Below are 227,957 nucleotides of genomic sequence, written 5' to 3' on the forward strand. Positions count from 1 at the left end.
TCTTTAAAAAACAAGATTGGGTTGAATCTGGTCGAGACTATGGGCAATCAGCCTTAGTAGGATTAGTTGAAGTAGAAAATTCCATACCTTATCAAGCCTGGGAGCGCTTTACTGCCGAAGGACCGCTGGCAGTATTACCGAGTCACTACGGGCCCAACATTCTTAATCTCGTTTGGTGTGGCTCACCAGAATCCTCACATCAACGTTTGCAATTGAGTGATGCTGAATTTTTAACATCCTTACAACATGAATTTGGCTCACGCATTGGCCGTTTTCTCAAAATTCAAGATCGTCGTTTATTTGCACTTGGCCTGAACTATCGCAAACAAATTACTAAAGACCATGAAGTATGGATTGGCAATGCAGCTCAAGCTTTGCATCCTGTTGCAGGTCAAGGCTTGAACTTAGGTTTACGAGATGCTTACTTATTAGCGGAAAAATTGGCGGGGCTATTTTCCAGCGCGCTCGATCAGCAAACATCAGTGCAGATTCAAAATACTTTGGAAAGTTATGCACAAAGTCGTAAAGCCGATAGAACCACAACGATTGGTTTGACAGACTTGATGGCAAGAGTGTTCACCTCAAATCTCGCCCCCGTAGTTGTTGCTCGAGGATTGGCCTTATCAGCCCTTCAGTGGATTCCACCAGTCAAAACAGCCTTAGCTCGCCAGATGATGTTTGGCAGGCGCTAAGGGGCTTAAAAAGCCTTCAAACTCCAAGCATTCAATAGTTCATCTGAAGCAAGTAATCTGCCTAAAAAATAGGCAGATTTTGGTCTGACTGTGCTAAAGTGTCATGCTTTCCGCAAATTACCCACCGAGTCGCCCCAGCACAAACCCGCAATAGATGAAGATTGGCCCTCATACCCTCGCAAATAGACTCTTTGTCGCACCCATGGCAGGAGTAACAGATCGTCCATTTAGGCAGCTTTGTAAGCAATTAGGTGCTGGGTACGCCGTCTCAGAAATGGTGGCTTCCAATGCCCTTTTGTGGAAAAGTGAAAAAACCCAACGTCGTGCCAATCACATTGGCGAATTCAAACCGATTGCAGTCCAAATTGCTGGTGCAGATCCCGCAATGATGGCTGCAGCAGCAAAAATGAATGTAGACCATGGTGCGCAAATTATCGACATCAATATGGGCTGCCCAGCAAAGAAAGTTTGTAACGTTGCTGCAGGCTCGGCACTACTCCGTGATGAACCACTTGTACAACAAATATTAGAAGCGGTTGTTAATGCAGTCGGCGTTGGCCCAGATGCAGTACCAGTGACTTTAAAAATTCGGACTGGCTGGAATCGTGAGCATAAAAATGCAATCGAGATTGCACGCCTTGCTGAAAATTGCGGCATCTCCATGCTTACCGTTCATGGCCGTACGCGTGCCGACCTTTATCTAGGTGAAGCAGAATATGAAACAATCACCGCCGTTAAAAACAGTGTGGATATTCCTGTGGTTGCGAATGGCGATGTCAATAGCCCAGAAAAAGCAGTATTTGTTTTAGAAAGCACTGGTGCCGATGCCATCATGATTGGTCGTGCCGCACAAGGGCGCCCCTGGATCTTTCGTGAAATCAATCATTACTTAGAGACTGGTGGCAAGCTACCCACTCCAGAGATTAAAGAAATTCAGAAAATCATGAATGCCCATCTTTTAGATCACTATGAGTTCTACGGTGAACACATTGGCCTTCGCACAGCCCGCAAGCATATCGGCTGGTACTGCAAAGGTTTGCGCGACTCACATGCTTTTCGTCAGCGTATGAATACTGCAGATGATTGCAAAACCCAATTACAAATGATCAATGATTATTTTGATGAAATGAAATCTCATTCTGACCGCCTACTCTTTTTAGAAGCAGCCTAATTTTTCGACTTTAAGCACCAAATTCATATATCAATTCATATTTATGACCAATAAACACCCGATCACCGAATGCATTGAAACGCAATTACAGGTTTACTTAAATGACCTCAAGGGTACGCCACCAAACGGCATCTATCAAATGGTATTGGCCGTGGTAGAAAAACCAATGCTTGAACTCGTTATGCAACATGCCAAACAAAATCAATCTTTAGCTGCTCAGTACCTTGGCATCAACCGCAATACCCTGCACAAGAAATTAGTTGAACATCAGCTAATTAAATAAACAGTTATTTATTAAGCCTTCCAAAACTTATGATCCGTACAGCGCTTCTCTCCGTATCCGATAAAAATGGCATTGTGCCTTTCGCTAAAGCTCTTCATGAGCAAGGAATCAAACTCATTTCTACCGGCGGTACAGCAAAACTATTAGCCGAAAATAATCTGCCCGTAGTCGAAGTATCTTCTTTAACTCAGTTTCCTGAAATGCTAGATGGCCGTGTAAAAACACTCCACCCAATGGTGCATGGTGGCTTATTGGCTCGCAGAGACTTTCCTGAGCACATGGCGGCCCTGAAGAAGCATGGCATCGACACAATCGATATGCTCGTAATCAATCTCTACCCCTTCAATGAGACAGTGGCAAAGGAAAGCTGCAACTTCGAGGATGCAGTTGAGAACATCGACATTGGTGGCCCTGCGATGTTACGTGCAGCAGCAAAAAATCATCAAGATGTCACCGTCTTAATTTCACCAGAAGATTACGCGCCAGTTTTGGCCGAAATGAAAGCCAACAACAATACAGTTCCATATAAGACGAACTTAGCATTGGCTAAAAAAGTATTTGCACATACTGCTCAATACGATGGTGCCATTGCCAATTATCTGTCCACATTGGGTGATGACCTAGATCACAAAGCCCGCTCTGCTTATCCAAAAACGTTGCACCTAGCTTTTGAAAAAGTACAAGAGATGCGTTATGGCGAAAACCCACATCAATCTGCTGCGTTCTACAAAGATATTTACCCAGTAACTGGCGCTCTTGCAAGCTATCAGCAGTTACAAGGCAAAGAGCTTTCTTACAACAATATCGCTGATGCTGACTCTGCTTGGGAATGTGTCAAAAGCTTTTCTGGCAATGCTGACGGCGTAGCAGCCTGCGTCATCATCAAGCATGCCAATCCCTGTGGCGTAGCTGTTGGCGCAACAGCACTAGAAGCCTATCAAAAAGCTTTTAAAACAGATCCGAGTTCAGCTTTTGGTGGAATTATTGCCTTTAACGTGCTCTGCGATGGGGCTGCTGCTGAGGCGATTTCCAAGCAATTTGTCGAAGTATTAATTGCTCCAAGCTTTAGCGATGAAGCGAAAGCCATTTTTGCAGTCAAGCAAAATGTACGTCTTCTGGAAATTCCACTCGGCACTGCATTTAATCATTTTGATTTCAAGCGTGTTGGCGGTGGTTTACTAGTTCAATCGCCAGATGCAAAGAATGTTCTTCAAAGTGAGATGCGCGTTGTTAGCCAAAGACAGCCAACTCAAAGCGAAATGAATGACATGATGTTTGCATGGCGAGTAGCCAAGTTCGTCAAATCCAATGCGATTGTGTATTGCGCTAATGGCATGACTCTCGGTATTGGCGCAGGCCAAATGAGCCGGGTTGACTCTGCACGTATGGCTAGCATTAAAGCTGAAAACGCAGGCTTAAGCCTAAAAGGTTCAGCAGTTGCCAGTGATGCCTTCTTCCCATTTCGCGATGGCCTGGATGTGGTTGTTAATGGCGGCGCGAGCTGTGCGATTCAACCAGGAGGCAGTATGCGTGATGAGGAAATCATTGCTGCAGCAAATGAACATGGTATTGCCATGATCTTTACTGGCACTCGTCACTTCCGTCATTAAGTAAGGGAAGAAAAAATACGCATGCGTTGGATTGGAATCGACCCGGGGTTGCGTACCACTGGCTTTGGTGTCATCGATGTTGACGGCCAAAAGCTGATCTATATAGCCTCTGGAACGATTGAAAGTGGAGATCCTGCCAAGGGCTTGCCTGAGCGCTTAGGCGCCCTCTATGCTGGCCTTAAAGAAGTTCTAGAAACCTATCGCCCAGAGTCTGCTGCAATTGAAGAAGTCTTTTTAAACGTTAATCCACGTTCAACTTTGATGTTAGGTCAAGCGAGAGGCGCTGTTATTGCCGCACTCGTTGCAGAAAAGCTCCCCGTTGCCGAATACAGTGCCCTTCGCGTTAAGCAAGCCATTGTCGGAACAGGTCGCGCAGCCAAGCCTCAAGTACAAGAGATGGTGAAGCGTCTCCTCAGATTAAATCGTGCGCCAGGGACTGATGCTTCTGATGCATTAGGAGTTGCCATCTGCGCGGCCCATCACGCTCAAATACCAAAAGCCATTACTGCGGCATTAACCTCCAAGAAACGCAATAAGTAAAAGTACACTTCACAGGTTAAGATCTCTACATGATTGGTCGTATTCAAGGAATCCTCGTTTCAATTCATCCACCTCGCCTCTTGGTCGATTGCCAAGGCATTGGTTATGAAGTGGATGTGCCCATGAGTACCTTGTATCAATTACCCCAAGCAGGTCAAAAAATCACCCTTCTCACTCACTTCCAAGTGCGTGAGGATGCGCAGCAACTCTTTGGTTTTGCTACTGAGACAGAGCGCGAAGCATTTCGACAGCTCATTAAGATCAGCGGTGTTGGCTCTAGAACTGCATTAGCGGTTCTCTCTGGCATGAGTGTGAACGAGTTGGCTCAAGCAATCGCTCTTCAAGAAGCTGGACGTCTGACCCAAGTTCCCGGGATTGGTAAAAAGACTGCTGAGCGTCTTTGCTTAGAACTGAAAGGCAAGCTTGCCCCAGACTTAGGAATTGCTACCGGCAAACCTCAAGCATTAGATGCCAATAGTGAAGTGCTACAAGCACTGCTTGCTTTAGGCTATTCAGAAAAAGAAGCGCTCTTAGCCCTCAAGCAAATCCCGCCAGACACTTCGGTTTCCGATGGCATTCGGCTGGGTTTAAAGTATTTATCTAAGACCTGATTAGCTAAACCCCACTAAACTGGCAGCATGGCAATTCATACAGACGACCTCAGCTCTATCCCTGAAGATTTACCGGAGAATAATGACCGCATTGTTAGTGGCGCGGTAGGTAATTCTGAAGCTATCTTTGAAAGAGCTTTACGTCCAAAACAACTCGACGAGTATGTTGGTCAAACGAAAGCGCGTGCCCAATTAGAAATCTTTATTAGCGCCACTAGAGCACGTCAAGAAGCCCTTGATCATGTTTTGCTATTTGGTCCTCCAGGTCTTGGTAAAACTACGCTTGCACACATTATTGCGCGAGAGTTGGGCGTCAACTTGCGCCAAACCAGCGGTCCTGTTCTAGATAGACCTGGCGACCTCGCTGCATTGTTAACGAATTTAGAAACTAATGATGTGCTCTTCATTGATGAAATTCACCGTCTCTCTCCAGTAGTTGAGGAGATCCTGTATCCAGCGCTCGAAGACTATAGCCTTGACATCATGATTGGCGAAGGGCCTGCAGCGCGTAGCGTCAAGATCGACCTCAAACCATTTACCTTAATTGGCGCAACGACTCGCGCAGGTATGCTTACCAACCCATTGCGTGATCGCTTTGGAATTGTGGCAAGACTCGAGTTCTACACCACTGAAGAGCTCACCAAAATCATCAATCGCTCGGCAAGTTTACTTAAGGCAAGTATTGATCCAGAGGGATCTTTAGAGATTGCAAAACGTGCTCGTGGCACTCCGCGTATTGCCAATCGCTTACTGCGTCGTGTACGTGACTATGCAGAAGTAAAAGGCACTGGCACGATTACCAAAGCCATGGCTGATGCCGCACTGAAGATGTTGGATGTTGATCCAAGTGGTTTTGATGTGATGGATAGAAAATTGCTTGAAGCTATCTTGCACAAGTTTGATGGAGGTCCAGTTGGGATTGATAACCTAGCTGCAGCGATTGGCGAGGAACGTGACACAATAGAGGATGTCTTAGAGCCTTACCTCATTCAGCAAGGTTATTTACAGAGAACGTCTCGTGGTCGTGTAGCAACACGGCAAGCTTATGAGCACTTTGGTTTAACACCACCTAGTAGCAGTGCTAGCCTAGACCTCTAAACTCATTAACTCAGCGTTACCTTAGCAAACTTACGCTTACCAACCTGCACAACATAGGTTCCAGCCTCAATCTTGGCTTGTTTATCTGTTACGGTAGCGCCATCAATCTTTACACCACTTTGCTCAACGTTACGCATCGCTTCTGATGTAGATGGTGCTAAGCCGGCAGCCTTGAGGAGGCTGGCAATTCCCATGGGGGCTCCAGAGAGATTTACTTCTGGGATGTCATCAGGGACACCGCCTTTAGCACGGTGATTAAAGTCTTCTAAGGCTTTTTCTGCCGCAGCCTGAGAATGAAAACGCGCTACGATTTCTTGCGCAAGCAATACTTTGCAGTCTTTTGGGTTTCGTCCAGCAGCAACCTCTTGTTTCATCAAATCAATTTCTGACATTGGGCGAAATGACAGCAATGTGAAGTAATCCCACATCAAATCATCTGAGATGCTTAAGAGCTTGCCAAACATATCTCCAGCGGGCTCACTAATACCGATGTAATTCCCTTTGGACTTACTCATCTTCTCAACGCCATCCAAACCAACCAAGAGCGGCATAGTCAAAATACATTGAGGCTCTTGGCCATATTCACGCTGCAGTTCACGACCAACCAAAAGATTAAATTTTTGATCAGTACCACCAAGCTCTAAATCACTCTTCAGAGCAACCGAGTCATAGCCCTGCATTAAAGGATATAAGAACTCATGAATAGAAATCGGTACACCATTGCGATAGCGTTTCGTAAAGTCATCGCGCTCTAACATACGAGCAACGGTATGTTTCGCAGCCAACTGAATCATGCCGCGTGCGCCTAAAGGATCACACCATTCGCTGTTGTAGCGCACTTCTGTTTTAGCTGGATCGAGCACCATGCTTGCTTGACGATAATAAGTCTCGGCATTAACAGCAATCTCTTCTGCGGTTAATGGTGGACGAGTAGCATTGCGGCCCGATGGATCGCCGATCATGCTAGTGAAGTCACCGATCAAGAAAATCACGGTATGACCTAAATCTTGCAACTGACGTAATTTATTCAGAACAACCGTATGACCTAAATGAATATCAGGAGCAGTTGGATCCAAACCCAGTTTGATTCTGAGTGGGGTCTTAGTGGCCTGGCTACGAGCCAGTTTTTGTACCCAGTCAGCCTCAACTAATAGCTCATCACAGCCACGTTTGGTGACTTCGAGTGCAGCAAAGGCTTCGGGGGTCAAAGGATATTTTTGTTCAGGTTTAGCCGTCATGCTGATTCGGTTAACTGTTTCAGTTAAATTAGTATTTAAATTGCTAAAGCATAATTGTCGCATCCTTGAGAGCTAAACCCAGAACCCCATGAACAAGTCCGATTCCCATTACATTGGGCTAATGTCTGGCACCAGCCTAGATGGGATTGATGCCGTTCTAGCCAAAATTGAGCCCAATGGTCAAGCGAGCGCAGTAGAGGCTGTTAGCACACCCTTTGCACCCGATCTTCGAAAAGCCCTTTTTGAGCTGCAAACTCCAGGCCCCAATGAGCTCGATAGGGAGAGGCGAGCTGGTAACGCCTTGGCCCTAGCCTATGCCGAGGCAGTGGTCACATTACTTAACAAAGCGAATTTGCAGGCATCGGATATCACTGCTATTGGCGCCCATGGGCAAACTATTCGCCATCAGCCTCATCTTGGAGATTTAGCATACACACACCAAACCCTCAATCCAGCTCTCTTAGCCGAAAAGACCGGTATTGATGTCATTGCAGATTTTAGAAGTCGCGATCTTGCTGCTGGGGGTCAGGGTGCCCCATTAGTGCCCGCTTTTCATGCGCAACAATTTTCTGCAACAAAAAGCATCGCAGTCTTAAATATTGGTGGCATCGCCAATCTCACTCTTCTTCCAAATGGTGGTGAAATTACTGGTTTTGATTGCGGCCCTGGAAATATCTTGATGGACGCTTGGATACATCAACATCAAGGAAATACTTTTGATGAGAATGGTAAATGGGCATTAAAAGGTAAAGTGAATACAGAGCTGCTGGCAAGAATGTTGTCAGATCCCTTCTTTGCAAAAGCTCCACCAAAAAGTACGGGAAGAGATGATTTTCATCTTAACTGGTTACAAGAAAAACTAGGGGATGTGAATCATTCCATTGAAGATGTGCAAGCAACCCTATTGCACCTAAGCGCTCATTCAGCGCTAGAAGCCTTGGTACGTCATGGCCCACAAACCCAGAAGCTGATTGTCTGCGGAGGCGGCGCCAAAAACCAAGCCTTGATGAATTTACTCAAATTGAAGGCACAGCATTTCTTTACAGAGCCTTTAGAAATTACAACGAGTGATTCTGTTGGTATCGATCCGCAACTCGTTGAAGGCCTCGCTTTTGCTTGGCTTGCCTGGGCTCATAAAGAAAAACGGCCAGCAAATTTGCCAGCCGTTACAGGAGCGAAGGGACCCAGAATTCTAGGTGCTTGCTATCCAGCGTAGTAGATTTTTAAGCGGAGAAAGAAGAGCCACAACCACAAGTGGTTGTTGCATTTGGATTCTTAATCACAAATTGTGAGCCATTAATGTCCTCTTTGTAATCAATCTCAGCACCCACTAAATATTGGAAGCTCATTGAATCGACTAACAAAGTAACGCCATTCTTTTCAAAAAGGGTGTCATCTTCATTCACAGCATCATCAAATGTGAAGCCGTATTGAAAACCTGAGCAACCACCACCTTGAACGAACACACGTAACTTCAACTCTGGATTACCTTCTTCAGCAATCAAGTCAGCCACTTTTGCAGCAGCGCTATCCGTGAATACCAAAGGGGTTGGTGGCTCGGCTAAATCTTGTGCAGGTTGCGTAGCTAATTGGGTCATGATTTACTCCTAATTCAAAAGACGATAACTCTATTCTAGGCTTTAAATGCCCAGTCTGCTGAAGGGTCATTACTGATCACCCAGATACCCGATTATGGAGAAACGGCTATTTGGTTAAGCCCAGTAGTTTCTGGCAAGCCAAACATGAGGTTCATGCACTGTACGCCCTGACCTGAAGCACCCTTCACTAGATTGTCTTCCACTACCAAAATGACCAAAGTGTCCCCACCTCCTGGCCGGTGGATCGCAATCCGAATGCCATTACTACCCCGCACTGAACGCGTCTCTGGATGACTGCCAGCAGGCATTACATCGACAAAAGGCTCACCCTGATAGAAGTTCTCATAGAGCTTTTGGTAGTCAACATCTATTCCAGCCTCGGTCAGGCGCACATACAAAGTCGAGTGAATGCCTCTTACCATTGGGGTGAGATGCGGCACAAATGTCAGACCAATCTGATCGTGACCTGCAATCGCCTTCAAACCTTGCACGATCTCAGGAAGATGGCGATGGCCTTTAACACCATAGGCTTTGAAGTTATCACTTGCCTCAGATAGCAATGTACCAATCTCGGCTTTACGTCCAGCACCGGAGGTTCCTGACTTAGAGTCAGAAATAATGTGATTACCATCAATCAACTGCTTGCCGCCAGTAGATTTTGGAGAGAGTAATGGTGCAAGCCCAAGTTGCACTGAAGTTGGATAACAACCAGCTAAGCCGACAACACGTGCTTTTTTAATAGCCTCGCGGTTTATCTCCGCCAAACCATAAACAGCTTCAGCTAAAATCTCTGGGCAGTTATGCTCCATGCCATACCACTTGGCAAATTCTTTAACATCTTTCAAACGGAAGTCCGCCGCAAGATCCAAAATCTTCACATTGCTTGCAAGCAATTCTTTTGCTTGTGCCATTGCAACACCATGCGGGGTTGCAAAGAACACTGCATCACATTCGTTTAATTTGGCTTCATCCGGTGTTGTAAATTTCAGATCAACACGACCACGCAAAGATGGGAACATTTCGGCTACTGGCATACCAGCCTCAGTGCGAGATGTAATAGCAACTATTTTGACTTCAGGATGCTGGGCCAATAAACGCAGTAGCTCAACCCCGGTATATCCTGTGCCGCCAACGATGCCAACCTTAATCATGTCTTTCTCCAAAATCCTGTATTCCCAATCACTCTATTTTTGCAGAGTAATACAACATTCTTACAATTTGCTTCATTGTAGAAACAAAAAGGGCCGCTTGCGCGACCCTTTCGATAAAACTGAAGCGACTGAAAGAATTAGCGCTTGCTGAACTGCTTACGACGACGAGCGCCATGCAGACCAACTTTTTTACGCTCAACTTCACGAGCATCGCGAGTAACCAAGCCTGCTTTAGACAGAGTTGGCTTCAGAGCGTTGTCGTAATCGATCAATGCACGAGTTACGCCGTGACGAACTGCACCAGCTTGGCCAGTTTCACCGCCGCCAGAAACGTTTACTTTGATATCAAAGGTCGTTAAGTGGGCTGTGAGAGCCAAAGGCTGACGAGCGATCATGCGCGATGTTTCACGAGCAAAATAAGCATCGATAGGCTTACCGTTAACAGTAATTTCGCCTTTGCCAGATTTTATAAAAACGCGCGCAACAGAACTCTTGCGGCGACCGGTACCGTAATTCCAATTTCCGTAATTAATAGCCATTTGGTTTCCTTAAATCTCTAACGCTTTAGGCTGTTGAGCCGTGTGCGGATGATTAGCATCGCCATAAACTTTCAATTTCTTGATCATGGCATAGCCTAGTGGGCCTTTTGGCAACATACCCTTCACAGCCTTCTCCAAAGCGCGGCCTGGAAAACGGTCTTGCATCTTGTCGAAGTTAGTCGAGCTAATACCACCTGGGTATCCGCTGTGACGGTAATAAATCTTGTTCAAGCCTTTTGTGCCAGTGACACGCAGCTTAGATGAATTGATCACGACGATAAAGTCGCCAGTATCAACGTGTGGTGTGAATTCAGGCTTGTGCTTGCCGCGTAGACGGTGTGCCACTTCACTGGCGACACGACCGAGGACTTTGTCCGTAGCGTCAATCACGAACCATTCACGCTTTACCTCATGGGATTTTGCGGAAAAAGTTTTCATGATTTCTCAAATTGTTATAGTCAAAAAATTACCCCAACCAAACTACGTCCACCTTGGCCCTGCTTATGTTTGCAAGCTCGCAGATTCTGCAATCTAACTGGTACAACAAATCACCGCTGACTGGTTCGGTAATTCAGTAAAGCCTTGAATTGTAACCCAAAAAAAACCCAGGAACGAGTCCTGGGTTGGAATCCACCTATGTTTGGGTGGAGGAGACACTGGGTGGTAAATCTCAGTCTTATACAAGACTGACTACCAATATGGTTATTCTACACAAGATTTATGGTGCAATGCAAGAAAATTGACCAAAATCAATTTTCTGATGTTTTTTAGCCCAAATTTAGGGCAATACTAATATATAGAAATTGGTAAACTATTGATAATATTGATTAATTTATTAAGTTAGGGATCACTAATATGGAATGTCGAGTCTCTTGGTTGGGTAATGGCGGTATGGCTTTTTCAGCTGAAACCGGCAGTGGGCATCTTGTCAATATGGACGGAGCCCCTGAAGCAGGCGGCAGAAACCTAGCTCCAAGGCCGATGGAACTCCTTCTGGCTGGAGCTGGAGGTTGTTCCGCATTTGATGTGGTTTTAATCCTACAAAAGGCTCGCCAAGCAGTTACAGCCTGCGATGTCACCCTTCAGGCAGAAAGAGCCTCTGAGGACCCCAAAGTCTTTACCAAGATTAATTTGCACTTCATCGTTAAAGGCAAAGACTTAGAGCAAACCAAAGTGGATCGCGCCGTGAAGCTTTCTCATGAAAAGTATTGCTCCGCCACTACCATGCTGGCTAAAACTGCTGAGCTGACTTACAGCGTCGAAGTCATTTCGGAATAAGTGCAGAGTCAATCGATAAGCCGGATTCTGTCGCCTAGATTCGCACCTAGGGGCAATCATTCCTCTAGGCCGTTAGTTACCTAACGGCTCAAGCTCCCTACCCGCAGACTCAGCGGGACGCCTCATCGTCTGCATACTTGGGATTGCTCCAGGTGGAGGTTACCGCGTTTCACCGTAACTAAATACGCTCGTCTCTGTGGCCCTATTCCTCACGTCACCGTGGATGGCCGTTAGCCATCACCCTACCCTGTGGAGTCCGGACTTTCCTCCCCCTCAATAAAGAGGCGGCGATTGCCTAATTGACTCTGCGCCTGCAGTCTAACGCAGACGGAGCAAATTGGCTTGAAAACGAAGGACTAGCGTATGTAGATTTAAATCAGCGACCAGGCGATTGTTTCGCCTGCGCGTAGCGGCACAATCGTCGCATCACCTAAAGGCAATTCTGCAGGAATACGTTGCGCCTGTTTGGAAAGAGTAATTTTTTTACTATTGCGTGGCAAAGAATAAAAATCAGGGCCAAAGAAACTGGCAAAACCTTCCAATTTATCCAATTTACCAACACTCTCGAATGCCTCAGCATATAAACCCAAAGCATTAAATGCACTATAGCAACCAGCACAACCGCAAGCAGCCTCTTTAGCGCCCTTCGCATGTGGCGCGCTATCGGTACCCAAGAAGAAACGAGGATTGCTGCTAGTAGCAGCCTCTAGCAAGGCAACGCGATGCTCTTCACGCTTGAGTACTGGTAAACAGTAGTTGTGTGGACGAATACCGCCAGCAAAGATCGCATTGCGGTTCATGAGCAAATGCTGTGGGGTGATCGTCGCAACAATCGTATTCTTTCCGTCAGTCGAGGCATCACGCACATAGTGCGCCGCCTGTTTTGTCGTAATGTGCTCAAACACTATTTTGAGCTCAGGAAAATCTTTGCGCAATGGCTCAAGAACTTGATCAATAAATACAGCTTCGCGATCAAAGATATCAACATCAGCATGAGTTACTTCACCATGCACCAGCAAAGGCATTCCAACAGTTTGCATCGCCTCTAAAGCTTGATAGCAACGCTTAATATCACTAACACCCGCATCGCTATTTGTCGTAGCACCTGCAGGATATAGCTTGAATCCAACTATGCCTTCTGCCTTAGCTTTACGCACCTCATCCGCTGAAGTGTTATCAGTTAGATATAAAGTCATCAGCGGCGTAAAACTGCCAATACCTAATGATTTCAAATTCGATTCAATGCGAGCTTGATAAGCCTTGGCCAAATCTACGGTAGTGACTGGTGGCTTCAAGTTTGGCATGATGATCGCGCGTGCAAATTGACGAGCAGTGTCAGCTAATACATACTTCATTACTTCGCCATCACGAATGTGTAAATGCCAATCGTCTGGCTGAATTAATTCAATTTGTATCGGACTATTGGACATCATTATTTATCGAGCAAGATAATGCGGAAATCATTCACATTTGTGAGTGTAGGGCCAGTTTCCACTAAAGCTCCTAATTCTGCAAAGAAACCGTAGCAATCATGTGCCGCCAAGAATGTTTCTGGCACAAGCCCTTGAGGTTGAGCTAGTTTTCGAACTTCACCATCAAACCATGCGCCGGCATTTTTCTCGCTACCATCAATACCGTCGGTGTCTGCCGCTAAGGCAGCAATCTTGGATAAATCTGCACTGGCAGCAAAAAGAGATAAGAGATATTCACTGCAACGGCCGCCGCGCCCCTTAAGTCCTGCAGGAATCGTCACCGTGCATTCACCACCAGAAATAAGAGCCAAGGGCTTGTCACCTTTGGCTAAATACTCACGAGCCAAATTTGCTTGACTCACTCCAACCTCTTGAGCTTCACCGGTAATGGTGTCACCCAGAACAACAGGTTCATATCCTTGGGTACGTACATAATCAGCTGCTGCTTCTAAACTTTTATATGCGGTAGCAATCACATGATTGGCTACTTGCGCATCTACCAAGTCAATGTCTTTTAAGGTTTCTGGCTTCTCTCCGGCTAAACCTTGCTTGAGATGATTCAAAACAATTGTAGGTACTGCGTCAGTACCTAAGTGATATTTTTCTAAGATATTCAGTGCATCTAAATAAGTTGAATAGTCAGCAGCACAAGGACCGCTCGCAATATCTGCTGGAGAATCCCCAGTCACATCTGAAATTAATAAAGCTTCAACACGAGCACCGCGTGCAATCGCAACCCTTGCTAAGTTGCCGCCCAGAATTGCTGATAAATGTTTGCGCACTATATTCATCTCTTCAATCGGTGCACCACTGCGCAGGAGTGCCTCAGTAGTCTTGCGCATATCTTCAATCGAAATGCCCTCGACCGGCAAGGTTAGAAGACTAGAGCCGCCGCCTGACACCAGAGCAATTAAGACATCCCCAGCTTGAAGTTCATTAGCCAAAGCCAACACTTCCTTTGCGCCATCCATACCAGCTTGATCAGGTACCGGATGACCAGCCTCCACAATCTTAATGTGAGACGTTGGAGAGCTGTGGCCATAGCGCGTCAGAACCACACCATTTATCTTTGTCTGGGGCCAGTTTGCTTTTGCATAAGACTCTAAGGCACTTGCCATAGATGCACTTGCTTTGCCGGCACCAACTACCAAGCATTTACCTTGTGGCTCCTGCCCAGATGGGAATATCTTTGCTAAGTATTGCGGGACAATCATCTGCGGATCGGCTACCGATACGGCAGCAGCAAAGGCATTCTTGAGAATAGCCTCTGTAGTAACTGATGGATTCATTTGCTGCGTCATGAAGCTATTCTAATCAAGTGCCGCTCGTTCCTGCATTTGCCACATCTCGGCATACCTCCCATTAGCAGCCAGTAACTCAGGATGAGTGCCACGCTCCACAATCTGACCATGATCCATCACCAAGATTTGATCGGCATGAATAATGGTTGACAGTCGATGTGCAATGATCAGAGTTGTTCGATTTTTGGCCAAACCGAGTAATTCTTCCTGAAAAGCCCTCTCCGTTTTAGAGTCCAAAGCTGAAGTAGCCTCATCAAAAATCAACATTGCGGGTTTTTTAAGTAGAGTTCTAGCAATTGCCACACGCTGCTTTTCGCCACCTGATAACTTCAGGCCCCGTTCGCCTACTTGGGTCTCATAACCCTCAGGCAAACGTTTAATAAAGCCATCGATTTGCGCTGCCCTTGCAGCCTCATGAACTTCATCAATTGTTGCTGAAGGATCACCATAGGCAATGTTGTAACCAATGGTGTCATTGAACAAAACCGTATCTTGGGGAACGATGCCAATGGCTTTACGCAAACTTGCCTGTGTCACATCTTGAAGGTTTTGACCATCAATCAAGATTTTTCCAGACTGCACATCATAGAATCGAAAAAGCAATCTAGCTAAGGTACTCTTGCCTGCACCACTTTGACCCACAACCGCAGTAATAGTACCGGCGGGAATGTTGAAGCTGACATCACGCAAAATTTCACGCTTAGCATCGTAATGAAAAGATACATTCTCAAAACGGACGTCTGGCCCGTGACCACGATGATCAATTCGTAATGGATGTGCATTCGGTGAATCAGCAATCTCTTTATCGGTATTGAGTAATGAAAACATTCGCTCCATGTCCGTTAGAGACTGTTTGATCTCGCGATAAATCACACCCAAGAAATTGAGTGGAATATACAACTGGATCATTAAAGTGTTTACTAATACAAGGTCGCCAAGAGTCATGGTGCCTTCTACTACACCGAGTGTAGCGCGCCACAAAATTAAGACTAAGCCAATGGCAATGATTGTTTGCTGTCCAAAGTTGAGAACTGCTAAAGATTTTTGCGACTTAATAGCAGCGGCCTGGTAGCGCACTAAATTTTTGTCGTAACGACTAGCTTCAAAAGCCTCATTACCAAAATACTTTACCGTCTCAAAATTTAATAAAGAATCAATGGCTTTCTGATTCGCCTTTGAATCCATGTCATTCATGGTCTTGCGAAAATGGGTGCGCCACTCCGTAACTACTACAGTAAATACGATATAGAAAACCAAAGCGCATAAGGTAATTGCTGCAAACCAAATATCATATGAGTACGCCAAATAGCCCAACACCAAAATGAACTCAACAAGCGTTGGTAGGATGCTATAGAGCGAATAAGAAATCAGCGACTGAATACCGCGAGTACCACGTTCAATATCTCGACTGACACCTCCAGTTTGACGAGCCAGATGAAAGCTCAGCGCCAAAGCATGTAAATGCTCAAAGACCTGGAGAGCCACTTTGCGGACAGCATTTTGGGTCACCCTAGCGAAGAGAAACTCACGCAACTCAGCAAACAAGGAGGCAGCCATTCGGAGGAGCCCATAAGCCAGAATGAGCCCCACTGGAACTACAAGTAAGACTTGTGGAGAGTCTGCCCTGAGGTTTAAATCATCAATTAAACGCTTCAGCAAAATAGGGATGCCTAGATTAGTAACCTTAGCAGCCACTAAGCAAGCCAGAGCAATCGCAACTCTAAATTTATATTCCAGTAGATAGGGAATTAAATCGCGAATAACCTTCCAGTCACTTCCCTGTGAGGGCTTGGAATCTGCGCTACCGTGATGGTGTCCCGATGAATGTCTCATCGCTCTATCTTATTCGCTTCTAGTTCACTTCGCTGAAAACAATTTTAGAATCGCTTCACCATTGCTAGGAGAAAAACATTTCTGAGCTGCCTCTGCAAATGGCAACCAATCATAAGCAACATGCTCTCTTGGGGAAAGGTGAATGGAAGTATTTTCTGGAACCTGCAGCGCAAACCAATGTTCAGTATTTCTGGTGACGCCAGGCGCATATCGAAAGCGCCACTCTGGATAGATCTCATATTCGATCTGGTGATGCAAATTGCGCAGCGCATCTGCTGGCAGCTGGTCAACGGCAATCCCCGTTTCTTCGAAAACCTCACGGGTAGCCGCTTGAGCTAAATCTTCATCTGACCTATCCAAGCTACCAGTAACGGATTGCCAAAAGCCTGCACGATCAGCACGCTCTATCAATAAAACATCCCTATTCGATTTGTAGATAACGACTAAAACCGAGATAGGGATTTTCAAGATAGCGCCGATACGGCTTGAATTGTTTTAAGCAGCCGGTGCTGCTTGGCGCAAACGGATATGCAACTCACGCAACTGACGCTCATCTACTGGGCTAGGCGCTTGGGTTAATAAGCATTGTGCACGTTGTGTTTTAGGGAAAGCAATGACATCACGAATGGACTCAGCACCAGTCATCATGGTCACAATACGATCTAAGCCGAAGGCAATACCGCCATGTGGGGGCGCACCGTATTGAAGTGCATCTAATAAAAAGCCAAACTTTGCTTGAGCTTCTTCAGCACCAATCTTCAATGCGCGGAATACCTGACTTTGTACCGCCTCTTGGTGAATACGAACAGAACCGCCGCCGATTTCACTACCATTTAGAACCATGTCATAAGCCTTAGCCAAGCACTTGCCTGGATCAGACTCGAGGTACTTCATGTGCTCATCCTTCGGGCTGGTGAATGGATGATGGCAAGCAACCCAACGCGCTTCGCCTTCGTCGTAATCAAACATCGGGAAATCTACTACCCACAATGGCTTCCATGCTTCGGTAAAGAGGCCATGCTCTTTACCCCAAGCAGAGTGGCCAATACGCAAGCGCAGGTTGCCGATGGCATCATTCACCACTTTTTCTTTATCAGCACCAAAGAAAATGATGTCGCCGTCTTTAGCACCAGTCCGTTTCAAGATGCCTTCGATCGCAGCATCATGCAAGTTTTTCACAATCGGTGATTGCAAACCATTGCGGCCTTCAGCGATAGAGTTCACTTTGATCCATGCCAAACCTTTGGCGCCATAGATACTGACAAACTGGGTGTAGTCATCAATTTCACTACGACTGATCTCGGCGCCACCTGGTACACACAAGCCCACTACTCGGCCACCTTCTTGATTTGCTGCGCCTGAGAAGACCTTGAAATCAACGTCTTTCATCACATCTGTCAATTCAGTGAATTCAAAGTTGACACGCAAATCTGGCTTATCGGAACCAAAACGCGCCATACCCTCTGAGTAAGGCATGGTTGGAAATGGATTAGGCAATTCCACATTCATAGTTTTCTTAAAAATATGAAGAATCATATTTTCAAAGAGATCGCGAATCTCAATCTCGCTCAAGAAAGCCGTTTCACAGTCGATTTGGGTAAATTCTGGTTGACGATCTGCACGTAAATCTTCGTCACGGAAACATTTGGTAATTTGATAGTAACGATCAAAACCAGCGACCATCAACAGCTGCTTAAACAACTGGGGAGACTGCGGCAAAGCAAAGAACTGACCATCATGCACACGGGATGGAACCAAATAGTCGCGCGCACCTTCAGGCGTACTCTTGGTGAGCATCGGTGTTTCAATATCAATAAAGCCCGCTTCGTCTAAATAGCGGCGGCACTCCATTGCAACGTTATAACGCAAGCGTAGATTCTTTTGCATTTGCGGACGACGCAAATCCAATACACGATGAGTCAAACGAGTGGTCTCGGATAAATTCTCATCATCAATCTGGAACGGCGGAGTAATAGAAGCATTCACAATAACCAGGTTGTGACAGAGAATTTCTACTTTACCGCTAACCAAATCTGTATTCTCTGTGCCAGCAGGGCGTGCGCGAACTAAACCTTTAATCTGAATACAGAACTCATTGCGCACTTGCTCAGCAAGGGCAAACATCTCCGGACGATCTGGATCACAAACTACCTGCACAAAACCTTCGCGATCACGCAAGTCAATAAAGATGACGCCTCCGTGGTCACGACGGCGGTTAACCCAGCCTGAGAGTGTGACCTCTTGACCAATCAGTGAATCGGTTACTTGGCCGCAAGTATGGCTACGCATTGACATAACAATTTCCTAAAATCAAAAATGTTGTGGTGACTCATGTGAAGTCAGAGCACTAGAATTATTTGGTGGAACCGAGCCCATGGAAACAATATGTTTCAATGCCTCTTCTACACTCATCTCCAACTCAATCGTTTGCGCACGAGGTACGATCATAAAAAATCCGGAGGTAGGATTTGGCGTAGTGGGCAAAAATACATTGACGTAGTCTTCGCCAAGCTTAGCAGTCACTTCTTTTGCAGGCGTGCCGGTTTGAAATGCAATCACCCAAGAATCAGCATGAGGATAACGAATCAACAGAGCCTTACTAAAGGCCTGACCATTTCCAGAAAATAAAGTGGAAGAAACTTGTTGAACGCTCGAGTAGATGGAACGAACAATCGGAATACGATTGACAAACTTATCCCAAATCTTTAACCACCACTGGCCAGCAAAACTAATCGCCAGTAGACCGGTGAACATAATCACTGCAATCACAATCACAATTCCAACGCCTGGGAGGTCGCGGAAGTGTTGGACATCTAGTGCAGCATCATGGGGAAGAACCATAATGATGGCGTGCATTACCGAACCAAAAACACCGTCGAGTAAACCCAAGCCCCCGGCAATCACCCAAACGGTGATTGACAATGGTGCCCAAACCAGGATGCCAGCGATAAAGTATTTTTTCATGTGTTCTGCCTAACCTGCTATTTTAGCGGTTAAGGAGCCAATCGGCGAGAGGCTAATAAATGCCTAGGCTGATGATCAAAATTCCAGCCAAAAATCCTCCAGCAAAGAGCAAAGCCCCAGCTATCAGGCGGTGAGTACGTCTTTCTTCAAGCAAAAGGGCTTTTAAGACCTCTAATTCGCCATTTTGGTCTTTTGTTTGATGACGGCTTTGAGCCAAACTATCAGCAATTAAACGCGGCAAAGTAGGCAGAATTTTGGCCCAAGTAGGCGCCTCTTCCTTCAGCCCGTCCAGCAAACCGCGCCAACCGAGCTGCTTATCAACCCATTTTTCCAAAATTGGCTTAGCGGTTTTCCAAAGATCCAAATCTGGGTCTAGCTCACGCGCCAACCCTTCTACATTTAAGAGTGTTTTTTGCAACAGGGTCAATTGAGGCTGTATTTCGATCTTAAAGCGACGTGAGGTCTGGAACAAACGCATCAACACAATTCCAAGAGAAATCTCTTTGAGTGGACGATCAAAGTAAGGCTCACAAACAGAACGCACAGCCCCCTCTAATTCTTCAACGCGCGTATTCGCCGGAACCCAACCAGATTCAATATGAAGTTCAGCAACGCGGCGATAGTCACGATTAAAGAACGCCAAAAAGTTCAGCGCTAAATAATTCTTATCCGATTCGCTGAGAGCGCCAACGATTCCAAAATCTAAAGAAATAAATCGGCCAAAAGTTTCTGGCTCCAAACTAATCATGATGTTTCCAGGATGCATATCTGCGTGGAAAAATCCGTACTCAAATACTTGTGTGAAAAATATCTCTACGCCGTCAGCTGCCAACTTCTTAAAATCTACGCCAGCTGCACGCAAGTCTGCAGTGCGTCCAATTGAAATGCCATCCATTTTTTGCATCACAATGACATTGGTGTGACATAGATCCCAATACATCTCTGGAATCATCAACTTCTTAGAATCTGCAAAATAGCGACGCAATTGACTTGCGTTTCCTGCCTCGCGCATCAGATCTAATTCATCATGCAAGTAAGTGTCAAACTCTGCAACGTTCTCAGTTGGCTTCAAACGACGACCATCCTCAGAACTCTTTTCAATGACTTTTGCTAAGTCATACATCAAGGCCAGATCACCTTCAATTACTGGCAAGATACCAGGGCGCAATACTTTGATGGCTACCGTTTTATGAGCCCATTCAGAATGTTTGTCGGTGGCGCGCAACACTCCAAAATGCACTTGTGCAACCGAGGCACTTGCTACCGGGGTCGCATCAAAGCTCATGAATACCTCTTCGATAGGCTGACCAATAGCCTCTTCAATTAAACGACGAGACTCTGCATTAGAAAACGGCGGTACTTGATCTTGTAACTTTGCCAACTCATTGGCAATATCTTCTGGTAACAAGTCACGACGCGTGGAAAGCACTTGTCCAAACTTTACAAAAATCGGACCAAGCGCTTCAAGGGTTAAGCGAATGCGCTCTCCTCTTGGTAATTTAGTACCAGGAGAAGTCCAACAAACGACTGTCAAAAAGCTACGGCCAATTCCTGACTTAAGAACATCGCGCAATAAAGGCAATAAACCATAACGCCAAGCAGTAAAAAAGATAAAACAGAGACGAGCAATTCGACGCACGATTTATTTAGCCTTTTGCTCTATGAGTTGAATACGTTTTTCTAAACGATCTACTGAATCGCGTAAGTCATTTAACTCGGATTTGCGAACCATAAAATCGCGTTTATTTAAAAGGATCTTTCGCTCTTCACTGACATACTCAATCACATTGTCTAATAAGTCACTGGCGGCAGAACGCGTAGCAGAAACAAATTTCTTGCCTTGTCTGACAGCAAAATTTGCAGGCGCATCACCAACTATACGCGCCAGATCTTCCTCATATTCCCAGCGCAACTGGCCCGCTAAACGTCCAATCAATTGAGCCAAATCTGCATCACCAGTAATTTTGACAGCTTTGAAAGCTTGTTCCTTTAAATTGCCAGGGCTAGCCACCAAATCACTCATCGCTTTTGCAGACACCTCTAAGGCAAGTGTAGGGCTTTCCAACTCTCTTAAGACCTCTAAGTGTCCAACAGGATTAATCTCAAAGCACAAGCGCCCAAAAGGAAGTTGAATAAGCACCGTCTTCTCTGCATGCTTTGCTAACTCAGCGCACGCCCATGGCTCTCGCCCCAAGACGTGGTTAATTCCTCGGCAAGCAGCTCCGGCAGCAATCGTATGGGTTGAAGAGGATATTGTGTTCATAAGTGTAAAAAACCCGCACAAGTGCGGGTTTTCCGACGGAAATTACCTAAAGCTTAAACTAACTGGGAGATACCCGCTAGTACCCAACCTCCAGGACCCTCTACTGGCTTGCTTAAATTCCAGATTTCTGAGAAATCACTGGCTGGCGCTCCCTGTTGCTCACGGATCATGCCGCTAAACTGAACGCTGCAGAAGTAATGCGCATCTGCAGTTTCGATTCCCAACAACCGCGCATTAATCGTTACAACATCAGTTTGGTTGGCGCTATCAGTCCGACCCGCTAAGTCCTGCTGAATAGTTGCAAACATTTCAGGGGTAGCGAATTCACGCAATGCAGCAAGGTCCCCTTGATCCCAGGCTTTTTGTAAGGTCACAAAATACTGTTTTGCATTCTCTAAGAAGGCTTGCTGATCAAAGCCTGGTGGCAGCGTGGAATGAAATAGCTCAGGCTCCTGTGAAACGCCAGCAAAAGCATTTGCTACAGGAGTAAAAGCCGGGTCTTGTCTGGGATTTTGATGAAGGCTAGCTCGCTGCATACCAGGGGTAGGTGCATTTGCATTCTGCCCTGCGCCTGACATAGCAGGCAAGAACCTGCGAATCACAAACATGATGACAAAACCAGCCAGCACCGCAATCAACAAACCGGTAATCAAGGAGGATGCTGCCTCACCCAGACCAAAATGCGATAAGAGATAGCCAATACCTAAACCAGCAGCTAACCCACCTAAGAGACCACCCATGCCACCAAAACGACTAGGCGCTGGCGCTTGTGGTGCTGGAGCTGCAGGTTGAGCTTGCTGAGCTTGCTTTTGTGCAGGTTGAGCTTGCTTTTGAATTGGAGCACTGGGAGCTTTACCGATACTTTTGCCGCCACCAAGACGCGCAGCATCAACGTGACCCACTGTTGCGAATATCAAAGTAAAGCTTAATAAAACTGCTTTAAAAAAATGTTTGTTCATTGCTTTTACCCCTTCTAATAACTTCTTCAATACTTGAGTTTTTAAGAGCTTAAAAACTATACAACTATCAGTATTTAATACCAATATGTAAGGCAACGATACCCCCAGTCATTCTATGGGTTTGCACTTCGTCAAAACCAACCCCCAGCATCATCTCTTTGAGGGTATCCGCGTCAGGGTGCATGCGAATAGATTCTGCCAAATAGCGATAGCTTTCTGAATCTTGCGCTATTTTTTCACCCAACCAAGGCAGTACTTTGAATGAATACAGGTCATATACGGGCTGCAGGAAGGCATCTGGCTTGGAAAATTCCAAGACGAGTACACGGCCCCCAGGCTTAATCACGCGACACATTTCGCCAAGTGCAAGCTCTTTATGAGTCATATTGCGCAAACCAAAAGCAACGGTTACCACATCAAAATGGTTATTAGGGAACGGAATTTTTTCCGCATCAAATTGCACACAAGGCAAGGCCATGCCCTGGTCTAACAAACGATCTCGACCGACACCTAACATTGAAGCATTGATATCACTCAACCAAACTTGAGCATCAGGATTACGACCCCAATCCGTCGCCTTGGCAAATGCGCTAGCTAGGTCGCCAGTACCACCAGCAATATCCAGCACTTTTTGGCCAGGACGTACATTAGCACTTGCAATCGTGATCTTTTTCCAAACGCGATGTAGACCGAAAGACATTAAGTCATTCATCACATCGTATTTGCTAGCTACCGAATGGAATACCTCAGCAACCTTACCAGCCTTCTCGGCTTCGTCAACGCTTTGATAGCCAAAGTGGGTTTTACTCATTAGTGACTTCCACAAGAGTGGCCATGTGAGTGTCCTGCCTGCACCATCGGCGCATCACGATCAAGACCTGCAGCAGCCAATTTATCCAAATGCTCTTTCCATACTTGCTCTTGGTTTTCGCACAAGAAATGCAAGTAATCCCAAGAATATAAGCCTGAATCATGTCCATCAGAAAAAGTGGGTTTCAGTGCGTAATGACCGACAGGCTCCAGACTGGCAATCAATACCTCGCGCTTACCCGTTTGCAAAGTCTCTTGACCGGGGCCGTGACCCTGAACTTCTGCCGATGGAGAAAGTACCCTCAATAATTCAAAAGGCAGTCGATATGAAGAGCCATCCTCATAGGAGAGCTCAAGAACCTTGGACTGCTGGTGCACCACAACATTCGTTGGAATCATTAAACCAACACCCTTTCAATACCGCCTTGGTTAGCTTTGGTGACGTAGTCTTGCATCCAATTTTCACCGAGTAATTTTTGCGCCATCTCAACTACGATGTAATCAGCAGTAGTATCACTATCTGCATCAAAGCGGGTTAAGCCTTGCAAGCAAGATGGGCAGCTTGTTAATACTTTAACGTCGCCAGTGAAATCGCCCTGACGCAAATCATTGGCCGCTTTTTCCATTTCAATTTGTTTGCGAAAACGGACTTGAGTAGAAATATCAGGGCGAGTAACCGCTAAGGTTCCAGACTCACCACAGCAACGATCATTTTTCGCAATCGCTCTACCATCTTCTAATTGAATGAGCTCATTCACTGTCTTCAAGGGGTCCTGTAACTTCATGGGAGAGTGGCAAGGATCGTGATACATGTATTTCACGCCTGTTACTCCAGTAAGCCTGACACCCTTCTCGGCTAAAAATTCGTGGATATCAATAATCCGGCAACCAGGGAAGATTTGCTCAAACTGATAGCCCGCTAATTGGTCGTAACAAGTGCCGCAAGATACGACTACCGTCTTGATATCTAAGTAGTTCAAGGTATTAGCCACCCGATGAAATAAGACGCGGTTGTCCGTAATCATCTTATCCGCTTTGTCAAAATCACCATTACCGCGCTGTGGGTAGCCACAGCATAAATAGCCTGGTGGCAACACTGTCTGTACACCAACATTCCAAAGCATTGCTTGAGTTGCTAAACCCACTTGCGAAAATAGACGCTCGGATCCGCAGCCCGGGAAGTAAAAGACCGCCTCAGTATCGGCAGAGGTTGTTTTAGGATCCCGAATAATGGGTACGTAGTTTGCATCTTCAATATCCAATAAAGCACGCGCAGTCTTTTTCGGCAAATTGCCAGGCATCTTCTTATTTACAAAGAAAATAACCTGTTCAGTGATGGTCGGTTTCCCAACAGTTGCAGGAGGATGTGCAGTTTGCTTTTTAGCAAACTTACGCAGAAGATCATTGCCTAAGCGCTGTAACTTATAGCCCCAACCAATCATAGCCGTACGAACTAAATGAATAGTCTCTGGACTGGTGGTATTCAAAAAAAACATCGATGCTGCTGTACCTGGATTAAAACGCTGCTGACCCATTTTACGCATGAGGTTGCGCATATTCATCGTCACATCACCAAAGTCGATCTTGACTGGGCAAGGCGTTAAGCACTTATGACAGACAGTGCAATGCGCTGCGACATCATCAAACATTTCCCAATGCCGAATTGAAACACCGCGACGAGTTTGCTCTTCATATAAGAAGGCTTCAATCAATAATGATGTCGCCAAAATTTTGTCGCGGGGGCTATATAAAAGATTTGCGCGTGGCACGTGGGTCGCGCAAACTGGCTTGCACTTACCACAGCGTAAGCAATCCTTCACGCTATCAGCGATGGCGCCGATATCACTTTGCTGCATGATGATGGACTCATGCCCCATCAAGCCAAAGCTTGGCGTGTAAGCCATGCTCAGGTCGGCATGCGGCATCAGCTTGCCCTTGTTAAATCTGCCTTCAGGGTCTACACGATTCTTATAGCTACGGAAGTCTTTTAATTCTGCTTCTGTCAGGTACTCCAACTTCGTAATACCAATACCATGCTCACCAGAAATCACGCCATCTAAGGAGCGGGCTAACTTCATAATACGATCGACTGCACGATGGGCATCTTGCAGCATCTCGTAGTCATCAGAGTTCACCGGAATATTGGTGTGTACATTACCGTCACCAGCATGCATATGCAATGCTACGAATACGCGCTTACGCAGAATATTTTTATGAATAGCCTCAAGCTCAGCCAATATCGGCTCGAACGCAAGACCGCCAAAAATAATACGTAATTCAGAACGAACTTCCTCTTTCCATGATGCGCGCAAGCTGTAGTTTTGCAGTTGTGGGAAATGGGTATCCATCTGCGTCAGCCAATCAGCCCAACGAGTGCGCACCCTCGCAATTAATTCAAGAGCCTGCTGTACCCGATCACCTAAAATCTCTGCTGTAGGGATTTCATATTCGGCATCACTCTTGCCTAATGGCAAAGCGCTCTTTTTCAAGAACGACTCCAGGCCGTCGAGAACTTGTAACTTGTTTTTAAGGGATAGTTCAATATTGATGCGATCAATCCCATCGGTGTACTCACCCATTCGTGGCAAAGGAATTACCACATCTTCATTGATCTTAAATGCATTGGTATGACGAGCAATGGCGGCTGTCCGAGCACGGTCGAGCCAGAACTTCTTGCGGGCTTCTGCGCTCACTGCAACAAAGCCCTCGCCAACCCGCAGGTTTGCCATGCGCACTACTTCACTAGTGGCTGCTGCGACTGCTCCTTCATCATCGCCAGCAATATCGCCAATCAAGACCATCTTCGGCAAGCTATTACGCTTGGATTTGGTGGAGTAACCCACTGCCCTTAAATATCGATCATCCAAATGCTCCAGGCCAGCCAGAATGGGGCCGCCTTGCTTACTCAAACCATCCAAATAAGCCTTGATCTCGACAATACTTGGAATGGCTTCGCGCGCTTGCCCAAAAAACTCTAAGCAAACAGTACGCATAAATTTTGGCATGCGATGCAATATCCAAGTTGCGCTAGTAATCAAACCGTCGCAACCTTCTTTTTGTACGCCAGGCAAGCCTGATAAAAATTTATCAGTAACGTCTTTACCTAAACCCTCTTTGCGAAAACGCTTGCCTTCTACTTCGAGCAATTCTGTTTTTAGAATTCGCTGACCAGGCTCGCTATTACCATCAGACCAAGTTAACTGAAAGCGCACGGTTGCAACATCATGAATCTTGCCGAGGTTGTGCTCAAGGCGTTCAACATCGAGCCAATTGCCCTCTGGATCCACCATGCGCCAGCTAGCGAGGTTATCTAGAGCAGTGCCCCAAAGAACTGCTTTTTTACCACCGGCATTCATGGCAATGTTGCCGCCAATGCAACTCGCATCAGCAGAAGTAGGATCAACTGCAAACACTAAGCCAGCTTGCTCTGCAGCATCAGCTACACGGCGAGTGACAACACCAGCACCAGTAAAGATAGTTGAGACCTCATGAGCTACACCAGGCAGAGGCTTAGATTTCACGCCGCCGATATCTTGTAATTTCTCAGTATTAATCACTGCAGACATGGCATACAAGGGAATCGCACCACCGGTATAGCCAGTGCCACCTCCACGAGGAATAATCGTGAGACCCAATGCCACGCAGGCTTTCACCAAACCAGGAATCTCCGACTCGTAATCAGGCTTAAGTACTACTAGTGGAAACTCAACACGCCAGTCCGTTGCATCAGTAACATGCGCTGCGCGCGATACGCCATCAAAACAAATATTGTCACTAGCGGTATGGCGGCCTAATTCTTTACGTGCGCGTTTACGAATTTGTTCAACTTCCTTAAATCCGTTTTCAAAATTTTCAATGGCGCGATAAGCAGCGCTTAATAAAATTTCGACTTGTTCTGCAGACTCGCCACTATTGCGCTTTTTAACTTCACCCAAGCGATGCCACAGAGCATCGATTAATTGTTTGCGACGAACCGGGCTATCCAATAAGTCATCCTGCAAAAAGGGGTTGCGTTGAACTACCCAAATATCACCCAGGATTTCAAACAACATGCGGGCAGAGCGGCCAGTACGGCGAACACCACGCAACTCATTGAGAACCCGCCACGACTCCTCACCTAAGAGGCGAATCACAATTTCTCGATCAGAAAAGGAGGTGTAGTTGTAGGGAATTTCGCGAAGACGGGGGGAACCCGCCTCAGCATCCAACAACTGGTTTAAAGCCAATGGTGCGTTCATAGCGACATATTTGATAAATAAGCATTTTAGTTGAGCGAACCTGATAGTGTCAGCAAACGGATAAAGTTGCCCCCCAAATGGATAAACCCTTGCAAATCTAAGGGCTTAGGAGCCATCCGTGGTACGCTCATTGGATGGCAACGAACTATTTAAAGAAAATTTTATCGGCTCGCGTCTATGACGTAGCCAGAGAAACTGAACTTCAGCTCGCCCCCGAACTGACTAAGCGTTTGGGCAACCAGGTCCTTCTCAAAAGAGAGGATAACCAGCCGGTTTTTTCCTTCAAAATCCGTGGCGCCTATAACAAAATGGCCCATTTGCCCCCAGAATCTTTAAAACGCGGTGTGATTGCAGCTTCTGCAGGCAATCATGCTCAAGGCGTAGCCTTATCGGCTGCCAAAATGAAATGTAAGGCTGTCATCGTGATGCCGGTGACGACTCCCAGCGTCAAAATTGATGCCGTTAAAGCGAGAGGTGGTTCTTGGGTCGAGATCATTCTCCAGGGTGAGTCTTACAGCGACGCATTTCAACATGCGGAACTATTAGGCAAAAAACGAGGCTTGACCTTTGTTCATCCATTTGATGACCCAGATGTAATCGCTGGACAAGGCACCATTGCCCACGAAATTTTTACTCAATATGAAAAACCTATCGATGCAGTATTTGTCGCCATTGGTGGTGGCGGCCTCATTTCCGGTATTGGCGAATATATTAAGGCAGTAAGCCCAAAGACTAAAGTCATCGGCGTACAAGCCTCAGATTCTGATGCCATGAATCAATCGCTCAAAGCAAATAAACGGATTGAGATGAAAGATGTTGGCTTATTCTCTGATGGCACTGCTGTCAAATTGGTCGGCAAAGAAACTTTCCGCATCTGTAAAAAAGTGGTTGATGAAATCATCACTGTCGATACCGATGAAATCTGTGCAGCCATTAATGATGTCTTTACCGATACCCGTAGCATCCTTGAGCCTGCTGGCGCCTTAGCCATTGCAGGCATGAAGAAGTATGTTGATAAAAAATGTCTCAAGAAGAAAACTCTCGTAGCCGTTGCTTGCGGAGCCAATATGAATTTTAGCCGTCTCCGCTTTGTAGCAGAGCGTGCAGACGTTGGTGAGTTCCGCGAAGCAGTATTTGCCGTAACGATTCCTGAAGAGCGTGGCTCTTTCAAACGCTTCTGCGAATTACTTGGTAAACGCAATGTGACTGAGTTTAACTATCGGATTGGTGATCAAAGCGAAGCACATATTTTTGTAGGCATCAGCACACAAAAAGCGGGAGATAGCGAAGCCATTGCAAAACATTTTCGTAAAGCGAAGTTTGCAACGATCGACCTCACCCATGATGAGTTAGCAAAATCGCACTTACGTCATATGGTAGGCGGTCACTCTGAACTGGCTAAAGATGAATTGCTCTACCGTTTTGAATTTCCAGAGCGCCCGGGTGCTTTGATGAAGTTCCTAACGAGCATGGCGCCTAACTGGAACATTAGTCTCTTCCACTATCGTAATCATGGTGCTGATTACGGCCGCATTTTGGTAGGCATCCAGGTGCCCAAAAATGAGCAGAAGAAATTCCAAAACTTCTTGGCAACATTGGGTTACCCTCACTGGGATGAAAGTAATAACCCTGCATATCAGCTGTTCCTGAAATGAGATGTAATTCTTAAATGTCATACACGCTCACCGGAAAACTTGTCGTTGCGATCTCATCGCGCGCCCTATTTGATTTTGAAGAAGAAAATCGCATCTTTGAGTCAACCGATGACAGCGCTTATATGAAATTACAACTTGAGCGCCTGAGTGAGGCCGCTCAAAAAGGGGTGGCATTTCCATTAGTTAAAAAACTTCTCGCTTTTAATGAAGAAGGTGGGCAACGGGTTGAGGTAGTGATACTTTCCCGCAATGATCCTGTCAGTGGTCTGCGCGTCTTCCGTTCCGCCGAGCACCATGGTCTACATCTTGAACGTGGCGTATTTACCAGAGGTCGCCCTCCCTACCATTACCTTCGCTCATTACAAGCCAACCTCTTCTTATCGGCCAACGAAGATGATGTAAGGGCGACGATTGATGCAGGTTTCCCAGCTGCACGGGTCTACCCAGAGTCTAGTAAAACTGCTGAGTCTCACCCCAATGAAATTCGGATTGCGTTTGACGGAGATGCAGTCCTGTTCTCAGATGAAGCCGAGCAAGTATTTCAGAAAAAAGGGCTTGAGGCTTTTGTTGATCATGAGAGCAAGAAGGTCGACATTCCATTACCTCCGGGACCCTTCAAACCTTTATTAGAAGCATTGCACAGACTGCAGCGCTCCACTAGCGAAAACGGTATGCGCATTCGTACTGCGCTAGTTACTGCACGCTCTGCCCCAGCACATGAACGCGCTATTCGAACACTGATGGCATGGGGTATTGATGTCGATGAAGCCATGTTCTTGGGTGGCTTATCAAAGAGTGAGTTCTTGCGAGAATTTGAACCCGACTTTTTCTTTGATGATCAAACGGGCCATTGCCAATCAGCTGCATCCGTAGCCCCAACAGGACATGTCGTATCAGGTGTATCGAATAAACCTAAAAGCTAAAAGTAATTAATGGCAACGCTTCCACTTGGACAATCAACGCAATACCCAGATCAATATGATCCGAGTTTGCTCTTTCCCATTCCCAGGGCTGAAAACCGCAAGAAGATCGGACTTAAAGAGGGTCAAGTTTTGCCATTTGTGGGTGTTGATATATGGAACGCATTTGAACTAAGCTGGCTCAATCAAAAAGGAAAGCCACAAATTGCCCTGGCTGAGTTTCAGATTCCCGCAGACTCTCCCAACATGATTGAGTCTAAATCTTTCAAGCTCTATCTCAATAGTCTCAACAACGCCCGCTTTGAAGATGAGAATGAAGTCAAAGAAAAACTCACTGCGGATTTATCAGTAGTGGCTGGCAGCAAGATCACTACTCGCATCAACCCAACTGATATCATTTCCAAAAAAGGAATGCAAGAGATGGGCGGCATCTTGATGGATCGACTAGATATCGAGATTGATCCAAGCTTGCCTGCAGATCCAAGCCTATTAGGTGTTAATGAATCGTTTGGTCCAATTGAACAGTGCTTGGTATCGCACTTACTCAAATCAAACTGCCCTATTACCGGCCAACCGGATTGGGCTAGCGTCCAAATTCGTTATCAAGGACGCCCCATTCTTGAAGAAGGCTTGCTGCGCTACCTGATTGGCTTTAGGCAATTGGGTGAGTTTCATGAGCATTGCGTAGAAACAATCTTTACCGACATCAAACGTCAGTGCAAACCAGAAAAGCTTTCTGTCTACGCCCGCTACACCCGACGCGGGGGCCTAGACATCAACCCATTCCGCACGGATCATAATTCTCCCTGGCCCGAAAATATTCGACACGCAAGACAGTAGGTAAATAAAAACCCCTTGTAGAAAATCCTAGAAGGGGTTTTTTTAATACTACGATATCTACCACATTATTTAATGTTGCCTAAAACGGAATATCATCGTCCATTGCACCGAGGGATGCGGCATTAGACGATGCTGGGGCAGACTGCTCAGCCGGCTTTGAGCGTGCATAGCTTTCACCACCGTCACCACTTCCGCCTACTGGCTTACCACCAAGCATTTGCATAGTTTCTGCAACGATCTCGGTAGAATACTTTTCTTGTCCACTGGCATCAGTCCATTTGCGTGTTCGTAAACGGCCTTCAACATAAACCTGTGAACCTTTTTTGAGGTACTGGCCAGCGATTTCTGCAAGCTTGCCAAAGAATGCAACGCGATGCCATTCTGTGGTTTCTTTCATCTCACCAGTTTGTTTATCTTTGTAGCGATCAGATGTAGCTACTGAAATGTTTGTAACGGCGTCGCCACTTGGCATGTAACGCGTTTCTGGATCACGTCCTACATTACCTACGATGATGACCTTATTTACCGAAGCCATGTTGTCTCCCGAAGAAAAATACCACTGTTATTACTGCTGAAAATGAACTGCTCGCTTTAATTAAATTGATGAAGCTACGGCTATGTCTTTGTGGCTAAACCCTTTGATTCTGTTGCTCTCGCTGGCATTTCACCCATCGACCAGGCAATTATAAGCCAGCCAACTAGCATAGCCGCCCCGACTGCAAAGACCGATACATTGCCAAGGCTATCCATTAAATAACCCCCTAACAACGCACCAGAAAAGAGGCCAATAGATTGTGTGGTGTTGTAAACCCCCAAAGCAGTGCCCTTTGATTCTTTTGCATAACGAGTGACCAATGATGGTTGTAATGCTTCCAAAAGATTGAAGCCTACAAAATAAATCAGCAATGCCACCGTAATGAGAGTCACAGATGCAGCTTGAGTGAAAATGATTTCAGCAATAACCAGCAAAATGATCGCAATTAACAGAACAAGTCGTATGCGCTGTTTTTTCTCACCGTAGACTAAAAGTGGAACCATAAATACAAACGAGAGTAAAACCACTGAGAGATAAATTTGCCAGTGGGCAGTGAGCGGAAATCCTGCTTGCTCTAATAAACGTGGCACCACTAAAAACATAGCTACTTGGGTAGCATTCAATACAAATACACCTACATTTAGTCGCATGAGCTCTGGGCGAAGAAACACAACTTTGAGTGAATCTTGTTGCGCATGAACTTCAGGTCTGTTATTTGGCAATACAAAATAGGCCACTAACATCGCCAAGACACCTAGAATTGCCAACACAAAAAACATCCCACTTAAGCTAATCATGCGATAAAGCGGAGCAGCCACCACTAGCGAAACTGCAAAAGAGAGAGAAATACTGGCGCCGACTAAAGCCATCGCTTGACTGCGCACCTGCTCTCGAGTCAGATCGGCAACCCAAGCAGAAACCGCTGCAGAAATTGCACCGGCGCCCATCACCCCTCTACCGATAGAAATCCATAACAAATCATCTTTGGTTGCGCAAATTAAAGCCCCAGCAACAAACAAGGACAACCCCCATAAAACGACCGCTTTTCGGCCGATTCGATCAGAAAGTCTGCCCAAGGGAATATGGAAGCAGGCCTGAACAATATTGAAAATTCCGAGTGCCAGCCCTATCAAGAAGGCTTGATCACCTCCCGGCAAGTCTTTGGCGTGGATGCTAAAAACGGGCAACAGCAAAAACAGGCCCAGCATACGTAAGCCGAAGATGCCCGCTAAGGCCAGAGTGGAGCGAAGTTCAGAAGAATTCATGGGAAAGAGCTATATTAACAAGTTACGCAAAAAAATCATGAATAACGAAATCAAGATCCGCGGTGCCCGCACCCATAACCTCAAAAATATCAATCTAGACATCCCTAGAGAGAAACTCGTCGTCCTGACTGGCCTATCTGGTTCAGGTAAAAGTTCATTGGCCTTTGACACGCTCTATGCCGAAGGTCAACGTCGCTATGTCGAATCGCTTTCCGCTTATGCGCGTCAATTTTTGCAGTTGATGGAAAAGCCCGACGTTGACACCATCGAAGGTCTATCGCCTGCAATTTCCATTGAACAAAAAGCAACGAGCCATAACCCACGCTCCACTGTGGGTACTGTTACTGAAATTCATGATTATTTGCGTTTGCTATTTGCACGCGCAGGGACGCCACATTGCCCCGATCACGATCTGCCATTAGAAGCGCAAAGCGTCTCTCAAATGGTAGACACGGTGCTCTCTATGCCTGAGGACACAAAGTTGATGATTCTTGCGCCAGTGGTAAGTGAGCGCAAAGGCGAGTTCGTTGATCTCTTCCAAGACCTACAGGCCCAAGGCTTTGTGCGCTTTCGAGTGCGCTCCGGCGGTGGCACAGCAAACGTAGCTAAGGCAGAAATTTTTGAAGTCGATCAATTACCAACCCTCAAAAAGAATGATAAACATTCCATTGAAGTAGTTGTTGATCGCATTAAAGTGCGCCCTGACATTCAACAACGTCTTGCTGAATCTTTTGAGACAGCGCTGCGCCTCGCGGATGGCAAGGCCATGATTGTGGATATGGATACCGGTAAAGAGATGATTTTCTCCAGTAAGTTTGCTTGCCCCGTTTGTTCTTACTCTCTTCAAGAGCTAGAACCGCGCCTCTTCTCATTTAACAATCCAATGGGTGCATGCCCTTCATGCGATGGCCTTGGACATCAATCTTTCTTTGATCCAAAACGTATCGTGGCACATCCTGATTTATCCCTAGCGTCTGGGGCGATTAAAGGCTGGGATCGCCGTAATCAGTTCTACTTCAAATTACTGCAAACTCTTGCCAAGCATGGCGGGTTTGACGTGGAAAAGCCATTTGAATCCCTTAGCAAGAAACAACAAGACCTCATCTTGTTGGGCTCTGGTGACATCACCATTCCTTTTGAATACATTAATGAGCGTGGCAAAAATAGCATTCGCGAGCATGCTTTTGAAGGGATTGTTGCTAACTTTGAACGGCGCTATCGCGAGACAGATTCTGTCACCGTGCGTGAAGAACTATCTCGCTATCAAAATGTGCAAACCTGCCCAGAATGTAACGGCAGTCGTTTACGCAAAGAGGCGCGCTTTGTCAAAGTGGGTGAGAAGAAACAATCTCGCGCTATTTATGAAATTAGCGCTCTCCCGCTAAAAGAAGCAAAGGAATACTTTGAAGCACTTGAACTGAAAGGTGCCAAGAGAGAAATCGCCGATAAGATTGTGAAAGAAATCAGTGCACGTCTGCGTTTCTTAAATGACGTGGGTCTTGATTACCTCTCTTTAGAACGTAGTGCAGACACCCTATCTGGCGGAGAAGCCCAACGTATTCGGCTCGCAAGTCAAATTGGCTCAGGCTTAACGGGCGTAATGTATGTACTCGATGAACCCTCAATTGGTCTACATCAACGCGATAACGATCGCTTGATTGGCACACTCAAGCACTTACGTGACTTAGGTAATAGCGTATTAGTGGTTGAGCATGATGAAGATATGATTCGCGCTTCTGATTGGGTCATCGATATCGGCCCAGGAGCCGGTGTTCATGGCGGCGAAATTGTTGCAGAAGGTACGCCTGCTGAGGTCGAGGCTAATCCTAAATCCCTCACTGGCGCCTATCTTGCTGGTCGTGAAGCGATCGAAGTTCCCCAAAAACGTATTCCGGTAAATGATCGCTTTTTAGAAATCATCGGTGCGCGTGGCAATAACTTGCAATCAGTACACGCCAAAATTCCAGTCGGTTTATTAACCTGCGTCACTGGAGTATCGGGTTCCGGTAAATCTACACTGATTAACGACACCCTGCATCATGCAGTTGCACAACACCTCTATGGCTCTAATGCAGAGCCTGCTGCACATGATGCAATGAAGGGCTTAGAACACTTTGACAAAGTGATTAGTGTTGATCAGTCTCCCATTGGCAGAACACCTCGTTCCAACCCCGCTACCTATACCGGCCTCTTTACGCCCATTCGCGAACTTTTTTCAGGTGTACCTGCCTCACGTGAACGTGGTTATGAAGCCGGTCGCTTCTCCTTTAACGTCAAAGGCGGACGCTGCGATTCCTGCGAAGGCGATGGCGTACTCAAAGTAGAAATGCACTTCTTGCCAGACGTTTATGTACCCTGCGATGTCTGCCATGGCAAACGTTACAACCGTGAAACTTTAGATATTCGCTATAAAGGTAAAAACATTCATGAAGTGCTCTCGATGACGATCGAGCAAGCCCATGAATTCTTTGAGGCCGTTCCAGTAGTCAAGCGCAAACTCAAAACACTGTTAGATGTTGGCTTGGGTTATGTGAAGCTGGGACAAAGCGCTACAACTCTATCTGGCGGCGAAGCCCAGCGCGTGAAATTATCACTTGAGCTTTCTAAGCGGGATACTGGTCGAACACTTTATATCTTGGATGAACCAACCACTGGTTTACATTTCCACGATATTCAACTATTACTCACGGTGATTCAGACACTCAAAAAGCAAGGCAATACGATTGTCATCATTGAGCACAACTTAGATGTGATCAAGACTGCTGACTGGATTATTGACTTAGGACCAAAAGGTGGTGCAGGTGGTGGTCAGATCATTGCCACGGGAACGCCGGAGGATGTGGCAAGAAATGAAGCCAGCTTTACCGGTCACTACTTGGCACCATTACTCACTCGCAAACCCGTCGCAACTAAGAAAAAGAAATAGTCAATAAATCTCAGAGTAATTTAGCTTCAGCCAAGTCAGTCGCCTCAGAGTTACCTGAGATCACCAAGATATCGTTAGCTTGCAGTTGCAATTCGGGCGTCAAGACAAGTTTCACATAGTCTGCATTGCGCCCCTTACGACGCACTGCTTGAACGCTGACACCTGCACTACCCAAATCAAGCTCTTCTAGAGTTTTACCAACGGCTTGAGAATTGGGCAGCAAAGTAATCGAATGTAAACGCCAAGACTCATTCGAGCCAAAGTCATCATCGCCTGCGCCCCGGAAATACCCTCTTAGCAAGCTATAACGCTCTTCACGTGCAGTCGTAATCCGCCGAACTACCTTACGCATAGGCACACCCATAATCAACAAGACGTGCGAGGCAATCATGAGGCTTCCCTCAATCAACTCAGGCACTACTTCGGTAGCGCCAGCCGCTTGCAACTTAGCAATGTCGGCGTCGTCTTTGGTGCGAACCAATACTGTCATGCCGGGACGCAGGTGTTCAACCTGACGCAACACACGCAAACTGGCAGCAGTATCTGCATAAGTAATGACAACTGTCTTAGCTCTTGAGAGACCAGCAGCAACTAAATAATTTTCACGACTAGCATCGCCATACACCACGTTATCGCCCGCAGCAGCAGCCTCTTTCACGCGATCGGGATCCAAATCTAGGGCAATGTAAGGAATCTTTTCTTGATCGAGCATACGTGCCAAGCTTTGACCAGAACGGCCAAACCCACAAATGATGACGTGATTCTCATTGCGTACGCTCTTTGCAGCAACGCGTGTCAACGCAAGCGATTGCAATAGCCATTCGTTACTGGAAAAACGCATTGCAATGCGATCACTATATTCAACCAAAAATGGCGCGCAAAACATCGAGAGCAACATCGCGGCAAGAACCGCTTGGCTCAGAACGGGATCAATTAAATCTAAGCCATCAATTTGGGTCAGCAATACGAAGCCGAATTCGCCCGCCTGAGCAAGGCATAAGCCCGTTCTAATCGAGATGCCAGGGCTTGAGCCAAACGCTCTCGAGAGTAAGGCGATCAAGCCAAATTTAAATAGTAAGGGGCCAATTAGAAGTGCTACCACCAACATCCACTGTTCACGAATGACATTGAAGTCAAGCAGCATGCCAATCGTAATAAAAAAGAGCCCCAATAAGACATCACGAAATGGTTTGACATCCTCTTCAACCTGATGACGATATGGGGTCTCAGCAATTAACATCCCAGCCAAAAATGCACCGAGCGCTAAAGACAAACCAAAGTGCTCTGTTAAGCCTGCCATACCGAGCACAATCAGCAAGAGGTTCAACATGAACAATTCTTGCGAGCGTAGCTTAGCAACCAATCTAAACCAGCGACTCATGAGCGATTGGCCAATGAAGAAAATTAAGGCCAAAGCAACCGTAATCTTGATTGAGGCCGCAGTGAGAGCAACAAACAGATCTTTTGGGTTTTTTCCCAAAGAGGGAATCAAGATCAATAAAAAAACCACTGCTAAATCTTGGAATAACAAAATACCGACCACATTGCGACCATGCTCTGTTTCTAATTCAGATCGATCAGAAATGAGTTTTGTCACAATCGCGGTGGAAGACATCGCCAAAGCCCCGCCCAAAGCAATCGCTGCCTGCCAAGAAATTGGGTAAATCCAGTTCATCAAGAGACTGACCGGCACCGCTAAAAGCATCGTCAAGACCACTTGACTGCCACCCAGACCAAATACGATGTTCCGCATCGATCGCAGCTTGTTTAGATTAAATTCCAAGCCGATCGAAAACATTAGGAAAACTACCCCAAATTCAGCTAAATACTTCACTGTAGAAGAGTCGCTTGCCAAAGCCAGGGCATTGGGGCCAATCAGCACCCCAATCGCTAAATAGCCCAAAATAGGGGGTAAGCCAAAATAGCGGAAAATAACCACTCCAGCCACACCTGCGGCTAGGAGAATGAGGGTTAATTGAAGGACTGACGGCATATACTTACTCGATGATAGCTAAGACTCGTGAACGTACCCTAAAGCTTGCACGCGATACCCTCACTATTGAGGCTGCTGCGCTGCAATCCATGCGCGATCGCCTAGAAGGCATCAACGCCGATGCACTCGTATACGCCGTGGAATTACTGCATGACTGCAAAGGGAGAATTGTGGTTTCTGGCATTGGTAAATCGGGGCATATTGCTCGCAAGATTGCTGCTACCTTCGCCTCGACAGGCTCACCTGCTTTTTTTGTGCACCCAGCCGAGGCTAGTCACGGTGATTTAGGCATGGTTACTAGAGACGATGTTTTTGTTGCTCTCTCGAACTCTGGAGAGACGGAAGAATTATTAACTATCGTACCGATCGTGAAACGTACTGGTGCAAAACTGATTGCTTTGACTGGCGCACCAAATTCTTCGCTTGCCCAATTAGCAGACGCCCATTTAGATACCAGCGTTGAAAAAGAAGCATGCCCACTGAATCTTGCCCCCACAACCAGCACTACGGCTGCATTAGCTATGGGCGATGCATTAGCAGTTGCTTTATTAGACGCCCGTGGATTTCAGGCAGAAGATTTTCAGCGTTCCCATCCTGGCGGTCGCTTGGGCCGCAAACAATTAATGCATGTCAGTGAAGTAATGCGTAGCTTTGATGACACGCCAAAAATTTCTATCCATGCTTCACTGCAAGATGCCCTACTAGAAATGACTTCTAAGCGCATGGGGATGGTAGTGACATTGGATGACAAGCAAAAAGTGTTTGGCATTTTGACAGACGGTGATTTACGCAGACTGCTAGAGAAAAACACGAATCTTAGTGGCGTCACTTTACAAAATGCCACTACTGCTAGCCCTCGCACCATCCCACCAGAACTGTTGGCTGAAGAAGCCATTGAAATGATGGAAAAACATCGCATCAATCATTTAGTTGTTACCGATCAAGATGGCTGCCTACTAGGTGCCCTCAATCTACATGATCTCTTTGCAGCCAAAGTAATTTAATACCGTCGTTGATTGAGACTTATGCCCAACGCTTTTACTCCACACAACACCAACCCTCTGTCACAGCATCCCCAAGCATGGGAGCGCGCTGGCAAAGTGAAGCTGCTAGTTTTAGATGTTGATGGGGTCCTCACCAACGGACAGGTATGGATTGGCGCTGATGGTAAAGAATCTTTAAAGGCATTTGATATTCAAGATGGTCTAGGGATCAAACTTTTAGAGCAATGTGGTATTCCGACAGCCATCATCACGGGTAGAAACTCCAAAATGGTCTTAGCGCGCTGTGATGAATTAGGCATCAAACAGGTTCATATGGGTGTTGAAAATAAAGCGTTAGCTTTAGAAGAAGTTCTAAAAACACTTGGACTGAAAGCCAGTGACTGCGCTGTCATGGGCGATGACTGGCCAGATCTAGCCATGATGAAAAACGCTGGACTACGAATTGCTCCTGCGCAAGCGCATGAAGCCGTGAAAGAATTTGCACATTATGTCACTACGTATGCGGGTGGCAATAGCGCAGTTAGAGAAGTGTGTGATCTGATTCTCAAAGCACAAAGCCGCTACGAGGAATTGCTCAGCCAGGCTCGTCAATAAGCAATGCAATTGAATTCTCAACGGATCAAACTCAATATTGGGCGTACATTGCTGGGCCTCACGCCTTTACTATTGATGAGTGCCTTAACCCTCATGACTTTTTGGTTGGTTAAAAAAAATACTCCTCCAGAAAGCTCAATGCTTGAACGTATTCGCCTACATGAGCCTGACTACATTATTAAAAACGGCACTCTTTCCGCTTTAAACGAACAAGGCAATACCAAGTACAGAATTTTGGGCAATAAAGTGACTCACTATGATGACGATGCCTCCATTGATATTGATGCTCCACGGATGCGCCTCTTTCAGCCAGACAAAGCTCCTGTGACTGTCAAATCGAATACCGGTCATCTAGATGGTGACCTAACAATTTTAGAGCTCTTTGATAATGCTTCTATCTTTAGACCCCAACAAGCAGCTACTGCCACAGAGCCTGCAAGCTTACGGATGCTGGCCTCGTCTAGTTATTTCAAGGTCTTGATTAACGACGATATCGTTAAAACTGATCGGCCAATCACATTAGAGCAAGGCATGTCGATCATGAACTCGACTGAAGGTGGAACATTCGACAACATTCAACAAAGCATGACACTTTCTGGTCAAGTTAAAGGTCGAATCGAACGCGCTCCTCGGGGTGCACAATAAAATGTTTACCATGCATCGCCTACTTCATATTGGATTCGCCCTCTCCTTACTGGTGCTGAGCCCTATTGCTAACGCCGAGAAAGCCGATCAAGACAAGCCCATCATTCTTGAGGCTGAAAAAGTTTCAGTAAATGATGTACAGCAGGTGTATGACTTAAAAGGTCAAGTTTTATTGATTAAAGGCAGCATTATCGTTACAGGCGAAGATGGTCATATTCAAGTGGATCCTGAAGGCTATGAATTAGTTGATGTCAAAGGATCCGCTGACACTACTGCAAGTTTCAGGCAGCGCAGAGAAGGTCCTGCCGATGAATTTATACAAGGACGCGGGACTCAAGTTACCTACAATGCCAAGACTGAGATTCTGACTATCACAGGAGAAGCCAGTCTTAAGCGCTCTCTGAATATGCAGATGCTCGATCAACTGCAGGGCTGGAAAATTGAGTACGATGATATTAAAGAGCGCTATCGTGTAACACCTCCCGCCAATGCAAAAGCGGAGGACTTGCCTTTAGCTAGAGCAATCCTTTCACCAAGACGAAAAGCCACATTAGAGAAATGACAACGGATTTAGCTCAAAACCATCCCAAAGCAACACTCATCGCTAGCAATCTTCAAAAACGTTATGGCTCTCGAACAGTAGTACGAGATGTTTCGATTGAAGTGGAATGTGGTGAAGTAGTTGGACTATTGGGTCCAAACGGTGCGGGTAAAACGACGTCGTTCTACATGATTGTTGGGCTGGTGCCACTGGACGCCGGTCAAATTATTTTAGATGGTGTCAATATCACCCATCTTCCTATTCATGAGCGAGCGCGTATGGGGCTCTCTTACCTTCCTCAAGAGGCTTCTGTTTTTAGAAAGCTCAACGTTGCTGAGAATATACAAGCAGTCCTTGAGCTCCAAGTCCAAGGTGGAAAACCCTTAAGCAAAGGCGAAATTGCGGATCGCTTAGATGAATTATTAGGCGAACTACAAATTGGTCACCTCCGCAATAATCCAGCTCTGTCATTGTCTGGGGGAGAGCGTCGCCGTGTTGAAATCGCGAGAGCCTTAGCGTCCCAACCAAAATTTATCTTGCTCGATGAACCATTTGCAGGAGTTGACCCTATTGCCGTAGGGGAAATTCAGCGGATTGTTCGATTCTTGCGAGACCGTCAGATTGGCGTGTTGATTACCGACCATAACGTTCGAGAAACCTTGGGTATCTGCGACCACGCCTACATCATTAGCGAAGGAAGCGTTCTAGCAGAAGGCAAGCCTGATCAAATTATTCAAAATGATGCTGTCCGCAGAGTCTACTTAGGCGAAAACTTCCGGATGTAAGCCAGACAAGGCATCTGTCCGTATAAGTAATAAAAAGTACTTTCCCCTCTTGGTTTTCGGCAAATTCGCTGATACGCTGGAGGTTCATGGTTCACTTTCCAAAAAAAACAGCTCAAAAAGACAGGGGCTTGCTGCGCACCCCCGGTATTGCTATGCGCACGCGTTGATATAAGGAGTTGCTCATGAATTTAAAAATTAATAGCCGTCATATAGAAGTTACCCCTGCTATGCGCACGCATCTTGAGGCTGGGTTAGCTAAAATTCGCAAGCACTTCGATCACGTCATTGATGCATCTGCCTTTTTAGTGATTGATAACGCCAAAGAAAAAGATCTCCGTCAAAGTGCCGAAATCACGATTCACCTCAAAGGCAAAGAACTGTTCGCTGAAGCACATAATGCCGATCTCTATCACGCTATGGATGCAGTGGTCGATAAGCTTGAGCGCCAGGTTGTGAAACACAAAGAAAAGATTCAAGATCATCATCACGAAAAGCATTTTGAGTAAGCGTGAGCGTGAGGACACCTATAATCATCTGTAATGAATGTGCTGACTAATCTCTTTAACCCTGACTGCATTGCATTAGATAACCCCGCCAAAAACAGGGCTGATGCTTTTGCAGCCGCTGGGGAGTTGTTTGCCAAGCAAGTTGGTATTGATGCAAGCTCAGTAGTAGAGTTTCTCAATGCCCGCGAAGACTTAGGCTCAACAGCCCTCGGGGCTGGTGTTGCGATTCCTCACGGTCGTGTAAAAGGCCTGAAGCAACCCACTGCAGCCTTCATGAAGTTGAAAGACCCGATCGAATTTGCAGCGCCTGATGGTGAGCTTGTGTCGATCCTCATTTTTTTGTTGGTTCCAGAAAAGGCAACCCAACAACATTTAGAAATTCTCTCCTCTATCGCACAACTGCTATCAGATTCAGAGGCAAGAGAAAAATTGATTTCTGCTACCGACCCCACATCAGTCTGTGAACTATTGCAGCAATGGGGTAATACAAAATGACCCAGCCATTACTCCTCGATCGAGTAACTGCGCAACAAATCTTTGACGACAATGTTTCTGATCTGAAGCTCTCCTGGATTAGCGGCCTTGAAGGTGCTGATCGTACTTTTCCAACTGAGGCAGTCAAAGCTGCTGCAGCCAGCTCAGACTTGGTGGGTCACTTAAATCTGATTCACCCAAGTCGCATCCAAATTTTTGGTGTACAAGAAGTTGACTATCACGCAGCGCTTGAGCCCGAACAAAAACAAGAGCAAATTGCTAACCTAATTTCTAAAACTCCGCCTTGTGTCATTGTGGCTGATGGCAAGTCCGCAGATCCAGATCTACAACTATTCTGCCAACGCTCATCTACCCCACTGTTTACAACGAGTATTTCAGCTGCAGAAGTCATTGACCATTTGCGCACCTATCTCACCAAAATTGGCGCTCCGCAAATTACGATGCACGGGGTGTTTATGGACATCTTAGGCTTGGGCGTTTTATTAACGGGTGAATCAGGCTTAGGCAAAAGTGAGTTAGGTTTGGAATTGATTTCCCGCGGGCATGGTTTAGTTGCTGATGATGCGGTAGATTTTGCACGCTTAGGGCCCGACTATATCGAAGGTCGTTGCCCCGTAATTCTTCGTAATCTTCTTGAGGTCCGCGGACTTGGCCTTCTGGACATTCGTACGATTTTTGGTGAAACAGCCGTTCGTCGAAAATTAAAACTGCGCCTTATTGTGCAATTGGTTCGACGAACCGATGGTGAATTTGAAAGATTGCCACTGGAAGCTCAACATATCGATGTTTTAGGAATTCCGATTCGAACAGTAAAAATTCAAGTGGCTGCTGGACGCAACTTAGCAGTACTAGTAGAGGCTGCGGTCCGCAATACGATTTTGCAATTACGCGGTATTGATACCCTCAAAGAATTTATAGAGCGCCAACGAGCTCAAATGAATACCGAGGCAGATGCGATTAAATCCCAAGGGCGCTTGCTTTAAGTCATGCAAATTAATCTGATTACCGGAATCTCAGGCTCAGGTAAATCAGTAGCCCTGAGGGCCTTTGAAGATGCTGGCTATGATTGCGTCGATAACCTTCCCGTCTCGCTCCTAGAAAACCTTATCAGCACTCTTGAAAGCGAAAAGTGCGAGCGCGTAGCAGTAGCTATTGATGCACGTCGTGGCCAATCGATTGCAGAGCTTCCTTTCATTCTTGAAAATCTGAAGCGTACGCACCAAGTACGCATCTTATTCTTAAATGCAGATACCAATACCTTGGTACAGCGCTTTTCAGAAACTCGCCGACGACATCCCTTATCAACGAATGCCAGGCAATCCCAATCGGCGACATTGATAGAAGCGATTAATAAAGAACGAAGCTTGCTTGAACCCCTGCGCACGCAAGCTCATAGCATTGATACTAGTAACCTACCATCTCACGCCCTACGCTCTTGGATTCAGGACCTACTGAAAGATAAGCCCGTTGGTTTGACAGTCATTTTTGAATCCTTTGGATTTAAAAAAGGCGTGCCTAGCGAAGCAGATCTCGTCTTTGATGTTCGTTGCTTGCCCAACCCCCATTACGACAAAATCTTAAGGCCCCTAACAGGGAACGATAAACCCGTAAAAGAATTTCTAGAAAAAATTCCAGAAGTCATCAGCATGGAAAGTGACATTACACAATTTATTGAGAAATGGTTACCGCACTACATTGCTGACGGACGCAGTTACTTAACGGTTGCAATTGGTTGTACTGGTGGTCAGCATCGCTCGGTCTATCTTGTGAATCGAATTAGCGAACACTTCCGCACCCAAAGAGAATTGATTGATCTACAGCTTAATTTTTTAGACCGTCACCGCGAGCTAGACTCAATCCCTGCAGTAAAATCTTAATCGGCTGCGGTAGGCCATAGCGCCCTAATTGGCTCAAAGGTACCCACTTCAGATTTGCACTTTCAGGCTCCACACTTTTTGAAGCATTCACATCCCAAATCTGCATCCACAAACGTCGATGGGTAAAGACATGCTTAATTTGAGGACCTACTTGGACCGCCTTACAAGCCTTTAGCCATATAGCTATCTTTTCTTCAGGTAAAGCTGCTTCCAACAAGTCCTTGAGGCTGGGTACTACTTTTCGAGGAGTGGATTTCGCCACCCAGATAGATTCTGGTAAAGACCATAATCCACCCCAAATTGCCTTGCTTGGGCGCTTTTGCAGCAGAATCGCATTGCCATGTCTAACTAAGAGCATGTCGCAGTCAAACTCGGGTGACTTTGCTTTTACTACCTTTTTCGGTAAGGCCAATACTTGATTGCTTAAATTTGCTTGGCAGTATTTTTCAAATGGGCATTTTTTTTCACCACTAAGACAAACTGGTTTACGAGCAGTACACCAAGTAGCGCCAAAGTCCATCAATGCTTGGGTATACACCGGCATATCCTGAGGCTTGCTTGGTAAGATCTGATTAGCTAGCCCCCATAAATGGTCATTCACAGCCTTGTCTTGTAGCGTGCCTTCTACAGCAAATAAGCGCGCCAGAATTCTTTTGACATTCGCATCTAGAATTGGCGCTCTTACATGGAAAGCAAAAGCAGCGATTGCGCCTGCGGTTGACCGACCAATCCCCTTGAGTTGCTCGAGTAAAACTGGATCGCCCGGAAATTGCCCAGCAAATTGTTGCATCACTTGCTGGGCACACGCATGTAAATTTCGAGCGCGAGAGTAATAACCCAAGCCAGCCCACTCAGCCAGCACTTCATCGATATGAGCAGCTGCTAATTTTTTAACCGTTGGAAAGCGCTTCATAAAGCGAGGGTAGCGCTCTAGAACAGTAGCTACCTGAGTTTGTTGCAGCATGATTTCTGAAACCCAAACTGCATAAGGGTCTCGATTACCTTGCCAAGGCAGACCTGAGCGGCCACTGCGTGCATGCCAAGCAATCAACTTTTCAGAAAAAGTAGTGATTAACGCTTTTGACATGTCGGGCAAAAATAAGTGGAGCGCTGTCCCTGCACAATTTGCTTGATGGATGTTTTACAAACTTTACAGGGTTCATCTTTACGATCATAGACTTTGGTTTGCACCATAAAATGTCCTGGATCGCCATCACTGTTCACAAAATCTTTCAAGCTACTGCCCCCAGCAGCAATGGCTTTTTTCAAAATCAATCTCACCGCTTCAGCTAGCCGAACACATTGAGGGCGAGTGAGTTTTCCAGCAGCCTTAGCAGGATGAATGCCTGCCTCAAACAAACTCTCGGAGCAATAAATATTGCCAACACCAACGACCGCTTGGCCAGCCAGCAGAAATTGCTTAACAGCGACGGTGCGCTTGCGTGATGCCCGATACAAAATTTCAGAGCCAAGCTCTCCGGCAAATTCTGTTGAAAAAGGCTCTACTCCCAACTTTTGCAATAGAACATTTTTCTCTATCGGACCTTTAGTTCTTGGATGCCACAACACTGCACCAAATTTTCTGGGGTCATGCAAACGTAAACTTAACTTCCCAAACTCTACAGTCACGCGATCATGCAACTTCAAAGGATCATTACTGGGCAATATACGTAAGGTGCCTGTCATTCCCAAATGAATCAATAGATGCCCTATATCCAGCTCAATTAAGAGGTACTTTCCGCGCCTTTCAATGGTGTGCACTTTTTGACCAGGCAAAATCTTAGTCAGGGCGCTCGGGACAGGCCAACGTAAACGCCCATCAAGGATTTTGACGGCACTAATCACGCGCCCCTGAAGGTGAGGGGCAATTCCCAAGCGGGTGACTTCAACTTCTGGAAGTTCTGGCATAAATCAATTGTAGATTCGCAGATTAGAATGTGCTTATGAGCAAATTGTTACTTAAATCCTATTTGAAGGGTTTATTACTCTTCTCCATCGCTTACGCAAGCGCCCTGCCTGGTCAGGCATCTGCACAAACCGACGATATCCAAACGGGGCAGGCGGTTTTTGAAGTCTTGGCTTCAGAAATTGCCCTGCAAAGAGGCGAAGCGGGCCTAGCCTACAACACCTATATGGAAATGGCACGTCAATTCAAGGATCCTCGCTTAGCTCAAAGGGCGATGGAAATTGGGATTGCAGGTGGCTCGCCTGAGTTAGCTTTAAATGCTGCTAAGACTTGGGATAGTTTGTCTCCAGCCTCCCAAACCAAACCCAAAGAAGTTTTGATTACGTTGCTGGTTTTAAATAATCGCTGGTCAGATGCCGTCAAACCTGCCATCGCGTTATTGCGCCAACAAACTCCAGCGCAGCAAGAAAATACACTACTGCAACTGCAAGCTTTGCTCAGTAAAGCCAAAGATGAGTCAGATGCTCTACGGGCTTTCTATGAAATTACGTCTACTGCAAAACCGACCCCCAAGGATCCAGCGTTGCTTTATACCTATGCCATGTCAGCAGAAAAAGTAGGTCGCTTAGATGTGATGGAAAAAACCTTACGGGAAATTTTGCGCAAGAATCCAAATAATGCGAATTCTTTAAATGCTTTGGGCTATTCTTTTGCCGACCGCAACATCAAACTATCCGAAGCATTTGCACTCATCACTAAAGCGCACCAACTCTCCCCTAAGGACAGCTTTATCTTAGATAGCTTAGGCTGGGTCAACTTCCGTCTTGGAAAAAATGAATTGGCTCTAGAGCAACTTCAACAAGCGTTCAGAATGAAACCGGAAGCTGATATTGCGGCACATACTGGTGAGGTATTGTGGGCAATGGATCGCCGCACTGAAGCAGAAGAGATGTGGCAACAGGCTCAAAAATTAGACGCCAATAACCCCACCCTTAAAGAAACGCTCAAGCGCTTAAAACCAGATTGGTCAAACGCTGATCAAGCTTCTGCAGGCTCTTGGGATGGCCGCTTTGCCGTTAAAGTTACTGGACTTACCGATGCTCACAATCAAGGTGGATCAGGTGGCTTTACGCTCACCCAAGAGCAACTCAAAGATGTTTTAGAGATACGCAATCCTGTTGGCGGATCTATCGCAAAAATTACCATCATGCCGGGCGAAGCGACTCTTGAACGTGATGGACAAGTAGTCACAGCAATTGATGCAGATACCCTCGTTCAAAACACTTTGGGACTTCCATTACCAGCAAGAGGTTTATCAAACTGGCTCAGAGGCGAAGTAAGGCCCGGTAGCGAAGCAAGCATAGAAAGAAATGCCAAAGGGCAAGTGAGCAAAATTAACCAGGATGGCTGGGACTTAATTTATACCTGGGGCAATAAAAACCGTCTTGAGAAATTAAGTATGACTCGCAGCTCGAATATTGGATCGATTGATATTCGCCTAGTCTTTGATAGCCCGAATGAGTGAAATCAGTTATCAATCCTTAACGCTACGCTCACCAGCCAAGCTGAATTTATTTCTTCACATTGTTGGTCGAAGAGCAGATGGTTATCACTTACTGCAATCCGTCTTTCAGTTAATTGATTGGTGTGACACGATCCACTTAAAACTGATCCCCCAAAATGAGATTCGTCGTATCGATCCCATTGCGGGAGTAGAACCCGAAAATGATTTAGTGGTCAGAGCTGCCAAACTATTAAAAGACTTTTGCCAGATTGAATCTGGGGTTGAGATTGGCCTGCAAAAAGAAATCCCTATGGGCGCTGGAATGGGTGGCGGATCTTCCGATGCTGCCACCACCTTAATTGGTTTAAATACCCTCTGGAATCTCAAGTTAAACCAAAAGACACTTTGCGAACTTGGTCTTCAGCTCGGGGCAGATGTGCCATTTTTCATTTTTGGCAAAAATGCATTTGTTGAAGGTATTGGCGAACAAATTCAAGAAATTGCCCTGGAAACCCGTGATTTTTTAGTGATCTTCCCAAATCAAGGGATCCCTACTATCAGCATTTTTCAGGACCCTGAATTGACCCGAAATCACGGTCAGATTACAATAGATGGCTTTCTTGCATCGCCATGGTCCGATCTTTCAAATGATTGTCAGGCAGTAGCGATGCGGATTTGTCCTGAAGTGAAGCAAGCTTTGGATTGGATTAGTCAGGCAGTACCGGGCTCTGAGCCCCGTATGTCAGGCTCTGGAAGTAGCGTGTTTACAGTCTTAGACTCTAAGATGAATGTCGCAAAACTGGAAAATCTTCTACAAAATCTTCCTAAAGGGTGGATAGGTCGGGTTGTTCGGGGGCTAAATAAAAATCCCGCTTACAATTTGATTTCTTCAGATTGATCCGAAGGGGAATCGCCAAGCTGGTTAAGGCACTGGATTTTGATTCCAGCATGCGAAGGTTCGAATCCTTCTTCCCCTGCCAATTACTGTAGAAATGACAAAGAAAACCTTTTGACCCCTCAAAATCCTTAAGACTATGTCCTCCACAAACACAGATTTATTGACTTTATTTACAGGCAACGCAAATCCGGTTTTGGCTGAGGCTGTAGCCAAAGAGCTCAATTTGCCGATGGGCAAAGCCTTTGTAGGTCGTTTCTCGGACGGCGAGATTCAAGTAGAAATTCAAGAAAACGTTCGCGGCAAAAATGTCGTGGTCATTCAATCAACCTGTGCACCAACCAATGACAGCTTGATGGAACTGATGATCATGATTGATGCCTTGAAGCGAGCCTCCGCAAGCCGCATCACTGCGGTGATTCCGTACTTCGGTTACGCCCGCCAAGACCGTCGTCCACGCTCCGCCCGCGTTGCAATCTCTGCCCGCATCGTGGCAAATATGCTGCAATCGGTCGCTGGTATTGAGCGTGTTCTGACCATGGACCTCCATGCTGATCAAATTCAGGGCTTTTTTGATATCCCGGTAGATAACATTTATGCCTCACCCGTTCTCTTGGCCGATCTGGAAGCGCAAAAGACTAAAAAAGATTTGATTATTGTTTCCCCAGATATCGGCGGTGTAGTGCGCGCCCGTGCCATGGCAAAACAATTAGGTACAGACTTGGCGATTATTGATAAACGTCGCCCTAAAGCCAATGTATCTGAAGTAATGCACCTCATTGGCGAAGTAGAAGGTCGCCATTGCGTGATCATGGATGACATCATTGATACCGGCGGAACCCTTTGTAAGGCTGCTGAAGCGCTTAAAGAGCGTGGTGCGAAGGGAGTTACCGCCTACTGTACTCACGCTGTTCTATCAGGCGGTGCAGTGGCTCGAATTGCCGCCTCCGAATTGGATGAACTGGTTGTTACCGACACCATCCCATTGACTGCAGAAGCGTCCAAAGTGGGCAAAATCCGTCAATTGACCGTAGCGCCATTACTAGCAGAGACCCTTTCTCGTATTAGCAAGGGCGATTCAGTCATGTCCATGTTTGCCGAATAAGCAAAAACCCTGTTTTACCCCGTTTTTTGCGGGTTCTTAGGCGTTTTTTGAGCATTTGTAGGCAAAAATCCCCATTCACACGATATAATCGAAGGCTTTTCTGTTTGGTCGCGAACGGAAATTAACCTTAATAGGGAAATTGAATATGAAAGTTGTAGCCTTTGAAAGAAGCGTACAGGGAACGGGTGCGAGCCGCCGTCTGCGCAATTCCGGTAAGACGCCGGGAATCGTTTACGGTAGTAAAGATCCAGCCTTGGTCATTGAGTTAGACCATAACGCGTTGTTCCATGCTCTCCGCAAGGAAGCATTCCACTCATCCATTTTGGATTTAGAAATTGGTGGCAAAACACAAAAAGTGTTGTTACGCGATTACCAAATGCATCCATTTAAGCCATTGGTTTTGCACATTGACTTCCAGCGCGTTTCTGCGACTGAGAAAGTTCACATGCGCATTCCATTGCACTTCACTAATGCTGACACATCGGCTGCTGTGAAATTGCAAGGTGCTGTTATTAGCCACATCCTCAATGACATCGAAATTTCTTGCTTACCAGCAGACTTACCAGAGTTCATTGAAGTGGATTTGAGCAAAATTGAAGTGGGTCATTCTGTTCATGCGAAAGACCTGACATTGCCAAAAGGCGTTACTTTGGTATTGCATGTTGAGCAAGAAAACCCAGTGCTTGCAAACGCACGTATTCCAGCTGTTAAAGCCGCTGAGACTGAAGAAGCTGCACCTGCAGCCGCTGCAGCCCCAGCAGCTGCGCCTGCTGCTGATGCAAAGGATAAGGCTTAATTCATTAAGTCATCTGTTTGCGAAAGAAGCCCGCGCAAGCGGGCTTTCTTTTTATCTCTTTGCTCTATTTGTAGAAATCCACTTATATCTTTACACTCTCATCATGACGAAATTAATTGTTGGCCTGGGGAATCCTGGAGATGAACATGAAGAAGATCGGCACAATGCTGGCTTCTGGTTTGTCGACGTCTTGGCAAAACAATTGAACGCTCGCTTTGAATCAGAAAAACGTTTTCATGGAAAAGTAGTTAAAGCGAAATGGGAAGGTGAAGATCTCTTTTTACTTAAGCCTGGCACCTATATGAACCTGAGTGGCCAAGCCGTTGGAGCTCTTTGTCGCTTTCACAAAATTACACCTGCAGATATTTTGGTAGTGCAAGACGAACTTGATCTCAAACCGGGAACAGCACGCATCAAGCTTGGTGGTGGCACTGGTGGACACAATGGTCTCAAAGATATTCAAGCACACCTAGGCACGCCAGACTACTGGCGTCTGCGTCTAGGGATCGGGCACCCAAGGGATGTGGCTGGTGAGGGTCGTCCGATGGAGGTTGCTGACTATGTTTTACGTAGACCGCAATTAGCGGAACAAAAACTCATCAACACCAGCATTGAAAATGGTTTACAAATTTTGCCGCTATTTTTAAAAGGCGATACCCAAACTGCCATGATGGAACTGCACTCTAAGGGCTAAGCTGCTTAGTTAAACTGAATTCGCTTTTTTGGCGACAGTTAATAGCTTGAACTTCACCATTAACTGCTCTTGGGTTTCAGTATGCGCGGGGTTAAAGGGGATGCAGTCTACTGGACATACCTGACGGCACTGGGGCGCATCATAGTGACCCACACACTCAGTACATTTACTGGGGTCTATCTCATAAATCTCTAGCCCCATATAGATTGCATCGTTGGGACATTCTGGCTCACACACATCGCAATTGATGCATTCGTCGGTAATCATTAAAGCCATTTTTTACTCGATGGCTTTACTTAGAATTTTGATTGGCAGCCGCAATCTTTTGAACAAGCCACTTTTCCACAGACGGGAAAACGAACTTACTGACATCGCCGCCCATAGAAGCAATCTCACGCACAAAGGTACCAGAGATAAATTGGTACTGATCAGATGGGGTTAAAAACAGGGTTTCTACATCAGGTAGTAAATAACGATTCATCCCTGCCATCTGAAACTCATACTCAAAGTCAGATACCGCACGCAAGCCACGCACGATAACGCGTGCATTGTGCTCGCGTGCAAAATCTTTTAGCAAACCTTGAAAGCCAACCACCTTCACATTGGAGTAATGCCCAAGCACTTCCTTAGCAATATCAATCCGCTCATCCAAAGTGAAAAAAGGATGCTTGCTACGACTTGAGGCAACACCAACAATCAACTTATCAAAAATACTAGATGCTCGACGAACCAAATCCTCGTGACCACGTGTAAATGGGTCAAATGTTCCAGGGTAGACAGCGACAGTCATAACTCTCCTAAGGCTTTAACGGCTATAGGCAAGAGTTTAGCCCCTTACACTCCGAAATAGACAGGCTTTTACCTGCCCAGCCTCTAAGTATTTTCCACAATGCCAGCTTGGCAGTAGGGCTTCTATCTCTTCACGAGGACGATTTGAGGGAAATTCCACATAAATTCCGCCCCCGATGGAGTCATCGCAAATTCTGCCAGCTTCGATGACAGCACGGTCAAGTAATGTCCCATCCTGAAAAGGAGGATCAATAAAAATCAGATTCGTTGAGCGGTCAGCCTGCTGACTTAAGAAAACCACACTGTCTCGCTGCAAAATTTCTACCACTCCAGATATTGGCGAGGATTGCAACAGCGCAAAATTAGACACTAAGTTCGCATGGGTCTTTTTATCTTTTTCGAGAAGCACCACCAAATCTGCACCCCGTGAGGCTGCCTCAAAGCCAAGAGCGCCTGTTCCTGCAAATAAGTCCAAAGAAGTGAGACCTGTCAAATCTTGACCAAGCCAGTTGAATAGAGTTTCTCGAATGCGATCTGTAGTAGGTCGCAAACCCGGTAAATCTAAGACGGTTAACTGGCGGCTTCTCCATACGCCACCGATAATGCGCACCTTCTTTGGCGGCTCTACCTTCATCGGCTTTGACTTATTTATTTTGAGCCCCCAAGACTGCAATCTTCATTCGATCCATCGCCAGATATTTTTGGAATGCAGCAGTCACCTGCTCCAAACTAACAGCCTCAATTTGTTTAGTCCAGACTTCCATCGTATCAAGTGGCAAATCATTCCATGCGATAGAGGAGACGTTATCCAAGAGTTTGCGATTGTTATCAATACGTAATGGATAACCATTGATCAAATTGGCTTTTGCTGCAGCAAGTTCACTGACGGTCGGACCATTCGTAATAAATTTTGCAATAGTGTCACTCATCACCCCAAGCGCCATAGAACCCTGATCGCTCTTGGTCTGTAGGCCGGCCTGAAAAATACCGCTAGCTTTGCCTGGAGCGAAATAACTAAAAACACTATAGGCAAGGCCACGCTTCTCACGAACCTCGTTCATCAAACGGGACACAAATCCACCGCCACCTAAAATGTAATTTCCTACAAGTAAGGGGAAATAATCAGGATTATTCCTCGCTACTGCCGTCATGCCCATCGCGATATGGGCTTGCTGAGAATCAAATGGAATCTGTACCTCTCGCTGAGCTAAAGGCTCTACGGGTGAACGTTGAAGTTCAGGTAGAGGCGCAATTACTGGTCCTGATTGCGGAATTCTTTTTAATAACATTTGTACGACTTCATTTGCCTGAGTCGAATCTACGTCACCCACAATGCTGACGATCATCCGATCGCCACGATAAAACTGTTTATGAAACTGCTGTAAGTCTGTAGCAGTAATCGCACCAACCGATTGTACTGAGGGAGTATCGGCCAAAGGATAAGCTCCGTAGACCATTTTTTTGAAACGGCGCTCTAAAACATACTCTGGTTTAGTTTCTGCTTCAAGCAAGCTGGTGATAGTTCTTTGTTTTTCCCGCGCAAGAATATTGGCATCATAGGTGGGCGAACTCAACATAGAGGCTGCCAATTGCACAACCTGATCACGCAAATCTTTTCTACTTAAAGTCCGGATACGCAAAATGGCGCGCTCGCCACTAACTGATAAACCAATATTTGCACCCAAATCAGCAATCTCATCCGCAATTTGGGCCTCATTTAACAAGCCCCTATCGCCATGTACCCCATAATTCATCAGGCCTGCGGTCATGTCGGCTAAGCCACTTTTGCCAGCAGGATCATAACGATCGCCGGCATCTATGCTGACCTCAATATCAACCATCGGCAATGCTTTGGTTTGTACTAGAAAAGCTTTGGCACCTTTATAAGCATCCAGTTTTTCAATTGGCAATATGGCATTTGCACTAGCGATGAAACCTAAAGCTAAAAAATAGGATGAAACGATTTTCGTGAGGGCTCTCATTATTTGCCCTCCTTACCAACAGTCTTGCGTGCCTGTGGATCGAGTACAGCAATCGTCAAGCCTTCATCGACCAAGTATTTATTGGCAACCGCTTGGACTTGCCCCGGAGTAATGGTTTGCATTTTCTCCAGCATATAGTCAATATCCTTCCAAGAAAATCCAGCCATTTCAGTACTGCCAATTTCCATCGCCTGACCAAAAATAGAATCGCGCTTATAAATTTGTTCTGAAAGAATGCGCACCTTAATGCGCTTGAGTTCAGACTCCAAAATCCCTTTTAGTTTGATCTCATCCAACGCTTTGCGAATGCTCGCCTGTGCCTGTGAAACCGTTTTTCCTTTAGCCATGGTGGCACTAATCAGAAATAACTCGGGCCCACGAGAGACCATGTCATAAGCAACACCTACATCGTTAACCACTTTTTCTTGCTTCACTAACGTGCGATTCAAGCGTGCATTGTCATAACCATCCAGCACTGCGGTTAACAACTCAAGTGCATATGGCTCAGGATTATCCAGCTTGCCAGGCTCAAGACGCGGTGCTTTCCAAGCCATCGCCAATTGCGCGCTATCTGCCGGTGCCTTCACTTGAACTTGCTTCACTCCTTTTTGCGGTGGCTCGACTTGTGGCTTACGCACTGGTAGCTCTTGTGCGGGAACGGCGCCATAATATTTTTCTACCAATACCAAGACTTTCTTGGCATCAACATCACCAGTAATGACTACAGTTGCATTGTTTGGCTTATACCAATTGCGGTACCAATCCCTTGCATCAGAAGCTGTCATATTCTGTAAATCATTCATCCAACCAACTACAGGATGACGATATGGTGAGCTCATGTAAGCGGTTGCCATGAGCGATTCATTGAGAAGGCTACTAGGATTATCTTCAGTGCGTAAACGCCGCTCCTCCATCACTACCTGAATTTCTTTTAAGAACTCAGCGTCATCAAAATTTAAGTTGGACATTCGATCTGCTTCTAGCTTAATCACTTCATCCAACTTTGATTTTTCAACTTGCTGAAAGTAAGCGGTGTAATCGCGAGAAGTAAATGCATTTTCACGCCCACCAACCGCTGCTACTAAACGTGAAAACTCACCTGCTTTCACCTTGTCAGTTCCCTTAAACATCATGTGCTCAAGGACATGCGCCACACCAGTTCGACCATTGATCTCATCCATCGAACCTGCGCGATACCAAACCATATGGGCCACAGTTGGCGCACGATGGTCTTCCCTCACTATGAGCTTCAGACCATTGCTTAACTGAAATTCGTGTGTATCCGCCTGATCTTTGCCTGTAGCCCAAGACAATGGCGCAAACAGTAAAAATAGGAAAGTAATTCGGAGTAAATTAGAACGCATCTGCTGAATCACCATATCCCAAGAATTAAATTGATAAGATGCAAGGATTAAATTGTATCGATTATGTTCGGCTTACGTAAAACCCTCGGATCCCTATTCAAATCCAGCAAGACTGACGAAGCTTGGTTTGATGCCCTAGAAGAATCACTGATTCAAAGTGATGTGGGACTGCCGACGACTGAGCAATTGATCGGCAAACTGCGCAAAGCAGCAAAGTCTGAACAAGCATCCAGTCCAGAAGAACTTCAGGCACTACTCATTCAAGAGGTTGGAGATCTATTGCGGGTTTTAGAACCATCGCCGAACCCTTTATTTTCAAGCCAGCAAGATACTATTCCAGAAGTTTGGTTGGTCGTTGGCGTTAATGGCGCAGGTAAAACTACCACCATTGGCAAACTTTGCAGGCGCTTTCAGTCTCAAGGTAAATCAGTACTCTTGGCTGCAGGTGACACTTTTAGAGCAGCAGCGCGCAATCAACTACAGGAATGGGGTGGTCGCAACCAAGTTGATGTCATTACTCAAGAGGGGGGTGATGCAGCAGCAGTTGCACATGATGCAATCCACTCAGCGATCTCTCGTAAAAGCGACATTCTGATTATTGATACTGCAGGACGCCTTGCCACCCAAGACCACCTCATGGAAGAGTTAAAAAAGGTGAAGAGGGTCATCGGCAAAGCCCTTCCTGGGGCCCCTCACCACACTCTCTTGGTTTTAGATGGCAATACTGGTCAGAATGGCTTAAGCCAAGTGAAGGCATTTCATACTGCCCTGGGGCTCACTGGAATCATTGTTACCAAGCTCGATGGCACCGCTAAAGGCGGTGTTATCTGCGCCCTTGCCCACACCCTCAAAGATAGCCCCGCACCAGCAGTTTTGGCGCTTGGTAAAGGCGAGGGTATTGAAGATTTAGTCCCATTTACTGCCGGGCAATATTCTTCAGAATTATTCAATTAATTCAATAACTTACAGAATATACAAAGCATTAGCACTCTCTTGACAAGAGTGCTAAAATAGACCTCTATTAACTCTTTTCTATTGTTAAAAAAATGGTTCAAAAGAAAACTGACAAACCGAATATGCAAAGGCTGCCTGTAGCGCAGGCTGCAGCGGCGTCTGCATTTCCTATGCTGCCATCTCTTGGGGTTGGCACTCTTGACTCATACATTGCGTATGTGAATCGCGTGCCGATGCTGAGCGCTGCAGAAGAGCTGCATCTAGCGCAGGAGTTTCGTCGCACTGAAAATGTAGAAGCCGCTAAAACTTTGGTGCTCTCCCATTTGCGTCTCGTCGTTTCTGTTGCACGCCAATATCTTGGTTATGGCATTCCGCATGCTGATCTCATTCAAGAAGGCAACATCGGCTTGATGAAAGCAGTGAAACGTTACGACCCAAATAATGGCGCCCGTTTAGTGTCATACGCAATCCACTGGATCAAAGCAGAAATTCATGAGTACATTCTCAAGAATTGGCGTTTGGTTAAGATGGCAACGACCAAAGCACAACGCAAATTATTTTTTAACTTACGCAGCAACAAACCCACCTTGAGCGCACTCACTCCTGGTGAGGTTGATGCATTAGCAAAAGCCCTCGATGTGAAAGGCTCGGACGTTAAAGAAATGGAAATGCGTCTTGCTGGTGGCGATGTTGCCCTTGAGGGCGATGACAGTGACGAAGAAGCTGCCTTTGCACCAATACAATGGCTTGCTGATAACAGTCAGGAGCCCACTGAACGTATTGCTCATGCAGAAGCCGATGCATTACAAGGTCCTAAATTAGATCAAGCCTTGATGGCTTTGGACGAGCGTAGTCGTAATATTGTGCAGTCACGTTGGTTAGCCATGGATGCTGACGGTAATGGCACTAAGACTTTGCATGACCTTGCTGCAGAATATGGCATCTCTGCAGAACGTGTTCGTCAAATTGAAACAGCCGCCCTCAAAAAGATGCGTGGCATGTTGCAAGCTGAAGCGGCTTAAGCAAGCTTAGCAACTTCAAAAACTTACTTTAGAAGTTCTTTCAAGTCATGTGCCAAGGTCTCCGGACCTTGCGCATGCTTGATATACAAACGTAAGCGCCCTTCGGGATCAAACGCATAACTACCCGCCGTGTGGTCGATGGTGTATGAACCTGGGCTAGTTCCTGGCACTTTCTTGTAATAAATTTTGAAGTCTTTGGTAACCTTTTCTAACGCGACTTCATCTGCTGGGCGCAAGCCAAGAAAACGGGCATCAAACGAGGGAACGTATTGCTTCAGAATGGTGGCCGTATCACGCTCAGGATCAACCGTTACAAATAGCACCTGCACCTTATCTGACTGCGGCCCCAATAAGGTCATGACCTGCTGCATTTCAGTCAAAGTAGTTGGGCAAACATCAGGGCACTGAGTGTAGCCGAAGAACATCACAACAACTTTACCTTTAAAGTCATTGAGCGTTCTAAGCTTGCCATCAGGGTCCAGCAAACTAAAGTCCTTACCAAACGCTGTGCCACCAGTGATATCAATATTTTTGAACTCTGGCTTTGGACTACAGGCTGCCAAAATCATCAGCAATGAAGCAATGAGGCAACTGCGCAAAATGGTGAGCTTCATCTTAGAGAAAGTAGTGATCTATGAGCAATACTGCAAACAGCAAAGACAAATAGGTGATTGAAAAACGAAAGGTCTTCTTGGCCAATGCATCGCTATAGGTAATAAATAGCGCAATCACGTAAGCCAGGAATATTAAACCGAGAATAATTGCTGATATCAAATACAGCATGCCACTCATGCCATAGATATAAGGCAATAAAGTTGCTGCAATCAAAATCAGGGTGTAGAGCAAAATATTGAGCAGCGTAAAACGCTCACCATGAGTTACTGGGAGCATTGGCAAGCCAGATTGCACATAGTCATCGCGACGATATAAAGCTAAGGCCCAAAAATGGGGTGGCGTCCAAACAAAAATAATTAATACCAAAAGCCAAGCTTCAGCAGAAAGTGTATTAGTGACTGCAGCCCAACCTAAGGCTGGCGGCATGGCACCAGATAAACCACCAATCACAATGTTCTGTGGTGTTGCCGGTTTTAGTAGCCAGGTATAAATCACTGCATAGCCTACAAATGTCGCAAAGGTGAGCCACATTGTTAGTGGATTACAAAAAATCCACAAGATAATCATTCCCAAAGCACCCAGAATGATAGAGAAAACAATAATATGGAATGGAGTGACTTCACCTGTTGCAGAAGGGCGCCATGCAGTGCGCCTCATCTTGGCATCGACCGCCTGCTCAATCAAACAATTCACCGCAAATGCCGCACCTGCTAATAACCAGATACCTACAACACCTCCAATGAGTACTGGATACGGAACCATGCCAGGTGTTGCCAAGAACATACCAATTACTGCACAAAAAACTGCGAGCTGAGTCACTCTAGGTTTTGTTAAAACCCAGTACTGACGCCAACGTGGCATCGGTACTGTAGCGGATCTTTTCGGTGTGCTCATAATGACTTCCAAGAAGCCCAATAACTCATTCTGACTAAGCAGAATACCAAAGCAGCAGACCCAGCGCTATGTAATAAAGCGGCTAATAAAGGCCACTGAAATACAACATTGGAGATACCAGTCAGAATCTGTAAAGCAAGCAGGCTAAATAAGAGCTTGCCGAAGCGTTTCAGCCCCGGTATTGCTGGAGTTGCAAGCTGTAGCGCCTTCCAGCCCAAGAATGAGAACACTACGAATACCAACACTGCAAATAAGCGGTGCGCCCAGTGAATTGTCTGCAGCGCAACTGGTGAAATGAACTCACCTTGCGCATTTAAACCCAGTTGACGCCACAGCGTAAAGCCCTCAACCCAATTGGTTTCTGGCCAAGCAGTGCCTAAACACGTTGGAAAGTCAGGACAAGCTAAAACGGCGTAATTGGTGCTAACCCAGGCACCCAAGAAAACTTGAATCATGAGCACTATAAAAGCTGCCAATAAAAGAGCAGCAGGTAAAGGTTTGATACGCAGTGTACGTACTGTAGAAATTTTTTCTTCCCAAGCTTGTTGAGCATAAGCAGTTAAGCAAGCCAATAAAAGAAGGGCCAACATTAAATGAATCGTCACAATGATGGGTTGCAATTTGAGTGTCACAGTCCACGCACCAAAGGCTCCCTGAATACAGACCAATAAAAGTAAACCCAGACTAACAAAGAAGGGGGTTTTACCCAAAGCCTTTACTTTGTTAAATGCCAGTACTACTTGAACCAAAATCAATGCACCTACAGTCATCGCTAAATAACGGTGGATCATTTCAATCCAAGCTTTCATGACAGTTACGGGGCCACTGGGTAAGGCGTTTTCAGCTTGTTGTATATCGCTCAATGCATGAAATGGATTAGATGTGCCATAGCAGCCAGGCCAATCTGGACACCCTAAACCTGAGTCCGTTAAGCGCGTAAAAGCCCCAAATACGATCAGATCAAAAGTCATAAACACTAAGACCCAATTAAGTTTCTGAAAAAAACTATACCCCCGTCTGGTCCAAAGATAAGCTAATGGGAGCCCTGCAAATACTATGGCAATAGCAGCCAACTCCAAGAACAAAACAAGATTGGGCATTACAAACTTTCGCCCTTGTGATTTAACTTTAAGAGTTTTTCTAAATCTTTTTTGATACTAGCAAATTCTTTAGGAGAGTTTGTCACTGGAAAGTACATCATCTTCGCTGGGCTTGGATCAATCAACTGAATCTCTTTTCCAGCGCCCTCTTTATTCAGCCACGCATTAAATTCAGCTCGTGACTTAGGATCTGGAGGCAGTGGTACCACCTTAAGTCCCGCAGTCTGTTCGTCATAAGCCTTCAAAAGCTCAGGGTCTACAAGCTTGCCATCTGTATTGACCCAAATCAGCTGAACGCGCTTACTTTCTCTACCCATCGCTACTCTAGTTTGGCGCATTAAAAATAATGCTTCAACACACTTTTCATCTTTAATTTGGCATTCGCCTGCAGGTCGTGCAATCAACAAAGTCCACTTGCCTTGTAAGGGCGCATCGAGCCAAGCACTATTAAATTCTTGGGCTGGATAAACCAAGGTACCAAAATTCGTTTTTCCGCCCTCAGGCTTTATCACATAGTAAGCAAAGTAGGATGCGATCACCGGGCTAGCGCAAGCAAGCAATAGCAACAGCATTTGAATTCGGCCACGACGAGTCCGCGCATTGATTGCTGATGCATCCATCTGTGAAGCTGGAATTAATAACTCTTTATCACTCACTCTTGATCCCCATTCACATCCTGACGCCTATATTGCCGCAGGCCAGTAATCAACCAAAATAAGAAACCAGCAACTGCTAGCGCAAACCACTGGAATGCATAAGCATAATGGCGATCGACTCCAGTTGTCAGAGGAGCCCACTCACGTAATAAACCATCATCGATGCCGGTATCAATCTCTCTCAAAATAAAAGGGCTTTGAGACCAAGCTCGTAGTCTGCCCTCGCCTACTAAATCAAAATTTTGCTCAATTCGAGGCTTACCAGTATCTATGGGGGGCTTACTTTCGCCCAAGGCATAGACCTTGCCAGGATGGGCGAACACAATCCCCTCAATATTGACCACATTGGCTGGCGTTTTAACCGGGGGCAGCAACTCTCGGTCAGCACTATTGCGCGGCGCCCAACCTCGATTGACCCAGAGGACTTCATTACGACCCTCTAGACGCAAAGGCATCATTAAAAAGAAACCGGATTGTGATGCCGTGCTCCCAGCAGGAGGCATTGGTCTTGGCCGGTTATCCAACCAAATAGCCGCCTCCGGAATATATTGACCGCGAGCAATCATGCGACGCTCACTTGCATCTTCTAGAGTTAAAGAGCTTGAATTGACGCTCAATATTGGCATCTGTTGCCGAGCTAATAAATGAGCCGCCAAGACAATCTTGTCCTCAGCCCTGCTCAACTGCCAAATACCCGCAGCACAAGCAATTGCAATGACCAGCAAGGCTGATACAGTAGCAACTATGCGCTTAGCAATGAGAGCAGTAAAAAGATTATTCAAGAGATTTAAAAATAAGGATTTAAGATGAAGTGGATTATTCCGATTGTCCTACTAATGATTGTTGCTAGCTTAGGTTCAGCCCTGTATTACATGATGAAGGATAGGGGCAATAGTTCCAGAATGGTTCGCTCACTCATGCTACGTATTGGTCTATCGCTTGCGCTATTCATCGGGATTCTGTTGGCTCACTACTTTGGCCTAATTGAATCTACAGGCATCAAAGTAGGCACAAACTAAACCGGCTATTCCGGCTATTAATACTGGGATACCTAAAAATCAATCGGGGCTTAACGCCCCGATTTTTTATTCAACTTACATCCAGTAAACAGCGATATAAAGACCAAGCCAAACAACGTCAACGAAGTGCCAATACCAAGCAGCGCCCTCGAATGCAAAGTGATGCTTAGAAGTAAAGTCGCCACGAATCATACGACGCAAGACAATCGCCAACATAGTGCCACCAAGAAAGACGTGGAAACCGTGGAAGCCAGTCAACATAAAGAAAGTGGATCCGTAGATGCCTGAAGTCAGCTTCAAGTTCAACTCATGATAGGCATGGTAGTACTCGTAAGCCTGAAAGCCCAAGAAGATGAAGCCCAGACCAACTGTAGCGGCCAGAGCAATGATGGCTTTCTTCATGTGGTTTTCAACCAGAGCATGATGCGAAATGGTAATCGTGACACCAGAGCTCAACAATAAGAAAGTATTGAGGGTAGGAATAGGCCAAGGACCCATCGTCGTGAATTTCTCAACCAAACCAGCAGGGCCATCATTAGGCCAAACTGCTTGGAAATTAGGCCAAATCAATTTGCTTTCAACATCGCCCATCCAAGGCATTGCAATATTCCGCGCATAAAAAAGAGCGGAGAAGAATGCAGCAAAGAACATAATTTCAGAGAAGATGAACCATGCCATCGACCAGCGATATGAGATATCTACATTGACACCATTCTTGCCAGAATTCGATTCGGCGATCGTATCGCCAAACCAGTTGTAGAGCACAAATAAAATCCATGCCACGCCAACTAAACTCATAGCGCCACCCCAAGAGGTGTGATTGACCCAACCGGTCATACCATAGCCAAAGGCGATTAAACCAATAGCAGCCATGGCTGGATGTCTAGATAGTCCAGGGACGAAATAGTGTGGGGTTGAATTGGATGACATCTTATTCTCTCTATCAATCAAAAAATAATCATTGGGACACAACTGCTTTCACTATCAAGAGCAGGATAGCCATAAAAATCAAGGCTCCAACAACACCCGCAATAATAATATGTACAAAACTTAATGACGCTACATCTTCCTGCAAACCTGATTTCTTACGCACTCCTAAAAAACCCCACATCACGGCTTTCATAGACTGCGTAAAACTACTTTTTTTCTTCACGAAACTACCTTTGATTTTGGCGCTGGTGGAGTACCACCTAAACCCAACTCAAAGAAGGTATACGACAAGGTGATTGTTTTCACATCATCTGGCAAGCCTGAATCAATTACAAACACTACTGGCATCTTCTTAGTTTCATTGGCTGCCAAAGTCTGCTCTTGAAAACAAAAACATTCCAACTTAGTAAAAAACTCAGTGGCACTTTTTGGCGCATAACTGGGGATTGCTTGAGCGCGCACGGAGCGACCAAGATTATTGGTAACTTCGTAAACAATCTCTGTCATTTCACCAGGATGTACTTCTAGAAAATTCTTTACTGGCTTAAATGTAAATGGTCCGCGGCTATTGGAGTCAAATTCAATTGTGACGGTACGGGCATAGTTCACTTGCGTATTGCCCACCTTGTTAGGACTAAATGCCCTAACGCCATAATCATTTTTACTCGTGACAACATTAATGCCAGTAACTTCACACAATGCCTTATACATTGGCACTAACGCATACCCAAAGCCGAACATCATTGCTGAAGCAATGAGTAGCTTCAGTAAGATTTGGCGGTTAGCAGATTGAGTAACTATCATGTTGGCAAAGTGGGATTAACCCAAAAAGCTCCACTTCATCACAATGCCAATAAAGAACACTGCAGCAATGCTCAAAAGAATGAGCCCTAAGCGACGATTATTCGCTGCTAGGGCTTGTTGAGAAGACGTATTAAATTCCTGCTTCACGTAACTGCTCTGCACTAGGAGGTGTCTCAAAAGTGTGGTGTGGCGCTGGTGAAGCGATAGTCCACTCTAAACCCTTAGCACCATCCCAAGGCTTGGCTGGAGCCTTCTCACCATAACCGCGATAAGCAGGCAATGCTACGAAGAACAAGAAATACACTTGCGCCAAACCAAAGCCGAGCGCTCCAATTGAGGCAATAGAATTAAAGTCAGCAAACTGAGTTGGGTAGTCTGCATAACGACGTGGCATACCTGCGAGACCCAAGAAATGCATAGGGAAGAAGGTAATGTTAAAGAAAATCATGGAAGCCCAGAAGTGGATCTTGCCGCGAGTTTCATTTGCCATATAACCAGTCCACTTAGGGCACCAGTAGTAGAAGCCTGCAAACATTGCAAACAAGGAACCCGCTACCAAAACATAGTGGAAGTGCGCTACAACGTAGTAAGTATCTTGCAGGCCAATATCAATCGGAGCCATTGCCAGGATCAAGCCAGTAAAGCCGCCCATCGTAAATACGAAGATAAAACCAATAGCCCACAGCATTGGAGTTTCAAAGGTCATCGACCCTTTCCACATAGTCGCGACCCAGTTAAAAATCTTCACGCCAGTTGGTACAGCAATCAACATCGTTGCATACATAAAGAACAGCTGGCCAGTGACCGGCATACCTGTTGCAAACATATGGTGGGCCCAAACGATGAATGACAAGATCGCAATGGACGATGTTGCATAAACCATGGAACTGTAACCAAACAAGGTTTTTCTGGAGAAAGCAGGAACGATTTCACTGACGATTCCAAATGCCGGAAGAATCATGATGTAAACCTCTGGGTGGCCAAAGAACCAGAAAATATGCTGGAACATGATTGGGTCACCGCCACCAACAGCAGAGAAGAATGAAGTGCCGAAATGACGATCAGTCAAAACCATCGTAATCGCACCAGCTAAAACAGGCATCACCGCAATCAACAAGTAAGCAGTAATCAACCAAGTCCAGCAGAACATTGGCATCTTCATCAAAGTCAAGCCAGGAGCGCGCATATTCAAAATGGTGACGATGATGTTGATCGATCCCATGATGGAAGAAGCGCCCAACAAATGGAGTGAGAAAATCGCCATATCCATGCCAGGACCCATTTGTGAGGTCAAAGGTGCATAGATAGTCCAGCCGCCTGCAGGTGCGCCACCAGGAACCAGGAATGAGCTCAACAACAAGGTTGCAGCGACTGGCAGAATCCAGAAGCTAAAGTTATTCATCCGTGCAAATGCCATATCCGATGCGCCAATTTGCAATGGCACCATCCAGTTAGCAAAGCCAACGAAGGCTGGCATGATCGCACCGAACACCATCACCAATCCGTGCATCGTAGTTAATTGATTAAAGAACTCTGGACGGAAGAATTGCAAACCAGGCTGGAACAATTCCAAACGAATTCCTAAAGCCATCAGGCCGCCAGCTAATAAGCTAACAAACGAGAAGATCAGGTACATCGTGCCGATGTCTTTATGGTTGGTTGCAAACAACCAACGGCGCCAACCATGTGGCGTGTGATCATCGTGCGCATGATCGTGTACGTGATCGTGGGTAGTAGAGACTGTGCTCATGAATTACTCCGGTTTCGTTTTATCTATATTAGTTAATCTGAATTACTTGCCGCCGCGTGCAGTAATAATTTCCTGGGTTTGAATGACTTCACCCGTCTTATTGCTCCACGAGTTACGGGTATAAGTCATCACTGCAGCGATATCGCCATCAGAAATCACACCAGCCCATTTCGGCATCGCGCCCTTACCATTGATCAGGATATTGAATTGGCCAGCTTTTGGACCCAAGACCATCTTGCTGCCATCCAAAGCTGGGAATGCGCCTGCACCTTTGCCATTTGGCTGGTGGCATGCTGCACAGTTCGCTGCATACACTTTGGCACCGCGTTCTTTTTGCTCATCCAAGGTGTAAACCTTGGAAGGATCTTCGCCTCCAGCGCCCATCTCTTTCTTTTTCTGCGCAACCCAAGCCGTGTAATCCTCTTCTGAAACTACTCTCACAACGATTGGCATGAAAGCATGCTCTGCACCGCAAAGCTCAGAACACTGACCACGGAATGTGCCGATGGTTTCTGCTTTAAACCAAGTGTCGCGAACAAATCCTGGGATGGCATCTTGCTTTACGCCAAATGCAGGAATAGTCCATGCGTGAATCACATCGTTCGCTGTAGTAATCAAACGAATCTTCTTGCCAACAGGCACAACCATTTCGTTGTCTACTTCCATCAAATAGGTATTTGATTTTGGTGCGAGATTATTAATTGCTTCACGTGAGGTAGCTAAGGTAGATACGAAGCTAATGCCTTCACCTTCACCTTTGATGTAGTCGTAACCCCACTTCCACTGATAACCAGTAGTCTTAATCGTGATATCAGAGTTTGTAGTGTCTTTCATTGCAACAACTGTTTTAGTTGCTGGTAATGCCATACCGATCACGATGAGCAATGGAATGACTGTCCAAATAATTTCAACAGTCGTGCTTTCGTGGAATGATGCTGACTTATGCCCCAATGATTTGCGGTGCTTCAAAATCGAATAAAACATGACGCCAAATACGCCAACAAAAATGAGTGCGCAGATCACCAACATCATCCAGTGCAACCAATGGATTTCTTGCATGATTTTGGTTGCTGGGGCAGCGAAATTCAGCTGGTTTACAGCTGGGCCACCTGGCATATTTTCAGCAGCGTATGCAAAAGCAGTGCCGAAGGCTGCTGCAAGATAGAGCGAAGCCCTAGTGACTTTTCCAAATAAATTCATCTTATTCTCTGTTGATTGTCGTGAGCACTGCAGCAAAATGCACCACAAAATGCTCAAAATGCGGTCTAAAGCCAATACATCAGCCAATGATTATAGGGTTAATTAAGTTCAAGAACAAACAAGGGCAACCCAGCTCTATTCAATCTTGATCTAGGTTTAAATGATAGTAAACACTTACACTTAAGCAGGATATTACCTAGTCTTGCGTCCAATTTGATTTACATCAATATAGGCAACGCTATCCTCCGCCTTTGCAAGGTGCTTGCCAAGGGCCCAGGCATGTCCATAAACCACCTCTAAGGTGAGTTTTTGAGGCAAATCTGCAATTTCATACTCTGTATTCGCGGTTGGATTGCCCAATTTCAATGCCTGCACATCGGCCATTAAAAGTGCTGGCTTTTCATAATCGAGAGTCAGGAGCTCCATGTCCATTACGGGATCTGAAAAACGCTCTGCCATCAGAGCATCTCCCATATCGTGCATATCCCAAGGGCTTAATAAATTTTTAAACTGAAAAGATGGGGCTTGTAGAGGACGCAACTCTTTCCCAGTGTCGGGACCCAGATAGCTAAATGCAATGAGGCCACCCTCACGCAGTACGCGCCAACACTCCTGCAAAAAATATTTGGGATCGGCAACATCTTGCAATAAAAGATCACTAAATACCAAATCAACAGAATGGTCAGGAAGATCAAATTTTCCTGTGTTGAGATAGCCTGCCATGGAGTTAGTTCTGCTGGTACGCAAACATGATCGCCAATTAGCAAAAACCTTAGTGCGCCACAACTGAAAACTAGATAGGCCCTCTTCAGTAATGCTATGAATACGGGCTTTGGGAAAACGTTTTGCAAAAGAAGAAAAGTGTTTTCCAGAAAAATCGGGGATGACTAAAACATCTTTGGCATCTAATTTGACGATATCAAGCTTTTGCAACATGCGGTCTGCAATTTCGTCTTGTAACCATCTGATTGGCTGGGTCATTGGCTCAGTATACTCAGCGCCCCATGCAATTTCTAGAGAAACTTGTTCATTCAATCAGCGCACAAACATTACCGACAGCTTGCATCGCCTGTCAGCAATTTCAAGCGCGATACATTTGCAATGCATGTCTTAATGTACTGGAGAGCAATAGCCTTATTCATTACGAGTGTTGTTATCAATGTGGTATTCCGCTTCAACTTAAAGAACTTCCTGGGCAGCATTGCCTCCACTGCAAGCAGCATTCACCGTGGTTTGACGAAACCCATTGCCTTGATCGTTATAACGGCATTTTGCAAGATGCTTTGCACCAACTCAAATATCAGAAACGAATTGTATTTGCACATGGATTGGCTAAAGCGTGGAATCAAATTCAATCTACTCGATTAGGGCAATATTCTGCAGACTACCTGCTTCCCGTTCCCTTGAGTAGAGAAAAATTACTCGCCAGAGGATTTAATCAAAGCTGGGAGATTGCAAGAAGAATTTGTTCCAACAAGGACATACAAAAGTTGTCGCATGCCTTAAAACGTCATCATCATATAAGCCATCAAGCGGGCAACGCTTTGCATGCGAGGCATGATGCTATTCATGAGATGTTTTATATTGATACTCAATATGTGGATCGCTTGACTGATAAGACGGTCATTGTCTTTGATGATGTCATGACCAGTGGCGCGACACTGAACGAAATTGCGCGTATTCTCAAAGATATTGGAGTATTACGCGTGATTAACTGGGTATTACTGAGAACCACTAGACTGACTTGATCATTTGCTAAATGAATTGAAAATGCAGCATGTTTAATATTGTTTTATTCGAACCTGAAATTCCGCCCAACACGGGGAACATCATTCGCCTCTGCGCTAATACAGGAGCCAAACTGCATCTGATTGAGCCCTTAGGCTTTCCAATGAAAGATGCTAAATTACGTCGGGCAGGCTTGGACTATCACGAGTTTGCGAGTATTCAAGTACATACCAATTGGGCGCAGTTTTTAAAAAATGAACAGCCTGATCCTCAACATCTTTTTGCTTTAACTACCAAAGGCGGCGGAAAGTTTCATGATGGTCAGTATGTTGCCAGCGATTACTTCGTATTTGGCTCTGAGACGAAGGGCATTACCGATGAGGTGCGTAACTCCATTCCTACAGCAAATCAAATGCGTCTAGCAATGCAAGATAGCAGTCGCAGCCTGAACTTATCTAATACGGTAGCTATCGTGGTCTACGAAGCTTGGCGCCAGAATGGTCTTGTCGGTGGTAAGTAAAGCTACAGGTGACTTAGGATTCAATTTTGGGGTCGCGACCCATCAGTTTTTTTAATGCTTCTTTGGGAGCTAGCTTACTAGATAGCACTTCACCCATCATCGCTGTAATTGGCATCTCTACATTTAAACGTTTTGCAAGATCGCCTACTGCGGCTGCACATAAAACGCCCTCTGCAACATGACCTAAACTTGCCAAGATCTGTTCTAGGGACTTGCCTGAGGCCAACTCAAGACCTACACGGCGATTGCGAGAAAGATCCCCCGTCGCAGTCAAAATCAGATCGCCAACGCCTGTTAAGCCCATACAGGTTTCAGATTTACCACCGGCAGCTTTTACTAAGCGCATCATCTCTGCCAGGCCTCGAGTGAGTACTGCCGCACGCGCATTCAAACCTAGATTTAAGCCATCGCCAATACCTGCAGCAATCGCCAATACATTCTTCACTGCGCCACCTAATTCAACGCCAATCAAATCATCACTTGAATACACCCGCATATTGCCGTGATGAAAAGCTGTCTGAACAATTTCACACAGTTGGGTTGAAGCACTGGCAATCGTTAATGCGCAAGGCATACCGGCGCCAACTTCGTGCGCAAAGCTCGGTCCAGATAGAGCGCCATAAGTATGTTTCAAGCCATGGCTGTATAACTTGTCTTCACGCTCAACCACCTGGTGTGGTAACAATGCTGTGGATGGCTCTAAGCCCTTGCACAACCAAACAATGTTGAGCGGGTGCCGGGCAACTTTGAGAGCATGAGCAATGGTATCTGAGAGCCCAGACATTGGAGTTGCAATCACTAAAAGATCTTCAGGCCCAAGTCGTTTGATAGCAGCTGCAAAATCACTTTCCAGGAGCAAATCTTTTGGCAATGAAATGCCTGGTAGATAAGATTGATTTTCGCCACTTTGTGCGATTGCTTGCAATTGTTTTTCACTGCGAGACCACAAGCACACATCTTCCGCCCGAAGCTGACGCGCCGCCTGAGAGGCCATTGCAGTGCCCCAAGCACCAGCACCGAGCAGCGTCACTTTCATCATCTGTGACCTAGCTGTTGTGCTCAATTCGGAAGAATAATTTTACTTTCATCTGCACTGTCACCCGCATTGCCGCCAGCTGCTTGCTGTGCTTGCATTAATCTGTGCTCGTACATGCCATGAAAATTAATTTCATTTAGATGAATGGGCTGGAAGCCCGCACGGCTAATAACATCAGCCATATTCGAGCGCAAGTATGGATACAAAATCGTAGGGCAAGTGATGCCCAACATGGGATCCACTTGCTCAGCAGGAATGTTGTTGAATTCGAAAATACCAGCTTGATTACCCTCAACTAAGAAGAGCACCTTGCCTTCAACACGTGCAGTTATGGTGGAGCTTAATGCAACCTCAAAGAGTTCATCACTCATGCGTTTAACAGCAACGTCGACCTCAACTTGCACCTGTGGTTCAGCAATCACTAGGAAGATTTCAGGCGCATTCGGTTGCTCTAAAGATAAATCCTTCAGGTAAATTCGCTGAATGCGAAATGAAGGATCATTGGATTCAGCTCCTGCTGCATTAGGAGTGGAAGATTGTTCAGTCATCACAAACTTTCTTTATGTTTTTAATCTATCAAGCCAATAAAGGATCGAGCTTACCAGCGCGATCCAAAGCAACTAAATCGTCATAGCCACCAACATGAGTCTCGCCAATATAGATTTGCGGAACAGTGCGACGACTAGTACGAGTCATCATGATTTCACGCTGTGTGGGATCGCGATCAATCAAAATCTTTTCTAAGTTAATGACGCCTTTTTTAAGCAACAGTTTTTCTGCCATAACGCAGTATGGGCAAACCGTAGTGCTGTACATCGTTACTTGCGGCATAGATTCCCTTACTTAACCAATGGGAGGGCGGCAGTTTTCCAGGCTTGAACGCCACCCTCTAAAACGCCAACCTCAACAAATTCGAGCTTTTGTACTTGTGCCAAGGCTTTGCGTGACTGGCTACCGTTATCGCAAACCAATACCAAGGGACGTTTACGATCCAATTTCAAGGTTTCAATCGCACCAATCAGATTAGCCATGCTGGCTAGCTTTGCGCCTGGTAAATGCCCCGCTTTAAATGCTTCCTCGGTGCGCAAGTCCAAAACATGGGCCTTGCGGCGGTTTATCCAAATCGTCGCCTCAGTAGGCGACAAGCCTTTTCCGCTAATAAGCGTAGATAATGTAGGTAAGAAGAGCGCTGCGCCCGAAACCAGCAAGAGGGCAATCAGCGCTAAATTATCAATTTGCGTGAGAAAGTTCATCACCGGATTATAGAATGGCTCTATGAAACAACTTGTCCTTATTCGTCACGGCGAATCCGCCTGGAACCTTGAAAACCGCTTCACTGGCTGGGCTGACGTTGACTTAACCCCAAAAGGCGCAGAACAGGCCCTAGCTGCGGGGCAAAGTCTCAAAAAAGCAGGCTATGAATTTGACATTGCCTATACCTCGGTTTTAAGGCGCGCTATACGGACACTGTGGCACATTCAGGACGCCATGGATCTGATGTGGATCCCAGTAGTGCATAGCTGGCGCTTAAATGAGCGTCATTATGGTGCTCTGACTGGTCTCAATAAAGCAGAAACTGCCGCCAAATATGGCGATGAACAAGTCCATATTTGGCGTCGGTCCTATGATGTTCGCCCACCCTTACTTGAAGCACATGATGAGCGTAATCTCAAAAATGATGGTCGTTACTCAAAATTAAATGCTGCCGATATTCCGCTTGGCGAGTGTCTGAAGGACAATGTTGAACGTGTACTACCACTTTGGAATGAATCTATCGCTCCAGCCCTCAAAGCAAATAAGCGCGTCTTGTTAGTAGCTCACGGTAATAGCATTCGCTCTTTAATTAAGTATATTGACGAGATGTCCGATGAGGCCATCATGGAAGTCAATGTACCCAATGGCATTCCACTGGTTTATGAGTTAGATGACAACCTCAAACCAATTCAACATTTCTATTTGGACTAATACAAGACATGCGTCAATTTCTTAAAAACTTTGCTCTCATTACAGTTGGCCTGATCGCAGGTGTAGCTGCCACTATCCAGCTCTCTGCAACAGCCCAACAAGGCACGCAGCTGCCCTTAGATGAACTCCGCACACTTTCTAATGTATTTGCGCAAATCAAACGGGAGTATGTGGAGCCGATTGAAGACAAGCAACTGTTAACGGATGCTGTCAAAGGAATGGTAAGCAGCCTAGATCCTCACTCCACTTTCTTGGATAAAAAAGATTTTTCTGAAATGCAGGAACAAACTTCTGGGAAGTTTGCTGGTTTAGGAATTGAAATTACTTCTGAAGATGGTGTTGTTAAAGTACTCAATCCCATTGAAGATAGTCCTGCTGCCCGTGCAGGCTTGCAAGCAGGAGACTTAATTACACGCCTCGATGATAAGCCTGTGCGCGGTATGTCTCTTGATAAAGCGGTCCGCACCATGCGTGGCACACCTGGTACAAAAATTACCCTGACTGTATATCGCAAGAGTGAAGAACGTAGCTTTCCAGTCACCATTACCCGCGCAGAAATTAAGGTGCAATCTGTCAAAGCCAAAATTTTGGCTAACGATATTGCCTGGGTTCGGGTTACAAGCTTTCAAGAACGCACCGTTCCTGATCTAGCAAAAAAATTAACTGATCTTGCCAATCAAGATCCAAAACTCAAAGGCATCATTCTTGACCTTCGTAACAATGGTGGTGGCTTATTGCAAGGTGCAGTCGGTGTAGCGGCAGCCTTTCTTCCAGCCGATGCGGTTATTGTTTCAACCAAAGGACAAGCAGCTGACTCCAAGCAAGTATTTAATGCGACGCCAGCGATGTATCGCCTGAGTGAGCCCGGTGATCCATTGGCAGGTGTACCTGAAATCTTCAAGAAACTTCCGATGGTCGTTTTAGTGAACGCCTATTCAGCCTCGGCATCTGAGATTGTTGCGGGCGCTTTGCAAGACTACAAACGTGCAACGATTATTGGAAAAACTACCTTTGGTAAGGGCTCAGTGCAAACCGTTCGCCCACTGACCAATGACTCAGCTCTGAAGATCACCACTGCGTATTACTACACACCTAGTGGCAAATCTATTCAGGCTTATGGTATCAAGCCTGACATCCCCGTAGATCAAAATAAAGATGGCGATCCAGATGATGTATTGATTACCCGTGAGATTGATAGTGAAAAACACCTCCGTAACAAACAATCTGCAGAAGATAAGCTGATTAAAGATCGGGAACAACGCCGTCTCGAAGAGTTACAGCGCATTGAAGAGAAAAATGCCAAGAAAACGCCTGAGGAAAAAGAGAAAGAAAAAAATAAGAAGCCTCCTGAGCTTGGTAGCGCGGATGACTTCATGCTCAGTCAAGCCCTTGCGTTTATTAATGGGCAACCGGTGAAGCGCTCTTCTTCCAAGCTTGAGTAATTCTTTTTTGGTCTGTTAATGAATGATGCGCAGCTACTTCGCTACTCCAGGCATTTACTGCTTGAAGATATTGACGTTGAAGGGCAAGAAAAGCTCTTAAATGCGCATGTGTTGGTGATTGGTGCTGGCGGCCTAGGTAGCGCAGCTGCCCCCTATCTTGCGGCTGCCGGGGTAGGGCATATCACCCTCGTAGATCATGATGATGTTGAGCTGACTAATCTACAACGCCAAATTATGCATACAGAAGCCATGGTGGGTAAAAGTAAAGTTGTCTCAGGCAAGCAATTCTTGCAAGAACTCAATTCAGGAATTCAAGTTGAAACAATTCAATCAAAAGCGAATTCATTCTTATTGGATGAGCTTCTACCGAGCGTAGATATTGTTTTAGATTGCACAGATAATTTCTCAACACGACATCTCATCAATGCCAGTTGCGTTCAACACCAAAAGCCTTTAGTTTCAGGATCTGCATTACGCTTTGATGGTCAAGTCTCAGTATTTGATCCCCGCAATGAAACATCTCCCTGCTATGCCTGCATCTTCTCGCCCGAAGAAACATTTGAAGAGGTGAGTTGTGCCACGATGGGCATCTTCTCACCACTTGTCGGCATTATTGGCACTATTCAAGCAGCACAAGCTTTGCAAGTATTAATTCAATTTGGAGAGCCCCTCATAGGGCGGATGTTACTTTGGAATGCGCGCACTACTCAGGTAGATCAGATTCGCATTACACGCAACGCTGACTGTCCAGTCTGCAGCAAAAACCACTAAAGCCTAAGCTATTAAACGCTCTAAAGCTTTTGCTTGAGCCTCTGGCTCATAAGCCTTCAGTACTCTAGGTAATCGGGACTTCAACATCCCTACGTTAGCTTGCAGAATCTCACGCTTTACCAGTAGTAGTTGACTGAAATGCATCGAGAAATCCGTTAATCCCATTGCGAGCAATAGTTTGGTTAAGGTAGGATCACCAGCCATCTCACCACAGACTGCAATCGGTACATTGGCACGCTTTGCCTGCTCAATAATATTTGCCAATAAATACAAAATGGCTGGATGCAGGGGATCATACAAATGTGCCACTGCATGGTCTGCACGATCAATTGCTAAGGTGTACTGAATTAAATCGTTTGTTCCGATGGATAAAAAATTAAAACGATTAATAAACAAAGGCAAGACGAGAGCAGCAGCTGGAATTTCAATCATGGCGCCAACTTGAATATTCGGATTGAAAGGCTGTCCACGTTGTAATAATTGTTGCTTTGCTTTTTCGATCAAGCGAAAAGTTTCATCGATTTCTTTTGCATGCGCGAGCATCGGAATCATGATGCGTGCCTGACCATGAGCAGATGCTCGCAAAATAGCCCTAAGCTGTGTCAAGAAAATTTCTGGCTCTGTTAGTGACCAACGAATCGCCCGCAAACCCAATGGTGATGTGCCCGTTTGCGATACATCGGTACCGCCTGCACCTAGTGCTTTATCTGCACCTACGTCAATGGTTCTAATGTTGATAGGCAGGCCATGCATTAAATCAACCACACGGCGATATTCTTGATATTGCTGTTCCTCATCTGGCAATGCTTGCTTGCGATCCATAAATAAGAACTCGGAGCGGAATAGACCAACACCAACAGCACCTAGTTTTACGGCTTGCACAGCATCTTCGGGCAACTCAATATTGGCAAAGAGTTCAATATCTACTCGATCAAGCGTTTCTGTTTTGGCATGTTTTAGTTGCTGAAGCTTACGAGCCTCTTTTAATACCTGAGTTTGGAGTTTGCGATATTCAGCTAATAAGTGTTCATCAGGAGCAACTACTACTACGCCCTGCTCGCCATCCAAAATCAGCCAATCGCCATGGCGAATCATTTCACTAGCATGGCGCACACCGACTACTGCCGGAATTTCCATACTTCGCGCAACAATAGCGGTATGCGATGTTTTGCCACCTAAATCAGTAACAAAACCAGTAAAGGCATGCTCTTTGAAGCGCAATATATCATGTGGCGCAATATCGTGAGCAACAATAATGGATTCGACTCCAACCTCACTCGATGGCAAGAAATCAGATTCGTTGAGCGCGTCTTTCTGTGCATTAAGCGCCTTAATCACACGCTCAGCCACCTGACGAATATCATTTGCGCGCTCTTTTAAATAAGGGTCTTCAATCTCAGAAAATTGCTCTAAAAGATCATTTAACTCTGTAGTCAAAGCCCAAGCAGCATTTAAGCGCTGAGTGCGAATGAGCTTGATAGGTTTCTCGGCCAACGCTGGGTCAGCCAGGATCATGCTGTGCACATCCAAGAATGCCGCCATCTCTTGCGGAGCATCCTTGGGCAATCCCAAGCGCAACTGAGCTAGCTCTAAACGTACTTGATCAAATGCATCTAATAATTTTTGGGCTTCAGCGTCTTCTTTGCCAGACTCAACTAAATAATGACTAACCTCTAAAGCTGCGCGCGAAATCAGTACCGCCTTGCCGATAGCAATACCTTTTGATACCGGAATGCCGTGCAGCGCGAACGTCATTGTTATTCGCCCTCTCCAAAGCGGTCATTGATTAATGCTGTCAGCGCTTCCATAGCCTCATCTGCTTTATCGCCCACCGTTTCAAGTGTGACTGTGCTTCCAATACCTGCTGCCAACATCATGACACCCATGATGCTCTTGGCATTAATCTGACGTCCATTGCGTGACAGGAATATTTCGCAAGGGAATTGGGCGGCCAATTGAGACAACTTTGCCGATGCTCTCGCATGGAGTCCCAACTTATTAATAATCTCAATTTCAGCAACTGGCATTCAACCCTGCTCCCTTTATGCTTGATCTACTTTTATACCAAGACGTAATATTCCATTCTGCCCGCCAGCTAAGGCTTTTTTAGCCAACTCTTCTAAGCCTTCGCCGCGATGAGATATGCAGCGCATGAGCATTGGCAGATTTAATCCCGCCAATACAATCACTGGGGTATTCAATCCCGATAATGGGCCCAAACTTTCTAGTTTGGATGCAACATTCGCTGGGGTTGCACCCATCACATCTGTCAGGATGAGAACACCATTACCAGTATTCACAGCATAAGCAGCCTTTAGCAACCGATCAAAACTCACCTTAGTGTCTTCATAAGGGGGTATATCCACCGCCCTTACACGCTCTGGTACTACACCAAAAGTATGCTCTGCAAAACTCAGCATTGCACTTGCAACAGGAGTATGGGCAACGATTACGATTCCAGTCATGTTATGACAATGTCCTCTCTAGAGCCTTTAACCAAAACTGTGGAACATCAAAACCACTTTGATCAGTAATTTCAACAAAACACGTTGGGCTAGTAACATTGATCTCCGTCAAATAGCCGCCAATTAAATCCAAGCCAACTAAGAATAAACCGCGTTGATTGAGAATGGGAGCAAGTTTTTCAGCGACTTGCTTTTCGACATCACCTAAAGGCATTGCCACACCTTTGCCCCCTGCTGCTAAGTTGCCACGAATCTCTTTACCCTGAGGAATGCGAGCCAATGCAAACGGCACAACCTCACCATCAATCAATAAGACACGCTTGTCGCCATCAGCGATCTCAGGCAAGAAACGTTGAATCATTAGAGTTCTGGCACCATTCTCGCCTAATGTCTCAACAATACTGGCGAGGTTCAAACCATCAGGCCCCACCCGAAAGACACCCATGCCGCCCATACCATCCAGTGGCTTAATGACGATATCGTTATGCACTTGATGAAATTCTTCCACCGCGCTCAGTTCGCGAGTCACCAGTGTTGGTGGAATCAGCTCAGGAAATTCAGTGATGGAAAGTTTCTCGGAGTGATCGCGTACTGCAGTAGGATCATTCAACACTCTTGCGCCCTGCTTCTTGGAGGCAGATAAAAGCCACGTTGTATTGAGATACTCAATATCAAACGGTGGGTCAGTTCTCATTTGTACCACAGAGAATGTATTGAGTGCCTTTGATTCAATCTCACCCAACTCAAACCAAGATGTAGAGCTAGGCTTAATCATGAGCGACTGACAATCGGCCACAACGAGATTATCTTTCCACAAAATATTGCGGCTCTGACAGAACCATAAACGATGACTAGCTTCTTGAGCAACCCGCATCATCGCTAAAGTGGAGTCTTTTTTAATCTTGAAAGATTCGAGAGGGTCAGCAATAAATAAAAGATCCATATTCTTCTATTAAGTTCTCAGCATTGATTATGCTGCTTCCATATCTGGATCAGTTCTCTCAAGCTCAAGCGAAGCTGCCAGTAATGCTAAACGGGCGACAACGCCATAGAGGTAAAAGCGGTTCGGAGCTGCGCTACCAGGCTTAGCAGCAAGATCTGGCATGGAGTTTTGCTCGAATGCTAATGGTACAAAATGCATTCCGGGGGCATTGAGATTTTCATCTGGGCCACGATCAGTATGCACACGATAGAAGCCACCAATCACGTAGCGATCAATCATGTACACCACAGGCTCTGCAACTGCCTCGTTCACCTTCTCAAAGGTATAAACACCCTCTTGAATTAAGACATCACTTACCTCAAGACCCTCTTTGACAACACTCATCTTATTGCGATCTTTGCGGTTCAGCCCCTTGAGTTGAGTGGGATCGTTCACTACCATCACACCCATTCCATAAGTGCCGGCATCGGCCTTCACTACGACATAAGGTTTCTCTTTAATGCCATATTCACGGTATTTCTTGGCAGTCTTTTTCAGCACTTGCTCCACTGCGGTTTGTAATTCCTCTTCACCTTTGCGTTCATGGAAATTCACATTCGAACAACTAGTGAAATAAGGATTAATCATCCACGGATCGATGTCAACCACCTTAGCAAACTTTTTGGCTACTTCTTCATAAGCGGAAAAATGATTTGACTTACGACGGATGTGCCAACCCGCATGCAGTCCAGGTAATAGGTATTGCTCATGGATGTTTTCCAGAATCGGTGGAATACCAGCTGATAAATCGTTATTAAGCAAAATAGAACAGGGATCAAAATCTTTTAACCCTAAGCGCTGTTTTTTTAATCCTAAGCGCGCTAAAGGCTCCATCAACAAACGACTACCTTCGGGTAACTCAATCCAAGTAGGCTTCTTAATCTCTTCAGAAAAAGTGCCGAGGCGAACATTGAGTCCAGCCTGACGCAAGATTGAAGATAAGCGCGCAATATTCTGCAAATAGAATGTATTGCGAGTGTGGCGCTCAGGAATGAGTAATAAATTTTTGGCTTCTGGACAAATCTTCTCAATCGCAGCCATTGCTGCCTGCACAGCCAAAGGTAACATCTGTGGAGAAAGATTGTTAAATCCACCAGGAAATAGGTTGGTATCAACTGGGGCTAGCTTGAAGCCAGAATTTCTTAAATCTACTGAACAATAGAATGGTGGGGTGTGTTCTTGCCATTCCAGCCTAAACCAGCGCTCAATCGTTGGGGTAGCTTCTAACACCTTTGACTCTAATTCGAGCAAAGGGCCGCTTAGGGCAGTGATGAGATGTGGAACCATTCCACCATTGTAAGATTATTAAAAGAAAGACGCGGGATCCTCGGATCCCGCGCTTAAAACTAGGCAGCCAAGAAAGCCGCCCAGTGAGGGGTAAATCTACTAATTAAGACTCGTATGCAGTCTCACCATGTGAGCTGATATCCAAGCCTTCGCGCTCTTCTTCTTCCTTAACACGCAAACCGATCACGATATCGATCAATTTGAAGGCAATATAAGAAACAACGCCAGACCAAATTACAGTAGTGATCACGCCTTGAGCTTGAATCCATAATTGGCTAGCAATGGAGTAGTCAGGAGCAACAGCATTAGCAACATAGTCCCAAATACCAGAACCGCCCAATGCTGGATCAGCAAATACACCAGTCAACAATGCGCCAGAGATACCGCCTACGCCGTGAACTCCGAATACGTCCAAGCTGTCGTCTGAACCCAAAATCTTCTTCAGGCCAGTAACTCCCCAGAGACAAACTACGCCGGCGAACAAACCAATTGCGATAGAACCCATTGGGCCAGCAAAACCAGCGGCAGGAGTAATTGCAACCAAGCCAGCTACGCAGCCAGAAGCAGCGCCTAACATGGAAGGCTTACCTTTGAGAACCCACTCAGCAACAGACCAACCCAATACTGCAGCAGCGGTAGCTAAATAAGTATTAACGAAAGCCAATGCTGCGCTACCGTTTGCTTCGAGTGCTGAACCTGCATTGAAACCAAACCAGCCAAACCACAAGAGTGCAGCGCCAGTCATTACATAAACTAAGTTATGTGGCTTCATTGCTTCTTTGCCATAACCCAAACGCTTACCGATCACAAAGGAACCAACTAAACCAGCAACCGCAGCGTTGATGTGCACAACAGTACCGCCAGCAAAGTCGAGAACACCTTTTTGCCACAACCAACCAGCGCGAGCTGTAATGGCTTCGAGTGATGCAGCATCTTTGATGTCATCCGGACCAGGCCAGAACCAAACCATGTGAGCGATTGGCAAGTAGCTAAATGTGAACCAAAGAACCATGAATACCAAGATTGCAGAGAACTTAGCACGCTCAGCGAAAGAGCCGATGATCAAGCAGCAGGTAATCGTTGCAAACACTGCTTGGAAGGCCATGAATATAAACTCAGGAATGACAACACCTTTACTAAAAGTTGCCGCTACTGAGTCCGGAGTCATTCCACCCAAGAACAGACGATCAAGTCCACCAACAAATGCCCCGCCTTCCGTGAATGCAAAGCTATAGCCATAAATAGACCAGAGCACTGTAATCAAAGAAAACACCATGAAACATTGCATACAGATAGACAAGATATTCTTACTACGTGTTAAACCACCGTAGAACAAAGCCAAGCCAGGAAGTGTCATTAACAACACTAAAGCTGTACATACCATCATCCATGCGGAATCAGCTTTGTTGCACTTTTCGGAACAAAGAACGGGGGCAGGTTCTGCAGCTGCTGGAGTTGCGGCAGGAGCAGTCACTGCTGGTTTTTTAACTTCATCAGCATGCGCTGGCGAAGTCACCATTACACCAGTAGCACCAATAGCCAAGGCCATAGCACCACCAGCAATGAGTCGTTTCATCCAAGTTAACATTTTGAACCTCTCTTTAAAGTGCTGACGCACCGGTTTCACCGGTACGAATACGAATGACGTGCTCAACTGGAGAGACAAAAATCTTGCCATCACCAATCTTGCCAGTACGTGCTGATTTTTCAATTGCTTCAATCGCACGCTCCAAGATGCCATCTTCAACAGCAGCTTCAATTTTTACCTTAGGCAAAAAGTCGACAACATACTCAGCACCGCGATACAACTCAGTGTGACCCTTTTGACGACCAAAGCCTTTAACTTCAGTGACGGTGATGCCCGAAACTCCCACTTCCGAGAGAGCTTCGCGCACTTCGTCAAGCTTGAAGGGCTTGATGATTGCGGTAATTAATTTCATGTGTTTCTCCGTTCAGAGGTGGAAATTAGAAAGTTTTTGTTAAAGAAATCACACCGCCGCCCTTACCTTGATTTTTTGGTGTGCTACTAGGCGCAGCATATAAATATGTAGTGCCAGCTTTACCAGCATTAGTGCCGACGTAAGCAAGGGCACCAGATAGACCGCCGCCAAAGTCTTTAGTAACACCTAACTTCCAATCCGTATAGCTATAGTCATAGCCAGGCTTATTATTTGAAATATATTGATATCCAACGTGACCATTCAAAGCAACGCCCCAAATACCAGTATCGTAATTTACCGTCAAATCAGGATAGTAAGATCCATTGCTGTTATAGATTCCGAAGATGTTGGAGAGTGCATAGGAAAACTTTGCAAAACCAGTAACAGGACCAAATGTAAAGTTTTGAGCAATATAGGCCTCAGTTGTGTTGGGGCTCACGCCATTGCCTTGACGCAGAGCAGAAGAGGCAGTGCTTGCGTTAGATGTATTGCTTGGTAGATTTGCAACTGGATAGTAATACTGCAAGAATCCAAAGTCTGTAGCAAAACCTTCGCCAATTAACTCCTTTTTATAACCAGCGTAGAAGTCCATCTCGATTGGGGCGCTAACGCCTGGCGTAGTTCCAGCGTAACCGTCACTAATCCAGCTAATTGAACTATTCCAGTTACCGATGTAGAAACCGCTCTCGTGAGCATAATCAAAGCCACCTTGGATTGCTGGCTTGAAGTTTGACTGGGTCAAACCACGGTAGCGGTAGTCGCTCACTACGGTTACGTTTGCAGTGATTGGACTAGCTTCTGGCTCATCGGCCGCAAAAACTGGTGTGTATGCCAATCCGCTTAATAAGCCTGCTGCGACAGCAGAGATTGCCGTCTTATGTATAGTTTTCATCTAATGCTCCTTACTGGTTGTAAAAAAAGGGTTGAATGCTTAATGCATGAAGCGATATTGATGGTTTGGGTATTCATGGATTTGTCATAAATCCCCCTAATAAGGCACCTGCACTTTTTTGGTGCTTAATCTTGCCCCATATATGTGAATTTTGACCTTTTTGGGCTGTTTTAAGCCTTTTCGCCTATTTTTAGCCATCCAACATAAAATAAGAATGTGTGTGTTTTATGCAACTCTTAACCCAACTGAAAAACCCATCATGCAAAAACCCGGTGAAATCCTCGAGCAAATCCAACGCATTGCTAACGATATGCAAAACAAAGTGGGTGATGCCATTCGTAATTCACCAGCACAAGAAATTGAAAAGAATGTGCGTGCAATGATGAATCAAGGTTTTCAGAAAATGGATCTCGTGACTCGTGAAGAATTCGAGTTACAAAGCAAAGTACTTGCAAAGACCAGGGAAAAACTAGAAGCGCTTGAAGCAAAAGTTGCCGCACTAGAAAAAAATTAATCCACTTAAATTTTTCGTTCTACAGTTTCACTCTGGGTGGAACTCATTAAAAAAGTTTGCGTACTCTTCTTTAGATAAAGCTACTTTTGCATCGCTGCTATCTGCATTTGCATGCAATACAGATACTTGATATATCCTAACTCCACTACCCTCAACTGAACGCACTATCCAACGCACCCTCATGGCTTGTTGAACTTTGTCGTTTGAACTAAACGCAATGAAATAGTCTTTAATAGGCAATTGCTGACGACTACCTGTTTGATAGAAAACATCTTCTGTCAAAACGGTACCGCCCGATGCCTTTGCTCGATCCAATAAATTACTATGTAATTGATCAATGATTTTCTGAACTAAATCTGATTGATTGGATGGTACCTGAAGCGAACTGATGGAATAAATATCATCATCGATTTTCACTGCCTCAAGCGTTTGTTTGAATTCTTGATCCTGATAGGGGATAAGTCGCTCAAGCTTGTCTGGCTTACCCGGAAAGAGAGCTATATATCGCTGCTCAGGGGATTGGACTGTGCGCCAATTAAGCTTAGGACTGCAGGCTGCTAAAAAAATACATGCTGCTAAAACTACATAAGCTCTTAAAACACTTTTAAACAACGCCCGCTCCATGCGCCTGTTGATCTGCATGATAACTAGAGCGCACCATTGCACCAACAGCTGCATGCGAGAAGCCCATTACATAAGCCCTCTCTTCAAACATCTTGAATACATCAGGGTGAACATAACGTTGAACAGGTAGATGATGACCCGAAGGCGCAAGATATTGGCCGATAGTGAGCATATCAATATTGTGCTCACGCATATCCTGCATCACTTCTAAAATCTCTTCGTCAGTCTCTCCCAACCCAACCATCAATCCACTCTTTGTTGGGATCTTAGGAAAGCGTTTTTTAAAGTCTTTTAATAACTTCAGTGAATGTAAATAGTCGGCCCCTGGTCGCGCTTGTTTGTATAAACGGGGAACCGTTTCCAGGTTGTGGTTCATGACATCAGGCAAACCATTGGGTGCATGCTCTGCAAAAATATCGAGCGCTTTATCTAGGCGACCACGGAAATCGGGCACCAACACTTCAATACGCGTATCTGGAGAGAGGCCACGCGATTGTGAAATGCAATCAACATAATGCATTGCTCCGCCATCACGTAGGTCATCGCGATCAACGCTAGTAATCACAACATAATTTAATTTCAGGGCTGCAATTGTGCGAGCCAAGTTAGCTGGCTCTTTCTGATCTAGCGGATCTGGTCTGCCGTGACCTACATCACAAAACGGGCAACGTCGCGTGCACTTATCGCCCATGATCATGAATGTCGCCGTACCCTTACCAAAGCATTCGCCAATATTGGGGCAGCTGGCTTCTTCACAAACGGTTACTAATTCGTTTTGACGCAGAATCTTTTTTATCTCCGCAAAACGTGAGTTGCCTGATGCAGCCTTTACCCGAATCCAATCTGGCTTTTTGAGAACTTCCTGAAGAGGCACAATCTTGATTGGAATGCGCGCAGTCTTATCACTCGATTTTTGCTTACGAGTAGCGTCATACTGAAGGTCTTGGCGCCCTTCAATAGATTGCTTTGTATCGGTCTTGTTAACAGTCATGATGGCATTAGTTGCTTTTGCAAATGGCTTAAAAGCTTTTGGCGAATTGAATCCATATTGTCCTTGATCCCAAGGGTTTGCATGTCTACTGTCCTTAAGCCCTCATAACCGCAGGGGTGGATGCGCCCAAAAGCCTCTAAATCAGTTGCCACATTCAGTGCTAAGCCATGATAGGAGCAGCTTTTCGAGACCTTGAGTCCAAGGGCCGCCACTTTTGCCCCAAACCATTCTGGCGAAACTCCAGTCTGCTGAGAAATATAGATCCCTGGTGCGCCTAGTTTTCTTTCAGCCTGTATTCCAAAATCTCCCAAGGTATCAATCAAGGACTGCTCAATACGCGAGACCAACTCTTTTACAAATATTCCAAGACGCTTCAGGTCGAGCAATAAGTACACAACGATCTGACCAGGCCCATGGTAAGTAATCTCCCCGCCACGATCTACTTGCACCAGCGGGATTTGATTGCTTGGGGAGTGCAAGTTACCAGCATCGCCAGCCAAACCTAAAGTAAATACTGGCGGATGCTCCAAGATCCAAATCTCATCTGGAGTATTTGAATCGCGATCCTTTGTGAAAGTACGCATTGCCTCATATATTGCAGCGTAATCAGCCAAACCAAGATGTTTTACTAAAGCCGTCATAAGCGCTTGTTAGAGAACAATACTCACCAATGGATGAGTTGAAAGCGTTCGATAAAGCTCGTCAAGTTGCTCACGACTGGTTGCGGTAATCGGCAGAGTAATGCCAAGGTAATTTCCGTCCTTCGATGGTCTCTGCTCTACCTTGCTCTCATCCAATGTTGGATCAAACTGTTTAGCAATATGAATGATTGCGGGTAGATACTCAGGAATATTTTTTCCCATCACCTTAATTGGAAAAAGAGAGGGATATTCAATGAGTGATTTTTCTACGGCCATAATTTTATTAACTCAATTTCCTATTGTTCCAATCAACTCTTGCGATGGTCTGGCATACCTAGCCAGGCGCTTGTAATGATGTTGCGAATGCAATGCAGTCTACGATGAAAGAAATGGTCTGCGCCAGGCACCACTTGTACTGTTAACTCTTGCGGAAGCGCCCAATCAAAGACATTTTTCAAGAGAATAGTTTCGTCCAGCTCACCATGAATCAGAATGGTATCAGCGGGCACCGGAGCCAATGTCCACTTACCAGCAGCACTTCCCACCATTACTAAACGCTCGGCAGGACGCCCAAGCTCAGCAAGCCTTTGCACCAAATGACTACCCACAAAACTGCCGAACGAGAACCCTGAAACCACCAGCGGCAAAGTATTGGCTGCATTGACCCAAGGCTGATGTGCTGTCGCTTCAAATTGAGACCAACTAGATGGGGTTTGCATCCACTCAGTGACATGCAGTAAATCTTCTAGTTCTCCTACACCATGATCGTGAACACCTGCAGTACCCCCAACACCCCGAAAGTTTGGACGCACACTGACATATCCCAATTGATTAAATGCACGGGCCATTGTTTGCGCAACTTTATTGTCCATGGTGCCGCCCAACAGAGGATGTGGATGCGCAACTAAGGCGAGTCCACGCACAGCAAATGATGGATCATTTTTTAATTCATCAGGAAGATCGATGGACATTTCTATCGCGCCCACAATGCCATCTATATGAATTACTTTTGTACGGCTATTCATGAAGAAAACTTTCAACAATAACTAAAAACTACAAATTACTCAGAAGGGCTACGCAAGTTGTAATCGCTCTACTGGAAGACCATTGATTAAATGGGATTGGATAATTTCTTCTATATCTTCTTTATCCACCAAGGTATACCAAACACCCTCTGGATAGACGACCATCACTGGTCCATCAGCACAACGATCCAAGCATCCTGCTTTATTCACGCGGATCTTTCCGGGCCCGGCTAACCCCAGCTCTTTGACCCGGTTCTTGGCGTATTCAAATAGCGCAAAGGCATTATGCCGATCGCAACAATCTTCCCCATTGCTGCGTTGATTCAAACAAAAAAATAGGTGGTGTGAAAAGCTCATCAGAAAATTATATTCATCAATACTTTGATTTCAGGTCTGCTATGTTGCGAATCATCCAAACAGAGGCCAGTGGTAACCATATCACTGAAACCCATTGCATTAACTCATTAAAGTGCAATAGTCGTCCCTGGTTCCAATGCCTGAGAGTCAGAATGAAATAGGGATTATCAGGCATTACATTAATGGCGACTGTAATACCTATCAAACAAAATATTGCTAACAATTGCTTTGTTATTAACTTCAAACGCAAAGCCCATCGTAGTGCAACTGTTGCCAATAACATTCCCCAAAAGGCGCCTGCTGTCAGCCAAATGAAGCTGAACTCCCAACCAAACTGAAGCGCTGTAAACAGAATCTTTAGCAACACCGTAAGACCCAATAAGCCGTTAAGGATATGCCATTGTGGTGCCTTGAGGCGCATCCCCGAAGAAAGCAAAAGCGCAACGCCAAACCAACAAAAACCAGTAATGAGGGTTTCTTGAATGACTTGATTAATGACTGTCGTACCCCAATCAACAGGGCCAAAAATGACATGTCCCCAAAGTCCTACGCCAAGCCATGAGCTTTGGGGATAAATCTGCGACCATGGAAATAGCAGAAAAAGAGCACATATCGCCCAATTCACACCGAACCATTGACCAAACCTGCGCCGGATGGCAGTTCCAGATAGCCACTCGGGCCCCAGAGGAATAGCCAATAAACCGCCTAATAAACCTCCAAATACATTGGCCCACCAATCCATCAAGCTTGGAATACGCGTTGGAACCCAAGATTGGAGGGTTTCAACACTCAGGGCCAACAGAGCACTTAAGCTAATAGCCATTCCTAAAGCAACAAAATTTCGCCAGCGAGGATATGCCGAAAAGACTAGTAAAAATCCAAAAGGAATATAGGCCAAGATGTTCACTGAAACATCAAAAAGCGTAATGAAGCGCGGCAAAGGGGCATCTAGCCAAGCCCATGTAGCAATCCCATTCTGAAAGTCAAAATCAAATGGATTTAGGCTGACATAGAGAATCAGTAATGCATAAGCAAGACTCATTGCGCGAGCCAGCGGCATCGCTTGTAGAGGCCATATTAGTTTGCGGGGGCGCTGATCATTTACATCCATTCCACAATTCTAGGTCAGACCTTTCTACAATGGCGAAATGACTGCTAATTGCATCCTTGAACGTGTTATCGAGACTAGATCAACAAATGATGATCTCTTGGAGCGCTGGCGTGCTGGCGCGCTGATAGACCCTGTAGCTCGTATTGCCCACATACAGACTGCTGGCAAAGGAAGGGCGGGACGCGCGTGGCTCTCTAACCCAGAGGACTCCCTTTGCTTCTCAATGGCCTTCCCCTTTCATCGCAGCCCTACAGAACTAACCGGTCTTAGTCTATTAGTTGGTATTGCCGTCATTAAAGGCATTGCTCGCGCATATCAACTTGATCCATTCGATCTTCACCAAGCAGGATTGCGCCTCAAATGGCCTAACGATTTATTGCTAAACGGCGCAAAGCTAGCTGGAATTCTAGTTGAAGGTGGACAAGCCCAAGTTGGGGATCCAAGCTGGATGATCGTCGGTGTTGGCATTAATTTATGCAATGCTAATGCGATCGAAAAAGATCTTCAAAACGGGATAAAAGTCAGCTCCTTAGAAGAGTTACTCCCACAGGGAAGCAAACTCCCTGTTGTTGAATATCTTTGGCTAACAATATTAGAGTCATTCGAGGAGCATTTCAAAAAGTTTGATCAACTAGGTTTTACTGCCTATCAACAAGAATGGCTTCACTGGGATGCTTTTACAGATCAGAAAGTCTCTATTTCAGGCGCCAGTAAAGATCCTAGTTACGGTATTGCAAAAGGGGTTGATATGAATGGCGCCCTTTTGCTTAAGCAGGAAGATAAAACGATTGCCATTTATGCTGGTGACGTATCACTGAGAGTTCAATCATGAGCCTGTATTTATTGTTTGATATCGGCAACACGCGCTTAAAGTGGGCGGCAGTTGAGTCTGCTCAACATCCTTCTGATCAACAGAAAAAATTGTGGGCCTACTCTGGAGCTATTAGCAGTAAGTCACTGCAATCCGCAGAGCATAGAGCGGAGTTAGCTGATTACATTTCTAAAACTTTACCCAAACCTAGTACCATTGCATTTAGTTGCGTCGCAGGGCAAGAGGCTATCGAGCACCTCAAGTCACTCTTTCCACAGTGGCAAGATGTTGAATGGAAGCAACTCATGGGTGATAGTGCTGTTGATGGCATTCGCACCCTATATCAAGACCCCAGCAAACTAGGGGCTGACCGCTGGGCCGCCGTCATCGCGGCGCGTACACTATCAAAAACAAATGCCTTAATCATCAATGCAGGCACTGCCACAACCATTGATTTACTTGGCTCTAACGGCGTGCATTATGGCGGCTGGATTCTGCCGGGCCTTGAACTCATGCGCAAGAGTTTAGAAGGAAATACGGCACAACTACCACTAGCAACTCCAGTAGAGTCTCAACATGGTTTTGGTTTATCCACGAATGAGGCCATTATTAGCGGATGTAATGCCGCGCAAATTGGTGCCATCCAGTGTGCGATCGAGCTTGCAAAACAAATGAATCAACCCGTTGAAAAAATTTGGCTTGATGGTGGTAACGCAAAAATATTAGCAACTGAAATAAAGCAATTTAGCAAACTGAATACATTAAATATAGAAACCAGTGAGGGGCTAGTACTGCGAGGTATTTGGAGTTGGCTTTTACAAAATCATTAAGAGCGAATTTTGCCCAGCAAACTGGTTGTAGAGCGCTCATACAAAAATGGAATGGCAATGGCTTTACCACCCCACGTTTTGACAAGCTGAGTTTCAGCCAAAGTATCAATCTCATAATCGCCTCCCTTGACATAAATATCAGGACGAATTTTCTCAATTAGATTTACTGGGGTTTGCTCGGTAAACAGCACAGCCATATCAACACTTTCAAGAGCGGCTAATAAAGCTTGCCGATCAGATTCAGAATTAATAGGTCTATCGTCACCTTTACCCAACATTTTTACCGAAGCATCTGAATTCACGCCAACCACAAGACTTGCCCCTAGAGAGCGGGCTTGAGAAAGGTAACTCGCATGGCCACGATGCAAGATATCAAATACACCGTTGGTAAATACTAGGGGTCTGGGCAATTTAGCAATTCGTGCCTCAAGTTGCTCGGCTGGGCAAACTTTAGACTCAAATGAAGGTGGGGGCAAAGAGCTCATAACGCAATATTAATGGCATTACAAACTAAGCTGCGATATTACCCAGAATGTCTTAAACTTGGGCACTCAAAAGCAGAAAAATAAAGTGACAATATGAACCGCAAGAGACTCAATAAAGTGGCTGGTTGGCTTTTCGTACTCTTTTTCTCCATTTCTGGAATAGAGATTGCAAATGCCGCCCCTAATTGCAGCCCCCTGCTTTCGCATACTTTCCTACGCCTCCAAGACGAAGCACCGCAAAGTCTTTGCCAATACCAAGGCAAGGTCATCCTGGCGGTCAATACAGCGAGTTTTTGTGGATTCACGAGTCAGTATGAGGGTCTCGAAAAAATTTACGCCAAATATAAGGATCGGGGTTTTGTTGTGCTGGGCTTTCCATCGAATGACTTTGGCCAACAAGAACCAGGCAGTAACAAAGAAATTGCTGACTTTTGTAAAAATACTTACGATGTGAAGTTCCCGATGTTTGCCAAGAGTAATGTTTCTGGAAGCAACCCGAACCCCCTCTTCAAAATGTTAATTGCCAAAACAGGCACAACGCCAAAATGGAATTTCTATAAATATTTAATAGACCGTAATGGCAATGTGATTGATTCTTTTGGAAGCATGACCAAGCCCACTAGTAGCAGCATCACCAATCAAATAGAAAAACTCCTAGAGGAAAAAGTTCAGTGAGCAAAAAAAGAATTGCGATTGTTGGCGCTGGAATCTCCGGACTTGGGTGTGCATATGCATTAAGACAGAACCCAGATATTGAACTGACAATATACGAAGGCGGGGATCATATTGGTGGTCACAGCAATACCGTTGACTTTACTTGCAATATCGCTGGCGAAAAAATTACGCACGGTGTTGACACTGGCTTTCTAGTATTTAACCGCAAGACCTACCCCAGACTAGTTAGACTGTTCGAGGAAATCAAGGCTCCAGTTGCTCCTTCTGAAATGTCTTTTTCAGTATCGATTGATGTTTCTGAAAAAAATCCTGCGCATCCAAAGATTGAGTGGGCTGGCAATGACATCAATTCATTTTTCGGACAACGCTCTAACTTACTATCTCTGTCATTTTGGCGCATGGCTTATGACATTCTGCGTTTTAATCGCATGGCAACTCGGCTTGCTCATGAACAGATTTCTGCGGGTCATCATCATACTCAGCCAGATGAAACGATTGCTAATTTCCTAAACCGAAATCGCTTTAGTCAAAGCTTTAGAGAGAATTATTTCCTGCCTATGATTGGTGCAATCTGGTCTTGCTCTGTGGAGCAAATGCTGGAATTTCCAATCCAAACGATGATCCGTTTTTGTCACAATCACGGTTTACTGCAAATTCAAAATCGGCCGCAATGGCTCACCATTCAAGGCGGATCCCGAGAATACGTAAAGCGCTTAGTCAGTGCCTTAGAAAAAAATCAGGTCGCGATTAAGCGTGATTCTGTATTGCGCGTCAACACAAGCCAAGATGAAAGCGCCCAAGTTGAAGTGATTAGTTCAGCAGGCTCAGCCTGGTTTGACGAAGTAGTGATGGCCTGTCATAGCGATCAAGCCTTAGAGCTTGTGCATGGGATTGAGCAACAAGCCAGAAATATCTTAGCCGCCATTCCCTATCAAAAAAATCGTGCGATTTTACACACGGATACCAATTTCTTGCCGGAAGCAAAGCGTTGCTGGGCTGCATGGAACTACACAGCAAAGTCTGGTGCAGCACCAAGCTCGAAACAGCACGTTAGCGTCAATTACCTCATTAATCGCTTACAGCCTTTACCTGCAAAACTCAACAATACCCAAATTATTGTGAGTCTTAACCCCTCCTCAGAGCCAGATCCAAAACTGGTACATCAAGAAATTCATTACTCACATCCAATATTTGACATGGGCGCTATTCAAGCACAGAAAGAGTTGCCACTCATTCAAGGTAACTCATCTATTTGGTATTGCGGGGCATGGACTGGCTTTGGCTTCCATGAAGATGGTCTGCGCTCTGGCGAACTAGTCGCAGAAGCTTTAATTGAAAGCATCCGCCCGGCTCTCAATGTCATCCCAAAACAAGATGCACGCTAAATGAATCAAGCAAAGATTAACTTTGGAGATGTAAAACATAGCCGTCTTCGACCGGCAAAGAATGCTTTTGGATATGGTGTATTTACCGTGTCTATCCCAATGCGGGCTCGCAGACAAAATCCTCAGCTTCTGAGCAATGGTGGTCTAGGCGACAACAAACTAGGTTTATGTTCATTCTTCGATAAAGACCATGGGCTTGGAGGCAAGGACAGTCTAGCCTGGATTGAAAATATTCTGCAAGAAAACAATCTACTGAATAAGGATGGGGAAATTTGGTTACAAACTTTTCCTAGAGTATTGGGTTATGTTTTTAACCCTGTCAGCTTTTGGATCTGCTCCGAGGCAGATGGAAAAGTTTACGCAGTATTGGCTGAAGTAAATAATACCTTTGGCGAGCGTCACTGTTATTTATTACACAAAGATTCTGGAGAGCCGCTTCTATCGGGCGAGACCCTCACCAGTAAAAAAGTATTTCATGTGTCACCTTTTTGTGCAGTCCGTGGTGAATATCGGTTCCGGTTCTTGTTTGCTCAAGATAGCAATTCCAAGCAACACTCTGTTGCCCGTATTGAACTTCACGAAGATGGCCTGCCCCTCATCAATACCAGCATTAGCGGAAAAGGCCGCCTGCTTAGCAAATCCACGCTTTATTTAGCGCTCTTACGCTACCCATTAATGAGCTTGGGAGTCATTTTCCGCATTCACTGGCAAGCATTAAAATTATGGATTAAAGGTGTACCCTTTCATTCAAAACCTAAACCACCAGAATTTGAAGTCAGTAGATGAATCGCCCCGGACAAAACTTACTATCACGACTTAATTTTTCGCGTCCACAAAACCGCGCGATTAACTCATCTAGTAAAGATCTGAGTAGCAAAGCACTTCTGACCAGTTTGTCCAGACTCAGCAGTGGCTATCTCAAAATGACTTTGCCAGATGGTGAAATACGAGAATTTGGTAAGCATACAGATTCATTGAATGCTGACATTCAAATTCATGATTGGTCTGTTTTCAAACAAGTGATGTCACATGGCGATATCGGCTTTGCAGAGAGCTATATCCGCGGCGAGTGGAACACCTCTAATCTCCAAGCGATTTTGGAATTGGCTATTCGTAATCGCACCATTCTTGAAAAAGCAATTTACGGTAGCTGGCTTGGATCGATCCTCTACCGTTTTAAGCACTGGCTTCGTGATAACAGCAAAGCTGGTAGCCGCAAGAATATTCATGCGCACTACGATCTAGGGAATGCTTTTTATAGCCTGTGGTTAGACCCAACGATGAGTTACTCCAGTGCCTGGTTCTCAGAAAGCGACAGGCAAACACTGGCTGAAGCGCAGCGCGCTAAGATCAGGCGGATTCTGGAATCACTCAAGACTAGACCAGGAGATCATATATTAGAGATTGGCTGTGGCTGGGGTGGCATTATGGAGGAGGCATTATTAAGTGAGCGCTCCATTACTGGCCTGACACTTTCGACTGAACAAAAAGCCTTTGCTGAAAATCGTTTGGCAAAGATAGAGGCAAAAGCAAGTAAGGCCCAATCGTTTGAAGTTCGGTTGCAAGACTATCGTGACTGCCAAGAAAAATTCAATGGGATTGCTTCCGTTGAAATGTTTGAAGCTGTTGGAGAAAAACATTGGCCAGAATACTTTCAGATGATTGCTAAATGCCTCAAGGCTAGCGGTAAAGCCTGCATTCAAACGATTGTGATTGCTGAAGAATTATTTGAACGCTATCGCCATAACACTGACTTTATTCAGCAATATGTCTTTCCAGGTGGAATGCTACCTTCTCGCTCTAGCTTTAAAGCAAGCGCAGAAAAGGCTGGTCTTCAAATTGAGGCGGAATTTGCATTTGGATCTGACTATGCCAAAACACTCTGCCTCTGGCGCGACAGTTTTAACCAAAAACTCCAAGAAGTTTGCGAACTAGGCTTTGATGAGGCATTCATCAGACTTTGGAATTTCTATTTGATGTATTGTGCCGCAGGATTTTCAGAGCGCAATATTGATGTTGTGCAGTTCACTTTAAGCCATCAGCAAGCCCCAGCATCTCCGGATGCGCTGACAGCATGAAACAAACAGGTATAGCAAATTTTGCAGGAAAGCGCATCTGGGTCATTGGCGCCTCTAGCGGAATTGGCGAAGCATGCGCTAAAGCCTTCATCAATCAAGGCGCTAAAGTTGCGTTATCGAGCAGAAGAGTAGAACGTTTAAATGCAATCGCAGAGCATGCAAAGCTTGCTCAAACCTTAGTCATTCCATTAGATGTCACCAATCGTGATCAACTCACTCAAGGCTATCAGGCTCTCCTTAAGACTTGGGGTGGATTAGATTTATTACTATTTGTCTCAGGCATCTATGTGCCTTTGCGGGCAGACGATTTTGAGATCAATATTGCAGAGCAAACGATTGAGGCCAATCTCCTTGGACCCATGAGGGCAGTTGCACTAGTCCTACCTGAAATGCTCAAGGCGCATTCCGGACATATTGCCATTGTTGGTAGCGTTGCAGGATATAGCGGCCTACCTAAAGCATTAGCTTATGGTCCTAGTAAAGCCGGCATCATCAATTTCTGTGAAACTCTGTACTACGATTTACTACCGCAAGGTATCAGTGTTCATATGATCTCCCCGGGTTTTGTTGCAACCGAGGCTACTGCTCAAAATGATTTTGAAATGCCTGCCTTGATTACGGCTGAAGAAGCTGCCAAAGAAATTTTAAGCGGCATCCAAAGAGGGGAATTTGATATTCACTTCCCCAAGAGATTCTCAGGATTTTTAAAGTTCTTAAGAATTCTGCCTTATCCACTCTATTTCTGGATTGTGCGGCGCTTCGTCAAAATCTAAGCGAGAAGAAGGAGTACTTGTAATACTTGAGAATTACTACTTGTACTTATCTTTCCGAATTTTCTCTTCGAGATAATCCATCACAGCAATTGCTTTAGCTTTAGTCCCAGCGATAGATGGTGAAGTAACATACCTGCCCTGCATCACAATCGTAGGAACACCGTCAATACGATATGCCTCCGCCAATTGCTTGGCAGCTCTTGCCTTAGACACAACAGCAAAGGAGCGATAGGTGGCTAAAAAAGTATTGCTATCAACGCCTTGTGAGGCAACCCAATCTGTAATTTCAGGCTCGGTCAGTAAGCGTTTATTTTCCTTATGCATCGCATACATCACCTTTTCATTCAAGGCATTGCCTTTACCCATCGCTTCAAGCGCGTAGAAAAGTTGGCTATGTGGTAAGAAATCATCGCGGAACGCTACTGGCACTCTACGGAAAACCACATCCTTTGGTTGACGCTTCACCCAAGCACTAAGCTCAGGCTCAAAGTCATAGCAATGGGGACAGCCATACCAAAAGAATTCAATAACCTCAACTTTGCCTTTGGTTTCCACTGGCTGAGGCACAGGCAAAACGCGATATTCAAATCCCTCTTCAATTTTTTGTCCCTGCGCAATGGCAAGACCACTCAAAAAAATAAAGGAGAATACAAAAAATACTCTTTTACTAAATGCGATCATCATGTTTACTTTACTTGCCAGCTTTGATAAGAGTGGGTTTGATGCCCAAGGTATTTAACTTGTCACGCGCTGGATTACTTTCTTCAGGACTGTTGTAAGGCCCTGAGCGAACACGCCATAGAGTATTTCCATCAGCAGTTACTTCACTCAATTGTGTTTGGATACCCTGAATAGCTAGGCTTGCTTTTTGCGCATCTGCATCTGCACGTTTTGTAAAAGCACCAACCTGCAAGAAATAAATGGCATCGCCTTTTGCGGCTGCTTGAGCAGCAGCTTCCGCTGACTTCTTGCCGCCTACCAAATCGCCAATTGGGTCAGTGGTAGCCGGTGCGGGACTTTTACCTTGTAGTGGCTTATTCAAATCTAATTGCTCTGCGGGGGCAGCAGCCTCTCCATCAGCTTGAGCGGCAGGCTTAATCAACATTGGTAAATTTGGCGCGCGTACGCCAGGTCTTTCTTGAGGCGTATTTTTAGAAAGGTAGAAAGCAATAAAAAATGCAATCCCAAGACCAGCGCCTAAACCCAAAACAAAGCCCAGAATAGTGCCGCCATATTGAGCATTATTAACAGGAATAGATTCTCTTTCGTGCTTCATGAAGCCATCCTGCTGATTCGGTTTTTTCATCATTTCCTTATCTTACCTATTCACGCTATTCTTTGCTACTACATCTTTGCTGGTGCAGATACCCCTAGAAGCTTTAAACCATTCTGTAGAACTTGGCGGGTGGCTGATAAAAGAGCAAGTCGGGCTAATTTCAGGCTTTCATCATCTACCAATACACGATCGGCATTGTAGAAAGTATGGAAATCTCCAGCCAAATCACGTAAATAGAAAGCAAGCGAATGCGGGGCTAATTCAGCTGCTGCATCCGTTAATACCTCAGGATACTCAGCCAAACGTCTTAGCAAATGATCTGAAGCTTTACTTTGTAATAAAGATAAGTCTGCACCCGCTAGATCTGACGTGCTGCCGCCCCATTGCTGCAGGATCGAACTAATCCGCGCATGGGCATATTGCACATAGAAGACAGGGTTCTCATCGTTTTGTTGAAGCGCTAAATCAATATCAAATACAAATTCTGTATCTGCTTTGCGAGAGATGAGGAAAAAGCGTACCGCATCACGTCCGCGCTGTAGCGCTAACTCTCTTTCCTCTAGTGTCATTTCTGGGGTAACACCACCAGACCACTCAACTAAATCGCGCACTGTCACGTATGAACCAGCCCGCTTAGAAATTTTGACCTCTTCGCCATTGCGCATCACGGTAACCATCTTATGCAATACATAGTCTGGATATGTCTTCGGGATTTCCCAACCACGCTTCTGAGCCACACCCTGCAAGCCTGAACGGACACGTGCAATCGTGCCGTGGTGATCGCTACCTTGCACGTTGATCACTTTTGTAAAGCCACGGTTCCATTTACTGGCGTGGTATGCAACATCAGGAACAAAGTAAGTAAAGCTGCCATCGGACTTACGCATCACACGATCTTTGTCATCGCCATCATCAGTTGTTCTGAGCCAAAGTGCGCCCTCGGATTCATAGGTCTTACCAATACTCTGTAAATCCTGAACAATCTTACCAACGCTACCATCTGTATATAAAGAAGATTCTAGGTAATAGCAATCAAACTTCACACCAAATATTTTCAAATCAATATCTTGTTCATTGCGCAAATACGCAACAGCAAATTGACGAATAGCTTCTAGATCATCGCGATATTCGGGAGATGCCTTAAATGCTGTTGCAATCTCTGCAATATATTCACCGTTATAAGCTTGCTCAGGCCAATTAGTATCACCAGGTTTCAAACCATTCAGACGCGCCTGAACAGATAAAGCAAGGTTGGCTATCTGAACGCCCGCATCGTTGTAATAAAACTCACGATGCACCTTAATTCCCTGGGTAGCTAATAGATTTGCTAACGCATCACCAAGCGCCGCCTGCCTGCCATGACCAACATGCAATGGGCCAGTGGGATTGGCTGAAACGAATTCAATCATGGCGCTAGCAATGGGCTCGCCTTCTTTAGCAATCTCACCAAAATAATAACCACCCGAAAGAATCTCTCCAACTACTGCCGTTTTGGCTGCATTGCTTAGTCTGAAATTAATAAAGCCAGGACCAGCGATTTCACAAGATGCGATTAATTGCTTAAAGTCAGGCTGCTTTTGTAAACGCTCTACCAAAGCTTGGGCCAGATCTCTTGGGTTGAGCTTCCAAGCTTTTGAAAGTTGGAGAGCAATATTACAGGCAACATCGCCATGATCAACAGCCTTGGGACGCTCTAAGCGGGGCGCTGGTGTCTCACCTAGTCCGCGCTCTTGAGCCAAACCCTGAAGGGCTGCGCCTAGCATTTCAATTAAACGATTTTTATTAGTCAGCAACATAGATAAGTGAGTTTATCAGGTGGTAAGCTATCAAAATGATCTATCAATTTCGCTCCAAAGCGGGTCCGGACGTCATCATGCTGGCGGATCTGACTCAGCGAATTTTTGATATTTTGGGTCGGCCACTGGAACCCAGAGGGATCCTCACTAAAGAACAGCTCCCGACTCTCATTACGGCCTTGGAAACAGCCATTCTTCAAGACCTTGAAGAACGCTCTAAGGCAAATAATCCGGCTAATGAAAAAACTGAAAAGCCAAAGTTAGCCGACCGACTTGGCCAAAGGGCTTATCCTTTTTTAGAACTCATGAAACAGGCTAAAGCCAAAAATGAGCCTGTGATGTGGGGTGTTTAATCTATCAAGCTAGCTAATTGACGGCGGACATCCTCGACAGACTGCCCTCGACGCTGAGCAAGATCCTCCACTTGATCGCTACTCATTTTTCCAACATTAAAGTATTGCGCATCTGGATGAGCCATATAAAAACCGCTCACGCTAGAAGCTGGATTCATCGCCATTGACTCAGTCAGAGTCATGCCAATATCTTCAGAGCCAATCACTCTAAGCAAGTCCTGCTTCACTTCATGAGCTGGGCAAGCAGGATAACCAGGCGCGGGACGAATACCACGATACTCTTCATTGATCATCTGATCGTTGGTTAAAAGCTCATCTGTTGCATAGCCCCACAAATCAGTTCGCACGCGATGGTGCATTAGTTCTGCAAACGCTTCAGCCAAACGATCTGCTAGAGCCTTCAACATAATGGCACTGTAGTCATCATGCTTTACCTGAAACTCAGCAACTTTCTTTTCAACACCATGGCCAGTAGTCACTGCGAAGCAGCCAAGATAGTCAGCCACACCAGAATCTTTTGGCGCTACGTAATCCGCTAGACAACGATTAGGTCTGCGCGCACCATCGACCACTGGGCGTTCAGACTGTTGGCGCAAATTGTGCCAAACAAATAATGGATGTTGGCGAGCCTCATCGCTATATAAAACAATATCATCACCCACTGTATTGGCCGGGTAAAAAGCGACCACAGCATCAGCTTGAAGCCATTGACCCTTTACCAACTTATCCAACATAGCCTGAGCATCGGCATACACTTTGCGTGCCTCTACTCCAACTACCTCATCATCCAAAATAGCCGGAAATTTTCCTGCTAAATCCCAAGTTTGAAAGAATGGTGTCCAATCGATGTATTTAGCAATATCACTCAGTGCAAAGTTTTTAAAAACGCGGCGTCCAATAAACTTTGGCTTTTCTGGAACGTAGCTAGACCAATCAATCATCTCGCGATTTTTACGAGCAGCTTCTAAGGAAATGGTTGGGGCAGCCTTCTTGTTGGCATGTTGCTCACGAATACGGACATAATCATCGCGCAAGTCTTGAATAAACTTTTTGGCACTTTCATCAGAGAGCAAGCTTGAGGCAACCGATACCGAACGCGAGGCGTCTGGCACATAAACCACCGGGCCATCATAATGCGGAGCAATCTTCACGGCAGTATGAACACGAGAAGTAGTAGCGCCACCAATCATTAAAGGAATTTGACGCTCACGGAAATAATCATCGCGCTGCATCTCTTGCGCAACATAAGTCATCTCTTCAAGTGATGGCGTAATTAGTCCTGATAAGCCAACAATGTCAGCATTTTCTTCCTTGGCACGCTTTAGAATTTCTGCACAGGGCACCATCACGCCCATATTAGCCACTTCAAAGTTATTACATTGCAGAACTACTGTCACAATATTTTTACCAATATCATGCACATCGCCTTTAACAGTAGCCATCACGATCTTGCCCTTAGCTTTCGCTTCGCCACCAGCAGCAATGTTCTGACGCTTTTCTTCTTCAATGTAAGGAATCAGAATGGCAACCGCTTGTTTCATCACACGTGCGCTCTTTACGACCTGGGGCAAGAACATTTTGCCGGCGCCGAATAAATCACCAACTACGTTCATACCATCCATCAGAGGGCCTTCAATAACCTCAATTGGCCTACCGCCAGCGCCCATAATTTCGGCACGCAGCTCTTCGGTATCTTCTTCGATAAATGTGGTGATGCCATGAACCAAAGCATGCGTTAAACGATCGCGCACTAGGTTATCGCGCCAGACCAAGTTCTCAATCTGCTTAGTACCATCGCCTTTGAATTGATCAGCAATAGCCAGCAATCTCTCAGTTGGCGTTTGGCCATCTTTATCTTTAAAGCGGTTAAGCACGACATCTTCAACGCGCTCACGCAACTCAGGATCTAAATCTGCATAGACACCTAATTGACCAGCATTGACGATGCCCATATCCATGCCTGCTTGGATAGCGTGATACAGAAATACTGTATGAATAGCCTCGCGTACGCGATCATTGCCGCGGAAAGAGAAGCTCACATTCGAAACGCCGCCACTGACCTTGGCGCCCGGCAGATTTTCTTTAATCCAGCGAGTAGCGTTAATAAAATCGACTGCATAGTTATCGTGCTCTTCAATGCCCGTGGCAATCGCAAAGATATTAGGATCAAAAATAATATCTTCGGCTGGAAAGCCAATTTCATTGACTAAGATGCTGTAGCAACGCTGACAAATCTCAGTCTTGCGCTTAAAGGTATCGGCTTGACCGACTTCATCAAACGCCATCACTACCGAAGCAGCACCATAGCGACGGATCAAGCGAGCTTGTTTACGAAAAGATTCTTCGCCTTCTTTTAAGGAAATCGAATTCACAATCGGTTTCCCTTGAATACATTTCAGCCCTGCTTCAATCACACTCCACTTAGAAGAATCGATCATGATGGGCACGCGAGCAATGTCAGGCTCGGAGGCAATCAGATTTAAGAAGCGCGTCATCGCCGCTTCTGAATCCAACATGGCCTCATCCATATTGATATCAATGACTTGAGCACCGCTTTCAACTTGCTGGCGAGCCACTACTAGCGCCTCATCAAATTGATTATTCAAAATCATCCGAGAAAATGCTTTAGATCCAGTTACGTTAGTACGCTCACCAATATTCACGAAACCGACAGCAGAAGTTACATTGAAGGGCTCAAGGCCAGAAAGTTTCATCGCTGGTATTGTTTTTTTATCCATCTTACTCATGCTGATTCCTCTGCATTTTCACGATAGAACGCGCGCGGTTTACGCTTCGCAACGACATTAGCAATTGCCCGAATGTGATCGGGTGTAGTACCACAGCAACCACCGACCAAATTCACTAAGCCATCTTTTGCAAAACCATCCACTAGACCTGATGTGATATCAGGCGTCTCATCAAAGCCCGTGTCGCTCATTGGATTTGGCAGACCTGCATTGGGGTAGCATGACACTGCTGTGTCGCAGATACGTGAAAGCTCTGCGATATAAGGGCGCATTAATGCAGCACCGAGAGCGCAGTTCAATCCAAATGTTAGTGGCTTGATGTGGCGCAAACTATTCCAGAACGCTTCAACTGTTTGACCAGAGAGAATGCGACCAGAGGCATCAGTGACCGTTCCAGAAATCATCACTGGCAAGCGCTCACCCGTCTCTTCAAAAAATTCATCCAGCGCAAACAGGGCCGCTTTTGCATTCAGAGTATCGAATATAGTTTCAACTAAGAATAAATCGACCCCGCCTGCAAATAGACCTTCGATCTGTTCACGGTAGGAGGCACATAAAGCATCAAAGGTCACATTACGTGCGCCTGGGTCATTCACATCTGGAGAGATGCTGGCTGTCTTTGGAGTAGGTCCAATTGCTCCTGCGGCAAAACGTGGCTTTTCAGGTGTACTGTATTTTTCACAAGCAGCGCGCGCAAGCCTTGCAGAGACTTCATTCATCTCCCGTGCCAAACCTGCCATTTTGTAATCTTCTTGCGCTACTGAAGTTGCACCAAATGTGTTCGTTTCAATAATATCTGCACCGGCATCCAAATATTGCTCATGGATCTTGCTAATAATTTGTGGCTGAGTCAGTACTAAGAGTTCATTGTTACCCTTAATATCGCCTGGATGATCCGCAAAACGGGTATTAGTAGGCAACCCACGGTAATCGGCTTCACTAAGCTTGTACTGCTGAATCATGGTTCCCATTGCACCATCCAATATCAGGATGCGCTGCTTCAGCAGATCAGGAAGTGCCTGACCACGGGTATAAGGCTGGGACAAACCATTAAATTGCATTGCTTAACCGGGATTAATCTCTAGAATCCCTTATTCTATTGGAAAAGCCACTTTTTATTTATCCCGGAGCCTCTATGTTTGGAACCATTCCAGAATTTAATCAAAGCCTAGAAATGTTTAAAACCATGTGGGGCCAAGGTGCAGCAGGTCAAGCTGGGCAATTTCCCTTTACTACTGATGCCTCAAAGGCTGCCGGGGGGATTGGATCCGCTTTTCCAGGCATGGATATTGATGAGCTCGAGAAGCGCATTAAAGACCTGAAAAGCGTCGAGAATTGGCTCAACCTTAACTTGAATATTCTGAAGTCAACCATTCAAGGTCTCGAGGTACAACACGCCACGATGATGGCCTTGAAGTCTTTTGGGGATGCCGTATCAGCAGCCGGGGCTGCAGCCACGACGCCTCGTGAAGAGCCTGAGACTAAAAAAACCAGTGCTAAACCGAAAGCGAAACCGCGGAAAACCTCAACACGCCGTCCTCGCAAAGCTGGCGATCCAACTTTCCTCGACGAAGTAGGTAATTCAGATGCGCAATAGCCTCGCCCATTGCAAATGTGAGTTGATGAATATCTAATTCACGCTTAAATAAAACTGGCACTATCTCACGAGCAGTTGCTGGTTTTTGACAGGCACCAAGCGCTTCTGCTAAACGCTCATCATGATGAGCATTGAGTTGTGCAATCCGAGGCTTCATGCCAGTAAACGGTTTGCCATGCGAAGGAAGTACCAAAGTTTCATCAGGCAAGGGCAAATATTTTTTTAGGGATTGCAAGTAAAGCCCCAGTGGATCAGCATCCGGGTCAGCATCATAAACACTGATATTAGTAGAGATGCGAGGTAACAACATGTCGCCAGAAATTAATAAGCCAAGTTCTTTACAAAAAAGCGATGCGTGCTCCGGTGCGTGCCCGTAACCCATGATGACCTGCCAAGAATGACTACCGATCAAAATCAATTCGCCATCAAGGATGCGACGATATTGACGAGGCACGCCAGGAACCATATTGCTATAGTAATTTGAGCGCGCCCGAATTTTTTCTAGATCTTCTAGAGCAGTTAAACCATGCCTCTGAAAATGATCTGCTGAGCCGCCCCCACCAGCGCGTGCACCAATAGCAGCGCCACCTTCTTTGCAACTTAACCACTGCGCCGTTAAATAGTCCGTCATGGAAATCCATAGAGGCACCTTCCACTTTTCGCACAGCCATTGTGACAAGCCAACATGGTCGGGATGCATGTGAGTCACGAGGACCCTTAGCACCGGCAGACCTTCTAATTGACTTGCAAAAATCTGTTCCCACGAGGCTTTAGTTTCATCATTTGCAATGCCACAATCTATGATGGTCCAACCGGCAATGCCATCAATTTCATCTCGTAATAACCACAGATTGATATGGTCCAATGCGAATGGCAGGCGCATTCTAAGCCAGCGCACTCCAGGCGCTACCTCAATAGACTCCCCTGTCTGTGGAAGCCGATCACCTAAGGGATAATGGAGTGCGCTTTCTGCAGCAGTTTGTTTTTGAGTGCTCATGAATTTATTTTTTCGTTTTTTCTAATACATCTAGACTTACTTTGACTACAGTACCATCACCTTGTATCAACTGGTGCGACATGAATCCTGAAAATGGGTATTGTCGAGGTTGCTATCGCACACTTACTGAAATCGCAGATTGGTCAGAACTTTCAAATGCAGAGAAACTCAAGGTTTGGTCACAACTAGAAACTCGCAAACCTCAAGCTGCTCAATAGTTCAATAAACGCTTTTTAAAAAGTTTACTTATTGACGTCCACAATCAAACGTCCACGCACATTGCCCGCCATCAACTCTTGAGCATACTGAAGTGATTCGCCTAAAGTAATTTCATGAGAAATTTCATCAAGTGTTTTCAAATCCACTAACTTACTAAGTTGCTCATAAGCCGCAATTCGTTTTTCACGGGGGACGGTAACGCTATTCACGCCATACAAAGTGACGCCACGCAAAATAAATGGCGCAACACTGGATGGAAAATCCATGCCTTGCGCAAGACCACAGGCAGCGACTGCGCCATTACTCTTCGTCTGTGCACAGGCGTTAGCCAAAGTATGACTGCCAACGCTATCTAATACTGCCGCCCAACGCTCTTTAGCTAAAGGTTTTCCTGGTGCAGATAAAGTTGCACGATCAATCACTTCAGCAGCACCTAGTTTTTTCAAATAATCCGCTTCGGCTATTCGACCTGTACTAGCAACGACCGTGAAACCCAGCTTACTCAACAAGTGGACGGCAAAACTACCTACACCACCTGCAGCACCCGTTACCAATACCTCGCCATCACTTGGTTTGAGGCCATGCTTTTGCAAGGCCATGACACACAACATTGCGGTATACCCAGCAGTACCAATTGCTAAAGCTTGTTTGGCGGTAAATCCTTTAGGCAAAGGAATCAGCCAATCAGCCTTTACCCTAGCCTGCTGAGCCAATCCACCCCAATGCCCCTCACCAACCCCCCAGCCATTCAAAAGCACCATGTCACCAGTCTTAAAATCAGGGCTAGAGCTTTCTATCACTTCGCCAGCAAAATCGATCCCCGGAACCATTGGAAAACTGCGCACTACTGGGCTTTTGCCAGTAATCGCTAAACCATCCTTGTAATTGAGGGTGGAATATAAGACCCTTACCCGCACATCGCCCTCAGGGAGATTAGCCTCATCTGCCTGGCCCAATTCGGCTCGATAACCCTGGTCATCCTTATTAATCAATATTGCTTTAAACATGTCTCTTCCTTTTCAAACGAGGCAATTCCCCACAGCTTTTGCTTAATAGGTTTATCCTAACGAGCATTGCTAATTATGGAGGCTTCCATGAAAAAAATTCTACTATTAACCGCGATTTCTGGTTTGATACTCTCTGGGTGCTACTCTACCCAAATCAATATGTCTATGGGCAATATGCGCCTCATTACCTCTAGTGCGAACCCGCAAGACGTGATGGATTTTGCGACTAAGACTTGTAAGAGCGATTTTTATGAAGGTGCCAGCTTCCTATCTAAGGCTGGCAAGGAATATCTTTTTAAATGCGTGAAGGCGGAAGAAAATGAAGTATTGATTCCCATTCCAGGAACTACTATCGCCCCAGCAGAGGCAAAGTAAGCCGTTGATGACCCCGTTTACCTCACAAGAGCTTCGCAAAGGTTTTGCCTCTTTTGCAACTGGGGTTACTGTCATTACCTGTATTGATGAGAATCAACATTCTCACGGCATCACGATTAGCTCTTTCAATACAGTATCTCTAGAGCCGCCCTTAATTTTGTGGAGTCTCAAGAAACACTCGCGCCTCATGCCCTGGGTGGAAGTTGGCAAGAAGCACCTCATTCATGTCCTAGAGCGGTCACAAGAAAACTTGGCGATGCACTTTGCAACTGTAAAAGTAGATCAGTTTGCTGGGCTTGATCATAAAATTGTCGCTAGTGGCCTTACTCAGATCGATCATTGCGTCGCATATTACGAGTGCGAAACAGTCTCAGTCCACGTCGGCGGGGATCACAACATCATTGTTGCCAAAGTCATTCAATTAAAAAATCATCCTGAAAAAGAGCCGCTCATTTTCGCGCGCAGCAAATTTGTTGGTCTTGATTTTTCTGAGATCAAAACTAGCTAACACTAATTAATACTTCTAAGGAAATGCCATGATACGTTTATGGGGTCGCAAAAGTTCCATCAATGTTCAAAAAGTATTGTGGTGTCTAGCTGAGTTGGGGCTCAAAGAAGGGTCTGATTTTGAAAGAATTGATGCAGGGCTTCAATTTGGCATCGTTCGCTCACCAGAATTTTTAAAACTGAATCCTAATGGACTTGTGCCAACACTAGAAGATGGCGATCTCGTGCTGTGGGAATCGAATACCATCATGCGCTACCTGACCGCGCAGTACGATAAAAATAAACGCTTTCCATCAGACGTGAATTCTCAGTTTGGCTCTGAAAAATGGATGGACTGGCAGGTTGGAACTCTTTGGCCAGTTTTACGTCCCGCCTTTCTAGGTCTCACTAGAGTTCCGGAAGCGGAGCGTAATCACGCGGCTATTCAAAAAGCGTACCAAGATACCAACCAATTATTTGCTTTGCTTGATCAAACTCTGGAGTCACAAGCCTACTGCTCCGGCAAGCAATTTCATATCGGTGATATTGTGCTGGCTTTATGTGTGCATCGCTGGATATTGCTTAATGAGACCTTCCCTCGGCAAACTGGATTGCGCACTGATCTCAAAAACATTGAACGCTGGGTAAAACAACTTCAAGCAGAAACTCACTTTCAAGAGTTTGCAGAGAAAGAACTCAATATCATTAGTAAGTGATATTGAGTTAGCTTAGCTTTCTACCTTTATCCCTGCTTAAATTTCTTCTCGTGGTGATCTGCACCCATGAAAAGATACATTGCGGGTACGACAAATAAAGTGAACAAGGTACCAATCGATAGGCCAGTAAAGATCACAATCCCCATTGATTGACGTCCTGCGGCACCAGCACCAGAAGCTATTACTAGCGGCACCACTCCCAAAACCATCGCGGCAGTCGTCATCAAGATCGGCCTTAAGCGCACGCTACTCGCCTCTACAATCGCATCTAGCTTGCTTCGTCCTGCCTCTTGCAATTCATTAGCAAACTCTACAATCAAGATACCGTGCTTGCTGATTAAACCCATCAGAGTAACTAATCCGACCTGTGTATAAACATTCAAAGTTGTGAATCCGAGGTTAATAAAGATGAGGGCCCCAAAGAGTGCTAGCGGCACAGAAACGAGAATGACAATCGGATCACGGAAGCTTTCAAACTGCGCAGCAAGCACTAAGAACACGATCAAAATCGCAAAGAACATGGTGACCAAGAATCCACCAGACTCCGCCATAAATTGACGAGAAGGACCTGCGTAGTCCATGGCATAACCATTTGGCGCAACCTCTTTTAAAGTTTGACGCATGTACTCCAATAGATCCGCCTGAGAAATAAAGGGCGTGCTCACACCAAAAATCGTTGCCGAATTTAATTGCTGAAAGTGATTAATCGATTGGGGAACCACTTTTTGTTTAATACTTGCAATCGTGCGCGCCTGAATCATGGCGCCACTTGGTGTACGAATGTAGTAATCCAAAATCTGGTCGGGATTCAAGCGATCAACTTGTTTCACCTGTGGAATCACTTTATAAGAGCGACCTGCAACGGAGAAGTAGTTAACATAACCACCGCCCAAGGCTGCAGATAATGCTGCGCCGACTTGCTGCTGTGTCATTCCCAAGGCAGCTACCTTTTCGCGATCGATCACCAATACGTCTTGTGGCTTGTCGATCTTTAGATCAGTATCTACAAAGAAGAAATTACCGCTACGGCGCGCTTTATCTAAAACCGCTTGCGCTACATCATTCAACTGGTCATAAGACTCTGTTGTGTTGATAACGACTTGTACTGGCAAGCCTTGGGCCCCCGGTAATGCTGGGAACTGAAATGCGGCTACGCGCGCGCCAGCAATCGTATTCCACTTTTGCTGCATGTCTTGTTGGAACTTCGTTGCATTACGACTGCGCTCACTCCAATCTTTTAACAAAATTCCACCAAAGCTAGAGGTTGGACTGGTGATCTGAAACGCTTGCTCATATTCTGGTTCAGCAGCAGCAATTGCATAAATTTGATCTGCATAGGTTTGCATTTGATTCACGGTAGCGTTCGGGGGACCAGATGCCTGCATCAAAACAATGCCTTGGTCTTCGGTAGGAGCGAGCTCTGCGCGAGCGGTGGCATATAAGTAAGCAACACCACCCAACAAAATGGCGCCCATCACAACAATGACCTGCCAAGTACTCAACAAATCACGCAAAGTAGTCTGGTAACTGTGATGTACCTTATCAAAAATCTGATCAATCTTTTTAACGAATGAAGATGCCTCTTGCTCCTCAGTAAAGATGCGCGAGCACATCATCGGGGATAAAGTCAACGCAATTAAACCTGATACCGCAACCGCGCTGGCCAGCGTAAAAGCAAATTCAGTAAAGAGCGCGCCTGTGAGACCACCTTGGAAACCAATCGGAATATAGACCGCAATTAAGACAACGGTCATCGCTAAAATAGGACTACCTAGTTCGCGTGCAGCAATCAGAGACGCTTCTAAAGGTGACTTACCCTCTTTCATATGCCTATCAACGTTTTCTACGACGATGATGGCGTCATCAACCACTAAGCCGATTGCGAGCACTAGGGCGAGAAGGGTTAGCAAGTTAATCGAATAGCCCAAAACTTGCATCAAAAAGAAAGTGCCAATCAAAGAGAGTGGCATTGCAATTACTGGCACAGCAACAGCGCGCACGCTACCCAAGAAGAGATAAATCACCAAAGTCACAATGATCAAGGCTTCAAGCAAGGTCGTAACTACTTCATCAATCGAGCTAGTAATAAATTTAGTAGAGTCATAAACAATATTGCCATTCATGCCAATGGGTAATTGCTTTTGGATATTTGGGACGGCGTCTCTTACGCGTTGTGCAACATCTAGTAAGTTGGCCTGCGGCGCGACTTTAATTGCAATAAAGACCGACTGCTTGCCACTGAACGCCACATTCGTGTTGTAGTCTTCAGATCCCAAAGATACATTGGCGACCTGATCTAAATAGACAATATTGATGCCATCTTTTTTAACAACTAACTTGCGAAACTCATCCAGGGTATGAAGATCAGTCCCAGCAACTAAGTCAACAGAGACCATATCGCCCTTAGTGCTGCCCACTGCTGACAAATAGTTATTGGCAGACATCGCGCTATAAACGTCATCTGCGCCTATTCCTAGACCGGCCATCTTTTCACGATCTAGCCAAGCGCGTAAAGCAAACTTTCTGCCGCCAGTAATTTCGGCATTCTGTACGCCCTCGATGGAATCTAACTTTGGCTTAACTACGCGCAACAAGTAATCTGTGATCGCATTATTCGGTAACTGATCACTATAAAAGCCCATGTACATTGCCGCGATAGATTGACCTACCTGCACCGTGAGAACAGGCTGTTGTGCCTGCGGGGGTAATTGATTTTTGACTGCGCTAATTTGCGTCTGAATCTGTGTCAATGCTGCATTAGAGTTGTAGTTCAACTTTAAGGTAGCAACAATAGTAGATATACCACTAACACTAGTTGAAGATAAGTAATCAATTCCTTGGGCTTGTGCTATAGATGCCTCAAGGGGCTGCGTTATAAACCCAGCAATCGTTTCAGGATCTGCACCGTAATAGGCAGTGGTGATGGTAACAATGGCATTTTGTGTTTGAGGATATTGATTAACCGGGAGAGACCCGATCGCCTTCAAACCAAATGCCAATACGAGCGCACTCACCACCAGCGAGAGTACTGGCCTGCGAATGAATATGTCCGTCCAATTCATCGACTACTTATTCCTGAGGTCTAGGATCAGGTGAATTTGCAGGTTGCACCTTATTGTTGATCATTAATGGCGTGCCATTCTTTAGCTTGAGCTGACCACTCGTTACAACGGTATCGCCCTCATTAATGCCTTTGAGAATAGCCACCTGATCGCCACGAGTACTACCGGTAGTCACAAATACTTGTTGTGCCTCTAAAGCGGGCTTACCTTTTTTATCTTTCTTACCAGTATCTTTAGCAATGAAGACTGTTGAACCATAGGGGTTATAAGTCACAGCAGTTTGTGGCAGTGTTAGCAACTTCACTTGGTCGCCAAGCTTAATATTCACATTTGCAAACATTCCTGGAAGCACTTTCTTGTCCGGATTAGCAATCTGCGCCTCAATTTGAATATTGCGGGTATTGGTATCCACCTTCGGGCTCACTGCGGTAATCTTGCCAGCGAAACTTGCATCCTTAAATGCGTCTGTAGTAACCACTACATCTTGGCCAACTTGAATCTGCTCAGCATTGCTTTGTGGCAATGTGAAGTCCACAAAAATAGGGTCTAAAGTCTGCAGCGTGAATAACTTATCACCAGAATTAACGTACTGACCAGGATTAATGGAAACAATACCGACCCGCCCACTAAAAGGTGCCTTCAGATTTTTCTTGGCTACTAAGGCTGCTTGCGCTTCTACTTGTGCCTGCTTAGATTTTGCGTCAGCCTTGCTGCTATCAAATACGTTTTTACTAATCGCCTGAATCACTAACTGTTGCGCATCCCGCTCATTAATCACCTTGGCGAGATCTGCCATCGCTTTTAGGGAGTTCAACTGCGCCACATCTGAAGCATCATTGAGCTTAATCAATAGCTCGCCTTCTTTGACATCTTGACCAGACTTAATCGGTACTGTCTGCACCAAACCACCGATCTCAGTGCTCAACTCTACACCCCTGAAGGCGCGCACATTACCTACGCTACTCAACTGGGGCTGCCATTCAGAGCTTCCTACTACCATCGTCGACACGGTTGCTGGTGGCAAACCCATTCCCGAGATGAAGTACTTAATCATGAAAGTCTTCAATTGATTGAAGGTAAAAATCAAGCCCAGCAATAAGAAAACGGCACACAACATGATCGTCATACGACGTTGAAGTGGCTCCATCGCCATGAGCTTGGCATAGGCTTTAGTACCACGCCACTTAGCTCCCATGCGCGCATAGAAAGCTTTGGCTTTTTCCCAAAGTGCGATAGCTTTATCCCGTAATTTCCATTGGTCAGCTTTGAGTTTCATCCAAGCCCATACGGCAAGAATGGCGGCAATCAACTTGCTTTTAATTGTTTCCAGAAGTTTCATTTTGATCTTTATTCGCTATGGCTTTTGGTTTGAAAGCGGGGCCTTCGCGATTCCACCAGCCCCCGCCTAATGCTGTAAATAATGCTGCTGTATCAGAAAATCTCGTTGCTTGTGCAGCCACTGATTTCACTTTTGCCTGTTGATACTGGTTTTGATAATAGAGTACCGCTAGGTAACTAGCTGTTCCTAATTTATATTGTTGCTGCACAAGGTCCAATGTTTCATAGGCATAGCGCTCGGCGTCAGATGCTGCTTTCAGTCCTTGCGCACCCGTCTCAAGTGCGCGTAATGCATTGGCAACCTCTTGAAATGCGCTTAATACTGTTGCCTGATACTGAAAAGCTGCCTGCTCGTAATTCGCAATCGCCCCACGACGCTGCGCTAATAGCTGTCCACCTTGAAACAGAGGCTGCAAAATACCGCCACCGATAGACCATAAGGCCGAGTTAGGCCCAAATAAAGCTGCTGAAGTTAACGCAGCAGAACCAATGGAACCCGTAATATTAAATTGGGGCAATAAATTTGCCGTAGCAACCCCTACAAATGCATTCTGCGCCTTTAGCTGAGCCTCAGCTGCCCGCACATCAGGACGTTGACGCACCAAGCTTGATGGTACCGAAAGAGGTAATTTTTCTGGCAGGTGCAATTTGCTGAGATCGAACTGAGTAATAGCGGCATTGCTAGGTAGCTCGCCCACCAATACCGCCAACTGGTTACGTGCAAACGCTAAATTTCTTTCGTAATTAAAAAGATCTACCTGAGAAGTTGAAACTAAAGTTCGCTGTGAAGTGACGTCTACTTTAGATACTGTGCCAATGGCTAATTGTTTTTCAGTCACTTCCGCAAGATTGGTTTGCGCTTTCAAAATTTCTTCCGTAGCTTGTAGTTGCGCACGGAGTGCTGCTTCTTTCACAGCGCTAGTGACAACGTTCGCCGTCAAAGAGAGATAGGCGCCTTCAAGTTGATACTGCGCAACTTCTGCTTGAGCTCTTGCGCCCTCAACCGCACGGCGGGCGCCACCAAACACATCCAGTTTGTAGCTCACGTTTACCGAGGTGTTGTAGAGGTTGTAAGTATCTGAGCCGTAAGGAATACCGTAGATTGCTGAAGGCTGAAGCTGCCTTGTGGCAGCACCGCCAACACTCACCGCCGGAAAATATTGCCCACCAATTTGAGCGTTGACATTTTCTTGGGCAGCGCGCAATGCTGCATCAGCTGCGCCTAAATTCGGATTTTGCTGTAAAGCTTTTTTAATCAAAGCATCTAATTCAGGGGACTTGTATAACTCCCACCACTGTGCCTCTATGTCAGCACCTTCGACAAACTCTTGTTCAGTGCCACCAGGAACGCCAGGAGCAGTAGTGAGTTTTTTAGATAATGGGCCTTCGGTATACGAAGATGTTTTGGGTGCTTCTGGCTGCTTAAAATCTGGCCCAACTGCGCACGCAGAAAGTACGCCTGTCCAAATCAGTGCAAGTAAACGCAAGCTTGAGAATGGGGGTACTTTCGACAGAAACATGAATTGCAACAAATGTCCTCTTTTACAAGAGTTATTTGAACACAAAAATGGCATCAGGACTTCCTAAAGTCCTGATTTATCTGCTTAAATTTATTCGACTGTCACACTCTTGGCTAAGTTTCTAGGCTTATCAACATCAGTGCCGCGAGCACACGCAGTGTGATAAGCCAACAACTGCAGTGGGACCACATGTAGGATGGGCGAAAGATTGCCATAGTGTTCAGGCAAGCGAATCACATGAATACCATCGCTGCTGACGATCTCAGTATCTTGATCGGCAAATACATATAACTTTCCACCACGCGCCTTCACTTCTTGCATATTGGACTTCAACTTCTCTAGCAAGTCATCTTTAGGAGCAACCGTAACGACTGGCATCTTGTCGGTCACTAATGCCAGCGGCCCATGCTTTAGCTCACCTGCAGGATAGGCTTCTGCATGTATGTAGGAAATCTCTTTTAACTTCAATGCGCCTTCCAGTGCGATTGGATAATGCATGCCACGACCTAAGAAGAGCGCATTCTCGCATTTAGAAAAAACATCGCTCCAAGCAATGATTTGTGGCTCAAGTGCTAGCGCTGCATGCAACGCTTTTGGTAAATGGCGTAATTCACGGAGAAGCTCTTTCTCTTTTTCTGCAGAAACTTTTCCAGCACGCTTAGCAATCGAAATCGCCAAAAGATAGAGCGCTAGCAATTGCGTGGTGAATGCTTTAGTAGATGCAACGCCAATTTCAGTGCCTGCTTTGGTTAAGAAATGCCAGCTGGTTTCACGAACCATCGCACTACTCGCAACGTTGCAGATAGCCAAAGTATATGGATGGCCAAGAGCCTTAGCATGGCGCAAGGCTGCCAAGGTATCCGCTGTCTCGCCTGATTGCGAGACCACCACGATTAAAGTCTTCGGATTAGGTACCGTTGTCCGATAACGATATTCACTCGCGATTTCTACTTGAGTAGGAATACCGGCAAGATCCTCCAACCAATACTTAGCAACGCACGCAGAGTAATAACTCGTGCCGCAAGCCAGAATTAAAATCTGGTCAAAAGCTTTCCAATCATCAGCGTTCGCGCCAAATAACTCTGGACCAAATGAAGCAATGTTGGTAAGAGTATCCCCAATTGCCCTTGGTTGCTCAAAAATTTCTTTTTGCATGTAATGCTGATAAGGGCCCAGGTCTACAGAGTCTGCTTGTGCCGGCATTGGCTTGCGATCACGCTCCACAGATTCACCTGCCTGATTAATCACTTCAACGCTATCTGCCTTGAGAACAGCGACATCACCCTCTTCTAAATACATCATCGAATGAGCGCGACCAGCTAAGGCTAAGGCATCGGATGCAAGAAAATTTTCCTGATCGCCAAGCGCCACCACTAAAGGCGAGCCTACACGTGCCCCAACCAAAGTTGCGGGGCTGTCTTGTGCGATCACCCCGATTGCATAAGCACCATGCAGCTTAGGCAATACCGCTCTAACGGATTGGGCAATATCTTTTTGGCTAGTACTCACATATTGTTGATGAATCAAATGGGCAATTACTTCGGTATCAGTCTCAGAAGTAAAGACATAGCCACCGGTTTTTAATTCTGTGCGCAGCGCTTCGTAGTTTTCAATAATGCCGTTGTGAACAACCGCAACCAAATTATTTGAAATATGAGGATGTGCATTTTGTGTATCCGGCTTACCATGGGTTGCCCAGCGTGTATGAGCGATACCTAGGGTGCCACGAAAGTCTTTGCCTTGTTCAGCCAGCTCAGAAACACGTGCGGTGGTGCGCGCTCTTTCAATGGGGTGCTTAGCATCATCACCATTGATTACTGCAAAACCACAAGAGTCATACCCGCGATACTCAAGACGACGCAAACCCTCAACCAAAACATCAACAATATTTTTGTGAGATGCCGCCCCAACAATACCGCACATTATTTTTTACCCTTTACAGCTTTCTTTGCTACTTTTTTTACTACTTTCTTCACAGTCTTTTTGACTGCAACTTTTTTTGTCGCCAGTGTTTTCTCTTTCTTTGTGGGGCGCTGCCATGGCAAAGAAATTTGTTTTGCTCTTGAGATCGTCAATTGATTGGCAGGCGCATCTTTAGTCAAGGTGGTGCCAGCGCCTAATGTAGCGCCGCGTCCAACTCTCACCGGGGCAACCAACTGAGTATCTGAGCCAATGAAGGCATCGTCTTCAATAATGGTCTGGTGCTTATTTACTCCATCGTAATTACAAGTAATCGTGCCGGCACCAATATTGACTCTTGAGCCCACAATAGAATCACCAACATAAGCCAAGTGATTGGCTTTGCTATTAGCTGCAATTTTGCTGTTCTTCACTTCGACAAAATTACCGATGTGAACATCATTCGATAAATCTGCACCAGGTCGTAAGCGAGCATATGGCCCAATCACTGATTGATTGCCAACCTTTGCGCCGTCTAAATGACTATAAGAATGAACAACAACATCTTTACCAATCACGCTGTTACGAATCACGCAATATGGGCCAATCTTTGTGCCCGATGCCAATGTAACGCAACCCTCAAATACACAACCGACATCGATAGAAATATCATTACCGCACTCTAAGGTCCCGCGCACATCGATACGCGCTGGGTCAGCAAGAGCTACGCCGGCATCCATTAATTGATTGGCAATATTAAGTTGATGAATTCGCTCTAAAGCGGCTAGTTGATCACGACTATTCACACCCACAGTTTCAAACTCGGCATCAGCTTGCGTAGTTCGAATAGGCACACCATCCTTAACGGCCATTGCGATGACATCCGTTAAATAGTATTCGCCCTGAGCATTGCTTGCACTCAATGCTTTGAGCCATTTATTCAGAGCATTGGTTGGCAATACCATAATGCCAGTATTAATTTCATGAATGGTTTTTTGAGCGGATGTTGCATCCTTCTCTTCAACAATCTCTTTAACAGAGCCATCGGTATCGCGCACAATGCGCCCATAGCCTGTTGGATTATTTAAATTCTGAGTAAGAAGTGCTAACGCAGAATCTTTGCCACGTACACCATCAGCTAGCTTAGTCAATTTACTTAAAGTCTTTTGGGTTGTCAGCGGCACATCGCCGTACAAAACTAAAGTGGGTTCTTGTAAATCAAGCTTAGGCAGTGCCTGCAGCAGTGCATGCCCAGTACCCTTTTGTTGGGCCTGCAAAGCGGTGCTCACGCTACTAAATCTGGAATCTTCCTTAGCGGCACTGAATAGGAATTCTTTGACATCTGCAGCGCCATGCCCCACAACCACAATCGGTCCATTTTTAGAGGCCTTACCTTGCAGGGATAAAGCGGTATTCAGCACATGCTGTAGAAGAGGCTTACCTGCCAGAGTTTGCAGGACCTTGGGCAAGGCAGATTTCATCCGCTTTCCTTGCCCAGCAGCCAATATGACGATATTCATAAAGGGGGATTATAAGTCCCCTGAATCAGGGTTCCACATGCCAATTCGTCTAAATCCGCCTCATCAATTGCCTTGTCGCCTGCGGACCTCGCAGCAATTCCAGTCAACTCAGTAGCAATCTCCAGACCCTGAAAATCAAAAGCTTCCCCATCCATCAGGTGGGAAGGCACGATATGGTGCATTGAGCGGAATAGATTCTCTACACGACCAGGATACTTCTTTTCCCAATCGCGGAGCATTTCTTTCATCACCTGGCGCTGCAGATTAGGCTGACTGCCGCACAAATCACAAGGAATGATCGGGAAGTTCATATCACCCGCATAGCGTTCCAACAATTTTTCTGGAACATAAGCTAGAGGTCGAATCACAATATGCTTGCCATCGTCTGAGCGCAACTTAGGCGGCATTCCTTTGAGCTTGCCCGCATAGAACATATTGAGCATCAGCGTTTCTAAAATGTCGTCGCGATGATGACCTAAGGCAATCTTGGTTGCACCCAACTCATCGGCAACGCGATACAAAATACCGCGACGCAAACGAGAACACAAACCACAGGTCGTTTTACCTTCAGGGATAACGCGCTTGACGATACTGTAGGTATCTTGCTCTTCAATGTGAAATGGAATACCTAAACTCTTAAGATAATTAGGCAAGGTCTCCGCAGGAAAATTAGGCTGTTTCTGATCTAAGTTCACTGCAACGATTTCAAAATGGATAGGTGCACGCTCACGAAGCTTCATCAAGACATCTAGCATGGCATAGCTATCTTTGCCGCCAGATATACACACCATCACCTTATCGCCATCTTCGATCATGCCAAAGTCGCCAATGGCTTGACCTACCAAGCGACAGAGTTTTTTCTCTAGCTTGTTTTCTTCGAAGACAACTTTACGAATATCGCCCATGACAATTGAATTCTTTTCTAATTTCTCTATACTGATTTAATCCGAAACACCTCAACCCCTACTGAATGGCAGTCCGGGTAAACGTCGGGCTTAGCAGTACTGACGCACGCAGCCAGGACCTTAGGGTGCAATAACATCGCGGTCACGATGTCATCGCAAAAGGTTTCTTGCAGATGGATATGACCCTTGGAGGCCCGCGCCTTAATGGTCTCACGCATGAAGTCATAATCTACTACTTCATCCAATTGATCATTTGTTGGTGTATTCATATCCAGTGGAATATACAAGTCGATATTTAAAATCACGCGTTGCTCTGCCTTCTTCTCAAAATCATGGACGCCGATATTGATATAAATCTCGTAGTCCCGCAAAAATAAACGGCGGCAATCAGCGAGGGCAGAATGAGAAAGAATAGCGTGCATAGATAGTTACTTTATAGAAATACTTAATTTGTTTTAAACATCACATCACGTGATGAAGATAGTAGATGTTGTCCACCATCTACATAGAGAGTCGTTCCAGTAATTGCGCTTGATTCGGCCAAAAATACAGCAGCCTTAGCAATGTCAGAGGGTGTAGATGATTTACCTAGTGGTGTCATTTGATGGGCTTTAGAGAAACCACTATCAGTTTGATCGCCAGAAGGCAAAGAAATGCCTGGGGCCAATCCCACCACCCTTAAGTGCGGTGCAAAATCCATTGCCAACACTTCGACAGAAGTTGCCAATGCTGCTTTTGATAAGGTATATGCCAGATAATCAGGATTGAGATTAATGAGCTTTTGATCTAGCAATTGAATGACGGAAGGTACAGCATCTGATTTATTCCCATTGATTTTCTGAAACTCAAACATCAACTGGGACAGCAAAATTGGAGCAGTTAAATTGACTTGCATGTGCTCCTGCAGACTCTGAGAAGTCAGTGGCACATTGGAGTTAGCGCGATCGTATTCAAAAATTGATGCGTTGTTTACTAGGCAATGCAGATTAGTAAATTGTTTACTCACTTGAGAAAAAAGATTTTTAACAACTTGCTCATCAGCCAAATCAGCCTGAAAGGCTACTGACTTCACACCAAGGCTCCGAATTTGAGCTACGGTTTCTTGGGCTTCTTTCTCAGATCGCCCATAATGAACAGCCACATCCCAGCCTTGGCGAGCGAACTGCATAGCAATTTCTTGACCTAGGCGCTTGGCGGCGCCAGTCACTAAAACGGCTTTTCGTTGCTGGGAAGGGGTGTTTGAACTCGGGTTCAATTAAATTCTCTTAGACTAATGAGCTATGGATATTACCTTGACCAGCCTCGAAATGGAGCACAGTGAGCTTCTGAAGGCCAAAATAGCCTCTGAGATCGCCTCCCAAGGTGCTTGGATTCCCTTTTCCCGCTATATGGAGATGGCTCTGTATGAGCCTGGAATGGGCTATTACAGCGCTGGAGCACACAAGTTGGGTTCTGGTGGGGACTTCACCACGGCACCAGAACTGAGCCCGTTATTTGGTGCAGCCATTTGTACTACGCTCATTCCAGTTCTCGAAGGACTTAAAGCCCAAGGTTTGCAAACCCAAATTTTGGAATTCGGGGCTGGCACCGGTAAATTAGCAGCTTCCATTCTGACTCGCTTACAAGATCTTGATTTTGTACTAGACCGCTATGACATCGTAGAGATCTCTCCCGACTTAGCGCAACGTCAACAAGATTTCATCGGCAAAACTATTAAACAACTCCATAGCCAAACTCAATGCGATTGGCTTAGCGAACTACCTCAAGATTTCAAGGGCATCATTTTGGCAAACGAGGTGCTTGATGCCATTCCGTGCGATGCCATCATTTATCAAAATGGGTTTTGGTATTGGCATGGCGTTACTGTTGAAAATAATAATTTCACTTGGAAAAAAGGCTCACCTGTTGAGCAGGATTTGCTCCCAGAAACTTTATTAAGTGGGAATTTTTCAGAGGGCTACGTCACTGAATTGCATGCCCCCGCAAATGCATGGATGCATCAAGTTACACAGCAACTTCACAGCGGTTTGTTCCTAACTTTTGATTACGGCTTTCCAGAAGGTGAGTATTACCATCCACAAAGACTGGAGGGCACTTTAATGGCCCACTATCGTCATCATGCCATTCAAGACCCTTTTCATCTTCCAGGTCTATGTGATCTCACAACACACGTGGAGTGGTCACAAATTGCTCGCAGCGCTCTCGCAGAAAATGCCGACGATGTATTCCTCACAAACCAAGCTGCTTATCTCTTAGATGCAGGCATTGGTGACATTGCTTTGGCGATTGGCGACCCTAATAATCCAGCAACGTTTTTACCAATTTCTAACTCATTACAGAAATTGTTATCCGAAGCAGAAATGGGTGAGCTATTTAAAGTCTTTGCTTTCACTAAAAACTTAGAGCAGTTATTGCCAGGCTACACGCTAGAGGATCTGCCTGGATTACGCGGCAGAAATAGACTCTAAAACTTAAGTCTGGAGTGCTGAAGTAATTGCCGCTAATCTTGCAAGCTCAAATGCGCTACCGATTCGCTCACCATTAGATCGATCTTCTGCTGCGACACCAGCAATAATTTCGGCAGTATTAAGTGCTTGAGCGTTCCGCATTGCCTTGATCAAGGCGGCAACATTCAACCCTATCTTTGCAGCAAGATTTAATAATTGTTGTCCGCGATCAGGCTTGCGCCAAACATCGGCACGATTCAACCAAGCTAAGACATCCACCGCCTGAAAACGGCTATGGCATTTATCAATGAATGTAATGAGCTCACTAAAGATTTCACTAAAATCACGAACCTCAATAGGCATCCGAACACATTCTGCCCACGAACGAATCTCGCTGGCAGGCACATTCATTAAGGCAATTGCGCAACGATCATCTAATGCATCTCCAATCGAATCAAAATGGGCAATCAACTGTTCACGCAATTTTTCTTGAGCCAGTTGCACGTTTAATGTTGGTGAAAGAATCGTTTTAGCAGCACCCGTGTTTAACAATACTTGAAACATATGCATTGGCTTGCTCGCAACCAAACCTCTAGCGAGTTCTTGCCAGATACGCTCTGCGGATAAAGCATTTAATTCGCCGGCCTGAACGATGGCTTTTAATGAGAGCATCGTTTCATCTGCCACACTAAATTCTGGAAAGCGTGCTGCAAAACGAGCGATACGCAATAAACGCAATGGATCTTCTGCAAAAGCATCTGATACATGCCGAAAGACTTTTGCTGCTAAATCTTTTTGTCCGCCATAAGGATCCAAAATAGGTCCACATAGCCTTCCATCAACATCGACTTCTTGGGCCATGGCATTAATCGTTAAATCACGACGCTGCAGATCTTGCTCTAAAGTGACTGAAGGGTCCGCATAAAAATGGAAGCCTTTATAGCCTTTGCCCGTCTTACGTTCAGTGCGCGCTAAAGCATATTCAGCTTGAGTCTTGGGATGCAAAAAAACAGGGAAATCTTTTCCAACTGGTCGAAAGCCATTCGCAATCATTTCCTCAACGCTGGAGCCCACTACCACGTAGTCAATATCATGGACTGGTAAACCCATGAGGGTATCTCGAATGGCACCGCCAACGGCGTAAATCTTCATTACTGCATACCCTCTAGGGTGCGGCGGCTCATTTTGAACACTTCAGTCAAAGCATCTCTACCGTTCACAGGCAAAGTATTGGGCAACTGCATAGAAGCAATGTTGTCGCGTGACATCAAGGTTGGCACAGGCAAAAACTCAAAGGCTAAAGCCTGGAGATATCCCACAAAAGCCGGCACGGGAATAATGGCACAAGAAGTCTTGGCTTTGCGTGCAGCAAACTCCACAATCTCTTTCATCGTATAAACCGTAGGGCCTACTAAATCATAAGACTGATGAATGGTTTGTGGCATCGCTAAAGATTTTACAAATGCGATTGCGACATCATCCACGCTCACTGGCTGAAACTTTGCTTGATGGTTTGCCAAAGGCAATGCTGGAAACAATTTGGCAAGCTTAGCAAATAAATTAATGAATTGATCTTGCGCGCCGAAAATAACTGAGGGTCTAAAAATAGTCCAATCTACATTACTGGCCTTAACCGCCGCCTCTCCATCACCCTTACTCCGTTGATACATAGAGGGTCCATTGGAGTCGGCACCAAGCGCACTCATGTGCAGATAGCGCTTTAGCCCATGGAGTTGCATCGCAGTAATAATATTTTTTGGTAAATCTACGTGTGCAGCTTTAAATACTTTCCCATAAGGCTGAGCCGGTTTGTCGTGCAATACGCCAACTAAGTTGATGACTGCGCCATTGGGTTTTATACGAGCACACAATGACTGCAATTCATCAAACTCATGAATGTCAGCATCCTCAATATGTATCTTCGGTAGCATACGTAACTCACGCCCAGCCGCAGGATGACTAGACGGAATTAATACTGAATAGCCCGCAACTTGAAGCTGTGCAGCTAACACACGGCCCACAAATCCATTGCCACCAATGAGTAAAATATCGTATTGCATAGAGCCTTCTTTTATAAACGTATCGTTAAGGTAACTCAGATTGTGTCGCAGCTTTAGGCGTAATCACACCTAAACGTTGCTTTAATGATTGTGTTTGTCCGTTCATTACCGATGAATAGTAATTCGCATTGGACAATACATTCTTTACATAAGTACGTGTTTCATTAAATGGAATCGTTTCAGCAAAGATGGCGCCTTCAGTAGGCCCTGTGAGCTTTTCACGCCAAGCCTTAGATCGCGAAGGGCCTGCGTTATACGCAGCTGAAGCCAGCACCCAGGAACCATCCAAATCAATCAACACCATATTGAGGTAATTGCTGCCTAAGGTCAGATTGGTATTGGTATCGGTCAACTTATCGTTGGTGTAATTCGTCATTCCAATTTTCTTGGCGACATACTTTGCGGTGTTAGGCATGACTTGCATCAAGCCAGAAGCGCCAACTGAAGAAGAGGCATTCATGATGAAGCGTGACTCCTGACGAATGAGTCCATAAGCCCAAGCAAGATTCAAATCAATCTGCCTTGCAATTGGAGAAAGCTCATCACGGTATGGCGTCGGGTAACGCAAACTAAAATCATGCTCTTGCTTGGTTCGATCTGCAGTATTGACCACGCGATCATAGAGATTGACTCGTTTGGCATACTCTGCGGCAGCCAATAGCTGCTTATCTGTCATGTTCCGTAATTCCCAATTCCACTCACGATTACCTTCAAAACGTAAGTTCATCGCATAAAGGCGCTCACCACGAATAAATCCCTTATGGCTAGCCATGGCATCAATTTCAGACTCAGTTACCTTGGTGCGACTTGGTGCATGGTTCGATTTGCCCAACTCTTCACGAGCGAGCTGACCATAAAAGTTGTATTGATCAGCAATCATCTCAAAGCTATCTTTAGCCTTGGCATCCTGACCCTCAGCCTTTGATGCACGACCGTACCAATAGGTCCAAGCAGGATCTTTGCTGCGTATCACAGGGTTCATACCATCGATAGCATTCTTCACCAAGACCCAGTCTTTAGCACGTAATGCAGCACGCACTTTCCATTCTTGCGATTCAACCGAGAGCAGTTCGTTATAGCCCAGAGCTTGTTGCAATCGATAAGCGTCATCTGCATTTGGGTCTAATTTCTTCGCCAAAAATTGTCCAATAACACCCCATGCCACCGCTTGATTCTCTTTGCTATAGCGCGATGATGTTTGCAAGAAATCTCGATAGGCTTTTGATGGATCGGCTTTAGCCGCCCTCACAATCTCGCCAATAGGGTCATCACCACCAAGACGTTTCGCCATGGTGTCAAAACCTCTTTCGCTGGCAGCACGACCAATCGCCTTTGCCTCACTTGGCGTCATACCGCCTGCCGCTACTAGTGAAGGCACTAACTCTTGGCAGGCTTGACCGAAGTAACTGGGGTCCAACAAGATTGCCCGTGAATCAATTGCTAATTTTGTTGGGTTCTCACCTTGCGAAAGCTTGGATACCAAGGAATAGCATTTCACTTGAGTATCGTCATCTAAAACAAACTTGGCGTACTCAGCATCAAATCGCGCCCAGTCTTTGCGCTTACCCAGCACCAGTAGCCAATCATTGCGCATACGATCTGCTAAAGCAGTGCCTTGATATTGATTTAAGAATGCAACTACCTGAGTATCGGCACTGTAATCATTTCGCGGCCCTCCAGCGCTATCAAACAACTGAGGCTTGATACGGAAATAAGCTACATAGTCATCAAAAGGATAGTTGGCTAAATTGGCTGACAACTGCTGCGTACGAAACACATCATTTTTTCTGGCTGCCTCACGTAAGTCGATAAACATCCTATCGGCGTCAGTAATTTCAGCTGGGGCGGCCTTACTCTCATAGGATTTAGGTAGAACTGGCTTTTTCAATTTTTCTGCAAATGCTTGGGGCGCATTGAAGACTAGGCCCAAAATCAGAATCTTGGCCCATTGTTGGCATATGCGAATTTTTAACTTCTTTTTCAACATCTAACCCTATATTGATGGATGAGGCATTTTGTTACGCTAACTTGATTACTACATCTATTGATTTTCGCCTGATAATGGTCGATATGCACGGTAATTCACCAAAAACTCTTCGCCAAGAATTGTTAAAGCAACGCAAAGAATTTGCGGCGGGGGCAAACTATACCCATGCCACAGAACTCCTGCTAAGTACGCTAAACGCATTTTTAGAATCGGATGGCGCATCCCTGCGCTCGATTGCGCTCTATTGGCCCATTCAGGATGAATTGGATTTGCGTCCTACCTTAATTGCTTGGTCTAAAAACGCATCAGGACGTCTACTCACACTGCCTTTTGCTCGCCCTGATAAGCATCTCGATTTTTATGAATGGAGGGATGGTGACAACCTAATCCCAAGCAAACATGGTGTGCCAGAACCAGACCCGAATAACTCAGATAGGCCTGCTAGCAGCCCGGACTGCATCCTGATTCCTTGTGTTGGCTGGTCAAGCTCAACAGTAAACGGTAAAACACATTACTGGCGTCTAGGTTATGGCGGCGGCTATTTTGATCGAACCCTTGCGAACTTGAGAGAAAACAATCCCAAGATCATTTGTATTGGGATTGGATTTAATTGGCAAAAACTGGATGATACCCAGTGGGCGGCTCAAACACACGATGAGCCTTTGGATATGCTACTGACTGAGTCAGGCTTACTTCGTTAGATCGAGGTTGTCGGCGATTGCTAAAACTGCATCTGCTTGATTCAAAGAATAGAAGTGTAAGCCTGGTGCGCCAGCGGTCAGAAGCTGGTCACACAGATCCGTCACCACCTGTTCACCAAACGCACGTATAGATGCAATGTCATCGCCATATGACTGGAGGCGCAAGCGAATCCAACGTGGAATCTCAGCGCCACAGGCGTCTGAAAAACGTAGCAACTGCGTACTATTCGTAATCGGCATGATGCCGGCAATAATGGGCTGCGTAACACCTAAGTCATAAGCCTCATCGACAAAACGGAAGTAGGCATCACTGTTATAAAAATACTGCGTTACGGCAGCATTAGCCCCTGCCTTCATTTTTTGCACAAAGAAATCTACATCGCTTGCAGGCGACTTTGCCTGTGGATGAGTCTCTGGATAGGCTGCCACATCAATATGAAACCAATCACCTGTTTCCGCACGAATAAATTCAACTAATTCATTGGCATGATGAAACTCACCATACTGGCCCATGCCAGATGGTAAGTCACCACGTAAAGCAACAATTCGTTTAATCCCTAAAGCTTGATACTGCTTCAACATTTCTCTCACACTATCACGTGAGCTGCCAACACAAGATAAGTGGGGAGCCACTGCAGCGCCTGCAGCATGAATATCACTCACCACTTTTAATGTGCCAGACTGAGTAGAACCACCGGCACCAAAAGTCACAGAATAAAACGCTGGCTTGAGTGTTTCGCTGAAACGCTCACGCACAAGGCGCAACTTATTCTCACCTTCAGGTGTTTTTGGAGGAAAGAACTCGACGCTTAATTCCATGATCTTGGGCCTAGGTATCTATTAAATGAATGGATTAATAACGATAGTGGTCAGCCTTATATGGGCCTTCCTTCGTTACACCAATGTAGGAAGCCTGCTGATCAGACAACACCGTTAACTCTGCATTGAGAGTCTTGAGCTGTAAACGTGCAACCTTCTCATCCAAATGCTTAGGCAATGTATATACACCGATTGGGTATTTATCTGTACCTACCGCATTCCACAATTCGATTTGCGCGATCACTTGGTTTGCAAATGATGAGCTCATGACATAAGAGGGATGTCCTGTACCGCAACCTAGGTTTACCAAGCGACCCTTGGCCAAGATGATGATGCGCTTTTCAGGCTGACCATTGGCAGCCGGGAAAATCACATGGTCAACTTGTGGCTTGATCTCTTCCCATTTGTATTTTTCGATACCGGCGACGTCGATCTCGTTATCAAAGTGGCCAATGTTACAAACGATCGCTTGATTCTTCATCTTCACCATATGGTCATGCGTAATCACATGATAGTTGCCTGTTGCTGAAACAAAGATATCTGCTTTGTCAGCAGCGTAATCCATGGTCACAACACGATAGCCTTCCATAGCTGCTTGTAATGCACAAATCGGATCCACTTCGGTAACCCAAACTTGAGCAGACAAAGCGCGCAATGCTTGGGCCGAACCTTTGCCGACATCGCCATAACCACAAACTACTGCAACCTTGCCGGCAACCATGACGTCGGTAGCACGCTTGATCGCATCAACTAAAGACTCGCGGCAACCATAGAGGTTGTCGAACTTGCTCTTAGTAACTGAGTCGTTCACGTTGATTGCAGGGAATTTCAAATCGCCCTTAGCAAACATTTGATACAGGCGATGCACACCAGTAGTCGTCTCTTCTGTAACGCCCTTTACTTTTTCCAAGCGTGTGGAATACCAAGTTGGATCTTGTGCCAATTTTTTCTTAATGGCAGAGAACAAAATGGTTTCTTCTTCGCTAGTGGGGTGATTCAAGCAAGCTTGATCTTTTTCAGCACGTGCGCCGAGGTGCAGTAACAAAGTCGCATCGCCACCGTCATCCAAAATCATATTGGTATAACCGCCGTCAGCCCATTCAAAAATACGATGGGTGAAATCCCAATATTGCTCAAGGGTCTCACCCTTAATGGCGTAGACTGGCGTGCCATTGGCAGCAATTGCAGCTGCAGCATGATCTTGTGTTGAGAAAATATTGCAAGAAGCCCATTGAACTTGGGCTCCGAGAGCCTCTAGGGTCTCAATCAATACTGCGGTTTGAATGGTCATGTGCAATGAACCAGTGATACGGGCACCGCGTAATGGCTGTTGCGCTGAAAACTCATCACGAATAGCGATCAAGCCAGGCATTTCAGTTTCAGCAATCGCAATTTCTTTACGGCCAAAGTCAGCTAAAGAAATATCGGCAATTGCGCAACGGGTGGCAACAAAATTATTTAAATCAGAAACGGTATTCATCAATGCTCCAGCTAAAGACGATCCAATGCTGGAGTGCAAACTCGCTAGCCGTTGAATCATGGGTTAGCGAGCGCAGTTGCAATAAGCAAATTCTGGAGGTTGCCCTAGAACTTACTCCCTCCAAGCCTGGGGAAATGCTGGGTCTCAACATTCCTTGCAACGCTCCTTGAAGGTATGGGTAAATTGTAATCAATTTACCCATATTTCGCCTCAATCCATCTATAAACTGCTTTTGAAGGCTTTCTAAGTAGCTTTAGTACTTATAGACCTGCAGCAGCACGTAATGCAGCGGCCTTATCAGTCTGTTCCCAAGTAAATTCCGGCTCTTCACGACCAAAGTGGCCGTAAGCAGCCGTCTTGCGATAGATTGGGCGCAAGAGGTTCAGCATTTTCACAATCCCTTTTGGACGCAAATCAAAGTGCTCAGATACTAATTGCGCAATCTTCTCATCAGAGATCTTGCCAGTGCCATAAGTACTCACCATCACTGAAGTTGGTTTTGCAACGCCAATAGCGTAAGAGATCTGGATCAAACACTTGCTTGCTAAACCGGCAGCAACAACGTTCTTAGCCACATAACGACCGGCATAGGCCGCAGAGCGATCAACCTTAGATGGATCTTTACCAGAGAATGCGCCACCACCGTGAGGGGCTGCACCGCCGTAGGTATCCACAATAATTTTGCGACCAGTTAAGCCGCAATCGCCTTGTGGGCCACCAATAACGAAACGGCCAGTAGGATTGACCAAGAAATTAATCGCGCCTTTGATCAAATGCTTTGGCAATACTGTTTTGATGATTTCTTCGATGACTGCTTCACGCAATTTTTCAAGAGAAATATCTTCATCATGCTGAGTAGACAGTACAACCGTATCAATTGAGTCAGGCTTACCGTCCACATAACGCAATGTCACTTGTGACTTGGCATCTGGGCGCAACCATGTCAAACGGCCGTCACGACGCAATTGAGATTGACGCTCAACCAAACGGTGTGATAAGTGAATTGGCAAAGGCATAAGCTCAGCCGTCTCATCACAAGCATAACCAAACATTAAGCCTTGGTCGCCAGCGCCTTGATCTAAACCATCATCATGTGCCTTATCAACGCCTTGCGCAATATCTGGACTTTGCTTGTCATAAGCAACTAATACAGCGCATCCTTTGTAATCAATGCCGTAGGCGGTATTGTCGTAGCCAATTTCGCGCAAAGTATTGCGAGCCACTTGAATGTAGTCAACGTTAGCGTTAGTAGTAATTTCACCAGCAAGTACTACTAAGCCGGTATTGCACAAAGTTTCTGCAGCGACGCGTGCTGTTGGATCTTGGGCCAAAATGGCATCCAAAATCGAATCAGAAATTTGGTCTGCTACTTTATCGGGGTGGCCTTCAGAAACAGATTCTGAGGTGAAGAAGTAATCATTTGCCATTGCATATTCCTTTAAAAATTAACACGATCTGTAGGACAACTCGACGTGCCAGGAACTACAACGGCGACGCTTTAGCAGAATTTTTGAATCGCCCTGCAAGTTGTCTTAACTCGGCGATGCTGTAATTCTATCTGAAAAGGGTGTAATCCATCAAGAGGCGCTTAAATTTGGTCTCTACAGCCGCATTGAATATCATTGGAGGGTGCGAAAAATCCTTTTGAATTTCGGTCTCAACATCATCTCTGTGCTGCCCCTTGCAGTAGTGCAGATATTTGGCGCGCTTTTGGGACTTTTGGCCTATTTGGGCTCAAAACAATATCGCTCATTATTTAGACCTCAATACGAAGCTGTAGTGAATGCCCGCAAACTCCCTTTCAAACTCTGGGAAGCAGTGCGCGCATCGGGCATGCTGTTTTCAGATAGCCTGTGGATCTGGCGCAATCCCAAAAAAGCATTAGCAATCACCACCGTGCACAACTGGAATGTCGTACAGGATGCCATGTCTGAAGGTAAGGGCATGATCATTCTCTGTCCACATCTAGGTGGCTTTGAAATCATTCCTCGCTATCTTGCAAACCATTACCCAGCAACCATCATGTACCGCCCATCTCGCCAAGAATGGCTTAATGAAGTTGTTGAGGCAGGTCGCGCCTACCCTAACATGCATTTTGTCCCTACTAATCTCAACGGCGTCCGTCAAATGACGCGGGCGCTTTCCAAAGGAGAGGCAATCGCCATCCTTCCCGATCAGGTACCAAGCGGCGGTGATGGCATTTGGGCTCATTTTTTTGAACGTCCTGCCTACACAACCACCTTGCCAATTCGTCTTGCGAATCGCCACAACACTCCTGCAGTCATGTTTACAGCCAGAAGAAACTCGCTGGGCAAAGGATGGACGATTGACGCCAAACGTTTAGATGCGTTTTCAGACGATGCCAATATTGCGGTCAAAGAATTAAACACTTCGATTGAAAACGCGATTTTGGTTGCACCAGAACAATTTATTTGGTCTTACAACCGCTATAAGCATCCAGCCGGTGCAGAATTGCCGCCGAGCGCTTAATCAATTTATTATTTTTGAGATGACCTGGTTATCCAACCTCTTCAATTTCTTAGCGCTTAGCTTATTGCGCTTATTCGCCTTTCTACCATACACCATCACGATTTATGTGGGCTATGGACTTGGTTGGTTGGCAGCCCATACACCCAATAGTCGCGCTCAGGTTGTTAAAACAAATTTGCGACTGTGTTTTCCCAATCTGAGCGAAGTGGAAATTGATCAGCTTGCGCTGGAGCACTGGAAATTATTTGGTCGCAGCGTATTGGAGAGAAGCCGAATTTGGCTTGGCAGTGGCAATCAAATCACCGATATCGTCACGATAAATTCTGCCATTACCTTAGGTGATCGCAAGCCACGCCTACTCATCAACCCCCACTTTGTTGGCCTTGAGGGTGGTTTTATGGCGCTCTCTGTACTGGCTAACCAGCACGACTGGCCAAGGGGCGCAGGCCTCTACCAAAATATGAAAAACCCTTTCTTCAATCAAAAAATGATTGAATGGAGAAATCGCTTTGGGGGTAAATCGATTGAAAGACAAAGTCGACTGCGCGATCTCATCCGTGAAATTCAGACAGGTAACTTTATTTTTATTGCTCCTGATATTGATTTGGGGCCAAGAGACTCAGTCTTTGTTCCTTTCTTCGGTATTCAAACCAACACTATCACTTCCGTATCACGCCTTGCCAGGTTGAGCGGAGCCGAGGTGTGTTTAATGACCACCACGCTAAATCAAGATCGCAAAGGCTATACCTGCAATATCAGCGAACCTTTGCCCAACTTTCCAAGCGATGATGTAGAAAAAGATACGACTCGTCTTAATCTATATATTGAAGAACTTGTTCGAGAAAGACCAGCAGAGTACTATTGGGTTCATAAACGCTTTAAGCATCGCCCTCCTGGTGAGGCTAGCCTTTACGATTAAAGAGATATTTTGAGCACCCATCAAGCCAACACTGGACGCAAACTTCGCTTCACCAAAATGCATGGTGCTGGCAATGACTTTATCGTGCTCAATGGCATCGATCAAGACCTCAGCGGCATCACACGCGAGCAGTGGCAATCATTAGCTCATCGTCAATTTGGCATTGGTGCTGATCAAATTCTCTTGGTGGAAAAAGCCACCAGACCCGATGCGGATTTTAAATATCGGATTTTTAATGCAGACGGTGGCGAAGTAGAGCAATGTGGCAATGGCTCGCGTTGTTTTGTGCGCTTCGTATTGGATCAAGGCTTATCCACTAAAAATCCTTTACGTGTCGAAGTTGCACACACTATTCTCTCGCTTAAATCTTATCCAGATGGGCAGGTTGAGGTAGATATGGGTGCACCAATTTTTGAGCCTAGCCAAATCCCATTTGATGCCAACGGTTTGGCAAGCATGCAAGAGTTTCATGAAACGCTTTACGCCCTTCCCCTAGATCACCCTGCGACACACGATAGTTTTGTTGGTGTTGTATCTATGGGCAATCCCCATGCCGTACAAGTCGTAAGTGATATTGGTAGCGCACCTGTTCTTGAAGAAGGGCCCGAAATTGAAAAACACCCTGCGTTTCCAAAAAAGGTAAATGTAGGCTACATGCAGGCTGTTAATCGCAATGAAATTAAATTACGCGTATACGAACGTGGCGCAGGAGAAACTTTGGCCTGCGGTACTGGTGCTTGCGCGGCTGTAGTGTCGGGCATTCGCAGGGGTTTATTAGACTCGCCAGTGAAGGTTCATACCCGCGGTGGCGATCTTCAAATTGCCTGGGGCGGGATCGTCAATAACGTTACTCAGCCCGTCATCATGACTGGACCAGCTGTTACCGTATTTGAAGGTGAAACAGAAATCTAAGCAAAGCTTTCTGTTTTCTTAGATGCCGTATTTTTCGCGATAGGCTTTTACTGCCGGCAAATAATTTGTTAACTGAGCATCGCTTGAAGCAGTTAAGAAAGACATTAAGCCAGTCAAGTTCGCAATTGAAATGACTGGCAAGTTAAATTCTTGCTCAACCGCTTGCACCGCCGAGTGATCGCCAAGCTCTGTTGCATTTCCGGATCTTTCCATACGGTCTAAGGCAATCAAGACGGCCGCAGGTTCCGCTCCTGCTTTGCGAATAAGCTCTACGGACTCTCTGACAGAGGTGCCTGCAGAAATAACATCATCAACAATCACTACCCTGCCTTTCACTGGCGCACCCACCAACACCCCACCCTCACCATGATCTTTGGCTTCTTTGCGGTTGTAGGCATACGGCACATTAATCCCGTTGTCAGCCAAAGCAATTGCTGTAGCAGCTACCAAAGTAATCCCCTTGTATGCAGGGCCATAGAGCATGTCAAATGGAAGTTTTGATTCTTGCAGGGCCTTAGCGTAATAACGACCCAAGGCGCCTAAGCGAGTGCCGTCATCAAATCCGCCAGCGTTAAAGAAATAAGGCGAGAGTCTACCGGCTTTAGTTTTAAACTCTCCGAAGGACAAAACCTTTGCCTCCAAGGCAAAACGAATAAAGTTATCTTGATTTGAATTATTTGAGCTCATAGGACTACATGTTACGCATCATTTCCGCGAACCTCAACGGTATCCGTTCTGCAGTCAAAAAAGGCTTTCTAACATGGGCTATGAAGCAAAAAGCAGACTTCATTTGCATGCAAGAGCTCAAGGCTCAGAAAGATGATCTAGAAGATGCCATCCTCAATCCTGACGGCATGCATGGCTTCTTTCATCATGCCGAGAAGAAAGGCTATAGTGGCTGCGGCATCTATACGCCTCATAAGCCTGACGAGGTTCTCTACGGCTATGGTAATGATGAGTTTGATGCTGAAGGGCGTTACGTAGAAGCTAGATATAAGGGGTTATCAATAATCTCAGTTTATATGCCCTCAGGCTCAAGCTCCCCTGAGCGTCAAGAAGCCAAATATCGTTACCTCGATAGCTTCTTACCTCACCTTATTAAACTCAAAAAATCCGGGAGAGAAATCGTACTCTGCGGCGACGTCAATATTGCACATCACGAGATCGATTTAAAAAACTGGAAAGGTAATGTTAAAAATTCTGGCTTCCTTCCAGAGGAGCGAGCGTGGCTCACTAATCTCTTTGACAAGATCGGTTATGTAGATGTGTATCGCAAACTAGAACCCAAAACCGGAGAGTCTTGCTACACCTGGTGGAGTAACCGCGGTCAAGCCTATGCTAAAAATGTGGGGTGGCGCATTGACTATCAGATCAGCACACCAGGCATTGCTACTACTGCCAAGAAAACATCAGTCTATAAAGATGAGCGCTTTTCAGATCACGCCCCGCTGACGGTCGACTATGACTGGAAGCTTTAAGTATTAAAAAGAAGGAAATTACTCCCCGTCTTTTTTAATCTGCACAACCTTAAAGTGAATCGTTGTCCAAATCAGAATGAGGACAGGGGCACCAATGATCGCAGTGCCATAGAAAAAAGCCTGGTACCCGAAGCTGTCAACAAATACACCCGAGAAGCCTGCAAGCCATTTAGGCAGCAACAACATCATCGAACTAAAGAGTGCGTATTGAGTAGCTGAATAACGAATATTTGTCAGCGATGATAAGAAAGCAATAAAGGCAGCGCTAGCAATACCCGAGCTTAAGTTATCAGCTGAGATTACCCAAATCAAACCATGTAAATCATGGCCTTGGGTGGCAAGCCAAGCAAACAGTAAATTGCTTACGGCAGACAATACTGCCCCTAAAAACAAAATTCGTAAGACGCCAAATCGCAGAGTGAGGACGCCACCTACAAATGCACCAACTAAAGTCATCACGACACCAAACACTTTACTGACTGCCGCTACTTCATCTTTGGTATAGCCCATATCAACATAAAATGGATTAGCCATAATGCCCATTACGACATCGCTAATACGATAGATTGCGATGAGTGACAAAATCAAAATCGCATGCCAACGATAGCGGGTGATGAATTCTGCAAAAGGTTCTATCAAGGTTTGATAAAGCCATGCTTTAGCATTACGCGCTTTGGTTAATTCATAGCGTGCTGGCTCAGTACTTAATAGCGTAGTGAATACGCCAACACCAATGGAGGCAGCCATACAAAGATAAGCGAATTGCCAGGCACTAGCGTCATAACCGCTGCCTGTTTCAGCTCTTGCAGCGAGCCACAATACGCCCGCACCCGCCCAAATCAACGCCAGTCGATAGCCTGTTTGGTAAGTAGCCGCCAAGGCGGCTTGATGATCACTATTAGCTGATTCAATGCGAAAAGCATCTAAAGCAATATCTTGAGTCGCTGAACCAAATGCCACGAGCAGCGCGCACCAAACAATGGAGTTCAGAGCCAGCTTGGGATCTAAAGAAGACATTCCTACAAGACCCAAAATAATGAGCGCTTGCGCAAAAAGCAACCAACTTCTTCTGCGCCCCAGCAACTGAGTCAAGAAAGGAATTTGCACACGATCTACTAATGGCGCCCAAACCCATTTGAATGCATAGATCAAGCCAACCCAAGTGAGATAGCCAATCGTGCTGCGATCAATACCTGCTTCACGCAACCAAAAACTTAAAGTGCCGAGAATCAGTAAAAGAGGCAAGCCAGCGGAGAAGCCCAGAAACAGCATTCGCAAACATGGCCATTCGAGGTATACCCGAAAATCCTTTAGCCAAGATTGAACTGCACTTAACACCTTGAGATTATTACCCTATGCACGGCTGACACGAAATAAAGCCAAGCTGCCGAATAAATTTGGCATTAGAGTCACTTGTCGACCGTCATGCAAAATGCACTGATCAATCACTTTGAGACCAATACTAGAGGCTAACTTTTCAAAGTCGGCTACAGTCAACACCCGTACGTTCGGAGTGTTGTACCACTGGTAAGGCAAGCTCTTAGAAACAGGCATACGGCCTAAGCCAACTGCCAAGCGATGCGACCAATGGGCAAAATTCGGAAATGACACAATTGATTCTTTACCGACACGTACCACTTCACGCAAAATCTTTTCCGTTTGATGAATGGTTTGCACTGTCTGTGACAACACGACCGTATCAAAGCTGTTATCTTCAAAGAGCGCCAAACCGCCCTCTAAGTCTTGTTGAATAACGTTTAAACCTTTTTGCACGCAAGATAATACGCGTGCATCATCAATCTCTACACCATAAGCATGAACCGGTTTTTGCTTCTGCAAAAACTCTAAGAAACTACCGTCACCACAACCTAAGTCAAGCACCTGGCTATTAGGCGCAATCCAATTGGCTATAGCAGCAAAATCGGTACGCTGATTCATGGTCATGATTGAACCTCACGCATTTGCTTGAAATAAGCTCTCACCAAATTGTGATATCGCTGATCATCTAACAGGAAGGCATCATGGCCATGAGGTGCATCAATCTCGGCATAGGTCACTTCGCTCTTATTGCTTAAGAGAGATTGAACAATCTCGCGACTACGATTGGGTGGAAAGCGCCAATCGGTAGAAAAACTCACTACCAAAAATTTGGCTTGCACTTCGGCTAAGGCGCGATTCAAACTGCCATCGTAGCGACGCGAAGGATCAAAATAATCTAAAGCACGCGTGATCAACAAATAGGTATTGGCATCAAAGTAGGTAGAAAACTTATCCCCCTGATGACGCAAATAACTTTCAACCTCAAACTCAACATCAAAACTAAAGCGATAGTCGTTTGATTCCCCATGAGGGCGCTGTAGCTCACGCCCAAATTTCTCGGCCATGTCATCATCAGATAAATAAGTGATGTGACCAACCATCCGCGCTAAACGCAAGCCCCGCTTGGGCACGACACCGTGCTCGTAATAATTACCGCCATGAAAATCGGGGTCAGACAGAATCGCATTTCGTGCCACCTCATTAAACGCAATGTTCTGAGCGCTTAACTTTGGAGTCGAAGCAATCACAACGCAGTGCTCAAGACGCTTAGGAAATTGAATGGCCCAAGCCATCGCCTGCATCCCGCCCAAACTTCCGCCCATGACTGCGGCAAACTTTCGAATACCCAACTTGTCTGCCAAACGCGCCTGGGTGTTTACCCAATCCTCAACAGTGACTACTGGAAAATCTGCACCATAAGGTTTACCAGTAGCTGGATTAATACTCATGGGACCGGTAGAGCCAAAGCAGGAGCCTAAATTATTGACACCAATTACAAAAAAATGATTCGTATCAACTGGCTTGCCGGGGCCAATCATGTTATCCCACCAACCAATATCCTTAGAATCGTCGGGGCTTGGTCCCGCTACATGATGGGATGCATTGAGCGCATGGCAAATTAATACGGCATTAGTTTTATCAGCATTAAGCTTGCCGTAGGTTTCAATGACTAAGTCATAGCCAGACAATAAGGCGCCACTCTGCAAAGGCAGGGGCTCGGCAAAATGGATGGTGTTTCTAGAGAGGTATAGCTCGCTCATTCTGACAAGAGCAGGCGCAAACTAACATCAGACGCATCCGTTGGCAATTTCTTAAAGCCGCTACGGGCAAATCGATGCCAACGACCTAAAACAAAACTCATCAACATCGCAGCACGAATGCTCACTTCTTCCTGGCCTAGTTGAGCCCATGTACCGCCCTGGGTTTGGGCAATACGCAAGGATTGCTTTAGCGATGCTTCGACGCGATCTAGCACTTGAGTAATGCGCTCTTGCAGTCGATCATCTTCTTGCAATAAAGCATCGCCCAATAAAACACGGGTCATGCCAGGATTTTTTTCAGCAAAGAATAAGAGCATTTGCAAAATACCGCGCGCTTGAGCAAGTCCAGATTCTTCTTTTTGATTAATCTGATTGATCAAACCAAAAACAGTCTGCTCAATGAAAGAAATCAAGCCTTCAAACATCTGCGCTTTACTCGCAAAATGGCGGTACAGAGCCGCCTCAGAAACCTCTATCTTGGCAGCTAAAGCAGCAGTCGTTACGCGCTCACCCCGCGGGTTTTGCAACATTTCTGCAAGGACTTGAAGAATCTGTAGACGACGCTCGCCAGGACGTGGTCGCTTGCGTGTTTTACCAGCGTCAGTATTATTGCTGTCGATATCGGCTGGCTCTAGAGATTCACGCATGGCTATGTACTTATCTAGAACGAATCATCGTACCGAACGCTTGTTCAGTCAGAATTTCTAATAACAAAGAATGCTCAATTCGGCCATCAATGATGTGTACTGAGTTCACGCCACTTTTAGCTGCATCTAAAGCGGAAGAAATCTTTGGCAACATACCCCCAGAGATCGTGCCATCAGCAAATAAGGCATCAATTTCTCGGGCGGTTAAATCGGTTAATAACTTGCCACTCTTATCCATGACACCAGGAATATTAGTCATCATGACCAACTTCTCTGCATGAAGGATTTCAGCCATCTTGCCAGCCACTAAATCCGCATTAATGTTGAAAGCTTGACCTTCCGCACTAAAGCCAATCGGCGAAATCACCGGAATGAAAGCATCGTCCTGCAAAGCCTTCACTACTGCTGGATTAATCGCCTCAATCTCACCCACAAAACCGATGTCCACTTTTTTACCTGGCTCTGTTTCACTTGGAATCATCATTTTCTTGGCATGGATGAGTCCACCATCTTTGCCAGTCAAGCCAACCGCTTGTCCACCAAAGTGATTAATCAGCATCACGATATCTTGCTGAACCTCGCCACCAAGAACCCATTCCACGACTTCCATCGTTTCTTCGTCTGTGACACGCATACCTTGGATAAAGGTTCCTGCTTTACCAATTTTCTTCAATGCTTCATCAATTTGCGGCCCGCCACCATGTACCACCACAGGATTCATGCCGACTAACTTCAACAAAATAACGTCGCGGGCAAAACTTTCTTTGAGGCGCTCCTCAACCATAGCATTGCCACCATACTTAATTACGATCGTCTTGCCGTGATACTGACGAATGTATGGCAGCGCTTCGGCAAGAATCTCCGCCTTTAATAAAGGCGGGATATCGCTTAGAGCAGGTAAATGCTTAGTCATTACAAATAGGATTTATTCGCCAAATAATTTTTGACGGAGTTCGCGACGCTCTTGAGCCTCAAGAGATAAATTGGCTGTAGGCCTTGCAATTAAACGGTTCAAGCCGATTGGCTCCCCCGTTTCTTCGCACCAACCATAGTCGCCAGACTCAATGCGTCCAAGCGCTTGTTCTACTTTTTTCAACAATTTGCGCTCACGATCACGGGTGCGCAATTCCAAGGCATGCTCTTCTTCGATAGTCGCGCGATCAGCTGGATCAGGAACCAGAATATTCTCACGCAGATGCTCGGTGGTTTCAGATGCATTTTTTAAAATGTCTTCTTTGAGCGTAAGCAATTTTTGACGGAAAAAATCTAACTGGGCAGCGCTCATGTAGTCCTTGTCGGACATCTTAAGCAATTCTGCTTCTGTTAAAGGTGCGCCCTTGACTGCTTTAGCGCTAGTAGCTTTGCTGCTCGTTTTTGCAGCGCTTGCAGGTTTTGTTGCTGTTTTTACCGTCATCTCATTCTTTCCTAGATTTGAAGCATTATTGCCTCATTCTGCCAAACTTTTACAGTCCTTCAATCAATATTCTTGAATATTTACCAATCTTGACCATGGCGGCGGATTGTACCCGAATCTTTCTAGACCAAACATCCCTCAAGCCCAGCCAATAGAACGTCCTTAGGTAAATCAATGCCTATGAAGACCATCCGGGTTTGTTTAGGCTCAGCACCCCAAGGACCAGCCAAATCGCTGCCCATCATCTGATGAACGCCTTGGAACACTACTTTTCGATTGCTGCCCTTTACATAAAGCACGCCCTTGTAACGCAGCATCTTTTCACCAAACACCTCCAAAATGCCTCCAAGGAAGTCTTCTAGCTTTTGGTGATCAAAGGGTTTATCACTACGAAAAACAAAGGATTGGATGCGATCTGTGTGGCCGGCATGGCCATGGTGGTGATGGTCATGACTATGGTCGTGGCCACAGGTACTGTGATCGTGGTCATGGGAGTGGTCATGCCCGCAATCGGCATGGTCGTGATCATCCTGCTCTAAGAAATGGGGGTCAATATCAAGCTTGGCATTGAGATTGAAGCCCTTGAGATCTAAGACTGCATTCAAAGGCACTACGCCCTTGGAAATAGCACTGATTGGGGCTCTAGGATTCATATGCATTAAGCGACCGCGCAGGGCCTCTACTTCAGCAGGAGAAACCAAGTCTGTCTTGGTAATAAAGATCTGATCTGCAAAGCCTACCTGGCGCTGAGCCTCTTCATGTTCGGTCAGTTGCTGCTGGCCATGCTTAGCGTCTACCAAAGTAACGACTGCGTCGAGTACATAGTGGTCAGCAACATCGTCATCCATAAAGAAGGTTTGCGCGACAGGGCCTGGATTAGCAACGCCCGTGGTTTCAATCACAACCCGGTCAAAACTAATCTTCTTATCTTTGCGCTGCTCCCATAGCGCATTAAGGGCCTCAACAAGATCGCCACGAATCGTGCAGCAAATACAACCGTTACTCATTTGCACAATATTCTCTTCGTGATCTTGAACCAAGATGTCATTGTCAATATTCTCTTCGCCGAATTCATTCTCAATCACTGCAATTTTTTTGCCGTGATCTTCAGTGAGGATGTGTTTCAACAAAGTGGTTTTGCCGCTTCCCAAAAAGCCCGTCAATATGGTTACTGGAATTAATGCCATGAATGATCCAATCAAAATCGAGATGTAATGCTTTCCCAAAGTGGGAAACCCACTATATTACCGAGTTCCTCAGCCTTTACCAGCCTTTGCGCGAGGATGCGCTTTATCGTATGCCTGAGCTAGGTGTTGGAAATCTAAAGAGGTATAAATCTGAGTGCTAGCGATGCTGGCATGCCCAAGCATTTCTTGCACGGCACGCAAATCCTGCGAGGATTGCAAAACATGACTTGCAAAACTGTGGCGCATCATGTGAGGATGCACATGAGTTGGCAGCCCAGCCCGCATCGCTAGCATACGCAGGCGCGCTTGCACCGTGCGTGGCGATAAACGCTTACCAGTCGCAGATAAAAATAAGGCAATCGATTGCTCGGGATAAGAACCGGCATCACGTAGCTCTCGCCAAGAAAGTAGAGACTTCATTGCAGGCGAACCCACTGGCACAGAACGCCTTTTTCCACCTTTACCTAAAACTGTGACTTCAGCAGCATCCCAATCTAGCCAGCCGGCAGACTCATGCTGACGATCTTTGCTTGGCATCACATCGATACCCAATAATTCTGATAGCCGCAAGCCAGAGGAATACAGCAAATCAATGATGGCGGCATCTCTGACAGACTCCAGATCTTTTTTCTCGTCTGCTTCTTTGACGGCTTGATTTACCAGTGCAAGCGCTTGCTCAACTGATAAGGCCTTGGGTAAAGACTTCAAACGCTTAGGCGCCTTTACATCATCAACGGGATTTGCGATTAAATTGCTAGCCACTTTGCCCGCACGTGCATCACGCCGCGTATCTTTTTCAGTCAACCAGTCATACCAACCACGCCATGCTGACAGAGCACGAGCAATACTTCTAGAAGACTTTTCTTTGGAATGCAAACGACCAGCCCAGCGACGAATATGAGCATTACTCACTTTTAATAAATCAACAGAATCTTCAAGGGCAAAATTTTGCAGATCGCTGAGATCCATGCCATACGCTTTTAAGGTATGTTGAGAAAGTTGCCGCAACACATGTAACTCATGCAAATACTCTTGCATGAGGGGGTGGAGTTCAGTCAGCTTTAGCTTCATAAGCCTGGATGCGATCCAAAGCTGCAGCAGTGAGTTCTGCAATTTGACGCAAATAGAAAGCGCCCATGTCTGCAGTAAATCGTGTTTCATCATTGCTGGCTAGCAGCAGTACTGCGGGAGATTGGCTTGCCCCAATGCTCCTACCGAGCGGTAAGCCGATTGCCACCATGCTTTGCCACTCTGGACTTATCGTAGTTTGCGTTGCCAGCAAATCTACGCTGGCCGCTGCCAACTCTTTTGCTGAGCCGCACAAGGGGGTATCCACCCAAGGACCAAATGCTGAATTAGGCGAAAGCAATTGCGCGGATTCCACCTCAAAGACTTCAGCCAAGCCCGTCGTAATAGCGCCTTCAATATCAGCCTTGTTATTGGCCTTCATCAAACGCAACAACCAAGCCACTAAACTTTGTTGCGTCTTGTCGTTACGACTACCAAAGTGCAACATTTCGCTTAGACGACGATTGAGGTCTTGATTTTGGGTGCGCAATACGGTCATCTGACGCTCTTGTAAAGAGATCGTACGGTCCTCATGAGGATGTTTAATCCGAATCTCATTAAAGAGATTGGCATAGCGCTCAAAGAAACCGGGTGTTGCACGCAACCACTCGGCAACCAATTCTTCTTGCTCAATTTGCTTAGGATCAATCGCGCTCATCTATCTCTTTCTTGGCTTACTCTTTATTAACTTACTTCACTTAATTTTTTTCGCAACAAATCGTTGACCTGTCCAGGGTTTGCTTTCCCCTGAGAGGCTTTCATAATTTGGCCCACTAGCGCATTGAAGGCCTTCTCCTTACCCGAGCGGAACTCTTCAACCGACTTCTGATTAGCGGCCAACACTTGATCAATGATGGCCTCTAATGCGCCACTATCACTAATTTGTTTAAGGCCCTTAGCATCAATAATATGGTCAACGGTACTCATGGCTTTACCTGCAACAGCCTCTTCCCACAAAATTGCAAAAATATCTTTGGCAATCTTATTAGAGATGGTGCCATCTGCAACCCGAGTCAGCAATGGCGCTAAGTGCTCCGCCTTTAGTGGCGCGTCTGCAGTCGCAATGCCTGCACGATTTACAGCAGAAGCAAATTCACCAGCAATTAAATTGGCTGCTGCTTTTGCGAGAGGCTTACCAACGATCGCCAATAAGTCTTCGAATACTTTTGCAGTATCGCGATCCTGGGTCAGCAATTGGGTATCGTAAGCACTCAAGCCATACTCGCTTTGCCATTGCTCGCGTAACTGAGTAGGTAAAGCTGGCATACCGCTTCGCACCTGAGCGATCCAAGCATCATCAATCACCACTGGCAATAAATCTGGATCCGGGAAGTAGCGATAGTCGTTCGCATCTTCTTTGCTTCGCATACTGCGCGTCTCTTGACGATCAGGATCATACAAGCGCGTTTCTTGAACAACCGTGCCACCATCCTCAATCAATTCAATTTGACGACGTACTTCATATTGAATCGCCTCTTCGAGGAAGCGGAAAGAGTTTAAGTTCTTAATCTCGCAACGCGTACCAAACTCTACTTGTCCTTTAGGACGAACTGATACGTTGGCATCACAGCGGAATGAGCCTTCCTGCATATTGCCATCACAAACACCCAACCAAACCACCAAAGTGTGGAGCGCTTTAGCATAAGCCACTGCTTCGGCAGCGCTGCGCATGACAGGCTCAGTCACAATCTCAAGCAGTGGAGTGCCAGCGCGATTTAAATCGATGCCACTCGATGGCTCGCCATGGGGACCAATAAAACCCTCTTCATGCACGGATTTGCCAGCATCTTCTTCCATGTGGGCGCGTGTTAGTTCAACTACCTTAACTTCATCACCTATAAGAATTTCTACTTTTCCGCCAACAACTACTGGAATTTCCATCTGACTAATTTGATAGCCTTTAGGCAAATCAGGATAGAAATAGTTCTTCCGCGCAAAAATACTGGCCGGTGAAATTTTTGCACCAACAGCCAATCCAAAACGGATTGCATGCTCAACTGCTTGGCGATTTAATACTGGTAACACACCTGGTAACGCCAAATCTACTGCACATGCTTGGGTGTTTGGTTGTGCACCAAAGCGCGTACTTGCGCCACTAAAAATCTTGGATTGGGTTTGTAGCTGTGCGTGGGTCTCAAGACCGATAACGACTTCCCATTGCATCATGCTACCTCGCTTGCTTGACGCAAATGCCAATCACTGGCTTGCTGATATTGATGGGCGACCTGAAGTAAACGTGCTTCAGAAAAATAGTTACCAATCAACTGCATGCCAATTGGTAAATTGTTTGCATTAAATCCGCAGGGCGCACTCATGGCAGGCAAGCCTGCTAAGTTAGTGGAAAGTGTATAAATATCTTCTAAATACATTTGCACTGGATCTTTTGATTTTTCACCTAAACGCCAGGCTACATCAGGTGCTACGGGCCCAAGGATGAGATCACATTGTTTAAATGCTGCCTGAAAATCTGAGGCAATAATGCGACGAATCTTTTGTGCCTGTAAGTAGTAGGCATCGTAGTAACCATGACAAAGAACGTAAGTGCCAATCAAGATACGACGTCTAACTTCTGGCCCGAAACCCTCGGTGCGGGACTTCTGATACATATCACCAAGATCTTTGTAATCGCTAGCGCGATGACCATAGCGCACACCATCAAAACGACTCAAATTACTAGAGGCTTCTGCTGGAGCTAAAACGTAATAAACCGGAATGGAGAGTTTAGTTTTAGGCAAGCTGACTTCAACCAACTTCGCACCTAAACTTGCTAAAGTTTTAGCAGCTTCATTCACAGATTTCGCTACATCAACAGCCAAACCTTCTGCAAAAAATTCTTTTGGCAAACCAATACGCAAACCCTCTAATGGTTTTGCAGGATTGGCATTGCCTTCTTGCCAAGCTTGATTCAGAAAGCGACCGTAGTCCTCCCCAGAATCTGTGAGCGAAGTCGAGTCGCGTGGATCGTGCGAAGACATGGCAGAAAGTAGTAGCGCGCAATCTTCAGCCGTTTTGCCCATCGGACCTGCTTGATCCAAAGATGATGCATATGCAATCATGCCGTAACGAGAAACGCGTCCATAAGTAGGCTTAATTCCAGTTAAACCACAAAATGCAGCTGGCTGACGAATCGAGCCCCCAGTATCGGTCCCTGTAGCAATCGGAGCTAAGCCAGCTGCTACTGCAGCAGCCGATCCACCAGAAGAACCGCCAGCAACATGCGCAGAGTTCCAAGGATTGAGTACTGGGCCATAAGCTGAGTTTTCATTGGAAGAGCCCATGGCGAACTCGTCCATATTGGTCTTGCCTAAGCAAACCATGCCTGCGCCATGAGGGTTACTTTCATCCGGAATTCCCAAGTTCGCCACTACGGTGGCATCAAAAGGGCTTTGATATCCAGACAAGATTTTGGATGCTGCAGTCGACTTCCAGCCACGAGTAACGAACACATCTTTATGCGCAACAGGGATACCGGTCAACTTACCAGCTTTTCCAGACGAAATCAGTAAGTCAGCTTTATTAGCTTGCTCTAAACTTAAGTGAGCATTCACATCAATATAGGCATTCCACTGTTTTCCAGCCTCAATGCGGTCTAAAAAATACTGGGTCAGCTCCATGCTAGAAACCTCTTTTGTCGCAAGTGCTTTTGCCATCAAAGCAATAGGTGTGTTGTGCCAACTCATTCAATCACCTTTGGAACCAAAAAGTAGCCATCATGCTGAGCAGGGGCTGATTGCATGTTTTCAGCACGATGATCTGATTCTGTTACTTGGTCAGCACGTAATGGCTGTGCCAATTCCCTCAGAAATAAGATAGGGTGCGCAAGCGGCTCTAAGCCACTAGTGTCGACAGCCTGCATTTCTTCAACGAGGGAAAAAATAGCCTGCAATTGAGGCAAAACTGCCTCAGCTTCTGCCTGGCTTAACTCAAGCCTGGAAAGGTGCGCAATGCGCTGAACATCATCAAGTTTCATGGGGCGCTAGAGTATCATTCCAATATATTTTTATTAACACCTTCTATTTTCCCACTACATCATGTTTAGTTTTTTCCGTAGCTACTTTTCCAATGACCTAGCCATCGATCTAGGAACCGCAAATACCTTAATTTATATGCGTGACCGGGGTATTGTCCTCGATGAGCCATCGGTTGTGGCGATTCGTCAAGAAGGCGGACCAAATGGCAAAAAAACCATTTTGGCAGTCGGAAAAGAGGCCAAAGCGATGTTGGGTCGCGTACCAGGCAATATTGAAGCAATTCGTCCCATGAAAGATGGTGTGATTGCCGACTTCACCATTACCGAACAAATGCTCAAGCAATTTATCAAGCTTGTGCATGAAAGCAAACTTTTAAGACCAAGTCCACGCATCATCATTTGCGTTCCTTGCGGATCTACTCAAGTTGAGCGTCGCGCGATTCGCGAATCTGCATTGGGCGCTGGTGCATCGCAAGTATTTCTGATTGAAGAACCGATGGCAGCCGCCATTGGATCTGGTCTACCAGTTTCTGAGGCTGCTGGTTCCATGGTGGTTGATATCGGCGGAGGCACCACCGAAGTTGGCGTGATGTCATTAGGTGGCATGGTTTATAAAGGCTCTGTTCGTGTTGGCGGAGATAAGTTTGACGAAGCAATTACCAATTACATTCGACGTAACTACGGCATGTTGATTGGCGAACAAACTGCTGAGTTAATTAAGAAAACCATTGGCTCTGCTTTCCCTGGCGCTGAAGTGCGCGAAATGGAAGTCAAGGGGCGCAATCTTTCTGAAGGTGTTCCACGTAGCTTCACCGTAACAAGTAATGAAATTCTTGAGGCATTAACTGACCCATTAAATCAAATCGTGACTGCAGTAAAAGCTGCTCTCGAGCAGATTCCACCTGAGTTGGCATCAGATATTGCTGAGCGCGGCATGATGCTAACAGGCGGTGGCGCCTTATTGCGTGACCTTGACCGTCTCCTGCTGGAAGAAACTGGTTTACCTATTCACGTGCCAGAAGATCCATTAACTTGCGTAGCTCGTGGTTGTGGCATTGCACTTGAGCGCATGGATAAGTTAGGCGGAGTGTTCTCGCACGAGTAAGCGACATACACGTCGATCAGGGCATTGCAACATACCGCTCCTCCACTTTTCAGACAGGGCATACCAGCCTTACTTAAACTGATTGTCTGTCTGTCGATCAGCATTGCTTTGATGCTGATCGATTTTCGCTTTAAAGCGCTCGACCCAATTCGCAACAATATAAATTTAGTTTTACGTCCTCTTGAGTACATCATGATGGCTCCTCGCAATGTCATCGAAGTAACGTCAGAATATTTCACCACTCGCTCTACACTTGATCAAGAAAATCAGGTCATGAAAGCTCGCCAAGCAGAGCTATCTTTGTTAGCGAATCAATCAGAGTTCTTGATGGTTGAGAATCAAAATTTACGCGAGTTGATGGCGCTGCAAAAACAAGTGGCATTCAAAACCTTGCCAGTAGAAATTCTATTCAATCCGCCCAACCCCATTTCACAACGTATTGTGATTAATCGCGGCAGCAATGACGGCATCAAGCTAGGCAACCCGATTGCCAACGATGCTGGCATTCTTGGCCAGGTGGTCCGTCTGTATGAGCGCTCTGCTGAAGTATCACTCTTAGAGGACCGTGACTTTGCGGTTCCCGTCCAAGTGGCTCGCAATGGTCTGCGCGCAGCTGTTTTTGGGGCTGGGCGTGGCAACCCTCTCGAATTACGTTATTTACCTGTTGCCAGCGACTTGGAAGTTGGCGACATTCTCCTGACGTCTGGAATTGATGGCATTTATCCTCCAGGCTTTGCGGTAGCGGTCATTAGCAAAATAGAGCGTAACGCTGATAAAAACTCTTCTAACGTGTTTTGCATACCAGTAGCCGCAGTCAATCGTTATCGTCAGGCACTCGCCTTTTTATACGACCCACAATTTGATGCCAAGGCGCCAGTCCTCAATAATAAGTCAGCCTCAGGCACACCTTTAACCAATAACCCAGGTCGTCGCCAGACTCGTGCGCGAGGCATGCAATGATTGATAACCAAAGTGGCTATATCCTGCGGCCAGTCAGTCCGCTATTTATTTACTTCAGTTTATTTTGTGCGCTGTTATTAAATTTTTTACCGTTTGGAAACTTCGGCTGGGTCCCCGACTTCCTAATCATCAGTATCGTATTTTGGAATATTCACCAACATCGCTATGTCAGCGTTATCTGGGCGTTTGGCTTGGGCCTGATGATGGATGTCCATAACTCAGACTTATTGGGCTTACATGCTTTTAGTTATTCGCTAGTTGCTTACATTGCCATTTCTTGGCATAGGCGCATCATTTCGCTTAACGTTCTATCGCAAGCACTGCATCTTCTTCCCATTTTCTTAATAGTTTCTTTGTTTCCTGTGCTGGTGCATTGGATGCTGAGCGGAGAGCTTTATTGGTGGGCCCTAACAGGCGCTATTCAAGCGCTGATTGAAGCGTTGCTGTGGCCAATCACCACAAATATTTTGTTGGCCCCACAACGCCGTCCGATTGATGTTGATCTCAATCGCCCTCTTTAAGAAGCTGTATGGTTTCTTTTAAAAAGCCTGATCTCGATTCATTTCAAGAGCGCATCCACATTGCGACCTTATTTGTTACGTTTTGCTTTTTAATCTTAATGACTCGCTTGGTATGGCTGCAACTCATCAGTCACGGCAAATATGCCTTACTTGCAGAAAGTAATCGCATTGCATTAGTTCCGGCGCCCGCTAATCGTGGGTTGATCATTGATCGCAATGGCATCGTCATTGGCAGAAACTACTCCGCCCTCACCTTAGATGTGAACGCAGAAGAGCTTAAAGGAAATGTCGATGAGCTCATTAACGAGCTCTCTGAAATCATTGATATCTCCCCTCGAGATAGGCGCAACTTCAAGCGCTCTTTAGAGGATTCTCGCAATATGGGCACCTTTCCGCTGCGATCCATGTTGAATGAGGCAGAAACCGCTCGATTTATGGCAAATCGCTACCGTTTCCCTGGGGTAGATATTCGCGCCAGAAGCTTTCGCGAATATCCCTATAACGAGCTAGCCTCTCATCTCATTGGCTATATCGGTCGAGTTTCCCAGCGTGATAAAGAGCGTATGCAAGCCGAAATTGAGAACTCAAAGGGAGATGATCCTGATGCTCTTCAAAGCTCCTTTTTGCCCGGTATTCAGTACGTTGGAAAGATTGGCCTAGAGCAAAGCTATGAAACTGTTTTGCGGGGCGTACCTGGCTACGATCAAGTGGAGATTACTGCAGGCGGCAAACCGGTAAGAACACTTTCTAACTCGCCATCAGTACCCGGTAAAAACATTGTGCTGTCGGTGGACATTAAGTTGCAATACTTGGTTGAGCAGCTATATGGAAATTTTCGTGGTGCGTTTGTAGCTATTGAACCTGAAACTGGTGATGTATTGGCATTCGTTTCTAAGCCTAACTTCAACCCAAACGATTTCGTTGAGGGTATTGATTCAGTAACCTGGAAAGAGTTAAATGACTCTCCACAAAAGCCACTCTATAACCGTCCTCTAAAGGGAATTTATCCTCCAGGCTCCACCTACAAACCGTTCATGGCTTTAGCTGCTCTAGAGAATAAAAAACGTACGCCATCACAAACGATTTTTGATCCGGGCTATTTTGATTTTGGTAATCACACCTTCCGCGACGATAAGAAGGGTGGTCATGGCACAGTAGATATGCAGAAATCCATTGTTGAGTCTTGCGACACCTATTACTACTTGCTTGCTCGCGACATGGGCGTGAACATGATGCACGACTTTATGAAACCACTTGGTTTTGGACAAATCACCGGGATTGATTTGCAAGGTGAATCCAAGGGTGTACTGCCGTCTACCGATTGGAAGAAAAATACTTTCAAAAAACCAGAGCAGCAGAAATGGTACGAGGGTGAAACGATCTCCTTAGGCATTGGTCAGGGTTATAACTCGTTTACTATTTTGCAGCTTTCTCACGCTATGGCTAACCTAGCTAACAATGGCGTTGTGATGAAACCTCATCTCGTGAAGGCAATTGAGGATCCCTTTACACGTAACAGGGTGCTCACTACTCCAAAAGAAAGTTATCGCATTGATCTGAATGCTGAGAATATTGAGATCATCAAAAAAGCGATGGTTGAAGTGAATGTTTCTGGAACATCTGCAGCAGCATTTAAGGGCGCAGGATATGTTGCCGGAGGCAAGACTGGAACGGCACAGGTGTTTAGTCTGAACTCAAAAGAGTATAAGCATGGCTCTACTGCAGAGTTCTTGCGTGACCACGCTTTATATATTGCTTTTGCGCCTGCAGACAAACCGACGATTGTGATCGCGATGGTAGTTGAGAATGCAGGCTTTGGTGCACAGCATGCCGCACCAATCGCACGGAAAGCCCTGGATTACTACATTGATGGCAAATGGCCTAAGGAGGTTCCTGAGTGGAAAAGAGCCCCATAAAAAAAATCCAATTACTATTTTTTAGTTTTTTTGCAGGATTAGATCGCCAGCTGGGCTTTATTCTACTTGGCTTAGCGGCTGTAGGCTTTTTTACTTTTTTATCGGCAAGTCAAAATACTCCCGTACAAATTGGGGATGAGTTACGTAATCTTGCGCTGTCTTTTGTGGTGATGTGGATAGTGTCTCGCATTCCCCCTAAGTGGTTAGAGATGGGGGCTGTTTGGATTTATGGACTTGGCGTTACGCTTTTAGTTGCAGTGGCCATCTTTGGATTAATTAAAAAGGGTGCGCGTCGCTGGCTCAATATTGGCATTGTGATTCAACCCTCCGAGATCATGAAGATCGCTATGCCACTCATGCTTGCTTGGTACTTTCAAAAACGCGAGGGAATTCAAAAGACTTGGGATTATGGAGTTGCTGGAATTATTTTAGCCATCCCCGTTTTTTTAATTGCCCGTCAACCAGATCTTGGAACTGCCTTGTTAGTTTCTGCTGCTGGACTCTATGTCATCATCCTTGCCGGTCTTCCATGGAAATGGATTCTGCCCTTTGTAGGAATTGGTGTTGTAGGCATCTTGCTGATTATTATTTTTGGCAGCACCATCTGCGCGCATGATGTAGCGTGGCCATTTGTACACAATTATCAAAAGCATCGTATCTGTACATTGCTTGACCCCAGCAGCGATCCTCTCGGCAAAGGCTTCCACACCATTCAATCGATGATTGCTATCGGCTCTGGTGGATTCTTTGGTAAAGGCTGGTTCCAGGGAACCCAAGCGCACTTAGAATTCATTCCAGAAAAGCATACTGACTTTGTCTTTGCCGTTTTCTCGGAAGAATTTGGCCTACTTGGAAACCTCGTATTGCTTGGGCTTTTCTTTGCACTCATTAAACGAGGCTTAGCAATCTCTGCAAGCGCTCCCAATTTGTTTACTCGTTTGCTAGGCGCTGCTGTGACTATGATTTTCTTTACCTACGCCTTTGTGAATATTGGCATGGTGAGCGGCCTACTTCCAGTGGTGGGCGTTCCATTACCCTTTATTAGTTACGGTGGCACTGCTTTAGTCACGCTAGGGTTTGGTGCTGGCATCTTAATGAGCATTCATCGCCATCGCCGCTTAGTGCAAAGTTAAGCAACAAATTGCAGAAGTTGCATCCATGAAGATCATATTCTTCAGGAAATAAAAAAGCCCAGCGTACCGGGCTTTTTTATTAACAAAGGAAGAATTACTTCTTACGCTTGTTCACTGAATCTTTAAATGCCTTACCAGCAGAAAACTTAACAGTTTTAGCAGCAGCGATTTTGAGTGGCTCGCCAGTTTTTGGATTACGGCCCATACGTGCAGCACGCTTACCAGATGCGAAAGTACCGAAGCCGATCAGTTGTACTGAATCGCCTTTAGTAACAGCTTTGATAATGTTCTCAATTGCAGAATTCAATGCGAATTCTGCTTTGGCTTTAGAGATCTCCGCGTCGTCAGCAATCGCTGCGATTAGTTCGGCTTTGTTCAAGTGAAGCTCCTTATAGATATTGATATCGGCGCACATTGCGCTTGCATGATTTTAACCACAAAAAATTACAAAAATAAAGCTGCGTAACAACAATTTTTAAAACAACTACAAATTAATCTTCCAGAACCTCTATACCAGACACAAAATATTCAGTATCCCCAAAACATGTTGTTGGCAATCCGATGTGTTGATCATATTTTAGAGCTACTTTTTTGCCTAGATTAGCATTTATTTTTTGTGCCACGGCATCATCACGCACCGTAAAGAGGAATTTTTCTGACATCGTTCCAGGCATGGAAACCATTGCTAATTCACCTTCCCAGGTTTTGCAAAGATATCCTCGATTAGAGAATTTTTGCACATAACCAGCCCGCTCTCCGCTGCCATAACTCCATGTGAGCATCAACCATGTATACCCTGAAATTCCCACTAAGCCAATTAAAACAAGGCTTAAGAGCCACTTTATAAAGCCATTCATACGATCTTCTCCGCTCTATATCCTCATTAACCCTAACTGGGTGATCACATTGATTCTCCTTGAGTATATGAGGATCTAGGAACAAGAAATAGTCAATTAAACACTTCCATACAAATTAAAATGTTAGTCATTACTTTGGATTGGCAAATCGCATGCAAGCTCGTCACATCATTTTTTTTATATTTGTAATCTCAGCAATTTATGTCTATTTCAGAGGCAGAGTACGTTTTGGAGTGGTGAGATCACTTACCGACTATCAAGTCTTGTTGGCGCCGATCAATGCTTTACTGTATTTATTTTCCAAGGTCAAAGCTAGCGCATTTATCCCTGTAAACCAGTTTCCCGAAATGCAGCCTTTAAAAGATAACTGGGAAACTATTCGCCAAGAAGCGCTTTCTTTAAATGCAGATGGTGCCATTGCAGTTGCTACTGGCTATAACGATATTGGCTTTAACTCTTTCTTTAGGACGGGCTGGAAACGTTTTCACCTCTATTGGTATGGCAAAGATCTGCCATCAGCACAAACAAGTTGCCCCAAAACCGTGGCCCTTCTCAAATCGATTCCCTCCATCAAGGCGGCCATGTTTGCCTCCCTACCACCTGGAGCAACACTGGTGCGGCACCGTGACCCCTATGCTGGATCCCTGAGATATCACATTGGATTAGTGACCCCCAATGACCCCAGATGCTTTATTGAGGTGGATGGAGAGCGTTATTTCTGGAAAGATGGTGAAGCGGTCATGTTTGATGAAACCTATATTCATTTTGCAGCCAATGAAACTGATCATCAACGCATAGTCTTGTTTTGCGACGTTGAGCGCCCTGTCTATACAAAAGTAGTACAGTTGCTCAATCGCTGGTTTGGGCGCTATGTGATGAGTGCTGCAGCCTCACAAAACGTTGCTGGCGAAAAAGTAGGCTTTGTGAATGTCTTATTTACCTACTTTTATCACCTTAGGGCACAGGCAAAAAAACTGAAAGCAAAACATCGCTCCGTTTATTACATCTGCAAATGGGTGCTGATCTTAGGCATTTTATGGGCCATCTTTTGGTAAGCACGCCTCTTAGGGCTTTAGTATTTGAACGATTTGCTCAGGACTAATGGATCCCCAGATTTCCACTTGCTTCTTACGGCTATTTTGACCTGAAATGAATTGAATCTGCTTTTGCGGAATTTTTAACTGCTTAGAGAGCCAAGCCAATAAAAGCTCATTTGCCTTATTTTCTGAGGCTGGAGCTTGTAAAGAAATTTTCAGACAGCCATCATGTAAACCAACTACTTTGGTCTGTTTTGCACCAGGCTGGCAATGCAAAGTAAGGGCAATTCCAGTGGGGGTTTGTTTTAACCATATCGGCGTCATTAAAGTACTTTAAACTTAAACCATGCCATATAAAAATTCCCAAGCTTTAGACCATCTATTTGCAAGTAATCGCCACTGGGCGGAAGACATGGTCGCCAAGGATCCTGATTTTTTCAAGCGCTTGGTCAATCAGCAGGCTCCGCAGTATCTTTGGATTGGCTGCGCTGATAGTCGAGTACCCGCAAATGAGATTGTGGACTTATTGCCAGGCGAACTTTTTGTTCATCGTAACGTGGCAAACGTCGTTGTTCATACTGATCTGAATTGCTTGTCAGTAATTCAGTTTGCCATTGACCTTTTGAAGGTCAAGCATATTTTAGTGGTGGGTCACTATGGTTGTGCTGGTGTTCATGCTGCCCTGAGCGATAGACGCGTTGGTCTTGCTGACAATTGGTTGCGCCACGTAAAAGATGTCCATCAAAAACATGAGCGCTATTTGGGGGAAATGTTGCCAACGCCAAAACGACAAGATCGTCTCTGCGAACTCAACGTCATTGAGCAAGTTGTCAACGTATGTGAAACAACGATTGTTCAAGATGCGTGGGCACGCGGTCAAGACCTCACCGTGCATGGCTGGGCCTATCGCTTAGACACTGGCTTGGTAAATGATTTAGGAATGTCGAGTAGCTCAACGGAAGAGATGCTTGATCGCTATGCCAAATCGATCAAACGTTACGAAACAGAATAAAACTCGTTTGTTCAAATCTTTTGCTAATTATGTAGGGCTAGTTTTTCTTAAACTCCTATCTCTACTCCCCTATAAGATTTTAGTATCGATTGGATATGGCTTAGGTTTTATTGCTGCCAGATTGCCAGGGGATAGAAACCGGGTAGTTAAAACCAACCTTCAATTGTGTTTTCCTAATCTGAATGCAGATGAAATTGATATTCTCAGAAAAAAACACTGGCGTCTTCTGGGTCGCAGTCTTGTAGAGAAAAGTATTATCTGGCTTGGCAGTGAAAAACAATTGAGCAAAATGATTGAAGTGAAGTCAGCCGTTGACCTCACAAGTCGTAAGCCGCGCATTCTGGTGAATATGCATTTCACAGGAATCGAGGGTAGTATTATTTTGAGTGCGCTAGCAAAACGGATGGATTGGCCGCGAACTTCAGGATTTTTTCAGCGCATGAAAAATCCATTCTTCAATCAAAAAATTATTGACTGGCGTAACCGTTTTGGCGGCAACTCGATAGATCGTCAAGGCAATACCAAAGCGATCATCCGCGAAATTCGTAATGGCGACTTCATCATCATTGCACCAGACATTGATTTAGGAATGAAAGACTCTGAGTTCGTACCTTTCTTCGGCATTGAAACCAATACCATTACAACCATCTCTCGCCTAGCAAAAATTACTGGCGCCGATGTTTGTATGATGGTCACCACTCTCAAAGATGATGAGTCTGGTTATCTTTGCGAGATCAGTAAGCCCTTAGAAAATTTCCCGGGGGATAACGTTAAGTCTGACACCGCTCGACTCAATCAAATTTTCGAAAAAGAAATTCGCCTTCGCCCCGCTGAATATTATTGGGTTCATAAGCGCTTTAAAAATCGCCCTAACCACGAATCAAACCCCTACAGCCCTTCTAAGTAGAGAGCTCTCGCTTGCCATGTAAAAAATGGAGGGACTGGACGAGACTACTCCGGGAATCGCGACAGACGCTCAGCACTGTCGGGCTTCATCTCTGTTCCAAGAGATGGGTATAAATGACCCAGTAAAACACCAAGGACAACGGCTACAAGCACCTGAAAATAAAGGATTTTATAAATCGGTGGCTTTTTTAAGATAACAGTCATTACTTCTTCCTTGATTGAATATTCTGCAATGTCGTAGTGTAGTCAATGTGAAATGGTGCCGCGCACCAAGTACGCTCAGGCTTTATCGGATAATGCAGATATGGAAGAAAAAGTTCGCGTCTCTAAATTGCTATCTGAACTGGGCTTATGCTCTAGACGCGAGGCCGACTCTTATATTGAGCAAGGCTTAGTCACAGTAGATGGTGAAGTGGTAAATGAACTAGGTGTTCGTGCTTATCGTCATCAAAAAATTGAACTGCAATCTGGCGCTAAAGTGCAGCAAGCATCTCGCATCACCGTCATCCTCAATAAGCCAGTTGGATATATCTCACATTACGATGATGAGCAAGAATATCAACCGGCAGCATCTCTCATCACTCCAGAAAACTACTTTGGTAGTCCGCTGGATAAAGGTAGAAATCCGCGCTTCAACACCAAGGGACTTGCTCCCGCTGGTAGATTGGATATCGACTCCACAGGCTTGCTGGTCTTAACGCAAGATGGGCGCATTGCCAAACTACTGATTGGCGAGAACAGTCCGATTGAAAAAGAATATTTAGTACGGGTTGAAGGAGCACTCTCTTTTGAAGATTTAGATCGTCTTAAACATGGCCTCTCTCTAGATGGCGTTGCGCTCAAGCCAGCACAAGTGAGCTGGCAGAACGAAGATCAATTGCGGTTTGTTCTACGCGAAGGTCGTAAGCGTCAAATTCGTCGCATGTGCGAAATGGTGGGACTAAAAGTACTAGGCTTAAAACGCGTCAGAATGGGTCGCATCTCTTTGGGGCCACTACCTCCAGGCCAATGGCGATTTGTAAGGCCGGAAGAGCAATTCTAAAAGGCTTAGACGCTTATAATTGCGTCCGTACCTAGATTAACCAGCGCAGAATTACCATCGATACCTCCACCTCCAGCACCCCAGCCGCAGAAGTACTTAGACGTCGCAGCTTTGCTATCATCTCTCACCCAGATGCGGGTAAAACAACGCTGACTGAAAAGCTATTGCTGTATGCAGGTGCAATTCAGATTGCAGGAAGCGTCAAGGCACGTAAAGCTAGTAGACACGCAACCTCCGACTGGATGGAAATTGAAAAGCAACGTGGAATCTCGGTAGCCAGTTCTGTCATGCAGATGGAATATCGTGATTGCATTATTAATTTGCTCGACACTCCGGGGCACCAAGACTTTTCTGAAGATACCTATCGCGTATTAACAGCAGTTGATTCTGCCTTGATGGTAATTGATGCGGCTAATGGTGTTGAATCACAAACCCTACGCTTATTAGAAGTCTGCCGCGCGCGTAACACGCCGATTGTTACCTTCATCAACAAGATGGACCGAGAAGTAAAGCCGCCGATGGAGCTGATGGATGAAATTGAATCTGCGCTCGGCATTGAAGTTGTTCCATTTACTTGGCCTGTGGGTATGGGCAAATCTTTTGCTGGCGTAATCGATATTGCCAATATGCGCATGCGCATGTTTAAAGCTGGCGAAGATCGTGTGACCGAAGATTCTCATGCCGTCGTTGATGTCAATGACCCAGCCCTGAAAGAGCGTTTGGGCACAGATTTAGAAAATGCCTTGGCGGAAGTTACCTTAATCAAAGAAGCCATGCCAGCATTTGATCGAGAGGCATTCTTAGCCGGTCGCCAGTCGCCTGTTTTCTTTGGCTCAGCCATTAATAACTTTGGTGTACGAGAAATTCTGAACACTTTGGTTGAATTAGCGCCATCCCCTGGCTCACGTAAAGCATTACAACGCGAAGTAAGTCCAGCTGAAAATAAATTCTCAGCTGTGGTCTTCAAAATTCAAGCCAATATGGATCCTGCGCATCGAGACCGCGTGGCATTTTTGCGGATTTGCTCTGGTCACTTTCAGCGCGGCATGAAGCTCAAGATTTGTCGCAATAGCAAAGAAGTTCGCACCAATAATGCCCTATCATTCTTATCGCAACGACGTGACATTTTGGATGAAGCTTTTCCGGGTGACATCATTGGCTTACCAAACCATGGTTTACTGCGTCTCGGTGACACTCTTACTGAAGGCGAGCAGCTGCAATTTACTGGACTACCATTTTTTGCCCCTGAAATTTTTCGCATGGTTGAGTCTGCCGATCCATTGCGGTCAAAGCAATTAAGAACTGGCTTGATGCAGCTAGGCGAAGAAGGAGCCATTCAAGTATTTCGTCCAATGGCTGGGGGCACAATGTTACTCGGTGCTTTTGGCCAACTGCAATTTGAAGTAGTTAGTCATCGACTGCAAACTGAATATGGTGCTGAGGTACGCCTTCTCCCGACCCGCTATAGCTTAGCTCGCTGGGTTAGCTCAGATGATCCTGTTGCACTGAAAAAATTTATCCAGGAAAATATTCATCGTATGGCAGAAGATGTGGTCGGCGCATCGGTATTTCTTGCCTCTCATAAATCAGAATTGGATGTTGCTCAACAACGCTGGGAATCAATTCAGTTCCATGCACTGAGGGAGCATGCAGGTCTGATTTATCAATCAGACCTAGCTGGCTAATAGCAGCCCTTATTGGTGAGCAGGATTGCAGCTGAACACAACAAGCAAAGATGAATCAGTGCTTTTAAAAGAAGCCTTCTTGCCGTATTGCGCGCAGTAAGCATTCGCTTTTTGAGTAAGCTGTTCGATTGATTCGCCACTGCTATTTAAAAAGGTTACGTGATTTGCATCGGATGCATCCGTGAAGACAGCTGCGCACCCTATGAATGCAAAACTGCATAACGCTAATAAAAAAGATCTCTTCACTTTGGTCCTGTTAATTTCTCAATGATTACAGCGCTTACCTTGGTGGCAAATGGTCGATATATCAAGATACAAATAATGGCTACAGGATAGGTTACGGCCCACACCTCAAGCCATGCCGAGAAGAAGCTCTCTACATTACCGATACGAACAAAGGTTGCCACCAGAGTGATACTCAATGACATTAAAAAACCCATTACCAAGGAAAAGATAAGAGCCGGAAGATTTATCATCACCTAATCATAGCGCCTGATTTTTTTAACTGTTATTCTGAGTGGTGATCACTATCTCGCGCCCTAAATAGGGGAATCTTTAGGGCATTGTCCTAGATTCATCACTCCTTTACTTTAGGAATACGAATGGCTGTAGGCCAAAACCAAAAAAACAGAAAAAACGATCCCATGCTCACAAAAACAGGCAAAACACGCCTAGGGCCACTTAACCCAGCTCAGCTCACTAAGCTTATGGAAACCAGCACCAAACCAAAAGAAAAAAGCAAAATTTTGCGAGCACTAAATAAGATCCAAATGATTGCAGCATAAATACCAAGCCCCGATTAACGGGGCTTTTTCTTTCTGTCTATAAGTTAACTGCGCTTGACCAACATTCTTTTACTCAAGATGACAGTCGATACGACTAAGAAAGCAAACACCATATTCATCAAAGTAAGATGATCGCCCAAGAAAATACTTGCGGCTATTAAGGTGCAGAATGGTTGAATCAGCTGCACCTGACTCACTCTGGCAATGCCGCCAATAGAGAGACCCTCGTACCAAAAGAAAAATCCTAAGAACATTGGAAAAAGACTTAAGTAAACGAAACTGGTCCACGCGATCGCATCAGCGCTCCAATATTCCGAATGGAATGTTAAATAAGACATCACTATATTGATTGGCAGTGAAATGACTAATGCCCAAGAAATAACTGCGCGGGGATTCATCTTCCGAGATAACTCGCCGCCCTCAACATACCCAACACAAGCACAAATACCCCCGAGCACCAATAAGCCATCTATGTAAGTAAAGCTACCAGCACTTTTGAGTAGCGCATAAATAACTACCAAGGCAGCGCCCAGTAAGGAAACAAACCAAAAACCTAGGGAAGGACGCTCCTTAAAGCGCAGAACTCCGATCACCGTTGTAGCTAATGGCATCATGCCTAGAATAACGGCGCCATGAGAAGAAGATCCTTCCTTCATAGCAACCGTTGTAAAAATTGGAAAGCCAAATACGACACCTAAGGCAATCACAATAAACTTAACTAAATCCGTTTTACTAGGAAACGAAGCCTGCTTATATACAAGATAGGCTAACGCCACTAGACCCGCTAAACATGCCCTACCAAAGGCAATGAAGTAAGGATTAAAACTGAGAATGGCAATCTTACTGACAGGCAAGGTTAGGCTAAAGATCAGGATGCCGATAAACCCAATTAACATTCCTTTGCTTTCTTTGTTCACCGTCGCCCTTTATAAATTAGTCAATCTATTGTATTAATAAAGCGGGCTTGACGGGATCTAATATACAAATTCTGCTGAAGAAGGCGCCCACCTTTATCATTGCCTCATGACTACCACTCGATTCTGCTTAGTGCGCCATGGTGAAACCGACTGGAATGTCGCACGTCGACTTCAAGGTCATACCGATATTGATCTGAATACTCATGGGGTAAAACAAGCCCAACAGATGGCTAAAGCTCTCAAGGGAATCAATCTGCAGTTTGACGTCCTCTATACAAGCGACCTTATACGAGCAGTCAAAACTGCTAAAGCCATCGAAGAAATATTTGGGGTGAATGCAATTACTGCTGAAGCACTAAGAGAACGTCATTTGGGAGCGCTTCAAGGGCGCACCATAATCGATGCGCCAAATCTTGAGCCCGAACTATGGAATATCCATCTGAGTAGAAATATAGAGCATGACTTACGTGGTGGCGAAAGCATCAAACGATTTGCAGAGCGCATTCACAGAGGGCTTGAAACAATTCGCATGCAACACCTGGGTAAAACGATTTTGCTGGTCAGTCACGGTGGCGTCATAGAGATGATGTATCGACTAGCAAGCAATCAAGCCTTAGAAGCAGAAAGGACTGTATCTGTGCCGAATGCCTCGCTCAACTGGATTAGCCATGATGGATATTCGTGGAAAGTAGATCGCTGGGCAGATACCAGTCATTTAGCAAGCTTAGCGCTCGATAATGTAGATCTTTAGGTCTTGCAACTGAAATCGCCTATGATGAGCTCATGAGATTCATTAAAACAATACAGCTCTCTTTGCTATTGGCAGCATTCTCAATGCCAATTTATGCCGCTGAAAATGTACCTGATGGCATCCCTGATCGCATCGTCGGAGACATTGGGGCTGCAGTCTACACCTCTAACCTACACATCGGAACCGAAGGTACCCAATCCATTGTGATGCCTTATGCTTTTTTTGATTACCAACGATTCTTTGTTCGCATCGATGAAGTTGGTATCAAGACTTTTAAAATGGGTTATGGCTATTTTGAGGTCATCGGAAAAATTAATTTAGATTCCTATAAAGTGAAGTCACCAATCAATGGCAACTCTATTAATCGTAGCGATCCAATTCCCTTGGGATTAGGCACTTTTCAAGAAACACCCATTGGTGGTTTTTTTGTGAACGCCTATCATGACTTTGGAAAATCTAAGGGGGCGCTTTATGAGTTTCTCTACTTCGCTGAAATTGAAACATATAAAAAAGTGGTTGTGTATCCACAAATTGGGGTGGAACGCCAATCAAGTCAATATGCCAACTATTACTATGGCATCAATCCTGGAGAGTCTTCACTTACAGGCTACAACGCTTACAGCGCCCCAGCAACTAATAATGTATTAGCAGGCTTGCTGGTGGAAATCCCCGTGGTCGATAACTGGTATGTCAATATTTATGGCAAACGGAAGTGGATGGGTGGCGGAATTAATAACAGCCCAGTGATGAACCGCTCATTTCAAGATAATATTTTTGCAGCTCTAGCGTATCGCTTTAAATAGTCTACCAAGGTAAAGCTGGAAGGAGAGGCTTAAGACCAGCTTTTTGTATTGTTGGTGCAGCCTTTGGCGAAGCTAAATATGCAATTAAATCTCTCGATGCAACCTGACTATTCACATTACTAGTAATGCCCGCTGAAAACAAAACTGTCTGCTGCACTTCTGGTGGAATCTCACCAATGAAATCAATCCCTTGTATGGGAATCATTTCGCTAACCTGCTGAAAGCCTAACTCAGCGTCTCCTCTAGCAATCACTGTGCCTACACGCTCGCTGTAAATTTTCTTTGCCGTCTTACTCATCTGCTCTGCAATGCCCAGCCTTGGAAATAATTCTGCAGATAAATAGGTTCCGCTAGCGCTAGCAGAATATGCCACAGACTTTGCATTCAGTAAGGCTTGCTTCAGTGCGGGGACAGTACTGATATCGGGCCTTGGCGAACCCACCCGAACTGCAGCGCCAATCACGGAGGCAACCAAATCGACCCTACTTCCTGACTGTACTGCCCCACTCTGAATGAAGCGCTCTAATGCAGGCGCCGCCAAAATCAAAACATCAAATTTTTCATCTCGGGAGAGTCTTGAAGGAATGGAGTCAGGCGCACTTCCCATCGAAGAGCCATACGAGATGATGACTTTATTAGAAGATTGTTTTTCATACTCGGGCACTAGATCTTTGAGGGCTTCTGCAAAAGCACCCGAAGTAATGACCTTTATCTCTGCAGCAAATGAGGGACTTACAAAAAATACAGCCGCAAGAAAAATGAAGGTCGTGACTCTAAGTGAGTGAATAATTTTCATTTTTTAGTGAATGTTAGATCAGAGCAAGATAAGAAATATAGTAACAGCTTAGTTTCTTCAAATGACTTCCAAAACCTTACTTAAAGAGTTACCCTCAAAATTTGGTCGCTCGCCAATTTCCTCGAATGGATGCCCAAGACGATTTACCCAAAATACGTCATACCCATACCATTTAGCTGCTAGTGCATCCCAAGCATTGCTTGATACAAATAAGACTTCCTCTTTTTTTACTGTAAATGATTTGAGTAGCAACTCATATGCCTGGGGGGCGGTCTTAAATAAACGTACCTCTTCAATCGTGACCACTTTATCTAAATACAGCTTAAGGCCATTACTTTCTACTACTGTAGCGAGCATCTCTCTACTGCCATTAGACAGAATTGCAGTAGAGGTGCCACGTTTTTTTATTTCTTTAAGAACCATCAAGCTATCTTCAAAACTACTGAGCTTGGCATATTGATCCATTAACTGCTTTTCTGTTGATGCAGTCAGCTCTAATCCTAATCGCTTACAGACATAGCGCAATGAGCGAATGGTTAGATCCCAAAATGGCAAATAGTGTTTACTACCAACGGCACTAGGGTCGCTCATAGTGACAAGACGGGTGTAATCAATTTGCCGATCGCGCCACATCAATGACAGCGTTTGACCATGTCCAGGAAACAATGCTTCTGCCAATTCTCCCATGGAGTAAACGTCAAATAACGTTCCGTAGGCATCGAATGCAATTAGCTTATACATGTCACCCCTTGAATTGATTATTTTTTATTATCGCTCGGTACTAAGGAATGGCATCGACTAAAACCAAAGATATGAATTCTTTGACTATATCGGCTATCTGTAGCCCAGCACGTCGTCATGAGTTCTTTTTTGGCCCTCTACGAATCGTTTACTACATATCCCCGACCCACTATGACTAGCTTCTTTTCTTGCGTCTACCTGCATTTGATACATCGCCTCAAAACAATCTCTTCGATTCACGAACTCAAAAGCTTTTGTATGCGTTTGCTTGCCTTTATAAAAGTAGAAAAAATCTAAAGTCCAATACTGATCGCCCTTAATGCCCGTATTCGTAGATTCTGAGAGTTGTGCAGGAGGGTGACTGACGCATGCACTTAACAAAAATATAAAATAGATAAGGAAAAGCTTATACAGGTTCAAACGATCACCTATTGAGTAACTCTATTTTCCAAGTTTATAGAAGTTTATGGTTTATCGTTTTGAACGACAAAATAATCCAACCATCACCAATGCCGCCAATATTTCAGCAAGAAGAAATCCGAAGACATCATTTGGGGCAATACCTACAAAAGTATTTGTGAGACTTCTTGCCACAGCAACTGCTGGATTCGCAAAGAAGGTTGAGGAAGCAAACCAATACCCTGCAGTGACAGTTAAGGCAACAAGCATGGGCACTCGATCTTTTGCCTCTTGATCGCCAATACGAATTACTGAAAGCAATACGAGAGTTGATACAAACTCACTAATCCAAATACCTAAGCCAGTTCTGACTTTGGTTGATTCTTGAATGATAGGAAGACTAAACATCAAATGCATTAGCCATATTCCAGCAATAGCACCAGTGAACTGACAGCCCCAATAAGCCAACATCTTTTTGAAATCAAGATGTCCTAGCCTCCAAAACATCAGGCTCACGACTGGATTGAAATGAGCGCCTGAGATGGGGCCCAGTAACACAATCAAAGCATAAAGTCCTGCTCCAGTAGCAATACTATTTCCAAGCAAAGCAACTGCGGCATTTCCAGCGCCCAAAGATTCGCCCATCAGGCCAGACCCTGCCACTATTGCTAACAATAGGGCTGTGCCAATAAACTCACTGATATAGCTTCTCATGCTTTTGTATGAATCTCTTTTAGGCTCATTGAATCCAATTTATCTAATGGCATCGCAGCAAGAATATCAATACGCTTCTGAAGTCCGTTCATCACATTAACAAAAGCTGCCTTTTTCTCCAAGTCAGTACCTTGCACTTGTGATGGGTCAGGAAAGCCCCAATGCGCTGTTGCAGGATTACCAGGCCAAAATGGACATTGCTCACCAGCCGCATTGTCACAAACAGTGATAATGAAATCCATCTTCGGCGCATTAGGCTCTCCGAATACATCCCAGCTCTTAGACTTTAATTTTGCTGGATCCATGCCCATCTCCAATGCCAACTCCCTAGCAATAGGATTAACAGATGTGCCCGGGGTCGAGCCAGCAGAAAAACCAATAAGCTTGCCACTGGGATGAGTCGAGGCAAGCGCCTCGCCTAAAATTGAGCGCGCAGAATTATGCGTACAGAGAAAGAGAATGTTGTATTGCTTCATTGCTTGTCTTTAGTTAATTAGTAGTTAGCTTTTTTAGTGATCGATGACGCTCAAACCATAGCTAGTGGTGTGGGGACTTGAATATCAGCAAGCTTGATATAAAACCGTAGTCTTTTCATTTGCAGCTCACCTTTCTTTTCTTGGGGGCCTCACAAGACTTGCCACCACAGCAGTTTTCCAACAAAAAGTCGCTTAAGGTATTTACTAAGTTCGTATTAGGTCGGTAGATTAAATTTCTACTTTGGCGCTCAACTACCAAAAGATTGGCATTCACCAATTCTTTTAAGTGAAAACTCAAAGTTGCATTAGGGATGCCTAACTTCTCAATAATTTGACTGGGCGTTAAACCAATATCCCCTTTTTGAACAATCAAGCGAAATACATTAAGACGGCTTTCTTGTCCGAGTGCAACAAATGCCTCAACAGCTTCTATATTTTTCATGTTTCTATAATAATGGAAATATATGACAAAGAGGTTACATAATTTTTCGCCTAATACCCATATTCATAAAATTTAGAATTTGCTAGGAAGGCTGCTTGGGGGCCTAGGATATCTAAGCCTAGTGGCTCTTCAAATAATCAATTACCCAGGCTGGATCACTATCACTTGGGAAAATTGGATAGTGAACAGCTTCAATCACACCATGATTAGCAATTAATGTAACCCGCTTCAATAAAATCATCCCTGATGTTGCAAAGGTTGGCATATTTAATGCCTTTTGAAATTGATAGTTCACATCACTGACAACCGGAAATGGCAGATGCAGTCTATCGGCCATTTCTTTTTGATATTCAGTGGATTGAACGCTCAAACCTACAAGCTCCGCACCTAATGCTTGAAGCTCTTGATAGTGATCTCTAAATGAGCAACTTTGCGGCGTACAGCCTCTTGCCCCAGGAATTTGATCCCAGCCATCAGGTAAAGCAACATTCGGCCGCCCTGTCATCGGATAACAATAGATAACTAATTTGCCTTTGATATCACCAAAATGAATAGCCTTACCATTGGTGGCATTTAAGGAAATCTTGGGTAATTTCATTCCCTTCAAATGATTGGTCGAGCCATCGTCTTGAGGAATTGGCAGACCTGCAGGAAGTTCATTGAAGTTTGTCATAGATCTAGGATAGTCAATGCAATACTTTCAGCAACGCTGTTATTCAAACTAATGCATCTGGCACTAATCATTCTCTTTAAGCATATTGACACGACTAATAATCCAGCAAGCTCCAGCAATCAAGATAATAGCCCCGCTCTCATAGAGCAGGATTGAAGGGTTTCCATCTTTGCCCTGAAGGATAATTAATCTACTCAATGCAGTCATTGCAATAAATAAAGGGATTGTTATAGGAATACGATGGCTAGAATAAAAGGCTGCTAGCATCCCAAGTACCTCGGCATAAATAAACATCAGCAATAGATCTTGTAGCTCAACACGACGGCTACTAATAAGGGAAAAAACCTCTTGGCCCATTGCTGCAATAGTAAAAATCGCAATAGTAATTAAAAATAATTTTTCAACAAAGCCAATGATATTTTTAACGTTCATACGCTGACCTTTTTAATTTGGAATTCAATTTTAAATACGCCCCGATATGTGCGGGGTATATCTCACTTTACTTTCTAGCCTTATATTTTTGTATAGCCTCTTTTAAATCTGAATATTCCTCGCATCCAAATGTACAGACTTTATCTAATCTTGCCAATAATGCCTCAGCGCCTGATAAGTCATTGTTAATTAACTTTAGCTTGCCGTAATACTCAAGAGCACCGCGATGATTTGGGTCTATTTTCAGGGCGGCTTGATAATACTTTTCAGCCCCAACTAAGTCCGGCGTCTGTTTCTTGCGAAGGCTGTAACCCAACAAATTATTCCAATCAGCAGAACTTGTTTCATTGGCAGCCTGTAATTGTTTTATTGCCTGATCATATTTTTCAGCTTTAATGCTTGCCCTTGACTCTGTTAGCCAAGCCGGGTCTGACTTAATAGGTGCAGTATCTGCAGCTTGTGATAGTCCAACCATGGAAATGAACCATAGTGCCGCTAGAAATATTTTTTTCATTTGAAAGCCTATAAGTTAGAGAATCTTTTTTGCTGATTATTTAATTACCACTTAAATAGCATGCGTATGAAAACACTAAAACCACCCAAAGGTGGCTTTAGTGTTTCTTAGCGGCTCCAAGCAGAATCGATCGAAGCCTTGAATGCTCTACCTTACTTAATTAGACCGCAGGCAATTCTGGGGCCTGAGTTACCCGCTGGCTGTGATTTGTAATCATCAGGGTCGCGATGAACAACAACTGATCTTCCCAATATTCCAGTAGGACCACTATTAACTGCAAACCCACTTAACTTTGCCGAATACACTGCATTGCCATTGGCGTCCGATTTAATATTTGGCATATCTCCAGCATGATTTGAGCCGCTTCCAGGCATACCATGTGACTTTGTGTCTGGATTAAAGTGTCCGCCTGCACTGGTTGCATCAGGAGCAGAGCAATCTCCTTTTTCATGAACATGAAATCCTTGCTCAGCATTTGGCTTTAATCCGGAAAAGTTCCCGGTTACCAAAACATCATGTCCTTGCCAAACAAAGTTAACCGTACCTTTTGTATTTGATCCAGAACGTGAATCCAGGGTGGCCGATGCTTTTTGGCCGGTTCCATGCTCCATGGATTGGCAAGCCACCAAAGACATAACAGCAAGCGCGCCCATTGTTAAAGAAATCCCTTTAATCATTACCTGTCTCCTTTTGTTTATATTGCTGCAAGCTAGATCTTGCCTGATTCTCACAAAAATACCATTAAATCAAAAAAGACCTCTTTCAAAGTAGTCTTATTAATTCATTTATTTAAGGGTGGACGGTATCAAACTCTGTCCTCAGGGCTTGGGACTGGGATAAATCGCATGGGAAAGATGTTCTCCGTTTTTATTCACCTTCACCAAAACCATATCACCCACCCCAACTACTTTGCCAGTGAAGGCCTGAATATTGACATGGTGTGTTACCAGAATGAGTGGCGCCTTAGATTGCCTAGACAGCTCGCTTTTAATGAGCTCCTCCAATTCTTTGGTTTGCTTCTTTTCTAGGCTCATATTGTCAAAAAATGAGCCGAGTGATGGTTCAATTTTTATTGGACCTTTATTAAGAAGGGTTGCTGTATCCAAACATCTGCACCATGGACTGCTAAACACGTCTGCCTTTTGAATACCTTGGCTAGCTAACCACACCCCTATTGCCTTAGCTTGTCTTTTACCGTAATCATCTAAGTTACGCTGAGTGGAACACTGGCCAATGACATACCCAGTAGGATCTCCATAGCCAGGAGCATCGGCGTGCCTCATTAACAGCACATGCTGACCATCCTGCAAATCATTTGCCAGAGCAGCCATTACTTGCTGAGCAATACAAAGACTGCTCAGTAAAATAATGCATGTAGTAATGGTTCGATTAATACGATTCATAAAAATTTTGTCATTTTGCAAGTCAGCCATACCATCCTAATCGATGACCATCAATCCTGCCAGACCAAAAGATAATGCCCCGCATAAAGCGGGGCATTATTGAGTTCTTGGTAACCCGGATCGGAATCAGCGAGAGCCAAGGATCTCTAATCCAGCTTAACCACTCTTTAGAGCTTTTTCTAGACAGGCAGATAAATGCTCATAATGCTTAATCGCTTTTGTCGTAGGAATCACAAATTTTTTGCGCCCATCAGTCTTATCTTCATTGAGCTTTACATAACCCATGGCGACTAAATTCTTAATACGTCCGTGGAGCGTCGCTTGTGAGCCTAGCTCACTTAAGGAAATTAAATCGCCCACCAAAAGCTCCTTGCCTTGAGTGGCAGCCAAGGTAATCTTGTTCAGAAGTTGCTCTTCGGTTGCATCTAGTTTCTTGCCTGGATTCATATGATCAAGGCCATCTAAGCAATTTAAAAAACGAATATAGGCTGAAGGGTTAATAGCTTTCATAATCTCAATTCTACCCCCCCCGAAGGGTAAACACCACTATGCTATGCACCAATTAAATTCATAATCATTTAATGCCTATTTTCAAGGCTTCTAGCCAATTTCTCTTCGAAATCATCCTTAGCGCCGCTCTGTATATGGCATTCTTTTATTTCAATCAAGCCATCACGGCACCACTTGAAGATGCCAGGGGGGTTAATTGGATTTTTCTCCCTGCAGGCATTCGTATTTTTATCACTCTAATATTAGATTACTCTGGCGCTATTGGCCTAGCCATTGCTTCACTCTTAATTAACTACATTGGTTTTTATGAATACGGTATAACTTCTACAGTTGGTATTGCGATTATTTGCGGAGTAGCGCCTCTACTAGGTAGGCACTTTGTCATTCGCAACCTCAAAGTTCAGCCCGATCTTAGTAACATTTCATTAAGACAGCTCTTGGTGATAATCGTTGCATATTCATTCCTGAGTTCAGGCCTACATCAACTTTGGTTTGTGATAATGGGTCTAGATTCTGGCAGTTGGAATCATTTCATTGCCATGTTCTGCGGAGATATTGCAGGCTCAATATTGTTTGTGGCCATTATTAAATATGGAATTGACTTAGTTAAAGGAAGGCTGGGCAGAGATAACTTGATTGAGTAGCACCCTTTTAAAGAACGCTTCATGCTGGAGATAATCTAAGATTTCTGACTAAGTCTTATTTGGCAGGGGCCGAAGTTGGCTTACCTTTTTCCAAGATCACGGTTGCCAATAATTTGGTGATTCCTTTAGCCGTATTCTTTGCAGCATGCACTTTACCGCCTTCAATAATAAAACCATCGCCTTCTTTCAAAGAGGCCATCGGTTTTCCTTCAACCATTAAATCTACAGAACCCTCTAATATATAGCCCACTAATTCGCCAGGATGGGTATGAGGAACTTCAGCGGCGCCAGCTGGAAACTCAACAATCTGCAAAGTGGCCTCTCTTCCGGTGCTACCCACATCCGATTTTTGAAGTACCGTATGTTTTGGTCGCAACTCGTCAGTCTGCGTCTGCGCGAACGCAAAGTGGGCCATAAAAAAACTGATCGACAAACCCAGCCCAAGCCATTTTGCTAGTTTCATTTTCGGTCCCTATTAAATTGATGTAAATATCGTATCGTAAACCGATTCTATGTGAGGATATATGAGACTACTAGGCCCTAGAATAGCTAATCTTTGGGGGCGTATTGCATCTCACCATTACCAAATGACCAGTTTTCTTTATTCACCTCAATCAAATTGATGACAATGTCCTGAGGTCTAACTTTAAGTCTTTCAACCAAGCCTTCACATATGGCTTTGTAGAACTTTTTTTTCAGCTCAGTAGTTCTACCCTCATTTAAAGTCACCTGAATAAAAATAATGTCTTCAGAATACTCAATGCCTAGATAACTTTTAGGTGCGATTAGCTCTTGACTTTCGTGCTTAGTAATAACTTGAAACTTATCATCTTTAGGCACATTAATATGCGCCGTCATCACTTGATAAACAATTTCGCCTACTTGTTGGGCAAAACCTTCTGGATGTTTTTTACTTAAATCGATTCTGACAAATGGCATCTAAATATCTCCTTGATTTTTATTTCTTGAGCCGCTCATTACTTGGAAAAAGATTCTTTCTGGACTCTTCATCAACTTCTGTCTTGAAAGTAAATTTAGTCTTAATAGCTTCAACAGCCTGAGCGCTTGGCTTGGCGTTAATTTCATCTAACAATCGCTTCACACTAGGCAACTTTTCCCAAGCACCTTCGCCCAATACAAAAGGAATTACCCTAGCCCAGCCCCAAACAGACATATCCACAATACTGTATTCACTGAGCATATAAGGCTGTTTAGATAGGCGCTCTTCAATTAATAACCAGTGACGCCATGCTTCAAAGTCATAGCGATTGACCGCATATTCTTTTGGCTCTGGAGCAAAGTGTTTGAAGTGAACAGCTTGCCCACAATACGGTCCAATGCCGGTAGCAACAAACATAAGCCATGAATGCAGCTCAGCATGTGCTTGTGGGGTATTTGCTGGCATGAACTTGCCGATCTTTTCGCCTAAGTACAGCATGATGGCATTGCTATCAAACACCTTAATATCGCCATCAACTAAAGCAGGCGTCTTTCCATTGGGATTGATTGCTCTAAACTCTGGTTTGTGTTGATCGCCCTTGCGGGTATCGGTCACAATAATTTCGTAAGGCGTATTGGTCTCTTCTAAATACAGAGCTACTTTCGCTGGATTGGGTGATGGGTGATAGTAGAGCTTAAGCATTTTTTATTCCTAGAAGTCAGTCTCTTTTAATAATACCCACAAATGAAAAACCGCCCGAAGGTGGTCTTTGTGTTTCTTGGTGGCTTGAGGTGGAATCGATCGGGGCTGAGGATATCTAATCTAGTAAAAGCCTATAGGGCGTCATCTTGGATTTCACAAAACCTTTCTTTTGATAAAAAGACTGGGCTTTAGTATTTTCAATATCAGTTAATAGAGTAATTCGCTTACAGCACTCTTTTTTGGCTTCGCTAATCGCATAGTCGATTAATTGAGAACCAATGCTCTCGCCTCTGGATGTAGATTGAACAACCATATCTTCAAGAATTCCTACTTTGGAGCCTAGAGCAGTTGATTCTGTAAACAGTAGGTTAATCATTCCTAATATTTTTTCATCATCTCTAGCAACCAAAACAATGCCAATCTTTGGATCCAGAATGATTTTACTAAGGGCTTTTCTTTGAGCTTCTGAATTAGGCTCGAACTCTGCCTCTTGCTCAAACAGGGTCTTTAACAACTCAACGAGTTCGGGAACATCAGAGTGGATAGCCTTAGTTAATTTCATTGGTCAATTTTAATGGGCTTGTGATCCTAACTAACGGAACCTCATCCGCCAGACCAAATAAAAATAGCTCAACAAGTGGGCTATTCAGTTTCTTGGTGGCTCGGGGCCGAATCGACCAAGACCTCAGGAGATTCTCACCCTACATCTAGACTACTTCCAGCTAAGGTTCAATTTCTTATGCGAAGCGGCGCAATCTCTCAAATAAAGATTAATGAGGCTTTGGTAAGGAATGCCCACCTCTTCTGATACAGATTTGAAGTAGCTCACTGAATCCTCATCCAATCTAATAGTTATGGGCTTCTTGAGCATGGAAGCATATGGATTTTTACGGGCTTTTGAGAAATCATATTCTTTACGCATCTTCATCACCTTTAATAAGCTTTTGACTCTTTAGGGGTTGCCTTACGAGGCCCCAATTCAAATATCAGTGAAGTCATATGTACAAGTACAAATAATAATTTAATGTAGCAAGTCCGCCCGACCAAAAGAAAATGCCCCGCACGAAGCAGGGCATTATTTGAGTTTGGTGGCCCGGGGTGGAATCGAACCACCGACACAAGGATTTTCAAATATCCTCCGATAGACCGCTTTCGCTTTGATTTCAAGGGCTTGAGTCACCAGTTGGTACTTTCTAGAAAATAGTGCGCATAGTATTTTGACAATAAAAAACTACTTTAAGTTTTCACAAAAAGTGGTCAAGCCCGTAGGAGCCGGCAATCAGAACTAATTATTAGAATTTATGATTTCTTCATTAGAAATGGGGGAATATGACTATCTACTGGAGCCACCACATATCTTGTTGGCATGATTGAGGGGGCTTGGCTCATGGCATTTAAATCAACGTTTAATGCTTGAGCATAAACATTAGAGTAGCTCATGATCTTTTCTAGATTACTTTCAAAAGCAAAAAGATTGCCGTTCTCAATATGAACCAATTGGGCGACGCTGATTCCACATTGTTTAGATATATGCTGAAGATTTGCTCGCTGTGCTTCCCGCGAACTTCGCAATAGCTTACCTATTTGCTTGGCAGAACGAATATCGCATAAGGACATGGCGCACCAAAATAAAGAATAGATGTATATCTTATATGGAATTCAATCACTTATGCAACTAAGGGATAACACTAATATTTGGTTACAAGAAGCTAAATTTAGAATCTTTTTAAAAAATAGCCTAGTCAGCGTCGTTTTAAACGACATTGACCTTCGCGGGGATACATATTCTTTAGATCAATACAGCATCAAAACGATGAAGCCAACGAATAAAGCTACGAAAATACCAATTGCAACTATTCGAGTAAATTCCCCGATTCGCGACCATACAGATTGCGGTTGATTTGAATGGTAGATGGCACTGGCTCGCTCTCTCTGCTTAACGCGATTTTGGTACTCTTTAAGCCACTGCTCATCGACGCCAGCTAGAAATACCAGCGCATCATCTGGACTGTAGTTAATAGACTCTTGGTATTCTCTCAAGGTCAGACGGGGTAGACCCTTCGATGTCAAAATCAGATTTGCTTTTTGCCAATCATCACATAACTTAGATACGGCTATAGCTCTCTCACTATGACTTTGATTGTCTAGCTCGAGTTGCTTTAGGTGCTGTTCTTTGAAAGCGTGACTTTCATCCATAAGAAACTCTAATACCAAATGACTGAATTAGTCTATTTTTAAGAGTGGGGCTTAAATCGACACTTGACTGGCACGGGGATGACAAATCCCCCATTAATAACTGTCCTTTTAAAGGACGATTCCAGTCGGGGAGAATTTGGAAAACCAAGGGGAAATGGTGCCAAACCGCGGCCTACACTAGAGATTCTACGGACCACTTCTAATGTTCGGAGAATTCTTGGTGGCCCGGGGCGGAATCTAACCAGGGCCGAGGATGTCTAATCCAATTGCCGACATACCCAAAGCAGTCACGCTAAGGGTATTTACCCTCTTTTATTTAGTGATAATGATTCTCAATAAGGTATACAATGAGAATCATTCTTATTTGATAAAGATCTCATTTTATGAAAAACACTATTACTTACGCCTTATTTTGTTTAATGGTTGGGGTTGCTACCTTGGTGAGCGCTAACCAGTCAGAAATCACCATCAAGATTCAAAAGGGGCGCTTCTCACCTTCCCAAATTGAAATCCCAGCAGACACCAAAGTAAGACTGGTGATTCAGAATCTGGATGACACCCCAGAAGAGTTTGAAAGCTACGATCTAAACCGAGAAGTTCTGATTAAAGCGAACAGTAGTGCCTCCTTTTATATTGGCCCACTTTCACCAGGGCGCTATAAGTTTGAAGGTGAATTTAGTCCAGAAACTGCTCAAGGTGTGGTCATTGTTAAATGAAAAGAATTGTCATACCGCTTGTTCAATGGATAGTGGCATCTATCTTTTTGTTAACCGCTACGTTTACATATGCTGGTGAATATCTCAGTGGGCCAGCTGACTACATTTATAGCCCAAGAGTTGAGGAAGGTGAGCGAGAGATTGACACCAAATTTGGCACCCAAAAGCCTAGAAGCGGAGAAGACTCCAGGCAGTCAGGCGCCTCTATCGGCTTTGGTTATGGTGTCACTTCTTGGTGGTTTACCGAAATATATGGAAAAAATACTTGGGACGGCAATAACTCTCAATTTGATGCTATTGAGTGGGAAAATAAATTTCAACTGACTGAGACTGGAAAATATTTTGTAGATGTGGGGTTCTTAATTGAATTAGAGCGCCCGCAAAATCGAAATGAAGGGTATGAGGCTAAGTATGGTTTTTTATTGCAAAAGGATTGGAATAAGTGGCAGGCAAACCTAAACCTACTAATGCAAGGTCATTACACTGGCACCGAAAATCAAGGCACCTATTTTGGCTATCAGGGGCAAGTGAAGTATCGCCTTCAACCCGAGCTTCAGCTGGGAGCACAACTGTTTTCTTGGCTTGGACAACTGAATAATTGGAACACGAATCAACAACAGCAAACCAGTGTCGGACCAGCCATATTTGGGAAAACCAAACTTGGTCGAAAAGAAGCACTTGTCTATAACCTTGCCTATCTTTGGGGAACAACTACCGCATCCCCAAAAAACACAATACGTATGCAGGTTGAGTATGAGTTCTAATGAGCGACGCTTGACCAACGCAGGGATGTGAAATTCCCTTTCGCCCAATCGTCCATTTAAAGGACGATTGTTAATTGGTTTTTTATAAAACGGTCTAATTCAAATTCAATACAACTCAGAATTTAACTTAGGCAGACAAACTAAATCTTCATGTAATTCAATAGCTTATGTTACGCTACTTAAAATGAAGCCTCCTATATTAAAATAGTTGTTTACCAACTTATACCCGTCAATAGGAGCTCGCATGAAGAATAGTCGTCGCCAGTTTATGATTTTATCTGCCGCTGGTGCCTGTGCATTGGCAATAAATAGTAATGTTCAAGCCCAAGCTATGGTTGCTGAAACTGATCCACAAGCCGTAGCCTTGGGTTATAAGTCAGACGCCTCTAAAGTAGATAAAGCCAAGTTCGCAAAATATGCCGCCCCACAGGCCTGCAATAATTGCGCCTTATATCAAGGTGCCGCAGGTTCTGCTGCAGGTGGTTGCGCCCTGTTCGCTGGCAAACAAGTTTCAAGCAAGGGTTGGTGTTCTGCTTACGCTGCGAAGAAGGCTTAAGAAATTAGCACTCACTAGAAGGCTGCTTAGGCAGCCTTTCTTTTTAAAAAAAATTAAAGACCGCGCTCTGAAAAAGCAAAAAGAGCATCCATATTGGGAGCCTGGGCTCAAAAGACGCGCAACCTTATTTTTTAAAAACGTCTCTTATTGGCCATTCTTTGCCACCTAACCATGACCAAGTTGCCATTTTTGAGTGCCCATTAAAAACCACATGACCGTCACGTAACCGGACACTCCGCAGTCGGGCCAAACCGACACCTGATCACCAGGGTTCAAATTTCAACTGAGTCGCCCATAGTCACCCAGGATCCGTCACGCCCTATTACAAGGTAGGTTCCTCGATAGCCAAGCTAGATCATGATCAGATCAATAGATCGCAATTGACCAGCCTGAAACAGTAATGGAAACAACAATAAATCGAGAGATTTGGCCTGCCCAGCACGATTCGAACGTGCGACCTACGCCTTAGAAGCTTAAAAAATGAGCTAAAACAATAGCTTAGACAATGACATAAGCCCGACAAGATCAGGTGTTCGATCGGCACCGAGATCTGTGGTTCGGAGTGGAATTGACTATGTGGTGTGTGGCATCCGCAGATGTGGAGTCGGTTAAACCGACAGTAAAGTATGAGGACCGCTCTAAGGTGGTTTTGGTGTTTCTTGGTGGCCCGGGGCGTAATCGACCAGGGCCTGAGATGTCTAATCCTAATTCAAGCCACCTCTCTCTTCAATCTCTCTTGCCATCTCTAGGCTATTTGAATCCTCGGCATTCCCCCTTAGATCATCAATAACACCTTGGCGATCTCTGGCAGGACGATTTTGACTGACCTTCCACTTCGCTTCAATTTTTTCAACTAATAACTCAACTCCCACAATATTTGCCAACATCGTTTCAATGTAATCTTTTGGAGCATCTGTAACAGCCCACGGATCTTTTCTGCTTGACTCCATTTTCTCCGTAAGAATCTTCACAATTTGATGTTTATCCGCTTCATCTTGGATAGCCGATAGCGTTCCATTGATGTGAACGCTTAAATAGTTATAGGTAGGAACAACTTTATGAGTTTCTTTCTTTGTGGGGTATGAAGATGGGCTGATATAAGTTTCGTATCCAGAAAAGACTAACAATACTTTTTGTTTTTTCTCGCCAATTTTCCATATTGGATTTGCTTTGGCTGTGTGTGAAATTAACTTGCTCCCAACAGCTATGTTTCCATTGGGCGCCATAAAAGGGAGGTGGTTTCCAACCAGATCTCCATCAACATTGGCAACCATTAGTCCAAGAGGGTGAGTTTTAATAAATTGAGAGATCTTCTCTAAATCAGTCTCAAGAAAATGCGAAGGGATATACATCTTCTAATTAAAACATTTATTGATTAAAAATCAATTCCAAACTAAACAAAAAACCACCCGAAGGTGGTTTTGATGTTTCTTGGTAGCCCGGGGCGGAATCGATCTGGGCTGAGGATATTTGATCCTACTTAATAAGTGAGCCTAGCAACATACGCGTAAAGTGGAATTCCCAAGATGATATTGAAAGGGAAGGTAATTCCCAATGACATCCCCATATATAAAGCGGGATTTACTTCAGGAAGTGCGTGCCTTAATACTGCTGGAACAGCAATGTAAGAAGCGCTGGCAGCAAGCACCATCAACAAAACGGTATCGCCCAATGGCAAGCCTACTAATTTACATAGTCCTAATGCGATAGAGGCGTGAACCAAAGGTGCGCCAATTGCATAAAACAAAGTAATGGGCGGCTTACCTTTCAATCCCTCAAAGTTCTTAGCAGCCATCAAGCCCATATCAAGCAGGAAGAAGGCGAGCATTCCTTTGAATAAGTCGATTGAAAATGGAGCCATTATTTTTTGGCCAGCATCACCACTGACTAAACCAACGATCATTGAACCCAGCAGCAAAAGTTGTGCGCCATCAGTAAATGATTCGTGAAGAATCTTGGACATACCCACAGACTGCTGTGAGTTTGCAGCTGATGCCCTCGCTTTGTTTGCCAATAAGATTGCCAGAATAATTGCTGGGGATTCCATCAAAGCCATTGCGGCGGCCATATGTCCACCAAAGGCAATGCCATATTGATCAAGCGCTTGGGTTGCAGTAATAAAAGTAACCGCGCTCACCGAACCATAAGTAGCAGCAATAGCGGCAGCATCGTAGTTATTGAGCTTAGATCTGAGAACTAAATAGCCCATCAACGGAATGATGATTGCTAGAAATATTGCTAAGCCAAGGGCCAAGCCAATCTCAAGCGTAAAGCCTGATTTATGAAGTGCAAAACCGCCCTTTAAACCTAAAGCCATTAAAAGATATAACGATAAAAATCTAGCAATAGGCTGAGGAATTTCTAGATTGGATTTCACAGCACCAGCAAAAGCACCAAAGACAAAGAAGAGAATTGCTGGATCTAAAAAATTACTCATATCAACATATTAGGTAATTTTGGAACTTCTTGTATTAGCCCCATATAGCCTGAGGACTAAATGAAAAAACCACCCGAAGGTGGTTTAGGTATTTCTTGGTGGCCCGGGGCGGAATCGACCAGGGCTAAGGAGGCCAGACTCTAGCTCTAGACTGACCCCTACTTTATTCGTAGTGAGTCCACATTCTTAAGATTCGAACCGTCTTCTCCTTGCGCAAAATTTCATAAACTAAGCGATGTTGAATATTAATTCTGCGTGAGTAAGATCCTTTTAAATCACCAACTAACTTCTCATAAGGCGGTGGGTTTTGGAGTGGGTCTACTTCTAAAATATCCAATAAAGCCTGGGCTTTATCTTTAAGGCCTGCGGCAGATAGTTTTTTAGCATCCTTAATGGCATATTTGGAATAAGCTAAATTCCAAGTCACCACTTCAATGCCCTTTTACTTTTAGTAATAGGCTCAGCCATTGACTCTTTAATTGACTCACGCATTCCTGGAATGGCCAATAGATAAAGCGTCTCCTGAATAGCGCTCCAATCTTCTTCAGAAACTAAAACAGCATTTGCTCGCTTACCAGAAATGACTACTGGCTTGTGTGACTCTGCCGCTTGATCAATCAAACGGTAGAGGCCTGCTCGAGCTTCACTTGCGGTTAATGTGGTCATGATTTCACTCCTTTTCAATATAGTACGCAAAAGCGTACGCTTTGTCAAGTGGCCATCTCATCCACCCGACCAAAAGAAAATGCCCCCGCACAAAGCAGGGCATTATTTGAGTTTGGTGGCCCGGGGCGGAATCGACCAAGGCCACATAAAAATCCCCATTAGGGATTTTTAATTACTTATATTTATTCTGATTAGATTTTTTAACTTGATCTTGATTCGAAACTTGCTGATTGGCTGCTGCTTCGCACCTTTCTTTACCCCTGAAATAAGTTATTGAACCGCCCCTGTTTATATACTCAATGGTTGTTTGCATAACTCTATCTCCCTGCTTAACTTCACCAGATATCTTATAGGGCTCGTGAATAAGGTCTAGGCCATTAATGACATCGCCTGGGCTCCGATCTTCTTTGCAACCGCCAACATACTTACCTAAAAAAACATCTGGTATGTACCACTTATTTTCGTCTTCAATTCTCTTCGCTTCTTTGATTTTATATTTTTCTCTTGATGCTTTATCGCACGGCATAACACCGAATTCGCCCATAGGTATTGAGCCTTTATAAACTCCGGCGGATGCAATATCGTCGCCAGATATCCCCCAATATATTTCCTTCTTTGTATCTGCATATGCCCAAACTTCTTGAGCCTCGTCCATCTCTGCTGGAGCGCACATCTCTTTGATGTCCGAATTTGAGCCTGCCGACAAACTCTTGAGTTTTAATAATGACTCCTTATTGCATCCGTACTCACCAAATAGTGAGCCTAATGCTATTTTTTTATCAGCATTACAGCCAGTCAATTGAACATCAAATATTGGATGTCCAGGTTGATTAAAGGCGCCTGTAATCAAAAATGGTTTTGATTCATATACTGACCGATCTTGGTCTAAAGCAATACCTAGGGAATCAATCTTTGCTCCCATAATTCTTTTTGCAAGATCAGTTAAAGATTCTCCATCCTTATAAATCACTATGCCCTTAGGATTGTTATACATCGGTTCTTTTTTCCCGCAAGCCACGGCTAATAAAGCAACAAAGATAATTGTGGAAATCTTAAAAAATTGCATCGCAAGCCCCTAAGTTGAATGTGATATTAAAAAATATTGTTATTTTTACTAATACTAATATATTTTTTATGACAATTGGAACAGTTAAACAGGATTAGACATCCCCGCTTTTAGGATCTACACACTAGGCCATTGTTAATACAGTAGCCACATAAAACAAAACCCCCACTAAAAAGTGAGGGTTTCTGAGATTCTTGGTGGCCCGGGGCGGAATCGAACCACCGACACAAGGATTTTCAACTCCCTTGCTAGACTCGACATCGCTGTTTTCTCAAAAGGTTCACCCCACCCGAGTCTAACTTTGTGCACAAAATTTATATGGGGTGATCTAAGAGACTGAATTGGTTGAGTTATTTTGACCCACGCAAGGAGTACATATGAGTTTGGTGACGTAGTGGGGATTTGACTGACACAAGGATGAGTTCTCCTTGTCTTGATCGGGATACCCTACGCATGGAGTGTCCTTTTAAAGGACAACTCATTAATACCGTAAGTGGATGATAGATTCCTTACATACGCATATACGTATGTATACATGCATCAGCCAATAAGTAGGCATGGCTTTTAGTTCGAGTAACTATATATGCATATATACGTATATATGAGAAGTCTTTTTAAAGGACATCTTAGTGAACGTCTATTAACGCGACGGTTACCGTAATAAAAGTTTTATTTTTGTATTAATAAATTAGCCAATTGATCTACTACTTCTGACCACTCTGAGTCTTGGGCCTTAGCTTCAATCAAAAATGCTTTTTGATCTGGTGCCCAGTAAATGGCATCGTGAAGGACAGACCCTGGCTTAAGTTGATGCCTTTCTATGTATCTCTCCATATGAATCTTTTGGGATGACAATCCTAACTGCTCAAAAAGCTCTTCCAAAGTTCTATTGTTCATGCTCATCGGAATTCTCCTTCACCAGTATTTAAAGCGAGATTTAACAACATCTACATCTGGACCTATGGCTCGCATATTCATCTGACAATGTGGGCAAGTAAGCCCATCCCACTCTGCCAAATGTTTGGTAGAGTGGCAACTTGTACAAGCAGGTGCAATACTAATTTCTGTATTAATACTGCCTGGATGAGCAACCGTATATACATCAATGGTTGAACAAGATTTACAGGCCATTACCACTTTAGATGATTGAATCCCAACCTCTCTACCTATGCCACTAATACATTCAAAGCTACAAGAGCGACATGTAAATTTATATCTAGCCATAAATCTATCGCACTAATTCTTTTTAGATTGGAGTGCTAGTTTCTTCATATGGGCATCTTGAGTGAGTAGTTGCCTTTCTTGATTAGCCACACCAATGGTGATCTTTTTGGCAATAAGATCGGCATACACGCCATCAATCTTTTTAAAGAAATCTTCATAGACCATTTTCTTTTCGGGGCTTAAACCCTCCAAAGCAATTGGCCGACACGAATTAGCTTCAGCCAAATAATTCTTCAATGCCACAGCTTGCTGATCCGTCAATTTATCTGGCGAACTAAAGAGGGCTTTGGCATGAGGATTATTTTTTGTAACAGCGATAATTTGACTGTCTACCAACAATGCATCAGCACTTTGATTGCTACGGATGATGCAATCATTAAGTCGTTTAGCTACAGATCCCGAGTGATCAGGAGCCGGAGCTGTCATTGGCGACGGAACTTTAGCAACTTGCACTGGGTTATTGGGTGCAACGTTTGTCGCGCATCCACTTAGGAAAGCAATCCCCATCAAACTGAGCTTGATTATGTTTTTCATTGAATAGCCTTAGATGTTTAGCGATATGAAAAATCAGCGCGGCGGTTTTCTTTGAATGCCGATTCTGTCTGGGCTGGGTCAGCGGGTTTTTCTTTTCCAAAGCTCACCGCTTCCAACTGAGATTCGCTAACACCTTGTGCAACTAGAGCTTTCTTAACAGCTTCGGATCGCTTTTGACCTAAGGCTAGGTTGTACTCTGCAGTTCCACGATCGTCGGTATTGCCTTGAATGATCACGGAGGCTTTTTGCTTTTGAAACGATTTTAAGTAAGAGGCATGGGCAGAGATTGTTGAAACATACTTTGGATCTACGGTATAGCTATCAAACTCAAAATAGATCGAACGTTTGCCATATACGCTAGACTTGGGATCACTAATGGGATCGTAAGTCATTGAGCCGCCAGCATTAACTTCAGCCACACCATTGGCGTCATCTAACTTAACGCTACTACAAGCAGAAACGAATAAAACCAATAACGCCAAAGGCAATATTTTTACAAATTTATACATGATGATATTTCCCAAATATAGCTACACATCGGTAGCCAAAAAACAAAGAGGCATGCCGCTAAAGCATGTCCCACCTAAGAAAATTAGGCTGTAACTTTGGGTGGCTTAAAGGCTGAGTCGGGGAAGTTTTGCGAAAACAAAACTTCATTTGCAATAGAAAACGTAGCCACTGAAATCGGTGGAGAAAAAACAGTAATCCCAATTTCGGTAATATTTGCAGTTACATGACTCATGAGGTACATGGTGTGAACCGGCTCTTTGTCATCTGCTGATTCTGCAATGTTCTGTACTTGCATCACTATTGAACCGTTGGCGTAACTATAAGCAAGCTCTGCCCGCTCAATTGCGGCTTGAATAAAAATACTTCCAGCGGCCGCCTTGAATGCAATCATGAAAAAGCATATGAATAAAACCAGCGTTTTTTTGCGGAGCAACATGGTTCAGATTCTATACCCGATTACCAAATTTGTCGTTTTAAACGACACGCTACCCAACCTATGCAAATAAAAAACCACCCTAAGGTGGTTAGTGTCTCCTCCAACCGATAACGATCTTGAATTGGCTTTTGCTATGACAATTCAATTTAGCTCTAAGTAGGGCGGAATATAGCTAGGACTAACCCTTGGGCGTAATTAGAAATGTCGTTTTAAACGACATCGACTGGCGCAGGGATGTCTACTTGATTTGTCCTTTTAAAGGACATTATTGAGACTTAATCGAAAAAAACCACCCCGGAGGGTGGTTTTGATTACCAAAATTAAGTAGATTACTTAGTATCAACCTGTGACCAGACACTCTTACGAATGAAGTTGGTAGTAGCATCGGGCATTGGCACATAGTCCAAATCTGAAGCCATTTTCTTGCCATCTTTAAAGCCAAAATCAAAAAACTTGATGGTTTCTGATGCGGTAGCTTTGTTTTCAGGTTTTTTGTAAATCACCACAAACGTAGCGCCAGTAATTGGCCAAGCGTTGGCGCCAGGCGCATTAGTAATGAAAGTATTCATGCCTGGAAACTTAGACCAGTCAGTTCCTGCAGAAGCCGCCGCGAAAGAGGCCGCTGTTGGCTCTACAAACTTCTCTTCAGCATTCTTCATTTGTGTGTAAATCATATTGTTCTTCTTAGCGTATGCATACTCTACATAGCCGATTGAATTCTTAATACGAGCTACGTTTGCCGATACCCCTTCGTTGCCCTTACCGCTGACAGTTGACGGAGCTGGCCACTTCACAGAAGCACCAAAACCAACTGCATCTTTCCAGCCTTTGTTTACCTTAGAAAGATAATTAGTAAAGATCGCTGTTGTACCAGAACCATCAGCACGAGTAACAACTGTAATCTCACCGGCAGGAATTTGAAGGCCAGGGTTAAGCAACTTAATACGCTTGTCGTTCCAGTTTGCGATTGTTCCTTGGAAAATATCAGACAGCACATCACTTGATAGCTTCAGTTGACCTGGCTTTATGCCTTCAATATTAACAACAGGTACTACGCCACCAATAATTGCTGGGAACTGAACCATCCCACTCGCCTCTAATTCTTCAAAGCTCATAGGAGCGTCAGTAGCACCAAAATCAACTGTCTTAGCTTTAATTTGCTTGATACCGCCACCAGATCCAATTGACTGGTAGTTCAAGTTATTACCTGTTTTCGCTTTAAAAGCTTCAGACCATTTAGAGAGCACTGGATAGATAAAAGAGGAGCCTGCGCCAGTGATATCTGTTGCCTGAGCAACCTGTACAAACACAGATGAGCAAGCAATGAACATGCCCGCAGTGATAACTTTTTTAAACTGTTGTTTCATAAAAAATCCTTATTAAATTAAAAATACATAACATTGCACCCCAAAGTGAAGCCCCTTGGAGTTTTAAAAATTGAAAACGTGATTTAGGCTATGGACCGAGGTGGTCTAAAGATTCGACTAGAAATTATCTTCAAGTGGGGATTTGAGTACTCGGCAATATTTGTGATGATAGCTTTAGTATTTCTCAATTCTGGCTTAGGATCAGATTCAAGATATCCCAGCACATGAGATGAAAACTGAAAATAGTTGGCGTTTTTAATATCTTGATTAGATGATTTTGAAAGGCAAAAGTTCTTTGATGCTACGCCGTTAATCTTGTGAACTTGCCCTAATCCATTTTGAACAAAAGCCGCCGCAGAAGTGCATTTAAAGGCAACAATAAAAATACAGATTAGAGTTACCAGCAGTTTTGATGAGCTACGCATTTGCTGACACTCTAGTTTGGATAAATGACAGTTATATGACAATAGATGCCGATTTAAACGACACTCCTACAATAGATTGATTATCTAACGTCAAAGGGTTGATATGGTCTGGATTGTTACCAAATATCTCCTAACTGCAGGAATGGTTGTATTCATTTCTGAAGTTGCCAAAAGAAGTGATCGACTGGGTGGCTTTATTGCGGCATTGCCCTTAATGACTCTTTTAACTCTTGTGTGGCTCTATGTAGAAAACCAGCCGGAAGAGAAAATAGCCAATCACGCCTATTACACCTTTTGGTATGTGATTCCCACATTGCCAATGTTTTTGCTGTTTCCATACCTACTTCCCAAGCTAGGATTTTGGATAACCATGGGAGCTTGCGTAGTGGCAACGGTTATCTGTTTTGGCTTATTTGCCTTGGTGATGAAGAGCTTTGGAATTAACCTGCTCTAGAGATGAAAAAACCACCCGAAGGTGGTTTTGGTGTTTCTTGGTGGCCCGGGGCGAAATCTACCAGGGTCTGAAGATACCGAACCTTATTTTCTATTGGCCCCGTAGGTCTTATTAAGATAATCAACAATCGCCGGAACCTCCTCATCAGTAATGGGCGCCTTAAATACATTTTTCATCCTTAAAACTTGAGCATTCCAATAGCCAACTCCCGTATTGGGCGGTTGATATTCTGCATAGTGGGCAGAGTGGCAGGTAGAACATTTCTGTAAAGTCAGCTGATAGCCAGGCAAATCCGATGGTCGCCATAAAACAGTATCGGCTGGCAACTCAATCGTTTTAGCTTGTGCCATTTGTGCCAAAGCAAGAGCAGATAGAAGGAGGATAATTTTTTTCATATTCTTCTCCTTAAACCGCTGTGACTTTAACAGTCTCAACAATATTTCGCATATAGCCAGCCGGCATCCAGCTTGCAGTCATGGGCTGAACTTGGCCAGCATGATTAAATGCCCTGACCCTCAAGTCCATTGTCCCTTTTTGTTTTGGCGTAAATTCAATGCGCCACTCTCTAAATGAGAAACGACCCAAATCTTGACCCAATCTTGCCTCTGTCCAATTTTGTCCATTGTCCTGCGAGAACAAAACTTTCTTTATTCCATAGCCCGCATCAAAGGCAATGCCTCGGGCTTGAACCGGCTTACCAACAGCGACAACGCTACTGTCTGTGAAGTTCGTAATGAATGAACGAATCGTAAATTGATTAATTGGAATCGTTTTAGAGGGAGCAGTTCCAGGCGCAACACAGTTGCAGTCATTATCAGGAATGCGATAAGCAGGATTCATCCAATAGCCGTTGTATACATCATCAACCACTTTAATTTCACTTAGGTGCTTAACCCAATATGTTCCGTAGTAGCCGGGAACAATTAACTTGATTGGATAGCCGTTTAAGAATGGGATATCTGTGCCATTCATTTGATAGGCAACCATCACATTGCCGTCCATGGCGTGATCAATATCTAGGCCTTTTACAAAATCCGAATCGCTTGGGAGAATTGGCTGATCCAAGCCATTGAAAGTTACTTGCTTAGCTCCGCCGCCGGGATTGGCCGCCTTCAAAATATCTTTTAAGGCAACGCCAACCCAAGCGGCATTACCCATCGCACCATTACCGAGTTGCCCACCATTAACTCTAGGTTCAAATAAACCGCGGCTATTACCAGAGCATTGATTAACAGCAACAATACGTTGAGATGGAAAGTTTTTCTTTAACGACTCTAGAGAAATCTCTAAAGGCTTTTCTACATTGCCACCAACTTTTAGTCTATAAGTATTGGGGTCAATGGATGTTGGAATGCCGGCCATGTGATAACGCACAAAGAATTCATCATTTGGCGTAATGACATGATTGTCGTAATACCTAAACGGAGTCTCTAATTGAGGAGGCCTAGAGGTCAACACAATCATGGGCTTCTTTTCAGGAAAGGCCATGAGCTCGCGTTCACCATAGGCTATTGGTAAATTCGCTTTCTCTCCCCCCATTGCCCAAGATGGCAATAAAGAACTGGCTCCACCAGCCAAGGCCGCTGTAATGACTTTACGTCTATTGGTAAAGTTTTCTGAATTCATGGATGTCTCCTCCATAGTATTTTTGGTTCAAGTAAGAATAGCTACTTTTAAAGAGGCATGCGTTGGTGATTACCCTCATCGAGCATTAAAAATGTTGTTTTAAAAGACATTGCGAGCACCGACCCTAGATCAGGCTCACTTAAACCGATGCTTGACCAACACAGGGATGTCTAATTGACTTGTCCTTTTAAAGGACAGGTTATTTAATTAGCGCCTCTACAAGACGCTCAAACATGTCATCTTCATTCATACCCGCATAATCGCCAATTAGATGTTTAGTGATTGAACTTTCTATTTCATCCTTATCAGGCGTATTAAATAACGCTTCAACTTCATCCTCGTCATCAGCTACAACATAGTGCCCAAGATTAAAGTCATAGATCTCCCCTTCGAATTCAACTTTTGAAGTAATGATCATTTCATCCCTTCCTTCGCGCAGGCCTGCTTTATTCCAGTAGAGAATTAAATTCTCATAAAAGTCATCTACTGAATTAACTTCAAATGAACCAAAGTAGCTGTCATTATTAAAATTTCTTGAGGCATGCAAATCAAATTTTTTCATAGCAATTTTCTCCAAATATTTTTCTTATTCTATCTCCGCTAGATATCAATACTAGCTATACCTCTCATCCCGATAGTCACAAAAATCAATTTAGTTCAAAAGATTACTAAAAATTCCCTGAATTCATACCAAATCGCCTGATTTTCAAAATAAGAATTATTACGAATACGAGGTGGGGTTAGATTAGATCACCAGGGGCCGAGATCTCCACTGGCGTTGAAAATTGCGCGGTAAATTTTTAGGGCTTGCTACTGATCGGCTTAATAGCCTGTTGGTGATGCTGGCGATCTTTCTCGAGCTTTAATTGTTGTTTTGCTGAATCTACATTACGCCTAAGAGAGGTAACTCTTGCCTGCTTGAGATTCATTGTCTTAATAGGCTTAATCATTTTGATAGCTTCATCTACAGTAAGCGCATCTTCATCCTCAGACAAGCTGGGGGCAGATGCCAAACTATTCATACCAAATTGATATTGCAGAATCAGCCGCGCATGGATCTGACTATCGGCAAATACTGCTGTTTTAACTTGATGACCATTGATACGGACAAGGGCTTGATATTTGTTCATACAAATATTTATAGTCTCGGCGCCCCTCGGGTCTTTTAAATCATGTCGCATTCGGCTCTTTGCCAGCTGGCTCGCCTCTGCGATGGGGGCTTCAGCCCACCCATCTTTTCCAAAACGTGCACCACGTGGTGCTGGAAAATGATGGTCTTCTCTGTCCTAAGCGCACCAGCTGGTGCAGGACATTCGTCTTAGGCTTCGCTGGATCGGTGGCGACAGCTATCGCCACCTATGGGGCTACCTTGCGGTGCGCCCCATATATAAATGTCCTTTAAAAGGACAAACATCAACGGCCAAAGCCCGCACGTACAGCGCCGCTTGCGGCTTCAATTTGAGTATCAAGCTCACCCGCCTCTACGGCGACCTTAATAATCTCTAGGGCTTTAATCAGCTCCTCTGCTGAATTCACTTCTACAGCAGTTTTACCTTTAGCAAACTCAATGATCTTGGCACCATAGCGGATGTTTAAGCAAACTTTGCCATCCATAGCAACAAACCACCACTGACGAATACGCTTTTCATGTTCAATGGTTTTACGTGCACCAGTGATGTCTTTAACTGTTTTGAATTTCTTAACAGTAAATGTGCCGCCTTCTTTGCTGGCTTTAGCTAACTGGATCTGCTCCCAGACTTTGTTGGCTAATTTATTACGACGATGTAGTACTGGCGGTATAGCTGTTGGCTTTTTTGAATTAACCATTTTCAAACTGTTTAATGTGCTCATCTTTTTCTCCTATAAGTTAATGGGCACACTTAATTTATTGTCAGAGTTTTTGGATGGACAACCTCTTTTTGCCAAAATCCACAAAGATCTAATGATTTGAACCAGATCTGCTCTCCTTTTATTAGGTTTCACTAAATAACTACGACGACAAAGCAGAAGAACGTTTTGTATGCCATAACTTATTACTACTGAAACAAGGGCAGTGACACCCAGTCGTTATGTCACCCTAAAGCTGGACTTAGAGTCGCAGTCATGGAAATTCTGGGCAGTAGCAGAGACTTAATTCACTATCCTTTACAGGACGCCATTAGCCTTGCTGACTAATATGAATCAAGTATATGAATTAGCACAAAGATCGTAAAACTTAGTTTTATGGATCACGAGAAAGCCCTGCTTACACAGCAACTTTCAAACAAGACAAAGGTAGCCACTTATTGCTTTTGTCATTGTTGCGTTTTAAGCCGCACATAAAAGGAGACAGCGAAACCGCCCTTCCCAAACTGGTTGTGCCTATAGTGGTGTAGTAAAGAACTCGACAAAAGAACTTTTCTATTACTGAGCCTGTTGCTTAAGGCTCAGTGTAGGTTGAATCTGACAAAAGTTCATTAAGTAATATCTCAACTTAATAATTTCTTAGCATAGTAAGAGAAGAAGTAATGTGATGAGCGACAAGCGAAATCACATGCGAGCTTAAGCTCGCATCCAAACCCTTCGAATAAGCACTGATCTCATAATGTCGCTGGCTTGGGTAGCTGAACCGAAATTTAAAACGCATATAGGTCGTTTTAAACGGCCATCAAATATCGTGGCGAAAATGCCACGATAAATATAAGAGAAGTAGAGAACTCTTATGTTTTTGCCTAACTCATTGATAAAAAAGCGGTTCTTTTTCAGCCATTTTCGGTTGCTCAAACCAAACATAAGAAAACATACTGTAGCTCTGTATTTAATACATTTCAGGGAGAACGTATGTCACAAGCTAGAGTTTTAAACCCACAAGAACTACGCAGAGTTTTAGATCACGTCGCTACACGCAGGCACAGCGCACGTAATAGGGCTATGTTGCTACTTACGCACTACGCGGGTATGCGAGTAGCTGAAGTAGCCGCGCTACGCATAAACGATGTTTTAAGCGGCGACAGCACTATTAAGGGTGAGGTGCGCTTAATGCCCGAACAAACCAAGGGCAAACACCCTCGTACTGTTTACTTAAATGAACGGATGCAAAAGGAGCTGGCGCAGTACATCAAAGTAATCAAAATCAAAGATGCAACGAAACCCTTGTTTTATACACAGAAACAGGCGGGGTTCTCATCCAACTCTCTTACCCAGTATTTCTTTTATCTTTATCGTGCTGTAGGACTTGAAGGCGCCAGTAGTCATAGCGGTAGACGCACATTCTTAACTGGACTTGCCAATAAAGGCACAGCGATTCACATATTGAAGAGTTTGGCTGGGCATAGAAACATCAGTACTACGGCAACTTATCTCTATAGCAGTCCAGACCAGCTTAAGGCCGCTGTTGAGTTAATCTAATTACTTGGAGAAGTCAGTAAACACTTCTCCAGTGTATTTGTCGTTCACTCTTGTTTTCTTAAGGTTGACTGTAAAAGCCAAACCTCTTGTTGCAAGCCTGTGACCAAACCACTTACAAAGCACTTCAACTCGCGTGGATCTGTTCTTTCCATCAAGAATGAGCACTTGATCACCCAGCAGGAAGGTGCCACTGAATATTGACCCTCTGTACTTGGCATCAGTAATCTCTATTACACGAGCATTACTTACCTTTACAGGCTTTATAGGTTTAGCTAACTTTGTCGTATGAGGAACGTTACTTTGCTCATCCCATACTGGTGCTTTTCGATAGAAATCCATATAACCCTCATATTTGCTTACAAGTTCTTATAAGGATATCAAAATGTCCTTTAAAAGGACATTTCACACAACTGGAAACTTACCGATAGCGGCATTATCAATTCTTGTCCTGGCTTGCTTGATGTACCTTCCAACTGTTGCCGCCAAACGATTACGCTTAACGAGCCTATCTGCGTAATCGTCTTTAGGATTAGGCATAGAGTCTTTATCCAGCAACCCCATCTCTGCACCAATCTCCCACAGCTTTAATTTATTAGCCCCTAATCTTGTTTCCATGTAGCGGTCATAGACTTGTAGGCACAGCCTTAAGTTGGCAATCGTGTAGGTTCCATTTAGTGGATATTTGGCCGTTGTCTTGCTCGCAGTTTTAGATGGGCGACCTTTCTTTCTGCCATGGCGCTCCATCAGCAACTCATTGAAATACTTCTTTAGTGACTTCTTATCGTAAGTTAGTGGCACCTGTAAAAAGATGAAGTCATCTTTGCTCCACTGGTCAGGCACTTCATCTTTGCCATCTATCTCTTTAAATTTGTAGATAGACATTTGCTCTGCAAATAATTCAACCCCTTTCGCGCGCCACCAAACTCTAAATTCATCATCGCGCACATCACCAAAGTCTACATATAGCTTTGCGCATTTTCCCTTGCCGCCTTTTTCACAAGTTGCCAGATAGTCTTTATTGCGGCGCAAGTACGCCCACCACCAGTAATAAGGGCTTTGCTCTTGCCTAGACAAGGGCTGTCTACGATTTTTAGTTCCAAACGTTGGGTAGGGCTCAAAAAACTTCACCATTTTCTTAACATCCTAAATAGATCATTTTTGTATGGGTTAGAGAATTTTACCTCAAAAGAATAAAGTTATTACATGGCCAAGCGGTTAAATTTCTTAACAAGCAGTCATATTTCTTAAATAGAAAGGTATTAAAAATGAACGCATTATTAAACGCAGTAGATACAACCCCTGTTACAACAAACGTCCTTTTAAAGGACACAAGCAAGGTAGCTAATGTTGCTGTTGGCACTACCGTTGCCCTTACTAATATGGAAGCAAATCGTATTAGCTGGGAACAAGGTGCCTACAGAACAAGTAATCAAGCCTTATATGCAGTATTGGGCGATTGCTTGGCTTTTTGTGGTGACCTGACACTTCCAGAAGCTAAACAACGTAGCGAATCTTTAGAGTCTTTCTATAAAGATCGTGGCTACACATATAAAAAGGATCTCCCATTAGCGACACGTGTAGTGCGTGCTGTTTTTGGATCTAGAGATCGCCGCCGTATCAGCACCTACTCTTTGGTTATTCGTCAGGCAATGAAAGAGAAAGTTTTGATAACTGACTTTTCAGCATGGGTGGAAGAGCGTGGCGGCGTTCAAGAGATCAGTCTTGGTAAGAGCGCTACTTACATCAAGCCTGCGGACAAAGCTGAGATTGCTAAAAACAATCTAAAAGGCAAAACACCTATTGGCTATGCCAAGTCTGAATTGCTCTCACATGTTGCTGATGCTCAGTACCTAGGTGATATGTGCGTACTTTTAGCGGAGCAACAGGCTGACGGCAGTTTTGGTGTCTATGCAGTTTTGCGTCAAGACGGATTGGTTAACTCTGCTTTTACCTCTTTGTATGCACTTGGCAAAGAGATTGAAGACAAAGCCAAAGCAGAGATCAAAGCGGCAAACGATGCTGATGGTGCGGTTGCTAAATCAGCTTAATTAATCAAGGGGAATGTTATGAGCGTTCCCCATTCTTATTTGAAAGGAATACAAATGTTTACGAAAGGAAATAATCATGAGCCTAAAACAATTGATGACATCATCTTTGGAAATAATGAATCTAAATTGCGGATTGAAGATATTGTCTCGGGTGCCGAAGAATTACCTTACAGCGGCAAATCAGCCATTCTTTTATACGGAGTCTTTGGGACAGGCAAAACCACACTGGCCAAAATGCTACCTAACCACATTGAATATGGCAAAACTAAAGAAGAGTTAGTTTGGGATCCAGTGTTTATAGGCTGTCAGCAGGGCTTTAATGGGCCACAGCTAATGACTAAGATTGATGCAATCATGACAACAATGTCGCTAAACGTCAGCGGCCTTCATTACTTCATCCTTGATGAGGTGGATAACTTAACCAAGCTGGCGCAACAAAGTTTGAAAACGGCCTTGAATACGACATTAGGTGTATTTGTGCTCACAACAAACAATGTTTCTCAATTAGATAAGGGACTGCTTGATCGCTGTATTTTGATTGAAATGAATGCGGCCAATCCAAGCGCTTACTTGGATATAGCTAAATCCATTACTGATGACGCGGGCATTACTTTGTCTAATGAAGAGTTACTGCCCACTATTCAGGCCGCTAATGGATCGTTTAGAACCTTGTTTCATAACGTTGACAGGCTGGCGCGCCGCAAAAAAACTTCATCAATTTGCACTCCTTAATTTGTGGAAATGGCCCGCGAACCCATAGCGGGCCATTCATTCTTATATGAAAAAAATATTTGAGCCAAAAAGTCAACTATTCCTATTTTCAAATACTCTTGATTCAAGAATTGAAGATTGGTTTGAAGGAAGCATCATATTTGAGAATTCTATTTTGAATAAAAATAATCATTGTGCTGAACTCTCAAAGCTTGAGTGCTTAATTAAAACTTTAAATATTGGACAGTTTAATTACGTAACAAATGTAATTAATTTCAAGCCTAATAATCTTCTCTTCGTAAAAATTTCTGGCACGTATCCTTTGATTTGTTCATTCACTTGTAAGTCTGATTATTTGTTACTTAATAACTTAGCAAATGCCGCAAGGAGCTGGTCAGCTCGAAATAGGATCATGAAATCCTTTGTAAACATTGAACATGACTTATTGCGTCACTTAAAAAATGGGTGTTTATTAGACAGTGAGTTCTACAACAATCAAACGGAGGCCATAAATCATTTAATGCTAAGTGATAAAGAGATTCAAGACTCATTAATACAAAAATTTCATTCAGATTTAGTAATTTAGTCACCTTGTTCTAGTAGGTTCTCAAGCCAACCTGTCAGCCGCCATCGTTGCCGTCAACTTGCTGTAATGACGATCAATCATGGCGGCACTATTACCCATCTGCTTAGATAGCGTATGAATATCTGTCTTGTTCTCTAACAACTCTAAAGTAGCGTAGGTATGACGTAATGAATAGAGTGTTCGCATCTGCCCATCATGGCTTAACCCTAAACCACTATCTCGCATCAGTCGTTTAAATGCACCATCAATCCGCATGGGCTGATGACCATTGGCAAATACAAAGATGCGCTCTGGGCATCGTGTCTCAAATAAGCGATCAAATGGAATATCCCATACGGCTCGTTGCCTACTATGTAACCGCTTGAGCACATCTACTGCCTTATGTTTGGCAATTAGCCAACGCCCACCCGTCTTGCCATCCACCCAAATACGTAGGTATTTCTTATCTCCCTGCGTGTGCCACTCAATATTATTCCAGCAGATATTCAGTGCCTCAGTGCCATGCCGCATGCCTGTGTATAAAAGCATTTCAATATAGTCACGCAGTAGAGGGCGAGTTTCATGCTCAATCTCTAATCGGCCTTGTTTAATCCATGGCTCCATAAACTCCAACAAGCGATCAATCTCTTCACGAGTGAATGCTGGGCGGGTTTTACCCTTCTGCCCTCTAGCTGTGAGTTTGGGAATAGCTACTCGCTCGCTGATCCAGCCTTTACTAATGGCAACAAGCTGTAACTTAGTCCAAGCACTGGCAAAGTTCATTAAGGTGCTGGCTCTAGGCACCTTGTTCATCTGCCTATTTCGCCAAACCTCAAACTCATGCACATCGGTATAGGTTATTTCTTCTAGTCTTTTGTCCTGAAAGTAAGGCAAGAAATACTTCTCAATACAAGTGATGTAGCTACCGTACACGCTCTTGCCTATACCAACATCCAAGTCCTGCCGCATTGAGTAGAGAGTGGCGTGTGCAATTTCTGCAAACGTGGGCGACTTTTGCGCAAGCCCCAGTCTTTGGCGAAATCTGGTTTCATCGTAAAGATCGCAAGCCATTCGTACTGCGTGTTCAATGCTGGCTTGGCGGGTGGTTTGACGATGCCATGATCCATCTTGCAATCTAAAGCGGCAATGCCAAAGTGGGCTTCCGGGTCTGCGGTGAATAACCACTTCGCCATCGCGCAAGTAAAGCTCTGTGGGTTCGGCGTATTTGAGCTGGCTTAGGGCTGTTGGTTGGGATTCGTGCTGAGGTGATGAGATTACTTCTAGGTGGCTTTCAGGTACTTTGATTACCTTAGTCACTTTGTGGGTGGCGTGCTGTTGTCATACAGCTATTTTATTTTCAGACTTTGGCTTTGGACAACCGATGAGCGTCGATTAAATCGACAGTTAAGAAGCCCTTAATATGAAACGTCCTTTTAAAGGACGTTTATCTATTTGCCGATCCAAAAAAGCTCATTACTCCTAAACCAAATCCAATGTAGTAAAAGAGTCCAGTATTTGGCTGTCCAATAATAAAAACACCGTCTACAAAGAGCCAGCCAAAAAATGAGAAAACAATTATGTATCCATGCCATAAGCCTGAAAAGAAGCCGTATGGATCACCAATTTCTTCGGGTGCATAGTGGTGTGCACATCCAGACAGTACAAGGCTAATAACAACTATAAGCGGAAGGTATCTTAGACACCTCATTTAAAAAGAAAGGGTTTTTAAGAAGCTAACTACTTGGCTGACCTCTTCTGTGCTTAGATAATTAACTCTAGTGGTGCTATCGCTATATGCCAGTCGTTTTGATAGCTCAAACCTATCAAATTGCTTCATCTTATCTACGGCTATAAGTAATAACGGATCATAGTGCGCTGTTACCGCCTCTTCCATAGTTCTAACAGAGCCAGAGTGCCCATATGGACCCGTCTTCTCAACGTTATATAAAGGTGCTGTTCTAAATTTATATAAGTCTTTTGTATTGAAAGTGACGTTATATCTTCCATGGTCAACACCAAACCCGTTCCTTCCAAAACCTAGTTGAGGAAATGGGACTGTATAAAATTTAAAGTCAGAAAAATGAGGCCCTGAATGACAAGTAACACATGCACCCTTGCCATAGAAAATCCTAGCTCCTTTAAACTCCGCTGGAGTAAATGACTCTTTACCAGCCATAACGTTCTCAAGTTTTGATGGCTTTAACCTAAATTCAGAGCGTATAAATGCCGCCAAGCTTCTTGCATAGTCTATGTACTCAAGCTTGCTCTCGTCTTTCCCTAATGTTTTGGCTAACTTCTTACTTGCTTCTGGCTCAGTCTTAACTAGGTTTTGGACAATGGCTTTATAGACTTCTTTTGATTTTTCTACAGACTCTGTTTTATTCTTTTCAATGAAATCATCCTCTTGCAACATTTCGCGTATTTCTACTACCGGCAAATGATCTGCTGTTACCAACGAATCATTTGATGGGAGATTTGACCCAAACTGTGTAATCTTTTTAGAGCCAGAAAAATCAACCCTACCATCCCAAAAGAAAACATCAAATCCTTTAGCTCCCCGCCCCCAAAAGGCCAGAGCATTTCTCGGAAGCAACTTTGCACCACTTAATAGTCTTTTTGGGCCATCGCCCTCGCCACCAACAGCCGCCGCAATAGGAATGCCATCAGTAGAGCCAAATCTGTCTAAATGGCATGTTTGACATGAGATATTGCCATTCAAGCTCAATCGCTTACTTTCAAATATTACTTTACCCACATCAGCCAACTTCTCATCTGGATTTCTGTATAAATCGCCAGAAGGTACAAACCCCGCAGACTTGATCTGCTGTTTAATAATTCTCTCTTCAGCATTTTCTGCTCTAGCAACATGAGTAGTTACCAGCAAGAGAGCTATCAGGGTGGTTGTCTTAATATTTAATTTCATGAGTTTTAACAAAAGTTCTAACATCGTTTGCTTTTTCTTCTATTGCTTCCAATCCAATTTGAGCAAGGTCATTTTCAGTTAAGCCCCAGCTAATTAGCTTTTTTCTCATAGTATCGTAGTCATTACAAGTTAAAAGCCCAATCTCAGCGGCGTGTAGTTGCTTAATAGATTCATCTGATTTATCTACATTCACCTTATTTTTGGCAATTAAGTGGTTCTGCATGACGTTATCGCATTGAAACACTAAAGTTTTGTAATCCTCTTTATAGATCTGGGTGCCAATAAATGGCAAAGCAATGAACTTAGTTGCTAATCCAATACAGGAAATTGAAGCTATTACATTCAAGGTAATAAGTAATTTTTTCATTATCTAGTTACACCCTAATTTTTTTCTTGTCTCTAAATCCAATAAACCTGTTTTACTTAATTTTGATTTCGATTGATAACTCAAAATTGCCTCCACTAACTTTGCATTAAATGAAGTATCAAAATCATCAATTGGATAGCCCAGATCTTTGAGTTTAGACATACATTTATCAGCATGTATACCTTTTAATATTTCAGCCTTTTTTCGCTCTTGCTCCTCTGCTACGGCAGGAGTAGCGGGCAATACAAATGATCTTGGTGTGCTATTTTCATTTCGATCCGAATCACCCTCATCCATCGACATGTGGCTTCTGGTTTCAGTTAAGTAACCTTTCTGAATCGACACCCCAGAAACTACGATAAATATGATCGTTAGCCCTACAAGGATCGAATTTGTATTTTTCTCATTCAACATATCAAATTATTGCTTTTATATGGTCGCTATATCTATGTAATTTAGACGATGAGAAAAATCCTCCGCAGTCAGACTTCTTTATGCACAAATTGCACTGATCAACATATTCATTTTTCCAATCACTAATTGACTTCTTGTAATTGGGCAACACATCGTCATTGACCACGCAAAGTTGGTGGTTATACACAGAAGTATTAATTCCATAACTATTCAATACATCAACAGCTTCGCTGAGAATATCTTTATATTCGAACGGGTCAATCCATAGTTGATCTAAGTTCGCCCTTGTAAAGCCCATCATCTCAAGCCCCATAAGCGCCACGTGGTCTACGAATAATAAGTTTCTAGCAATAAACTCACATGTCTGAACAAGTCGCTCTATTGTTTGTTTGTGTATAACAATTCGTATCTCAACCTTCTGTTGATGCTTTTTAAGATTAAGAATTCCTTGTATCGTTTCATCAAATGCTCCTTCTGCCTGCACTACGTAATCATGCCTTGCCGGATCATCAGAATAGATAGGAATACCAATAACGCAATCTGGATGATTAATCGCACCGTACTTTGCAGTAAAAACTGGATCACTAAATGCACGACCATTAGACAGAACATCAATTGATGTATTTGGTAGCATTAGCTTTGTTTTATTGATTAGCTCAACAAAGCGATCGCCATATAAAGTCGGCTCTCCACCAGAAAATCCAATATTTACAGTTTCTCTTGGAATCAACTCTAGCAATGCCAAGGCATCATCCATCAACCATGAGTCATCAATATTTTTGGGTGGCTGGGAACACATTAAACAATAGTGGTTACATTGCTCAGTGAGCAATATCGTGTTGTGCGAAGAGTTCTTACGAAATAATGAATTTATGCGCCCGCTTGGCTCAATTCTGATTACATCGCCCTCAGCCAAGTAATTCATTTCTATTGGCAAATGAAAGTGGTTTGAGATTCCAGAGTCTTGCACTTTATCAAAACTAATATACGCCCCATATCCTTCTTCATAATTTAGGCGGTCATCCATCAAGAGGGCATACTTTGCTCTAATTATTGCGGGCAAACCAGATCTCTTGGTGACGATAAACAAACCTCGTTCGCTGAGATTTGCATCATGCGAAATAGCGTTTCCATGAAGCTTAAGCATTTGGTTGTGCCCAGCTCATAAACAATCTTTTTACATACGGATCGGCTTCCATACGCTCGATTACATATTTGAATATTTTCATATTCCTATTGCAAAACTCAGACTCTGGCTTCCTGCCTATAAAGTCTTTGTATACACCATGATGAAATACTGGGTCAGCACCACAATATGATTCGAATGCACAGTCATTGCACATGGGCACACTATAAGCAAATGACTCCTCAATGGGATCTAGTAGCTTTGGATTTAGAAAAATATCTTCATATGAGTTAGTTAAGACATTTCCTAGCTCAAACGAAGTGTCACCCATTTCCGCAAGCATTCGACTCTCGTCAGACGCATAAACTAAGCCGTCGTAGTTGTAGACAACAGCACCAATGCCGATGCCTGATGGGCTCATTAAATCAACATAACCAGGCTCTTGACTTGTAAACATCTTTGTCAAAATTGTTGAGGTGTAGTATTCGCGAAACTTAACGCCTCTTCTATTTAGGTCAATGATGTACTCCAACCCCTCTAAGTAAAAGTCATGCCACCTCTCAGCATCATAGGCGGCATATGTCTTGGTTTTAAGAGCAAATCCATAAGGTGAAAGAGGGCGTAGAAATATCCCCGTAAACGAATACCTCAAGTATTCATCAATAATCTCTTTAACATGTCCAAGGCTATTTTTGGTAGTTGTCATCAATGCAGAGACCGCATCTATTCCTAGATGTTCTCTAACTAATTGAATGCCCGCTACCGCCTTTTCATAGCTATTGCCACCTGGACGTGGTCTGTTGGCATTATGAATTTCTTTTGGGCCATCCAATGATGTAGATATTATGATTTCATGTTCTTTGCAAAAACTGAGAATCTCTTCATTGATCAAAGCCAAGTTCGTTGCAATAACAAAGCTAAGATTCTTATCGCCTGCCCTACTTTTTGCCGCTACAACGATGTGCTTTATTAATGGAAAGTTAAGCAGGGGCTCTCCACCTTGGAACTCAATTTTGATATTTTTAGATGGCGAGCGAAGAGCCAAATCAATTGATCTGTCTGCTACCTCTGTAGACATATCAAATTTAACTTTATCGTCAGACTGCCTAGATACTTGGCAATATGGGCAACTATGCTCGCACCTAAGAGATACAACAAAGATGTGAAGGCCAGTGAATTCACTCAATACGCTGTACTTGGTTCTTAATTTAATTGATAAGAGCTCTTTGGCAATTTGAGTCTTATCATCCGTTAAGAAATGCTTGGCTCTCAAATTTACATAATGGGCTGAACCACTATCTAACTTATGCCTTACGAGATTCTCCAAAGCATCCCTTGGGATAATTAAATGCTCTCCAGCTAGATTGGTAACTGCATAATTATTTCCGCTTAATGGCTCAAAGCGAAATGGCAATAGTGAGTATTCTTTTTTTTTATTCTTATAGAACTCTATTGGCTGAAACTTACTCATCCTTTATCAACCCTGTCTTTGAAAATGTATGGGCTAATATCAAGTTTCTAACGCCTTCAGTTTCTTTCTTGATAGATTCTCTTAAATCCTGATCAAGCACTTCCTTCTTGAATTCATCTATAAAAGATTTTATTTGTGGCTCAGTTGTTGAGTCTTTAAAAGTCAGACTACACTTGATCTCATTACCTTCTTTAGCAATGTTTACAGCAAACCTATTAATGCTTCTATAAGCGGCTTTTTTTATCGCATCTGTTGAATATACAGATGCATCAAATATTAAATTCACTTCCATTAACTGCCCTCATTACTATCTTCCAGATCTATGCGAGCTGTGAGAACGATGTGAACTATGAGATCGATGCGATCGCATAGAATTACTATTGATGAATCCTGAATCTGAAAGTTTTAAAACAAGATCGTTTTTAAACTGAGTAACTTTTTTTGAGAGAGCTTCAAATACTGAGCTATCTGCTTTTTTTGGGTTGACTGTAGTCTCACCATTTACAACTCCAGCAGATAAGCAACTAACTGCGACAAATACAGGGATAAGGAACCCTCTCATCCTTAATGCTTAACCGCCAGATCTATGAGATCCATGTGATCCATGTGATGCGTGAGATCCATGGGCCGAAAAAATCAATCCAGCATCTGATTTTTTTATTAACAACTCATGTTTTTCATCGCCCTTTAAGTACCGAGCAATGTGTGTAGTTGCTCCGTCACGCTCTGTAACTGAATTTGCTTGAGCGGAGGCACTCTTCTCATCCGACTCGATAGGTTTGGCTTGGATCTTTGCTCCAGCATTATTTGCCATTAGAGCGGTAGCCGCTAAACCTACAGGTATTAAAAATTTCTTGGACATATTTTCCCTTTCTAATAATTAATATATTAGTTTTATAACATTAGCATAGACAATTTCTTATAGCAATTAATATTAATCGCTAAAAATGACAGCTTTGTAATATGCCCCTTATTTGTTTTGTCCTTTTAAAGGACATTTCTATAGCGGGGGGTTATCTTGGCCCAACTGGGAGTCCACTCGGAACAAATTCTGGAAATATATCAGCGTTTACCCTGCTTTGTGATTCTAGGGTTTTGAGAAAGGCTTCTAGATTGGCAATCTCCTCGTCATTCATTTTGGGCATATTTAAAAGAACTGGAGATATTGCATCAATATGCTTCTTCTCCATCTTTACTCCACCATCTTCTTTATACGCATCAGCATACTTAAGTGGGTTAGCATGCCTATTAAGGGCCTCTTTTAATGTCACAGATGAACCATCATGGAAATAGGGCGCAGATTTAGTAATATTTCGCAAAGGTGGCGTCCGAAATTTATACATATCCGCCATGTCTCTGGTCGCAAAATATCGTCCCAAATCTTCAAATTGGCCCTTTGAGGTAGTTAGCGGATCGCTTATAACGCCGATATTGTAAAACTTGAAATCACTCAGCAAGGTTCCTGTATGGCAGGCAGAGCAATAGCCTTTTCCATAAAACACAAGGGCGCCTAACTTTTCTTGGCTATTTAAGGCATCTGTCTTACCCTCTAGATATTGATCCCATCTTGAATTGTTAGCGGCAAATGCCAATTCTTCAAAATGTCCAATTGCGCTTCCTACATGGTAGATCGTCAATTCTTCTGGTTTAACTGTTGGATAAGCGTCTTTGAACATATTCCTATAAGTAACTTGCCATGCTTCTGGTTTGCCATTTTTTGATAACAATCTTTCCAATAGCTGAGTGTGAATGCTCAATATCTTTTCTTTTTCAGTTCCATAGTTAGATTTAACTATTAAGTCATTTTTCTTATTGGCATGTCCTGTTGGAAGGCTTTTATCTGATACATCGCCATATAGACCAGACATTTCTGACTCTGCCACTAATGGAAATATGGCTTGAACTTCTAATGCGTTTTTAAATTGTTTGGGTAATAAGTCGCCAAGGGGGCTTCTAAATAGTTTTCTCTCGCTGTCTAAAACCTCAATACGTCCATCTAGAAATAAATTTTTTACAGGGTTAGCATCTCTGTTCCATAAGTCAGGCGCATTTCTTTTTCTAACTCCTTGCTCTATCGAAGTTTGAGTTAACTCTCTAGAGAAATGACCTTCATTTGGCCCAATAGAAAATGGTCTGCCATCACTTAATCCTTTACTCAATAGGTGACAACTGGCGCATGACATGTTCCTATTGCCACTCAGAATTGGATCAAAAAAAAGTGCTTGCCCCAACACATATTTTTTATCGGGATAGTATTGTCTTATCTGTAAAGGTTTAAGTTCATTTAGCTCAATGGCAACCTTCAGTTTTTCATCTGCTGAACTGGCACCACTCCACCCCAAATTTATAGCAATAAAAGTTCCTATGGCAATTGTTGCCAGAGCACTAATTAGATATATGAGTAGCTGGCGCTTATTCATCAAAAATACTCGGCTTATTAAGCTCTAAAGCCCTACCTTGTGGGGTCGCCATTAAATCGCCAATATGAGATCTAATCAGCTTATCCGAAACGCCGACCTCAAGTAGATGATTTGTGATTTTCTTGGCATCTAAGCAGGCAAGCTTCATAACACTTGTACTATTGTCAATAAGTCTTCGATCAACATCAGTGGATTTATCTTTAATTAGACGATCGGCTGAAATCGCCTCAGAACAGCTTATGTAACTTTTATCAAATTCTGATTGGTAGTACTTAAAATAGAAATAGCCAAAGCCTTTGATGTAAAGCCCCATTGTGGCTAAACCTAATAAGTAAAGAAATGAATATGCCAAGAATTTTTTATGGCTCACTCATTTACCCATTTCTCATTTGCTTGCCAATGCATAAAGAAGTGCAAGTCCAATAAATACCCCAACAATAATGAACCCCACTTTATATGTCTTTTGTGCAACCTCTATATCAAACACCATAACTAATAAGACAAAAAAGAGTATCAAGCCAATAATTATGTGCATTTAGCTACCCCCCATTTAATTAATTTGATAATCTTATGATTATGTTATCTAAAACTATTTCTAAGTGTATCTTTTTATTCCTTGCCATAGCTATAAGCTCGCTGGTTTTTGCTCAGAATGTCTGTCAATACGTTGCTGGTGCAAAAGTTGTTGCTGAAGATGGAAAATATCTTGGCACTATTGAAAGCAAGTATTCAAGTGACTCAATTTTTAACGAGTACGGCACCTATGGAAGCAAATACAGTGGCGATAGTATTTGGAATGAATATGGCTCTTATGGTGGAAAATACTCATCTTCATCTCCATTCAATGATTACACCAGTTCTGCGCCTATGATTATTAATAATAATCAAGTAATTGCCAGATTGACTACAAATAGATACCTACAAAATGCTGTCAATCCTTATGCATTAAAGAATTGCACTTTCTACTAAAAAGGTTTCTGATTATGGAAAATTCATCCGGTCTTGCTTGGATCGTGGCTATCGCCCTAGGAATCATGCTTTACAACGCCAAAAATGACGCGAAAGAATTTAATAAACACAGCCTGAGTAGAATGCAATACGTCGAGTCAAACCTTATTGATGCAAGCAAAAAGGTTGATGATTTTCTTACTAAGACAAATCAAGCTTGTTACAACACGTACTATGGTCGACCTGAGGGGCTTTGTGGTGCAAAACAAGACATAGCAAATGCCTTGGTAGATGTAAGGCCGGAGCTAGAGGATTTACATAAGAAGCTGAAAGATTAATCGTATGCGGCCTCCGTCACAACTTTTAACAAGAGAACCTCCAAGACAAATTATCTTTGAAGATTACAAGATTGATTTGCCTATTAAGGGAGGCTGGGGGTATGACTTTGACAGCGCCTGCATCATTGATAAAAATGATCCAACTGTAAGTAAAGGAATGCCCTTTGACGGCGTTGGCATTGAATATGTCTTTGTTGAAAAACGTATCTACGAAGAGATGATTATCTTTAGAGAAGCCCATGAAAAATATTCAGGCATTAGGTGGGATCTCGATAATCAAGAGCTTTTATTTAATAAAGACATACCATATGACAGGCTGGTCTTCAATGTAGTTGGTTTTACTGATGAAGTTTGGGGTGAAATAACTAATCGGTTTGAAGAAATACAGAAAAGTGGAAAGCTAGAGCTAATGACCGAACTAGATGCCTATAGAGAATCAAAAGCACTTAGGTTCAGAAGAGCGTTTTATTTTGATATCACGAGTATCTACGGGCAGTGATCTAAGCGTCGATTTAAGCGACGCTTATTGAATTGGTCTGTGCTACCTTAGAAGAATCACTCAAATTGGGGTAATTATGAAGATCGTCATTTATGTCACTGCCGTAAGTTATTCCTTGCTGTTTGGAATAGTGTGTTCTGCACAGGCTATCTACGATGCCAATGGAGCATATAAGGGTTACTCACAAACAAGTCCAAGTGGCGTCACAAATGTCTATAACGCCCAAGGTCAAAATACTCAGTCGTTTCAAACAGATAATGGGCAGACTAATTTCTATAGTCCGCAGGGGGCTTATCAAGGGACAAGTACAGCACCAATTCAGACTCAACCAAATACAACGATTAACGCACCTCGACAAGCACCTCAAGCACCAAGCGTTAAGGGTTGGTAATTTTTTGTCCTTTTAAAGGACACTTCCAGCTCAGGCTATCTCTTCCTGCGATTCCTCTCTTCAAACTCAATGGCCTCTTGTAATAGAGCTTTTTGGTTCTCAGCCTCTTTATCTCGCTTGATTAAGTCTTTGCCTGTAATGACTTGTTGATCCTTAAGCAAGGAGTCTAGGGTGGGCTTACTCTTCCCGCAAAGATCTTTCATAAGTCAAACCTACCCTTCTGCGGCTTATTCACCGCACTCAAAAGGTATTGTTTGGGCAATTGAACTGGGATCAAAACCCTTTCCAACCAACTTTGCTGAAACAGTGACGTGACCACAGCCAGTGTCAGGTATGACAAGAGGTATATAGGACTTTCTAAAATTATCATAAATTGAAAAGCCCCTTGTAACATTGGCAATCTGTTTACCGCTGGAATTAGTGACAACAATATTCACTTTAGCATGACGAGTAGCCGAAATGTCCCGACCAGATATTTCTACAATCACAAATGTTGAATCCGAAGGGCTCCCAGCATCGCCTTCGCCGATGATGGTGTTCCATAGAGTTATATCCTTCTTTGCCAACATATCCCCAGATATTGTTCCCATATGGTCATAAAAAAGATATGCACGTATTGCCTCAATCTTGGCTGTACCCTGATAGCCCACAAGCTCTGGCTCACTTTTAGAAAAAATTCTTTCTAATTGCTCTTGTACGTAGTTCGATAAAAATTTTTCATAGGCAATGCCTAAACTTATACCAATTAATAGAGTGGTGACAAGTATGAGTAAGTATTTTTTATTCATTTTCATCTTCTAGCCAGTAAATAACTGCACTTCCCAACCATCACCTCTATCTCTAGGGTCTCCGGTGCTCTCCCACCCAAACTCTGGTGCCTCTTGAATACTGGGCTTAAACATCCTTCTGCGATAAAGATTATTTGCAATTAATAAGTAAAGCTTGGTTAGATGACCAACATACCTTGAGTCTATTTCAAAAATAAATGTATTTAGAGGTGTACTGATCAAGGGATTCAATAGAATCTTGAATATCGAAGAGACTTCATACTCGGGAAAGCGGCCAGTAATAAATGAAAAGTGTGTGAAATGAAGGCGCTTCATGTTGTGGTATGTTGCGCTTTTTAATATTTCAGTAATGTAATACTCGGGCGAAGCCTTGTACGTAGTCGAACCCCTAGTTTGGGGGACAAGTATCAATGGGGGCTTAAATTCATCTAAGGTTCTTACAACATGATGCTCATTTACAAGATCTGCATAAAATTTTAATGGGGCCTCATCCCATTTACATACCCGAGCAATCGCTTTTAACGTTGTGAAGCCATTCATGTTAGCAGTGGCAGATATGCAGTGATCAAATGTATAGCTGTAGCGGTCATCAAAACCCGAGCCATGTGAAAAACTTAACTTATGGCCCATTTGAATTTCGTGGTCAGTATGCTTTTGAGATCGAAAAATAATATTCATTTCTTAGGCCCTACCTTTTTCTCCCATTTAGGCCTTTCTCTCCAATAGCCATAGTTCATGTACCAGAAGAGCTCATGAAAATCCACCGGAAATAATTCTGGTCTTGAAAATTCAAAAGGGAAGTCCATCACTTGAATTTTCTTGTATGAGTTTCCGTCAAATCGATATAGGACCCTACTGTAGTCTGCGCCCATCCTCCGATAAAGAACTAATTCATGATTAATGCTTGGGACTGGCGCAAATAAAAAGCCGCCAAATAATGTCATTGTTTCTTTCCATTTCCCATTCTTTTTGGTCATGATTATTGAATTTAATCCACCAGATCCGCCAATCAATTCTTGAACTATAGCCTCCTCTGAGCCCTCTTTAACCAACGCCATATAAGCCCATCTCATTGGGGGATCTTCTGTGAGCAACCCTTTCTTCCACTCAATAAAATCGGGACTCTTTGAAATATCTTGAGGAATTGATTTGTCATTCCATTGAATATTTTGCGGAGAAAGAAAGTAATCTTTATTTTTCTCACCATAAGCTAAGGCGCTAACCACTAACAAAATAATGAGTAGCATTTTTTTCATTTTTTAAAACTATTTCTGACCCAACGATATGTGCGCACAATAGCCCATGTTAATAAGAAAATAATTGTGTATAAAGCGGAAAATAGTAGCGTTTCAACAAATGATTGTCTTATTAAGGATTTTTGATACTTATCTTCGACAGCTTTAAATACGTCCTCGTGAGCAATGTTTTGCCCACTCCGATTATGTGAATTTTGATATTCCCTAGCGTCATTCCAAAATAAAATCAAATTACTACATTGGAATCGATTGTCTTGATAGTCGCCATCCTTTGCGAAGGCCTTAGGATCGATCGGATTAATATCTATTAATCTTAAGCACTCCTTATTTTTAAACTCTTGGAATAGTTGATTATTTACAATGCGCAACATGCTCTGAAAGTCTTTTGATCCACCGACATAAGTCCAGACGCTTATCACCAAAACTAGCGGCACTAATAAAACTATGTACAAACGAATCCATCCATTTAGCTTTTGCATTACAACCCCTAATTTATTTTTGTCCTTTTAAAGGACATTACATGAAAAGGGTACCCCGAGCAATGCCACTTGAATAGCAGAAACGGTGGGGCAGGATTAAACATCCTGATCATTAGATTAGAGGCTCTAGGCAATGACATAAGGCGCTTGGACTAAGGTGGGAACACCATTGCTTAACTTAAAGACAAACAACTAGGGTAGAAATGAAAAAACCACCCGAAGGTGGTTTTGGTGTTTCTTGGTGGCCCGGGGCGGAATCGAACCACCGACACAAGGATTTTCAATCCTCTGCTCTACCGACTGAGCTACCAGGCCATTTAAGACTGTTTATTATACGTAAACTGTTAAACCAGTGCTCAATTTACGGACTGTAGGCTAATTCTGTCTGTCATTGTGCTTTAAAACTGCCTATCTACCATACTCAAATCTGCCTAAAAGTACCTTGCGTACACTTAGCACACCGCACGTTGTTAAAAACGCCGTAAAACGTTTGGTTTACGTAAGTGACGTTTCAAAACGACTCTTTATGCGGGGAATTTACCTTCTGCTGTAGCAGCTATGATTTGTTTGGCTTGCTTAACGTAACGGCTAACGGACGCAGCCAATATATTGCGCCTCTCAATTTCTGTGCGTCCTTCTTCCCCATATTTAGACTTTGCTGCCGACTTAACCACCCGCAACTTGTCACCTAACTCCCACACAGTCAACTTCTCCGCTTTTGGTAATTGGCTATTAGCAACGTACGCTTCATACACAGTAAACGTTGTACGTAAGTTATCTATTGTGTGATTACGGTTAATTGGGTATTTGGCTGTGCTTTTAGCCCACTGCTCTGCTGTACGTCCTCTTTCTGCTGTGTGGTTCTTTTTAACTAAATCCATAAACTTACTGTAGATATAGCGTTTACTCATACTCATTGGTACAGCCACAACCATTACGCTGTCACCCCACGTATCGTCCCACTCTATTTTGTTAGTTAACTTAGTAAGACTTTGTGGCAGCGGCTTTTCCGCAAATAGCGCAACGGCTTTGTCATTCCACCACTGCTTAAAACTGTCACCCCTTACGTCACCAAAGTCTTTATATAACTGCGCCAATTTTCCCTTACCGCCCAATTCACAACACTTAATGTAGTCCTCGTTTAAGCGTAAAAAAGCCCACCACCAATAGTACGGACTGCGCTGTTGGTATGTGGGTGATTTTGGCTTGTGCTTAGTACCAAAAGTGGGGTGTTGTGCTGAAAAATGTACCTTCATTTATTAACATCCAAATAGTTATCAATTGCTTTTGAAGTGAGAGTTTTAGCCTAAAAGAGTAAAGTATTACTTATGGTTAGTGAGGTTTATTTGTTAACACTAACCTACTTTTTAACTACTAAAGAAAGAAACAAAATGACACAAACTACTGTAACTACTGCTGTAAACACTATTGCTAACAACGCTGTTGTAACTGCCAACGCAGAGTCGTTTACAAACGACAACGCTAAAGCAATGTTAACAACTAATTCGCTGTCTTTTATTGAATTGCTTAAAAATGAGCAAGAAGTATGGGCAGACAATGCGTTTAAGAATAGCAACGACTTGCTATACGCAATTTTGGCTAAATGCTACGCAAAGTACGAAGAAATGTGCTTAGCTACAGATAACGCTAAAACGCTGCGTACACAGTTAGACGACTATATGACGCTACATAACGTAGCAGTTAACAAAAAGTCACACACACTACACAAAATTGTTAAATGCGTGTTTGGCGCAGACAGACGACGTGTAAGTGCGTACAGCATTGTTTTGCGTACTGCCAACGTTAAGCAGATTAAAAGCGCAGCTATTGCGGACTTTATTAGAGAAAACGGCGGCGTAGAAGAAATACGCTTAGCTAAAAACGGCAATGCGTTAAACGCAAAGCAAAAAGCTGAAGTAGCTAAAACTACAGTAGCAAGTGCTGTTTTAGCTGAAGTTAGCAGTGAAGCTATTGCTAAGCAAGTAGACGCTGCGTGTATTGGACAGCAAGTAGTGTTTGTAGCTACGCAACAAGCTGACGGCAAGTTTGCTATTAACGCTGTAACAAATAGCACTACGGCTGTAAATGCTGCTTTAGCTGCGTACTACAGCGCAAACAAAGACGGCATTAAAAAACAAGTGGCGGAGCGTAGCGTAGCAAGCAACGACGCACAGTTAAATGACGCTATTGCTAACGTAGCAGCTTAATTAACAACAACTATTGGGCAACGTGTAATAGCGTTGCCCTTTTTTATTACAAATAAGGAGAAGTTTATGTTTAATGATTTTGAAGAGAAGTACAGCCCAAAAGTACTTAATGACATTGTTTTTCACAGCGTTAACGCAAAACAAACAGTAGAAGATATTGTTAGTGGGTTAATGGGTTTTCCAACGGGCGGCATTAACGGCATATTGCTATATGGCGTTAATGGCACTGGCAAAACTGCTTTAGCAAAGATACTGCCAGACTTAATAGAAGCAGCACGTGGTGGCAGTAGTCCGTATGTTGCCTATTACAAAATAGCACAGGGTGGGGACAACGGCGCAGGTGTTATTGACAGCATTAAGTCACAAGCGCAGCTTATTCCGTTAATGGGGACTTATCACTACTTTATTTTGGACGAAGTAGATAACTTACGTGCTGAGTCAATGTCGTCCTTAAAAGTAGCAATGAATACCAACACTAACCAGTGTGTATATATCTTTACTACTAATAGGTTGGCGCTAATTGAAAATGGAGTACAAGATAGGTGTGAGCGTGTGGAGTTTAATGCTGCTGCTGACGCTGAATGGCTACCAGTAGTTAAGCGGATATTGGCTGATTACAACGTGACTGGCGTAACAGACGGCGACATACTTAAAATTATTAGCCACTGTAATGGCAGCGCACGTCGCATACTCAATGCCGCACGTAAGTTAGTTGTACAGCAATACAGAGCTAATGGTAGAGAATTAAAGTTAGCAGCGTAGTGCCGTTTTATACGCAGTCGTTTTAACACGACAATAAAAAGCCCACTGTTATATTGGTGGGCTTTTTTAATTACTAAGTGATTACTCTTCAAATTTTTGGAATACTTGCTCAGAACCAATAGTTGTTAAGTATCCATTCGTTCTATAAAGTAGCCCTCCACTAACTCTCATTTGGCAGTCCTGCTCATTACAAACTTGCGGATAAGTATCATATGATTTAATTTTTACCTCATTAATTAATTTTTTAAGCCCTTCCCTACCAGCAAAGTATTGTCCATTAATATCCTTAACTTTTTGAGCGCAATCTACATTCAGCACTGGACGAAAAGGCGGCATACCTACGCATTCAATTGGGTTAAATGAAAGATGTGGTGGTGGATATATAAAAATTACTCGTTTATTATATTTTCTTAAAAATTCAATCGTTTTTCTTAGCTGCGTTGTTATCAAATCTGTAATTTCAGGCTGATTCATTGTTAATACAACAGTTCTTATGTCCTTATCTTCAGCAACGCCATTAATTAATTTGTTCATTTGCTCAGATTGCTCAAACTCATAATTTTTGTCAGAGGGCACTTTAATCAATGGCTGCCTACCTGGCCATCCAACCATAGCAAAGTTTTTTCCATCTTCCGAATATTTTTTTGCCAAACCAGAGTAGTCGTTGTGAGCAATACTATCTCCAATCAATATCGTTTCTAATTTCTGAGTACTATTTGATAGCCTACAAAATGTTGGCTGATACTTATCAAACATTTTTAGGCAGCCTTCATCTGATTGTGGCGGACGGCCGCCGTGTAAATCTAATACGTGCTTTTCCCTAAACTCTAAGCCATTTCTAACGTAGGCACTCCAGCCCTGCGTCCCAACTAACGCTACTAAAAAAAGTAATGTTATGGCTACTTTATTACCCTTATGTCGCAATAGCTTTTCCCAGTAACGATAAGTTAGATATGCTAAAGCTATAGAAATAATAATTAGAATTATTTTATAAAGCGCAGGCAATTTTCCAGCTGTAATAATTTGCCCAAAACTGATTAAAGGCCAATGCCAAAGATAAAGTGGGTAACTAATTAATCCAAACCAAACCATTAATTTATTTGAAAATATTTTTTTGTTTACCCAAGCTTCTTTTCCTGCCGCTATAAGAAATACAGCCCCAAATGTAGGAAGTAGCGCCCACCAGCCTGGAAATGCGCTCTTTTTATTTAAGACACAAATAGCAAGTGCTATTAAAAATAATCCTGTAACTGATAAAGCATTTGAATACGTAACGATAAATTTATTGGTAACGCCTTCCTTTGAAAGGGTTATATATGCCCATACAGAACCAATTAATAATTCCCAAAAACGACTAAGAGGGGAATAAAATGCGGCAATTGGATTGCTACCAATTGTTAAGATATTTGTAGCAAAGGATATAGTAAGAATTAGTAGTACAACTTTGAGTAAATTAAATTTTTTCTTAAAAGCAGCCCACAACATTAATGGCCAAAATATATAGAACTGCTCTTCTATAGCTAACGACCATAAATGTATTAATGGTTTTGTATCAGAAGAATTATCAAAATAACCACTCTCACTCCATAAAACAAAGTTCTGTAAGAAACCAGCTCCAGCGGCAATATGCTCACCTAACTGTTGATACTCTGAAGCATATAGGGCAAACCAACCAAAAGCGTAGCAAGTCAGCAGCACTAAAAACAATGCCGGAAATATTCGTCTTATGCGTCGGCTATAAAACTCAATAAAGCTAAAAGAACGGCTTTCTAAATTTTCTAAAATAATTGTTGTTATTAAGAAGCCGGATATTACAAAAAAAATATCCACTCCAACAAAACCGCCACCAATCAGATTTGGAAAAGCGTGAAAGGCAACTACAGATAAAACCGCTAACGCACGTAAACCATCAATATCGGGCCGATACTTTGGGTGAAGCAAGGGCGTACTTAAGGTTTTTGTTTTTTTGAATAGCATTTTTTGTCCATATTTTCTATAACTTTACCGCACTCTACGTCGTTTCAACACGACAATTAAGCCAGCTTCTCCGCAGCCATAGTTGCCGTTAGCTTGCTGTAGTGCTTTTCTAACATTCCCACACTTGTACCCATTTGTCTTGCTAATGTATGAATATCTATTGCGTCGTCCATTAACGCCAACGTAGCGTATGCGTGACGCAAGCTATATAAAGTCCTTTGCTGCTTTGTTTTAGCGTCATACGTTAAGTGGGCAAAGTGGAGTAGCCACTTAAACGTTGTATGTAGACTTTTGGGTTGTGTACCGTCACTTAGTCTAAACACCCTAATTGTTGTTTTGCGCTTAATAGCCTCATTTAGATTTTTAGCAATTAAATCTTTCTGCCTAATAGCCAAACGCTCAAATGCGGCAATGCCAAAGTTTCTAACAATTAACTGTCTGCCGCCTGTTTTACCGTTCACATACAAGCGTAAGTATCTTTTGCCAGAAACTGCCTCGTCATACCAGTCCACGTGCTTCCACTGTAAATTCATACTCTCTTTACCGCAGCGCATACCCGTTGCTATCAATATCTCTACATAGTCCCGTAGCAGCTTACGCATATCACGTGCTACTGCTGTATGTCCGCCATTAGCAAATTCTGGCAAGTACTCCAATAGCTTGTGTACCTCTTCACGTGTAAAGCCCGCACGTGGTGTACTTGCTTTACCTCTTCTATTCAAAAACGCAATAGGACTGTTAGCACTTACCCAACCACGCTGTACGGCTGACTTAATCACTCTGCTATACGCACTGGCGTGTGTCATTAGCGTGCTGGCTTTGGGCGTAATACCCATTTCATTATTGCGCCACTGCTCATACTCGCTTACTACTTGCTCGTTAATATTATCAACCATATAGCTACCAAAAAATGGAATGAGGTATTTGTTAATGACACGCTTGTAGTCTTTATTGGTATGCGCCTTAATGCCCGCTTGTATTTCTCTGTCTATATCTTGTAAGCAGCGATTAGCTACAGTATCAAAACGACGACTGACAACGGGCACTCCAATACGCTCCTTAAATCGTGCCTCGTCATACATTTCACAAGCGACTTGTTTAGCAAACTGTAGGTTGTAGTGTTTAGTAGAGTGCCTGTGCCACTGCCTATCAAATAACTTAAAGCGCACTTGCCATACATTGCTACGTGCGTGTTTATATAACACTACCTCTCCGTCACGTAAGTAAATGATGTTGGCATTTTCTTTACTGCTTAGCTTGGTGACAAACTCCCAGTTGACTATTGGCTTAGCTGGCATTGGAAATAGTAGCTGCGTCTGTTTACGTCTTGTACGCATTACAGCTCCGTATACGCAGTCGTGTCAAAACGACTATTACCAACACTCATTATGCCAACTCCACTGCTTTACGCATTAACTCTGCGTTAACGTCTATATATGACTGTGTGGTGCTCATTGACTGGTGTCCCGCCAAACTCATTAATACACGCACTCCCACACCCTTATTTGCTAATAAAGTAATAAACGTACGTCTGCCACTGTGACTGCTTGCCCCGTCTATACCGGCGCCTCTGTACATTGTTAGAAAGTGCTGCGCTGCTGTATTGGGTGTAAAGCCACGCTCTCTATTCTTTTGCGTACCAAATAATGGCTGCTGTGGACTGCGGACAGTCAGCGTAGCAACGTAAGTGGCTAACTCTTTACGTAGCCGCTCGTTAATAAACACAGTACGTGCGTGTTGGTGTTTAGTGCGCTCTTTGTCTAAATGTACCTCTGTCTTAATTGTGCCGTCTGCTGCTACTACGTCTTCTACCCGTAGCTGTGCCAGTTCGCCTACACGTACGCCACATAAAAATGTTGTCAAAATCATTGCTCTGTTGCGTAGTGCGTGTTTGCGGGTAGCAACGTAATCTAAAACACGGCGCACTTCTTGCTGGCTAAGCGTCTTTGCTTGTTTCATACACAGTCTCCTTAATCAATAAATAACTGTGTATAAGCGTAATTTCTGTTGTTTAGAAAGAGCAACCGCTTGTTGTAAGTGGTGCTCTTTCAACTTTTTCAATGACTTACTTCAAAAACCAAATACATTCCGTGTTCTATTTGGTTTTCTTTTTTACTTCTTTTCACTTGCTTTGTGGCTTTTAGACTACGGCTTGCTGTTATCTGTCTGTTAACAGCGCAGCAAGCCCTACAAGCTATTTAAGCGGTTCTCTGCTGTGCTGCATGTACTCCACCAAATTGACAGCTTGTAGGGCTGATAAGCGGCGGATATGCGGTGAGTAAGCTATTGAATGGGTATACAGCACTTAAATTTCTGCGCTGCGGATTTTTTAACTTCTGTTTTTTATCAACCCCACCACTTTTTTACTCACCCCCCATTGCTTACTACGCTAAGCAGCTAAGTCGTAATTACTGGCAAATAAGTTAGGGCTGCGCTGCCCACTACTTGCGTCCCTACAACTTTTCACTGTTAGCCGCTCTTGTAGCTTTACGTCTTTGTCCTCGTCCAATACCAATAACTTAAAGTCACCAGTATTCAAATTCATTAAAGCAAAGCCAATAACACGAGGCTTCAATAAATTATTGTCAAATCGTTTAATCCAACTACACGCTAAGTCTTTGCGCTGCGCCTCTGTCTTAATGCCCACTTGCTCATAGCACTCTTCTGCGTAAGCCAATAACTCCATATCGTTATCTGTCTTAATGCTTGCCTCCCAATTGGCGTGTGGCACTAAGTCAATTAGGTACTTAATGCTTTGCTTATGTAAGTCCACTGTGCCATTCATTATTGCGTTGTGATATTGCCCTTTGCCATATGTCGTACCAAACTTTGGGTTGTTGTATAGGCGTACTGCTATTTCTATTGTTGTCATTTCATTTTCCTTTTTCTGTTGTTGCGCTGTTGCTTCTTAGTTACAGAAGTGGCGATGCCAAAAGAAGAAGTTGCTTGTCTCTGTTGCTGTCACTAAGTCACATTACGGGTAACAGCAGTTACTGGTAACAAGTAACTTGTTTCTTTGTGTCACTACGTAACTGGCAACCAATAGCAACTCCAAAGCAACTCGCACTTTTATTTATCTAAACCAAATAAAACAGTAATAAATCTGGCTTAGAAATATGTGGTTATTAGGTATTTTGGTGAAATAGGTTGTCCATTTTTGGTGAGTGAAATTAACTTACTAGCACTCATTAACAAAAGGAGAAAGATATGAGCGCAATTGGTAACTTAAAACTCAGCAGCACTAAACGTCCAACAGCAATGCCTGCCGTACAGCTACGCCGTAATAAGCTGGCTAAAAAAGTATGGGAGCAAATTCAGTTAGCTAAAGCACAACAAAGCGGCACTACGTTTAGCGTTGTACGTCATAAAACTTTACGCAATGAAGACGGCACAAGTAGAAATGTGGAATTACATAAGCGTGTACGGCAATGGTGGTTTGTGGCAGATAACGGCAAGCTGTGCTTAAACGTCCGTTATGGCGCAAAGCTAATTGAAATTATAAAAGGTAAAAGCACAGTAGAGGTTGGGACAACAACAGAGCTTGTGCCTACATTAGAAATTATTAAGGGCGCTGTAGAAGCAGGTGAATTGGACACGCAGTTAGAGCAAGTTAGTGGCGCTGTAGCTGCTGCGTTTAAGCATTAAGCGGGTAAGGGTGCTGCCGTATTTGTAGCACCCACTTGCTGTCGTTTCAACACGACTACGTAAGCATTTCCAATAAATACATAAAAGGAGAAGTGCTATGCGTATGAATGAATTTATGAAGGACGAGGATAAGAATGAATTGCTACAACTGCTAAACCAATTCTTTGCCAGTAAGTTTGCTGCGCCACAAGCCCAACCCAACCAACCCTCCCAAGCTAAACCAACACCCCCGCCTAATAAAGCCATACCCTCACCAGCCTCTGCCCAACCCCCACAACAAAAAGTACCACCCCCACAAGCTAAGCCGCCAACCCTTCCCCAAAAACTCCACAACGTACAGCAACGCAAAATGAATGCGCTTGCTAATCGCTATACCCAGTCCGCCTTAAAGCAGCAAGCCCAACCAACTGAAACAGATAAAGTGCTGGCGTTGCGTAACGTAGCTCAGCAAAAGTTTGAAAACAAGTAAGTGTCGTTTCAACACGTCGCCTTATCTAAATGCGTTTATGCGCCAAAAGACGGGGTATTAGTGGTGAATATGGCTGTATAAAAAAATATTGGTGACACTGACGACAGGCATAGTAAAAATGGTTAAGCATTAAAACATTGGCTCAGAACATTTGCCAATGAAAACTGCCCTGTCTATATGCGTTGCTACTTTTGTCTCAACAAAGCTACCAGTTTTTTTGTCGTATATAAAATAATTGCCACTCGGCTTTTCAATATTATCCTTTTGGCTATAGCAATAAATGCCGTTGCTATTCCATTCGCAGCTATAGCCCTCCAGCTTTTTATCTACAAAAGAATAATTGCGTGTTTCATCTTTGCTTTTTGTTATGCCTGCGATGTTGTTGTTAGTTCCATAACAAGAAAGTGACAGGCTGCCCTCTGGCTTTGAGCAAGCGGTTATCAGTAAAGCTAAAAACAGTAATAAAGCTGGTTTGATATTAGCCATATACGCCTATTTTTAACATATACGCCTATTTTTAAGAAAATTATTTCTAAATAAATTTAGAATATTCTGTGATTTTGTTTAGCAAACTTGGTAACTTACCAAACTCTAATCGCCCGCAAAGCCTTATTCTATATTACTCTACCGTCTTACAGGATGCTTTTCAATCCTCTGCTCTACCGACTGAGCTACCAGGCCAAGACTGAGAATTATAAATGAAAGTGTGTTTTAGCCTGAAAAATGGGCTTGCTGGACTTAACTAGCTGTAGTTAAAGCCTTGGAGCGGGCAGCATGTAATTTCCTATAGCTGTCGATCAAGCGGTGGTGCCGGTCAAGTCCCTCGAGTTTTGCACTGGTTGGGGTCAGGCCGTAAAAACGCAGTGTGGCATCTACAGAACCCATTACCGCGTCCATCAGCTCATTGCCAAACATACGGCGGAAGTTGACTTCGTAGTCATCAAGCTGCAAATCATCATCTAGCAGAATCTCTAGAACTGCATTTAAGGCCTGATAGAACAATTTGCGCTCAACTGTGTTGTCGTTGTATTGAAGGAAGGCGCCCACCAGATCATGCGCTTCATCAAATTGCTTTAATGCAAGATGAATTAACAACTTCAACTCCAGAACTGTTAACTGGCCCCAAGTTGTATTTTCATCAAACTCAATGCCAATTAATGTTGCAATGTCGCCATACTCATCTAGCTCGTTATTTTCTAGACGCTCAAGTAATGCACCCAGTCTAGCGTTATCTAATGTATGTAGATTCAAAATATCAGCGCGAAATAACAAGGCCTTGTTCGTGTTATCCCAAACCAGATCTTCAATTGGATAAACCTCCGAATAACCTGGGACCAATATTCTGCAGGCTATCGCGCCTAGTTCGTCGTATACCGCAACGTAAGCCTCTTTATTCATATCCTTGAGGATGCCAAACAAGGCCGCAGCCTCCTCAGCATTAGAGCTCTCACCCCGCCCCGAGAAATCCCATTCAACAAATTTGTAATCTGACTTTGCGCTAAAAAAACGCCATGACACTATGCCGCTGGAATCAATAAAGTGTTCAACAAAGTTATTGGGTTCGGTCACCGCTTCGCTTGAAAAAGTGGGCGGCGGCAAATCATTGAGACCCTCTAAGCTTCGACCCTGGAGTAATTCCGTTAAGCTCCGCTCTAATGCGACCTCTAAACGCGGGTGTGCTCCGAAGGAAGCAAACACGCCACCTGTTCGTGGATTCATTAAGGTCACGCACATCACTGGATAAACCCCGCCAAGTGAGGCATCCTTTATCAACACTGGAAAGCCCTGCTCTTCTAATCCTCGAATACCTTCCAAAATACCGGGATACTTAGCCAGCACTTCCTGCGGCACATCGGGTAGAGCAATTTCACCTTCTAGAATTTCACGTTTAACTGCACGCTCGAAAATCTCTGATAGGCACTGCACTTGGGCTTCAGCGAGGGTGTTGCCAGCACTCATGCCATTGCTGACATAAAGATTTTCAATCAGGTTCGATGGAAAATAAATAGTCTTGCCATCAGATTGACGTACATAAGGTAACGAACAAATACCGCGCTCTGCATTACCTGAATTCGTATCAATTAAATGTGAACCACGCAACTCACCGTCAGGATTAAAAATTTCTAGGCAATATTCATCCAAAATTTCTGTTGGCAATGCATCATCGTCGCCCGGTTGAAACCAGCGCTCATTAGGATAATGCACAAATGCTTTATTGGCGATATCCTCGCCCCAGTATGCGCCAGCATAAAAATGGTTGTTGCTTAATCGCTCGAGGTATTCTCCTAAAGCAGATGCCAAAGCGCTTTCTTTTGTTGATCCTTTACCGTTGGTAAAACACATCGGCGAATGTGCATCGCGTATATGCAAGGACCACACGTTTGGAATAATGTTGCGCCATGAAGCAATTTCAATCTTGATTCCAAGGTTTGCTAACACGCCAGACATATTGGCAATGGTTTGCTCTAGCGGTAGATCCTTGCCGGCAATAAAAGTTTTTGCATCTGTAGCAGGCTTTAAAGTCAACAAGGTCTGCGCATCAGCATCCAAGTTTTTAACTTCTTCTATGACAAACTCTGGACCGGCTTGCACCACTTTTTTTACAGTACATCTCTCAATGGAGCGCAAAATACCTTGGCGGTCATTGGCAGAAATATCTTCTGGTAACTCAACCTGGATCTTAAAAATCTGCTGATAGCGATTTTCAGGATCGACAATATTATTTTGTGAGAGACGAATATTTTCGGTAGAGATCTTTCGGGTGTCGCAGTACAGCTTCACAAAATAAGCAGCGCATAGGGCCGATGAAGCCAGAAAATAATCGAATGGTCCAGGAGCTGAACCATCACCCTTATACCTTATCGATTGATCGGCAATCACGGTGAAGTCATCGAACTTAGCTTCAAGGCGAAACTTGTCGAGAAAGTTGACTTTAATTTCCATAGGAATGATTCCGAATAAGATATATCACTGGGGTGAGCACGGCCTTAGCTTTCAAACAAACGCACATGCAAAAATAATTACCAAGTGCTTACGGCAAATATTGTCAGGCCTATTGCTCGCCCTTATTGCGTGATGTATCAATTCCTAAAGCTTTGAGCTTACGATATAAGTGCGTTCTTTCTAGTCCAGTGTATTCAGAGATCTTCGTCATGCTGCCACCCATAATTTGCATTTGATGCTCAAAATAGGCCTTTTCAAAAAGATCTCTGGCTTCTCGCAGGGGTAGATCAAAATACGTTTTGGCGATTCCACTGATGAACTCGCCTTCGGCAGGCGCTGGAGCAGGCTCAGCACCAAGCGACTTTGGGGAAGCGCCTGCAGATAGGCTGGACTGAACTACTCTCTCTTCTGCTGGCTCTATATATTTTGGTGAATTCTCTAGGGCTTTGCTGACGGTCTTCAGCAGTTTTTGTAAAGCAATCGGCTTTTCTAAAAAGTTCAGTGCGCCAATGCGTGTGGCCTCAACGGCTGTGTCAATCGTGGCATGACCAGACATCATGACTACTGGCATGGTTAGCTGCCCAGTCTTTGACCACTCTTTTAATAAAGTAATACCGTCAGTATCTGGCATCCAAATGTCTAGCAGCACCAGATCAGGACGCATTTGTTCACGAATAGTGCGCGCCTGAATAGCGCTCTCTGCAGCATAAACAGTATGGCCTTCATCTGTCAGAATCTCATTGAGAAGCTCACGAATGCCCATCTCATCATCAACGACCAAAATACTCGCCATGCTTAGGCCGCCTCTTTTGCTAAGTTCATAAACAAAATAGATACTTGTGCACCGACCACTTCTTCTCCTCGCATACGATTTCGTATTTCTATTTTGGCACCGTGGTCATCAATAATTTTTTTAACGACCGCCAAGCCTAATCCCGTGCCTTTACTCTTAGTTGTTACATAAGGCTCAAATGCTCTTGCCAATATCTTAGCTGGAAATCCAACTCCACAATCACTTATTGTTAATCGCACCGCATTTTGAGTGACGCCATCTTGCTCGCCATAAGCCACCAACTCTGTTTTTACCTCGACTGGTTCAGCCTGGTGACTGCCCTCCAGCGTAGCATCTTGAGCGTTTTGGAGTAGATTATGAATAACTTGTCTCAGCTGAGTTGAGTCTCCCAAGATATTTGGGCAGCGTGGATCGAGCTGGGTTCGCAAGGGGCTGCCCTCGTATAAACCGAGTATTTCCGTGGTGAGCGTATTAATGGAGACGGGTTTTAGCTGTGGTGTGGGGGTCTTTGCAAAATCCCTGAAGTCATTCACCATTTCTTTCATGGCTTGGACCTGTCCAATGATGGTCTCGGTGCTGCGATTGATCATGTCCTCTTGCTCGGGACTAAGCTTACCCGCAAGTTTGTGTTGCAAGCGCTCAGCAGAGAGCTGAATTGGGGTCAGTGGATTTTTAATTTCGTGGGCAAGGCGTCTTGCAACTTCACTCCAAGCAATGGATCTTTGTGCACTAATGACATCAGTAATATCATCAAAGACCACCATGCGCAGATCCGTCGTCAGCTGTGTGCCACGTACAAACAGGGTTACACCTAACTCATTATCAAATTCATTAGCAGTATGAAGCTGAACTTGTTTTTGCCAGATAGGCGCCGCCTGTTGGGCTGATTCGGCTGCAGAATCAGACGCATCATTAGAAACGGCAAGCTTCAAGCTTGCGAAGCCTTCTTTAATGGCTTCTTCAAACTCCAAAAGCGCAGGATTACTACTCAATGGTTTGCCATCCAAAAGGGTTAAATCTTGCGCAAAAATGCGATCTGCGCCAGCGTTACTAGACACTACGTTATAGCTTTTATCAAAGATGCACACCCCTGCGGTGAGGCTTCCCAAAACCTTTTCCAAAAAGGCCTTGGATTCTTGCAAAGATGTGCGCGTGTCGGCCAATTGCCTGGTCATCACATTAAATTGCCGTGTCAGCATACCAAGCTCATCGCCCGTATCGAGCTCTGGCTTGGGCGACAAATCGCCTTGGGCAACTGCCTGAGTTCCTTTGAGCAACATCAGCAATGGCTTGGCAAGTTGACGGCCTAATAATAAGGCCAAAATCACTGCGACAAATAATGCAAAAAAGAGTGTCAGTGTGAGGGTGCCAACAAACATCTTACGCAAACCGATACGGCCCAAGGACTTTTCTTGATAGTCGGTATAGGCTGATTCAACGGCATCAATATTCTTAGATAATGGGCCAGGAATAATACGTACTAACTGAAGAAAATATTTATCGTCTGGCTCTTTGTTGGAATCAAGCTTACTTTGGCCCGTCTTCTTGCGCACAATTGGCACAACCGCTCTTATACGATAACCGTGCTGACCATCTTCCATTTCAATTTGATCTATGAAGGTCAGACCCTTCTTTTTAAATGCCTCCGCAATGACATCTGCGCTAGGGGGGGGGAGATACTTTTTGGGCCTTACCTCACTAGTAAAGATCAAATTGCGTTGAATGCTAAAAAGACTAAGCTCTTGAATACCAAATTGATTACGAATCTTCATTGCCATGACCGCAACCTGCTCAGTACTTGAGCCAGCAGGAACTAGTACAACTTGTTCGGCAATATAATTTCCTTCGGACAAAATTTCTTCTTGAGCAACCCTTAAGGTAACGCGCCCTAGTTCCAAGCCTGAGTTAAGCGCGGATTCGACTTGGACGTCAAACCAAGTTTCAATGCTTCGGGAAACGAACTGAAGAGAAACCCCGTACAAAATTAATCCTGGCACCACCCCCACCAGTGCAAAAATCATTGCCAGTTTGGCAATCAAACGTGTGCCAAAGTGACCGCGACGCCAACGCACGGCAATCACGATAGCTAAAGTCAAAATGACGAGCGTTAAGCAAACGCCAATGACCAGGTTTGCTGCATAAAGCCAAATAAAGTAACGGTCAAAGAATTCGGTGTTGGAGGAAGCAATCGATAACAAAGCCAATAGCAATAATGCCAATGCTCCAATCAAGCCTATTGCAGCTGGCAGTATTTTTTTCCGCCAGACCTTGGATTCAAAGAAGCTGGGCTTAGCCGATGTTATAGCTTGTCTCATCGCTTAATTAGATTTGATCCGCCGGTAGAAAAAGGCATGCGGAACCAATCACTAGAGACATTCCACTCTCTACTGTTCAGAGCATTTACCTGAAATGGTTTGGGTAGCTTGCTTAAATCCAAGGCCATGTGCAAGCTTGCGGTGTATGCTTTACTGGGGTCAAGCTGGCTGTTATCAATCACACGCCAACCACCAATACTGCCAACCGCTTGCAAGGCTTCAGAAATCGTTTTAGCAGAAAAACTAAAACCTTCGGAGGCAATACGATATTGCTGAGTCAAGGGCTGATAAGACAAGCGCGCTTGTCTTTGAGCAGAGATTGGTTTTTCATCAAACCAATACCAGCGCGAGCGCGTCAACTCAAAGTCTGTCTGAAAATAAAGCACAACACCTTTTTGTACAGCATCTTCCAAGCCCGGCGACAACTCAATTTGGAAGGTGGCATTTAGTAGCCAATCGTTATCGACCTTCTCTAGCTCAAAGGATTTGATTTTGATGCCCTCGGCATTAACGGCCGTTGAAAAAATACTCAAGGCCATCAAACCCAAAAAGATGAATTGCTTAATTCTTCGGCTCATGGCCCATTTTTCTTAAACAAAGCATAGTAAAAACCATCGTTCGCTTCGGTTGGCAAAAGCTGTCCTGGAGCATCTAATCGTACCGCATTGCCATGCTGCTGCGCAAACCAAGCTGCCTGCTCTTTACCCTCCTCCGGAAACACCGAACAAGTAACGTATAAAAGCAGTCCTGCGGGCTTGAGCATCTTCCATACCTGGGTCAAGATTTCACGTTGCTTTTTCTGCAAGGACTTGATATCTGCCTCACGCCGTAAAAATGGAATATCTGGATGTCGAGAAACAATGCCCGAGGCCGAGCAAGGGGCATCTAACAAAATTTTGTCAAAGAGAGTGCCATCCCACCAAGCAGCTTTTGATGCGTCACCGCGAATTACCTTTACTTTTTCAGAGTGCAAGCGCAATCGATCTAAGTTGCCGCCAATTTTTCCAAGGCGAGCGCCGTCTAACTCTAGCGCAACCATCTGACAGTCTACTAGCTCTAATAGATGGGCTGTCTTTCCTCCTGGCGCTGCGCAAGCGTCTAGTATTAAATCACCAGGTTGGGGGTTCAATAGAATTGCTGCTAATTGAGCGCCAGTATCTTGTACTGATGCAGCACCACTATAAAAACCCGGCAACTCAGAAACAGGCACAGGATTTGTGATCAACAGCGCACTAGGTAAAGTAATGCCTGTTACCGACTCAATGGGAGAAGATGCAATACCAGCATCATTTAATAAAGCTTGATATTGCTCCCGCGTATATTGTTTTTGATTCACTCGCAAAATGAAGGGTGCGCGCTTCGCTTGAGCAAACAAAATGGTTTGCCATAGCTTCGAGTAATTTCGCTTGAGGTTTGCGCGCCACCACGCGGGAACATACATCGAGATTGGGTCTGGCGGGTAACTAGGTTTGCCCTCGGGGGGCTGCAAAATCAAACTCACTTTGCGAAGCACCGCATTTACTAAGCCCTTGGCATACATGGTTTGGTCGTACTCGCCACACGCTCTGACTGCCTGATCAACAATCGTATGGGTTGCATAGCCTTTGCCCTCGGTACCATCGCGCATAAACAACGCAATTGCAACACTCAATAAGTGATCAACTTCAGGTGGCGGAGTTTTGGGTACAAATTGTTTTATCAATTCATGAGAGCGAACCCATTTACGCAGCGCATCAAAACTCAAGCTTTGAACTATGGGTCTCTCGTGGGCATCTAGTTGGTCCAACACTTCGGTAAGAGACCTGCCACTCATAACCTCACCAATAGCTTGTGCGGCAATAGTGATTGCCTCTGAAAGTGGCAGGCTTTGGGCTGTTTTTTGATCTAGCAATGGGTTTTACTCGACGTCAAGATTGCTCGACCTTTGTTTTAAAACAAAATGGTTTTTCAGCAACATCAAATGTTTGCAAACAAAGTTTTGCGTTCATTCTTTTTCCGCCGGGCTTTTGCATTTCTATAACCTCAAGCACACCAGAGCCGCACTGCACATAAATACTCTCCTCGCCAAACCCCAGAACTTCGCCAGGCAAACCCGACTTACTAGGAGCCTCTTTTGGCATGCATGAATTCCAAAATTTAATCCCATGCCCAGCAAAACTACTGCTGGCACCAGGGAAAGGATTAAGCGCCCGAATACGAGCATCAATTTGCTTTGCGCTCAGGCTCCAGTCAATCTCAGCCTCTGCTTTTAATATTTTCTCTGCATAGGTAATGCCTATATTTGATTGCGGTATGCGAGCCAAAGATTTAATACCCCCCAACTGAGCAAGCGTGTTCACAATTAACTTTGCGCCCAAAGCAGCTAATCTATCGTGCAAGGTCACGCTTGTTTCATTGGGAGCAATTTCAAGCTCCTCAAGCAAAACCGTGTCGCCCGTATCAAGGCCCGCATCCATCTGCATAATGCATACGCCCGTCTTATGATCGCCTGACTCTATAGCGCGCTGCATGGGAGCAGCGCCGCGCCAACGAGGCAATAAGGATGCATGAATATTAAAACTTCCATGCCTACCTGGACGTTCGCTAATATCCAAAATCTCTTGGGGCAATATCAAGCCATAAGCAACTACCACCATCGCATCAAAATCAAGCTGGGATAAGCGTTGATATGCTTCTTCTGCCTGTAGCTTTTTTTGCGCATCAGGATGATTGCGTTTCAGCGTTTCTGGCTGCATCACTGGTATCTGCTTCTCTAATGCAAACTCTTTGACAGGACTGGCTTGCAAATGCATTCCCCTGCCAGCGCGGCGGTCAGGCTGAGTGAGCGCGAGCACGATTTCATGACCAGCCTCAGCAATTGCGCGCATCGCTTGCGCTGCAAACTCAGGGGTGCCGGCAAAGACAATCTTCATGCAGGGCGACTAGCGCTGACCTACCAATTCTTTGGCGCGCTTTTTCATTTTTTGTGAGATACGAGTTCGCTTGAGCAAGGATAGGTACTCAACAAATACTTTACCTTGCAGATGATCTAATTCGTGTTGCAAACAAACGGCTAATAGTCCATCAGCCTCAATCTCAAACTCCTTGCCATCAAGATCTAAAGCCTTCAAGCGTATTTGGGCTGGGCGTTCAACTTCATCATAAAACTCAGGCACTGAAAGACAGCCTTCGCGCCAAGATTTTGTTTCAGAACTCGCCCAAATAATTTCTGGATTAATAAAAACCATCAACTCATTTTGCTCATCAGAAACATCAATCACAACAATGCGCTCATGAATATCGACCTGAGTTGCAGCTAACCCAACTCCAGGCGCCTCATACATAGTGTCAGCCATATCAGCCACAATTTTTTTAACACGAGCGTCTACCTGCGCTACAGGTTTAGCAACTTTATGCAAGCGTGGGTCGGGGTAACAAAGGACGGTTAACAAAGCCATGTGGGAATTATCTAACAGAGCAATCCGTCTGTCCTGATTGTTCATAATCCCCCGCAGATCAAAATGTTTGCTACCTATGTCATCAATACCAAGAACCATCCGCAAAATTGTGCGCGGGGATCAACATTACCCAGCTCGGCTCAATGATCTTTTCGACCCTCCAAGTTGCCTATATATAAAAGGGAATATTGGGCTGCTGCTGATGCCCATGGTCGCCATTGTGGGCTCGCGCAACGCCAGTGCCAAAGGACTCAAAAATGCCAGCCACTTTGCCCAAAGCCTGTCTAAGGCTGGTGGCGCCATTATTTCCGGGCTAGCCAAGGGAGTTGACGGGGCAGCACACCGCGCCACACTTGGTCTTGGGGCAAACCATCACACGGTAGGCGTATGCGGGACTGGGCTAGACATTGCCTACCCTCCGGAGCACCAAGGACTGATGACGACGATTGGGCATCATGGTTTATTGGTTTCAGAGTTTCCACCGGGGGTTGGTCCAAAAGCTTTTCACTTTCCCAGGCGCAATCGCATCATTGCAGCCCTGTCGCTAGGTGTAGTGGTGATCGAAGCTGCTGAAAAATCAGGCTCCTTAATCACTGCCCGTCTTGCCTGTGAGCTGGGAAGGGAGGTTTTTGCTTTACCCGGCCCCATTGATGACCCTCTTTTTGGAGGCTGCCATCAACTCATACAACAGGGGGCCAAGTTGGTTCGAAGCCCCCAAGATGTGCTGGAAGAGCTCATTTTTCTCAAAAACCCCATTTAAATGGATTTTAAGAGGGTTTTATCCAACAAAAAGTCGCCTAATAGGAATCTCAAATGCTTTAAAAAGGGCTTTTTTGGACTTTTCAGGATTTATCGGTTAATAATAAAAAAGGGATCTGCAATAGGCTAAATCGTAATTTGGTTTAAATTGATCATCCTTTTTCCCTATTAAAAACATTTATTCAGGCTCAAATTTAGGCAAACGCGTGGCTAAAGCATCTACCAAAAGCAGTTCCAAGACCTCATCCGTGGATCACCCAAAGGCGCTGATCATTGCCGAAAAACCCTCGGTTGCCAATGACATCGCTAAAGCCCTGGGCGGCTTTACCAAGCATGAGGACTATTTTGAAAGCGATGACTTTCTAGTCTCGTCTGCTGTTGGCCATCTTTTAGAAATTGCTGCGCCAGAAGAATTTGACGTCAAACGTGGCAAGTGGTCTTTTGCCAACCTGCCAGTGGTGCCCCCTTATTTTGATTTGCGCCCGATTGCTAAAACAGAGTCGCGCTTAAAAGTGTTACAAAAATTGATCAAGCGTAAAGACGTCACTTCATTGATTAATGCCTGTGACGCGGGACGCGAAGGTGAGCTTATCTTCAGACTGATTGCCCAGCATGCAAAAGCATCGCAATCGATTAAACGCCTATGGCTTCAGTCAATGACGCCAGCATCCATTCGTGATGGGTTTATTAACCTGCGTAGCGATGAAGATATGCAGCCGCTTGCTGATGCAGCACGCTGCCGCTCTGAGGCTGATTGGCTCGTGGGTATTAATGGCACCCGCGCCATGACTGCTTTCAATAGCAAAAGTGGCGGCTTCTTCTTAACTACTGTGGGTCGCGTACAAACACCAACTCTCTCTATTGTTGTAGAGCGTGAAGAACTCATCCGCAAATTTATTTCAAAAGATTATTGGGAAGTAAAGGCGGAGTTTATTGCTGCAGCTGGAGTATATGAAGGTCGTTGGTTTGATCCTAAGTTTAAGAAAGATGTCGCCGAACCTGATGCGCGCGAGAATCGCCTTTGGAGCGAAGCTGCAGCGCAAAGTATTGTGGCGGCTTGTCGCGGAAAAAAAGCAGCCGTCAGTGAAGAAGCAAAACCAGCGACCCAGCTTGCACCACAACTTTTTGATTTGACTAGCTTGCAGCGCGAAGCCAATGCACGTTTTGGTTTCTCTGCCAAAAACACACTAGGCCTTGCGCAAGCTTTATATGAACGCCATAAAGTATTGACTTATCCCCGTACTGACGCAAAAGCGCTGCCGGAAGATTATTTGGATACCGTGAAGCAGACCATGGAGAACCTTGCAGATCACTCGCAAGAATATCGTCCGTTTGCTAAACAAATTTTGCAGGACGATCCCAAGGACCCCAAAGCAAAAGCGGGTTACGGTTGGATCAAACCTAATAAGCGAATCTTTGATAACTCCAAGATTTCTGATCACTTTGCGATCATCCCAACCCTAGAGTCGCCGAAGAGTTTGAGCGAGCCAGAAGCAAAGCTTTATGACTTGGTAGTGCGTCGCTTCTTGGCTGTCTTCTATCCTGCTGCTGAATTCCGAGTCACGACTCGGATTACCGAAGCATCTGGGCATCATTTCAAAACAGAGGGTCGTGTCCTTGTAAATCCGGGCTGGCTAACTGTTTATGGCAAATCGAATCAGGCAGATGATGAGTTGGTGCCAGTGCAAGAAGGCGAAACGGTTCAAACAGAATCTGTGATTTCTGTGCCCTTGAAAACCAAGCCCCCAGCCCGCTATACAGAAGCAACCTTGCTCTCTGCAATGGAAGGTGCAGGCAAATGGGTTGATGATGATGAAATGCGGGAAGCCATGGCCGAAAAAGGTCTTGGGACTCCAGCAACGCGAGCAGCCATCATCGAAGGCTTGCTGGCCGAAAGATACATTGTGCGCGAAGCGCGTGAACTAATTCCTACCGCGAAAGCATTCCAGCTAATGACTTTGCTGCGCGGCTTAGATGTAGAAGAATTAACTCGCCCTGATTTAACGGGCAGCTGGGAAAATAAGTTATCGCTCATCGAGCAAGGGAAGATGAATCGTGACACCTTCATGCAAGAAATTGCACAGATGACTCAACGCATTGTGAAGCGCGCAAAAGAATATGACAGCGACACTATCCCAGGCGACTACGCGACAATGACTACGCCCTGCCCACACTGCAAAGGGCCGGTGAAAGAAAACTATCGTCGCTTTGCTTGTGAAAAATGTGGCTTTACGATTAGCAAAACTCCCGGTGGGCGCGCATTTGAATACCCTGAAGTAGAAGAGTTGTTACGTGAAAAAACGATTGGGCCTTTACAAGGATTTCGCAGCAAAATAGGTCGCCCCTTTGCCGCCATCATTAAGCTAACTGAAATTCCAGAAGATGATGCTGACTATCCAAATGCAGGCTTTAAATTAGAGTTTGATTTTGGCAACACGCAAGATGACGAAACAGAAGCGATAGATTTCACCGGTCGCCAAGCTTTAGGCGTATGTCCAAAATGTTCTGGTGCCGTTTATGAAGATGGCATGCGCTATGTTTGCGAAAACAATACTGGCCCTAGTAAATCTTGCGACTTCAAAACAGGTAAAGTTGTCCTTCAGCAAGAAGTGTCGGCTGAACAAATTCAAAAATTGCTCAAAGAAGGTAAGACGGATCTGCTGACCAACTTCAAATCTAACCGCACTGGGCGAGGCTTTAAGGCCTACTTAGCACTTGGCTCTGATGGAAAAATTGGTTTTGAATTTGAGGCTAAGGCGCCTGGTGCAGCCAAAGCGCCCGCTAAGAAACGTGCGGGTGCCAGCGCTGCAACTAAATCCGCAGCAAAACCTAAGCGGGTAAGCAAGGCAAAATCGTCCTCTAGTAGCTGAGCTGTAACTAGCTTAGCCGCTAAGGCTGACCACAAAATCCCCCTTGACCCCAAGGCAGTAGCCAAGAAAATTCCCGGGCGCTGACGAAGCGCTCCAATGATTGGAAGACGATCGCCAGCAACACAGCGCACGCCAACAAACTCATCGTTTTTAATAAGGCTGCTGGAATCCCCCTCTGGATAGTCAAGCAAGCCTTTTGCCTGTGCGCGATTAAATTCATCGCTCGCCTCTCTTGGAGACAAGTCATCTTCGCCTTCATCAAAACTAGAGCCAACGATCCAGCGATAGCTGCCGTCTTCTAGCTGCTCTGCTGGCAAACAATAGCCATCCCCTGAAATGCCTACCTTGGGCAACTTTGACACCCAAGGGTCATCGGGCCCAATTGAAAAAATACTGAGTTGCCCGCGCACTGGTTTTAGGGGGAGACGCACCCCGAGGCTATTAATTAAATCTTTGCTATCGATTGCTGTAGCAATCACGACCTTCTTCGCACTGATGAGCACATTGTTTGAGCAATCAAATAAGTGCCATATTCCATTGCACTCTTCCAGCCTTGTAATACGAGTACTCCAAAGGCATGTTAGGCGCTCATGCTCCTTCAGTAGTTGCTTGCTTGCCTCCAATAAATTTAAGCAAGCCCCGCGAGAAATCCAAACACCGCTTTGTGAGATGCCACACATTGTTCTGGCTTCTTCAACATCGAGGGCAATCGCAATGTCTTCTTTTAAATCTAGAGAATGAAGGTGGGCCGAGACTTCTACGCGATTAAACTCTCTATCTTTTTTTGTCGGCTGAAAAATGCCATGTGCTCTCCAAGTCTTTCCCCACCGAGCTTCGGCCAACAAAAATGCCAGGCGCGTTAAGCGTAATAAACGAGGGGAGCCTTTTCCAATATGCGGGTGCGCTATCGCATAGGCATGACTGGAGCAAGCGGTAGCAGGGGAGTGAGAGGCATCAATAACGCAGACGGACTTGCCGCGTTCGAGCAACTCATTTGTGATGGTTGCGCCACAAATGCCTGCCCCAATCACCACGATTTCATGGTGTTGGGGTTCGGTCATTAATTTAATCTAGGGGTGGCGTAAAAATTACTAATAGCTTAGCAGCTTACACGTTCAAGCGCTGTTCGATCTTGGCACGAGTCTCTTGCAACTCTTTAGGCAAACGCTCGCCAAGGTGATCAAACAATTCTGTGTGCAGCTTCAGCTCATTTTTCCAGTCATCAACAGCTACATGGATCGCTTTAGCAAACTTCTCAGCAGAGTAGTCCAAGCCGCCCCAATGCATATCGGTGTGTTCTGGGCAAATACCAAATGGGGTTTCTTTACCGCTTGCTTTACCTTCAGCACGATTCAAGATCCATGAAAGAACCCGCATGTTCTCGCCAAAGCCTGGCCATATAAACTTGCCATTTTCGTCTTTACGGAACCAGTTCACACAGTAGATCTTCGGCAATACGGCGCCGTCCGCCTCAAGCTTCTTACCAATGTTGAGCCAATGCTGGAAGTAGTCGCTCATGTTGTAACCAGCAAACGCAATCATTGCAAATGGGTCTCGACGTACGACACCAATTTGACCAGTAATCGCAGCGGTGGTTTCTGAGCCCAAAGTAGCAGCCATGTAAACACCCTCTACCCAATCGCGCGCTTCACTTACCAATGGCACGGTATTAGAACGGCGGCCACCGAATAAGAACGCATCAATTGGAACGCCTTCTGGGTCATCCCACTTTGGATCTACTGCAGGGTTATTGGTCGCGGCTACTGTAAAGCGTGAGTTTGGATGCGCAGCTTTGCGGCCTGCAGCGCCATCTGCTGGAGTCCAGTCTTTCCCCTGCCAATCAATCAAATGTGCTGGTGGTGTTTCTGTCAAACCCTCCCACCAAACATCACCATCATCAGTTAAGCCAACGTTCGTAAAGATCACATCTTGGTTTAAGGAATCGATACAGTTTTGGTTGGTTTGACGGTTTGTGCCAGGGGCAACACCAAAGTAACCAGACTCTGGGTTGATTGCGAACAAACGTGTTTTGCCGGTAACCGAGTCTTTGCGTGGCTTGATCCATGCAATGTCATCACCAATTGTGGTGACTTTCCAGCCGTCAAATCCTTTTGGTGGAATCATCATAGAGAAGTTGGTTTTTCCACAGGCGGATGGGAATGCGGCAGCAATGTGGTATTTCTTGCCTTCAGGTGAAGTTACGCCAAGAATCAACATATGCTCAGCCAACCAACCTTGATCGCGACCCATATTGGATGCAATACGCAATGCGAAGCATTTTTTGCCTAATAAAGCATTGCCGCCGTAGCCTGAACCAAAAGACCAAATCTCGCGCGTCTCTGGGTAATGAACAATGTATTTGGTTTTGTTATTCGGCCATGCAACGTCTTTTTCACCGGCTGCCAATGGTTTGCCTACGGTGTGGATACAAGGAACGAACTCGCCATCTGCGCCCAACTGATCGATCACTGCCTTGCCCATACGGGTCATGAGGCGCATATTGATTGCAACATAAGGGCTGTCAGATAACTCAACGCCGATGTGGGCAATTGGCGAGCCGATTGGGCCCATTGAAAATGGCACTACATACATTGTTCTGCCACGCATACAACCATCAAATAATGGATTTAACGTTGCGCGCATTTCATTTGGCTCCACCCAGTTATTGGTAGGTCCAGCATCTTCTTTTTTAGCCGAACAAATGAAAGTGCGGTCTTCAACGCGGGCGACATCTTCTGGGTCAGAAAGCGCTAAAAATGAATTTTTCCGTTTTGCAGGATTGAGTCGCTTGAAAACCCCGGCACTTACTAATAATTCACACAACTCATCGTACTCAGCTTGGGAGCCGTCGCACCAACGAATGGCGTCAGGCTTTGTGAGTGCGGCCACCTCTGAAACCCACTCAATTAAACGCTCGTTTTTTACGTAAGCCGGCGCATTCGCATTCACTTGGCCGCTAATAGTTGAAGTCATATGTTTCCCCATGAAGATTGAATTTTTTAATCCAATGATTTTAACATTTTGGACATATTTGACGGCCCAGCAAGTCACACGACCAGGCTCTTATTTGCCGATACAGAATTGGCTAAAAATTTTGCCCAAAAGGTCATCTGGTAGGAGCTTGCCCGTTATTTGGCCAAGATGATTTTGGGCCAAAGATAGCTCTTCTGCGAACAATTCAAGCGAATTATTACCATTTGCAGCAAATTTTTCTGATTTTTCAATATGTTCGGCGGCGCGCTCTAAACAATCCAAGTGGCGCCTGCGAGCAACAATTGCCCCTTCTTGAGGGCCACTCCAGCCAACGGTTTCGAGAATTTTCTGTTTCAGGGCTTCAACACCCTCGCCTGTTTTCGCCGAAATCAACAAAGCCCTATCTTTTATGACGCCGGAATTTTTATCCAATAAATCAGACTTATTCATCAACTCCAAAACGGGGCAATTGGCGGGTGCGGCATCCAAAATTTGAACCCTTAAATCATTAGCTTCTTTTTCGGCATTCGGGGCGGTCAAGAAAATAATCAAATCTGCCAGACGAATCGCATCCCAGGTTCTCTCAATCCCCTTTGCCTCAACCTCGTCCGAGGTTTGCCTTAATCCAGCGGTATCAATAATGTGCATTGGCACACCCTCAATCTGGATGCTTTCTTTCACTCTATCCCGGGTGGTGCCAGCAATAGGGGTCACGATAGCAACTTCCTCACCGGCCAGCCTATTTAAGAGTGAGCTCTTGCCAACATTGGGGGCGCCCGCCAATACCAGCTGTATGCCATCGCGCAAAATTTTTCCTTGCTTGGCGTTGTTGCGCAGCGCTTGAAGTTTTGTTTTCACTGCCGAAAGGCGATCG

General features: G+C 44.5%; 251 protein-coding genes, 2 tRNA genes, 1 other RNA gene, 1 pseudogene and 1 riboswitch (2 of these 256 only partly in view). Of the genes and pseudogenes, 87 read left to right on the forward strand and 168 right to left on the reverse strand.

Annotated features, from left to right (window positions below):
• From C2756_RS09815 to ruvB, 7 genes are all read left to right on the forward strand, one after another.
• Positions 1-692, forward strand: the 3' portion of a protein-coding gene (locus tag C2756_RS09815; RefSeq protein ID WP_215319036.1) for an FAD-dependent monooxygenase. It extends 466 nt beyond the left edge of the window; the window shows 692 of its 1,158 coding nt (coding positions 467-1,158); its start codon lies beyond the left edge, outside the window; the stop codon is at positions 690-692.
• A 154-nt stretch (positions 693-846) separates the two neighbouring features.
• Positions 847-1,863, forward strand: coding sequence for a tRNA dihydrouridine synthase DusB (gene dusB / locus C2756_RS09820; protein ID WP_215319038.1), 1,017 nt, complete (start codon positions 847-849; stop codon positions 1,861-1,863).
• 43 nt (positions 1,864-1,906) lie between these two features.
• Positions 1,907-2,146 (forward strand): helix-turn-helix domain-containing protein, encoded by a 240-nt coding sequence (locus C2756_RS09825; protein WP_215295867.1) that lies wholly within the window; start codon positions 1,907-1,909, stop codon positions 2,144-2,146.
• A gap of 29 nt (positions 2,147-2,175) precedes the next feature.
• Entirely contained in the window at positions 2,176-3,756 is a 1,581-nt protein-coding gene (gene purH / locus C2756_RS09830) for a bifunctional phosphoribosylaminoimidazolecarboxamide formyltransferase/IMP cyclohydrolase (protein ID WP_215319040.1), read from the forward strand.
• A 21-nt stretch (positions 3,757-3,777) separates the two neighbouring features.
• The gene (ruvC, locus tag C2756_RS09835) at positions 3,778-4,296 is read left to right on the forward strand and encodes a crossover junction endodeoxyribonuclease RuvC (protein WP_215319041.1); all 519 of its coding nucleotides are present in this window, start codon (positions 3,778-3,780) and stop codon (positions 4,294-4,296) included.
• Positions 4,297-4,325: 29 nt separating this feature from the next.
• A complete protein-coding gene (gene ruvA, locus C2756_RS09840; RefSeq protein WP_215319043.1) occupies positions 4,326-4,907 on the forward strand; it encodes a Holliday junction branch migration protein RuvA in 582 nt (193 codons plus the stop codon).
• 27 nt (positions 4,908-4,934) lie between these two features.
• The gene (gene ruvB / locus C2756_RS09845; RefSeq protein WP_215319045.1) at positions 4,935-6,005 is read left to right on the forward strand and encodes a Holliday junction branch migration DNA helicase RuvB; all 1,071 of its coding nucleotides are present in this window, start codon (positions 4,935-4,937) and stop codon (positions 6,003-6,005) included.
• Positions 6,006-6,010: 5 nt separating this feature from the next.
• Here the strand turns inward: ruvB and tyrS are convergent, their stop codons facing one another.
• Positions 6,011-7,243, reverse strand: a complete 1,233-nt coding sequence (gene tyrS, locus C2756_RS09850; RefSeq protein ID WP_215319047.1) for a tyrosine--tRNA ligase — start codon at positions 7,241-7,243, stop codon at positions 6,011-6,013.
• A gap of 88 nt (positions 7,244-7,331) precedes the next feature.
• Here tyrS and C2756_RS09855 point away from each other — a divergent pair, with 88 nt between their 5' ends.
• The gene (locus C2756_RS09855) at positions 7,332-8,459 is read left to right on the forward strand and encodes an anhydro-N-acetylmuramic acid kinase (protein ID WP_215319049.1); all 1,128 of its coding nucleotides are present in this window, start codon (positions 7,332-7,334) and stop codon (positions 8,457-8,459) included.
• Between the two features lie 7 nt (positions 8,460-8,466).
• Here C2756_RS09855 and erpA read toward each other — a convergent pair whose 3' ends face one another.
• The 4 genes from erpA to rplM all read right to left on the reverse strand — a co-directional run bounded on the left by erpA (position 8,467) and on the right by rplM (position 10,969).
• On the reverse strand, positions 8,467-8,841 hold the full coding sequence (erpA, locus tag C2756_RS09860) for an iron-sulfur cluster insertion protein ErpA (RefSeq protein WP_215295874.1): 375 nt from the start codon (positions 8,839-8,841) through the stop codon (positions 8,467-8,469).
• A 92-nt stretch (positions 8,842-8,933) separates the two neighbouring features.
• Positions 8,934-9,992 carry an N-acetyl-gamma-glutamyl-phosphate reductase gene (argC, locus tag C2756_RS09865; protein WP_215319051.1) on the reverse strand — a complete coding sequence of 353 codons (1,059 nt, stop codon included), beginning with the start codon at positions 9,990-9,992 and terminating at the stop codon, positions 8,934-8,936.
• 137 nt (positions 9,993-10,129) lie between these two features.
• Complete coding sequence (gene rpsI, locus C2756_RS09870) at positions 10,130-10,531, reverse strand: 30S ribosomal protein S9 (protein WP_015422033.1); 402 nt, start codon at positions 10,529-10,531, stop codon at positions 10,130-10,132.
• Between the two features lie 9 nt (positions 10,532-10,540).
• The gene (gene rplM / locus C2756_RS09875) at positions 10,541-10,969 is read right to left on the reverse strand and encodes a 50S ribosomal protein L13 (protein WP_068949468.1); all 429 of its coding nucleotides are present in this window, start codon (positions 10,967-10,969) and stop codon (positions 10,541-10,543) included.
• A gap of 417 nt (positions 10,970-11,386) precedes the next feature.
• Between rplM and C2756_RS09880 the strand changes: the two genes are divergently transcribed.
• Positions 11,387-11,809, forward strand: a complete 423-nt coding sequence (locus C2756_RS09880) for an OsmC family protein (RefSeq protein ID WP_215319053.1) — start codon at positions 11,387-11,389, stop codon at positions 11,807-11,809.
• Here the strand turns inward: C2756_RS09880 and rnpB are convergent.
• The 13 genes from rnpB to C2756_RS09945 form a co-directional block, all read right to left on the reverse strand.
• Positions 11,810-12,116: RNase P RNA component class A (rnpB, locus tag C2756_RS09885), an RNA gene on the reverse strand. It lies immediately after the preceding gene.
• Positions 12,117-12,180: 64 nt separating this feature from the next.
• Complete coding sequence (pyrC, locus tag C2756_RS09890) at positions 12,181-13,239, reverse strand: dihydroorotase (protein ID WP_215319055.1); 1,059 nt, start codon at positions 13,237-13,239, stop codon at positions 12,181-12,183.
• Between the two features lie 2 nt (positions 13,240-13,241).
• A complete protein-coding gene (locus tag C2756_RS09895; RefSeq protein WP_251372048.1) occupies positions 13,242-14,582 on the reverse strand; it encodes a glycerate kinase in 1,341 nt (446 codons plus the stop codon).
• A gap of 9 nt (positions 14,583-14,591) precedes the next feature.
• Complete coding sequence (locus C2756_RS09900) at positions 14,592-16,415, reverse strand: ABC transporter ATP-binding protein/permease (RefSeq protein WP_215319057.1); 1,824 nt, start codon at positions 16,413-16,415, stop codon at positions 14,592-14,594.
• A gap of 24 nt (positions 16,416-16,439) precedes the next feature.
• The gene (nudB, locus tag C2756_RS09905) at positions 16,440-16,883 is read right to left on the reverse strand and encodes a dihydroneopterin triphosphate diphosphatase (RefSeq protein WP_215319059.1); all 444 of its coding nucleotides are present in this window, start codon (positions 16,881-16,883) and stop codon (positions 16,440-16,442) included.
• Between the two features lie 27 nt (positions 16,884-16,910).
• A complete protein-coding gene (aspS, locus tag C2756_RS09910; protein WP_215319060.1) occupies positions 16,911-18,710 on the reverse strand; it encodes an aspartate--tRNA ligase in 1,800 nt (599 codons plus the stop codon).
• Between the two features lie 15 nt (positions 18,711-18,725).
• Positions 18,726-19,379: a DUF502 domain-containing protein gene (locus C2756_RS09915; RefSeq protein ID WP_215319062.1), complete on the reverse strand. Its 654-nt coding sequence runs from the start codon at positions 19,377-19,379 to the stop codon at positions 18,726-18,728.
• Positions 19,380-19,431: 52 nt separating this feature from the next.
• Entirely contained in the window at positions 19,432-21,018 is a 1,587-nt protein-coding gene (ubiB, locus tag C2756_RS09920; protein WP_215319063.1) for a ubiquinone biosynthesis regulatory protein kinase UbiB, read from the reverse strand.
• Between the two features lie 3 nt (positions 21,019-21,021).
• On the reverse strand, positions 21,022-21,642 hold the full coding sequence (locus tag C2756_RS09925) for an SCP2 domain-containing protein (RefSeq protein ID WP_215319065.1): 621 nt from the start codon (positions 21,640-21,642) through the stop codon (positions 21,022-21,024).
• Positions 21,643-21,695: 53 nt separating this feature from the next.
• Positions 21,696-22,601 (reverse strand): Tim44 domain-containing protein, encoded by a 906-nt coding sequence (locus tag C2756_RS09930; RefSeq protein WP_215319066.1) that lies wholly within the window; start codon positions 22,599-22,601, stop codon positions 21,696-21,698.
• Between the two features lie 67 nt (positions 22,602-22,668).
• Positions 22,669-23,412 carry a bifunctional demethylmenaquinone methyltransferase/2-methoxy-6-polyprenyl-1,4-benzoquinol methylase UbiE gene (gene ubiE, locus C2756_RS09935; protein ID WP_215295886.1) on the reverse strand — a complete coding sequence of 248 codons (744 nt, stop codon included), beginning with the start codon at positions 23,410-23,412 and terminating at the stop codon, positions 22,669-22,671.
• Complete coding sequence (locus tag C2756_RS09940; protein ID WP_215319068.1) at positions 23,412-23,810, reverse strand: gamma-butyrobetaine hydroxylase-like domain-containing protein; 399 nt, start codon at positions 23,808-23,810, stop codon at positions 23,412-23,414. The genes ubiE and C2756_RS09940 overlap by 1 nt, the downstream gene beginning before the upstream one ends.
• Positions 23,810-27,649, reverse strand: coding sequence for an FAD/FMN-binding oxidoreductase (locus tag C2756_RS09945; protein ID WP_215319070.1), 3,840 nt, complete (start codon positions 27,647-27,649; stop codon positions 23,810-23,812). The genes C2756_RS09940 and C2756_RS09945 overlap by 1 nt, the downstream gene beginning before the upstream one ends.
• A 134-nt stretch (positions 27,650-27,783) precedes the next feature.
• Between C2756_RS09945 and ilvA the strand changes: the two genes are divergently transcribed.
• The 3 genes from ilvA to queF are packed head-to-tail and all read left to right on the forward strand — an operon-like array spanning position 27,784 to position 31,064.
• A complete protein-coding gene (ilvA, locus tag C2756_RS09950) occupies positions 27,784-29,304 on the forward strand; it encodes a threonine ammonia-lyase, biosynthetic (RefSeq protein WP_215319072.1) in 1,521 nt (506 codons plus the stop codon).
• 14 nt (positions 29,305-29,318) lie between these two features.
• Positions 29,319-30,227 (forward strand): 5'-nucleotidase, encoded by a 909-nt coding sequence (locus C2756_RS09955; RefSeq protein ID WP_215319078.1) that lies wholly within the window; start codon positions 29,319-29,321, stop codon positions 30,225-30,227.
• A 9-nt stretch (positions 30,228-30,236) separates the two neighbouring features.
• Positions 30,237-31,064, forward strand: a complete 828-nt coding sequence (queF, locus tag C2756_RS09960; protein WP_215319080.1) for an NADPH-dependent 7-cyano-7-deazaguanine reductase QueF — start codon at positions 30,237-30,239, stop codon at positions 31,062-31,064.
• Between the two features lie 79 nt (positions 31,065-31,143).
• Here the strand turns inward: queF and ssb are convergent, their stop codons facing one another.
• Complete coding sequence (gene ssb / locus C2756_RS09965) at positions 31,144-31,599, reverse strand: single-stranded DNA-binding protein (RefSeq protein ID WP_215295892.1); 456 nt, start codon at positions 31,597-31,599, stop codon at positions 31,144-31,146.
• Positions 31,600-31,679: 80 nt separating this feature from the next.
• Positions 31,680-32,864 carry an MFS transporter gene (locus tag C2756_RS09970; protein WP_215319082.1) on the reverse strand — a complete coding sequence of 395 codons (1,185 nt, stop codon included), beginning with the start codon at positions 32,862-32,864 and terminating at the stop codon, positions 31,680-31,682.
• A gap of 37 nt (positions 32,865-32,901) precedes the next feature.
• On the opposite strand from C2756_RS09970, the gene uvrA reads away from it, so the two are divergent.
• On the forward strand, positions 32,902-35,790 hold the full coding sequence (gene uvrA / locus C2756_RS09975) for an excinuclease ABC subunit UvrA (RefSeq protein ID WP_215319084.1): 2,889 nt from the start codon (positions 32,902-32,904) through the stop codon (positions 35,788-35,790).
• 10 nt (positions 35,791-35,800) lie between these two features.
• On the opposite strand, the gene C2756_RS09980 is transcribed toward uvrA, so the two are convergent.
• A complete protein-coding gene (locus tag C2756_RS09980) occupies positions 35,801-37,783 on the reverse strand; it encodes a monovalent cation:proton antiporter family protein (RefSeq protein ID WP_215319086.1) in 1,983 nt (660 codons plus the stop codon).
• 11 nt (positions 37,784-37,794) lie between these two features.
• On the opposite strand from C2756_RS09980, the gene C2756_RS09985 reads away from it, so the two are divergent.
• The 9 genes from C2756_RS09985 to rapZ all read left to right on the forward strand — a co-directional run bounded on the left by C2756_RS09985 (position 37,795) and on the right by rapZ (position 44,230).
• Positions 37,795-38,787, forward strand: coding sequence for an SIS domain-containing protein (locus C2756_RS09985; protein WP_215319088.1), 993 nt, complete (start codon positions 37,795-37,797; stop codon positions 38,785-38,787).
• Between the two features lie 21 nt (positions 38,788-38,808).
• Positions 38,809-39,381 carry an HAD family hydrolase gene (locus tag C2756_RS09990; protein ID WP_215319089.1) on the forward strand — a complete coding sequence of 191 codons (573 nt, stop codon included), beginning with the start codon at positions 38,809-38,811 and terminating at the stop codon, positions 39,379-39,381.
• Positions 39,382-39,384: 3 nt separating this feature from the next.
• Entirely contained in the window at positions 39,385-40,026 is a 642-nt protein-coding gene (lptC, locus tag C2756_RS09995) for an LPS export ABC transporter periplasmic protein LptC (RefSeq protein ID WP_215319091.1), read from the forward strand.
• A 10-nt stretch (positions 40,027-40,036) separates the two neighbouring features.
• Positions 40,037-40,588, forward strand: a complete 552-nt coding sequence (gene lptA, locus C2756_RS10000; protein ID WP_251372049.1) for a lipopolysaccharide transport periplasmic protein LptA — start codon at positions 40,037-40,039, stop codon at positions 40,586-40,588.
• Positions 40,585-41,352: an LPS export ABC transporter ATP-binding protein gene (gene lptB, locus C2756_RS10005; protein ID WP_215295900.1), complete on the forward strand. Its 768-nt coding sequence runs from the start codon at positions 40,585-40,587 to the stop codon at positions 41,350-41,352. The genes lptA and lptB overlap by 4 nt, the downstream gene beginning before the upstream one ends.
• 182 nt (positions 41,353-41,534) lie before the next feature.
• Positions 41,535-41,858 carry a ribosome hibernation-promoting factor, HPF/YfiA family gene (gene hpf, locus C2756_RS10010; RefSeq protein ID WP_215319095.1) on the forward strand — a complete coding sequence of 108 codons (324 nt, stop codon included), beginning with the start codon at positions 41,535-41,537 and terminating at the stop codon, positions 41,856-41,858.
• A gap of 33 nt (positions 41,859-41,891) precedes the next feature.
• Positions 41,892-42,353 (forward strand): PTS sugar transporter subunit IIA, encoded by a 462-nt coding sequence (locus tag C2756_RS10015; protein ID WP_215295902.1) that lies wholly within the window; start codon positions 41,892-41,894, stop codon positions 42,351-42,353.
• Positions 42,350-43,336 carry an HPr(Ser) kinase/phosphatase gene (gene hprK / locus C2756_RS10020; protein WP_215319097.1) on the forward strand — a complete coding sequence of 329 codons (987 nt, stop codon included), beginning with the start codon at positions 42,350-42,352 and terminating at the stop codon, positions 43,334-43,336. The genes C2756_RS10015 and hprK overlap by 4 nt, the downstream gene beginning before the upstream one ends.
• A gap of 3 nt (positions 43,337-43,339) precedes the next feature.
• On the forward strand, positions 43,340-44,230 hold the full coding sequence (gene rapZ / locus C2756_RS10025; RefSeq protein ID WP_215295904.1) for an RNase adapter RapZ: 891 nt from the start codon (positions 43,340-43,342) through the stop codon (positions 44,228-44,230).
• On the opposite strand, the gene mutY is transcribed toward rapZ, so the two are convergent.
• Positions 44,175-45,317, reverse strand: a complete 1,143-nt coding sequence (gene mutY / locus C2756_RS10030) for an A/G-specific adenine glycosylase (protein ID WP_215319099.1) — start codon at positions 45,315-45,317, stop codon at positions 44,175-44,177. The two genes, rapZ and mutY, sit on opposite strands and share 56 nt — an antisense overlap.
• Positions 45,302-46,138 carry a bifunctional DNA-formamidopyrimidine glycosylase/DNA-(apurinic or apyrimidinic site) lyase gene (gene mutM / locus C2756_RS10035; RefSeq protein WP_215319100.1) on the reverse strand — a complete coding sequence of 279 codons (837 nt, stop codon included), beginning with the start codon at positions 46,136-46,138 and terminating at the stop codon, positions 45,302-45,304. Before mutM ends, mutY begins: the two co-directional genes overlap by 16 nt.
• Before the next feature lie 35 nt (positions 46,139-46,173).
• Here mutM and C2756_RS10040 point away from each other — a divergent pair, with 35 nt between their 5' ends.
• From C2756_RS10040 to pth, 6 genes are all read left to right on the forward strand, one after another.
• Complete coding sequence (locus C2756_RS10040; RefSeq protein ID WP_215319103.1) at positions 46,174-47,661, forward strand: outer membrane lipoprotein LolB; 1,488 nt, start codon at positions 46,174-46,176, stop codon at positions 47,659-47,661.
• Positions 47,654-48,538, forward strand: coding sequence for a 4-(cytidine 5'-diphospho)-2-C-methyl-D-erythritol kinase (gene ispE, locus C2756_RS10045; RefSeq protein ID WP_215319105.1), 885 nt, complete (start codon positions 47,654-47,656; stop codon positions 48,536-48,538). Before C2756_RS10040 ends, ispE begins: the two co-directional genes overlap by 8 nt.
• A gap of 5 nt (positions 48,539-48,543) precedes the next feature.
• Positions 48,544-48,620, forward strand: a tRNA-Gln gene (locus C2756_RS10050).
• A gap of 54 nt (positions 48,621-48,674) precedes the next feature.
• Positions 48,675-49,640, forward strand: a complete 966-nt coding sequence (locus tag C2756_RS10055; RefSeq protein ID WP_215319107.1) for a ribose-phosphate pyrophosphokinase — start codon at positions 48,675-48,677, stop codon at positions 49,638-49,640.
• Positions 49,641-49,785: 145 nt separating this feature from the next.
• Complete coding sequence (locus C2756_RS10060; protein ID WP_215295910.1) at positions 49,786-50,436, forward strand: 50S ribosomal protein L25/general stress protein Ctc; 651 nt, start codon at positions 49,786-49,788, stop codon at positions 50,434-50,436.
• A gap of 103 nt (positions 50,437-50,539) precedes the next feature.
• A complete protein-coding gene (gene pth, locus C2756_RS10065) occupies positions 50,540-51,130 on the forward strand; it encodes an aminoacyl-tRNA hydrolase (protein ID WP_215319109.1) in 591 nt (196 codons plus the stop codon).
• A 9-nt stretch (positions 51,131-51,139) separates the two neighbouring features.
• On the opposite strand, the gene C2756_RS10070 is transcribed toward pth, so the two are convergent.
• The 5 genes from C2756_RS10070 to C2756_RS10090 are packed head-to-tail and all read right to left on the reverse strand — an operon-like array spanning position 51,140 to position 55,265.
• Positions 51,140-51,406 (reverse strand): YfhL family 4Fe-4S dicluster ferredoxin, encoded by a 267-nt coding sequence (locus tag C2756_RS10070; protein WP_215319111.1) that lies wholly within the window; start codon positions 51,404-51,406, stop codon positions 51,140-51,142.
• 16 nt (positions 51,407-51,422) lie between these two features.
• Positions 51,423-51,920, reverse strand: a complete 498-nt coding sequence (gene coaD, locus C2756_RS10075) for a pantetheine-phosphate adenylyltransferase (protein ID WP_215295913.1) — start codon at positions 51,918-51,920, stop codon at positions 51,423-51,425.
• Positions 51,921-51,956: 36 nt separating this feature from the next.
• A complete protein-coding gene (gene rsmD / locus C2756_RS10080) occupies positions 51,957-52,553 on the reverse strand; it encodes a 16S rRNA (guanine(966)-N(2))-methyltransferase RsmD (protein ID WP_215319113.1) in 597 nt (198 codons plus the stop codon).
• Positions 52,554-52,563: 10 nt separating this feature from the next.
• The gene (locus C2756_RS10085; RefSeq protein ID WP_215319116.1) at positions 52,564-53,901 is read right to left on the reverse strand and encodes a pitrilysin family protein; all 1,338 of its coding nucleotides are present in this window, start codon (positions 53,899-53,901) and stop codon (positions 52,564-52,566) included.
• On the reverse strand, positions 53,901-55,265 hold the full coding sequence (locus tag C2756_RS10090; RefSeq protein WP_215320956.1) for a pitrilysin family protein: 1,365 nt from the start codon (positions 55,263-55,265) through the stop codon (positions 53,901-53,903). Before C2756_RS10090 ends, C2756_RS10085 begins: the two co-directional genes overlap by 1 nt.
• 63 nt (positions 55,266-55,328) lie before the next feature.
• On the opposite strand from C2756_RS10090, the gene ftsY reads away from it, so the two are divergent.
• Positions 55,329-56,219 (forward strand): signal recognition particle-docking protein FtsY, encoded by an 891-nt coding sequence (ftsY, locus tag C2756_RS10095; protein WP_215319117.1) that lies wholly within the window; start codon positions 55,329-55,331, stop codon positions 56,217-56,219.
• A 92-nt stretch (positions 56,220-56,311) separates the two neighbouring features.
• The gene (rpoH, locus tag C2756_RS10100) at positions 56,312-57,241 is read left to right on the forward strand and encodes an RNA polymerase sigma factor RpoH (protein ID WP_215319119.1); all 930 of its coding nucleotides are present in this window, start codon (positions 56,312-56,314) and stop codon (positions 57,239-57,241) included.
• A gap of 23 nt (positions 57,242-57,264) precedes the next feature.
• On the opposite strand, the gene C2756_RS10105 is transcribed toward rpoH, so the two are convergent.
• The 5 genes from C2756_RS10105 to C2756_RS10125 are packed head-to-tail and all read right to left on the reverse strand — an operon-like array spanning position 57,265 to position 61,288.
• The gene (locus tag C2756_RS10105) at positions 57,265-57,855 is read right to left on the reverse strand and encodes an SCO family protein (protein ID WP_215295919.1); all 591 of its coding nucleotides are present in this window, start codon (positions 57,853-57,855) and stop codon (positions 57,265-57,267) included.
• Position 57,856: 1 nt separating this feature from the next.
• The gene (cyoE, locus tag C2756_RS10110; RefSeq protein WP_215319128.1) at positions 57,857-58,750 is read right to left on the reverse strand and encodes a heme o synthase; all 894 of its coding nucleotides are present in this window, start codon (positions 58,748-58,750) and stop codon (positions 57,857-57,859) included.
• The gene (locus C2756_RS10115) at positions 58,747-59,850 is read right to left on the reverse strand and encodes a heme A synthase (RefSeq protein WP_215319131.1); all 1,104 of its coding nucleotides are present in this window, start codon (positions 59,848-59,850) and stop codon (positions 58,747-58,749) included. The genes cyoE and C2756_RS10115 overlap by 4 nt, the downstream gene beginning before the upstream one ends.
• A complete protein-coding gene (locus C2756_RS10120; RefSeq protein ID WP_215319132.1) occupies positions 59,850-60,506 on the reverse strand; it encodes a hypothetical protein in 657 nt (218 codons plus the stop codon). The genes C2756_RS10115 and C2756_RS10120 overlap by 1 nt, the downstream gene beginning before the upstream one ends.
• Positions 60,503-61,288: an SURF1 family protein gene (locus C2756_RS10125; protein ID WP_251372052.1), complete on the reverse strand. Its 786-nt coding sequence runs from the start codon at positions 61,286-61,288 to the stop codon at positions 60,503-60,505. Before C2756_RS10125 ends, C2756_RS10120 begins: the two co-directional genes overlap by 4 nt.
• A gap of 24 nt (positions 61,289-61,312) precedes the next feature.
• On the opposite strand from C2756_RS10125, the gene C2756_RS10130 reads away from it, so the two are divergent.
• Entirely contained in the window at positions 61,313-61,525 is a 213-nt protein-coding gene (locus C2756_RS10130) for a twin transmembrane helix small protein (protein WP_215295923.1), read from the forward strand.
• Between the two features lie 75 nt (positions 61,526-61,600).
• On the opposite strand, the gene C2756_RS10135 is transcribed toward C2756_RS10130, so the two are convergent.
• From C2756_RS10135 to C2756_RS10165, 7 genes are all read right to left on the reverse strand, one after another.
• Complete coding sequence (locus C2756_RS10135; RefSeq protein WP_215295924.1) at positions 61,601-62,455, reverse strand: cytochrome c oxidase subunit 3; 855 nt, start codon at positions 62,453-62,455, stop codon at positions 61,601-61,603.
• 28 nt (positions 62,456-62,483) lie between these two features.
• Entirely contained in the window at positions 62,484-62,648 is a 165-nt protein-coding gene (locus C2756_RS10140) for a DUF2970 domain-containing protein (protein ID WP_215320960.1), read from the reverse strand.
• Positions 62,649-62,674: 26 nt separating this feature from the next.
• On the reverse strand, positions 62,675-63,259 hold the full coding sequence (locus C2756_RS10145) for a cytochrome c oxidase assembly protein (RefSeq protein ID WP_215319134.1): 585 nt from the start codon (positions 63,257-63,259) through the stop codon (positions 62,675-62,677).
• A gap of 15 nt (positions 63,260-63,274) precedes the next feature.
• Positions 63,275-63,406, reverse strand: coding sequence for a cytochrome oxidase small assembly protein (locus C2756_RS10150; protein ID WP_215295926.1), 132 nt, complete (start codon positions 63,404-63,406; stop codon positions 63,275-63,277).
• Positions 63,390-65,009 (reverse strand): cytochrome c oxidase subunit I, encoded by a 1,620-nt coding sequence (gene ctaD, locus C2756_RS10155; RefSeq protein ID WP_215319137.1) that lies wholly within the window; start codon positions 65,007-65,009, stop codon positions 63,390-63,392. The genes C2756_RS10150 and ctaD overlap by 17 nt, the downstream gene beginning before the upstream one ends.
• Before the next feature lie 42 nt (positions 65,010-65,051).
• Positions 65,052-66,209, reverse strand: a complete 1,158-nt coding sequence (gene coxB / locus C2756_RS10160) for a cytochrome c oxidase subunit II (RefSeq protein ID WP_215295928.1) — start codon at positions 66,207-66,209, stop codon at positions 65,052-65,054.
• Positions 66,210-66,401: 192 nt separating this feature from the next.
• Complete coding sequence (locus tag C2756_RS10165) at positions 66,402-67,190, reverse strand: methyltransferase domain-containing protein (protein ID WP_251372053.1); 789 nt, start codon at positions 67,188-67,190, stop codon at positions 66,402-66,404.
• On the opposite strand from C2756_RS10165, the gene C2756_RS10170 reads away from it, so the two are divergent.
• On the forward strand, positions 67,190-67,957 hold the full coding sequence (locus C2756_RS10170) for a ComF family protein (RefSeq protein WP_251372054.1): 768 nt from the start codon (positions 67,190-67,192) through the stop codon (positions 67,955-67,957). The two genes, C2756_RS10165 and C2756_RS10170, sit on opposite strands and share 1 nt — an antisense overlap.
• Positions 67,958-67,986: 29 nt before the next feature.
• A complete protein-coding gene (gene trmL, locus C2756_RS10175) occupies positions 67,987-68,457 on the forward strand; it encodes a tRNA (uridine(34)/cytosine(34)/5-carboxymethylaminomethyluridine(34)-2'-O)-methyltransferase TrmL (protein ID WP_215319140.1) in 471 nt (156 codons plus the stop codon).
• 13 nt (positions 68,458-68,470) lie between these two features.
• Here trmL and C2756_RS10180 read toward each other — a convergent pair whose 3' ends face one another.
• From C2756_RS10180 to C2756_RS10195, 4 genes are read right to left on the reverse strand one after another with little or no spacing between them, the layout of a single operon-like run.
• Positions 68,471-69,493: an NAD(P)H-dependent glycerol-3-phosphate dehydrogenase gene (locus C2756_RS10180; RefSeq protein WP_215319142.1), complete on the reverse strand. Its 1,023-nt coding sequence runs from the start codon at positions 69,491-69,493 to the stop codon at positions 68,471-68,473.
• Between the two features lie 23 nt (positions 69,494-69,516).
• Positions 69,517-70,041, reverse strand: a complete 525-nt coding sequence (secB, locus tag C2756_RS10185; RefSeq protein WP_215319144.1) for a protein-export chaperone SecB — start codon at positions 70,039-70,041, stop codon at positions 69,517-69,519.
• Between the two features lie 28 nt (positions 70,042-70,069).
• Complete coding sequence (grxC, locus tag C2756_RS10190; RefSeq protein ID WP_215295932.1) at positions 70,070-70,324, reverse strand: glutaredoxin 3; 255 nt, start codon at positions 70,322-70,324, stop codon at positions 70,070-70,072.
• Positions 70,325-70,332: 8 nt separating this feature from the next.
• Positions 70,333-70,746: a rhodanese-like domain-containing protein gene (locus C2756_RS10195; RefSeq protein ID WP_215319146.1), complete on the reverse strand. Its 414-nt coding sequence runs from the start codon at positions 70,744-70,746 to the stop codon at positions 70,333-70,335.
• Positions 70,747-70,768: 22 nt separating this feature from the next.
• Between C2756_RS10195 and gpmA the strand changes: the two genes are divergently transcribed.
• The 3 genes from gpmA to C2756_RS10210 are packed head-to-tail and all read left to right on the forward strand — an operon-like array spanning position 70,769 to position 73,671.
• Positions 70,769-71,458 (forward strand): 2,3-diphosphoglycerate-dependent phosphoglycerate mutase, encoded by a 690-nt coding sequence (gene gpmA / locus C2756_RS10200; RefSeq protein WP_215319148.1) that lies wholly within the window; start codon positions 70,769-70,771, stop codon positions 71,456-71,458.
• Between the two features lie 8 nt (positions 71,459-71,466).
• Positions 71,467-72,900: a S41 family peptidase gene (locus C2756_RS10205; RefSeq protein ID WP_215319151.1), complete on the forward strand. Its 1,434-nt coding sequence runs from the start codon at positions 71,467-71,469 to the stop codon at positions 72,898-72,900.
• 18 nt (positions 72,901-72,918) lie between these two features.
• Positions 72,919-73,671, forward strand: coding sequence for a HesA/MoeB/ThiF family protein (locus C2756_RS10210; protein WP_215319152.1), 753 nt, complete (start codon positions 72,919-72,921; stop codon positions 73,669-73,671).
• A gap of 3 nt (positions 73,672-73,674) precedes the next feature.
• Here C2756_RS10210 and ptsP read toward each other — a convergent pair whose 3' ends face one another.
• The 8 genes from ptsP to C2756_RS10250 form a co-directional block, all read right to left on the reverse strand.
• Positions 73,675-75,426: a phosphoenolpyruvate--protein phosphotransferase gene (gene ptsP / locus C2756_RS10215; protein WP_215319154.1), complete on the reverse strand. Its 1,752-nt coding sequence runs from the start codon at positions 75,424-75,426 to the stop codon at positions 73,675-73,677.
• 2 nt (positions 75,427-75,428) lie between these two features.
• Positions 75,429-75,698 (reverse strand): HPr family phosphocarrier protein, encoded by a 270-nt coding sequence (locus C2756_RS10220; RefSeq protein WP_215319157.1) that lies wholly within the window; start codon positions 75,696-75,698, stop codon positions 75,429-75,431.
• A 15-nt stretch (positions 75,699-75,713) separates the two neighbouring features.
• The gene (locus tag C2756_RS10225; RefSeq protein ID WP_215319159.1) at positions 75,714-76,136 is read right to left on the reverse strand and encodes a PTS sugar transporter subunit IIA; all 423 of its coding nucleotides are present in this window, start codon (positions 76,134-76,136) and stop codon (positions 75,714-75,716) included.
• Between the two features lies 1 nt (position 76,137).
• Positions 76,138-77,079 carry a glutathione synthase gene (gene gshB / locus C2756_RS10230; RefSeq protein ID WP_215319162.1) on the reverse strand — a complete coding sequence of 314 codons (942 nt, stop codon included), beginning with the start codon at positions 77,077-77,079 and terminating at the stop codon, positions 76,138-76,140.
• Between the two features lie 27 nt (positions 77,080-77,106).
• Positions 77,107-78,405, reverse strand: a complete 1,299-nt coding sequence (gshA, locus tag C2756_RS10235) for a glutamate--cysteine ligase (RefSeq protein ID WP_215319163.1) — start codon at positions 78,403-78,405, stop codon at positions 77,107-77,109.
• Positions 78,406-78,508: 103 nt separating this feature from the next.
• Complete coding sequence (locus C2756_RS10240) at positions 78,509-79,993, reverse strand: ammonium transporter (RefSeq protein WP_215295942.1); 1,485 nt, start codon at positions 79,991-79,993, stop codon at positions 78,509-78,511.
• Between the two features lie 13 nt (positions 79,994-80,006).
• Entirely contained in the window at positions 80,007-80,345 is a 339-nt protein-coding gene (locus C2756_RS10245; RefSeq protein WP_011903792.1) for a P-II family nitrogen regulator, read from the reverse strand.
• Between the two features lie 25 nt (positions 80,346-80,370).
• Positions 80,371-81,237 carry a TorF family putative porin gene (locus C2756_RS10250; RefSeq protein WP_215319166.1) on the reverse strand — a complete coding sequence of 289 codons (867 nt, stop codon included), beginning with the start codon at positions 81,235-81,237 and terminating at the stop codon, positions 80,371-80,373.
• A gap of 259 nt (positions 81,238-81,496) precedes the next feature.
• On the opposite strand from C2756_RS10250, the gene C2756_RS10255 reads away from it, so the two are divergent.
• Positions 81,497-81,751, forward strand: a complete 255-nt coding sequence (locus tag C2756_RS10255; protein WP_215319168.1) for an accessory factor UbiK family protein — start codon at positions 81,497-81,499, stop codon at positions 81,749-81,751.
• A 27-nt stretch (positions 81,752-81,778) separates the two neighbouring features.
• On the opposite strand, the gene C2756_RS10260 is transcribed toward C2756_RS10255, so the two are convergent.
• Genes C2756_RS10260 through C2756_RS10290 form a run of 7 tightly spaced genes read right to left on the reverse strand, consistent with a single transcriptional unit; the run spans position 81,779 to position 86,500 of the window.
• Complete coding sequence (locus C2756_RS10260) at positions 81,779-82,363, reverse strand: hypothetical protein (protein WP_215319171.1); 585 nt, start codon at positions 82,361-82,363, stop codon at positions 81,779-81,781.
• Entirely contained in the window at positions 82,356-83,366 is a 1,011-nt protein-coding gene (gene lipA, locus C2756_RS10265) for a lipoyl synthase (RefSeq protein WP_215319173.1), read from the reverse strand. Before lipA ends, C2756_RS10260 begins: the two co-directional genes overlap by 8 nt.
• Complete coding sequence (lipB, locus tag C2756_RS10270; protein WP_215319175.1) at positions 83,363-84,007, reverse strand: lipoyl(octanoyl) transferase LipB; 645 nt, start codon at positions 84,005-84,007, stop codon at positions 83,363-83,365. The genes lipA and lipB overlap by 4 nt, the downstream gene beginning before the upstream one ends.
• Before the next feature lie 9 nt (positions 84,008-84,016).
• The gene (locus tag C2756_RS10275; RefSeq protein WP_215319177.1) at positions 84,017-84,283 is read right to left on the reverse strand and encodes a YbeD family protein; all 267 of its coding nucleotides are present in this window, start codon (positions 84,281-84,283) and stop codon (positions 84,017-84,019) included.
• Positions 84,284-84,315: 32 nt separating this feature from the next.
• Positions 84,316-85,032: an alpha/beta hydrolase gene (locus C2756_RS10280; protein WP_215319179.1), complete on the reverse strand. Its 717-nt coding sequence runs from the start codon at positions 85,030-85,032 to the stop codon at positions 84,316-84,318.
• A 48-nt stretch (positions 85,033-85,080) separates the two neighbouring features.
• The gene (locus C2756_RS10285; RefSeq protein WP_215319181.1) at positions 85,081-85,389 is read right to left on the reverse strand and encodes a ferredoxin; all 309 of its coding nucleotides are present in this window, start codon (positions 85,387-85,389) and stop codon (positions 85,081-85,083) included.
• Positions 85,390-85,405: 16 nt separating this feature from the next.
• Positions 85,406-86,500 (reverse strand): VanZ family protein, encoded by a 1,095-nt coding sequence (locus C2756_RS10290; RefSeq protein WP_215319184.1) that lies wholly within the window; start codon positions 86,498-86,500, stop codon positions 85,406-85,408.
• 37 nt (positions 86,501-86,537) lie between these two features.
• On the opposite strand from C2756_RS10290, the gene C2756_RS10295 reads away from it, so the two are divergent.
• Positions 86,538-87,332 carry a biotin--[acetyl-CoA-carboxylase] ligase gene (locus C2756_RS10295; RefSeq protein ID WP_215319186.1) on the forward strand — a complete coding sequence of 265 codons (795 nt, stop codon included), beginning with the start codon at positions 86,538-86,540 and terminating at the stop codon, positions 87,330-87,332.
• Positions 87,329-88,141, forward strand: coding sequence for a type III pantothenate kinase (locus C2756_RS10300; RefSeq protein ID WP_215319189.1), 813 nt, complete (start codon positions 87,329-87,331; stop codon positions 88,139-88,141). The genes C2756_RS10295 and C2756_RS10300 overlap by 4 nt, the downstream gene beginning before the upstream one ends.
• On the opposite strand, the gene rfaE2 is transcribed toward C2756_RS10300, so the two are convergent.
• Entirely contained in the window at positions 88,138-88,626 is a 489-nt protein-coding gene (gene rfaE2, locus C2756_RS10305; protein WP_215319192.1) for a D-glycero-beta-D-manno-heptose 1-phosphate adenylyltransferase, read from the reverse strand. The two genes, C2756_RS10300 and rfaE2, sit on opposite strands and share 4 nt — an antisense overlap.
• Positions 88,627-88,719: 93 nt before the next feature.
• Here rfaE2 and C2756_RS10310 point away from each other — a divergent pair, with 93 nt between their 5' ends.
• Genes C2756_RS10310 through C2756_RS10330 form a run of 5 tightly spaced genes read left to right on the forward strand, consistent with a single transcriptional unit; the run spans position 88,720 to position 93,537 of the window.
• Positions 88,720-89,301, forward strand: coding sequence for a glutathione peroxidase (locus C2756_RS10310; RefSeq protein ID WP_215319194.1), 582 nt, complete (start codon positions 88,720-88,722; stop codon positions 89,299-89,301).
• Entirely contained in the window at positions 89,298-90,686 is a 1,389-nt protein-coding gene (locus C2756_RS10315) for an NAD(P)/FAD-dependent oxidoreductase (protein ID WP_215319197.1), read from the forward strand. The genes C2756_RS10310 and C2756_RS10315 overlap by 4 nt, the downstream gene beginning before the upstream one ends.
• Positions 90,687-91,472, forward strand: coding sequence for a DUF1365 domain-containing protein (locus C2756_RS10320; RefSeq protein ID WP_215319199.1), 786 nt, complete (start codon positions 90,687-90,689; stop codon positions 91,470-91,472).
• On the forward strand, positions 91,469-92,764 hold the full coding sequence (locus C2756_RS10325; protein WP_215319201.1) for a cyclopropane-fatty-acyl-phospholipid synthase family protein: 1,296 nt from the start codon (positions 91,469-91,471) through the stop codon (positions 92,762-92,764). Before C2756_RS10320 ends, C2756_RS10325 begins: the two co-directional genes overlap by 4 nt.
• Entirely contained in the window at positions 92,761-93,537 is a 777-nt protein-coding gene (locus tag C2756_RS10330) for an SDR family oxidoreductase (RefSeq protein WP_215319204.1), read from the forward strand. The genes C2756_RS10325 and C2756_RS10330 overlap by 4 nt, the downstream gene beginning before the upstream one ends.
• A gap of 36 nt (positions 93,538-93,573) precedes the next feature.
• On the opposite strand, the gene C2756_RS10335 is transcribed toward C2756_RS10330, so the two are convergent.
• The 3 genes from C2756_RS10335 to argS are packed head-to-tail and all read right to left on the reverse strand — an operon-like array spanning position 93,574 to position 96,576.
• A complete protein-coding gene (locus C2756_RS10335) occupies positions 93,574-94,218 on the reverse strand; it encodes a thiol:disulfide interchange protein DsbA/DsbL (RefSeq protein ID WP_215320966.1) in 645 nt (214 codons plus the stop codon).
• Between the two features lie 10 nt (positions 94,219-94,228).
• Complete coding sequence (locus C2756_RS10340) at positions 94,229-94,846, reverse strand: SPOR domain-containing protein (RefSeq protein ID WP_215319207.1); 618 nt, start codon at positions 94,844-94,846, stop codon at positions 94,229-94,231.
• 35 nt (positions 94,847-94,881) lie between these two features.
• Positions 94,882-96,576, reverse strand: a complete 1,695-nt coding sequence (gene argS, locus C2756_RS10345; protein ID WP_251372178.1) for an arginine--tRNA ligase — start codon at positions 96,574-96,576, stop codon at positions 94,882-94,884.
• 68 nt (positions 96,577-96,644) lie between these two features.
• Here argS and C2756_RS10350 point away from each other — a divergent pair, with 68 nt between their 5' ends.
• Positions 96,645-96,962 carry a DUF1840 domain-containing protein gene (locus C2756_RS10350; RefSeq protein ID WP_215319212.1) on the forward strand — a complete coding sequence of 106 codons (318 nt, stop codon included), beginning with the start codon at positions 96,645-96,647 and terminating at the stop codon, positions 96,960-96,962.
• Here C2756_RS10350 and metH read toward each other — a convergent pair.
• Positions 96,959-99,700 carry a methionine synthase gene (gene metH / locus C2756_RS10355; RefSeq protein ID WP_215320969.1) on the reverse strand — a complete coding sequence of 914 codons (2,742 nt, stop codon included), beginning with the start codon at positions 99,698-99,700 and terminating at the stop codon, positions 96,959-96,961. The genes C2756_RS10350 and metH overlap by 4 nt on opposite strands.
• Positions 99,701-99,705: 5 nt before the next feature.
• Positions 99,706-100,770, reverse strand: a complete 1,065-nt coding sequence (locus C2756_RS10360) for a homocysteine S-methyltransferase family protein (protein WP_215319214.1) — start codon at positions 100,768-100,770, stop codon at positions 99,706-99,708.
• Between the two features lie 74 nt (positions 100,771-100,844).
• Here C2756_RS10360 and C2756_RS10365 point away from each other — a divergent pair, with 74 nt between their 5' ends.
• Entirely contained in the window at positions 100,845-101,306 is a 462-nt protein-coding gene (locus C2756_RS10365) for a PhaM family polyhydroxyalkanoate granule multifunctional regulatory protein (RefSeq protein ID WP_215319216.1), read from the forward strand.
• Here C2756_RS10365 and C2756_RS10370 read toward each other — a convergent pair.
• Positions 101,206-102,303: an MBL fold metallo-hydrolase gene (locus tag C2756_RS10370; RefSeq protein WP_215319219.1), complete on the reverse strand. Its 1,098-nt coding sequence runs from the start codon at positions 102,301-102,303 to the stop codon at positions 101,206-101,208. The genes C2756_RS10365 and C2756_RS10370 overlap by 101 nt on opposite strands.
• 41 nt (positions 102,304-102,344) lie before the next feature.
• On the opposite strand from C2756_RS10370, the gene C2756_RS10375 reads away from it, so the two are divergent.
• Entirely contained in the window at positions 102,345-102,521 is a 177-nt protein-coding gene (locus C2756_RS10375; RefSeq protein WP_215319221.1) for a DUF1289 domain-containing protein, read from the forward strand.
• Between the two features lie 24 nt (positions 102,522-102,545).
• Here the strand turns inward: C2756_RS10375 and C2756_RS10380 are convergent, their stop codons facing one another.
• Positions 102,546-103,529, reverse strand: coding sequence for an MDR family oxidoreductase (locus tag C2756_RS10380; protein WP_215319223.1), 984 nt, complete (start codon positions 103,527-103,529; stop codon positions 102,546-102,548).
• Positions 103,530-103,616: 87 nt separating this feature from the next.
• Between C2756_RS10380 and C2756_RS10385 the strand changes: the two genes are divergently transcribed.
• From C2756_RS10385 to C2756_RS10395, 3 genes are read left to right on the forward strand one after another with little or no spacing between them, the layout of a single operon-like run.
• On the forward strand, positions 103,617-103,904 hold the full coding sequence (locus C2756_RS10385; protein ID WP_215319225.1) for a hypothetical protein: 288 nt from the start codon (positions 103,617-103,619) through the stop codon (positions 103,902-103,904).
• 7 nt (positions 103,905-103,911) lie between these two features.
• Positions 103,912-104,412, forward strand: a complete 501-nt coding sequence (locus C2756_RS10390) for a flavin reductase family protein (RefSeq protein ID WP_215319228.1) — start codon at positions 103,912-103,914, stop codon at positions 104,410-104,412.
• A gap of 28 nt (positions 104,413-104,440) precedes the next feature.
• A complete protein-coding gene (locus C2756_RS10395; RefSeq protein WP_215319230.1) occupies positions 104,441-105,106 on the forward strand; it encodes a glutathione S-transferase family protein in 666 nt (221 codons plus the stop codon).
• A 26-nt stretch (positions 105,107-105,132) separates the two neighbouring features.
• Here C2756_RS10395 and C2756_RS10400 read toward each other — a convergent pair whose 3' ends face one another.
• From C2756_RS10400 to C2756_RS10435, 8 genes are all read right to left on the reverse strand, one after another.
• Complete coding sequence (locus tag C2756_RS10400; protein WP_215319232.1) at positions 105,133-108,168, reverse strand: efflux RND transporter permease subunit; 3,036 nt, start codon at positions 108,166-108,168, stop codon at positions 105,133-105,135.
• 7 nt (positions 108,169-108,175) lie between these two features.
• Positions 108,176-109,315 carry an efflux RND transporter periplasmic adaptor subunit gene (locus C2756_RS10405; RefSeq protein ID WP_215320971.1) on the reverse strand — a complete coding sequence of 380 codons (1,140 nt, stop codon included), beginning with the start codon at positions 109,313-109,315 and terminating at the stop codon, positions 108,176-108,178.
• Positions 109,316-109,484: 169 nt separating this feature from the next.
• The gene (locus C2756_RS10410) at positions 109,485-111,038 is read right to left on the reverse strand and encodes an efflux transporter outer membrane subunit (RefSeq protein WP_251372056.1); all 1,554 of its coding nucleotides are present in this window, start codon (positions 111,036-111,038) and stop codon (positions 109,485-109,487) included.
• A 78-nt stretch (positions 111,039-111,116) separates the two neighbouring features.
• Positions 111,117-112,949, reverse strand: a complete 1,833-nt coding sequence (gene glmS, locus C2756_RS10415; protein WP_215319234.1) for a glutamine--fructose-6-phosphate transaminase (isomerizing) — start codon at positions 112,947-112,949, stop codon at positions 111,117-111,119.
• Positions 112,949-114,445, reverse strand: a complete 1,497-nt coding sequence (glmU, locus tag C2756_RS10420; protein WP_215319237.1) for a bifunctional UDP-N-acetylglucosamine diphosphorylase/glucosamine-1-phosphate N-acetyltransferase GlmU — start codon at positions 114,443-114,445, stop codon at positions 112,949-112,951. The genes glmS and glmU overlap by 1 nt, the downstream gene beginning before the upstream one ends.
• Entirely contained in the window at positions 114,442-115,350 is a 909-nt protein-coding gene (gene ttcA / locus C2756_RS10425) for a tRNA 2-thiocytidine(32) synthetase TtcA (protein ID WP_215319246.1), read from the reverse strand. Before ttcA ends, glmU begins: the two co-directional genes overlap by 4 nt.
• A gap of 26 nt (positions 115,351-115,376) precedes the next feature.
• Positions 115,377-115,772: a dihydroneopterin aldolase gene (locus C2756_RS10430; protein WP_215319249.1), complete on the reverse strand. Its 396-nt coding sequence runs from the start codon at positions 115,770-115,772 to the stop codon at positions 115,377-115,379.
• Between the two features lie 23 nt (positions 115,773-115,795).
• Positions 115,796-116,605: an SDR family oxidoreductase gene (locus tag C2756_RS10435; RefSeq protein WP_215319251.1), complete on the reverse strand. Its 810-nt coding sequence runs from the start codon at positions 116,603-116,605 to the stop codon at positions 115,796-115,798.
• Between the two features lie 25 nt (positions 116,606-116,630).
• On the opposite strand from C2756_RS10435, the gene C2756_RS10440 reads away from it, so the two are divergent.
• Complete coding sequence (locus tag C2756_RS10440) at positions 116,631-117,818, forward strand: class I SAM-dependent methyltransferase (protein ID WP_215319253.1); 1,188 nt, start codon at positions 116,631-116,633, stop codon at positions 117,816-117,818.
• Between the two features lie 3 nt (positions 117,819-117,821).
• Here C2756_RS10440 and C2756_RS10445 read toward each other — a convergent pair whose 3' ends face one another.
• Genes C2756_RS10445 through C2756_RS10455 form a run of 3 tightly spaced genes read right to left on the reverse strand, consistent with a single transcriptional unit; the run spans position 117,822 to position 121,844 of the window.
• Positions 117,822-118,949 carry a polynucleotide adenylyltransferase gene (locus C2756_RS10445; protein ID WP_215319255.1) on the reverse strand — a complete coding sequence of 376 codons (1,128 nt, stop codon included), beginning with the start codon at positions 118,947-118,949 and terminating at the stop codon, positions 117,822-117,824.
• Complete coding sequence (locus tag C2756_RS10450) at positions 118,949-119,857, reverse strand: complex I NDUFA9 subunit family protein (protein WP_215319257.1); 909 nt, start codon at positions 119,855-119,857, stop codon at positions 118,949-118,951. The genes C2756_RS10445 and C2756_RS10450 overlap by 1 nt, the downstream gene beginning before the upstream one ends.
• Before the next feature lie 25 nt (positions 119,858-119,882).
• Positions 119,883-121,844 (reverse strand): transglycosylase SLT domain-containing protein, encoded by a 1,962-nt coding sequence (locus tag C2756_RS10455; protein ID WP_371817085.1) that lies wholly within the window; start codon positions 121,842-121,844, stop codon positions 119,883-119,885.
• A gap of 14 nt (positions 121,845-121,858) precedes the next feature.
• Between C2756_RS10455 and C2756_RS10460 the strand changes: the two genes are divergently transcribed.
• Positions 121,859-122,545 carry a 5-formyltetrahydrofolate cyclo-ligase gene (locus C2756_RS10460; RefSeq protein WP_251372058.1) on the forward strand — a complete coding sequence of 229 codons (687 nt, stop codon included), beginning with the start codon at positions 121,859-121,861 and terminating at the stop codon, positions 122,543-122,545.
• On the opposite strand, the gene metF is transcribed toward C2756_RS10460, so the two are convergent.
• The 3 genes from metF to metK form a co-directional block, all read right to left on the reverse strand.
• A complete protein-coding gene (gene metF, locus C2756_RS10465; protein ID WP_215319259.1) occupies positions 122,534-123,364 on the reverse strand; it encodes a methylenetetrahydrofolate reductase [NAD(P)H] in 831 nt (276 codons plus the stop codon). The two genes, C2756_RS10460 and metF, sit on opposite strands and share 12 nt — an antisense overlap.
• Before the next feature lie 34 nt (positions 123,365-123,398).
• Positions 123,399-124,844: an adenosylhomocysteinase gene (gene ahcY / locus C2756_RS10470; RefSeq protein WP_215295982.1), complete on the reverse strand. Its 1,446-nt coding sequence runs from the start codon at positions 124,842-124,844 to the stop codon at positions 123,399-123,401.
• A 61-nt stretch (positions 124,845-124,905) separates the two neighbouring features.
• Positions 124,906-125,018: riboswitch (S-adenosyl-L-homocysteine riboswitch) on the reverse strand.
• An 86-nt stretch (positions 125,019-125,104) separates the two neighbouring features.
• Positions 125,105-126,271: a methionine adenosyltransferase gene (metK, locus tag C2756_RS10475; RefSeq protein WP_215319261.1), complete on the reverse strand. Its 1,167-nt coding sequence runs from the start codon at positions 126,269-126,271 to the stop codon at positions 125,105-125,107.
• 217 nt (positions 126,272-126,488) lie between these two features.
• On the opposite strand from metK, the gene C2756_RS10480 reads away from it, so the two are divergent.
• The 3 genes from C2756_RS10480 to dapF are packed head-to-tail and all read left to right on the forward strand — an operon-like array spanning position 126,489 to position 129,165.
• A complete protein-coding gene (locus tag C2756_RS10480) occupies positions 126,489-127,334 on the forward strand; it encodes a lipid A biosynthesis acyltransferase (RefSeq protein WP_251372059.1) in 846 nt (281 codons plus the stop codon).
• 19 nt (positions 127,335-127,353) lie between these two features.
• Complete coding sequence (locus C2756_RS10485; protein ID WP_215319262.1) at positions 127,354-128,253, forward strand: lipid A biosynthesis acyltransferase; 900 nt, start codon at positions 127,354-127,356, stop codon at positions 128,251-128,253.
• 57 nt (positions 128,254-128,310) lie between these two features.
• Positions 128,311-129,165, forward strand: coding sequence for a diaminopimelate epimerase (dapF, locus tag C2756_RS10490; protein ID WP_215320982.1), 855 nt, complete (start codon positions 128,311-128,313; stop codon positions 129,163-129,165).
• Positions 129,166-129,183: 18 nt separating this feature from the next.
• Here the strand turns inward: dapF and pyrE are convergent, their stop codons facing one another.
• Positions 129,184-129,852 carry an orotate phosphoribosyltransferase gene (gene pyrE, locus C2756_RS10495; RefSeq protein WP_215319264.1) on the reverse strand — a complete coding sequence of 223 codons (669 nt, stop codon included), beginning with the start codon at positions 129,850-129,852 and terminating at the stop codon, positions 129,184-129,186.
• Between the two features lie 8 nt (positions 129,853-129,860).
• On the opposite strand from pyrE, the gene C2756_RS10500 reads away from it, so the two are divergent.
• Positions 129,861-130,643 (forward strand): exodeoxyribonuclease III, encoded by a 783-nt coding sequence (locus C2756_RS10500; RefSeq protein WP_215319265.1) that lies wholly within the window; start codon positions 129,861-129,863, stop codon positions 130,641-130,643.
• An 18-nt stretch (positions 130,644-130,661) separates the two neighbouring features.
• On the opposite strand, the gene C2756_RS10505 is transcribed toward C2756_RS10500, so the two are convergent.
• The 12 genes from C2756_RS10505 to gatC all read right to left on the reverse strand — a co-directional run bounded on the left by C2756_RS10505 (position 130,662) and on the right by gatC (position 142,009).
• Positions 130,662-131,981 (reverse strand): MFS transporter, encoded by a 1,320-nt coding sequence (locus tag C2756_RS10505; protein ID WP_215319268.1) that lies wholly within the window; start codon positions 131,979-131,981, stop codon positions 130,662-130,664.
• A 15-nt stretch (positions 131,982-131,996) separates the two neighbouring features.
• Positions 131,997-132,587, reverse strand: coding sequence for a methionine biosynthesis protein MetW (metW, locus tag C2756_RS10510; RefSeq protein WP_215319270.1), 591 nt, complete (start codon positions 132,585-132,587; stop codon positions 131,997-131,999).
• Positions 132,584-133,723, reverse strand: a complete 1,140-nt coding sequence (locus C2756_RS10515) for a homoserine O-acetyltransferase (RefSeq protein WP_215319272.1) — start codon at positions 133,721-133,723, stop codon at positions 132,584-132,586. The genes metW and C2756_RS10515 overlap by 4 nt, the downstream gene beginning before the upstream one ends.
• A complete protein-coding gene (gene slmA / locus C2756_RS10520; protein WP_215319273.1) occupies positions 133,720-134,370 on the reverse strand; it encodes a nucleoid occlusion factor SlmA in 651 nt (216 codons plus the stop codon). The genes C2756_RS10515 and slmA overlap by 4 nt, the downstream gene beginning before the upstream one ends.
• Positions 134,371-134,380: 10 nt before the next feature.
• Complete coding sequence (gene argB, locus C2756_RS10525) at positions 134,381-135,283, reverse strand: acetylglutamate kinase (RefSeq protein WP_215295991.1); 903 nt, start codon at positions 135,281-135,283, stop codon at positions 134,381-134,383.
• A 12-nt stretch (positions 135,284-135,295) separates the two neighbouring features.
• Positions 135,296-135,673, reverse strand: coding sequence for an RNA polymerase-binding protein DksA (gene dksA / locus C2756_RS10530; protein ID WP_215297529.1), 378 nt, complete (start codon positions 135,671-135,673; stop codon positions 135,296-135,298).
• 233 nt (positions 135,674-135,906) lie between these two features.
• The gene (locus C2756_RS10535; protein ID WP_215295992.1) at positions 135,907-136,971 is read right to left on the reverse strand and encodes a GTP-binding protein; all 1,065 of its coding nucleotides are present in this window, start codon (positions 136,969-136,971) and stop codon (positions 135,907-135,909) included.
• A gap of 69 nt (positions 136,972-137,040) precedes the next feature.
• Positions 137,041-138,042, reverse strand: a complete 1,002-nt coding sequence (locus tag C2756_RS10540) for a tyrosine recombinase XerC (protein ID WP_215319275.1) — start codon at positions 138,040-138,042, stop codon at positions 137,041-137,043.
• Complete coding sequence (locus C2756_RS10545) at positions 138,023-138,697, reverse strand: DUF484 family protein (protein WP_215319277.1); 675 nt, start codon at positions 138,695-138,697, stop codon at positions 138,023-138,025. Before C2756_RS10545 ends, C2756_RS10540 begins: the two co-directional genes overlap by 20 nt.
• A 26-nt stretch (positions 138,698-138,723) precedes the next feature.
• Positions 138,724-140,202, reverse strand: coding sequence for an Asp-tRNA(Asn)/Glu-tRNA(Gln) amidotransferase subunit GatB (gene gatB / locus C2756_RS10550; protein WP_215320984.1), 1,479 nt, complete (start codon positions 140,200-140,202; stop codon positions 138,724-138,726).
• Positions 140,202-141,719, reverse strand: a complete 1,518-nt coding sequence (gene gatA / locus C2756_RS10555; RefSeq protein WP_215319279.1) for an Asp-tRNA(Asn)/Glu-tRNA(Gln) amidotransferase subunit GatA — start codon at positions 141,717-141,719, stop codon at positions 140,202-140,204. The genes gatB and gatA overlap by 1 nt, the downstream gene beginning before the upstream one ends.
• Positions 141,716-142,009 (reverse strand): Asp-tRNA(Asn)/Glu-tRNA(Gln) amidotransferase subunit GatC, encoded by a 294-nt coding sequence (gene gatC, locus C2756_RS10560; RefSeq protein WP_215295997.1) that lies wholly within the window; start codon positions 142,007-142,009, stop codon positions 141,716-141,718. Before gatC ends, gatA begins: the two co-directional genes overlap by 4 nt.
• 61 nt (positions 142,010-142,070) lie before the next feature.
• On the opposite strand from gatC, the gene C2756_RS10565 reads away from it, so the two are divergent.
• The 5 genes from C2756_RS10565 to rodA are packed head-to-tail and all read left to right on the forward strand — an operon-like array spanning position 142,071 to position 147,644.
• Positions 142,071-143,114: a rod shape-determining protein gene (locus C2756_RS10565; RefSeq protein ID WP_215295998.1), complete on the forward strand. Its 1,044-nt coding sequence runs from the start codon at positions 142,071-142,073 to the stop codon at positions 143,112-143,114.
• Between the two features lie 24 nt (positions 143,115-143,138).
• Complete coding sequence (mreC, locus tag C2756_RS10570; RefSeq protein ID WP_215295999.1) at positions 143,139-144,074, forward strand: rod shape-determining protein MreC; 936 nt, start codon at positions 143,139-143,141, stop codon at positions 144,072-144,074.
• Positions 144,071-144,595: a rod shape-determining protein MreD gene (gene mreD / locus C2756_RS10575; protein ID WP_215319280.1), complete on the forward strand. Its 525-nt coding sequence runs from the start codon at positions 144,071-144,073 to the stop codon at positions 144,593-144,595. Before mreC ends, mreD begins: the two co-directional genes overlap by 4 nt.
• Positions 144,596-144,603: 8 nt before the next feature.
• Positions 144,604-146,511, forward strand: coding sequence for a penicillin-binding protein 2 (gene mrdA / locus C2756_RS10580; protein ID WP_215319282.1), 1,908 nt, complete (start codon positions 144,604-144,606; stop codon positions 146,509-146,511).
• Positions 146,493-147,644: a rod shape-determining protein RodA gene (gene rodA / locus C2756_RS10585; RefSeq protein ID WP_215319283.1), complete on the forward strand. Its 1,152-nt coding sequence runs from the start codon at positions 146,493-146,495 to the stop codon at positions 147,642-147,644. The genes mrdA and rodA overlap by 19 nt, the downstream gene beginning before the upstream one ends.
• A gap of 94 nt (positions 147,645-147,738) precedes the next feature.
• Here rodA and C2756_RS10590 read toward each other — a convergent pair whose 3' ends face one another.
• Together C2756_RS10590 and C2756_RS10595 are read right to left on the reverse strand one after the other, a co-directional pair.
• Positions 147,739-148,023: an HU family DNA-binding protein gene (locus tag C2756_RS10590; RefSeq protein ID WP_087908896.1), complete on the reverse strand. Its 285-nt coding sequence runs from the start codon at positions 148,021-148,023 to the stop codon at positions 147,739-147,741.
• Positions 148,024-148,135: 112 nt separating this feature from the next.
• Positions 148,136-148,501, reverse strand: coding sequence for a hypothetical protein (locus tag C2756_RS10595; RefSeq protein WP_215319285.1), 366 nt, complete (start codon positions 148,499-148,501; stop codon positions 148,136-148,138).
• A 152-nt stretch (positions 148,502-148,653) separates the two neighbouring features.
• On the opposite strand from C2756_RS10595, the gene C2756_RS10600 reads away from it, so the two are divergent.
• The gene (locus C2756_RS10600) at positions 148,654-149,556 is read left to right on the forward strand and encodes an aspartyl/asparaginyl beta-hydroxylase domain-containing protein (RefSeq protein WP_215319287.1); all 903 of its coding nucleotides are present in this window, start codon (positions 148,654-148,656) and stop codon (positions 149,554-149,556) included.
• A gap of 9 nt (positions 149,557-149,565) precedes the next feature.
• On the opposite strand, the gene C2756_RS10605 is transcribed toward C2756_RS10600, so the two are convergent.
• On the reverse strand, positions 149,566-149,862 hold the full coding sequence (locus C2756_RS10605; protein WP_215319289.1) for a DUF167 domain-containing protein: 297 nt from the start codon (positions 149,860-149,862) through the stop codon (positions 149,566-149,568).
• A 22-nt stretch (positions 149,863-149,884) separates the two neighbouring features.
• Between C2756_RS10605 and can the strand changes: the two genes are divergently transcribed.
• The 4 genes from can (at position 149,885) to C2756_RS10625 (ending at position 154,183) form a co-directional block, all read left to right on the forward strand.
• A complete protein-coding gene (gene can, locus C2756_RS10610) occupies positions 149,885-150,550 on the forward strand; it encodes a carbonate dehydratase (protein WP_215296006.1) in 666 nt (221 codons plus the stop codon).
• Positions 150,516-151,457: a lipid A biosynthesis acyltransferase gene (locus tag C2756_RS10615; protein ID WP_251372060.1), complete on the forward strand. Its 942-nt coding sequence runs from the start codon at positions 150,516-150,518 to the stop codon at positions 151,455-151,457. The genes can and C2756_RS10615 overlap by 35 nt, the downstream gene beginning before the upstream one ends.
• A gap of 303 nt (positions 151,458-151,760) precedes the next feature.
• A complete protein-coding gene (locus C2756_RS10620) occupies positions 151,761-152,498 on the forward strand; it encodes a pseudouridine synthase (RefSeq protein ID WP_215320988.1) in 738 nt (245 codons plus the stop codon).
• A 56-nt stretch (positions 152,499-152,554) separates the two neighbouring features.
• Positions 152,555-154,183 carry a peptide chain release factor 3 gene (locus tag C2756_RS10625; RefSeq protein ID WP_215320991.1) on the forward strand — a complete coding sequence of 543 codons (1,629 nt, stop codon included), beginning with the start codon at positions 152,555-152,557 and terminating at the stop codon, positions 154,181-154,183.
• Between the two features lie 242 nt (positions 154,184-154,425).
• Here the strand turns inward: C2756_RS10625 and C2756_RS10630 are convergent, their stop codons facing one another.
• Positions 154,426-154,659: a DUF2798 domain-containing protein gene (locus C2756_RS10630; RefSeq protein ID WP_215319291.1), complete on the reverse strand. Its 234-nt coding sequence runs from the start codon at positions 154,657-154,659 to the stop codon at positions 154,426-154,428.
• 353 nt (positions 154,660-155,012) lie between these two features.
• Positions 155,013-155,885 carry a DMT family transporter gene (locus C2756_RS10635; protein WP_215319293.1) on the reverse strand — a complete coding sequence of 291 codons (873 nt, stop codon included), beginning with the start codon at positions 155,883-155,885 and terminating at the stop codon, positions 155,013-155,015.
• Between the two features lie 106 nt (positions 155,886-155,991).
• Between C2756_RS10635 and C2756_RS10640 the strand changes: the two genes are divergently transcribed.
• Together C2756_RS10640 and C2756_RS10645 are read left to right on the forward strand one after the other, a co-directional pair.
• Entirely contained in the window at positions 155,992-156,636 is a 645-nt protein-coding gene (locus C2756_RS10640; protein WP_215319295.1) for a histidine phosphatase family protein, read from the forward strand.
• 32 nt (positions 156,637-156,668) lie between these two features.
• The gene (locus C2756_RS10645; protein WP_215319297.1) at positions 156,669-157,439 is read left to right on the forward strand and encodes a MipA/OmpV family protein; all 771 of its coding nucleotides are present in this window, start codon (positions 156,669-156,671) and stop codon (positions 157,437-157,439) included.
• 1 nt (position 157,440) lies between these two features.
• Here C2756_RS10645 and C2756_RS10650 read toward each other — a convergent pair whose 3' ends face one another.
• From C2756_RS10650 to C2756_RS10700, 11 genes are all read right to left on the reverse strand, one after another.
• Complete coding sequence (locus tag C2756_RS10650) at positions 157,441-158,235, reverse strand: substrate-binding domain-containing protein (RefSeq protein WP_215319299.1); 795 nt, start codon at positions 158,233-158,235, stop codon at positions 157,441-157,443.
• A 57-nt stretch (positions 158,236-158,292) separates the two neighbouring features.
• A complete protein-coding gene (locus tag C2756_RS10655) occupies positions 158,293-158,976 on the reverse strand; it encodes a haloacid dehalogenase type II (protein ID WP_215319301.1) in 684 nt (227 codons plus the stop codon).
• A 471-nt stretch (positions 158,977-159,447) separates the two neighbouring features.
• Positions 159,448-160,089, reverse strand: coding sequence for an MIP/aquaporin family protein (locus C2756_RS10660; protein WP_215319303.1), 642 nt, complete (start codon positions 160,087-160,089; stop codon positions 159,448-159,450).
• A complete protein-coding gene (locus C2756_RS10665; RefSeq protein ID WP_215319304.1) occupies positions 160,086-160,565 on the reverse strand; it encodes an arsenate reductase ArsC in 480 nt (159 codons plus the stop codon). Before C2756_RS10665 ends, C2756_RS10660 begins: the two co-directional genes overlap by 4 nt.
• A 115-nt stretch (positions 160,566-160,680) precedes the next feature.
• Positions 160,681-161,007 carry a helix-turn-helix transcriptional regulator gene (locus tag C2756_RS10670; RefSeq protein WP_215319306.1) on the reverse strand — a complete coding sequence of 109 codons (327 nt, stop codon included), beginning with the start codon at positions 161,005-161,007 and terminating at the stop codon, positions 160,681-160,683.
• 118 nt (positions 161,008-161,125) lie between these two features.
• On the reverse strand, positions 161,126-161,680 hold the full coding sequence (locus C2756_RS10675; protein WP_215319307.1) for a peroxiredoxin: 555 nt from the start codon (positions 161,678-161,680) through the stop codon (positions 161,126-161,128).
• 63 nt (positions 161,681-161,743) lie between these two features.
• The gene (locus C2756_RS10680; RefSeq protein ID WP_215296019.1) at positions 161,744-162,112 is read right to left on the reverse strand and encodes a phosphate-starvation-inducible protein PsiE; all 369 of its coding nucleotides are present in this window, start codon (positions 162,110-162,112) and stop codon (positions 161,744-161,746) included.
• Positions 162,113-162,179: 67 nt separating this feature from the next.
• The gene (locus C2756_RS10685) at positions 162,180-162,626 is read right to left on the reverse strand and encodes a tetratricopeptide repeat protein (RefSeq protein WP_251372062.1); all 447 of its coding nucleotides are present in this window, start codon (positions 162,624-162,626) and stop codon (positions 162,180-162,182) included.
• A gap of 152 nt (positions 162,627-162,778) precedes the next feature.
• Entirely contained in the window at positions 162,779-163,303 is a 525-nt protein-coding gene (locus C2756_RS10690; protein ID WP_251372063.1) for a superoxide dismutase family protein, read from the reverse strand.
• A gap of 141 nt (positions 163,304-163,444) precedes the next feature.
• Complete coding sequence (locus C2756_RS10695) at positions 163,445-164,059, reverse strand: histidine phosphatase family protein (RefSeq protein WP_251372064.1); 615 nt, start codon at positions 164,057-164,059, stop codon at positions 163,445-163,447.
• A gap of 126 nt (positions 164,060-164,185) precedes the next feature.
• Positions 164,186-164,539 (reverse strand): winged helix DNA-binding protein, encoded by a 354-nt coding sequence (locus C2756_RS10700; RefSeq protein ID WP_215296020.1) that lies wholly within the window; start codon positions 164,537-164,539, stop codon positions 164,186-164,188.
• 71 nt (positions 164,540-164,610) lie between these two features.
• On the opposite strand from C2756_RS10700, the gene C2756_RS10705 reads away from it, so the two are divergent.
• The gene (locus C2756_RS10705) at positions 164,611-165,183 is read left to right on the forward strand and encodes a hypothetical protein (protein WP_251372065.1); all 573 of its coding nucleotides are present in this window, start codon (positions 164,611-164,613) and stop codon (positions 165,181-165,183) included.
• A 55-nt stretch (positions 165,184-165,238) separates the two neighbouring features.
• Here C2756_RS10705 and C2756_RS10710 read toward each other — a convergent pair whose 3' ends face one another.
• The 7 genes from C2756_RS10710 to C2756_RS10740 all read right to left on the reverse strand — a co-directional run bounded on the left by C2756_RS10710 (position 165,239) and on the right by C2756_RS10740 (position 169,021).
• On the reverse strand, positions 165,239-165,646 hold the full coding sequence (locus C2756_RS10710; protein ID WP_215319309.1) for a cupin domain-containing protein: 408 nt from the start codon (positions 165,644-165,646) through the stop codon (positions 165,239-165,241).
• A gap of 86 nt (positions 165,647-165,732) precedes the next feature.
• Complete coding sequence (locus tag C2756_RS10715; RefSeq protein ID WP_215319311.1) at positions 165,733-166,122, reverse strand: tautomerase family protein; 390 nt, start codon at positions 166,120-166,122, stop codon at positions 165,733-165,735.
• A gap of 19 nt (positions 166,123-166,141) precedes the next feature.
• Entirely contained in the window at positions 166,142-166,825 is a 684-nt protein-coding gene (locus tag C2756_RS10720) for a glutathione S-transferase family protein (protein WP_215319313.1), read from the reverse strand.
• Between the two features lie 115 nt (positions 166,826-166,940).
• Positions 166,941-167,387 carry a GNAT family N-acetyltransferase gene (locus tag C2756_RS10725; RefSeq protein ID WP_215319314.1) on the reverse strand — a complete coding sequence of 149 codons (447 nt, stop codon included), beginning with the start codon at positions 167,385-167,387 and terminating at the stop codon, positions 166,941-166,943.
• Positions 167,388-167,537: 150 nt separating this feature from the next.
• Positions 167,538-167,753, reverse strand: a complete 216-nt coding sequence (locus C2756_RS10730) for a BrnA antitoxin family protein (protein ID WP_228385080.1) — start codon at positions 167,751-167,753, stop codon at positions 167,538-167,540.
• Positions 167,754-168,124: 371 nt separating this feature from the next.
• Positions 168,125-168,442 (reverse strand): RodZ family helix-turn-helix domain-containing protein, encoded by a 318-nt coding sequence (locus C2756_RS10735; protein ID WP_215319316.1) that lies wholly within the window; start codon positions 168,440-168,442, stop codon positions 168,125-168,127.
• 177 nt (positions 168,443-168,619) lie between these two features.
• The gene (locus C2756_RS10740; RefSeq protein ID WP_215319318.1) at positions 168,620-169,021 is read right to left on the reverse strand and encodes a hypothetical protein; all 402 of its coding nucleotides are present in this window, start codon (positions 169,019-169,021) and stop codon (positions 168,620-168,622) included.
• A gap of 383 nt (positions 169,022-169,404) precedes the next feature.
• On the opposite strand from C2756_RS10740, the gene C2756_RS10745 reads away from it, so the two are divergent.
• From C2756_RS10745 to C2756_RS10755, 3 genes are all read left to right on the forward strand, one after another.
• On the forward strand, positions 169,405-169,737 hold the full coding sequence (locus C2756_RS10745) for a cupredoxin domain-containing protein (RefSeq protein ID WP_215319320.1): 333 nt from the start codon (positions 169,405-169,407) through the stop codon (positions 169,735-169,737).
• A complete protein-coding gene (locus tag C2756_RS10750) occupies positions 169,734-170,501 on the forward strand; it encodes a hypothetical protein (RefSeq protein ID WP_215319323.1) in 768 nt (255 codons plus the stop codon). Before C2756_RS10745 ends, C2756_RS10750 begins: the two co-directional genes overlap by 4 nt.
• A 244-nt stretch (positions 170,502-170,745) precedes the next feature.
• Positions 170,746-171,057: a high-potential iron-sulfur protein gene (locus C2756_RS10755; protein ID WP_215319324.1), complete on the forward strand. Its 312-nt coding sequence runs from the start codon at positions 170,746-170,748 to the stop codon at positions 171,055-171,057.
• Between the two features lie 704 nt (positions 171,058-171,761).
• On the opposite strand, the gene C2756_RS10760 is transcribed toward C2756_RS10755, so the two are convergent.
• The 12 genes from C2756_RS10760 to C2756_RS10815 all read right to left on the reverse strand — a co-directional run bounded on the left by C2756_RS10760 (position 171,762) and on the right by C2756_RS10815 (position 179,722).
• Positions 171,762-172,409 carry an FMN-binding negative transcriptional regulator gene (locus C2756_RS10760; protein ID WP_215319326.1) on the reverse strand — a complete coding sequence of 216 codons (648 nt, stop codon included), beginning with the start codon at positions 172,407-172,409 and terminating at the stop codon, positions 171,762-171,764.
• 128 nt (positions 172,410-172,537) lie between these two features.
• Positions 172,538-173,494, reverse strand: a complete 957-nt coding sequence (locus tag C2756_RS10765) for a sodium-dependent bicarbonate transport family permease (RefSeq protein WP_215319328.1) — start codon at positions 173,492-173,494, stop codon at positions 172,538-172,540.
• A gap of 163 nt (positions 173,495-173,657) precedes the next feature.
• A complete protein-coding gene (locus tag C2756_RS10770) occupies positions 173,658-173,924 on the reverse strand; it encodes a Txe/YoeB family addiction module toxin (protein WP_371743111.1) in 267 nt (88 codons plus the stop codon).
• Positions 173,918-174,160, reverse strand: a complete 243-nt coding sequence (locus tag C2756_RS10775) for a type II toxin-antitoxin system Phd/YefM family antitoxin (RefSeq protein ID WP_072584031.1) — start codon at positions 174,158-174,160, stop codon at positions 173,918-173,920. Before C2756_RS10775 ends, C2756_RS10770 begins: the two co-directional genes overlap by 7 nt.
• A gap of 172 nt (positions 174,161-174,332) precedes the next feature.
• Entirely contained in the window at positions 174,333-175,226 is an 894-nt protein-coding gene (locus C2756_RS10780) for a hypothetical protein (protein ID WP_215319330.1), read from the reverse strand.
• A 669-nt stretch (positions 175,227-175,895) separates the two neighbouring features.
• A complete protein-coding gene (locus tag C2756_RS10785; RefSeq protein ID WP_215319332.1) occupies positions 175,896-176,129 on the reverse strand; it encodes a DUF2789 family protein in 234 nt (77 codons plus the stop codon).
• A 12-nt stretch (positions 176,130-176,141) separates the two neighbouring features.
• The gene (locus tag C2756_RS10790; protein WP_215319334.1) at positions 176,142-176,357 is read right to left on the reverse strand and encodes a hypothetical protein; all 216 of its coding nucleotides are present in this window, start codon (positions 176,355-176,357) and stop codon (positions 176,142-176,144) included.
• Positions 176,358-176,462: 105 nt separating this feature from the next.
• Positions 176,463-176,984, reverse strand: coding sequence for a hypothetical protein (locus tag C2756_RS10795; protein ID WP_215319335.1), 522 nt, complete (start codon positions 176,982-176,984; stop codon positions 176,463-176,465).
• A gap of 17 nt (positions 176,985-177,001) precedes the next feature.
• Positions 177,002-177,493: a peptidoglycan-associated lipoprotein Pal gene (gene pal / locus C2756_RS10800; RefSeq protein WP_215319337.1), complete on the reverse strand. Its 492-nt coding sequence runs from the start codon at positions 177,491-177,493 to the stop codon at positions 177,002-177,004.
• Between the two features lie 83 nt (positions 177,494-177,576).
• Positions 177,577-177,885: a hypothetical protein gene (locus C2756_RS10805; RefSeq protein ID WP_215319339.1), complete on the reverse strand. Its 309-nt coding sequence runs from the start codon at positions 177,883-177,885 to the stop codon at positions 177,577-177,579.
• Between the two features lie 374 nt (positions 177,886-178,259).
• Entirely contained in the window at positions 178,260-179,297 is a 1,038-nt protein-coding gene (gene pstS, locus C2756_RS10810; RefSeq protein WP_215319341.1) for a phosphate ABC transporter substrate-binding protein PstS, read from the reverse strand.
• Positions 179,298-179,380: 83 nt separating this feature from the next.
• Entirely contained in the window at positions 179,381-179,722 is a 342-nt protein-coding gene (locus tag C2756_RS10815) for a hypothetical protein (RefSeq protein ID WP_215296040.1), read from the reverse strand.
• Positions 179,723-179,825: 103 nt separating this feature from the next.
• Between C2756_RS10815 and C2756_RS10820 the strand changes: the two genes are divergently transcribed.
• Entirely contained in the window at positions 179,826-180,176 is a 351-nt protein-coding gene (locus tag C2756_RS10820) for a DUF3147 family protein (protein ID WP_215319343.1), read from the forward strand.
• 83 nt (positions 180,177-180,259) lie between these two features.
• Here the strand turns inward: C2756_RS10820 and C2756_RS10825 are convergent, their stop codons facing one another.
• From C2756_RS10825 to C2756_RS10845, 5 genes are all read right to left on the reverse strand, one after another.
• Positions 180,260-180,571 carry a cytochrome c, class I gene (locus tag C2756_RS10825; protein WP_215319345.1) on the reverse strand — a complete coding sequence of 104 codons (312 nt, stop codon included), beginning with the start codon at positions 180,569-180,571 and terminating at the stop codon, positions 180,260-180,262.
• Between the two features lie 10 nt (positions 180,572-180,581).
• Positions 180,582-181,802, reverse strand: coding sequence for a molybdopterin-dependent oxidoreductase (locus C2756_RS10830; RefSeq protein ID WP_215319347.1), 1,221 nt, complete (start codon positions 181,800-181,802; stop codon positions 180,582-180,584).
• Between the two features lie 199 nt (positions 181,803-182,001).
• Positions 182,002-182,364: a hypothetical protein gene (locus C2756_RS10835; RefSeq protein WP_215306617.1), complete on the reverse strand. Its 363-nt coding sequence runs from the start codon at positions 182,362-182,364 to the stop codon at positions 182,002-182,004.
• 238 nt (positions 182,365-182,602) lie between these two features.
• Positions 182,603-182,932 (reverse strand): hypothetical protein, encoded by a 330-nt coding sequence (locus tag C2756_RS10840; RefSeq protein WP_112295090.1) that lies wholly within the window; start codon positions 182,930-182,932, stop codon positions 182,603-182,605.
• A 283-nt stretch (positions 182,933-183,215) separates the two neighbouring features.
• Positions 183,216-183,653, reverse strand: a complete 438-nt coding sequence (locus C2756_RS10845) for a DUF6641 family protein (protein WP_112295091.1) — start codon at positions 183,651-183,653, stop codon at positions 183,216-183,218.
• Positions 183,654-184,622: 969 nt separating this feature from the next.
• Here C2756_RS10845 and C2756_RS10850 point away from each other — a divergent pair.
• Positions 184,623-185,189 carry a site-specific integrase gene (locus tag C2756_RS10850; RefSeq protein WP_215319349.1) on the forward strand — a complete coding sequence of 189 codons (567 nt, stop codon included), beginning with the start codon at positions 184,623-184,625 and terminating at the stop codon, positions 185,187-185,189.
• On the opposite strand, the gene C2756_RS10855 is transcribed toward C2756_RS10850, so the two are convergent.
• Together C2756_RS10855 and C2756_RS10860 are read right to left on the reverse strand one after the other, a co-directional pair.
• Positions 185,190-185,528, reverse strand: a complete 339-nt coding sequence (locus C2756_RS10855) for a hypothetical protein (RefSeq protein ID WP_215319350.1) — start codon at positions 185,526-185,528, stop codon at positions 185,190-185,192.
• Between the two features lie 63 nt (positions 185,529-185,591).
• Positions 185,592-186,320, reverse strand: a complete 729-nt coding sequence (locus C2756_RS10860; protein WP_215319352.1) for a hypothetical protein — start codon at positions 186,318-186,320, stop codon at positions 185,592-185,594.
• Positions 186,321-186,454: 134 nt separating this feature from the next.
• Between C2756_RS10860 and C2756_RS10865 the strand changes: the two genes are divergently transcribed.
• The 3 genes from C2756_RS10865 to C2756_RS10875 are packed head-to-tail and all read left to right on the forward strand — an operon-like array spanning position 186,455 to position 188,534.
• A complete protein-coding gene (locus C2756_RS10865; RefSeq protein ID WP_215319354.1) occupies positions 186,455-187,237 on the forward strand; it encodes a hypothetical protein in 783 nt (260 codons plus the stop codon).
• 54 nt (positions 187,238-187,291) lie between these two features.
• Positions 187,292-187,969, forward strand: coding sequence for an AAA family ATPase (locus tag C2756_RS10870; protein ID WP_215306609.1), 678 nt, complete (start codon positions 187,292-187,294; stop codon positions 187,967-187,969).
• Between the two features lie 46 nt (positions 187,970-188,015).
• Positions 188,016-188,534: a hypothetical protein gene (locus C2756_RS10875; RefSeq protein WP_215306607.1), complete on the forward strand. Its 519-nt coding sequence runs from the start codon at positions 188,016-188,018 to the stop codon at positions 188,532-188,534.
• 21 nt (positions 188,535-188,555) lie between these two features.
• On the opposite strand, the gene C2756_RS10880 is transcribed toward C2756_RS10875, so the two are convergent.
• The 11 genes from C2756_RS10880 to C2756_RS10925 form a co-directional block, all read right to left on the reverse strand.
• The gene (locus C2756_RS10880) at positions 188,556-189,482 is read right to left on the reverse strand and encodes a tyrosine-type recombinase/integrase (protein ID WP_251366745.1); all 927 of its coding nucleotides are present in this window, start codon (positions 189,480-189,482) and stop codon (positions 188,556-188,558) included.
• Positions 189,455-189,706 (reverse strand): hypothetical protein, encoded by a 252-nt coding sequence (locus C2756_RS11150; RefSeq protein WP_251372066.1) that lies wholly within the window; start codon positions 189,704-189,706, stop codon positions 189,455-189,457. The genes C2756_RS10880 and C2756_RS11150 overlap by 28 nt, the downstream gene beginning before the upstream one ends.
• Positions 189,707-190,221: 515 nt before the next feature.
• A complete protein-coding gene (locus C2756_RS10885; protein ID WP_215319357.1) occupies positions 190,222-191,460 on the reverse strand; it encodes a His-Xaa-Ser system-associated MauG-like protein in 1,239 nt (412 codons plus the stop codon).
• Positions 191,420-191,803 (reverse strand): TIGR03982 family His-Xaa-Ser system protein, encoded by a 384-nt coding sequence (locus C2756_RS10890; protein ID WP_215319359.1) that lies wholly within the window; start codon positions 191,801-191,803, stop codon positions 191,420-191,422. Before C2756_RS10890 ends, C2756_RS10885 begins: the two co-directional genes overlap by 41 nt.
• 3 nt (positions 191,804-191,806) lie before the next feature.
• Positions 191,807-192,217, reverse strand: a complete 411-nt coding sequence (locus C2756_RS10895; protein WP_215319361.1) for a peptidoglycan-binding domain-containing protein — start codon at positions 192,215-192,217, stop codon at positions 191,807-191,809.
• 1 nt (position 192,218) lies between these two features.
• Entirely contained in the window at positions 192,219-193,364 is a 1,146-nt protein-coding gene (hxsC, locus tag C2756_RS10900; RefSeq protein ID WP_215319363.1) for a His-Xaa-Ser system radical SAM maturase HxsC, read from the reverse strand.
• Positions 193,357-194,814: a His-Xaa-Ser system radical SAM maturase HxsB gene (gene hxsB, locus C2756_RS10905; RefSeq protein ID WP_215319365.1), complete on the reverse strand. Its 1,458-nt coding sequence runs from the start codon at positions 194,812-194,814 to the stop codon at positions 193,357-193,359. The genes hxsC and hxsB overlap by 8 nt, the downstream gene beginning before the upstream one ends.
• Entirely contained in the window at positions 194,807-195,106 is a 300-nt protein-coding gene (gene hxsD / locus C2756_RS10910) for a His-Xaa-Ser system protein HxsD (protein WP_215319367.1), read from the reverse strand. The genes hxsB and hxsD overlap by 8 nt, the downstream gene beginning before the upstream one ends.
• A 279-nt stretch (positions 195,107-195,385) precedes the next feature.
• Positions 195,386-195,676: a His-Xaa-Ser repeat protein HxsA2 gene (gene hxsA2, locus C2756_RS10915; protein ID WP_215319369.1), complete on the reverse strand. Its 291-nt coding sequence runs from the start codon at positions 195,674-195,676 to the stop codon at positions 195,386-195,388.
• Between the two features lie 151 nt (positions 195,677-195,827).
• On the reverse strand, positions 195,828-197,234 hold the full coding sequence (locus tag C2756_RS10920) for a cytochrome-c peroxidase (protein WP_215319371.1): 1,407 nt from the start codon (positions 197,232-197,234) through the stop codon (positions 195,828-195,830).
• Positions 197,227-197,604 carry a hypothetical protein gene (locus C2756_RS10925; RefSeq protein WP_215319373.1) on the reverse strand — a complete coding sequence of 126 codons (378 nt, stop codon included), beginning with the start codon at positions 197,602-197,604 and terminating at the stop codon, positions 197,227-197,229. Before C2756_RS10925 ends, C2756_RS10920 begins: the two co-directional genes overlap by 8 nt.
• A 200-nt stretch (positions 197,605-197,804) precedes the next feature.
• Between C2756_RS10925 and C2756_RS10930 the strand changes: the two genes are divergently transcribed.
• The 4 genes from C2756_RS10930 (at position 197,805) to C2756_RS10945 (ending at position 199,410) form a co-directional block, all read left to right on the forward strand.
• A complete protein-coding gene (locus C2756_RS10930) occupies positions 197,805-198,203 on the forward strand; it encodes a hypothetical protein (RefSeq protein WP_215319375.1) in 399 nt (132 codons plus the stop codon).
• A gap of 14 nt (positions 198,204-198,217) precedes the next feature.
• Entirely contained in the window at positions 198,218-198,520 is a 303-nt protein-coding gene (locus C2756_RS10935; protein ID WP_215319377.1) for a hypothetical protein, read from the forward strand.
• Positions 198,521-198,524: 4 nt separating this feature from the next.
• A complete protein-coding gene (locus tag C2756_RS10940; protein ID WP_215319379.1) occupies positions 198,525-199,019 on the forward strand; it encodes a hypothetical protein in 495 nt (164 codons plus the stop codon).
• Positions 199,020-199,095: 76 nt separating this feature from the next.
• Positions 199,096-199,410 (forward strand): hypothetical protein, encoded by a 315-nt coding sequence (locus C2756_RS10945; RefSeq protein ID WP_215319381.1) that lies wholly within the window; start codon positions 199,096-199,098, stop codon positions 199,408-199,410.
• A 227-nt stretch (positions 199,411-199,637) separates the two neighbouring features.
• Here the strand turns inward: C2756_RS10945 and C2756_RS10950 are convergent, their stop codons facing one another.
• From C2756_RS10950 to C2756_RS10975, 6 genes are all read right to left on the reverse strand, one after another.
• The gene (locus tag C2756_RS10950; RefSeq protein ID WP_215319383.1) at positions 199,638-200,198 is read right to left on the reverse strand and encodes a hypothetical protein; all 561 of its coding nucleotides are present in this window, start codon (positions 200,196-200,198) and stop codon (positions 199,638-199,640) included.
• A gap of 9 nt (positions 200,199-200,207) precedes the next feature.
• Positions 200,208-200,876, reverse strand: coding sequence for a hypothetical protein (locus C2756_RS10955; RefSeq protein WP_215319384.1), 669 nt, complete (start codon positions 200,874-200,876; stop codon positions 200,208-200,210).
• A complete protein-coding gene (locus C2756_RS10960) occupies positions 200,873-201,454 on the reverse strand; it encodes a hypothetical protein (protein WP_215319386.1) in 582 nt (193 codons plus the stop codon). The genes C2756_RS10955 and C2756_RS10960 overlap by 4 nt, the downstream gene beginning before the upstream one ends.
• Positions 201,451-201,933, reverse strand: a complete 483-nt coding sequence (locus C2756_RS10965) for a hypothetical protein (protein WP_215319388.1) — start codon at positions 201,931-201,933, stop codon at positions 201,451-201,453. The genes C2756_RS10960 and C2756_RS10965 overlap by 4 nt, the downstream gene beginning before the upstream one ends.
• Positions 201,934-202,172: 239 nt before the next feature.
• Positions 202,173-202,248, reverse strand: a tRNA-Phe gene (locus C2756_RS10970).
• Between the two features lie 209 nt (positions 202,249-202,457).
• Positions 202,458-203,189, reverse strand: a complete 732-nt coding sequence (locus C2756_RS10975; RefSeq protein WP_215319390.1) for a hypothetical protein — start codon at positions 203,187-203,189, stop codon at positions 202,458-202,460.
• 135 nt (positions 203,190-203,324) lie between these two features.
• On the opposite strand from C2756_RS10975, the gene C2756_RS10980 reads away from it, so the two are divergent.
• Together C2756_RS10980 and C2756_RS10985 are read left to right on the forward strand one after the other, a co-directional pair.
• Positions 203,325-204,140, forward strand: a complete 816-nt coding sequence (locus C2756_RS10980) for a hypothetical protein (RefSeq protein WP_215319392.1) — start codon at positions 203,325-203,327, stop codon at positions 204,138-204,140.
• A gap of 66 nt (positions 204,141-204,206) precedes the next feature.
• A complete protein-coding gene (locus C2756_RS10985) occupies positions 204,207-204,902 on the forward strand; it encodes an AAA family ATPase (protein ID WP_215319393.1) in 696 nt (231 codons plus the stop codon).
• A gap of 81 nt (positions 204,903-204,983) precedes the next feature.
• Here the strand turns inward: C2756_RS10985 and C2756_RS10990 are convergent, their stop codons facing one another.
• The 4 genes from C2756_RS10990 to C2756_RS11005 form a co-directional block, all read right to left on the reverse strand.
• Entirely contained in the window at positions 204,984-206,879 is a 1,896-nt protein-coding gene (locus tag C2756_RS10990; protein ID WP_215319395.1) for an acyltransferase family protein, read from the reverse strand.
• A 56-nt stretch (positions 206,880-206,935) separates the two neighbouring features.
• A complete protein-coding gene (locus C2756_RS10995; protein ID WP_215319397.1) occupies positions 206,936-208,216 on the reverse strand; it encodes an integrase in 1,281 nt (426 codons plus the stop codon).
• A 49-nt stretch (positions 208,217-208,265) separates the two neighbouring features.
• Complete coding sequence (locus tag C2756_RS11000; RefSeq protein ID WP_215319398.1) at positions 208,266-208,838, reverse strand: site-specific integrase; 573 nt, start codon at positions 208,836-208,838, stop codon at positions 208,266-208,268.
• A gap of 430 nt (positions 208,839-209,268) precedes the next feature.
• Complete coding sequence (locus tag C2756_RS11005; protein ID WP_215319400.1) at positions 209,269-209,751, reverse strand: hypothetical protein; 483 nt, start codon at positions 209,749-209,751, stop codon at positions 209,269-209,271.
• A 335-nt stretch (positions 209,752-210,086) separates the two neighbouring features.
• On the opposite strand from C2756_RS11005, the gene C2756_RS11010 reads away from it, so the two are divergent.
• Together C2756_RS11010 and C2756_RS11015 are read left to right on the forward strand one after the other, a co-directional pair.
• The gene (locus C2756_RS11010; RefSeq protein ID WP_215319401.1) at positions 210,087-210,524 is read left to right on the forward strand and encodes a DUF6641 family protein; all 438 of its coding nucleotides are present in this window, start codon (positions 210,087-210,089) and stop codon (positions 210,522-210,524) included.
• A 97-nt stretch (positions 210,525-210,621) separates the two neighbouring features.
• Positions 210,622-210,993: a hypothetical protein gene (locus C2756_RS11015; RefSeq protein ID WP_215319402.1), complete on the forward strand. Its 372-nt coding sequence runs from the start codon at positions 210,622-210,624 to the stop codon at positions 210,991-210,993.
• Between the two features lie 129 nt (positions 210,994-211,122).
• Here the strand turns inward: C2756_RS11015 and C2756_RS11020 are convergent, their stop codons facing one another.
• The 8 genes from C2756_RS11020 to def form a co-directional block, all read right to left on the reverse strand.
• Positions 211,123-211,479, reverse strand: a complete 357-nt coding sequence (locus C2756_RS11020; protein WP_215319403.1) for a hypothetical protein — start codon at positions 211,477-211,479, stop codon at positions 211,123-211,125.
• A gap of 252 nt (positions 211,480-211,731) precedes the next feature.
• Complete coding sequence (locus C2756_RS11025) at positions 211,732-213,936, reverse strand: OsmC domain/YcaO domain-containing protein (protein ID WP_215319405.1); 2,205 nt, start codon at positions 213,934-213,936, stop codon at positions 211,732-211,734.
• 109 nt (positions 213,937-214,045) lie between these two features.
• Positions 214,046-214,729: a response regulator gene (locus C2756_RS11030; RefSeq protein WP_215319407.1), complete on the reverse strand. Its 684-nt coding sequence runs from the start codon at positions 214,727-214,729 to the stop codon at positions 214,046-214,048.
• 2 nt (positions 214,730-214,731) lie between these two features.
• On the reverse strand, positions 214,732-217,044 hold the full coding sequence (locus tag C2756_RS11035) for an ATP-binding protein (protein WP_215319409.1): 2,313 nt from the start codon (positions 217,042-217,044) through the stop codon (positions 214,732-214,734).
• A complete protein-coding gene (locus C2756_RS11040; RefSeq protein ID WP_215296054.1) occupies positions 217,041-217,622 on the reverse strand; it encodes a DUF4390 domain-containing protein in 582 nt (193 codons plus the stop codon). The genes C2756_RS11035 and C2756_RS11040 overlap by 4 nt, the downstream gene beginning before the upstream one ends.
• Positions 217,619-218,935, reverse strand: coding sequence for a 16S rRNA (cytosine(967)-C(5))-methyltransferase RsmB (rsmB, locus tag C2756_RS11045; RefSeq protein WP_251372067.1), 1,317 nt, complete (start codon positions 218,933-218,935; stop codon positions 217,619-217,621). Before rsmB ends, C2756_RS11040 begins: the two co-directional genes overlap by 4 nt.
• Before the next feature lie 16 nt (positions 218,936-218,951).
• Positions 218,952-219,956 (reverse strand): methionyl-tRNA formyltransferase, encoded by a 1,005-nt coding sequence (gene fmt, locus C2756_RS11050; protein ID WP_215319411.1) that lies wholly within the window; start codon positions 219,954-219,956, stop codon positions 218,952-218,954.
• A 9-nt stretch (positions 219,957-219,965) separates the two neighbouring features.
• Positions 219,966-220,481, reverse strand: a complete 516-nt coding sequence (gene def / locus C2756_RS11055; protein WP_215321004.1) for a peptide deformylase — start codon at positions 220,479-220,481, stop codon at positions 219,966-219,968.
• A gap of 76 nt (positions 220,482-220,557) precedes the next feature.
• Between def and dprA the strand changes: the two genes are divergently transcribed.
• Both dprA and C2756_RS11065 read left to right on the forward strand, forming a co-directional pair.
• On the forward strand, positions 220,558-221,241 hold the full coding sequence (gene dprA / locus C2756_RS11060) for a DNA-processing protein DprA (RefSeq protein WP_215319413.1): 684 nt from the start codon (positions 220,558-220,560) through the stop codon (positions 221,239-221,241).
• A gap of 205 nt (positions 221,242-221,446) precedes the next feature.
• Complete coding sequence (locus C2756_RS11065; RefSeq protein ID WP_251372068.1) at positions 221,447-224,110, forward strand: DNA topoisomerase III; 2,664 nt, start codon at positions 221,447-221,449, stop codon at positions 224,108-224,110.
• Here the strand turns inward: C2756_RS11065 and mnmC are convergent.
• The 3 genes and pseudogenes from mnmC to mnmE all read right to left on the reverse strand — a co-directional run.
• Positions 224,080-225,171: pseudogene (mnmC, locus tag C2756_RS11155) on the reverse strand (FAD-dependent 5-carboxymethylaminomethyl-2-thiouridine(34) oxidoreductase MnmC); the annotation flags it as partial. The gene C2756_RS11065 and the pseudogene mnmC overlap by 31 nt on opposite strands.
• Positions 225,172-225,217: 46 nt before the next feature.
• Entirely contained in the window at positions 225,218-227,083 is a 1,866-nt protein-coding gene (locus C2756_RS11070; protein WP_215319415.1) for a phosphoenolpyruvate carboxykinase (GTP), read from the reverse strand.
• 90 nt (positions 227,084-227,173) lie between these two features.
• Positions 227,174-227,957, reverse strand: the 3' portion of a protein-coding gene (mnmE, locus tag C2756_RS11075; RefSeq protein WP_215321008.1) for a tRNA uridine-5-carboxymethylaminomethyl(34) synthesis GTPase MnmE. The gene runs 578 nt beyond the window's last position; 784 of the gene's 1,362 nt are visible here — the last part of the coding sequence; its start codon lies off the right edge, out of view; its stop codon occupies positions 227,174-227,176.

Source organism: Polynucleobacter sp. UB-Siik-W21, from assembly GCF_018687415.1.
GTDB lineage: Bacteria > Pseudomonadota > Gammaproteobacteria > Burkholderiales > Burkholderiaceae > Polynucleobacter.

Coding starts and splice junctions, on each gene's coding strand:
- dusB (WP_215319038.1), top strand. CDS start 847: ATGAAGATTGGCCCTCATACCCTCGCAAATAGACTCTTTGTCGCACCC.
- C2756_RS09825 (WP_215295867.1), top strand. CDS start 1,907: ATGACCAATAAACACCCGATCACCGAATGCATTGAAACGCAATTACAG.
- purH (WP_215319040.1), top strand. CDS start 2,176: ATGATCCGTACAGCGCTTCTCTCCGTATCCGATAAAAATGGCATTGTG.
- ruvC (WP_215319041.1), top strand. CDS start 3,778: ATGCGTTGGATTGGAATCGACCCGGGGTTGCGTACCACTGGCTTTGGT.
- ruvA (WP_215319043.1), top strand. CDS start 4,326: ATGATTGGTCGTATTCAAGGAATCCTCGTTTCAATTCATCCACCTCGC.
- ruvB (WP_215319045.1), top strand. CDS start 4,935: ATGGCAATTCATACAGACGACCTCAGCTCTATCCCTGAAGATTTACCG.
- tyrS (WP_215319047.1), bottom strand. CDS start 7,243: ATGACGGCTAAACCTGAACAAAAATATCCTTTGACCCCCGAAGCCTTT.
- C2756_RS09855 (WP_215319049.1), top strand. CDS start 7,332: ATGAACAAGTCCGATTCCCATTACATTGGGCTAATGTCTGGCACCAGC.
- erpA (WP_215295874.1), bottom strand. CDS start 8,841: ATGACCCAATTAGCTACGCAACCTGCACAAGATTTAGCCGAGCCACCA.
- argC (WP_215319051.1), bottom strand. CDS start 9,992: ATGATTAAGGTTGGCATCGTTGGCGGCACAGGATATACCGGGGTTGAG.
- rpsI (WP_015422033.1), bottom strand. CDS start 10,531: ATGGCTATTAATTACGGAAATTGGAATTACGGTACCGGTCGCCGCAAG.
- rplM (WP_068949468.1), bottom strand. CDS start 10,969: ATGAAAACTTTTTCCGCAAAATCCCATGAGGTAAAGCGTGAATGGTTC.
- C2756_RS09880 (WP_215319053.1), top strand. CDS start 11,387: ATGGAATGTCGAGTCTCTTGGTTGGGTAATGGCGGTATGGCTTTTTCA.
- pyrC (WP_215319055.1), bottom strand. CDS start 13,239: ATGTCCAATAGTCCGATACAAATTGAATTAATTCAGCCAGACGATTGG.
- C2756_RS09895 (WP_251372048.1), bottom strand. CDS start 14,582: ATGACGCAGCAAATGAATCCATCAGTTACTACAGAGGCTATTCTCAAG.
- C2756_RS09900 (WP_215319057.1), bottom strand. CDS start 16,415: ATGAGACATTCATCGGGACACCATCACGGTAGCGCAGATTCCAAGCCC.
- aspS (WP_215319060.1), bottom strand. CDS start 18,710: ATGTCAATGCGTAGCCATACTTGCGGCCAAGTAACCGATTCACTGATT.
- C2756_RS09915 (WP_215319062.1), bottom strand. CDS start 19,379: ATGAAAAAATACTTTATCGCTGGCATCCTGGTTTGGGCACCATTGTCA.
- C2756_RS09925 (WP_215319065.1), bottom strand. CDS start 21,642: ATGAACACAATATCCTCTTCAACCCATACGATTGCTGCCGGAGCTGCT.
- C2756_RS09930 (WP_215319066.1), bottom strand. CDS start 22,601: ATGAACAAACATTTTTTTAAAGCAGTTTTATTAAGCTTTACTTTGATA.
- ubiE (WP_215295886.1), bottom strand. CDS start 23,412: ATGAGTAAAACCCACTTTGGCTATCAAAGCGTTGACGAAGCCGAGAAG.
- C2756_RS09940 (WP_215319068.1), bottom strand. CDS start 23,810: ATGATTCCAACGAATGTTGTGGTGCACCAGCAGTCCAAGGTTCTTGAG.
- C2756_RS09945 (WP_215319070.1), bottom strand. CDS start 27,649: ATGAACGCACCATTGGCTTTAAACCAGTTGTTGGATGCTGAGGCGGGT.
- ilvA (WP_215319072.1), top strand. CDS start 27,784: ATGGCAACGAACTATTTAAAGAAAATTTTATCGGCTCGCGTCTATGAC.
- C2756_RS09955 (WP_215319078.1), top strand. CDS start 29,319: ATGTCATACACGCTCACCGGAAAACTTGTCGTTGCGATCTCATCGCGC.
- queF (WP_215319080.1), top strand. CDS start 30,237: ATGGCAACGCTTCCACTTGGACAATCAACGCAATACCCAGATCAATAT.
- ssb (WP_215295892.1), bottom strand. CDS start 31,599: ATGGCTTCGGTAAATAAGGTCATCATCGTAGGTAATGTAGGACGTGAT.
- C2756_RS09970 (WP_215319082.1), bottom strand. CDS start 32,864: ATGAATTCTTCTGAACTTCGCTCCACTCTGGCCTTAGCGGGCATCTTC.
- uvrA (WP_215319084.1), top strand. CDS start 32,902: ATGAATAACGAAATCAAGATCCGCGGTGCCCGCACCCATAACCTCAAA.
- C2756_RS09980 (WP_215319086.1), bottom strand. CDS start 37,783: ATGCCGTCAGTCCTTCAATTAACCCTCATTCTCCTAGCCGCAGGTGTG.
- C2756_RS09985 (WP_215319088.1), top strand. CDS start 37,795: ATGATAGCTAAGACTCGTGAACGTACCCTAAAGCTTGCACGCGATACC.
- C2756_RS09990 (WP_215319089.1), top strand. CDS start 38,809: ATGCCCAACGCTTTTACTCCACACAACACCAACCCTCTGTCACAGCAT.
- lptC (WP_215319091.1), top strand. CDS start 39,385: ATGCAATTGAATTCTCAACGGATCAAACTCAATATTGGGCGTACATTG.
- lptA (WP_251372049.1), top strand. CDS start 40,037: ATGCATCGCCTACTTCATATTGGATTCGCCCTCTCCTTACTGGTGCTG.
- lptB (WP_215295900.1), top strand. CDS start 40,585: ATGACAACGGATTTAGCTCAAAACCATCCCAAAGCAACACTCATCGCT.
- hpf (WP_215319095.1), top strand. CDS start 41,535: ATGAATTTAAAAATTAATAGCCGTCATATAGAAGTTACCCCTGCTATG.
- C2756_RS10015 (WP_215295902.1), top strand. CDS start 41,892: ATGAATGTGCTGACTAATCTCTTTAACCCTGACTGCATTGCATTAGAT.
- hprK (WP_215319097.1), top strand. CDS start 42,350: ATGACCCAGCCATTACTCCTCGATCGAGTAACTGCGCAACAAATCTTT.
- rapZ (WP_215295904.1), top strand. CDS start 43,340: ATGCAAATTAATCTGATTACCGGAATCTCAGGCTCAGGTAAATCAGTA.
- mutY (WP_215319099.1), bottom strand. CDS start 45,317: ATGTCAAAAGCGTTAATCACTACTTTTTCTGAAAAGTTGATTGCTTGG.
- mutM (WP_215319100.1), bottom strand. CDS start 46,138: ATGCCAGAACTTCCAGAAGTTGAAGTCACCCGCTTGGGAATTGCCCCT.
- C2756_RS10040 (WP_215319103.1), top strand. CDS start 46,174: ATGAGCAAATTGTTACTTAAATCCTATTTGAAGGGTTTATTACTCTTC.
- ispE (WP_215319105.1), top strand. CDS start 47,654: ATGAGTGAAATCAGTTATCAATCCTTAACGCTACGCTCACCAGCCAAG.
- C2756_RS10055 (WP_215319107.1), top strand. CDS start 48,675: ATGTCCTCCACAAACACAGATTTATTGACTTTATTTACAGGCAACGCA.
- C2756_RS10060 (WP_215295910.1), top strand. CDS start 49,786: ATGAAAGTTGTAGCCTTTGAAAGAAGCGTACAGGGAACGGGTGCGAGC.
- pth (WP_215319109.1), top strand. CDS start 50,540: ATGACGAAATTAATTGTTGGCCTGGGGAATCCTGGAGATGAACATGAA.
- C2756_RS10070 (WP_215319111.1), bottom strand. CDS start 51,406: ATGGCTTTAATGATTACCGACGAATGCATCAATTGCGATGTGTGTGAG.
- coaD (WP_215295913.1), bottom strand. CDS start 51,920: ATGACTGTCGCTGTCTACCCTGGAACATTTGACCCATTTACACGTGGT.
- rsmD (WP_215319113.1), bottom strand. CDS start 52,553: ATGAAGGTAGAGCCGCCAAAGAAGGTGCGCATTATCGGTGGCGTATGG.
- C2756_RS10085 (WP_215319116.1), bottom strand. CDS start 53,901: ATGAGAGCCCTCACGAAAATCGTTTCATCCTATTTTTTAGCTTTAGGT.
- C2756_RS10090 (WP_215320956.1), bottom strand. CDS start 55,265: ATGCGTTCTAATTTACTCCGAATTACTTTCCTATTTTTACTGTTTGCG.
- ftsY (WP_215319117.1), top strand. CDS start 55,329: ATGTTCGGCTTACGTAAAACCCTCGGATCCCTATTCAAATCCAGCAAG.
- rpoH (WP_215319119.1), top strand. CDS start 56,312: ATGGTTCAAAAGAAAACTGACAAACCGAATATGCAAAGGCTGCCTGTA.
- C2756_RS10105 (WP_215295919.1), bottom strand. CDS start 57,855: ATGAAGCTCACCATTTTGCGCAGTTGCCTCATTGCTTCATTGCTGATG.
- cyoE (WP_215319128.1), bottom strand. CDS start 58,750: ATGAGCACACCGAAAAGATCCGCTACAGTACCGATGCCACGTTGGCGT.
- C2756_RS10115 (WP_215319131.1), bottom strand. CDS start 59,850: ATGCCCAATCTTGTTTTGTTCTTGGAGTTGGCTGCTATTGCCATAGTA.
- C2756_RS10130 (WP_215295923.1), top strand. CDS start 61,313: ATGAAGTGGATTATTCCGATTGTCCTACTAATGATTGTTGCTAGCTTA.
- C2756_RS10135 (WP_215295924.1), bottom strand. CDS start 62,455: ATGTCATCCAATTCAACCCCACACTATTTCGTCCCTGGACTATCTAGA.
- C2756_RS10140 (WP_215320960.1), bottom strand. CDS start 62,648: ATGAAAGCCGTGATGTGGGGTTTTTTAGGAGTGCGTAAGAAATCAGGT.
- C2756_RS10145 (WP_215319134.1), bottom strand. CDS start 63,259: ATGATAGTTACTCAATCTGCTAACCGCCAAATCTTACTGAAGCTACTC.
- ctaD (WP_215319137.1), bottom strand. CDS start 65,009: ATGAGCACAGTCTCTACTACCCACGATCACGTACACGATCATGCGCAC.
- coxB (WP_215295928.1), bottom strand. CDS start 66,209: ATGAATTTATTTGGAAAAGTCACTAGGGCTTCGCTCTATCTTGCAGCA.
- C2756_RS10165 (WP_251372053.1), bottom strand. CDS start 67,190: ATGACCCAGCCAATCAGATGGTTACAAGACGAAATTGCAGACCGCATG.
- trmL (WP_215319140.1), top strand. CDS start 67,987: ATGTTTAATATTGTTTTATTCGAACCTGAAATTCCGCCCAACACGGGG.
- C2756_RS10180 (WP_215319142.1), bottom strand. CDS start 69,493: ATGAAAGTGACGCTGCTCGGTGCTGGTGCTTGGGGCACTGCAATGGCC.
- secB (WP_215319144.1), bottom strand. CDS start 70,041: ATGACTGAACAATCTTCCACTCCTAATGCAGCAGGAGCTGAATCCAAT.
- grxC (WP_215295932.1), bottom strand. CDS start 70,324: ATGCCGCAAGTAACGATGTACAGCACTACGGTTTGCCCATACTGCGTT.
- C2756_RS10195 (WP_215319146.1), bottom strand. CDS start 70,746: ATGAACTTTCTCACGCAAATTGATAATTTAGCGCTGATTGCCCTCTTG.
- gpmA (WP_215319148.1), top strand. CDS start 70,769: ATGAAACAACTTGTCCTTATTCGTCACGGCGAATCCGCCTGGAACCTT.
- C2756_RS10205 (WP_215319151.1), top strand. CDS start 71,467: ATGCGTCAATTTCTTAAAAACTTTGCTCTCATTACAGTTGGCCTGATC.
- C2756_RS10210 (WP_215319152.1), top strand. CDS start 72,919: ATGAATGATGCGCAGCTACTTCGCTACTCCAGGCATTTACTGCTTGAA.
- ptsP (WP_215319154.1), bottom strand. CDS start 75,426: ATGACGTTCGCGCTGCACGGCATTCCGGTATCAAAAGGTATTGCTATC.
- C2756_RS10220 (WP_215319157.1), bottom strand. CDS start 75,698: ATGCCAGTTGCTGAAATTGAGATTATTAATAAGTTGGGACTCCATGCG.
- C2756_RS10225 (WP_215319159.1), bottom strand. CDS start 76,136: ATGACTGGAATCGTAATCGTTGCCCATACTCCTGTTGCAAGTGCAATG.
- gshB (WP_215319162.1), bottom strand. CDS start 77,079: ATGGATCTTTTATTTATTGCTGACCCTCTCGAATCTTTCAAGATTAAA.
- gshA (WP_215319163.1), bottom strand. CDS start 78,405: ATGGTTCCACATCTCATCACTGCCCTAAGCGGCCCTTTGCTCGAATTA.
- C2756_RS10240 (WP_215295942.1), bottom strand. CDS start 79,993: ATGTTAACTTGGATGAAACGACTCATTGCTGGTGGTGCTATGGCCTTG.
- C2756_RS10245 (WP_011903792.1), bottom strand. CDS start 80,345: ATGAAATTAATTACCGCAATCATCAAGCCCTTCAAGCTTGACGAAGTG.
- C2756_RS10250 (WP_215319166.1), bottom strand. CDS start 81,237: ATGAAAACTATACATAAGACGGCAATCTCTGCTGTCGCAGCAGGCTTA.
- C2756_RS10255 (WP_215319168.1), top strand. CDS start 81,497: ATGCAAAAACCCGGTGAAATCCTCGAGCAAATCCAACGCATTGCTAAC.
- lipA (WP_215319173.1), bottom strand. CDS start 83,366: ATGACTGTTAACAAGACCGATACAAAGCAATCTATTGAAGGGCGCCAA.
- lipB (WP_215319175.1), bottom strand. CDS start 84,007: ATGACGGCTTTAGTAAAACATCTTGGTTTGGCTGATTACGCTGCAATA.
- C2756_RS10275 (WP_215319177.1), bottom strand. CDS start 84,283: ATGGCCGTAGAAAAATCACTCATTGAATATCCCTCTCTTTTTCCAATT.
- C2756_RS10280 (WP_215319179.1), bottom strand. CDS start 85,032: ATGAATAGCCGTACAAAAGTAATTCATATAGATGGCATTGTGGGCGCG.
- C2756_RS10285 (WP_215319181.1), bottom strand. CDS start 85,389: ATGAGCTTTTCACACCACCTATTTTTTTGTTTGAATCAACGCAGCAAT.
- C2756_RS10290 (WP_215319184.1), bottom strand. CDS start 86,500: ATGGATGTAAATGATCAGCGCCCCCGCAAACTAATATGGCCTCTACAA.
- C2756_RS10295 (WP_215319186.1), top strand. CDS start 86,538: ATGACTGCTAATTGCATCCTTGAACGTGTTATCGAGACTAGATCAACA.
- C2756_RS10300 (WP_215319189.1), top strand. CDS start 87,329: ATGAGCCTGTATTTATTGTTTGATATCGGCAACACGCGCTTAAAGTGG.
- rfaE2 (WP_215319192.1), bottom strand. CDS start 88,626: ATGAGCTCTTTGCCCCCACCTTCATTTGAGTCTAAAGTTTGCCCAGCC.
- C2756_RS10310 (WP_215319194.1), top strand. CDS start 88,720: ATGAACCGCAAGAGACTCAATAAAGTGGCTGGTTGGCTTTTCGTACTC.
- C2756_RS10320 (WP_215319199.1), top strand. CDS start 90,687: ATGAATCAAGCAAAGATTAACTTTGGAGATGTAAAACATAGCCGTCTT.
- C2756_RS10325 (WP_215319201.1), top strand. CDS start 91,469: ATGAATCGCCCCGGACAAAACTTACTATCACGACTTAATTTTTCGCGT.
- C2756_RS10330 (WP_215319204.1), top strand. CDS start 92,761: ATGAAACAAACAGGTATAGCAAATTTTGCAGGAAAGCGCATCTGGGTC.
- C2756_RS10335 (WP_215320966.1), bottom strand. CDS start 94,218: ATGATCGCATTTAGTAAAAGAGTATTTTTTGTATTCTCCTTTATTTTT.
- C2756_RS10340 (WP_215319207.1), bottom strand. CDS start 94,846: ATGATGAAAAAACCGAATCAGCAGGATGGCTTCATGAAGCACGAAAGA.
- argS (WP_251372178.1), bottom strand. CDS start 96,576: ATGCTAGGCGCAGCCCTTCAGGGTTTGGCTCAAGAGCGCGGACTAGGT.
- C2756_RS10350 (WP_215319212.1), top strand. CDS start 96,645: ATGATCTATCAATTTCGCTCCAAAGCGGGTCCGGACGTCATCATGCTG.
- metH (WP_215320969.1), bottom strand. CDS start 99,700: ATGGATAAAAAAACAATACCAGCGATGAAACTTTCTGGCCTTGAGCCC.
- C2756_RS10360 (WP_215319214.1), bottom strand. CDS start 100,770: ATGCAATTTAATGGTTTGTCCCAGCCTTATACCCGTGGTCAGGCACTT.
- C2756_RS10365 (WP_215319216.1), top strand. CDS start 100,845: ATGTTTGGAACCATTCCAGAATTTAATCAAAGCCTAGAAATGTTTAAA.
- C2756_RS10370 (WP_215319219.1), bottom strand. CDS start 102,303: ATGAGCACTCAAAAACAAACTGCTGCAGAAAGCGCACTCCATTATCCC.
- C2756_RS10380 (WP_215319223.1), bottom strand. CDS start 103,529: ATGTTTAAAGCAATATTGATTAATAAGGATGACCAGGGTTATCGAGCC.
- C2756_RS10385 (WP_215319225.1), top strand. CDS start 103,617: ATGAAAAAAATTCTACTATTAACCGCGATTTCTGGTTTGATACTCTCT.
- C2756_RS10390 (WP_215319228.1), top strand. CDS start 103,912: ATGACCCCGTTTACCTCACAAGAGCTTCGCAAAGGTTTTGCCTCTTTT.
- C2756_RS10395 (WP_215319230.1), top strand. CDS start 104,441: ATGATACGTTTATGGGGTCGCAAAAGTTCCATCAATGTTCAAAAAGTA.
- C2756_RS10400 (WP_215319232.1), bottom strand. CDS start 108,168: ATGAATTGGACGGACATATTCATTCGCAGGCCAGTACTCTCGCTGGTG.
- C2756_RS10405 (WP_215320971.1), bottom strand. CDS start 109,315: ATGGAGCCACTTCAACGTCGTATGACGATCATGTTGTGTGCCGTTTTC.
- glmS (WP_215319234.1), bottom strand. CDS start 112,949: ATGTGCGGTATTGTTGGGGCGGCATCTCACAAAAATATTGTTGATGTT.
- glmU (WP_215319237.1), bottom strand. CDS start 114,445: ATGAATATCGTCATATTGGCTGCTGGGCAAGGAAAGCGGATGAAATCT.
- ttcA (WP_215319246.1), bottom strand. CDS start 115,350: ATGGGCGATATTCGTAAAGTTGTCTTCGAAGAAAACAAGCTAGAGAAA.
- C2756_RS10430 (WP_215319249.1), bottom strand. CDS start 115,772: ATGCACGCTATTCTTTCTCATTCTGCCCTCGCTGATTGCCGCCGTTTA.
- C2756_RS10440 (WP_215319253.1), top strand. CDS start 116,631: ATGGATATTACCTTGACCAGCCTCGAAATGGAGCACAGTGAGCTTCTG.
- C2756_RS10445 (WP_215319255.1), bottom strand. CDS start 118,949: ATGAAGATTTACGCCGTTGGCGGTGCCATTCGAGATACCCTCATGGGT.
- C2756_RS10450 (WP_215319257.1), bottom strand. CDS start 119,857: ATGCAATACGATATTTTACTCATTGGTGGCAATGGATTTGTGGGCCGT.
- C2756_RS10455 (WP_371817085.1), bottom strand. CDS start 121,844: ATGTTGAAAAAGAAGTTAAAAATTCGCATATGCCAACAATGGGCCAAG.
- C2756_RS10460 (WP_251372058.1), top strand. CDS start 121,859: ATGGATGAGGCATTTTGTTACGCTAACTTGATTACTACATCTATTGAT.
- metF (WP_215319259.1), bottom strand. CDS start 123,364: ATGGAATTAAGCGTCGAGTTCTTTCCTCCAAAAACACCTGAAGGTGAG.
- ahcY (WP_215295982.1), bottom strand. CDS start 124,844: ATGAATACCGTTTCTGATTTAAATAATTTTGTTGCCACCCGTTGCGCA.
- metK (WP_215319261.1), bottom strand. CDS start 126,271: ATGGCAAATGATTACTTCTTCACCTCAGAATCTGTTTCTGAAGGCCAC.
- C2756_RS10485 (WP_215319262.1), top strand. CDS start 127,354: ATGACCTGGTTATCCAACCTCTTCAATTTCTTAGCGCTTAGCTTATTG.
- dapF (WP_215320982.1), top strand. CDS start 128,311: ATGCATGGTGCTGGCAATGACTTTATCGTGCTCAATGGCATCGATCAA.
- pyrE (WP_215319264.1), bottom strand. CDS start 129,852: ATGAGCTCAAATAATTCAAATCAAGATAACTTTATTCGTTTTGCCTTG.
- C2756_RS10500 (WP_215319265.1), top strand. CDS start 129,861: ATGTTACGCATCATTTCCGCGAACCTCAACGGTATCCGTTCTGCAGTC.
- metW (WP_215319270.1), bottom strand. CDS start 132,587: ATGACCATGAATCAGCGTACCGATTTTGCTGCTATAGCCAATTGGATT.
- C2756_RS10515 (WP_215319272.1), bottom strand. CDS start 133,723: ATGAGCGAGCTATACCTCTCTAGAAACACCATCCATTTTGCCGAGCCC.
- slmA (WP_215319273.1), bottom strand. CDS start 134,370: ATGCGTGAATCTCTAGAGCCAGCCGATATCGACAGCAATAATACTGAC.
- argB (WP_215295991.1), bottom strand. CDS start 135,283: ATGACTAAGCATTTACCTGCTCTAAGCGATATCCCGCCTTTATTAAAG.
- dksA (WP_215297529.1), bottom strand. CDS start 135,673: ATGTCCGACAAGGACTACATGAGCGCTGCCCAGTTAGATTTTTTCCGT.
- C2756_RS10535 (WP_215295992.1), bottom strand. CDS start 136,971: ATGGCATTAATTCCAGTAACCATATTGACGGGCTTTTTGGGAAGCGGC.
- C2756_RS10540 (WP_215319275.1), bottom strand. CDS start 138,042: ATGAAGCTAAAGCTGACTGAACTCCACCCCCTCATGCAAGAGTATTTG.
- C2756_RS10545 (WP_215319277.1), bottom strand. CDS start 138,697: ATGAGCGCGATTGATCCTAAGCAAATTGAGCAAGAAGAATTGGTTGCC.
- gatB (WP_215320984.1), bottom strand. CDS start 140,202: ATGCAATGGGAAGTCGTTATCGGTCTTGAGACCCACGCACAGCTACAA.
- gatA (WP_215319279.1), bottom strand. CDS start 141,719: ATGAGTTGGCACAACACACCTATTGCTTTGATGGCAAAAGCACTTGCG.
- gatC (WP_215295997.1), bottom strand. CDS start 142,009: ATGAAACTTGATGATGTTCAGCGCATTGCGCACCTTTCCAGGCTTGAG.
- C2756_RS10565 (WP_215295998.1), top strand. CDS start 142,071: ATGTTTAGTTTTTTCCGTAGCTACTTTTCCAATGACCTAGCCATCGAT.
- mreD (WP_215319280.1), top strand. CDS start 144,071: ATGATTGATAACCAAAGTGGCTATATCCTGCGGCCAGTCAGTCCGCTA.
- mrdA (WP_215319282.1), top strand. CDS start 144,604: ATGGTTTCTTTTAAAAAGCCTGATCTCGATTCATTTCAAGAGCGCATC.
- C2756_RS10595 (WP_215319285.1), bottom strand. CDS start 148,501: ATGAATGGCTTTATAAAGTGGCTCTTAAGCCTTGTTTTAATTGGCTTA.
- C2756_RS10600 (WP_215319287.1), top strand. CDS start 148,654: ATGCAAGCTCGTCACATCATTTTTTTTATATTTGTAATCTCAGCAATT.
- C2756_RS10605 (WP_215319289.1), bottom strand. CDS start 149,862: ATGACGCCGATATGGTTAAAACAAACCCCCACTGGAATTGCCCTTACT.
- can (WP_215296006.1), top strand. CDS start 149,885: ATGCCATATAAAAATTCCCAAGCTTTAGACCATCTATTTGCAAGTAAT.
- C2756_RS10615 (WP_251372060.1), top strand. CDS start 150,516: ATGCCAAATCGATCAAACGTTACGAAACAGAATAAAACTCGTTTGTTC.
- C2756_RS10620 (WP_215320988.1), top strand. CDS start 151,761: ATGGAAGAAAAAGTTCGCGTCTCTAAATTGCTATCTGAACTGGGCTTA.
- C2756_RS10630 (WP_215319291.1), bottom strand. CDS start 154,659: ATGATAAATCTTCCGGCTCTTATCTTTTCCTTGGTAATGGGTTTTTTA.
- C2756_RS10640 (WP_215319295.1), top strand. CDS start 155,992: ATGACTACCACTCGATTCTGCTTAGTGCGCCATGGTGAAACCGACTGG.
- C2756_RS10645 (WP_215319297.1), top strand. CDS start 156,669: ATGAGATTCATTAAAACAATACAGCTCTCTTTGCTATTGGCAGCATTC.
- C2756_RS10650 (WP_215319299.1), bottom strand. CDS start 158,235: ATGAAAATTATTCACTCACTTAGAGTCACGACCTTCATTTTTCTTGCG.
- C2756_RS10655 (WP_215319301.1), bottom strand. CDS start 158,976: ATGTATAAGCTAATTGCATTCGATGCCTACGGAACGTTATTTGACGTT.
- C2756_RS10660 (WP_215319303.1), bottom strand. CDS start 160,089: ATGAGAAGCTATATCAGTGAGTTTATTGGCACAGCCCTATTGTTAGCA.
- C2756_RS10665 (WP_215319304.1), bottom strand. CDS start 160,565: ATGAAGCAATACAACATTCTCTTTCTCTGTACGCATAATTCTGCGCGC.
- C2756_RS10670 (WP_215319306.1), bottom strand. CDS start 161,007: ATGAAAAATATAGAAGCTGTTGAGGCATTTGTTGCACTCGGACAAGAA.
- C2756_RS10675 (WP_215319307.1), bottom strand. CDS start 161,680: ATGACAAACTTCAATGAACTTCCTGCAGGTCTGCCAATTCCTCAAGAC.
- C2756_RS10680 (WP_215296019.1), bottom strand. CDS start 162,112: ATGAACGTTAAAAATATCATTGGCTTTGTTGAAAAATTATTTTTAATT.
- C2756_RS10685 (WP_251372062.1), bottom strand. CDS start 162,626: ATGAAAAAAATATTTCTAGCGGCACTATGGTTCATTTCCATGGTTGGA.
- C2756_RS10690 (WP_251372063.1), bottom strand. CDS start 163,303: ATGATTAAAGGGATTTCTTTAACAATGGGCGCGCTTGCTGTTATGTCT.
- C2756_RS10695 (WP_251372064.1), bottom strand. CDS start 164,059: ATGGCTGACTTGCAAAATGACAAAATTTTTATGAATCGTATTAATCGA.
- C2756_RS10700 (WP_215296020.1), bottom strand. CDS start 164,539: ATGAAAGCTATTAACCCTTCAGCCTATATTCGTTTTTTAAATTGCTTA.
- C2756_RS10705 (WP_251372065.1), top strand. CDS start 164,611: ATGCCTATTTTCAAGGCTTCTAGCCAATTTCTCTTCGAAATCATCCTT.
- C2756_RS10710 (WP_215319309.1), bottom strand. CDS start 165,646: ATGAAACTAGCAAAATGGCTTGGGCTGGGTTTGTCGATCAGTTTTTTT.
- C2756_RS10715 (WP_215319311.1), bottom strand. CDS start 166,122: ATGCCATTTGTCAGAATCGATTTAAGTAAAAAACATCCAGAAGGTTTT.
- C2756_RS10720 (WP_215319313.1), bottom strand. CDS start 166,825: ATGCTTAAGCTCTACTATCACCCATCACCCAATCCAGCGAAAGTAGCT.
- C2756_RS10725 (WP_215319314.1), bottom strand. CDS start 167,387: ATGAAATTAACTAAGGCTATCCACTCTGATGTTCCCGAACTCGTTGAG.
- C2756_RS10730 (WP_228385080.1), bottom strand. CDS start 167,753: ATGAAGATGCGTAAAGAATATGATTTCTCAAAAGCCCGTAAAAATCCA.
- C2756_RS10735 (WP_215319316.1), bottom strand. CDS start 168,442: ATGTCCTTATGCGATATTCGTTCTGCCAAGCAAATAGGTAAGCTATTG.
- C2756_RS10740 (WP_215319318.1), bottom strand. CDS start 169,021: ATGGATGAAAGTCACGCTTTCAAAGAACAGCACCTAAAGCAACTCGAG.
- C2756_RS10745 (WP_215319320.1), top strand. CDS start 169,405: ATGAAAAACACTATTACTTACGCCTTATTTTGTTTAATGGTTGGGGTT.
- C2756_RS10750 (WP_215319323.1), top strand. CDS start 169,734: ATGAAAAGAATTGTCATACCGCTTGTTCAATGGATAGTGGCATCTATC.
- C2756_RS10755 (WP_215319324.1), top strand. CDS start 170,746: ATGAAGAATAGTCGTCGCCAGTTTATGATTTTATCTGCCGCTGGTGCC.
- C2756_RS10760 (WP_215319326.1), bottom strand. CDS start 172,409: ATGTATATCCCTTCGCATTTTCTTGAGACTGATTTAGAGAAGATCTCT.
- C2756_RS10765 (WP_215319328.1), bottom strand. CDS start 173,494: ATGAGTAATTTTTTAGATCCAGCAATTCTCTTCTTTGTCTTTGGTGCT.
- C2756_RS10775 (WP_072584031.1), bottom strand. CDS start 174,160: ATGACCACATTAACCGCAAGTGAAGCTCGAGCAGGCCTCTACCGTTTG.
- C2756_RS10780 (WP_215319330.1), bottom strand. CDS start 175,226: ATGCAATTTTTTAAGATTTCCACAATTATCTTTGTTGCTTTATTAGCC.
- C2756_RS10785 (WP_215319332.1), bottom strand. CDS start 176,129: ATGAGCATGAACAATAGAACTTTGGAAGAGCTTTTTGAGCAGTTAGGA.
- C2756_RS10790 (WP_215319334.1), bottom strand. CDS start 176,357: ATGGCCTGTAAATCTTGTTCAACCATTGATGTATATACGGTTGCTCAT.
- C2756_RS10795 (WP_215319335.1), bottom strand. CDS start 176,984: ATGAAAAACATAATCAAGCTCAGTTTGATGGGGATTGCTTTCCTAAGT.
- pal (WP_215319337.1), bottom strand. CDS start 177,493: ATGTATAAATTTGTAAAAATATTGCCTTTGGCGTTATTGGTTTTATTC.
- C2756_RS10805 (WP_215319339.1), bottom strand. CDS start 177,885: ATGATTGCATTCAAGGCGGCCGCTGGAAGTATTTTTATTCAAGCCGCA.
- pstS (WP_215319341.1), bottom strand. CDS start 179,297: ATGAAACAACAGTTTAAAAAAGTTATCACTGCGGGCATGTTCATTGCT.
- C2756_RS10815 (WP_215296040.1), bottom strand. CDS start 179,722: ATGCGTAGCTCATCAAAACTGCTGGTAACTCTAATCTGTATTTTTATT.
- C2756_RS10820 (WP_215319343.1), top strand. CDS start 179,826: ATGGTCTGGATTGTTACCAAATATCTCCTAACTGCAGGAATGGTTGTA.
- C2756_RS10825 (WP_215319345.1), bottom strand. CDS start 180,571: ATGAAAAAAATTATCCTCCTTCTATCTGCTCTTGCTTTGGCACAAATG.
- C2756_RS10830 (WP_215319347.1), bottom strand. CDS start 181,802: ATGAATTCAGAAAACTTTACCAATAGACGTAAAGTCATTACAGCGGCC.
- C2756_RS10835 (WP_215306617.1), bottom strand. CDS start 182,364: ATGAAAAAATTTGATTTGCATGCCTCAAGAAATTTTAATAATGACAGC.
- C2756_RS10840 (WP_112295090.1), bottom strand. CDS start 182,932: ATGAACAAATATCAAGCCCTTGTCCGTATCAATGGTCATCAAGTTAAA.
- C2756_RS10845 (WP_112295091.1), bottom strand. CDS start 183,653: ATGAGCACATTAAACAGTTTGAAAATGGTTAATTCAAAAAAGCCAACA.
- C2756_RS10850 (WP_215319349.1), top strand. CDS start 184,623: ATGTCACAAGCTAGAGTTTTAAACCCACAAGAACTACGCAGAGTTTTA.
- C2756_RS10855 (WP_215319350.1), bottom strand. CDS start 185,528: ATGGATTTCTATCGAAAAGCACCAGTATGGGATGAGCAAAGTAACGTT.
- C2756_RS10860 (WP_215319352.1), bottom strand. CDS start 186,320: ATGGTGAAGTTTTTTGAGCCCTACCCAACGTTTGGAACTAAAAATCGT.
- C2756_RS10865 (WP_215319354.1), top strand. CDS start 186,455: ATGAACGCATTATTAAACGCAGTAGATACAACCCCTGTTACAACAAAC.
- C2756_RS10870 (WP_215306609.1), top strand. CDS start 187,292: ATGTTTACGAAAGGAAATAATCATGAGCCTAAAACAATTGATGACATC.
- C2756_RS10875 (WP_215306607.1), top strand. CDS start 188,016: ATGAAAAAAATATTTGAGCCAAAAAGTCAACTATTCCTATTTTCAAAT.
- C2756_RS10880 (WP_251366745.1), bottom strand. CDS start 189,482: ATGCGGCAGGACTTGGATGTTGGTATAGGCAAGAGCGTGTACGGTAGC.
- C2756_RS11150 (WP_251372066.1), bottom strand. CDS start 189,706: ATGGCGAAGTGGTTATTCACCGCAGACCCGGAAGCCCACTTTGGCATT.
- C2756_RS10885 (WP_215319357.1), bottom strand. CDS start 191,460: ATGTTAGAACTTTTGTTAAAACTCATGAAATTAAATATTAAGACAACC.
- C2756_RS10890 (WP_215319359.1), bottom strand. CDS start 191,803: ATGAAAAAATTACTTATTACCTTGAATGTAATAGCTTCAATTTCCTGT.
- C2756_RS10895 (WP_215319361.1), bottom strand. CDS start 192,217: ATGTTGAATGAGAAAAATACAAATTCGATCCTTGTAGGGCTAACGATC.
- hxsC (WP_215319363.1), bottom strand. CDS start 193,364: ATGCTTAAGCTTCATGGAAACGCTATTTCGCATGATGCAAATCTCAGC.
- hxsB (WP_215319365.1), bottom strand. CDS start 194,814: ATGAGTAAGTTTCAGCCAATAGAGTTCTATAAGAATAAAAAAAAAGAA.
- hxsD (WP_215319367.1), bottom strand. CDS start 195,106: ATGGAAGTGAATTTAATATTTGATGCATCTGTATATTCAACAGATGCG.
- hxsA2 (WP_215319369.1), bottom strand. CDS start 195,676: ATGTCCAAGAAATTTTTAATACCTGTAGGTTTAGCGGCTACCGCTCTA.
- C2756_RS10920 (WP_215319371.1), bottom strand. CDS start 197,234: ATGAATAAGCGCCAGCTACTCATATATCTAATTAGTGCTCTGGCAACA.
- C2756_RS10930 (WP_215319375.1), top strand. CDS start 197,805: ATGATTATGTTATCTAAAACTATTTCTAAGTGTATCTTTTTATTCCTT.
- C2756_RS10935 (WP_215319377.1), top strand. CDS start 198,218: ATGGAAAATTCATCCGGTCTTGCTTGGATCGTGGCTATCGCCCTAGGA.
- C2756_RS10940 (WP_215319379.1), top strand. CDS start 198,525: ATGCGGCCTCCGTCACAACTTTTAACAAGAGAACCTCCAAGACAAATT.
- C2756_RS10945 (WP_215319381.1), top strand. CDS start 199,096: ATGAAGATCGTCATTTATGTCACTGCCGTAAGTTATTCCTTGCTGTTT.
- C2756_RS10950 (WP_215319383.1), bottom strand. CDS start 200,198: ATGAATAAAAAATACTTACTCATACTTGTCACCACTCTATTAATTGGT.
- C2756_RS10955 (WP_215319384.1), bottom strand. CDS start 200,876: ATGAATATTATTTTTCGATCTCAAAAGCATACTGACCACGAAATTCAA.
- C2756_RS10960 (WP_215319386.1), bottom strand. CDS start 201,454: ATGAAAAAAATGCTACTCATTATTTTGTTAGTGGTTAGCGCCTTAGCT.
- C2756_RS10965 (WP_215319388.1), bottom strand. CDS start 201,933: ATGCAAAAGCTAAATGGATGGATTCGTTTGTACATAGTTTTATTAGTG.
- C2756_RS10975 (WP_215319390.1), bottom strand. CDS start 203,189: ATGAAGGTACATTTTTCAGCACAACACCCCACTTTTGGTACTAAGCAC.
- C2756_RS10980 (WP_215319392.1), top strand. CDS start 203,325: ATGACACAAACTACTGTAACTACTGCTGTAAACACTATTGCTAACAAC.
- C2756_RS10985 (WP_215319393.1), top strand. CDS start 204,207: ATGTTTAATGATTTTGAAGAGAAGTACAGCCCAAAAGTACTTAATGAC.
- C2756_RS10990 (WP_215319395.1), bottom strand. CDS start 206,879: ATGCTATTCAAAAAAACAAAAACCTTAAGTACGCCCTTGCTTCACCCA.
- C2756_RS10995 (WP_215319397.1), bottom strand. CDS start 208,216: ATGCGTACAAGACGTAAACAGACGCAGCTACTATTTCCAATGCCAGCT.
- C2756_RS11000 (WP_215319398.1), bottom strand. CDS start 208,838: ATGAAACAAGCAAAGACGCTTAGCCAGCAAGAAGTGCGCCGTGTTTTA.
- C2756_RS11005 (WP_215319400.1), bottom strand. CDS start 209,751: ATGACAACAATAGAAATAGCAGTACGCCTATACAACAACCCAAAGTTT.
- C2756_RS11010 (WP_215319401.1), top strand. CDS start 210,087: ATGAGCGCAATTGGTAACTTAAAACTCAGCAGCACTAAACGTCCAACA.
- C2756_RS11015 (WP_215319402.1), top strand. CDS start 210,622: ATGCGTATGAATGAATTTATGAAGGACGAGGATAAGAATGAATTGCTA.
- C2756_RS11020 (WP_215319403.1), bottom strand. CDS start 211,479: ATGGCTAATATCAAACCAGCTTTATTACTGTTTTTAGCTTTACTGATA.
- C2756_RS11025 (WP_215319405.1), bottom strand. CDS start 213,936: ATGGAAATTAAAGTCAACTTTCTCGACAAGTTTCGCCTTGAAGCTAAG.
- C2756_RS11030 (WP_215319407.1), bottom strand. CDS start 214,729: ATGGCGAGTATTTTGGTCGTTGATGATGAGATGGGCATTCGTGAGCTT.
- C2756_RS11035 (WP_215319409.1), bottom strand. CDS start 217,044: ATGAGACAAGCTATAACATCGGCTAAGCCCAGCTTCTTTGAATCCAAG.
- C2756_RS11040 (WP_215296054.1), bottom strand. CDS start 217,622: ATGAGCCGAAGAATTAAGCAATTCATCTTTTTGGGTTTGATGGCCTTG.
- fmt (WP_215319411.1), bottom strand. CDS start 219,956: ATGAAGATTGTCTTTGCCGGCACCCCTGAGTTTGCAGCGCAAGCGATG.
- def (WP_215321004.1), bottom strand. CDS start 220,481: ATGGCTTTGTTAACCGTCCTTTGTTACCCCGACCCACGCTTGCATAAA.
- dprA (WP_215319413.1), top strand. CDS start 220,558: ATGTCATCAATACCAAGAACCATCCGCAAAATTGTGCGCGGGGATCAA.
- C2756_RS11070 (WP_215319415.1), bottom strand. CDS start 227,083: ATGACTTCAACTATTAGCGGCCAAGTGAATGCGAATGCGCCGGCTTAC.